Genomic DNA, 205,246 nt, shown 5'->3' with positions numbered 1-205,246 from the left:
CGTATTCAAGGCTAACAGCAACGGAATGGGCAGCATAAATGTTACTGTAAACGGCAAGACCACAAAGGTAAACGGCAACAAGCAGTACACATGGGGCGGTCCTGACGCAGAGCTTGGCTACTATCAGGATACAACGGGAGATCTTGACGTTTCCATCACAGGAAGCGGCAGCTTCACTATCTGGGGCATTGGTCTCATAAAGTAAAATTTAATGTAAAAAGCTCCGACTTGATCAGGTCGGAGCTTTTTGTGTCAAAAGATATGAATAAGCACAAAAAACTATTGATTTTTAGGAGAAAATCGGGTAAAATGTTCTTAGAATAATTCGGAACGAAAAGTGTTCGTATATACAGAAACATATCATAATGAAAAGAGGTTTTAGGAATGAACAGACTGAAAAAAGTGCTTGCAGCTGCAAGCACGGCGGCATTGGTCATTGCTGCCTGTCCTGTGACTGCCCGTGCGGAAGTTGCCGCTGACTTTGCCGACAGCTACGGCGAGGTCATAAGCGGAGCAGACTATACTATCATGGTACGTCTCAGCGGCAAGTATATAACGGCTGCAAGCGACGGAAATGTTCAGCAGTGGGAGAAAAAGGGCGACAGCTCGCAGATATGGCATATTGAGAGTGCAGGGAACGGAAAATGCTGCATTCTCTCGGGAGCTGACAGAAGCAGGGCGCTGACCGTTGAGAACGGCGACTCCACAAACGGCAACAACATCTTTCTTTCGGAGTACAGGGACACGGCGGCTCAGCACTTCATTCTCCACCGCACCGATGACGCATATTATATCACAGCGGAGTGCTCGGGAAATGCTGCTCTTGACGTTTACGATATAAGCTATGATAACGGCGCAAATATAGATCAGTGGGACTACTGGGCAGGCGAGGGACAGAAATTCTATATTCGACCTGTTGGCGGCGACTTTAAATTTGTCCGCGGCGACCTGAATTTTGACGGAAAGACTGATATTTATGACCGTATAATAATGCAGCGCGGAGTCATCAGCGGCTTTGATGATACTATGACATCAGTTGCGGATATGAACGGTGACGGAGCAGTAAATACTTCCGATCTTGTGCTCCTGACGAGTTTTGTTGCAGGAAACGATGTTAATATCGAAACTTACAGCATAATTTCCACAGAAAAACCTGATGTTGCATATCTTTTCGCCTACTTCCTCGGTAATTCTCCCGAACAGGAGCGCCTTTCATATGCAGTAAGCACTGACGGCTACAATTTCAAGGCTTTGAACGGCGGCAGGGCAGTATGGAAATCGGGAGTCGGCACGGAGTGTCTCCGCGACCCGTATATATTCAAGGGCGAGGACGGCTTCTACTATATGCTCGCTACGGATATGAAGTCATCTCTCGGCTGGAACAGCAACCGCAACCTCCTCAGTGCAAAGTCTACCGATCTTGTACACTGGTTCGATGAAACGAGTATCGAGATAGCCAACAAGTACTCAAATATGCAGGGCGCTGACCGCGCATGGGCTCCGCAGGCGATATACGATGCCGAAAAGGGCGCGTATATGATATATTTTGCAGCGAGAGTCCCGGGACGTGATGACAGGACTATCATGTACTATGCATACAGCAGAGACATGAAGAAGCTTGATACAGAGCCGCAGCTGCTGTTTGCGCCAAAGAACGGCAACGACGCTATCGACTCCGATATAATATTCGTGAACGGAAAGTACTATATGTACTACAAGAATGAGACCAATAAGCGCATATATCTTGCCACGTCCGACCACGCAAGCGGTCCCTACAGCGAGATAAAGCAGGTCTCGGAGGGGGATATCGGCGTTGAGGGACCAAATATCTACAATCTTATCGGAACCGACAAATGGCTCATGATGTCCGACGCTTACGGGGACGGATATTACGTAATGCAGGAAACTACAGACCTTGTGAACTTCAAAACAATCAGCAGGAGCAGCTACAGCTTCAACTTTACGCCTCGTCACGGCTATGTTATACCCATAAACGGCGACCAGTACACGGCACTCATAAACGCTTATCCTTCTGAGGGACTTTCACCAATAAATACGAGAATGAGAGCTCCTGTAGTAAATGTGAACGTGGGGAGCAGCATTGATATGCCGGATACTGTCGCAGCAGAGTATACAGGCGGCGGAGTATGCGATATGAGTGTGGACTGGAACAGCTCTGATATATCGCGTATAGACACATCAAAGGCAGGAGTTTACAGCGTCAGCGGTACTGTAAAGTCCAGTTCCGAGCTTTATCCCGACCCTTTCATAAAAGAAAGAGCCGACCCATATATAGTGGACGGCGGCAACGGCTATTACTATTTTACGGCTTCATATCCTGCATACGGCAGCGTTGACAAGGGCTACGACCGCATAATCCTCAGGCGCAGCAGCACTGTCCGGGGACTTGCCTCGGCGGAGGAAAAGACTATATGGAAAGCACATTCCAGCGGCATGCTTGCCAAGCATATATGGGCTCCCGAAATGCATTATATCGGCGGCAGCTGGTATATGTTCTTTGCAGCTGGAGCAAGCAGCGATATATGGGCGATACGTCCCTATGTGCTGAAATGTGACGGAGACCCGTACACGGGAAACTGGACGGAATGCGGACAAATGCAGGCTTCAGCAGGCGACAGTTCCTCATTTGCTAACTTTTCGCTGGATATGACCTATTTTGAGAACAACGGCAGACATTACGTGATATGGGCTGAGATAAAGGGGGATTCCTCACTTTTTATGGCTGAGATAGACCCGTCACAGCCCTGGAAGCTGATTTCTGAGCCCATTCTCCTTACAAAGCCGGAGTATGACTGGGAGCTTGTGAATAACCGCGTAAATGAGGGCGCGGCAGTACTGAAAACAGAAGATAAGGTATACGTTTTCTTCTCTGCTTCGGGAACAGGCTCGGAGTACTGCGTAGGCAGGCTTGAAGCCGATATAAACTCCGACCTTATGAATACGAAGAGCTGGAAAAAGCTCAGCAGTCCTGTTTTGTCGACTGCCGATGTAAAGGGCTGTGCAGGTCCGGGACACAACAGCTTTGTGAGGGACGAGCTCGGCAATCTGCTGATAGTTTATCATGCAAGGCCTGATTCCCATTCATCGGGAAATTGCGGAACTTACAACAAGGATCCCCTTTACGACCCTTGCAGGCATACGCGTATAAAGCGTGTAGCCTTTGACGGAAACGGCGCTCCTGTCATCAATCTTGGCAGCGAAGCGGAGCTTGCCGGAAACAATAAAAATATAACGGCTAAAGTCGTAGTAGGATAATAATTGAAAAAGCTTCACCTTGTGTGTGATACGCATAGAGAAATATTTGTGAGAGTTTATTGAGGAAAACCTTTCCTCAGAAAGGTTTCCCCCGATAAGTCCCATATATACTTCTTTACGAGTACCACACATATAAGTGAAGCTTTTTCAATTAAATGTTTATGAGAAGTTTCCTGATAGCGATAACATCAAAGATATCTATTATCTTATCCTCGCAGACATCTGCGGCTTTCCAGGCTTCAAGCTGTCCGTTTCCGAGAATGAACTGCTGAAGTGCTACAAGGTCGGCGACAGTTAAAGAGCCGTCCTGATTAACATCTCCCCTGAGAGGCAGTTTTTCGGTTGTTGTTGCAGAGGTAGTTGTGGTTGTAGTTATTGTAGTAGTTGTTGTTGTTGTCGTTTCCTTTGGCTTGAAGCCAGAAATATCATTGAAAAGCTTTTTCAGCTCCTGATCTGCCATCTGGCATTTTTCACGGTCATAGTGTCCGCCCGGAGTTGACCACAAAACAGGGCAGAGCTGTCGCTCATAGGCAGCTTTGCACACGGAGCTGAGGAAAAGTCTGACGGAATCGGCCTTCTTGCCCTTTGAGGGGCAGCCGTACTCGCCGATGATAACGGGGATACCCTTATCGACATAGCCCTTTTTCATCATATCCATGTTTTCGTAAAGTTCCTTGTAGTCCGCATCGGTTCCCCACGTTGGACGAGCCTTTGCCCAGTCGGCGTCCTCGTCCTCGAGTATAGCGAATCCGGCAGGAGTGTAGTAATGAACTGATACCGCCATGCGCTGTGCCGGATCATCCGGCATTTTGAAAAGCGGATCGCAGGTGCGGTCAAATCCCGTATTATATCCCGATATCAGCAGATGACGCTTTGGATTATTTCCACCTGATTTGCGGACAACATCAACGAATTTCTGATTGATCTCGTTTACAAGTGCGTAGGACTCCGCCTTTCCGTCGGTGCTGCCCCACGGATTCCATATCTTTTCCCAGCCGAGCTCCTCATTCTGCGATTCAAACATGAGCCTGTCGCCGTACTCCTTGAAGCTGTCGGCTATCTGAGTCCACATGGTCTCATATCGTGTCATGCATTCGTCCTTATTGTCAGGGAATGTGTTTACCCAGCCGTTATCCCAGTGGATATTGATGATACAGTACATATCGCAGTCGATGACCCAGTCGACGATCTCATGGACTCTTGCGTCAAGATCCTTGTTTATCTTGTAGTCGTCTTCCATGAGGTTGGACCATGCAACGGGAACACGGACAACTCCGAAGCCCTCGTCAGCCATGCCCTGTATCATTTCCCTTGTGATAACAGGACTGCCCCATGCGGTTTCGTACTCCTCCACTGTGAGGATACCGTCGCCCCACTGCTTGTCAACGTCGGCTATCCAGTCACCGCAGGCTTCCATTGTGTTTCCGAGGTTGATGCCGATCCCCATATCGCGGACTATCTCCATAGTCGTCATATCGCGCATCTCGTTACCGGCGGCGTTTGAAAGGCTGTTCTGCTGCAGCGCATAGGGCTCGGTTACAAGCATGAGAGCAAGAACAGTGCTTATGACCTGTTTTTTCATAGAAATTCCTCCGTAATTATAATATCCCATAAAAACGAAACTGTTACCCAATGCTATTATAGCACATTCAGCACGAAAGTGCAACATGATTTTGATATATTTAAATAAAATAGGTATTGAAATTGCTATTATTAAGAAATAAAAGTGAAATTGTACACTTAAAGTGCAAAAAACGGTGCGGCATTAGCCGCACCAACGAAGGATTATTCAATTACTGTATTGGTCTGATACTTTCAGCTCTTTTTTTTTAATCTTTTCTCTCAGGATTTCAATAGGCACGGGCTTGCTGAACAGGTAGCCCTGAGCGCGGTTACAGCCGATAGATGCGAGGAAATCAAACTGTTCCTTTGTTTCCACACCCTCGGTAAGAGAGAGCATTTTGAGCTGTTTTGAAAGACTTACTATATTTTCAAGTATAGGTCTTGTCTTTTCGTTGCTGCTGAAGCCCGAAAGGAACTTCATATCTATCTTTAGGACATCAAACTGATAATCCTTCAGGACGTTCAGCGAAGAATAGCCGCTTCCGAAGTCGTCCAGCCATACCTTGTAGCCAAATTCGCGGAGCCTCTTGATAGCAGACGGCAGGAATTCCTGCTGGTCTGTAAGGGCGCTTTCGGTGACCTCAATATCAATAAATTCCTTTGGGACTTTATATTTTTCAACAGTTTCGCACAGGAATCCCACGATATCGCAAAGCTCAAAGTCAAGTCTCGAGAAATTCAGTGATACGGGAACAAAAGGCTTGTTATTATCTACAGAATCGCGATAATCCCTGCAAACCGACTCTATTATGCACTGGTCGAGCTTGTGTATCTGACGGTACTCCTCGAGTATCTCAATGAAAAGACCGGGGGAGAGCAGTCCGTAATTTGGATCCTGCCACCGTGCAAGTGCTTCAAGTCCGCATATTTCGCTGTTTTCAGTGAGAACGATAGGCTGATAATACACCTGTATGTAACCGTTTTCGATAGCAGTGTCGATATTGTTGACGATATAATGCTTGAGCTGGAACCTGTCCTCGAGGGTCTTGTCGTACATTCTGAAAGTGCGGTCGTAGTGTTTCTTAATGCTGTTGCAGGCGAAACGAGCACGGTCACAGGCTAAGCTTACGTCGGCTTCGTCGCCTACAGGCTTATAAGCGCCGCATTTGAGCTCAAGGTGGACTTCCTTCTGGAGCTTCTTTATTTCTCCCGAGATCTGACCGATAGTGTTCTTTGAGCCCTCATAGCTGGTGAGAACAACGAAATGGTCGTCGGAAAACCTTGAGACCAGCGAGCCCTTGAAGGAGTCGTCTATCATGTGAGCTATCTTTATCAGCAGATCGTTTCCTGCATGAAATCCGTATTTTTCGTTGTAGGACTTGAAGTTTTCAATGTCAAAGAAGAGGAAAACGATATTTTCCTTGTCGGTTGTGACGTAATTGAGGAGCTTTTCGGCTTCATTGCGGAAATAGAACATATTATGTATTCCCGTAAGGTCGTCCTCAACGGAGAGCTTCGAGAGATAGGTGTTTATCTCCTGCAAATTCCCGGCTTTCAGCGCCTGTATCCTGATGCCGTTGTAATTTGCTATGCAGACCATGATAGTTGATATCCACATAAAGAAGAAATTGATCTTTGTAGCTTCCGTAACTCCTGTATCAGTCGTATTGGCGATGACCATTTTTTTTATGTTGACCATAGTGTTTACAGCCACCATCTGATCCATCTGAAAGTACAGATACAGGAATGATACGCCCGATATCAGAAAAGCTGCATAGGGACGCCATGTAAGCAGGCACAGTGAGAACAGCTCCATTGTAATGAATGTGAGTATCTGTTCGCCCTTTTCGTAATCATTAAGGGAGACTTTTATGCCGAAAACTATACAAATGACCATGAATACACATTTTGTGATGACAATGACATTGCGGCATTTGAGTTTTCCACGCAGGAATTGTATTGCACAGAAAAGCATTATGCAGCCTGTAGTGAGCAGGACGATGTAGTTTACATAATATTTTTCAAAATAGTGCCAGAAATTGCTTTGGAGATGTTCGCGGAAGATAGTCCGTGTCATACGGATTATCATCCATACTTCGAGCACGATGATAATTGACGACATATAAATGCTTTTTCGCATATTTACATTGTCGAAGTAATCGCGGACATAGGGACTGTGTTTCTCAAAGCCAAGAGATTTCAGAATTGCGCTCATATCATACCCCCCCCTTAGAAATGTGTTAAAAAACATTTCTAAATAATTCTAACATAATATACTTTTTTTGTCAATAGATATAATGTGAATATAGCATATATTACTATAAACAATAATAAAATCTTTACTTATAGATTATAAGATAATCGCAAAAGGGAAGGGCAGTCAAAAGGCGAAGACTCATATAAAAAAACGGCAAAAGCTCCTGTTTTCAGGAGCTTTTTGCCGTTTGAAAGGAATAAAGATTAAATCTGAATGGTCAGATAAGCAGTTTTCTCATGTAAATTATATCAAATACATCAGCCACGCCGTCCTCGTTAACGTCGCAGGAGTACTGCGGCTTTATCTTTGCGAGGACTGAGCCCTGACAGTACACAAGGTCTGCAACGTTTACGTCGCCGTCACGGTTGAGGTCGCCCTCTGCGGACTTAGGCGGCTGCGTTGTAGTAGTAGTGGTCACAACGGAAACTGAAGCAGTCGTGGTCGTTGTCGATGAGGTAATCGAATAGAATGCAGGATCGAAGTCCTTCTCCGAGATTTCGGGATAAACTAGCTGAGTTATCTTGTAATCGGTAACGGGTGTATGCTTTATGTAGAAGTTTTTGGAGCCCTTCAGGAAGTACTCGTATTTAACTTCTCTTCCGCCTGCACCGTCGAGATCGTCCCATGTTACGTCCATTCCGTACCATTTTCCGTCTTCCATCTGTACGTAATTCCACATATGACCTGCGTTGTCCTCCTCGATGAGGTTTCCGAATACGCATACGCATGGGATATCGAGCCTGTCGCAGATGATCTTGAAAGCTTCGGAATAGCCCTCGCACACAACGCCGGGTTCAACAAGGGCGCCTACAGCGGAGCTGCTGAACTTTGCCTCCAGGTCGTAATATGTGAATTTTGATATATAATCATGTATATTCTTGAGCACTTCGTACCTGTTTGCGCCTGTTACAGGGACTTTTTCAAGAGCTTCATCAAGAAGCTTTCCGTATTCAACAGCGTTTTCACGGGATTTGAAGCCCTCGAGCCATGACGGAACTATAGTCAGCGAGCGTATCTTTACAGTATATCCGCCTGCAAAGAAATCACGGGTTATAGTTGTGTCGGAACCCACGGATATAGCTAAATTCGACGGGTCTATCCAGTAAAGTTCGGGACGGTCGAAGAGAGCGCAGTCGATACCGGGCTTGCAGTTTGTGAAAAGAGCCTCCTGGTATGTTTCGGTATCCTTCTCCGTGAACTTGGAAGGGTCGCGCTCATCGAGCTTTATTGATACAGATCTGGTGAGCTTGACGTTAAAAGGCTGGTCAGTCGGTTCGTCAAGCTTCATCAATGCATTGTACACGGCAAGATTGTTGCCATCAAGTGTGTCGCCGTAATTATAGAAGCCGTCCTTGAAGTTTGAAAGTATCTTCGGCTGACTGCTCAGGTCGATACTGAAAGAATCAAGGTCGCTGAGATATACCTCTGCAGATTCGGAATCAAAATAATCAGGCTCTTCGTTTGCCGCAAAAGCCGAGCAAAGCCCCGAGCACATCAATACAGCGGCTGATGTCACGATTGAAATTGTCGATGTGATCAATTTTTTCATACATAGCCCTCCTAAAGTAGCATTTGATTCCAATTCCCCATGTTTTTTTCTATAAATCTATTATACACAAAATCGCCTAAAATGTCAATCCTTTTCACTCAATATTCATCTAAAATTAACAAGGTTTTTTTAGTAAAAATTGCTATTCCAAATGAGAATATCGCTATATATAGGCGTTAGTGCTTTAAGCACTAAAAAAAATAGTTTTCTTGCTATATAATTTGTTATATTGTCACTTGAAAATGGGGCTATGCTGTGTTATACTTTTATTTGGAGATTTTGTGCTGTTTTCAGCGCTTAATAATATTTGAAAGGTGAGATTCGGAGAAATGATGTTATCTCAGATGACAAAAGAGGAGCTCAGCGCATTCAAGAGCGAAAACGAAAAGCTTTACGGCGAATTCAGGAGCAAAGGGCTCTGCCTTAATATGGCAAGAGGAAACCCCTGCAAGCAGCAGCTTGAACTGACTGTTGATATGCTTAAAGTTTTTGACGACGGGGATTTTATGAGTGAATGCGGCGCAGATGTCCGCAATTACGGTGTGCCTGACGGTATCCCCGAGGCTAAGAAGTTCTTTTCGGAGATGATAGGTGTTGGCACGGACGAGATAATCATTTTCGGCAATTCGAGCCTTAATGCAATGTTTTTTGCTGTTCAGTGCGCTTACAACAAGGGCATTCTCGGCAGCAAGCCGTGGTCTCAGTGCGGTAAGGTTAAGTTCCTTTGCCCTGTTCCCGGCTATGACAGACACTTCAAGGTAACTCAGTTCTTTGACATTGAGATGATAAATATCCCTATGACTCCCACAGGTCCCGATATGGACATGATAGAGGAGCTCGTAAAGAACGATGAGTCCATCAAGGGCATATGGTGCGTACCTCAGTATTCAAATCCTGACGGTATCTGCTACAGCGATGAGACTGTAAAGCGTTTTGCAGCTCTCAAGCCTGCCGCAAAGGACTTCCGTATCTTCTGGGATAACGCATACTGCATCCACCACCTTACAGACGACCCGAAGTACATACTCAATATCCTCGACGAAGCTAAAAAAGTCGGAAATGAAGACATAGTTTACGTTTTCGGCTCGACTTCAAAGATAACTTTCCCGGGCGCAGGCGTTGCCGTAATGGGCGGAAGCAAGAAGAATATCGACGAGCTCAAGAAGTTCCTCGGCATAAGCATTATCAGCCACGACAAGATGAATCAGCTCCGTCACGTCAAGTTCTTCGGTACTTTTGACAATATGCTCGCTCACATGAAGAAGCATATGGCAATAATTGCTCCGAAATTCAGACTTGTCTGTGATAAGCTGGAAAAGGAGATAGCTCCTCTCGGTATCGGAAGCTGGACAGATCCTAAGGGCGGATACTTTATATCATTCAACGCTCCTGACGGCTGTGCAAAGAGGATAGTTCAGCTCTGCAGCGAGGCAGGAGTAACTCTCACAGGCGCAGGCGCAACTTTCCCTTACGGAAAGGACCCTGACGACAAGAATATCAGGATCGCTCCCACATATCCTCCGATAGAGGACCTCGAAAAGGCAATGGAACTCTTCGTGATCTGCGTAAAGATAGCGGCTGCCGAAAAGCTTTTAGCTGAATAAAATTAAGCCCTCTCGTATGTGCGATACTCGTAAAGAAGTATATATGGGACTTATCGGGGGAAACCTTTCTGAGGAAAGGTTCTCCCCCGCCCCCCCTTCCAAAGACTTTTAACCCAAATTTTTCCAAACAGGACGCCCCCTGTAAGATATACAGAGGGCGTTTTTATTATGTCGGGCGTCCTGTTTGGAAAAATTTAAGCTGGAAGTTTTAGGAAAGGAGTTTGAGGAAGAACCCTTTTTCAAAAGGGTTTTCCTCAATAAATTTTCACATATACTTCTCTATGCGTATCACACATAAGAGAGGGCTTTTTGTTATCCTTTTGAGAATACTTCCTTATCAATGACGTCTATATTTGCATTTCTGTCGACCTGAAGAACGCTTCCTACGTCAACATCATCTCCGTAGTATGTGCCCTCGGCAGGTATCTGTATCTGTTTTGTCTCATATCCTGCAGCAACGGGGACTCTCAGCGAGAGAAGATACATTTCAAGTTCGGTCATATTTGTGCTTACGTCAGGTATAACGTCTGAGGCAAGATTCTTGAACATTGACGGCTTGAAGGACTTTAGTTTTGCGAAGATAAGTGACATTACCCTGCGCTGACGCTCAGTGCGCTCGAAGTCGTTGTTTCCGACATTCCTTATACGCGAGTAGGAGAGAGCCTGTTTTCCGTTGAGGTGAAGCTTTCCGCCGCCGCTGAGGAGATCGGAGTTCCTGTCGTCGCCCATGAGCTCGTTCACTTCGGAGATAAGGATTATGTTTATCTGCTCGGCTTCTGCGTCGGAAACTTCGATATCTATTCCGCCCACAGCGTCAACTACCGACACGAATGAGGCAAAATCCACGGATACATAGTCGTCTATGCGGACGTCGAAATTGTATTCGATAGTGTCCATAAGAAGATCGGGACCGCCGTATGCATACGCTGCATTCAGCTTATCCCAGCCGTTATCGGGGATCTCAACATAGCTGTCGCGCATGAAAGATGTCATGATGATCTCATTGGTCTTGCTGTTCATGGAAACGAGTATCATCGAATCGGAACGTCCGCGTTCCTCGGCGCTTCTGCCGTCTGTACCGATGACAAGAACACTTCTTACGTGACCTCTGCCGACATCGCTGGCATAGTGACTGCGCCTTTCAGAGGGTACCTGATTAACCTTTCTTATGAGGCTGACGGAGGTGCATGAATAAACTCCGAACACAAGAAGGAACAGAACAAGGACTACTTTGAATACTCTGCCGACAATTCTTCTGAGCAGGGATTTATGATGCTTCTTTTTCTTTGGCTTCGGCTGCTCCTGAGGGGCTTCCGGTGCAGGTCTTTGCTTTTTTCTGTCCGTCTGTCTGTGGTGAGCAGGAGGGGGAGCAGACGGTAACGGTGCAGGCGCGGGAGCTGAATGTCCCGTTCCGCTGTAATTCTCAGGCGGCTGAGAGTTATAGTCATAGTAATCCCCGTCGCTGTCATCGTGGCGAACAGGCGGCGGAGGAGCGGAAGAATGGGGAAACTGCGGCGGCAGCTGAGACTGCGAATACACAGGCTTTTCCTCCTGAGCGGGAGCATATTCCCGTCTTTGCTGTGTATTCTGCCGGGGAACACGTCTGTTGACTCGTCTGAGCGGCGGCAGTTCGCGTCTTTCTTCCTCATGTTCATCGGGAACTCCCGATATGAGCATTGTTTCTTCATTGTCTGTGTTAGGAATGTTGTTTTCATCTCTGCCGTTATATCTGTGTGGCATAATGAGCTCCTTTCTATGCTTTAAGAACCTGTACCATCAGTGATACAGGTTCTTGTTATGTCATGTTTTCTTGAATTTCACAGCGATATATGTAAGTACTGTCCACGCCAGGTTATAGACCGTGAGGGCTGTAGCCGACATATAAACGTAGTTGTATCTGAACGCCTTTGAGAGTATCAGCAGCATACAGAGCACAAATCCGAGAAGTATTGACGCTGTTTGCAGAATAAGTCCGATTATAGCGGAAAAATGCACGACTTTCGTGCCGATGAGAAGCTCCGCAAGCGATGAGAACTTTCCTGTTGTAGCCATTGAAGCGCTCAGACGAACTGCTTTCTTTGTCTCCTCATAGAAGTCCTCGTGGTGCTTCTTGGGGATTATCCTTGCCATTTCCTCGGGTATACCGAAGAGCTTGTTGAGCTTTTTCACGGTAATGCAGGGGTCTATGCACTTTATGAACGTATAGATCTTGTTTTTGCAGAGCTTTTTTGCCCAGCGCTTTACATATCTGTCAGCAACGATGTCAACAACGAACATAGCCGCGAGATTTCCTGAAATAGACAGGTAAAGAGCTTCCTTTCCGGCGTCTACCGACTCGGCTTCCTGTGACTTCGTGGGAACGCCCTCGATATTGTGGCTGGTCATGAGATCGCGGTTTCCGAAAAGCACGCGCTTGTTGTTTATCCAGCCGCACATACCCATGCCCTCTTCATATGAGTAGTTCTCGATAGGGTAGAGCGAACCGTTCCTGCCTGCGATAACGTCGCTGAAAAGCTGGGACATTATGCTTCCTGCTGTGGAAGTAAGGCTTGCGGCTTCAAGAAAGGCTTCGTCAAGCTTTGTGTTGGAGAATACCTTTATACCGTCAAGTCTGACAGTACCTTCGGGGAAGAGGGTATTTGCGTCGATAAGTATGGAATTTGTATCATAGAAGTCGTCAACGCTCTGATAACCCAGCATAATTCCCTTATTCTTGATGGCGCTTTTGGAAACGTTTTCAAGGGGGATATTTACAACGAAAGGCATAGCGATACAGGACGTAGCGCAGATTATCATGCTGAATATTGAAAATCCGAACGCTGCGGAATCCAGTGTGAATAAATTGCCCTTGCAGAACAGTGTCAGGAAAAACGATACAGCTATTGAAGCAATAAGGCATATGGGTGAAGCCTTTTTGCAGAAATCATCGGTCATATCCGAGGAATAGGTGTATCTCAGGAAGTCCGTGAGGAAGTCCGTCTTACGCATTGAAGCGAGGATAGGGAAGTCGCCGAGAGTGCCTCTTGTAATGCGTTCCGCACGGTCCTCGTCAGTGACATAGGTAATGCCGTGACGGTCGAAATTCTTGGAAACAAAGCGGAAATTCCGCGCCGCTCGCCTGATTATGAGCAGCTTTCCGATAGAATTGATGAAAAGCGCAAGTATTCCCACGGGCATATAAATGTGTATGTTTTCCGTCCTGATGAGCTCTGGACTGAGAAAAGCTGGGATTATGGCTATAAGACAGGACAGAGCCGTGACTGCCGTCATTGAGTCGCTGTCAGCTTTCATGGTGAAAAGCTTCCGTATTCCCTTTGTTATTACCGCCATGGACGAAAGTATGGAAACAGCTCCGAGAACGAGATGTACCGTGAGGTATGTCTTGATATGCGACATACTGAAAGCGTCTATTATAGGCAGATCGAACTGATTTGCAAGAGTGATGAAAAGACTGAGGAAAGCTGTCATCGCGAGTATCACCACTCTTACGGAGATAGTGCTTTTCAGCTCGTAGATATCTCTTCCCACGTCCTCAACGTCGCCGTAATAGTTGAAATCGACTATCCTTTTTGTACGCTTGTTCTTGGAGTGCACCGACATGAACTCGTCGGCTTCCTGAGTGATGTGAACGTCGAGCTGTCCTGCGTCGATATCAGCCTTTTCACTGAGATTGATGCTTGTGAGCTCCGCACGGGGCGCAGGCTCAACGGGCTTTGCAGCCTCAACAGCGGCAGGCGAGGGGACGATATCGGTTATCTGTTTCTTTCCCTCGGGACTTTCCGCCTCGTTGATTATCTGTATGCGGCTGCGCTTTTTCCTTTTGAACTCGGGAGGAGTGTACATATACTCTCCGTCGGGAGTTTCCTTTGCGTAGGTATAGTCGTTATCCTTGCCGCGGCGTTTTTTCTTGTTCTTCTTGTTTTCCATCTCCTTGGCACGGGTGGACTCGCTCATGCGCCTTATTTTAGGGGCTTCATCGGGAGTCATCTGAACAGGAGTTATAGTGCCTGACGGGATGTTTTTCCTCTGCGGATTTGACTGTATCTCACTGATTGCGTCAGAGCTTACAACAGCTATCTTATGCCGCGCGATATCAGCAGGCTTGGTCTCATCTGCCGGATTGGGATTTCTGAGAGCATTATCGAATAATGCTGATTTTTCATGTGAAATAGGTGGTCTGGACTTAGCTTTCTCTATGATATCGGGGGATTCGACAGTGGAATTGAGTATTTTCTGAGTATCTACCCTGCCTGCCGCCCTGAGATCCTTGCTGTCCGGAGAATATTCGTCCAGAATATCCTCGAGCGATGGTTTCTGATCCGACATGGTTATCTCCTTATTTAGGGCTTCTGGCGCTGGCGGAGCACTTCATACATGAAGATGCCTGCCGCAACGGAAGCATTGAGTGAATTTATTTTTCCGAGCATCGGAAGTTTTATCATAAAATCGCATTTTTTCTGAACGAGCTGGCTCATACCGAAGCCTTCGGAGCCTATGACAAGAGCAACTCCGCCTGTGAAGTCTGTCGCGGTGTAGTCGGCTCCCGAAGCGTCCGTACCGTATATCCAGACGCCGTTATCCTTGAGAGTGTCGATGCACGAAGCGAGATTTGACACTCTTGCCACGGGAACATAGCTCGCCGCACCTGCTGAGGTCTTGAATACCGTGGAATTAAGGGAAGCGCTCCTGCGTTTCGGTATGATAACGCCGTCTGCTCCCGATGTCTCGGCAGTACGGATTATAGCACCGAGGTTGTGGGGATCCTCTATTTCGTCGCAGATGATGATAAAGGGCTTGGTACCTTTTTTGCGGGAAACCTCAAGTATATCCTCAACGGTGACATATTCGCCGCAGGCACCCTCTGCAACGACTCCCTGATGAGAAGCGCCGTCGGAAAGCCTTGAAAGCTTCTTGTCGTCTGCGTCCTTGACTACGACGCCCCTGTCCTTGGCAAGCTTTCGGATAACGCCGAGACTTCCGCCGTTTCCGTTTATATAGACAGTATCTATGTTAGCGCCCGATTTAAGCGCCTCGATGACGGGATTTCTGCCGCATATGAGGTTTGCGGACTTTTCGGTAGTATTTTTATCTTTTTCCATATCTTACAGCGGGCACGAAGCGCCCATGCTCCTTTTGTTCTGTATATTTCAGTTTACTGCATATTTCCGGAAAGGAAACGATATTTTCATTATACCATTAATGATATGAAATTACAAGTATTTTTTTCGCACAGACTTTTTCTGTGTATACCAAATAATTATTGCCCTATAGTAATTACCGAAAGCTCGGGACGATTGAAGATACGGGGAATGAATATCATCCGCAGTGGTCTTGCGAGTCCGCGGCTGATGATATGCGTCGTACTGCCGTATTCATACATACCCGTTGTATAATCGGGAAGTATGCCCTGATCCGGAGCATACAGCCCCTGATCCAGTAGTTTGGGCAGTCTCCACTGACCGCCGTGGGCGTGTCCCGAAAGGATAAGGTCGAATTGCCTGCCAGTGCCGCTGTTTCGGTAGCTGTCTATCTGCTCGGGCTGATGCGCTAAAAGTATATTGTAACAGCTGTCGTCGAGAGTATCGAAGCACTCCTCGAGCTGAGTTCTTTTCTTTCCCCAGGCTGTATCGTCAAGAGCGCCGTAGATACGTATATCCTGCCCTTTTACGCTTATTTCCCTGTATTCTCCGAGAAGTAAGGGACAGAGCTTACGTACTTCTTCGTAAAACTCTTCCTTATCGTCGCGCATTTCTTCGTGATTTCCTGGAGTATAAACACAGGGATACTCTTTGCTGAGTTCTGAGATAAGGTGCAGGGCGTACTTCGTACCGCCGTATGCGTCGATAACGTCGCCGCCGAAAACTACTATATCGGGGGAGCTGTTCTTAACTTCACGTATGAGCTTTGACTGCTTTGTGTCGCCGTAAAAGCAGTTATGAAGGTCTGATATGAAAACTATCCTGATACTTTCGTCAAGCTTGTCCGTTTTCACGTTATATATGATGGTTTTCATGGTAAAGCCCCATGCGGAAAGAGCAGACAGGATCAGCAGTACCGCGGCAATAATGAGCCGCTTTTTCAGCTTTTTTGACATCATCTGCCTCTTTCGGATATTATGTTTATCATGTCGCCCACATTTTTCATTGATGAGACCTCTCTCATCTTGAAACGCAGACCGAATTCGTTTTCCACAGCCGCAACAAGATTGATATGAGCAAGACTGTCCCAGTCTTCGATATCGTCAGCGGTTGTTCTTTCGCTAACGGATATAGTCCTGTCATCGAATACATCCCTGAAAACTTCGTTAAGGCGCGGGATTATTTCATTTGTGTTCATCTTCGTTCTCCTTTTCAAGAATTTTTATGACTTTATTCCTGTTTTGGTATCCTTCAAGGTCTAAATGCCATACAGAATCGCCGTTTTCATGCTTCTCATCGGGCGTAAAGCCGAGAGTGCCGTAAAGCCCGGCTACCATGCTGTTTTTCGGGGTTTTATAGTAATACCCCTTTATAGTTCTTATACCTTTTTCCTTTGCATGACGCACAAGCTCGTCAAGCATTGCAAGTTCCATATCTCTTTTGAGGACACGGCAGCTCATGAGCCACAGCTCCATATGGAGGATATCGCCGTCTATCCTGCCGATAACCACGGAAACAATGCCGTTATCGCCGAATTTATCGAGAAGCTTTCCGCAAAGGCAGATATGGCCGGAGCTCTGACTGACCTCCTGTATCTCATTCTCGGTGTAGCGGCGAGTGGTAAGGTTGAACTGGTTGCTCTTATTGATGAGCTGAGTGATACGCTGTATGTAAACAGGTTTGAAACCGCATATAACAGCGTTCATTTCAAGGCTTGCGAGGTAGTCCGCATAGCTGCCGAAGCTCTTCATCTGAGCAGCTCTCTGAGCGTTGGCAGCGTACATCTCCGAGCGGCGCAGGTCGTCGTCCGAGACCGAAGTCACCTCGAAATATCCGCCTCGTGTAAGCTTATACATAGCGTCATGGACGCTGCTTGAATGAATGGTCTGCACCATCGGGAGCTGTCCTTCAACGATAGCGCATTCCGCAGGATTATCGTCTATGAATACGAAGCTGTCAGGTCCGAGATTGAGCTCCTGAGCCGATTCGGCAATATTACGGTCCTTTGGCTCCCAGTTTGCCTTTATGGATACGAAATCCGACTTTTTCAGTACGCTGCTCGGGTGTTCAAGTCCCGAAAGAGCGTTTTCTTCGTCATTTTTGGAGCATATTGCAAGGAGCACGCCATAATCCTTATAGCCTCTGATAAAGCTCTGAAACTCCGTGAAAGACTGTCCCACAGCGGTCTCGGGGCCTATCTCGATACCGTCCTGACCGTCATCACCTATGACTCCACCCCATAGAGTATTATCGAGGTCAAGGTCTATGACCTTGTGGTTCTTTCCGTACAGTGACTTGATAATGCAGGCAAGACTGTATGCAAGGTCGGGGATAACAGCAGTGCTCATAGCATATTTGTAAAGATACCATGCCTCCGTGTCGTGCCAGTTTGTTAGTCCGCAGACAGCGGAAAGATAGTTGATATCATGTATATACAGACCGTTTACCGAACGCGCATAGTCCGAGAGCATAACGTTGAGTCTCTCAATGAACGCTGCGTGGCCGGTATTTCCCCAACAGTCGTAGCTTCCCGTATGCCTGAAAAGCGGTAGCTCGAAATTGTTCTGTATTATGGGGCAGTTGAAGCGCTGCATAAGACTTTCCCACACCTGACGGAAATACGCGAACTGTTCATTGAGGTCCCTTTCGACCTGTTCGGGTCTTACAGCAGGACCGGCGGGGAGCTTTGTGAGATTGCGCGAGGTGGTGTGGATATATATGACGTCGGGGGCAAAGCTTTCAAGTTCAGGATTGCCGAAAACGGCGTCTTCATAGAATTTATTGTACTCAGACTGGTAAAACTCGGGCTCTATGCCGAAATTGAGCAGAAAAAGCTCCAGGGCGGCAACTGCATGATCGGTAGTCGAGCCTCCAAGTACGGCAATTTTCTTTTTTATACGTACTGTTCCGTCAGACAGGAGCTGCTTTCTGAGGGCAGGTCTGCGGCGCAGTATATTCTGACTGTCAAAAGGAAAGCAGAGTTCTTTCATTTTTTCTCCTATTTTATGAGATTATTGTAGATATTGTAGCGGTTCACGCCGACTGCCGAGAAGGAGCACATTGAGAACAGCAGGTCGGTAGCCTGAACGTTCCTGATGAAATCGGCGGCATTGAGGTCGAAATACCTGATGTCGCAGAGGTAAATGTGCTCAAACGAGCTTGTAAGCATGGGAAGCAGAGCGTTTCCGTAGCTGTCCTTGAAGATCACAAGAGTTCTTCCGTTCCTGCATTCGGTGTTCACATGGACGATTCTTTCATCGCCGCCGAATACCATATAGTATCCCGAATTCGGCATCTGTGACGGGTCAAGGAGCAGGTCGGCGGCAACGGGATTTCCGAAATGAGTATCATACTGCGTCACGCTGACGTTTGTCCTTGGTTTGTAGTATACGAAATCCTCGGGATTATTCAGCAGAGTCGCGCTCTGCGTGTACATATAGAGAGTTCCCACATAGCCCGGGAGAGTCACCTTTTCGTACTCAGAGATATCGGGAAAAGGCACTCCTGCCGTCAGAGCAAACTGCTGTGCGGCATAATAAGCGCCGAGGGGCTGCCAGTGATGGTCGGTGCGCGAGTAAATGGGCTCGTCCTTGTGTGCTTCAAGAGCCGTGTATGCGTCTACGGACATAACGTTGCCGAGAGCGGCTTCTATCCTGTCAAAGTCCTCTTTTTCACTCTGAGCGAGGTTTTTGTACTCGTCGGGGAGATAGAAAGAGCTTGCGGTAGGGAGCACCATTGAATAGATATTCACATTCGGGAGAGCTTCCTTATAGGCATTGAGATATGAGGCATATTCCTGTTCAGAGCCCCATGCGCCGCCGTAGAGGTTAACACCGCGCTTGTTTACGATCAGGATATTGTTCGTGAGCTCTCCGTCGGCAGTTTTATCTTCTTCAGGCTCGGTCACAGTGGTTGTCGGCTGCTCTACGGCAATAGTTGTAAGAGTGCGGACTGACGCCGTTGTTGCAGCGGTCGTTGTTGCAGCAGCTGCGGGCTTTTCAAAGCCGCTGCCGTAGAGCTCGGCTTTTTCGCCGCCGTATTTCATGCCCTTGAGCGGCATGAGCATATCGGCGATGAATTCTTTTATATCGGCCCTTGCGTGGACAGTATCATCGAAATAATCCGCGATACCATCTGTGAAATCACCGCTTGTATAGGATTTTACGCTGAATTTCGGGAATTTTGTCAGTAAACGGTTCTCGTCGTCAGCTTTTGTCTCATGTGGCAGAAGCGTTACATATACGAATCCGCCTGCAAAAACAGCGCTGATAAGCAGTATATTTGCAAGTGAAATGCGGTTCATAGCTTTTTTGCGCTGCTGTTTTTTCAGTTTTTTTGCTTTTATGGGAATGTCTATGGAAGTTCCCTGACGGTCCGAGGCCTCTATGGAAATAGCAGGTTCTGGACGTCTGTTTGTCTCTGCGGAGCTGTTTTTTTCTTTTTCTCCGTCCGTGTTCTTTGTGTTCTTGCTCATTATGTGTTCCTCTTGTCAGAATTGGTAATAAAGGAATGGGGAAGTAGTCGCGTCAACAAGCACGATGCTCGTTATCACCAGCAGCAGTGCGGAAACAACGGCAGCTGCCGAGGAGATAGTAGCTTTTGCGGCAAAACGCTTGTCCGTAACATTCTTTATGGTGCGTATAAGCGGGAAACAGCAGATGACCGCCACAGCGATAAGGAAGATGTTGTTTACCAAGGATATCTTGTCCTGTACTGCGACAAAGCCGTTTTTTCCGAAGCCGAAAGCTGTCCTGAAGAATGTTCCGAGCTTTCCGAGATCCTCGAAGTAGAATATGGCAAAGCCGATGATTATAACGAACTTGCTGTAGATGTGGCGTATGAAAACAGGTACCTTTTTCATCTTTTTCTTTCCGATAAGCAGCTCGATGAAAATGAAAAGCCCGTAGTAAAGACCCCAGATGACATAGTTCCAGCTTGCACCGTGCCATATGCCGGTACAGAGCCATACGAGGAAGAGTCCGCCGTATTTTCTGCGCTTGCCGAATATTGGTATGTAGAGGAGATAATCACGGAAAAAGGTTCCGAGGGAGATATGCCAGCGCTGCCAGAACTCCGTAATGTCTTTGCACATAAAAGGATGATCGAAGTTTTCGTAAAAGTGGAAGCCGAAAACGCGTCCAAGACCGATAGCAATATCGGAATATCCCGAAAAGTCAAAATATATCTGCATTCCGTATGCTATGGCGCCGTACCATGCTCCAAGCATGGTCGAGCCGCCTATATTGCCGAGAAAACTTTCAGCTATAAGGCTGAGCTGGTCTGCAAGCAGGACTTTTTTCGCAAGACCGAGGGCAACTCTGTTCAGACCGTATGAAACGTCGCTCATCAGAATGGTACGCTCGTTTATCTCCTTTTCAATGGAGCTGTATCTTACGATAGGACCTGCGATGAGCTGAGGGAATAGCGTGAGGAAGAGCAGAAAGTTCTTGAAGCTCTTCTGTGGCTTTACCTTTTCCCAGTGACAGTCGATAATGTACGAAATGGTCTGGAAGGTGTAAAAGCTGATACCTATAGGCAGCCTTATATCTGGGACAGGCAATGAGCATGAAAAAAGGGCGTTGATATTTTCCACGATAAAGCCGCTGTATTTGAATACGCCGAGCATGAGAAGGTCGTATACCACAGCGGTAACAGTCGCGGCAGTATCTCCGGCCCTGCCCTGATACTTTCCGATGAAAAGCGCAGCAGCGTAGTTGACTACGGCTGTTGCCAGCATAAGGAAAATATAAACGGGCTCGCCCCAGGCATAAAAAATCAGCGAGAAAATGATCAACACCGTATTTTTATGTTTGGTCCCTCTTGCCAGTGCATAGCACAACAGGCAGACAGGGAGAAAAATATATATGAAGAATAGTCTCGAAAATACCATTTTGTTCTACCGCCTTGCTGCATTTGTTTATATATCTGTTTGTTTACCGCGTAAAAGCAGTCGCAGCAATAAAAATCATAAATTTTATATATTTTTGTTATCTGATTTTTATAAAAGCATATTTTATGCTATTATATTAATTATACAACAATATCCAAACAATTGCAATAGGAAAAGACAGAGATTTTCATTTTTTTCATAGTTTCGGCGCTGCTGCATAAACTGAAAAATCCCCCTGCCGAAAGCAAGGGGATTGTGCATTTGTATTATATGGCCTCTTTTTCCTGCCATTCCCTGCGGAATTCCGTAGGCGTCATGCCGAGACCGTTCTTGAACTGCCTGTTGAAATACGAAGCGTTTGGATATCCGACCAGCTCTGCCACCTTATTTATGGAATACTCGGGCTTTTTAAGGAGCTCCGCAGCCTTGTCAAGGCGGCTGTTGATGATATCCTTTGATATGCTGACACCGAAGGTCTCGGAGTAGAGGTGCTGTAATCTTGAGCGGCTGAGGGATATATCCGCTGCCATTTCGTCGATGGTCCATGACCTTGACGGCCAGCGGTAAATGCTTTCGCGGAGCCATAGGAGCTTCTCCACGTAAAGTCCCTCATGGACGGTGTTGAATCTTCTGAGATCAGAAACGCTCTCGTTCAGCTTTCGGAGAAGCAGCCTGAAATAGAGGTCAACGGACTCCTCCCTGTTTTTGTTTGTGGAGTAGTATTCAAGGCTCATGCTTTGGATAAGCGACGACATCTGTGAAAGATCGGCGGCAGGAACGACCTTGTTGAGCGGTATGCTGAGGTCGTTTATGAGTTGTATCTCCTCGGAAGTGGGGATAAAGCTGATACTGTCCTCGATAAAGCTTATATCATCGCTCCGATAGCTGAAAGGCTGTTCTGGAGTGAGCATAACGAAAGAATGCTCGGGAGAGGGGATCTCCTTTTCGCCGATAGTGAATACAGCCTTTGCCTTGACAACGAGCAGCAGCCATAAGCCTGCGCCCTCTCTGCGTTCAAAGCTGAAAATACGCTCTCTTTTATGATCTGAAGTAATATTTTCTATCCTCATAAAACCGCTCCTCCTGATAACCGGCAGTAAAAATCTCTGTTTGTATTCTAACATGATAGCACAAAGGTGTCAAACTGTTTATAGTAATTTTATGATATTTCAAGCAATTTAATGACATATTTATTACAATATAATGATTAACGATGGAAGTGTACAGCACGATACTTCTATACTTGTTGACAAAAAAGCCTGTTTGCTGTATAATTAAAAGCTGATAAACATTATTTTTGAAAGAATGATGATAATGAAAAAAATCGTAACGATACAGGACATATCATGTTTCGGGAAATGCTCGCTGACAGTGGCTCTGCCGATAATTTCGGCAATGGGGATAGAAACGGCGGTAATTCCCACAGCAGTTCTCTCGACTCACACCGGCGAGGGCTTTAAGGATTACACTTTCCGCGACCTCACCAGCGATATCCCTGCCATTGCAAAGCACTGGAAAAGCATGGAGCTTAAATTCGACGCGCTTTACACGGGCTATCTCGGTTCGCCCGAGCAGGTGGAGATAGTTTCCGACTTTTTCAACGACTTCGGCAGATCTGACAACGTGATAATCGTCGATCCCGTTCTTGGCGACGCAGGAAAGCTTTATGCAGGCTTTACCGCTGATTTTGTGGAAAAAATGAAGAAGCTCTGTGCGAAAGCAGATTTTATTATTCCGAATATGACGGAAGTCTCATTTCTCCTTGGTATTCCGTATACTGAGGTCTATGACGAGGATTACGTCAAGGACGTTTTACGTAGACTTGCCGCTCTCGGCTGCAAAGTTCCGGTGATAACAGGCGTTCATTATGACGACGAAAAACAGGGAGCTGCCGCTTACGACTCCGAAAAGGACGAGTTTTACTTCTCCTTCGACAAGAATGTGAATTATCGTTTTCACGGTACGGGAGATATTTTCAGCAGCGTATTTACGGGAGCCTGCGCTCTCGGTATGGGACTGCAGCAATGCCTTGACATAGCCGTGAAGTTTACTCTCGACTGTATCGAAGCCACGGTACCCGAGCTTGAAGAAACGTGGTACGGAAGCTGTTTTGAGCTATGCCTCGGAAAGCTCATAGGCTACGTCAGGGAGAAATAAGCGCCATGACAGATATTATAAGGCTTACAGCCGTATTTATCAGGGCGAATGCCGGTTCTGCGGAAGCTGTGAAAGCTGCCGACGCCCTTGCAGATATGACCGAAGGCAGTATCCCTATGGAAGAAGCCGTTTACGTTATATCCGGTCTGCTGAACAGGGAGCTTGAAGTCAGGGAGTGCGTTCCTAACGCGGAAACTGCCTTTGTGCTTGCTTCACTAAAGGAGCTGCGGAAAGCTCTCCACGACGGCAGCACGGGATCTGCATATGATATAGCCGATATTTTGCAGGCTCTCCCTGAAAAAGAGTATCTGAGCGACAAAAAAGCCGTTTCAGCGTTCAATAGGACATATATAATCAAGTTCAATAAAAAACACGGGACAAAGCTCCCGTTGATAGTGTGAAAGAGCAGCCGTGAGCTGCTCTTTTTTTATACCATTTATTCCCTGTGTTTACCGCGCAGCTCAGCGGCAATAATATCCTTGTAATTCAACGCGGAGGATATATCATGGCATATAATAAAGTGGTAATTGCAGGGATAAATACGTCGGAGCTGGAGGTACTGAAGGAAGAGGAAAAAATAGCCTTACTGAAAGAAATACGCGCAACAGGCAGCAAGGCTGCCCGTGACAAGCTGATAAACGGCAATCTCAGGCTGGTCCTCAGCGTCATACAGAGGTTTACAGGCAGGGGAGAGGACATAGACGACCTGTTTCAGATAGGCGTTATCGGGCTTATCAAGGCGATAAACAATTTTGACCTTTCAAAGGAAGTCCGCTTCTCGACATACTGCGTACCAATGATAAGCGGCGAGCTCAGACGCTATCTCCGCGACAACAGCCATGTAAAGGTGAGCCGTTCACTGCGCGACCTCGCTTACAAAGCCATACAGGCAAAGGAGAGACTTACGGTCTCGCTTTGCCGCGAGCCGAATACGGAGGAGATCGCAAAGGAAATAAATGAAAAACGCTCCGACGTTGTCATAGCCCTCGAGAGCATAAGCGACCCTGTTTCGCTTTACGAGCCTGTCTATTCCGATTCCGAGGATACGCTGTATATCATGGATCAGGTCAGCGATATGAACGACGTTGAGAGCAGAATGGACGAGCTTGCCATACGCGACGCTATCCGCGACCTCGACGAGCGCGAGAGGAATATCCTCTATCTCAGGTTTTTCTGCGGGAAAACGCAGATGGAGGTCGCCGGTGAGATAGGCATATCACAGGCGCAGGTCTCGCGGCTGGAAAAAGGAGCCATTAGCAGGATTAAAAACAGTATATGAAGGGGGTGCACTCCTTTGGCGGATTCACAGGTTATTTTGTTTGTAACGTAAGTTTACGGCACGGTAGCCCGCTTTTCCGTTAAGAGGAGCAGCCTGAATATCCTGTTTATTTACAAACTGTTAACAAGTCTCGGAAACAGTACTTTCCGTATAAAAAAATTTGCCGAAATATTGCCGCTCATACTTGAAAAGTTCATACTTTGATGATATAATGTTCTTATGTAGGGATTACTACAAATATTGCAGAAAGGGGGTCTCGCCATGGAGATACTGTTCTGGGCATTGGCTGTTGTCGCTTTTGTGATCGCAGAGGTACTGACGATACAGCTCGTATCCATATGGTTTGCGGCAGGCGCGCTTGTAACGCTGCTTATGACCTATTTCTTCGAGCTGTCATGGATCGAGCAGCTGGGGGTATTCATAGCTGCTTCGACTGTATTCCTTATCATGAGCCTGCCGCTTATAAAAAAGCGGAAGAAAAGCAGGGCAGTTGCCACAAATGCCGATCTTGACGTCGGCAGGCACGCCACAGTTATTGAAGAAATAAACTGTGACAAAGGTACGGGACGAGTCACTTTAAGCGGGGTAAACTGGAGTGCTGTTCCCGAAAACGAGAACGAGGTCATACCAGAAGGGACTGTCGTTATCGTAAAAAAGGTCATGGGTGCAAAATTGCTTGTTGCTCCCGAAAAGTAATTACATATCGCTATTTATTTTATTTGGAGGTACTTAAAAATGGATAATCCGGGCGTATTTATTGTTTTCTTGGTTATAATCTTCTTACTTTTCATCATCATCAGATGCTTCAGGATAGTTCCTCAGGCACACGTTTTCGTTATTGAGCGACTTGGTTCGTTCCACGCTGAATGGGAGACAGGACTTCATATCCTCGTTCCTTTCATCGACAGGATCGCAGGCAAGGTATCACTCAAGGAAAAGGTCGTAGACTTCAAGCCGCAGCCTGTTATCACAAAGGATAACGTTACAATGCAGATAGATACTGTTGTGTTCTATCAGGTTACTGACGCAAAGCAGTACATCTACGGTGTTGAAAGACCTCTCGCAGCCATCGAAAACCTTTCGGCAACAACTCTCCGTAACATCATCGGTGAAATGGAACTCGACGCAACTCTTACTTCAAGAGACGTCATCAATACAAAGATCACTTCTATCCTTGATCAGGCTACAGACCGCTGGGGTATCAAGGTAAACCGCGTAGAGCTCAAGAATATTCTTCCTCCCCGTGAGATCCAGGACGCTATGGAGAAGCAGATGAAGGCTGAGCGTGAGCGCCGTGAGAAGATACTTCAGGCAGAGGGTGACAAGAAGTCTCAGATCCTCGTTGCGGAAGGTGAAAAGGAGTCTCAGATACTCCGCGCACAGGCTAAGAAGGAAGCTCAGATCCTCGAAGCAGAGGCTGAGAAGCAGGCAATGGTTCTCAGAGCCGACGCTGTAAGAGAGCAGAAGATACTCGAGGCTACCGGTGAAGCAAAGGCTATCGAAATGGTACAGGAGGCGCTTGCTGAAAGTATCGTAAAGCTGAACAATGCTAATCCTAACGACAGAGTTATCCAGCTCAAGTCGCTTGAATCCTTTGCAAAGGCAGCTGACGGCAAGGCTACAAAGATCATTATCCCGAGCGAGATACAGGGACTTGCAGGACTTGCAACTGGTCTCAAGGCTATCGTTGAGAACGATAATCGCAGCGCAAAGTAATAAACTTATTATAACAGAAGCAGCCATAAAGGAGCAATTGTTCCTTTATGGCTGTTTTTTTATTTATCCATTACCCGGCGTGGTCTGCATGATGACGCGATTTTTTCGTATTCTTTCCTGTCAAAGCACCAGCTGCACTCTGATAGCCAGTCGATATTTTCCTCGTTCTGATAGCAGGGGAAAGTGTAGTTGATATGTCTGCGATAGAGCTCCTCCGACCAGTTTGCAGAGATCCATTCGCGCCATTCATAGCTGTCAACTTCAAGAAAAGCGGCGTCTCTGTAAGTTATCCAGTCATCGTCGGAGAATGTGTCAACAAAGACGATACCATGCTCTTTTTGTTCCTTATGGCTCTCGACCGAGTGGTTTACTCTGCCGATACGCTTCCATTTGACGGTGTTTTCAGTCTTTTCCATGTCTGCGACTATTACTGTGCAGGAAAAATCCATATCCTCGGGACAGGACAGTATCGGCAGGTTCAGCTTGTCTTTTTGCAACAGGAAACGCATGAAACGGGCGTCGCCGTCGTTTTCAAATTCACCGTTCCACGTAATTGCAAGTCCGTCGGAAAGCTCACTGTCAGCTCTGCGGAGATATTCGTGGAGCGGCTTTTTATCTATTAGAAAAACATCGTTTTCATAGCCTTTTGACGTCGTAATGGTTTTGATCTCAAGAGTATTCATAATTCACCGCCTTCGTTTATCTTAAAAATATTATAAAGCTTGCAAATGAAAAAGTAAATGCATACTTTTACATCTTCTGAATAGTTTACAGAAAATTCATATTTTCAATGTCCAAATACCTATGCTTTATACGCAGAGAGCTGCGGACTTCAATGGCGACGAAATGGTAGACGCAGTTGACGCTTCCAATATCCTTGCTTACTATGCACAAGTTTCGACTTCTCATGAATGAGGGATAAAGATATAACATAAATGTGAGAACACAGAAAGTTTCAGCCCCTTAATGATCATAACAGGAAAGCTCCGCATAGTGCGGAGCTTTTCTGCAGCTTATACTGTCTTATGAAACGGGAACGAATACAAGCTTATCGTTCTCTATTCTGAGCCTGCCATTTTCGCCCATACTCATATTTTCTGCCCAGTTGCTGTTTGAAACGCTTTCATAGTCGGTTTTACGGACAAACAATTCATTGTTTTCCATGAAAAGAATGTAATCGTATTCCATTCTGTCCCAAAGAGTATATTCCTTTTCGTTTCGCAGGTCGTATACGATTATGTGTTCATCAATGATGCCGCTGCCGAATGAAACTGTCATACAAAGCTCTGGAGAACCGTCGCCGTTGATATCTGTGAAATAGGCGTTCCACACCGGCATTCCACTGATCGAAGTTATTTGTGTTCCGTTCTTCTCAACAGAAATAGTGTACTCATGTCCTTTCCAGCTGAAAACAACATCGGGGAATGCAGAAATTATTCTCTTTTCAGAAAAGTTTCCGTAATTATACCTATCTGCTGAGTTCCAGAAATTACGCCAGCAATAAACGGAATCACCGCTTACATCGATTTTTACGGGCTTTACTGTATTTTGCAGGACAGATAACGCATAATCATTCAGGGCTTTCAGTCCTTTGGATTCTACCTCATAGCTGTCAAAGTCGTTAATGCCGAAATCCGCTCCCTTGATGCCGAGCTTAACCGTTCTTCCGTTATTAGCCGTTATTACAATGTTTGTGTAGTTCATGCTCGACGAAGCATAATTGCCGCCTTTTGCGATAAGCCTGATATTTTCGATAAGCGGGCATATCTCCTTTATCTGATCGTATGTAAGCTTTTCGGGAGTGATATTTGACAAGGCTGTGCTTGACACCTCAATGCTTTTTATACCGTCAGGATGGAGTGAGTCTCCACACATCAGTTTATCGCGGAGAACCTGCATTATAGAAACAGGCACCTGTGCCGCGTTTAAAAATTCCTCAACATTATTGCTGCGGATATCAATGCTTTCTCCCGTAGAATCTCTGAAAAGCTTGATATAAATGGGCTTTTCCGAGAGATCGCCTCCGCCCACTTTGAGAGTATAGCCTTCATTTGTGCAGAACTGCCATATATAGAGTCCCGAACCGATGTCCGTGTAGTTGTACTCCTCGAAATCCGACCATGTCAGGTCGTCCTTCTTTGCGGAAAGTGCAATGATATCCTTTGTTGTCATTATCTTTGCCTTTGGCTGGGCGATGTACGGGTTTTCAGTAGTTACGTGGGTAGTTGTATTTGCTTTGGTGGTCTTTTTGGTTGTATCAGTTTTTGCAGCTGTGGTTTTTGTTGTGTTTGTAAAATACGCTCCCGGACCTGCCTTTACGGTTGGGCGCGTTAGATCGCTTTTTGCCGAGGCTTTAGTCACAGTTGTTTTTGTTTCGGAATTTTCCGTATCTTTTCCGTTTTTACTGTCAGAAGCTGTCGTGACAACGGTGGTTTCGGAAGATGAATGCTCATTTTCTGAAATAGTTGCCTGTGCTTTGGCTGTTACCGTAGCCAAAACGTCCTGAGAATCATCTGTCGGCAGAGTCATATTTTCTTTCGTTTTAAGCAATACAGCCATACTTCCGCCTATTATCACAAGACAGCACATAACAGCAAGCACCGGATAGAACCTTGGAGCTCTGCGTACAGGCTCAGCCTTCATGAGCTCGACCTGTTCATAATCGGAATCGATTCGTGAAAGGCACTTATTGTAAATACGCTCGGAAGTACTGCTGTCGGCAGCCTGTTTTTTTCCTGCAATGCGCTCAATGGTCTTGTCATCGGCGTTATGCAGTATATCTGAAATGCTCTTTTTCATAATTATCCTCCTTTACAGTGTGATATCCATATCCGTAAGGGCTGCTTTCAGCTTTTTCAGAGCTCTGCGGAGTCTGCTCCTAACGGTTATGGGATTCATTCCGAGTATCCTTGCGGTCTCGGCGGAGTTCCTGTCGTAGAAATACTTCTGTATGATTATCGAGGAGTCGGGCTCGCCCAGCTCTTCGATCTTATTTAGCAGTATAGCCGATATGCTGGAGCTTTCAGCTTTTGCTTCGAGATCGACGTCTGAGGGGAACTCGGGAGAGTTTTCATCGTCAATGGGAACTTTTTTCTTCGATGAAAGAGAGCGTTTCATGTCTATTGCCCGACGTTTGGCGGAAGTTCCTATATATGCCTTGAGGGAGCCTTCGCGTTCGGCATTGTAGCTGAGAGCCACGTCGCTGAGAACATCAGCTGTGCAGTCCTCGATATCGCTGCGGCTTGCCACGCCGCGGAGAGTATTGTACACGATAGTGTAAGCATAGCTCCAGTATTCGTCGAACATTACGCGGAAGCCGTCGCTTTTCGACCTCTGCATGGCGTTTTTTATCTCTTTTTCATTCATCGTCCCACCTCCCCCTTGCGGAAAAGCTTTGCGTATACGTTCTGCTTTCATTATACACATACGGAGAGCATATGTAAAGTGTTGCATGACAAGGAAAATAAAAATGTAAAACAAAAACGTTATTGTTAGCTCTTTTGCGCCATTCACAATTAGTTAAGTTTTATTTTTAGATTTAATGTTGCTTTTAGACAAAATGTATGATATAATACAATATGAGGTCATTAGATATTTTAATGTCTTAATGATATAGAATAAGGAGTGAGATTTATGAAAGAGATCCATAATGAGCATTTTTCGGGGGAAAGAGCTCTTTACCAGGCAAACGGACTCAAAATAGGCGGAACTTCCTTCGGTTACGGAGAAGCGCCTCTCAAACGCAGCAGCTACATAAGACTTGAGGACAGCACTTTTTCCTGCAAGTTCCCACTGTGGCACAGCGATATGATTAAGCTGAAAAACTGCATGATGACTGAGGACGGACGTGCCGCTATATGGTACTCAAAGGACGTAAGCGCCGATGATATCATCGTTGAAGCGCCCAAGTGTTTCCGCCGCTGCCACGGTATAAGCCTAAGAAATGTGAGCTTTCCCAACGGCGATGAGGTACTGTGGAAGTGCAACAATGTCCGCATTGACAGAGTCAAGGTAAACGGCGATTATTTCGCTATGGACTGCGACGGTATGGAGATATGCGGTCTTGAACTTGTGGGCGCATACGCTTTCGACGGAGTAAAAAACGTAACAGTGCGCGATTCTGTTATTGACTGCCGTGACGCTTTCTGGAACAGTGAGAATATAGTTATTTACAATTCCACTATAAAGGGCAAGTGCTTCGGCTGGAATTCAAAAAATGTATCGCTTATCAACTGCACCGTTGAGAGCCGTGAAGGAATGTGTTACATAGACAATCTTATGATGAAGAACTGCAAGCTCCCGAATACTTCCTTTGCATTTGAGTATTCTGTAGTTAATGCTGAGATAATCGGAAATATCGACAGTGTGAGAAATCCGCGCGGCGGAATCATCAAAGCCGATTCTATCGGAGTTGTTATCCTCGAGCAGGATAAAGTAGACCCGACGTGTACAACGATAATCTGTCACGACGAGCTCGTGAGACAAAGCATATAATTACCAAAAGGCGTTCATTTCGAACGCCTTTTTATCATGATATATAAGAAAACCTGCACAGTTTAGTGCAGGTTTTTGTTGCTTTATAAAGAAATATGTGATATAATTACTTGGAAATAAGAGCAAGTGTATCTCTTGCGATGAGGAGTTCTTCGTTTGTAGGAACGATCCATACCTCGATCTTTGAATCAGGTGTGGAGATCTTTGTGAGCTTGCCTCTGATAGTGCGGTTGAGAGCCTCGTCGATCTTGATTCCGAAGTAATCCATGTTCTGGCAAACCTGCTCTCTTACTTCCCATGAGTTCTCGCCGATACCGCCTGTGAAGAGGACAGCGTCGATACCGTTCATTGCAGCAGCATATGCGCCGATGTACTTCTGGATCTCGTATGCGAGCATATCTGAAACGAGCTGTGCCTTCTTGTTGCCGTTGTTTGCAGCCTCCTGAATGTCTCTGTTATCAGAGCCAACGCCTGATACTCCGAGGAAGCCTGACTTCTTGTTCATGTATTCGCTCATCTGCGAAGGAGTAAAGCCGTGCTTGTCAGCTACGAATGTAACGGCAGAAGGATCTACAGAACCTGTTCTTGTACCCATAACTACACCGTCGAGAGGTGTGAAGCCCATAGATGTATCTACTGACTTGCCGCCGTCAACAGCTGTGATGGAAGAACCGTTTCCGAGGTGACATGAAACTATCTTGAGATCCTTAACATCCTTGCCCATAGCTTCAGCAAGAGCCTTGGATACGAATCTGTGAGATGTGCCGTGGAAGCCGTACTTTCTTACGTGGAGCTTCTCGTAGTCCTCGTATGGGAGACCGAACATGAAAGCCTTGGGAGGCATTGTCTGATGGAATGCTGTATCGAATACAACTACCTGAGGTACGTTTGCGGGGATAACGCTCTTGCAGGCTCTGAGAGCGAGGGCATGAGCGTGATTATGTACGGGAGCAAGCTCGCGGAGCTCGTCTATCTTATCAATAACTTCATCGGTAACGAGTACAGACTTGTCGAAAACGTCTGCGCCCTGTACTATTCTGTGACCAACAGCAGAAATAGCGTCCATACTGTCAATAACCTTTGCGTCGCCCTTTGTGAGACACTCAACGAGCTTCATGAAAGCTTCTGTGTGAGTAGGGAATGCACAGTCCTCATCGAGCTTTCTGCCGTCGGCAGTCTTGTGGCTGATATGTCCGTCGATACCGATACGGTCGCAGTTACCCTTTGCGATAACGCTTTCGTCACTCATATCGATGAGCTGATACTTGAGGGAAGAGCTTCCCGCATTAACAACTAAGATGATCATATATTAAAATTCCTTTCAAAAAATATTTTGCATATATTATTATATACTATTTTTGGAAAAATGCAAGTATTTTTTTTGAAAAGGTGGTAATAAACGGGCAGGATAAGGTGAAAAATGAGCATTTTATGCTTCGGATACAGCAAAAAATGAGGTTTTCGTTTAACAAATCGCCCAAAACAGATGAAAAATCCATAAATAATATGTAGAGGAAATAAAAAATCAGTCCAAATCATTGAAATTTGACAGGAGAGGTAGTAAAATGAAAGTCAGCGGTATAGTTTGCGAGTATAATCCATTCCATAACGGACATCTTTTCCATATCAGAAAGACCCGTGAAAACGGAGCTACACACGTTGTTGCGGTAATGAGCGGCAATTTCGTTCAGCGCGGCGACGTTGCGGTTATAGACAAGCTTGAAAGAGCCCGTCTCGCAGTACGTTCAGGTGCGGATCTCGTTATAGAGCTTCCCGTGCAGTATTGCCTTGCCTCCGCGGAAAACTTCGCTTCGGGCGCAGTGTATCTTCTCGATTCTCTCGGAGCTGTTGACGAGCTGTCGTTCGGCAGCGAATGCGGCGGCGCGGAAAAGCTGCTGAAAGCTATGGAAACTGTGGATACTGCGGCTGTAACTCACGCAGAAGAGATAAAAAGCATAATGGAAAAGGGCTATACATACCCGAGAGCTCTCAACTCCGTTGTAAACGGCTATGATGCAGAATCAGCGGCGATAATTGCAGAGCCGAACAATACTCTTGCTGTGGAATATCTCCGCGCATTGAAGAAGTTCAGCTCTGATATGAAGCCTTTCACCGTAAAGCGCGTAAACGCTCATCATGACAGTACGGAAACAGAAAACGGCTTTGCCAGCGCTTCAAATCTACGCGATATGATAGATCGGGGAGTTCCCGTGGACGAGTTCACCACGCCCGAGTGGGCACAGGCGGTAAAAACGGCTGTATCAAAGGGTGAGATTGCTTCACTCAGCAGACTGGAGCGTGTAATGCTCTATAAGCTGAGAAGCAGTACGATTGAGGAAATAGAGCGTATCTGCGATGTGGGGCAGGGGCTCGAGCACAGGATATACGGCGCAAGAATGGTAGGTTCAATAGACGAGCTGCTGTTTACCGTTAAGACGAAGAGATACACTATGGCGCGGATAAGACGCATAATGCTTGACCTTCTCATCGGCGTGACCAAGGAGGACATGAAGCAGCTTCCGCCCTACGGCAGGATACTTGCTTTCAACGAGAGGGGCAGGGAAGTACTTGCCCGTGCAAAGGACAGGGCAAAGATACCGTTTGCTTCGTCAATCGCAAAGCTTTCGCAGCTCAGCGATACTGCGGAGCGTTTTGCGGAGCTTGAGATAAGAGCCTCCGATATTTACGGGCTCGCCCTTGAGACAGTGACCTCCGCTGAAAAGGACTACAGGGCAAAAATAATGATAGATATGGAATAAAAACGGGAGAATAAATGATAAAGGGAATAATTTTTGATCTTGACGGCACTCTGCTCGACTCCATGACCGTATGGAGCAGCATTGACTGCGAATTTCTCATAGAAAACGGAATAACCGATCCGCCGCCCGAGGTCTCGGACGTTGTGAAGAAAATGACTGTTGACGAGTCGTCGCAGTACTTTATCGACAGATTCGGGCTGAAATGTACGAAAGAGTACGTTATATGGCGTATCGAGGATATGGTCAGGGAGCGCTATGAGAAGCAGATACCTCTGAAGCCTCATGTAACGGAGCTTCTTGACGCTCTTGACAGCCGCGGCGTACCATACGGTATAGCAACGGCTACATACAAAAGGCTTGCGGAGGCTGCACTGAGGCGCTGCGGAGTTTATGAGCGCTTCCGTTTTCTGCTCACTGATGTGGAATATCCTGCAGGGAAGAATTTTCCCGATATCTTCATCGGCGGTGCAGAGCGCTTCGGAGCCGCACCTGAAGAAGTGCTTGTGGTGGAGGATTCGCTCCACTGCATAGAAACGGCTAAAGCTGCAGGCTTTACCGTATGCGGTGTTTACGACAGCGTGGCGGAAGCCGATAAAAGCCGTATAATCGAGCTTTCTGACTATTACGTAAATAATATCGGCGAGATAATTGACATTGTCTGAGGCGGAGCAGTCCGCCTTTGAACTTTCGGGAGGAGCAGATAAATGAAAAAGGTTATGGTTGGTATGAGCGGCGGAGTTGACAGCTCCGTAGCTGCAATGCTGCTCCGCAGGAGCGGCTATGAGGTAATGGGAGTTACTCTCAAGCTCTTTTCCGACGAGGATATCTCCGAAGCGCAGAAAGAAGGCAGGACCTGCTGTGCGCTTTCCGATGTGGAGGACGCAAGGAGCGTTGCATACAGACTGGGCTTTGAGCATATAGTTTTCAACTTCCGCGACAACTTCCGCGAGCACGTTATGAAGCAGTTTGCGGACAGCTATCTTTGCGGAAGAACTCCCAATCCATGTATCGAGTGCAACCGTCATGTGAAGTTCGACAAAATGCTGCGCAGGGCGCAGGAGCTCGGCTATGACTATATCGCAACCGGACATTATGCGGTGGTGGAATACGATGGAAAATCAGGGCGTTATCTGCTGAAACGCTCCAAAGACCGCAGCAAGGATCAGACATATGTGCTTTATTCTCTAACTCAGGAGCAGCTCGCGCATACACTGTTTCCGCTGGGCGGACTGGAAAAAACTCAGGTGAGAGAGCTTGCTGAGGAGGCAGGGCTTGTTAACTCCAACAAGCCCGACAGTCAGGATATATGCTTTGTGCCGGACGGTGATTACGCTGCATTTATCCGCAGGTTTACGGGCTGCGATACGCTGTGCGGCAAATTCGTGGATATGGACGGAAACGTTCTCGGAGAGCATAAGGGCATCATCAACTACACCATCGGTCAGCGCAAGGGGCTGGGCATTGCTCTCGGACACCCTGCATATGTTGTAAAGAAGGACACCGAAGCAAATACTGTCACTATCGGCAATGAAGCCGACCTATACACAAAAAGCCTTATTGCCGACGATTTCAATCTTATTTCCGTTGAAAAGCTGGAAGAGCCCATGGGAGTTACGGCAAAGACCCGATACAGTCAGAAGGAACAGCCTGCTGTTGTGTCATATATCGGGAACGGCGAGTACAGAGTGGAGTTTGATGAGCCGCAGAGGGCGGTAACATGCGGTCAGGCTGTAGTGCTGTACGACGGCGATGTCGTAGTCGGCGGAGGTACTATAAAATGACGAAAACCGCACTTCTTGTTATAGACGCGCAGGAGCTCATAACAAACGAAAAGCTCTATGCTTTTGATAAATACATAGGGAATGTCCGCAGATTAATAGCGGAATCGCGCAAAAACGGCACCGAAGTCATCTATGTCCGTCATGATGACGGCGAGGGGCAGCCCCTTTCCAGGGGGAATGAGGGCTTTGATGTGTGCAGGGATTTTGCTCCCGAAGCAGGCGAGCGTATCTTTGATAAGTCCGTGAACAGCCCGTTCCGTGACAGCGGACTGCTTGAATTTCTGAGAGGAAAAGCTGTGAAAAGGCTCATAATCACGGGCCTGCAGACGGATTACTGCATAGACGCCGCTGTGAAATGCGGCTTTGAGCACGGCTTCGAGGTGATAGTTCCCGAATACTGCAATTCCACATTTGATAACGATCATATGACGGCAGAACAGACCTACCGCTATTACAACGAGTTCATGTGGAAAAACAGGTATGCAAACTGCGTTTCTATTGCGGAAGCAATTGAAATGATACAGAATAACAGATATGAGCTGAAAAGTATTAAGACTAAAAAGACTCATATCATCAGAAGAGCGGCAGAAGAAGACGTTTCGCGTATTGCGGAGATACTTGTTTTTGCAAAACGAATGAAGTATCGTTCAATATTTAAGGACGATGTGTACTCGTTTGGTGAACTTCAGGTGCTTTCTGTGGCTGAAAAGTACATTGCAAACGGATTTCTTAACAATATGTTCCTGTATGATGACGGAATAATAAAAGGACTTATCCGCATTGATAAAGAAGAGATCGTTGAATTGTATGTTGATCTTTTCTTTCAGGGGCAGGGAACAGGCTCGGAATTAATAGAATATGCCAAAGAAAACTATCCTGTAAGTTTCCTTTGGACAATTGAAAAGAATACTGATGCCATACGTTTCTATGAAGCTCATGGTTTCCATCTCACAGACAACAGGAAATTGGAAGAAGGAACTACAGAATATCTTGTAATGATGAGAAGATAATTGTTTATTTATGAATATTTGATATGATAGGAAAAAGGCAGAATGAACGTTTTGCAACTCGACAAAAATGACTGTGCAAAAATGCTGGCGGAAAGGCTGCCGGATGGCAAAAGACTTTATTCCGGGCATATGGAAATGTACGGAGAGGTACTGCTGCACGTTTTGGTCGGCGAAATGATCAATATTCCATTGACAGAACTGCTGAAAGCCGATAAAGAGCATGAAATGATAAGGCTTTACTGTGAAGTGATCGGGGAAATGTGGCGAAACGGCGATGAAGATGTTGTAAACGCCGTGGAAGTGTCTGTTCTTGAGTATCTTACGGACAACAGTGAGGCATGGCAGTGCTTCGGCAGACATATTTCTCATGATTTCCGCTGTTACATAAATAACGTGTTCATACCTGCCAATGCCAATTATCTGAATGCAGAAAAACTAAAAGGGAAATAAAATGGAATATAAATACGAAAAGCTTACGGATAAGATATACGTCTGCGCCAGCAGCGACCACCGCTTCGGAACGGACGCATTTCTGCTGGCGGACTTCTCGCAGTACCGTGCAAAGGACAAGGTATGCGACTTAGGTACGGGCTGCGGCATAATACCGCTTATCATGCAGAAGAAAATGCCGCCGCAGGTCACATACGCGGTGGATATACAGGAGGGCGCTGTAGAGCAGCTCCGTCTCGGACTGGAAAAAAGTGAGACCACGGGCATAGTTCCTGTATGTGCCGACCTGAAAGAGCTTTGGGAGGGCGCTCCGCTCGGGCAGCTTGACCTTGTGACCTGCAATCCGCCGTATAAGGTGAACAATGCAGGCTTTCAGAGCGTTATCACAGCTCAGAAAATAGCCCGTCACGAGATACTCTGCACCATTGACGACGTATGCGCGGCGGCTCAGAAGCTGCTGAAATTCGGCGGCAGGCTATGCGTATGCAACCGTCCCGAGCGCCTAAGCGACGTGATATTAGCCATGAAAAGCCATGATATCGAGCCTAAAAGGCTGCGCTTCGTGTCCAAAAACTCCGATGAAGCTCCGTGGCTTTTCCTGATAGAGGGCAAAAAAGGCTCCAAGCCCTTTATGAAGGTCGAACCGCAGCTCTACATACGCAGCGAGAACGGTTTTTCCGAGGAGCTGCAAAAGATATATGACACGGGAAAGGAGCAGGTATGAGCGGTATTTTTTATGTTATCGGAACTCCGATAGGCAATCTTGACGATATAACCATAAGACAGCTCGACACGCTGAAAGCTGTGGATTTCATATGCGCGGAGGATACGAGAGTCACGCTGAAGCTGCTCAATCGCTTTGAGATAAAGAAGCAGCTCGTCAGCTTTCATGAGCACAGCTCAAAAGCCGATGCACAGCGCATAATAGACAGGCTTCTTGCAGGGGAGAGCTGCGGTATCGTTACCGACGCAGGTATGCCCTGTATCTCTGATCCGGGAGAAGTTCTCGTGAAGCTATGCGCCGAGAACAATATCGACATAAGGGTAGTCCCCGGACCGAGTGCCGTTGTTTCGGCAGTTGCCGTATCCGGGCTGAGTACGCGCCGATTTACCTTTGAAGGCTTCCTGCCTGTCCCGAAAAAGGAGCGAAGCGAGCGCCTTGAAAGGCTTCGCGGCGAAACGGCGGTAATGGTATTCTATGAAGCTCCCCACAAGCTGAAAACCACTCTCTCCGACCTTGCCGGTTTTTTCGGCGGAGAACGCAGAATATCCCTCTGCCGCGAGCTCACAAAGATTCATGAGGAAGTCCTAAGGCTCACTCTTTCCGAGGCTGTGGCTTATTACAGCGAAAACGAGCCGAAGGGCGAGTTCGTGCTCGTACTCGAGGGAGCGCAGGAAAACAGCGGCGGTGATATAACTGTCGAGCAGGCCATGGAGCAGGTCAATAAGCTCATAAGCATGGGCGAGAAGCCAACGGACGCCTGCAAGGCGGTGGCAAAAGAGACAGGTTTCAGAAAGAGCGAGCTTTACGCAAAACTCCAGTAAAATAGTAGGTTTTTCGGTATACTTCTTTATATTAAAAATGATAATAATGTAAAAATTAGTGAAAAAGCTTGAAATTTTAAATGATTTGTGATATAATTATTAGCGTTATTATGACTGTTGCAGCAAAAAGCTGCAAATATGTTCTGAAAGAAGCGTTTCACCAATACTATTTTATTAATATCCTGCCGCGTTTTAGGCGGCGAAAGAAGGTACTGTATGATTTGCGATCTGCACTGTCACACCACGCTTTCCGACGGCTCGCTTGGTATTGAGGATGTAATTGCTCAGGCGAAGCGAATGAACATTGACTGGCTGTCAATAACCGATCACGATACTATGGCGTCTTTTTCAAGAGCCGATGTACTCGGCGACCGCGCAGGTATAAAGATACTTCACGGCGTTGAGCTCTCAGCGTGGGACAAGGAAAGAAACAGCAAGGTGCATATTCTTTGCTATGCACCGTCAAAGCCCAACCGACTAGAAGGGCTTTGTCTCAAATCCTGCGAGATAAGGAAGGAATGCTCGAAGGAAATGATCGAAAAGGTCATGGCGAAATACCCTATCACCCAGGAAAGCATATTAAAGCGCACAACTGCTTCAAAGAGCATTTTCAAGCAGCATATCATGCGTGCGCTCATAGACTACGGCTATGCGCTTGAATTTTACGGGGAGCTCGACCGCGAGCTTTTCAACCCTGAAAATGGTTCATGTTACGTGGAAAGAGAGTATCCCGACGTTAATTTTGTCGTTGATCTGATACGTACTGCAAGAGGAGTTGCCGTCATGGCTCACCCTGCACAGTACGATAACCTTGAACTCCTTGAGGAGCTTGCAAAGAACGGCAAGATAGACGGCGTCGAGGTAGGACATTTCTCAGCGGACGCAAAGTGCCGCAAGAAGCTTCAGGCGATAGCAAAGAAATATGATCTTATCGAAACGGGCGGTTCGGACTTCCACGGACTGTACAATAAAGTTCCGACACATCTCGGCAGCGAGACAACTACAAAGGAAAACCTTGACAGGATACTGAAGCTTGCCGCTTTAAGGAGCAAGGAAGCATAAATGGCTGCAAGATGTATCTCTGCCGCCGCATTTTTCGGATTGTTCATGCTCTTTCTGCTGCCTGTATCGAGGAATATAATAAATATAGGCAACGGCATTGGAATGGCAGTTTCAGCGCTTATGGTACTGATACTGCTGTTCTGGAACAGGTTCAGTATATTTGTCGGACGCTGCTGGGAAAAGCCTCTTGGAAAGCTCCTGGTCGGAGTTGTCGGGGGTGTTGCAGCTGTTTCCGTGGTAACTGCCGCTGTTATAAGCGTATTTATGATAAAAGCTGCAAATGACAGGCCGAAGAATGAGAATACAACGCTGGTCGTTCTTGGCTGTCAGGTAAGGGACGGAGCACCAAGCCTTATGCTCTCACGCAGGCTTAAAGCCGCGTATGATTACCTTTCCGGACATGAAAGCGTAAAGGTCGTCGTTTCGGGAGGCAAGGGCGAGGACGAATCCATAAGCGAGGCTCAGTGCATGAGGGACTGGCTCGTGGGTAACGGTATAGCTCCGGAGCGTATCTACATGGAGGACAAGTCCGTGAATACCGAGGAAAACCTCAGCTTTTCAAAGAAGATCATTGACGAAAACGGACTTCCTGCGGACATAACTATAGTGACGGACGGGTTCCATCAGCTGAGAGCTGACATCTTGGCTGAGAAAACCGGAATAGAGTCCCATAATATCTCGGCGAGGACAGCGTGGTACCTGCTGCCGACTTATTGGGTGAGAGAATGGTTCGGAGTATTGTATTACAAGCTTTTCTGACAGGGAGGGAGCTTATGTGAAATGGGTCATAAGGCATATCCCAGAGGAAATGTTTGTGGTTTCTCCGAGATTTTCGGTATATAACAGTAAATTTGCCCGCCGCTTTCGCACAAAGAAGCAGGCGGAGGCATATATGACATCTTCGGGCTTTGACAGAAAGGATTACAGCGCTGAAGAACTTCAGGTCGAGACTGATGATTTGAAACGTAGCAATACCAATAATGAAAAGGAATGATTATTTTGAAAATTGGATTTTCAACACTTGCTTGTCCGGAATGGTCGTGGACAGACATTTATTCAATGGCAAAGGATTTCAAATTTGACGGAATTGAGATCAGAGGACTCGGTAACGAGATATTCTCTGTCAAGGCTCAGCCTTTTACCGAGGCTCAGCTACCTGCCACTATTGCTAAGCTTCAGTCTCTCGGACTTGAGATACCATGTCTTTCTTCAGGCGCCTGCCTTAAATTCAAGGACAAGTACCAGGAAGCTGAAAACGAGATAAAGGCATATGCCAGGCTTGCAGGCAAGCTTGGCGCTTCATATATAAGGATACTCGCTGACCTTACTCCCGATCCTGTGGACGAGGTCGATGACGAGTACGTTGCAGAGGCTCTGAAAAAGCTTGTTCCAATTGCCGAGGAGTACAATGTTACACTTCTTGTCGAGACAAACGGCGTTTATTCCGATACTGCACGTCTTGCAAAGCTTCTTGACGAGGTGAAGAGCCGCAAGGTAGCAGCTTTGTGGGATATGCACCATCCCTACCGCTATCACGGTGAAGCTCCCGAAACTACGGTGGCTAATCTCGGCGAGTACATAAAGTACATACAGGTCAAGGACAGTGTTATGCGCGAGGACGGCACGGTCGAGTACCGTATCATGGGCACCGGTGATATTCCCGTAAAGGCTATGATAGAAGCTCTTGACACTATCAACTACAACGGCTATATCTCCCTTGAATGGGTAAAGCGCTGGGCACGCGACCTCAGTGATGCAGGTATCGTTATACCACAGTTTGCCGAGTATATGGCTCCTTACAAGAAAAAGCACAAGCACCCGCTTCAGACCAATATGAGAGGTGACGGACAGTATCCGTGGCCGAAGGAGCGTATCCTCAACTATACATTCCCAGACATACTCGACCGTATATGCGAGCAGTTCCCGAATCAGTACGCTTTCCGCTATACCGAGCTCGATTATACAAGGACCTATCCCGAATTCCGTGACGATGTGGACAGCTTTGCGCGTTCGCTTCTTGCAATGGGCGTAAAGAAGGGCGACCATGTTGCTATATGGGCTACAAACGTTCCTCAGTGGTACATCACTTTCTGGGCGACCACAAAGATAGGCGCAGTTCTTGTAACTATGAACACAGAATACCGTATCCATGAGGCTGAGTATCTGCTGAGACAGTCCGATACCATGACTCTTGTAATGATAGACGGTATCAAGGATATTAAATACGTTGATATCATCAAGGAGCTCTGCCCCGAGCTTGAGACCTGCGAGGCAGGCAAGCTCAATTCCGCAAGACTTCCTTACCTCAAGAACGTTATCACCATTGATTCAAAGAATAACGGCTGCTTCACATGGGAGGAGGCTGTCGAGCTCTCGAAGAACGTTCCGTACAGCGAGGTAGAGCGCGTCAGAAAGACAATTGATATCCACGATGTTGCAAATATGCAGTACACCTCGGGAACTACAGGTTTCCCGAAGGGTGTAATGCTCACACACTATAATGTAGTAAACAACGGCAAGGCAATCGGAGACTGCATGGATCTTTCCACAGCAGACCGCATGATGATACAGGTGCCTATGTTCCACTGCTTCGGCATGGTTCTGGCTATGACTGCGTCCATGACGCATGGTACGACCATGTCGCCTATAACCCGTTTCTCACCAAGAAAGGGACTTGCCTGCATAAATCAGGAGAAGATAACCTGTTTCCACGGCGTACCGACTATGTTCATCGCTATGCTCGGTCACAAGGACTTTGACAGCACCGACTTCTCGTATATGAGAACGGGTATCATGGCAGGCTCTCCGTGTCCGATAAAGACTATGGAAGAGGTCATCGAAAAAATGCATATGAGCGAGATCTGCATCACTTACGGACAGACCGAGGCTTCTCCCGCAACAACTATGAGCAAGACTACCGACTCACTGGAACAGCGCGTAAATACAGTCGGCGGACCTATCTTCGGCGTTGAGTGCAAGATAGTTGATCCCGAGACCAATGAAGACCTCCCAGACGATGTTGACGGCGAGTTCGTTGCAAGAGGCTACAATATCATGAAGGGCTACTATAAAATGCCTGAGGCTACAGCCGCAGCTATCGACAGCGAGGGCTGGCTCCACACAGGAGACCTTGCAAGACGCCGCTCCGAGGATGGTTATTTCAAGATAACAGGACGTATCAAGGATATGATAATCCGCGGCGGCGAGAATATCTACCCCAAGGAGATCGAGGACTTCCTCTATACATATCCAAAGGTAAAGGACGTACAGGTCATCGGCGTTCCCGATGAGGACTACGGCGAGGAGATAATGGCGTGTATCATTCTTCAGGACGGCGAAACTGCTACTGAAAAGGAGATCAAGGACTTCTGTCTCGCACGTATGGCAAAGCACAAGTGTCCGAGATATGTTGATTTCGTTGACGGTTTCCCAATGAATGCGGCTGGCAAGATACTCAAATACAAGATGAGAGAACAGGCTGTTGAAAAGCTCAAGCTTCACAAGGCTGACAGCATAGTTACAGCATAATATCAGTTAATATGTAAAGTGCCTTTGGATATTGTTTCAAAGGCACTTTTTTTCTTTACAAAAACAGGCTTTTGTGGTATAATTGACTTGTATTTTCCTCGGAAGTGCGGGAGATGGTGAAGGGAGAGATAATATGGGAAATCCGACAGGAAAATTTACGGCTGCGGCTGCAGCTTTTGTCATTGCAGCGGCTTCTGTACCGTTTTCTGCTTTTGCGGCAGAGTTAAAAGGCTTGGAACTCGGTGAAAGCGGACGTAAAAGAGCTTCTTTGCAGTCGCAGTCCGGCTCTTTGTCAATGCCTGTGCTCAAATGCGTAGGCGGCGACGGCAGTAAATTTGAACCAATGGCGGCTTACGGAGCGGTTTGTCCGTCATATAAGAAAACTGCGCCTGACAGCGTTTCTTTCCCCGAAAGCTTTGATATGAGAACGGTCTATGGTTCAACGTCGGTGAAATCTCAGGGCACATACGGTACCTGCTGGGCTCATGCCGCAATCGCAAGCGCGGAGACCAGTCTTTTGTCGGAAGTCCCTTATATCGACCTTTCTGAGCTGCACACGGCTTATTACCCCTATTACGGATTTGATCAGCTGTATTCTGCTTCAACTGCCGTTGAGGACGTTATCGGCGAGGGCGGCAACTCGAGAATGGTATCCAATGCCTGGTCACAGTGGATAGGACCTGTCAATGAGAGCAGACTTCCGTATGCAAATACCAGGTTCTTCGATAATACGTCGGAGGTCGACCATATGCAGAGGCAGTCCGACTATCATATGAGAAATGCCTACAGCTTTGATTACGATAAGGACAGAGAGAACTTCGGCGACATAAATAACATGATAAAGGGCTTTGTATACAAGGGAAACGCAGTCGATGTTTCCTATATGTCCGACAAAAAGCGCAACTGGAACGGAGAGTACAGCACCTCGAATTCAAAGCGCAAGCCCCGTTTTGCCAATCATGCTGTGACTGTAGTCGGCTGGGACGATACATTCCCGGCGGATAAGTTCCGCAACTCTCCCGACGGAAACGGCGCATGGCTGTGCAAGAACAGCTGGGGAACAAATGACGGTGAGGACGGCTATATATGGATATCCTACTATGACAGATCCCTTGAGGATTTCGCGGTTTTTGAGCTTGACGACGCAGACGGGCACGAAAATATCTATCAGTATGACAGTTTTATTCCGATACAGACGCTTTCGGCGTATGATACTCCCGAGGAAGAGGGACCGTCATATATGGCTGATATTTTTACAGCTGAAAGAGATGAACAGCTCAGCGCGGTCGGCACATATATCTATAATGCGGGAACTGATTATGAAATAACCATATATACGGATCTGACCGACGGAACTGATCCGTCTTCGGGAAAGGCTTCGGAGGTCACTAAAGGCAGATGTGATAATACGGGATTTTTTACACTTGACCTTGAAAAGCCTGTTATCCTTGACAAAAACGAGAAATTTGCAGTAGTCGTGAAGCTTTTCTGTGAAGATTCTCCTTTTGTACTGCCGCTGGAAAGCAGTCTTTACGTCAGGGAGAGCGACGAGAAGTACTATGACCTCAGCTCCTACACAAAGGACTCGAAAATAAAGGAATATACAGGCGAGAATCAGAGCTTTTTCAGCACTGACGGCAAGGAATGGAACGACGTAACTGATGAAGATGTGACTTTGAGCGAGGAAGAAAAGCAGGATCTGCTTGACTCCTTTATTGAGCAGCTTTACGACGGACTTGAGGAAACTGATACGGAACTTCTCGAAAAAGCAGCCGAAAGCGAGAAAAACTACAAGGAGACCTTTGCAAAAGGCGACCTTAAAATAAGACTGGGAAATCTTACTTTAAAAGCATATACCGATCCTGTCGGCAAGGTTAACTTCTCGCATCATGGCGGAGCTGTTCCGCTGGACGAAAAGGTGAGCATTTCCTACGGAGGCAGTTCTGAGAATATCCGCTGTTTCAAGGACGGCGGTGAAGCAGAGGCGTACAAAGAGCCGTTTGCAATAAACGGAAATACAACTATCAGTGCGATATGCGAATGTGAGGGGGCAAAAGCTTTTTCAAAGCGCAGTTTTTATCCGAAAACCGCGGAGTTCAACTGGATAGGATATATCCCCACGGCGTACAGGAACAACGGTATCCTGCGCTATGCGGAGCGTATTTCCGAGAAGGAGTTCAGTATTTATATCCCGACAAGCACGGAAAAGCTCTCCTTATGTCTTGGTACGGTATATGACGCAGAATACGGCGGAAAGAAGTATAAAAGTGGAGAATGGATAGAAAGTGTGCCCGTACAGTTCGGCACTACCGATATTGTTATCAAGCTATCGGGTGAAAACGTCCTTGAAAATACGGTAACGTTCCATGTAAACAGGGCGCTTATCGGCTTTGATGAGGAAAAAGGCGTGATCAGCTCCTCTATTGCCGATAAGATAATCGCTCCCGACGGAAAGGAACTTTCCGTTATGGACAAAGTTCTCGATTATGCAGGCATGGAGCTCACAGCCATAAAGAACGGCGTGGAGATACCCGTACAGGTGCCTGAGAGGTATGATATTTCCAATATTTCCATTAATTTCAGAAGCGAGGCAATAGGTCCGCTCGATGCAGAAGCTGCCGAAAGGGCAGAGCTGATGATAGAGCACGGACAGCTTATGGATCTTGTTAAGGCAAAGGGCAGGCTGATATCGGGTGATACTGTCGATCCCGATACCTTCGGGCTCTGTTATATCAATGTGATCCCAGGCGAGACCTTTACACTTATAGTCAGAGGCGGCGGGGGAAAGTTTGAAAGCGAGCCTGTAAAGTTCGAGATACCGAAGGCTCTTGGAATAAAACCCGATATCAACGATATTTCCAGGGTAAGCGACGGAAGGTACACATATAACGGCGTATACGACTGCGAGGTAACCTATGAGGGATATGTTCCGCAGATGGCTCTTGAAGCACTTGCCGAGGACTACGGCTACAGCGCTGAGGAATTTACCGGGCTTATGGCACAAAGAAGCGGCGTGACTGAGGAGCAGGTAAGCAGGCTCATCGGTATGGAATACAAGTCGAGCAGGGTAGTAGACAGGTCGAAAGGCTGCTATATACGCTATTCGGCTACTGATTCCTCATTTGCATCACAGTCCCTGTATATACCGCCTGTAGAGAATGAGACGGGAGATGTGAACGCTGACGGCTATGTTGACGCAGTAGATGCGGCAAGGGTCCTCAGGCATTATGCGGCTGTTTCGACAGGCAAAGAGGGAGAGATACCCGATGAAAGGCGAAAATACGCTGATACGAATAATAACGGCATTATTGACGCTGTAGACGCTGCGGCGATACTTGTAATTTATTCACAAAAATCAGTCAACAAAGTTAACTAGCGGCAACGAAACGTTTGTTTGATTTTATTGTCAAAAATTAACTGCCCGAAGCACTTTCTTTTGTATCCGTTAGGCAATAGGTATAAAAGAATGAGCAGTAAATTGTGTAATAAGTGTCTAAAATGCTTTTACCAATTTGTAACTTTTCGATATTACAGCCCGTATTTATGTGAAAACTTCCAAAAACGCTGTGTTGAAAGTGTACAATGTGTTTAAAGAAGATTAAGAAACGATACAAAGGATTGACTTTAATCGCAAAATACGGTATATTTGTAACTGCAAGAGCAATTGTTGCACAGTCATATACTGACATATGAAAATGATAAAAATCATTACAAAATGAGCAGCAGACTGTGGCTTCGGAAATATTTTTTCTCAGGCGCTTATGAATGCGGGCGGGGGACATCAGCCTTCAGATGAGACCTTTTGAAAAAAGCTCCGGAGGAAATTGCAATGCAGATAAATAATGAGACTAAAGTCTCGGGTAAAGCTTCAATGAACAGAAGCAGGGGGTATGCATAACGGTTGCAGGTCGTCGGCGGTGAGGACAATCATCGGACAGATAGTTACCGCGATGATACCGCAAAGGATTGTTAACGCAAATATTATACGAAAATGTATAATATAGATATTTAAGGAGGAAAATTCTAATGAACACACTTAAGAGAACATTAGCTTTAGTGGCTACACTCGCAATGGCTGCTACATCACTCGCAAGCTGCGGTGAGAAGAAAGATGACAAGGGCAACGACGCTCAGACAACAACTGCTGCAAAGGTAGACGACGGTGAGAAGACTACTGAAGCAGACAAGAAGGATGAGAAGGTATTCACAGTTGCTGCTTGGAACCACGATGACGCTCCTTACCTCATCGCTCAGTGGAAGGGCCTCAGCTTCGATACAATCGTAGGCGACCTCGCTGATGACAAGGTTGACGGCGTACACTTCATCGATATGGGTACAGGCGGAGGACAGGCTGCTGAGAAGTACGACCAGATGTTCAACAACAATGAGGATCTCGACGTTTACTTCTGCGAGGCTGACTGGGCTCTCAAGTATATCAACGATGATTCAAGAACAATGGCTCTCGAGGATCTCGGAATCGGCGACGATGCATTCCCGAACATCTACAGCTACACAGACGATATCGGTAAGGCTACAGCTGGTGCAAACGCTGGCAAGCGTGTAGGTATCTCATGGCAGGCTGCTGCAGGCGGATTTGCTTACAGAGCTGACCTCGCTGAAGAGTACCTTGGCGTTAAGACACCTGAGGAGATGCAGGACAAGATCGGCAGCTGGGATAAGTTCGTTGCTGCTGCTCAGGAAGTTTCTGAGAAGACAAACAAGGGCGTTGCACTTGCTGATACACTCGGCGGTCTCTGGCAGGCATATGCTTGCGGACGTACAACTCCTTGGGTTAAGGATAACAAGGTAGAGATCGACGCTTCATGTGAAGACTTTGCTAAGACAGCTAAGGCTCTCTGGGACTGCGGCGGTATCACAAAGAATACTCAGTGGTCTGACGAGTGGAAGGCTGCCGGTGTTACAGGAAACTGCATGGGTTACTTCGTTTCTACATGGGGCTTCGGTAACTTCTTCATGGACGCTGTTGGCGGCGTAGGCGGCGAGCAATACGGCAAGTGGGCAGTATGCCAGGGACCTGTTCCTTACTACTGGGGCGGTACATGGATGGTTGTTAACTCTGCAACTGACAATAAGGAAGAGGCTAAGGCTCTTATCCTCTCAGCTACATCTGACGAAGCGGCTATGAAGGATTACGCTGTTAAGAAGCCTGAATATGTAAACAACTCAAAGGTTATGGATGAGCTTATCTCAAGCGATACAGTATTCAACCAGGATATCAGCGGTATCTTCGTTGATAACCAGAACTACTTCAAGGCTCTTGCTGACAACGCTAAGAAGATCAACTTCAATGGCCTTATCACACCTTACGACTCAACACTTAAGGGCTGCTTCCAGAACGCTGTTAAGGACAAGTACCTTGATGGCGGCGCAACTTGGGAAGAAACTGTTGAAGAGTTCCTCGACAAGGCTGCTGAGGCTGCACCTGATCTCGATGTTGACTAATCTCTGATTAATTAACAGAGCAACGTAATAAATATGCCTACGGAATACTTATGTATTCCGTAGGTCTATATTTGTTTATACTAATTCGAGAGGGTGTGTTTTATGTCATCTAACGCGCATAGACGGATAAAGTCTGTAAGCTACGCTAAGTATGGCTATTTCTTTATTTTACCGTTTTTTCTTGTTTATTTCTTTTTCCAGTTATGGCCGCTGATCAATACCTTTATTGTAAGCTTCCACGGCAACGGCAAGGATGTCGCTGAGTGGATGGGATTACAGAACTATAAGGATATCCTTTTCGGCGGTGAGGGACGTAAAGTCCGTGTTATCCACGAAAGCTTCTTCAGGTGTCTCGGTAACACCTTTATCCTGTGGATAGGTAACTTTATCCCACAGCTCGCACTTTCACTTTCGTTGGCTGTATGGTTTACGGAAGCTCAGTTAAAGATCCCCGGAAAGGGCTTCTTCAAGGTAGTAATGTATCTTCCAAATATCATTACTGCTGCTTCTGTAGCTGTTCTTTTCCTCCAGCTCTGCGGACAGTCGGAAACAAACCCGGGTGCCGTCAACCTCATTCTTCACAAGTTCGGTATAGTCTCCAAGGACGTTATCGGTCAGGGACTTTACGACACTGTAAAGCTTGTTGAGGGCAAGTGGGAGTCGCGTATAGTGATCATGTTTATCCAGACATGGATGTGGTTCGGTAATACCATGATCATGCTCATGTCAGGTATCCAGGGTATCAACCCATCACTGTTCGAGGCTGCAAGCATCGACGGTGCAAGCTCGGGACAGGTGTTCAGAAAGATCACTCTGCCTCTTCTGACCCCGATCATGGCTTATACACTTATCACTTCCATGATAGGCGGTCTCCAGATGTTCGATATCCCGTTCCTTTATAATAAGGATATGAACGTAAGAGATCATATCAAGACAGTTGCGGTTATGATCTATCAGTACTTCCATGCTCAGGCTAACGAAAACAAGATGGGCTATGCAGGTGCCGCTTCGGTACTTCTCTTCTTCGTAACTCTTACACTCGGTCTTATCGCGTTCTATATGACACGTGACAAGGACGAGATCGCTAAGAAGAAGATGCGTAAGAAGGCTGCTAAAGAAGCTAAGCTTGAAAGCAGGCAGTTTGGAGGTATCAGATTATGAGCAATAATATGAAATCTGTCTACGGCAAGGCCAAGGACAATTATACACTCAAGATCAAGCTGAAATCGGGAATCCTCTTCCTGTGGTTCGTTATTCTTACGATAATCTGTCTGCTTCCTATTTATATACTTATTATAAATGCAACACGTTCGCATACGGATATCTCAAACGGACTCAGCTTTGTACCGAGTACATATCTGAAATCAAACTTCAATAAGGTCCTCAATGAACCTGCGTTCAAGTTTGCTTTCAACATCTTCCATGGTTATAAGAACAGCTTGTTCATCACTTGCTGCTCAACATTCCTGACAGTATTCTTTTCAGCGCTTACTGCTTACGGAATCCATGTTTATGATTTCAAACTCAAGGAAGTATCCTATACGGTAATACTCCTTGTTATGATGGTACCTATGCAGGTAACATCTGCCGGATTTGTAGCTTTCATGGCAGACCTCAAGCTTACAAATACATACTGGCCATTGATAATCCCCGCCGTTGCAGCTCCTGCGGTAGTATACTTCATGAGGTCATACATGAAGTCATCATTCCCACTGGATATCGTAGAGGCAGCTCGTATCGACGGATGCGGCGAGTTCAGGACTTTCTTATCTATTGCAATTCCTATGATGAAGCCTGCTATAGCAGTTCAGGCTATATTCGCTTTCATCGCAAGCTGGAACAACTTCTATAATCCTAACATGATCCTTATCAACGTACCCCTTACAAAGAAGACCCTTCCTATGATGGTATCTTCACTCCAGTCGTCTGATAAGTTCAACGATTACGGAACTATCTACCTTGCAATCGCGCTTTCTATTATTCCGATCATAATTGCATACGTAGCTCTTTCAAGATTTATCATTGCCGGTGTTGCACTCGGCGGTGTAAAGGAATGAGTTCAGAAAACAGCACACGAAAGTGTGCTGTTTTTTATGGGCGCTCAGGCGCCTTTTTTTGTTCTATAAGTGATCTTACGGGCATAATATTAAGTAAAGGAGTGATGAAAATGAATGAAAGTACAAGCTACAGGGCTGTATTGAGTTATCTCCCCGAAAAAATGCGCGGTCTGATGTCAGCGTTGCAGGAGAGTGAGCTTGAAGCACTCACAGAAGTAAGACTTCGCGCAGGCGGCCCTGTTTATTTCGTTTATCCGGATAAAGTGAGATATCTGCAGAAGGAGGGCGGGCTTTCCGCGAAATATACCGATGATGCCTATTATGTCGGAGCTCTTGCCATAAAGGAAACTGTTGAAAGATTATGTCATTTCTCAGTACACAGCTGCAAAAAACAGCTGGAAGAAGGCTTTTTTGTTGTAGAAAACGGCGTTAGAGTCGGAGTTTCGGGAGTATATTCATCTGCGGACAGCCCTGTACTCTATGAATTTGCGTCACTCAACTTCCGTATTCCGAGGTGTGTGAAAGGCTGTGCAGGTAAGCTTTTTTCTGAAACTTTCGATCAGAATATCATCATCTGCGGCGGAGTGAACTCAGGAAAGACCACGATATTACGCGAACTTTGCCGACTTACTGGCAATATCCGCAAAACAGCCCTGATAGATGAGAGAAATGAAATAGCCTGTATGCTCGGAGGCGAGCCGCAGAACGATATCGGCGCTATGACCGATGTTATTGTAAACCTGAGCCGTTCAGGTGGTATAATGTCGGCTGTCAAGACTTTATCACCCGAGGTCGTTTTCTGTGACGAGATATCTTCAATGGCGGATTCTGAGGCTATCCTGAAAGGCATAGGCTGCGGAGTCAAATTTGCGGTAACAGCTCACGGAGACAATTACAGCGACATTATGAAGCGCGATGACATCACTTTTCTCGTAAACAGCGGGCTTTTCGGGAGTATAGTTTTGCTTGAGGGAGCTTCTGCACCGTCAAAGATCAGGGAGATCAAGAGGCTCGGAAATGTACGTTAGAGCAGCTGCGGTCATACTCATGGTTCTTTGCGGAGCCTTCTGCGGAATGAACAGCTCGGAAAAGCTTAGAAAAAGAGGGGACATTTGTCTTGAGATCGGAAGAATGCTTCGTATATGCGAGTTTTCAATACGCAGCTGTGAGGCTGAAGTATACAGTATAGTTTCAAGGCTGAAAGCCGCTGAACTCAGTATGCTGACTTTTCTGAATGAGCTTCCGGAAAGCTATGAAGAAAACGGAGATTTCCATGACAAATGGCGTACTTCTGTGCAGAAATGCTCCGGTTTTGCAGCAGAAGAGAAAACGCTTCTTATTGAAATAGGGGCTTCACTGGGAACAAGCGATAGCGAGGGGCAGCTGAGGGCGCTGGCAGTATATCAGACAAGGGCGCAGGAACTTTATGAACTCAGGGAAGCAGAATACAGAACAAAGGGCAGACTTTACAGAAGTCTCGGTCTGCTTGCAGGTGTAACAGTGGGAATAATTGCGATTTGAGGATGAAAAATGAATATTGATCTGATTTTTAAGATTGCAGGAACAGGTATAATCGTAGCTGTCCTGAATCTTGTTCTGAAGCGTGCGGAGCGCGAAGAACAGGCAATGATGACCACTCTTGCAGGACTGATTGTCGTGCTCATAGTCATCGTTGAAGAAATAGGCGACCTGTTCGACAAGGTGAAAACAGTATTCGGACTATGGTAGGAAATTGCTTTACTGTGGGAGTTTTCTGTGTTGGCGGAGCGCTACTCTCACTTATACTGAAACAGTACTGCTCCGAACATTCTCTTGTGCTTTCCCTTGCAGTCTGCTCCTCAGTGTTCATCGGAGCTGTGGTAATGCTGGAATATCCTGTATCCGAGGTCAGGGATATATTTTTGTCGGCAGGTATTAATGAAAGCTACATATCTGCAATGTTCAAGGCTCTTGCTGTATGCTGTATCACTCATATTTCAGCGGAGTTGTGCCGTGACAGCGGAGAATCCGCAATGGGAGCGGCTGCGGAGCTTTGGGGACGGGCGGCGGTCGTTGTTATAAGTCTGCCTGTAGTCAGAGGCTTTATCGGGCTGATAGACAAGCTTTTATAGGTGAGAAATGATAAGGATAGCAAAATTATTATTGATAATCGCTGTGATTTTCTGCTTTTGCGGCGAGCTAAAGGTGTATGCAGTTGAAAACAGTCCTGAGGACGAATATAATCATCAGCTTGACGAAGTTCTCAGCGAATATGATATTGATCTTGGCTCTGAGGAGATCAAAGATGTTACTTTCAGCGGAATTATGGAAAAAGCTGCGGAAAAAACGGGAGTTTCCAGGGAAAATGTATTAGGACTCCTGGGAACTGTAATTGTTGTTGCCTTAGTCTCGGCAGTGCTGAAAAGCGCAGGGAGCGGCTTTATCAACGATTCCCCGGAGCTGTACAGTGCTGTTTGCAACATAACGGCTGCTGCTGTCATTATGCCGCCTGTTTTCAGCACTTTTTCCCGTACTCTCGAAGCTGTGAAGCTTGGCGGCGGATTTTTGACGGCTTTTATACCTGTTTTTGCAGGGATAACCGCTGTTTCGGGGGGTATAGCCACGGCAGGTGTGTATGATGTTGCGGTACTTGCGGCTTCCGAGCTTATATTACAGCTTTCGGGGAGCTTTCTTATGCCGCTTTTATCGGCTTCGGCAATGCTTTCAGTCACGGGAAGCGTATTCAAGGGTGCAGATATGAGCGGTATGGTACAGCTTATAAAGAAAACTGTAACGTGGCTGCTTACGTCTTCAATGCTGCTTTTTACGGGATTTGTCACACTGAAATGCACTTTGGCAGGAAAAGCGGACGGAGCTGCTTCAAAAACAGTACGTTTTATGATATCGGGGCTCGTTCCTGTAGTCGGGGGAGCTGTCACTGACGCATACGCAACGGTACGAAGCAGCTTTGAAGTAATACGCGGAACTGTAGGAACTGCTGGCTGCTTTGCGATAATACTTATTATGCTGCCTCCTGTGATACAGATAATGATATTCCGCCTTGTGATGTGGACGGGAGCTGCTGTCGCTGAGCTTTTTGGCGAAGACTCCATGTCAAAGCTGCTGAAATCGTTTGATTCTGCTCTTGCCGTTGCTCAGAGCGTGCTGATCTGCTACGGACTTATGTTCATACTGTGTACAGCAATACTTTTGCGGAATGCGGGGTGATGATACGGACAATATGCTTACAGCGGTCAGGAGCGTATGCTATGTTTCGGCAGGGATATTTCTGCTGAGATTTGTGACTGACGGTACAAGACTGAAAAAACAGGCAGCTTTTGTGATGAAGCTCGTTTTTGCTGTGGTATTCGCCTCAGCAGTCATAAAGGGGTTCATGGAATTTGAACTTCCCGAAATAAGTCAATATGAAGCCTCGGACTACAGTCAGGCAGCTGACAGATACAGGAAAGAGGCAGCAGAAAAAGCTGCGGAGAATATTTCTGACGTGCTTTGTTCTCAGCTTGAAGCCGCTGGGATAGATGTAAAAGAATTGCAGACTGAGGTTAATATTTCAGAGGACGGCAGCATAGATATTAGTAGAGTCATTGTCAGGTCGGCAGATCCTGCGGCAGCGGCAGAGCTTATCCGCAAAAGTCTCGGACAGGAAACGGAGGTCATAAATGAAACTGATTGAAAAAGCTAAAGAGCTTGCAAAGAACAGGAACTGGGCTGTATTTATGACCGTTTGCGGTATTGCAGGACTGCTTCTGATAATGATATCGTCTCTGCTGCCTGATAAAAGCAGTGCGCCGAAAGCTGAGAGGGCTTCTCCTCAGAGGCTCGGAGAGGTAAGCGACTATTGCAGGAGCACGGCAAAGGGACTCGAGGATTTTCTTGAAAGCATAGACGGGGCAGGCGAGATAAAGGCTTATATCACGGCGGAAAGCAGCGAAAGATATGTCTACGCCACTGAGGGCAGACGCAGTAAAGGTGACAATAAAACGGAGGAGGAAGAAAAATATGTTCTGATAGGCAGCGGAAGCGAAAAAAATGCGCTTATCGAGTCTGTTGAGATCCCTAAGGTCACGGGAGCAGTTATTTTATGCAGCGGCGGCGACAGCCCTTACGTCAGGGAGCAGCTCTACAAGGCTGTATCGGCGGCTCTTGACCTGCCGACTGCACGAATTTATGTTACAAAAATGAGATAGAGGAGAATAATTATGAAAAAACCATCACTTATAATAGGAAAGAAGCAGATAATCATGACCTGTCTTACACTTATGCTTGCAGTTGCCGTATATATAAACTACGCAACAGCTCCCGAGCTTGGCACGGAAAGTGATTCAGCAGTATTCCATGACCGCTCGGATGAGGTAAGATACGGCGAGACAGAATTTGTAAATGCGGAAGCCGAGCCGATGGCAGGGGACTACTTCGCACAGGCAAGGCTGGACAGAATGAAAGACCGCGACGAAGCTGTCCAGACCTTACAGACCATGATAGGCGGCGGAGATGTCACAGAAGACGAAGTTCTTGTAAACGCTCTTGATGCAGTCGAGGTATCGAAGCTCATTGAGAGCGAGGGAACTATTGAATCACTTATAAAAGCACAGGGATTTCAGGACTGTGTTGCATACCTTGACGGCGAAAATGCCAAGGTAGTCGTAAAGACAGAAGGGCTTGACAAGGCGCAGGCTGCATCCATAAAGGAGATTATTCTCGGAGAAACATCGGTCGCCGCAGAAAATATCAGAATTTTTGAGGTGAAATAGTTGAATTGAGAATAATTATTTGGTATAATATAATAGTAAGGGTGTATACATAGTTTTGATTAAAAGATACACTCAAATATCGCCGACGGAGGTCCGCTATGGAAGTTGAAAACATGAAGCCTCAGGTCTCAAGCAGACTTAAAATATCAGAAGACGTGATAATCGCCATTGCCAGGCTTGCAGCTCTCGATGTTAAGGGAGTCGCAGGGCTTGGCGGCGAAGTAGGCAAAATGAGCAAGCTCAGAAAGAATGGTCCCATCAAGATAAGCATGATGGGAGATGTTGCGGCTGTGGATATGAAAATAATCATAAAGAGCGGTGAAAAAGCCTGCAATATTGCACAGGAGGTTCAGACTGCAGTCAAGGAAAACGTTCAGAACATGACAGGCGTTCCTGTTGCAAGAGTAAACGTAACAGTCAGCGGAGTAGTTTTTGAATGATAAGAAGATATACCGCTGACGACCTTGAAGGCGCGGCAGAGGTTTTCCGTTCTGCATTTGCGGGAGAGCCCTGGAATGAGAACTGGGATATTGAGCTTGCAGCAAAGAGGATAAGCGAGCTTATGTCCTCACCGCAGTCAGTCGGCTATGTTTATGCCGATGGCGGAGTTATCAGAGCGGTATTGTGCGGCAGAAAGCTTACATATCTGCACGGCACCGAATACGTGATAGACGAGTTCTGCGTGGCTCCCGATTTGCAGCACTGCGGCATGGGTTCGGCTGTGCTCGCCCATGCGGAGAACGAGCTTGCAGAAGAAAACGTCGCTGCAATGGCGCTTCTGACGGGAAAAGGCAAGCCAAGTGAAAGATTTTATATAAAAAACGGATTCAAAGGGATAGACGACATGGTGTTCATGTATCATTCCTTTGAAAAAAGGAGAGTATAAATGACCAGACGTGAAATTAGAGACAGCGCATTCAAGCTGGTTTTTGAGCAGCTTCTGCGCGATGATGATATAAATGAGCTTTACGAGATAGCCGAGGAGATCGACGAGATAACCGTAAACGATGAGGTAAAGAAAATAGTTGAGGGAACTCTCGAGCACGCTGAGGAGCTTGACGGTATCATCTCAAAATACAGCAAGTCAAGAAGCATTTCGAGAATTTCAAAGCTCAATCTCGCAATACTCAGGATAGCTATGTACGAGTCCATTTATGACGATAATACTCCTATGAATGCGGCTATAAGCGAAGCTATAAAGCTATCCATGATGTATACATATCAGGAGGATACCGCATTTATAAACGGCGTTCTCGGCGCTTTTTCAAGGGATTCCCAGAAGGAAGACAAAGAAAATGCCTGAATATCTCGGAGTTGATACGAGTAATTATACTACCTCGGCAGCTGTTTACGTAAGTGGGGAGAACAGGATATACCAGCGGAAAAAGCTTCTTCCCGTAAAGGAAGGCGAGCTGGGGCTCCGTCAGAGCGACGCTGTTTTTCATCATACAAAGCAGCTCCCGGACATGATAGAGCAGCTTTTCGGCGAGAACAGCTTAGGCATACCGGAAGTTGTCACCGCTTCAGCAAGACCCCGCAATATCGACGGCTCATATATGCCGTGTTTCCTTTGCGGCGAGGGATTTGCACGTTCATATGCGGCTGTAACCGGAGCGGAAATGTATACGACCTCACATCAGGTGGGACATATCCTTGCGGCTCTTTATTCTGCGGACAGGCTTGAGCTTGTGAAAGAGCGGTTCATCGCCTTTCATGTCAGCGGCGGAACGACGGACTGTCTTTTATGTGAGCCTGACAGCGAGAGTATCATGAAGATAACGGAAGTCGGCACTTCCATCGACCTGAAAGCAGGACAGGCTGTTGACCGCACGGGGCTTATGCTTGGACTTCACTTTCCATGCGGCACAGAGCTGGAAAGGCTTGCAGTCAATGCTGATAAGAGTTTTAAGGTTAAGCCGGTGCTGAAAGACGGCAGCTGCTGTCTCTCCGGAGTTGAGAATAAATGCGGCGCAATGCTGAAAAGCGGCGAAAAGCCTGAGAATATCGCAAAGTATTGCCTTGATTTCATTGCCGAGACAATAATTGCCATGACAGCTCATGCAGTTGAAAAATATGGTGAGCTTCCCCTTGTTTTTGCAGGCGGAGTAATGTCGGACGTTATTATCCGCGACAGGATAATTTCCCGCTTTCCGCAGGCAAGCTTCGCAGAGCCGCAGTTCTCCTGCGACAATGCGGCAGGAGTTGCTATATACGGATATTTGAAGAGTACAGGAGAGAAATCATGCCTGTAATTACAGTTACACAGATAAACAGATATATCGGTTCGGTATTAAAGAACGACAGGAACATTCAGGGCGTGATGGTCCGCGGCGAAATATCCAACTATGTGAAGCATTTCCGCAGCGGTCACGTATATTTTACCCTTAAAGACAGTGAGAGCTCCATAAAGGCAGTAATGTTTGCAAACTCGGCTATGCGCCTTAAATTCGAGCCCGAGGACGGTATGTCCGTGATAGTTTCGGGAAGTATAGGCGTTTACGAGCGCGACGGAGCATATCAGCTCTATGTCAATGATATTATCCCCGAGGGTGCCGGAAAAGCCAATGTTGCTCTGGAGCAGCTTAAAAAGAAGCTGCAGAAGGAAGGCATATTTGATACCGCTCATAAAAGACCTATACCCTCAATGCCTAAAAAGATAGGCGCAGTAACTTCTCTCAGCGGAGCGGCTGTGCGTGATATAATCAATGTATTATCGCGGCGTTATCCGCTGGGTGAGATATATGCCGTAAATGCGCTTGTTCAGGGAGAAGCTGCGGCTGACTCAGTGTGCAGAGGAATAATCAGAGCAGAGGCGGCAGGCTGCGATGTCATAATCGTAGGCAGAGGCGGCGGTTCCAGCGAAGATCTCAGTGTATTCAACACAGAAAAGGTGGCTTATGCCATATACAACTGCAAAGTGCCGGTGATATCGGCTGTCGGTCATGAGACCGATTTCACCATAGCCGACCTTGTGGCAGACCTCAGAGCGCCTACGCCATCGGCGGCGGCAGAGCTTGCAGCTCCGGATATAGCTTTGCTTTACGTGAAGCTCTCGGTCATGGAGCGCCGCATTGAAAAAGCGGCAGGGAACTGTTTCGACAAGGCTACAGACCGCTTTACAGCGCTCAATGCGCGGCTTTTGGCGCAGTCGCCCGAGAAGCGACTGAAACTCACGGAGGAGCGGCTTTCAGCGCTTGAAAAGCGCAGTGAGACCGCACTTCTCAGGTATATTGACAAACTTGAAAGGGCTCTTGCGGAAAAGGCTGCAAGGCTTGACAGTCTGAGTCCCCTGAAAGTGCTTTCTCGAGGTTATTCTCTTGTATACAAGGGTGAAAAACTGCTCAACTCCTCGGGAAAACTTGAAAAAGGCGACAGTATAAGGATAACCTTCGGCAGCGGCGGCGCAGAAGCCGAGATAAAAGATAAATGGTGATAAAATGAAGGAAAAAGCTACATTTGAAGATAATATGAACGAGCTCGGCAGGATAGTTTCTGAGCTCGAAAAGGGAGATATTCCCCTTGAAAAGGCTGTACAGCTTTACGGCGACGGAGTTAAGCTCACGGCAGCCTGCAGGAAACAGCTTGACAAGGCTAAGATAAAGATAACAGAGGATGGCGGAGAATCAGAAAATGAGTAATTTCAAAGAACAATTCAGCGAATATATAAAATTTACAGAGGGTAACCTCAAAAAATACAATGCACATTCGGACAGTATGACGGCACAGAAAAATCTTATCGACGCCATGAATTATTCCCTTGAGGCAGGCGGCAAGAGGATACGTCCCGTGCTTGTCTACGCCTTCTGCAGCGCTCTCGGCGGAGACTACAGGAAAGCCTGCGCTCCTGCGGCTGCTATTGAGATGATACATACATTCTCGCTTATCCATGACGACCTTCCTGCAATGGACAACGATGATTTCCGCCGTGGAAAGCCCTCCTGTCACAAGGCTTTCGGAGAGGCTATGGCTATCCTGGCAGGTGACGCGCTGTCTGTTCTCCCATTTGAGCTGATAGCAAATGCAGAGGAGCTCAGCAGCGGGCAGAAGGTCAAGATAATCTCATGTCTTGCAAGGGCTGTTGGCAGGGAAGGCATGATAGGCGGACAGGTCATCGACATGGAAAACGAGGAAAGAAGCGACGTCGATGAGGCAAATCTCCGCAATATGTACAGACACAAGACAGGACAGCTCATTGCAGTTTCGTGTATGATGGGCTGCATATGTGCAGGTGCTGACGACAAAAAGATACAGGCAGCAGCAGATTACGGCTTTAAGCTCGGACTTGCTTTCCAGATAATTGACGATATTCTTGATGTTACCAGTACGACTGAGGAGCTCGGTAAGCCTGTGGGAAGCGACGTGGAGGAAAACAAGACCACATTTGTAACTCTTTACGGAGTCGAAAAAGCACAGGAGATCGCTAATGCAGTAACGGACGAAGCTCTCGGCTGCCTTGAAATATTCGGCAGCGACGGATTCCTCACGGAGCTCACAGAGACGCTTCTGAAAAGAAAGAATTAACATAAGGAGCTGCGGACGATACTCCGCATTCGTAAAAAATGAAGGAAAATACAAGTATGAATGAAAAGGTCAGGCTTGAGGAGCTTCAGCTCCCGCAGGACCTGAAAAAGCTTTCTCTCACTCAGTGTTCCGCACTCTGCAAGGAGATACGCAATATTCTTATCTCGACTGTTTCAAAGACAGGCGGACATCTTGCGTCAAATCTCGGCGCTGTGGAGCTCACAATGGCTCTGCACCGTAATTTCAACTCTCCCGAGGACAAGATAGTATGGGACGTGGGACATCAGTCCTATACCCATAAGATACTCACGGGCAGACTTGACAAGTTTTCCACGCTGCGTCAGGAAAACGGAATATCTGGTTTCCCCAAGCCCGAGGAATCGCCGCATGACACGTTCATAAGCGGTCACAGCAGCACCTCTGTTTCAGTAGCCTGCGGCATTGCCGAAGCTATGAAGCTCCAGGGCAAGGACAACTATGCGGTGGCTGTCATCGGCGACGGAGCAATGACGGGCGGTATGTTCTACGAAGCTATAAATAACTGCGGAAGAGACAGGAGAAGCAATCTTATAGTTATCCTTAACGATAATAATATGTCTATTTCCAAGAGCGTTGGTTCGCTCTCTAAATATCTTACTTCCCTGAGAAATACGGAGAAGTACCTCAATACCAAGCGTGCTGTTGAGAGAGGTCTCGGCAAGATACCTCTTGTGGGAACAAGTGTGGCAAAGGGTATCAAAAACGTAAAGGATTCTGTAAAATCCAACATTCTCGAGCAGAGTACGATGTTTGAGGATATGGGCTTTATTTACCTCGGCCCCGTTAACGGCCACAGCCTTTCGGAGCTCGAAGAGGTAATTCATATGGCGAAGTCCTATCATCAGCCTGTTTTCATACACGTCAAGACCGTAAAGGGAAAGGGATATCGCCCTGCTGAGGAGAATCCAGGCGAATACCACGGTATCTCTAAGTTTGACATAGCTACTGGAAATCCCGAGGTAGCGGCCGCCGACAGCTATTCCACTGTTTTTGGCAGGGAGCTTGTAAAGCTTGCCGACAAAAACGATAAGCTCTGTGCCATAACTGCCGCTATGAAGTACGGTACGGGACTTCAGTTCTTCCATTTCAAGTATCCCGACAGATTTTTCGATGTCGGTATCGCCGAGCAGCACGCCGTCACATTCGCGGGAGGACTTGCTTCTATGGGAATGATACCTGTTTTTGCGGTATATTCCACATTCCTGCAGCGCTCATACGACCAGCTCATACATGACGTTGCTATCGGAAAGCTTCATGTAGTTCTCGGAGTTGACCGTGCAGGCATAGTCGGTGAGGACGGCGAAACTCATCAGGGACTTCTTGATGTTCCCATGCTTACTTCCATACCGAATACTGTGGTTTATTCGCCCTCATGCTACATGGAACTGAAAATGTGCATGAGAAAGGCGATATACGAAGATAAAGGACTTGCTGCGGTGCGTTATCCCCGCGGTGCTGAAAAAGTCGAATTTGACCAGTCGGACATCACCGAGGACTGGCTTTTCAAACAGGTATGCGGCAGCGAAACTCTTATCATCACATACGGCAGGCTCTATAATGAAGCCTTCAAGGCGCAGAAAAAGCTGCTGAAGGAGGATATAAGCTGCGATATACTCAAGCTCACAAGGATACATCCTCTTGACGGAGAGCTTGGCAGCAAGATAGTTCAGTATAAGAGAGTAGTATTCTTCGAGGAGTCAATGGGCGAGGGAAGTATTTCCGAAAAAGTCGGGGATATGCTCTCCGAACTCGGTTACTGCGGCGATTACAGCAGAGTGACAGCCGACGGTTTTGTAAAGCAGGCTTCCGTGAAGTCATGTCTTGAAAAACTGGGACTTACAAGCGGAAAAATGGTCTCATACATCAGAAACAGGAGACAAAACGATGCCGAGGCTTGACATAGAGCTCGTTTCAAGGGGACTTGCAAGGAGCCGCGAACGTGCAAAGGAAATGATACGTTCGGGAAGCGTTTCCGTCAACGGAAAAACGTCAAAGAAACCCTCAGACGAGGTAACGTTGGACGACGAGATAGTTTCCTGTGAGAATGACGCATATGTGGGCAGAGGCGCTCTGAAGCTTGAAAAGGCGGCGGAAGTATTCGGACTTGAATTCAGCGGCATGACCTGCCTTGACATAGGAGCTTCAACAGGCGGCTTTACCGATTTTATGCTACAGCGCGGAGCTGCAAAGGTCTACGCTGTTGATGTCGGACACGGACAGCTTGCGGAAAAGCTCAGGAGGGACGCAAGAGTCATCAATATGGAAGGAACTGACATACGCGAGCTCGATTCCGTGGACATAGGCGGAAATGCGGATTTCATATCTGTAGATGTTTCGTTCATATCCCTTACGAAGATACTTCCCAAGGTATATGAGCTCCTTGCGGACGGAGCAGCCGCAGCAGTGCTCATCAAGCCGCAGTTCGAGGCAGGCAGGAGCGATATCGGCAAGCACGGCATAGTTAAGGACAGAAAAGTGCATCTGCGCGTTCTTTCGGAGATCGACAGCTTTGCACGGTCAATAGGCTTTATGACGGAAAAATATACATATTCTCCTGTGCGCGGCGGCAGCGGCAACATAGAATACCTCGTCAAGCTGCGCAAAACAGTGGGAGAACCTGCAGTACACGATTTTAAGGAGCTTATAGACAGCTCATTCAGTAAACTTTAAGGAGTGCGTTTATGAAGGCAGCATTGTACCCTAATTTTCAGAAGCCCAATGCGCTCAGCTGCGCCCGCGAGGCCTGCGATGTGCTTGCGGAATGCGGTATAGAGGTCTCGGTAAGCGAGATATTCAGGAATGATTTTTCGGATAAGCCTCATATCAGGTTCGAGGATATCAAGGAGTCGGCAAAAACTGCTGACGTTGTGCTTGCAATAGGCGGCGACGGAACTATCCTGCGCTGTGCGAAGCTTCTCATCGGCAGCGATACAAAGCTTCTCGGCATAAATACGGGAACTCTCGGCTTTATGGCAGGTCTTGAAGCCGACCAGCTCGACAAGCTCAGTCTTCTGACTACGGGAGAGTTCGACATATCTCAGCGCATGACCCTTGATGTGGTATATCACAGCGAGGACGGTGATATAACGGCTACAGTGCTCAATGAAGTATCCGCGCGCTCTGGCAGCTTCCGCATATGTGATTTCGAGGTATATTCCGACGATTACCTTGTCGGCAGATACAGAGCGGACGGAGTTCTTTTCAGTACTCCATCGGGTTCCACGGCATACGCCCTGTCGGCAGGAGGCCCTGTTATCGAGCCTGACCTTGAATGTATTGAAATGACGCTGATATGCCCACATTCCCTGTTTTCAAGGGCAACGCTCTTTTCTCCGGGAAGAAAGCTTCGACTTGAGGATACGACAGTACGTGATGACAGCATGGTGATAAATGTTGACGGAGAGCATTTCATAAGTCTGAGAAAGGGCGACAGTATAGAGATATGCCGCGGAAAGAACGATATCAACTTCATAGATATCATCGGCAATTCTTTCCATGAGTCCCTTTGCAAGAAGATGTGCAAGCCCATAAAGTAAGGAGAGCGGTCCGATAATGAAAAATCGCAGACATGAAGCAATACTCGAAATAATCACGGAGCAGCCTGTTGCCACGCAGGAGCTCCTTATCAGACTGCTTGCTGAAAAGGGCATAAAGACCACGCAGGCTACGCTTTCCCGTGATATACAGCAGCTCTCACTTGTAAAACAGAGGGACGAGCACGGAATTTACCGTTACTCTCTGCCTGCGGCGGCAGTAGCCGAGAAGTCACTGTTTGAAGAGGCGGTAGTCTCTGTTGACTATGCAATGAACACAATAGTCCTCAAATGCCGTGCAGGCATGGCGCAGGGAACCTGCGCTGCCATTGACTCTGTTGAGCATGAGGGCATTGTCGGAACTATAGCAGGCGATGATACGATATTCATACTTGTCCGCAGTGAAGCAGACGCAAAGAAGCTCTCAAAGAAATTTCGCAGCGAGCTTTTTCCGAGGAGGTAACAGCTCAGAATGTTAAAAGAAATATACATCCGCAACCTTGCTGTTATCAGAGAAGCGGTCATTCCGCTGAATGAAAAGCTTAATATTTTCACAGGCGAAACAGGCGCAGGAAAATCCATTCTTATAAACGGCATAAATGCCGTTCTCGGTCAGCGCTGCACGAAAGACATAGTCCGTACAGGCTGTGATAAGGCAGAGATAACTGCCCTGTTCACGGAGCTTTCCGATGAAGTGTGCGAAAAGCTCGATGAACTTGGAATATCCCACGACGGCGGAGAGATTACGGTTACACGTGAGATAAGCGCAGACGGCGGCAGTGTTTCGCGTATCAATCAGAGGACAGCGCCGGTTTCACTTCTCAAAGAAATAGGCGGGATGCTCATAAATATCCACGGACAGCATGATAATCAGATACTTCTTGACAGCGACAGGCACTTGCAGATACTTGATGATTTCGGCGGTGACAATACACTTCTTAACGAATACAGAGTTACTTTCCGCGAACTGCAGCAGACTGCGCGCAGGCTCGGAGAGCTCAAGAAGCTGGAGCAGTCCCGTGTTGAGAGAAGTATTTACCTTAACGGCATAATCGACGATATCGGGGAGCTTGAGCTCCGCGAGGGCGAGGACGAGGAGCTTGAAAAGGAGTATGAGGCTGCCAGAAACTCAGAAAAGACCATAATTGCAATAAAAAATGCAGTTAACGCCATTACGGGCGAAGAAGCTGCCAATGATATGATTGTATCGGCGGAGACCGAGATATCAGGCTATACCGAACAGGACAAGCAGCTCAATACCCTTTACGAGCGCCTTTCTGCGGCTGAGATAGAGCTTTCGGACATAGCTTCGGAGCTTGAAGCTCTTGCTGAAAAGGTGGAGCTGGACGGTCAGCGTCTTGAGTACCTAGGCACCCGTCTCAGCAGTATCAACAAGTTAAAACGAAAGTATGCGGCGGACTGTAATGAGCTGATAAAGCTCTACGACGACGCCTGCCGCGAGATAATACAGTTTGAAAGCTCGGACAGCGAGATAAAGGAGCTCACGGCAAAGCGCGAAGAGCTGCTCCATAAGGTCACCGAGCAGGCGAAGGCTCTTTACGAATACCGTGAAAAGGTGGCGGAGCGCTTTACGGAGCGCGTTACCGCAGAGCTTGAATTTCTCAATATGGAAGGCGTAATAATAGAAGTGCGCCACGAAAAGGGAAAGCTGACCGTAAACGGCATGGATTCTGCGGAATTTCTTATTTCCGCAAACAAAGGCGAGGAGCCAAGACCCATATCAAAAATAGCTTCGGGCGGCGAGCTTTCAAGGATAATGCTTGCGCTAAAAAGCGTTATCGCGGACAAGGACTCTATCCCAACGATGATATTCGACGAGATCGATACGGGAGTAAGCGGAAAAGCCGCTCAGAAAATAGGTATAAAGCTCCGTGAGATAGGAAAAGTTCGTCAGGTAATATGTGTTACCCACCTTTCGCAGATAGCTGTTATGGCTGACAATCATCTGCTTATCGAGAAACAGATAGTTGACGACCGCACAGAAACTCACGTTATGCAGCTTGATATGGACGGAAGAGTTTCCGAGATAGCGCGTATCATGGGAGGCGACGCCCCGAGTGAGCTCATGCTCGACAACGCACGTGCGGAGATCCAAAAGGCAGCCGGACTGTAATGGAGGCACTGATTTGAAGATATACATGACCAGACATGGTCAGACAGCATACAACAAACAGGAAATAATCCTTGGTACGACGGATATCCCGCTGGACAGCACGGGGGAGATGCAGGCGGAGGAGCTTGCCGAAAAAGCGGCTGCTATGGGAGATATCGACATAATGATAGTATCGCCCATGAAACGTGCGATTCAGACTGCCGAAACTGTGGCGAGAAAGTGCAGGATCAGCATTATCACCGATGATAGGCTCCGCGAGTGGGACTACGGCGAATTTGAGGGAAAGCCGCGTACAGCTGAAGGTTTTGCCGACAATAAGGTGAATTTCGGCGTAAAAATGGGGAAAAGCGGTGAATCACTGCTTCAGCTGGCCCACAGAGTTTACTCGGCTCTTGATGACATTATCGAAAAGTATCACGATAAAAATGTTCTTATAGTGTGTCACGGCGGAGTTTGCCGTGTTATAGAAACTTATTTCAACGATATGACAACTGAACAGTTTTCAGGCTGGTTCATTGATAACTGCGGACTTATAGAATATAATACCGACTGACAGGAGGGGATGACATGAAAATAGGCGTTGACTATTATCCCGAACAATGGGACAGATCAATGTGGCAGGCAGATTCAGATCTTATGGCGAAAACAGGAGTTAAGCTTGTCAGGCTGGGGGATTTCGCATGGTCGCGCCTCGAACCCCAGGACGGGCAGTTCAATTTCCAGTGGCTCGACGAAGCGATAAACTGCTTTACGCGTCATGCGATCGGAATAGTTTTATGTACTCCCACGAACTGTCCTCCGCAATGGATGTATGAGACCTATCCCGATATTATACGCTGCGGTCCCGACGGAGAGCGCATACAGACAGGCATAAGAGGGCACAGGTGTATAAATGCGCCCATGTTCCTTTATTATGCAAAGCGCATAACAGAGGCAATGGCAAGGCGTTATGCCAACAATCCCGCTATCGCCGCCTGGCAGATAGACAATGAGATAGAAGCCTATCCTTGTACCTGCGAGGTCTGCCGCGGACAATTCAGGGACTGGCTCCTGGATAAGCATGACAGCCTTGAAAACATCAATGCAGCTTTCGGAAACAGTGTCTGGAGCGGCGAGTACAGCGATATTTCACAGATCAAGCCGCCGACTGCCTATCCAAAAAACTGGCAGAACCCTGCACTATGCCTTGAATTCGGCAGATTTGCCTCGGATTCCGCGGCTAAATTCGTAAATGATATGGCTCAGATCATAAAGCGCGAAAATCCGAGAGCCAAAGTGACCACAAATATCTGTTTCAGTGCAGATCAGCCTGATTTTTACAGACTTTTTGACTGCCTTGATTTTGCTTCATATGATAATTATCCGCCTGTAGTTCTGTCGGATAGCGGCGAAAAGCAGGTATCCCATGCCTTTGAGCTGGATATGATACGCGGCGTCAAGCAGAAGAATTTCTGGATCATGGAGCAGCTCAGCGGCGCAACAGGAAGCTGGACATATATGTCTCCGACTCCGAGACCGGGGCAGATAAAGGGCTTCGCTATGCAGGCTATGGCTCATGGAGCTGATACCGTAATGTTCTTCCGCTGGCGGACTGCCAATAAGGGCGCAGAGATGTTCTGGCACGGACTTATTGACCACAGCAATGTTCCGTCGCGGAGATTCATTGAGTTTGCCGACCTGTGCCATACAGCTCAGAAGCTCAGCGTTATAGAGACTACCGAACTCGTTTCGGAGGTGGCTGTACTCTATTCGCCCGATTCGCAGCGAGCTTTCGGCATACAGCCTCAGACCGAGGGCTTTGACTATATCGGTCAGCTGAGAGCTTTCCATTCCGCGTTCACTCGCTACGGAGTAAATGTTGACGTTATACAGCCTTCAGCCGACCTTACCAAGTACAAGGCTGTAATTGCTCCTGCCATGTATATTTACGAGAAAAATGCAGCTGAAAACATCTACCGCTATGTCATAAAGGGCGGAACTGTGGTTATGACTGCACGAAGCGGAGTTAAGGATCAGTTCAACAACTGTATCCCTGAGCCGCTCCCCACGGTCTACAGGGAGATGATCGGAGCAGAGGTAAAGGAGTACGACCCGATAGGCGATCATGAGCAGACTATTACAGATTTTGCAGGAAACAAATTCAAATGCAGTCAGTGGTGCGATATACTGGAGCTCAACACAGCCCGTGCCTATGCCGAATACAAGGACAGCTTCTACAGCGGCAGCCCTGCGGTCAGCATGAACCGCTATTGCAGCGGAGTTGCTTACTATGTTGGAACGGTCTGCGATAAGGAGTTCTATGAGAGCTTTGCGGGAAACATTATGAAGCAGACAGGCATACCGCGCCTTAAAGATCTTCCGAAGGGCGTTGAGGTAACTACCCGTACAAACGGACTTGACGATTATGTTTTCTTCTTCAATAATTCGGGCAAGGACGCGGAGATTGAGCTCCCGAAGGCTATGTACAGCATAATAGACGGCGGCGACAGGGAAAAGTTCACTTTAAAGCCGTTTGACATGGAAATTGTCAGAAAGTAGGTATAAATGAGGATAGTTTTGCAGCGTGTGACTTCCGCCAGCGTGAAAGTGGACGGAGAAGTCGTGGGAAGTATAGGAAAAGGCTTTCTTCTCCTTTTCGGAGTGGGACATGAGGATACAGAGGAGGAATGCCGCAGACTTGCGGATAAGATAGCAGGACTGAGGATCTTTTCAGACGAAAATGACAAGATAAATCTCGACCTGGAAGCTGTTGACGGCTCGCTCCTTGTAGTTCCGCAGTTCACACTGTATGCGGATTGCCGCAAGGGTAACCGTCCGAATTTCATACAGGCTGCAAAGCCTGAGAAAGCCAACGAGCTTTACGAGTACTTTGTGGATTATCTCCGCAGTAAGGGAAAACGCGTAGAAACAGGCTCTTTCGGCGCGGATATGAAGGTGGAGCTCCTCAATGACGGTCCGTTTACACTTATACTTGAATAAAACTGCAGGTCCGTGTGGATTCACGGACCTGTTTTTTATGCCGTTCCGGGAATATGCATAAAAGCTGAAATACCGTCAAAACTTCCTTTGAGGTGATTATATGGTACGGAAGCGCGGAGAAAACGGCGTTATTATACTCACGGCGCTGTTTTTCACGGCATTTGTCATACTTATTTTCAGGTATTACAGCATAGCGTGGCAGCAGAAAAATGTTTCGGCAGCGCAGCTTGAGCATACTTTTACAATAGAAGTGGGAAAAACACAGGGAACGATCTATGACCACGACCTTAAACCTATAATAAACTCGGAAAAGGAGCTGAGAGCCGTTGCTGTTCCTGCTCTGCTGGACTGTGACAAAACAGCGGAATATGCCATTGATAAGGAGAGTTTTTACAAGGAATTTGAAAACGGGAAGCCATTTGTGTTCAGATGCAGCGATAAAACCCTTGAATCCGATGGACTTACGGTCTTTGAAGTGCCTGTTCGTTACTCACGTACTCAGAAAGCGCAGCATATTATCGGTTATCTGTCCGAGGGCAGGGGAGCTGACGGCATTGAATACTCCTATGATTCGATACTAAGGAGCAATTTCCCGGTCAACAGTGTTTCCTACACTACTGACGGATTCGGGCGCATATTAACGGGCGGCAGCAAGGAGGTCCTGCGGACAAACGCTTACAAAAGCGGAGTTGTCCTGACGGTAGACGGGGAGATACAGGATATATGCGAAAAATGCGGAAGTGGGATAGATACGGGAGCCATAGTATGCGCTGACATAACAAACGGCGATATACTTGCAATGGCGAGTTTCCCCGATTATGACCCGGAAAACATTGAAGCAGCGCTGAAAGACGAAAGAAGTCCACTTATTAACCGTGCCCTATATTCTTACAGTGTCGGTTCTGTTTTCAAGCTTGTGACAGCTTCCGCGGCACTCGAACAGGGACTTGGAAAGCATATGTATGACTGCAGCGGAAATATTGATGTTGAGGGAAGGAACTTCAACTGCCACAAGCTTGACGGACACGGTTTGCAGGACATGGCGGGGGCAATGACAAATTCTTGCAACACCTATTTCATAGACCTTGCAAGGAGTCTTGATATTAAGGAATACAGGCGTATGGCGACATATCTCGGTTTCGGCAGGGAGGCTCATCTTTGCTCGGGGATTATAGGCTCGGGAGGAGTCCTTCCTACTGAAAAGGAGCTGTCTGTGCCTGCCGAGCTGGCGAACTTTTCATTCGGACAGGGAAAGCTCACGGCAACTCCGCTGCAGATAACGCAGCTGACCTGCGCCATAGCGAACAAAGGAAAAATGCCGATACTAAGACTGATAAAAGGTCTGACTCCCGACGGTGAAAAGCCCGTAGTAGAGAAAAGACCTCAGATATCGGAGGTAATGAGCGAAAAAACTGCGGAAAAGATAAGCGACATGATGGTTCTTGCAGTCAGGGAAAACAAGCGTTCAAAAGCTAAAAGCCGCAAAGTCAGTGTAGGAGCAAAGACCTCCACGGCTCAGACGGGACATTATAACGATGACGATGAGGAGCTCTGCCATGCGTGGATAACAGGTTTTTTCCCTGCCAAAGAGCCGAAATACGCGGTTACTGTCCTTATTGAGAACGGCGGATACGGAAATGACGCAGCAGCTCCCGTTTTCAGAGAGATAGCCGAAAAGATAACGGAACTCGGCAAAAAGGTGAAAAATAACGAAACTTCCGAGCGCATATAGACAAAAATCAAAATTTATGCTACAATATATCTAACTTGCGAGCGAGGTGAAAAGGCATGAAAAACATAACTATCGGCATAACTGCACACGTTGATTCGGGAAAGACCACTCTTGCCGAGGCTATTTTATATAAAACAGGCGTTATTCGTAAGCTCGGAAGAGTTGACAACGGAAATTCGGCGCTTGATACCAACTCTATCGAGCGAGAAAGGGGTATCACCATTTTTTCGTCTCAGGCAGAGTTTACTGTCGATGATGTGCGCTTTACCTTGCTCGATACTCCAGGACACGTTGATTTTTCATCTGAGACCGAGCGAACAATGCGTGTCCTTGATTATGCAATACTTGTAATCAGCGGTACAGACGGAGTTCAGAGCCATACCCATACCTTATGGAAGCTTTTGCAGAAATATGAAGTCCCTGTTTTCATTTTCGTAAATAAAATGGACCTTATAGGAGCTGACAAAAGTGCTCTTATCAGTAAGCTTCAGGGCAGATTATCCCCGAACTGCGTTGATTTTTCAGGAACCTCCAATGATATTGCCGAAAGCTCGGCTTCATGCTCGGAGGCTCTCATGGAAAAATACCTTGCCGACGAGTCGGTAAGCCCGGATGATATCGCAAAAGCCATAAGAAACAGAGAAGTATTCCCGTGCTTTTTCGGCTCCGCGCTTAAAACAGAGGGTATCGACGGGTTCATCTCCGTTCTGCGCGAATATACTGCCGAACCTCAGCGCGGCGAGGATTTCGGCGCAAAGGTGTATAAGATATCCTACGACGCAAAGGGAACACGTCTTACTCACATGAAAATAATGGGCGGACAGCTCAATATGCGCGACGAGATCACATATACAGACACGGATGGAAATGAAAAAAGCGAAAAGATAAGCTCGATAAGGTTCTACACCGGAGAAAAGTTCAGAAATGCAGAAACGGCATATGCCGGAGAGGTGTGCGCTGTGACAGGTCTTGCTGACACCTTTGCAGGTCAGGGAATAGGAAGTATCAGGAATTCCGAAAGAGCTTATATAGAGCCTGTAATGACTTACCGTGTAATTATACCTGCCGAAAAGAACATCTATGACGCTCTAAGAGATATGCGACGTCTTGAGGACGAGGATCCTCAGCTCCATATTGTATGGAACGAGCAGAACCGAGAGATACATATCCAGCTCATGGGAGCTGTTCAGCTTGAAGTCCTTACAAGGGAGATATCCGAGAAATTCGGCTATAATGTGGAGTTCTGCGACGGAGCCGTTGCTTATAAGGAGACAATTCGCTTTCCCGTTGAGGGTGTGGGACACTATGAGCCCCTGCGTCATTATGCAGAAGCTCATATACTTCTTGAGCCTCTCCCCACAGGCAGCGGACTGGTCTATGATACGGTATGCTCCGAGGACAAGCTTGACAGGAACTGGCAGAGGCTTATTCTCACCCATTTGAGCGAGAAAACGCATATCGGCGTGCTTACAGGCTCGCCGATCACCGATATGAAGCTTACCCTCGTTGCAGGAAAGGCTCATCTGAAGCATACTGAGGGCGGAGATTTCAGACAGGCTACCTATCGTGCTGTAAGGCAGGGACTCAGAAATGCAGAGTCTGTGCTTCTTGAGCCCTATTACGAATATGAGCTGGAAATTCCGACTGAAAACGTTGGTCGGGCGCTTGCAGATCTGCAGTATATGTCGGCAGAGTTCGGAAGTCCCGAAACTGCCGGTGAAATGTCAGTGATAAGTGGAACAGCACCTGTTTCAGAGCTCAACAGCTACCAGAAGGACGTCATCGCATACACACGCGGCAGGGGAAGGCTATCACTGAATATGTGCGGCTACAGGGAATGCCATAATGCTGAAAAAGTCATAGCCGAGACAGGCTACGACTGCGACGGAGATATCGAAAACAGCGCAGATTCCATATTCTGCTCCCACGGGGCAGGCTACAATGTCAGGTGGAACGATGTATATGAGCATATGCACCTTCCGCTTGCCTCCGATACCGATGATGACGGGGAAACCGCCGAGGAGAAGTCGCTCAAAGTAGCGAAATATATCGAAAAAGCCGTAAGCGATGAAGAACTCATGGCGATCTTCGAGATGACATACGGTAAAATAGACCGCGAGCCAAACCGTGCATTCAAAAAGACTAAGGCTGTGAATATTGAGGACAAAAATATTCGGCTCCCGAAATATGAGGGACCTGATTATCTTCTCGTTGACGGCTACAATATCATTTTTTCATGGGACGACCTCAAAAAGACTGCGGAAGAAAACCTTGACGCCGCAAGGGGAGAGCTAATACACAGAATGTGCAACTATCAGGGCTACGCAGGCTGTGAGCTCATACTCGTTTTTGACGCATATAAGGTCAAGGGCAGGCACAGAGACGTGGAAAAGTACTGCAATATCAGTATTGTATACACTAAGGAGTCGGAAACTGCGGATACGTACATAGAAAGAGTAACACATACCCTGTCAAAAAATCACAGGGTTCGTGTTGCCACCTCCGACGGCGTCGAGCAGATGATCATTCTCGGAAACGGAGCAATGAGGATATCGGCTTCCGAGTTCAGGAAAAGGTGGCTTGCAGCCGAAAACGCAATAAAAGAGTATATTGGCTCTATGAAATAGCAATAAAAGACTTGCATAACGCAGGTCTTTTTGTTTTATCTTTACAGTAATTTGTTTAATATAAAAAATAAATATAAAATTTAGAAAAATACTGGAAATTTCTGATTCAATATGATATAATTGTCTTTGATTGGATTTTTTGCAGGAATGCAATGATCCTTGTTCCCTTTTCGGGAAACAATGTATATTTTTTCTGCTATGCAGATTTATATTTTGAGGAGGCTTGTACATGAAAAAAGTGCAACTGACAGAAACCGTTTTACGTGATGCCAATCAGTCGCTGATGGCTACACGTCTTCCATATGCGGACTATGAGGGTATCCTCTCCGATATGGACAAGGCAGGTTACTATTCTATCGAGTGCTGGGGCGGAGCTACATTCGATTCATGCCTGCGTTATCTTGGCGAAGATCCGTGGGAGAGACTTCGCAATCTCAGAAAGAATCTTCCCAATACCAGACTCCAGATGCTTCTCAGAGGTCAGAACCTCCTGGGCTATAAGCACTATCATGACGACGTGGTTGAGAAGTTCGTAGAGCTCTCGATAAAGAACGGTATCGACGTTATCCGTATTTTCGACGCTCTCAATGACTTCAGAAATATTGAGACAGCTCTCAACGCTACAAAGAAGTACGCTACAGAAAAGACTATAGCTTCCGGCTGTATCTCTTACACACAGAGCCCTGTACATACAGTAGAGAAGTACATCGAGATGTGCAAGGAGCTCAAGACAATGGGCTTTGACACTATCTGCCTCAAGGATATGGCAGGTACAATGTCTCCATACGAGGCTGAGCACCTCATCAAGGGAATCAAGGACGCTATCGGTGATATGACTCTCATTCTCCATACTCACTGCACGACAGGCATGGCTTACATGACTCTTACAAAGGCTATCGAGTCGGGTATCGACGTTATCGACTGTGCTACATCCTGTTTCTCAGGCGGTACTTCACAGCCTTCAACAGAGACAATGTACTACGCTCTCAGCCAGTATGGCATCGACAGCGGTCTCAATGAGGAGATCATCAATAAGGTCAACGATTACTTCAAGCCAATCAAGCAGAAGTACATCGACAACGGACAGCTCAATCCGAAGAGTCTTGCTACTGACGCTCAGGCTCTCGTATATAAGGTTCCGGGCGGTATGCTCTCAAACATGATCGCAAACCTTACAGATATGCACGCAATGGATAAGTTCGACGACGCACTTGCCGAGATCCCGAAGGTAAGAGCTGATATGGGCTATCCTCCGCTTGTTACACCTCTTTCGCAGATGGTCGGAAATCAGGCTGTAACAAACGTACTTGTCGGTGAGAGATACAAGAACATCTCAAAGGAGATAAAGAACTACATAAAGGGTGAGTACGGTAATCCTCCCGCACCTATCGCACAGGAGCTCGTTGAAAAGGTACTCGGCGACGGCGAGGCTGTTGACTGCCGTATCGAGGATCAGAAGCGCACAGGCGAGGAGTTCACAGCTGCAAGAGAAGCTCTCGGCGATCTCTGCCGCAGCGAGGAAGATGTAATGAGCTACATCTGCTATCCCGATCAGACAATAAAGTTCCTCAAGGATCGTAAAGCCAAGGAAGAGAACGAAGCAGTTTATACTATCGAGGCTATGTAAGGAGGAAGAAAAATGTTTGATAATGCGATTCTTTCTGCCGCTGCTGAAAACGTAAAAGAAATGTCTATCGGAGATGCTGCTGTTACAGCTATTTTTGGATATGCTGTAGTATTTGCGGGACTTGTTATCCTTATGATACTGCTCTACTGCACAGGTGCATACTTCAAGTCGAAGGATGCAAAGGCTAAGGCTGCCGCAGATGCAGCTAAAGCAGCAGCACAGAAGGAAGCTCCTGCACAGCCTGAGACAAAGGCAGAAGCTCCGCTGGCACCAGGTTCAGCAGGTCATGTTAAGCTCTTTGACGTTCCTGATAAGGAAGCTGCTATGATAATGGCTATAGTTGCCGATAAAATGCAGAAGCCGCTCAATGAGCTGCACTTTATTTCCATTAAGGAGGTCAAATAATCATGAAGTATAAAGTTACACTTAACGGTAAGACATACGAAGTAGAGGTAGAGCAGGGAAAGGCTGTTCTTCTCGATGAATATGAGGCACTTGCTCCCGCACCGGCCGCTGCCGCTGCACCGGCTGCTGTCGCTGCTCCTGCTGCCGCAGCTGCTCCTGCACCTGCACCGGCTGCTCCCGTAAACCTTGCAGCAGGCGAGACTGTTACAGCTCCTATGCCAGGCAATATTATCAGAGTTGACGTTGCACAGGGCGACACAGTAAAGGCAGGACAGATACTCGTTATCCTCGAAGCTATGAAGATGGAGAACGAGATCGTAGCTCCTAAGGACGGTACAGTTGCTCAGGTCGTTACAAGCAAGGGTTCAGTTGTAGATACTGGCACTCCTCTTGTTGTTATAGCATAAGGAGGGCACATAGATGGATATTCTTGAGACCCTGAAAACTTTGTGGACCGATTCGGGTTTCCAAAGCTTTTTCGTTGACGGGGGCTGGAAGAATCTTATCATGATATTCATATCATGCGTTCTTCTTTACCTCGGAATAAAGAAGAAGTTTGAACCGCTTCTTCTCGTAGGTATCGCATTCGGTTGTCTGCTCGTAAACCTTTCGTATTTCGGTGCAGATTCTACCGATGCTCTTTATCACCTTGATCTGTGGGACAACTTCCTCGATCACGATCACCCTGATTATCACAGCTATGGCGCGATCATGCGTAACGGCGGACTTCTCGATATCCTTTACATCGGCGTAAAGGCAGGTATCTACCCGTCACTCATATTTATGGGCGTCGGAGCTATGACAGATTTCGGTCCGCTTATTTCAAACCCGAAGAGCCTTCTCCTCGGAGCTGCCGCTCAGATGGGCGTATTCCTTGCATTCTTCGGAGCTGTTTGCCTTGGATTTACTGGTAATGAAGCAGCTTCCATCGGAATCATCGGCGGTGCCGACGGTCCTACAGCTATCTTCCTTACAACAAGACTTGCTCCTCATCTTCTCGGACCTATCGCTATCGCAGCTTATTCCTATATGGCGCTTATCCCTATGATACAGCCCCCGCTCATGAAGCTTCTCACAACAAAGAAGGAAAGAGAAGTCAAAATGGAGCAGACCCGTGTTGTATCAAAGACAGAGAAGATCATTTTCCCTGTAATCGTTGCAATGTTCGTTATACTTCTTCTCCCGTCAACAGCTCCTCTCGTTGGCTGCCTTATGCTCGGCAACCTCTGGAGAGAGTGCGGAGTTACGGAGAGACTTTCAGATACAGTACAGAATGCTCTTATGAACATAGTAACTGTATTCCTCGGAATCTCAGTCGGTGCAACAACAGCTGCCGAGCGTTTCCTCTCGCTTGAGACTATCAAGATAATCGTTCTTGGACTTACAGCATTCTGCTTCTCAACAGTGGGCGGACTTCTTGTCGGAAAGATCATGTATAAGCTTTCAGGCGGCAAGATCAATCCTCTTATCGGTTCCGCAGGCGTTTCAGCCGTACCTATGGCAGCCCGTGTATCACAGATGGAAGGTCAGAAGGCAAATCCTTCAAACTTCCTTCTCATGCACGCTATGGGACCGAACGTTGCAGGCGTTATCGGTTCAGCTATCGCAGCAGGATTCCTGCTTGCAGTATTCAAGTGATGATTCACTGTAGTTTATAAATTATATAAAGTCATGGAATTTTGTGAAATATCAGAATTCTATGACTTTTTTGCTGACATGGTGCATCATATTATGTATAATCATTTCAGAAATGCAAATAAGGAGGTTGTGACATGAGCTTTTTTACGTTTGAGGGCAAAAATATATATTACGAGGAGTTCGGCAGCGGAAAGCCCTTGCTTTTTCTGCACGGAAATACGGCTTCATCAAAAATGTACGGCGAGATATCAAAAAGATATGTTCCATACTTCAGGGTAATACTGATAGATTTTCTCGGACACGGGAACTCTGACAGACTCAGTGAATTTCCTGCTGATCTTTGGTTTTTTGAAGCACAGCAGGTCATAGCTTTCCTGAGATACAAACACTATGAAAAAGTTAACATAATTGGCAGCAGCGGCGGAGCGCTCGTTGCGTTAAATGTGGCTTTGGAAGCTCCCGGGCTCGTTGAAAAGGTCATTGCCGACAGCTTTGAGGGAGAAAAGGCTGACAGAAGATTTAATGACAATCTGTTTTCAGACAGGGAAAAAGCCATGAATGATGAAGGCGCAAGAGGCTTCTACGCCTATATGCACGGAGATGACTGGGAGCAGATTGTTGTCAATGATACATCGGCGGTCATAAGGCACGGAAACGAGATAGTCAGCTTTTTCCACAGACCGCTTTGCGGGCTTAAAGCTGAGATATTGCTTACTGGCAGCAGGAAAGACAGTTTCATGTACAGCATTTCCGATAATTATTACGAAAAAGTATACGGTGATATGCTTGAACAGATACCAAACGGCAGAATGTACCTCTTTGAAAACGGAGATCACCCTGCTGTCATTACCAACTCCGACAGCTTTTATGACCTCAGCATGGATTTCTTTTCGTAGAACAGGGCATTTTTGATATATTATGCTCCGTAACAAAAAGTTTTCATGTTTAAGATGAAAAATATTGAGGAAATGCTTGCAAAATATCTTGAAATAGTGTAAAATAGAAATGTACGTTGTTAATATTATAACAACATCAAATTATGTAATTTATTATAACGAAAGGATGTCATACCCATGGCAGGATTAAACAAGGTTACAGTAGAAGACATTAACGTTAAGGGAAGAAAGGTTCTCGTCAGAGTTGATTTCAACGTTCCTATGAAGGACGGCGTTATCACAAACGATAACAGAATCCAGGCAGCTCTTCCCACTATCAATAAGCTCGTTGAGAACGGCGCAAAGGTAGTTCTCTGCTCACATCTCGGCAAGCCGAAGAACGGTCCCGAGGCTAAGTTCTCACTTGCTCCCGCAGCTAAGAGACTTGGCGAGCTTGTTAATACAAAGGTTACTTTTGCTGCTGACGATACTGTTGTAGGCGAAAATGCAAAGAAGGCAGTTGCTGCAATGAACGACGGCGAGATCGTTGTTCTCGAGAATACTCGTTTCCGCGGCGACGAGGAGACAAAGAACGGCGAGCAGTTCTCAAAGGAGCTTGCTGATCTTATCGACGGCGAAGTATTCGTTATGGACGCTTTCGGTTCTGCTCACAGAGCACATGCTTCAACAGCAGGCGTTACAAAGTTCGTTAAGGAAACTGCTGTAGGTTACCTCATGCAGAAGGAGATTCAGTATCTCGGAAATGCAGTAGAGGTTCCTGAGAGACCTTTTGTTGCTATCCTCGGCGGCGCTAAGGTAGCTGACAAGCTCAACGTTATCTCCAACCTCCTTGAGAAGTGCGATACACTTATCATCGGCGGCGGTATGGCTTATACATTCATAAAGGCACAGGGCGGTTCTATCGGTAAGTCACTCGTTGACGAAGAAAAGCTCGATTACTGTAAGGAAATGCTCTCAAAGGCTGAGAAGCTCGGCAAGAAGATCCTTCTTCCTGTTGATACAGCTATCGCAGGTTCATTCCCTGATCCGATCGACGCAGAGATCTCAGTAGACTATGTTGACGCTGACAAGATCCCTGCTGACAAGATGGGTCTCGATATCGGCCCCAAGACAGCTGCTATCTTCGCAGAAGCTGCAAAGTCTGCAAAGACTGTTGTTTGGAACGGACCTATGGGCGTATTTGAGAACCCCACACTCAAGAAGGGTACAGTTGCTGTATGTGAGGCTCTTGCACAGGCTGACGCAACAACTATCATCGGCGGCGGTGACTCTGCAACAGCTGCTATCCAGCTCGGCTTCGCAGACAAGATGAGCCACATCTCAACAGGCGGCGGCGCTTCACTCGAATACCTCGAGGGTAAGGTACTCCCGGGCGTTGCAGCTATCGCTGAAAAGTAATCATATCAATAATAGGGCGGATAGAGATATTCGCCCTAATTGCAATAAATGAGGAAACCATTATGAAAAAATGTGATTGTAACTGTAAATTTACCGAGGAGATCAAGAGCAGCAATACTGCAATATGGCTGTTTGCTGTTTGCAGCTTTCTCGCCGGCGTCATCGTTGGTTTTCTTCTTTCTCCCATAAAGAAAGGCGTAAAGATAGGCTGCAACAACGGCAACCAGACTTACGAAAAGGAAGCGCGTATGCTCCCGTATTACGATGACGACGAAATTAAATTCTGATAAAAGGAGTCAAATACAATGAACAAGTCATTAAGAAAGGCTATTATTGCCGGAAACTGGAAAATGAACAAGACACGTCCCGAAGCTAAGGCTCTTCTCGAGGCTATCAAGCCTCTCGTAGCTAATGCAGAGGGCAAGATCGAGGTAATTGCTTGTGTTCCTTTCACAAACCTCGAGACAGCTATCAATACAACAGCTGGCAGCAACGTAAAGATTGGTGCTGAGAACGTTCACTTTGAAAAGAGCGGCGCTTTCACAGGCGAAATTTCTGCTGATATGCTCACAGAGCTCGGTGTTGAGTACGTTGTTATCGGTCACAGCGAGAGAAGACAGTACTTCGGCGAGACAGACGAGACTGTAAACAAGAGAACTATTGCAGCTCTCGAGGCAGGTCTCAAGCCTATCGTTTGCGTTGGTGAGCTCAAGTGGGAGCGCGAGTGCAACATCACAGAGGAAGTTATCGCTCGTCAGATCAAGCTTGACCTCTGGTCACTCACAGCAGAGCAGGTAAAGAACGTAGTTATCGCTTACGAGCCTGTATGGGCTATCGGTACAGGTCTTACAGCTACTCCCGATCAGGCAGAAGAGGTTTGCGGATTTATCCGTGCACAGCTTGCAAAGCTCTTTGACAAGGCTACAGCTGATGCTGTTACTATCCAGTACGGCGGTTCTATGAATGCTAAGAATGCAGCAGAGCTTCTTGCAAAGCCCAACATCGACGGAGGTCTCATCGGCGGAGCTTCACTCAAGGCTGAAGACTTCAACGTGATCGTTCAGGCTGCTGTAAACGGCTAAGATAAACTGAAGGGCGGATTTTATCCGCCCCTATTTTAACTTCGCATTATGATATGATACTGAAAATAGATTATGAAGTTTTTAAACTTGTCCGAGCTGAGTCTGAACAGTTTTGGTTTGATCCATATACTTACCTTATCGTTGATAAGGACAGTGATGAGGCCGAGTTTATAGAAGATCCCATACCGTTTCCGTTCACTGAAAAAAACGAAGCCGAAAAAGCATATACTAAGACATTCGGTAAAAAGCCGGCACAGTTTTTTGAAAGTATAACAGATGAAAAGGAATTTCTGAACTGGTTCTGGGGAACTGTCGATGACGGCGGACAGAATCTTACGGATTATCGTATATTCGAGGATAAATACTCCTTGAAGAAGATCATTGACTGGTGTGAAAAAAACGGCATAAATTATTATGTTGATAAAAGCGATTGGTATTTAAAAAGTTTTATAGGAGGATAAATATGTCAAAAAAACCTGTAGCACTTATTATCATGGACGGCTTCGGTTACAATCCCGATACATACGGCAACGCTATAGCTGCCGCAAAGAAGCCTAACATTGACAAATACATGGCTGAGTGCCCCAATACTATCATCGGTGCCAGCGGACTTGATGTAGGTCTGCCTGACGGACAGATGGGAAACTCAGAAGTAGGTCACACAAATATCGGTGCGGGACGCATTGTTTATCAGATGCTCGTTAAGATATCCAAGGATATCAAGGACGGAACATTTTTCAATAACAAAGCTATTCTCGGCGCTATGAACAACTGCAAAGAAAAGGGCAGCGCTCTTCACCTTATGGGACTTCTTTCGCCTGGCGGCGTTCACAGCCATATGGAGCATATGTATGGTATCGTTGAAATGGCTAAGAAGAACGGTCTCGACAAGGTATATATCCATGCATTCCTTGACGGAAGAGACGTTCCGCCTTCATCGGCTGCTGAGTATATGGAAGAGGCGGTTGCAGAGCTCAAAAAGATCGGTCTCGGCAGGGTTGCTACCATTTCAGGCCGTTTCTACGCTATGGACAGAGACAATGCTTGGGACAGGGTAGAAAAGGCTTATGCTGCACTCGTTTACGGCGAGGGTGTTAAGGAGTCCGATCCTGTTCAGGCTATAAAGAACTCATACGCTAATGAAGTTACTGACGAGTTCATGCTTCCTACCGTTATTGACGGCGGAGCTCAGATAAAGGCTGACGACAGCGTTATATTCTTCAATTTCCGTCCTGACAGAGCAAGACAGATCACACGTTCTTTTGTTGATCCCGATTTCAGCGGATTTGAGAGAAGAAATGGCTTCTTCCCTGTAAACTTTGTGTGCATGGCTCAGTATGACGCAACAATGCCAAATGTAACAGTTGCATATCCTCCGGAGCAGCTTACAATGACAATGGGCGAGTATCTTTCAAAGCTCGGCAAGACACAGCTTCGTATCGCAGAAACACAGAAGTACGCTCATGTTACTTTCTTCTTCAACGGCGGCGAGGAGAAGCAGTTCGAGGGCGAGGACAGGATACTTATAAAGTCGCCTGATGTTCCTACATTTGACCTCAAGCCTGAAATGAGCGCATATGAGGTTTGCGACGCTGTATGCGAGGCTATCGATTCTGATAAGTATGATGTTATCATACTCAACTATGCAAACTGCGACATGGTAGGTCATACTGGTATTTTCGACGCAGCTGTAAAGGCTGTTGAAGCAACAGATACCTGCGTTGGACGCATGGTAGAAAAGATTCTTGCAAAGGGCGGTGCAGCTCTTATCACAGCCGATCATGGTAATGCCGACAAGATGATGGAGCCCGACGGAAGCCCGTTCACAGCTCATACAACGAATCCGGTTCCGCTTATTGCCGTAGGCGTTGAGGGAGAGCTTATCGAAGGCGGCGTACTTGCAGATCTTGCACCTACAATGCTTGATATAATGGGAGTTCCACAGCCTGCTGAAATGACAGGAAAGAGCTTGCTGAAGAAATAATAAAAAAGCGGATCAGCTGATCCGCTTTTCTGTTACATAAGGTTAACTTCAATGGTTGCAAATACTAACAGAATATGCTATAATGATTAAAGTTTGTCATAGGAGATAAGATATGTCTTACAAAGGAATCAAAATTGCAGCCTTGATATGTGTTTTGCTGCCTTTTGGCGGCTGTAAAGCAGAGAAAACAATTTCAAAACAGGAAAATGTTGTGTCGGGTACCCGTGATGTGTTTGCAATGGACACATATATGAATATGACAGTATATGGTGCAAATGCCGAAAAAGCTCTTGACGAAGCCGAAAAGCGCATTTTTAAGCTTGAATCGGAGCTTTCAGCCACATCTGATACAAGCGAGATATGGAAGCTTGACCATTCAGACGGAAAAGCGGTTGAAATGAGCGAGGATACAGCCGAACTTATAGGAGAAGCGCTTGATATGTGCGGAAAGACTTATGGCTGCCTTGATATCACTGTCTACCCCATCCTTAAGGAGTGGGGATTTACAACAGGGGAGTACAGGATCCCTGAAAAAGCCAAAATTGATGAACTGTTAAGCAAAGTTGGCTATACTAATGTCAAAAAAGAGGGAAAAAGCATAAAGCTCCCCGAGGATGTGCAGATAGACCTGGGCGCAGTCGCAAAGGGCTACACCAGTGATGAGATACTCGATATAATGCGTTCTTACGATGTAAGGTCGGCGATAATAAATCTCGGCGGCAATGTTCAGACTCTCGGGAAAAAGCCTGACGGTTCTGACTGGAAGATAGCTGTACGCGACCCGTTTCAACCCGAAACAGATATGTGCGTTGTGGAGACCTCAGACAGGTCGGTAATAACCTCGGGAAACTATGAACGCTTTTTTATTGGCGATGACGGCAAGAGGTACTGCCATATCATTGACCCTGTTGACGGCTATCCTGCTGATAACGGTTATGTTTCTGTTACGGTCATTGGCAGCAGCGGCATCGTATGCGACGCGCTTTCAACTGCTGTTTTTGTTGCGGGAACGGAAAAAGCTCCCGAAATAATGAGAGATTTTGCGGATTATGAGTTCATTGTCGTAACGGACGATGAAAAAATACATTTTACACAGGGAATTTCAGAGCATTTTAAGAATATAAGCTCAATGCCTGCCGAGGTGATAGCGTTTGACTAAAGGTGTAAAGATAATAGGAGCAGTTGTCCTGTTGCTGCTTATAGGCTCTGTTATAGCTATGCTACTTAATTTCAGGGAGTCGGATAATACGTATGTCAGTATATTGCAGAATAACGAGGTCATATACTCATTTGACCTCTCTGAGGAAGAGGACAGGACATTTCGTATCGAATCTCCTCAGGGCGGCTGGAATGATGTAAAGATAGAGGACGGCAGAATATGTATTGTCGATGCAGACTGCCCTGACAAGACCTGTGTCCATACGGGATATCTTCGCTCTGAGGGAGTTCCTATCGTATGCCTGCCTCATAAGCTTGTTATAAGGTTCTCGGATAAGGAGAGCAGCTGACATGAAAGCAGGAAAACTTACGAGATTAGCTCTTCTTACAGCTTTGGCGCTAATAATATTTATAGTTGAGCTGCATTTTCCGAATCTGATACCGCTTCCCGGAGTCAAGCTTGGACTTGCCAATATTATAACGGTCTATGCGGTGTACAAGTACAGCCCTAAGGAAGTTGCTCTTATAGTTGCTGCACGACTGATTCTCGGCGCTTTTTTCGGCGGAAATGTCTCGGCATTGATGTACAGCGGCGCAGGTGCGGCGCTTTGTCTTGCTGGTATGCTGCTTATTAAAAAGGTGATACCATACAGATACATATGGCTCAGCAGCGTGGTCGGAGCGATCCTGCACAACACAGGACAGATAATAGTTGCAGTATTGGTCGTCGGTTCTTTTGCAGTAGTTTCGTATTATCCCATACTTATCATTTCGGGCTGTATTGCCGGAGCTTTTACAGGTATATGTGCTCAGCTGCTGTTAAAGCGCGACCTGCCTGAAAAGCGTTCCGATGTTTGAATACCATTAAAGAGGTGAAATAATGAATCCGATGAATGTTTTTAAGCTCAAGGGACTTCTTGACAGATTCAAGGATAATCATCCGAAGGTGCCGCTTTTCTTCAAGGCAGCGGCAGGAACTGTACGGGAGGGGAGCGTTATCGAGATCAAGGTTATATCCCCCGAAAACAAGACTATCGTTACAAATTTCAGGGTGAATTCCGAGGATATCGCTCTTGTGAATGAGCTGAAGGATTTAGTGTGATAAATTTATACCATAAATAAAAAACGGAGAACTTTTATAAGTTCTCCGTTTTTATGTTATTACTTAGCAGGCATTGTGCCTTTTTTCAATAAGAAGAGCTGGATCGTAAGTGCGTCATTTGTTGTAACGCCCTCAGTTGAATCACAGTCTGCGTTGAGCTTGCCCTGCTTAGTTATGCAGTTTGTGCTTGTACCGTCAATACCGAACTTGTTCGGATTTGCAAGCGACTGCATGATAAGAACAGCGTCAGACATATCTACCTGACCGTCGCAGTTAGCGTCGCCGTAAACGATATTATCGTTAGAAGCAGCAGCGCCGTTGCCGTTTGAGCTCTGACCCGTCTTGTCAGTAGTTGTTGTTGTGACAGTCTTGTCCTTTGTTGTAGTTGTAGTTGTTACAGAAGGCTTTGTTGTGGTAGTAGTTGTTTTTTCTTTATCCTTGTCCTTTTCAACAACATACTCGCTGCCGCCTGCTGTAGTTCCGTCAGGTTCTGTACCCCATATGAGCTTATCACCTGCGTAAAGTGTTACCTTATCAGTGATAGCAGCAGCTGAGTTATCGTCTTCAAAGCTTACAAGGTCTGCGTAGCTGTAGTCGTTTGAAGAATCCCACTCAGGGTAAGTATTTGTCTCAGGATCCATTTTTGTTGTAAGAGCGAACTGGTATACACGGCTGCCGTAGAACTTGCAGTCCTTCCATGTAACGTCTACATAGTATGTACCCTTGTCGTCATACTTGACAGGATCGGAAAGTGTGGCGTGTGACTTGTTGTTTGTGTATCCTGCTTCCTGATCGTAGTCGATACGCGGAACAAGATAGTCAACATCGTATCCGTTTTCAAGAAGCTCTGAGATGTTGAAGAAGTATCTTGCCTTGACATCACACTCGAATCTCGGAGGATTGATCGTTCTGTTGTGGAGAACGAGCTTGAGCTGGATACCGTCTGCCTTCTCCTGTGCCTTACCGCCTGATACGAAGTAGCCAACAGGAAGTGGATCGCCGTCTTCGTCTACCTGATCGTAGCCGATAGCGTTCTCAGACATATTGAAATCTTCGATGATGTAGTTTTCCTTTTCGTACTCCTTGCCCTCTGCACCGTAGTAGTGATAAAGTCCTGCAAGGTCTCCGCAGAAGCCTGCGTTATAGTCGTCAGTAACCTCGTTGTAGATGTAGTCCTTTGTTTCGTCAACGTGATTGTCCTTGAGGTCAGGACCGCCAACGAGAGCGCCCCAGAGGGTGTGTACTTGGATTATCGGATCATCCATGCTCTGTGTAGCTGAGCAGTGTGATGAACGGTGATGCGGATGTGAAGCGAAGTTGTACTCATAACCTACTTCGTAAGAGTAACCCATCGGGTTGTTTCCGAGGATGTATTCCATCTGAGCCTTTGCCCAGGGGAGGAATGTATCGTCGCCTGTGGTCTTTGCATATACGCATGCACAGAGTCCTGCAGCTGTATTGTAACGAGCTGAACCATAGCCTGAAACAACTGCCCAGCCGTAAGGAGACTTAGCGATGAAGTCGCCGCTTGTTTCGCTGTCAGGAAGATCAGGGATCTTATCGCAGGTCATCGGCATATTCCAGAGATAATCGTCTCTGCCGAAATACTTATGACTGTGTACAGGCTCATAACCCCAGTTTGAGCAGTCTTCTGTCTTTGAACAGCCTGACCAGAACTCGAGATTGTAACGGAAGATGTACCAGTCACGTGCGAGGTTTGTTACAGGAGCGAGCTTTGCGAAAACTCCGCCCCAAACAGTATCCCAGCAGTGAACCCAGATATTCTGCCAGCAGTTACCTGTATCAGTAATGATACGCTTCATATAGCCTGTGTAAGCGTAAGAAGGCTGCTGACCGGTTTGAGCCTGTTCATCATATGAACCGCTGTCAGAAATCGGCTTGGAAGTATCAACTGCGATAATATCGTCTATATAATCATAGTTTTCGGTACAGTAGTAGAGCCATACAGCAGCCCATGCAAGTTCATCGTAGTCATAGCTGGATGTATAGAAGCCGCCATCGTAACCAAGGCTTGAGTTGCTGGGAACCATACCGGGCTTCCACTCCTCAACGTGAGTCTCTACAGCAAAGTCATAGAGAGCCTTTGCGTACTTGAGACACTCATCAGCGTAGTCAGGATCAGTATCCTTGAAGTTGAGGTAATTTATAGCAAGTGAAGCAGAAGCGCCTGCACACTGGTCTGAAGCGGGCATTTCCGTTGTAGCGAAGTAAGCAGGACGCTTAACAGCGCATGATGAGGAAGCAACCATTGTATTATCCTGCTGAAGCTCAGGCGGACACCAGTAGTTGTGGTCGTTGTTACCCTCTCCGACCTGATAGCAGTAAGCAACTACGTTTCCGTCGTCATCAAGGAATGTTGCCTTCATGAAATAGTCGTTGATCCAGCGGAGCTCGTCTTCAACGTGCTTCTGAAGTCCGAGGTCAATATAAGAATCGCGGAACTCATAATAACCCCAGCCTACTGTAGAAGCAGAGTAGCTTCCGGGGAGACCGAACTTTACGTGGTCACCTGCGTCGTGCCAGCCGCCTGTGAGGTCGAGAGTGCCGTTTCCGTCGGGATCGAGATATTTCTTGTTCTTCTCGATGAATGAAGAGCTCATGTTTACGCCGACGTAGAGGTCGGGATCGTCGTCGCCGAGATTTGGCTTAGCCTTACCGCTGTCGCCCTGTCCGAGACCCTGATCTTCCTTGAGCTGATCGTCAGTCTTGCCCTTGCCGACTGTAGGCATCGGGCTCATTGGCTGGAGCGGAATCTCAGCGTCGATAACGTGACAGTTTGAACGCCATGAGTAGTAGCCGTCGTCAGCGACCTCATCACCACACTTGTTTGCGTCGTAGAAGCACAGTGCAAGCTGCAGAGCTTCTGCGTAGTTGTGGTAATTGTTTGTCTTGCCCTCGGTGATAACCTCGGCGTTTGCGCCTGTTGCTATACTGCTCGTCATAAGAGTTGCAGCAGCAGACAGGCAGGCTAATGATTTTTTGAGTATCTTCGCCTTGTCCATTAAAATCTTCCTTTCAAGAGTAATTTTTTTGAACTCCGTCCTGCCTGGGACAAAGTTCTTTTTCACGTTTTATTTGAGCAGATTCTTCCCCTTAAGTCTGTCAAAAACAATATTGTATCCGTCATTTCCGTCCTTGAGAGAACGGTTGACTCTGCTTATGGTAGCTGTGCTCGCGCCTGTTTCGGTTACGATACTGTTGTAAACGCGGTGCTCGTCGAGAAGTCTTGCAACATGAAGCCTCTGAGCAAATGATTTGAGCTCGATGCTTGTGCAGAGATCGTCGAAGAACTTATAGCAGTCGTCAACTGATTCGAGTGTGAGGATAGCTTCAAAAAGCAGATCCATGCTTTCAGATTTTATTTTACCGATCATAATTAATACTCCAATCTGCCTCAAAGGCATAATCTGACAATTTCTTACTTTACATTTTAACACATTATTCCGTAAAAGTAAAGTCCTAATTTTTGTTTAAAAGAATTTACCCGGAACTTGAATAAATATATAATAAGAAGTAAATTACACCTTTGTGTATATCATACCACATTCTTAACAAAAAGTAAAGACATATTTCTCATTTTTAAAAAATTTGGCGTTACATACCAAATAATAACAACTTTTCGTGTATTTCAACAATAATTCACGTCAATTAACTGTTAAAGCGTATAATTTGTATGAGCATTTAATCAGATGTTGTTTAATATGATAAATTCATTTTATCTCTGTAATACAGGGGTTGAATTTTTGTTTGTTTTATAGTATAATGATTTAGAACACTTTTGTTCACGAGGATATGATACAAGAAGAAATGCGGTGATTTTATGGAACAAACCATTAAAAGTGATAAAAATATAGAGGAAGCCAATATTCTTTATACGGTTGCCATGAGAGGTCTTGTTGCATTCCCGAAAATGGTAATGCATTTTGACGTTTCGCGCAGCAAGTCAATGGCGGCTGTCGAGCGCTCACTGAAGGAGGGCGGCAAGCTTTTCCTTGTTACTCAGCATGAGGCTTACATTGACAATCCAAAAGCTTCAGACCTTTACAAGGTAGGCGTTGTCGCTGAGATAAAGCAGGTTCTGAAGCTGCCCGACAATGTGATGAAAGTTCTTGTTGAGGGAATCTACAAAGCTAACCTTGTAAGACTCATCGACGACGGGGAAGTTCTGAAAGCGGAGGTAAAGCATACTCCCACGTATTCAAGGGCAAAGTTCGACGAGGTGGAAGCTGAGGCGCTCATGCGCTCTATCAAGGACGTTTTTGAGAGATATGCTTCATTTTTCCCGAAAATGCCAAAGGAACTGCTAAGCTCCATAATGACTCAGGATTCTCCTTTGAAGCTTTTTGAGACAGTGACCTTCAACTGCAATCTCAATTATCGTGATAAGCAGACTCTCCTTGAGGAGACTAATATAATAAACAAGCTTTCCGTGCTCTTCGCCTGTCTTACATCAGAGGTGGAGATACTCGAGCTTGAAAATCTTATCAACGAACAGACGAAAAACAGCATAGACAAGGGTCAGAAAGAGTTCTATCTCCGTGAGCAGCTTAGAGTTATCCAGGAGCAGCTCGGCGAGGACGAAGGCGAAGAAGCATTCGGCTATATCAACGATATAATGGACCTCAAACTGGACGAAAAGAGCAAGGAAAAGCTGCTTAAAGAAGCTGACAAGCTTACAAAGCTGCCCCCTGCGTCACAGGAGGCATTTGTTATCAAGAATTACCTCGATACAGTCCTCGATCTTCCGTGGGGAAAGTACACAAAGGCGAAGCTTTCCATGGACAAGGCGGAAGCTGTACTCGAAAAAGACCACTACGGCTTGAAAAAAGTCAAGGAGCGCATACTCGAGTTCCTTGCCGTACATATGCTCAATCCCGAGATAAAGGGACAGATAATCTGTCTTGCAGGCCCTCCAGGTATAGGAAAGACTTCGATAGCAAAATCTATTGCGAAGGCTATGGGCAGAAAGTATGCAAGGGTCTCTCTCGGCGGCGTTCGTGATGAAGCCGATATAAGAGGCCACAGAAAGACATACGTAGGAGCTATGCCGGGTCGTGTGATCACTGCCATAACACAGGCTGGCTCCGCAAATCCGCTGATACTTTTCGATGAGATCGACAAGCTCTGCAGCGATATAAAGGGTGATCCCTCGTCAGCAATGCTTGAAGTCCTCGACTCGGAGCAGAACTATGCTTTCAGAGACCACTTCATAGAAGTTCCCTTTGACCTGAGCAAGGCGGTTTTCATAACTACAGCCAATAATGTCAGCGCTATACCTGCACCTCTGCTGGACAGAATGGAGGTAATAGAGCTCCCGAGCTATACTGCGGAAGAAAAGTTCCACATCGCAAAGGAACATCTTGTGCCAAAGCAGCTCAAGGAGCACGGTCTTAAGGCTTCACAGCTGAAAATAGCTGATGACGCTATAAACGAGCTCATACAGTACTACACAAAGGAAGCGGGCGTGCGTTCCCTTGAAAGATGCATAGCTTCCCTTTGCAGGAAGACTGCGAAGAAGATAGCTGCCGATGAGATAAAGAGAACTACTATAAAAGCAAAGGACCTCAACGGGCTCCTCGGAATAAGAAAGTATACAGGCGATCTTTCGTCGAAAAAAGATCAGGTCGGTGTTGTAAACGGTCTTGCATGGACTTCCGTAGGCGGAGTTCTCATGCCCATAGAAGTTCTGATAATGAAAGGAACGGGCAAGATAGAGGTAACGGGCTCACTGGGCGACGTTATGAAGGAAAGCTCGAAGATAGCTGTGAGCTTCGTAAGAAGTATCGCGGAAAAGTACAAGATAGATCCTGATTTCTACAAGGATAAGGATATACACATACACGCTCCCGAGGGAGCTGTTCCGAAGGACGGTCCGTCGGCGGGCGTTACCATGACAACAGCGCTTTTATCGGCGCTTTCTGGCATAAAGGTAAGGTCCGATGTGGCTATGACAGGCGAGATAACACTTCACGGAAAGGTGCTTCCCATAGGCGGTCTGCGTGAAAAGACGATGGCTGCTTACAAGGCAGGCATAAAGAGAGTGATAATCCCCGTGGAGAACAAGCCTGATCTTGAAGAAGTTGATCAGGTCGTCAAGGACGCAATAGAATTTGTTTTTGCGTCCGACCTCAAGGACGTTTTTGACGCGGCTCTTATCAAGTGACCAGGGAGGAAGTCCAAGTGAAGCTTAATTACAATAAGGCTGAATTTACGGCTGCATACGGAAAGTTTTCGCAGATACCCTCCTCCGACAGGATAGAGATAGCTTTTGCGGGACATTCCAATGTGGGCAAGTCAACGCTGATAAACAAGCTTTTTAACCGTAAAAACCTTGCAAGAGTGAGCTCTGTCCCGGGCAAAACAGCTACAATAAACTTTTACGGGCTCGATAATATATATTTTGTCGATCTTCCGGGATATGGCTACGCAAAGGTGGCAAAGTCTGAAAAGGAACGATGGGCCGGACTTATCGAGGGTTATCTCGGCTCTGACAGGGATATAAGACTTGTTTTCATGCTCATAGATATGCGCCATGCTCCAACAGCTGATGACGTACATATGATAAATTTCCTTATTGATACGGAAATGCCTTTCGTTCTTGTGCTTACAAAAGCCGACAAGCTCGGCAAGACCGAGCGCGAAAAGCGCATGGAGGCTTTCAGGAGCGAGATACCCTGCTTTGAGGATATCCATACCATACCGTTTTCATCACAGACCTTTGAGGGAGTGGAAGAACTCAGGCAGATAGTTGAAGACATTGCTGACGACAATGACGTCGTTGCATAATAAAACAAACCTGAAAGGATGTTAAAAATGTTTGTATCCGAAAATTTGAGCGTCAATTCCGCAGGACATCTCACTGTCGGCGGAGCTGACACGGTGGAGCTTGCCAAAGAATACGGCACTCCGCTCTATGTCATGGACGAGCAGGTAGTCAGAACCAGCCTGAGACGTTTCCATGACAGTATGAACAAATACTACGACGGCAAAGGTGAAGTCCACTACGCCAGCAAGGCATTTTCCTGCATGGAGATGTGCAGGATAGTCGCAAGCGAGGGCGACGGACTTGACGTTGTATCCATAGGCGAGCTCTACACAGCAGTCAAGGCAGGCTTTCCAATGGAAAAAGTGGGTTTCCACGGCAACAACAAGACCGACGAGGAGCTTGAATACGCTTTAAAGGTCGGTGTGGGACATATTATCGTCGACAATATAAGCGAGCTTCACAGGCTCGAAATAATAGCCGAGAAGAGCAATTCTCAGCCAAAGATAATGTTCCGTATCAAGCCCGGCATTGACGCCCATACCCATGATTTTGTAAAAACAGGACAGATCGACAGTAAATTCGGTTTCGCTCTTGAAACAGGCGAAGCTTTTGAAGCTGTAAAAGAGGCGGTAAGCTGCAAGAATGTAAAGCTTGTGGGACTTCACTGCCATATCGGTTCACAGATATTCGATATCGCTCCCTTTGAGGAAGCTGCAAAGGTAATGCTCAGATTTATCGCAAAAATAAAGAATGAGCTCGGCTATAAGATCGAGGGACTCAACCTCGGCGGCGGTTTCGGGATCAAGTACGTTGACGATAACGACCCCAAGCCGTTTGAGCTGTATCTCGAAAAAGTCTCGGAAGTCGTAAAAAACGAATGCAAGTCTCTCGGTATCGACCTTCCTAAGATGTTTATCGAGCCGGGACGTTCCATCGCAGGACCTGCCGGTATAACTCTTTATACTGTCGGCGCACGCAAGGAAATACCGGATATAAGGACTTATGTCTCTGTAGACGGCGGTATGGCTGACAATCCGAGATATATCCTTTACGGCTCCGAGTACGACGCTGTTGTTGCCAATAAAGCAGGGGAGGAAAGAACCGAAAGAGTCACAATTGCCGGAAGGTGCTGCGAGAGCGGTGATCTTATCGGTGAGAATATGCCGCTCCAGCACGCTGAATCGGGCGATATCATCGCTGTTTGTGCAACAGGAGCTTATAATTATTCAATGTCCTCCAATTACAACAGGCTCCAGAAGCCTGCGATAGTTTTCGTTAACAACGGAAAATCGAGGATAGCGGTCAAGAGAGAAACTCTTGACGACATTATCCGCAACGATATATAAAAACAAGGCGTGAAAGAAGTGATTATCCTTCTTTCATGCCTTTTTTTCGTATTTTTTTCCCTGCCATGTATCGAGCTCGGCAAGTCTTTTGTCGATACCCCCGAGAACGGCTATCTTGTCTGCGCTCCACATGGGAGCTATGAGCTTTGACTTGTCTCCGTCGCCGGTAATACGTTCGATCACCGTTTCGGGAGGAAGTATTTCGAGCTGTTTTGCGATAATGCCGATATATTCGTCTCTTTCAAGGAGCTCGAATTCGTTTCTTTCATACATTTCGGCAAGAACTGTACCTTTTATTACATGAAGCATTTGCAGCTTTACTGCTTCGGGAGCGAGCCTTACAGCTTCTGCTGCGGTTTTTAGCATCATTTCGGGAGTTTCAAATGGGAGCCCGTTGATAATGTGTATACAGGTTCGTATCTTTCTGCGTCTGAGCTTGTAAAAGCCTTCGCAGAACTCCTCATGAGTGTAGCAGCGGTTTATCAGCTTTATTGTACTTTCGTGGCAGCTTTGCATACCAAGCTCGACGGTGAGGTCGGTCTTTGAGCTTAATTCCGCAAGTAATCCGACTATTTCGTCGGAAAGGCAGTCTGCGCGTGTTCCTATGGAGATACCGCATACGTTCGGGAAATCCAGTACTGAGTAATACAGCTTACGCAGGACCTCGGCAGGAGCGTAGGTGTTTGTATTTGCCTGAAAATATGCTACAAATCGTGCGCTTTCGCCGTATTTGCCGCATATCCTTTCCTTTTCCCTTGCGAGCTGTGAGATTATATCGCAGCCGCCGTGTGTGAAATATCCGCTTCCGCCGTCGCAGAAAATACAGCCGCCTGTACCCTTTGTTCCGTCGATATTCGGGCATGAAAAGCCGCAGTCAAGGACGGCTTTATATATTTTATGACCATAATGAGATCTGTTGTAATAATTAAGTGTATGATAACGCTTGTTGTCGTCGGAAAATTCAAATGGACTCCTTTTCATATTATCTCTCCTTGTGAAATTATGTTATCATATTCATTAATAATTGTCAATAATTAGTGTACAAAAAATAATATCGCAATATATGGCTTGTTTATCTATTGACATTTTGCACAAAGTGAGTTAAAATAAAAGAGTATCAAAAAAGAGGTAAAAAGCTGTGGATAAAAATATTGTACTTATCGGTATGCCCGGAGTAGGTAAAAGCACGGTGGGAGTTATCCTTGCAAAGCTTCTGGGCTGCAGATTTATAGATACCGATATCGTCATTCAGGAGCATGAAAAGAAGCTTCTGAAGGAGATCATCGCCGAAAAGGGAATAGACGGCTTCATAGAAACCGAAAACCACATTCTGAGCGGACTTAAAGCCGAAAAAGCTGTTATTGCCACTGGCGGTAGCGTCGTTTATGGCGGCGAAGCTATGAAAAATCTCTCCGGAAACGGTATTATCGTTTATCTGAAGCTTGATTACGGTAAGCTGAAATACAGGCTCGGAAACATAAAAAACAGGGGAGTAGTCATAAGAGAGGGACAGTCCCTCAGCGGTCTTTACAAGGAACGTGTCCCTTTATATGAGAAATATTCCGATATTATCATTGACGAAAACGGCTGCAATGTTGAGAAAACAATAAATAAAATTATCAATGAACTTCATAATTATTTGTGAACAATGCATAATCAACGACTGATAAAAAGTCCTTTTTGCACAATTTTATATTTTGCTTTAAAAATGGCTTTGACTTTTAGTAGATTGTGTGTTATAATGTACAATAGGATTAATATTATAAGTAATTATAAGACTTCCGCGCCCTCTGTGCAGCTGTGCTGCTCTGGCTTTCGGATATCGGAAAGGAATCAAAATGTCTAAAATAATTGCTGTTACTTCAGGAAAAGGCGGAACAGGTAAATCTACCGTCTGTGCAGGAATTGGTTACACTCTTGCAAAACAGGGACACAGAACGCTCATTATCGAGCTGGACTTCGGTTTGAGATGTCTCGATATCATCTTCGGCGTCGAAGAGAATATCAGATATGATCTTGGCGACGTGCTCAGCGGCAAAAAGACTGCCCTTGAAGCTGTTGCCCAGATTCCTATGGCTTCAAACCTTAATATCCTCTGCGCTCCCAAAACGCTTACCGCCGTAAGCGCTGAGCAGATCGTAGAGATATGCCGTTCTGTAAAGAAATATTTCGAGTATATCATTATCGATACAGGTGCGGGTATCAACTCACACGTATTCGATATTGTTGAACAGGCAAATCTTATCCTTGTGATATCTACTCCCGATCCTGTTTGTATCAGAGATGCAAGTCTGATGTCCGACGAGTTCTATAACAGAGGAAACAAGAGCCAGCGTCTTATCATAAACAAGATCAGCAAGAAGATAATCGGCGCAGAGCTTATCTCCAACCTCGACGAGATCATTGATAAGGTGGGAGTTCAGCTTATCGGCGTGATCCCCGACGACTTCAAGATGACAGTCGCTACGGGAAAGGGCAATCCGATACCGACAGACAGTGAAGCACTCAAGGCTTTCGACGCTATATCCAAACGTCTCGGCGGAGAATTTGTTCCGCTTACAGTAAAGACAGTCTAAAACATGAAATAATTCCGCTCAGCGGGGAAAGGGTATAAAAATGAAAATCGCAATTATAGCACATGATGCGAAAAAAGAGCTTATGGTACAATTCTGCAGCGCTTACTGCGGAATCCTTTCAAAGCATACTCTCATTGCTACAAATACAACAGGCAAGCAGGTAAGCGAAGCTACAGGACTTCCCATCAAGAGATATCTCAGCGGTCAGGGAGGAGCTGAGCAGATACTCGCGCTTCTTTCCTGCAACGAAGTTGACGTTCTTCTCTTCTTCCGCGATCCTATAAATCCGAAGGCAGCAGACGTTCACGGAATGAATCTTCTCAGACTCTGTGATGTTCATAACGTGCCTGTTGCAACAAACATCGCTACCGCAGAAGCGCTCATCCTTGCCCTCGAAAGAGGCGACCTGGATTGGCGTGAAGTCGGTAATCCGAGTATCTAAAACTTCAATTGTCCCTTTTAAAGGGACAATTTTCATGTAAAAACAAACAGGAAAGGCTTGAAATATATGGCAAATAATATCAAACGCCCAAACGGAACAGAGGACGTTCTGCCAAAGGATGTCTATAAATGGCACACCGTTGAAAAAATAGCCCGTGAGACTGCTGAAAGCTTCGGATTTTCCGAGATAAGGATTCCTACCTTTGAAAATACGGATCTTTTCCTGCGTTCTGTCGGCGAAACTACCGATGTCGTTCAGAAGGAAATGTACACCGTTAAGGCTAAGGAGACCGAATTTACGCTCCGTCCCGAGGGTACGGCAGGCACTATCCGTGCTATGCTCCAGAACGGACTTCTCAACGAGGCTCTGCCGCAGAAGGTATACTATATGCTCTCATGCTTCCGTCATGAGCGCCCTCAGGCAGGCAGACTCCGCGAGTTTCACCAGTTCGGAATCGAAATGGCAGGAAGCGCCGCTCCGTCCGCAGACGCTGAGGTCATCCTTCTTGCCAAGACTATACTTGACAGGCTCGGACTCAGGAATATCGAACTCCACATAAACTCTATAGGCTGTCCTGCCTGCCGTGCAAAGTATCACGAGGCGCTCCGCGCTTACTTTGAGCCCCATAAGGAAGAGCTCTGCGATACCTGCAAGGAAAGACTCGTCAAGAACCCTATGAGACTGCTTGACTGCAAGAGCCCGATATGCAAGGAGATAGGCAAGAACGCTCCGCTCATACTGGATTACCTCTGTGATGAATGCAGGGAGCACTTTGAAGCTTTCAAGAAATACCTTTCGGGCTTCGGTATCGAGTATATCGTCGATCCGAAAATAGTCCGCGGACTTGATTATTATACAAAGTCGGTATTTGAGTTCATAACCACCGAGATCGGCGCACAGGGAACTGTCTGTGCAGGCGGAAGATATGACGGCCTTATCGAACAGCTTGGCGGACAGCACGTTCCAGCACTGGGCTTCGGTATGGGCTTTGAGAGGATACTTCTCGTTATGGACAAGCAGGAGTGTGATTTCCTTACACCCAAGACCTGCGATATCTATTTCGCAACTATGGGCGAGGCTGCACTTACTAAGGCTATGGAGCTTGTAAAGGGACTCCGCGAATTCGGCTACCGTGCAGAATTTGACCTTATGGGCAGAGGAATAAAGCCTCAGATGAAGTACGCTAACAAGATCGGCGCTGTTTATACTATGGTCATCGGCGATGACGAGCTTGCAAGCGGAAAGGCCAAGCTGAAGGAAATGGAAAGCGGCAATGAAACAGAGCTTCTTCTCAATGATAAATTTACCGCTAATTTTGAAAACGAATACTTTAATAAAATGCTCGATACAATGGACGATGAATCAGGTTCGTTGTTTTCATTCGCAGGGGAGGACAAATAAAATGGCAGATAGTATGAAAGGTCTCAAGCGCACACATTATTGCGGAGATGTGACCGAAATAGGAAAAGAAGTCGTAGTAGGCGGCTTTGTTGACAGAATAAGGGACAAGGGCGGCGTTATCTTCATCGTCCTCAGAGACAGGACAGGCGTTGTACAGCTTCTGTTCAACGATGAGACAGACCGCGAACTGTTCGATAAGGCAGCGACCTGCAAGAGCGAGTATGTTCTTATGGCTAAGGGCGTGGTCCGTGAGCGTGAAAGCAAGAACGACAAGCTGAAGACGGGCAATGTTGAAATATTTGTCAGCGACCTCAGGATACTTGCAAAGGCTCAGACCCCTCCTTTCGAGATAGTAAACGAAACAAAGGTAAACGACGAGCTCCGTCTCAAGTACCGTTACCTTGACCTCAGACGCGCACCGCTCCAGCAGAATATCATCATGCGCCATGAGATCGCAAAGGTGACACGTGAGTACTTCTATGAGAACGGATTCCTTGAGATAGAGACCCCTATGATGATGAAGTCAACTCCCGAGGGCGCAAGAGACTATCTTATCCCTTCAAGAGTTCATCAGGGCAAGTTCTATGCTCTGCCTCAGTCGCCTCAGATCTACAAGCAGCTTCTTATGGTATCTGGATATGACAGATATATCCAGCTTGCACGCTGCTTCCGCGATGAAGACCTCAGAGCAGACCGTCAGCCCGAATTCACTCAGATAGACCTTGAGATGTCATTTGTTGACGCAGAGGATATCCAGGAGTGTGTTGAGGGCTTCATTCAGAGAGTATTCAAGGAAGTCATAAATGTTGATGTTCCCACTCCGCTCCCGAGACTTACATTTGCGGACGCTATGAACCGTTACGGCTCCGACAAACCTGATACGCGCTTCGGCTTTGAGATACAGGATATCACAGATACCGTAAAGGATATTGACTTTGTTGTGTTCAGGAATGCTATCGAAGAAGGCGGTTCTGTACGTGCTATAAATGTAAAGAACGGTGCTGCTACATATACACGTAAGGAGATCGACAAGCTCGTCGAACACGCAAAGGGTATCGGAGCAAAGGGACTTGCCTATATACGCTGGGCTGAAGAGCCTAACTGCTCGTTCAAGAAGTTCCTTGCTGACGGCGACCTTGAAAAGATATGCGCTGCCGTTGATGCACATGAGGGCGACCTTGTTCTTATCTGTGCTGACAAGACAAAGACCGTCCTTGCAACTCTCGGTGCAATAAGACTTATCTGCGGCAAGAGAATGGAAGTTATCCCCGAGGATCAGTATAATTTCCTCTGGATCACAGAAATGCCGTTCTTTGAGCACGACGATGAAAACAATACCTGGGTTGCCGCACATCACCCGTTTACTATGCCGATGGAGGAGTGTCTCGGATATCTTGACACCGATCCTGCAAATGTACGTGCTAAGGCGTGGGACCTCGTTCTCAACGGAACAGAGCTTTCAAGCGGATCTATGCGTATCACCGATTTCGAGCTCCAGCAGAAGATGTTTGAAGCTCTCGGCATGACAGACGAGGAGATACAGGCAAAGTTCGGATTCCTTGTTGACGCATATCGCTACGGCGCTCCGCCTCACGGTGGTATGGGAATCGGTCTTGACCGTCTTGCAATGATAATGTGCAAGGCTGACAGCCTCAGGGATGTAACTGCATTCCCGAAGGTACAGAACGCAAGCGAGCTTATGTCAGAATGTCCGTCTGCTGTTGACGACGAAAGCCTTGAGGTCCTCGGCATAAGCGTTGTGAAAAAAGAAGATGAGTAACCGCTATTACGCTGTCTGCGGAATACTCGATATCGATGGGAAGATACTTTTTGTAAGGCATACATACGGCGCTGCAAAGGAGCGTATCCTTATTCCCGGCGGATATCTGAAAGAAGGCGAGCTGCCGTCTGACGCGGTCAAAAGAGAATTTCTTGAGGAAACAGGCGTAAATGCAGTTGCTGAGTCTGTTTTTGCAGTTCAGTTCCGCGCAGAGCAGTGGATAATCGTTTTTCGTCTCAAATATATATCGGGCGAGCCTCATTCCGACGGATATGAAAACAGCGAGGTACTTCTCCTCACTCCTGAGGAGGCTGTAAAACGCAGCGATATAACCAATATGAGTCGTGCTATACTTAATGCGTATATAAACGACTGTGAAAATACTCTCGAAAAAGGTGACTATAAGTCTATTTCCCTTAAAGCAGGGGAATATGAGATATTCGGGGTTTAATCAGCCTAAAAAAACAAAATATTTCAAAGATTTTTATTGACTTTTTTCTTGAATAGTAGTATAATATTAACTATAGGTTTAATAATTTTGTAGGGAGCTGTCTGTAGGTTAGCTCCCTTTGTCTTTATTGTTAGGCTTTATTAACCGGATAGCTATTGACTATTCACAGAAAGAATGCTATAATCAAATCATCAAATGACCGCTGGTCATTTTTAAGGAGGCGTATCTATGGCGTCGGAAGCTGTAAAAAAGATCCTTGAAGCTGAGGCTCTTTCTGACAAAAAGAATGCCGAAGCACGTAAGCAGCGTGACGATATAATCAGCTCTGCTTCGGGGAAATCGTCGCTTGCTATACAGAAAAAGCTCAGTGACGCGCATTCGGAGCTTTCAAAGCTAAAATCGGAATACGATAAAAAGCTTGAGGAATACAAGAAAAATGCCGAAGCCGAGTGTCAGAAAAAGATCGACAGTATCAGACAGCAAGCCGAAAAAAATATGGGTAAGGCTGTTGACGAGATAATCAACCGCTATTTCTGAAATCCGACCTTGTAAAGGAGAGTGATGTAATAAATGGCGAAGCTCAAAATGAAAAAAATAGAGCTCATAGCTATGCTGACAGACAGCAAGAAGATAATAGAGCTCCTTCAGCGGCGCGGCGTTGTTGAAATAACCGAAAACGACGACGAAGAGCTGGAAAATACAAACGTTACGGCAGTTGTGGGCGAGTTTGACAAGTTCAGGAACACGGCTGTGCAGGCGCTTGAGATAATCGACAATTATGCTCCCGAGAAAGCTTCAATAAAAGACCTGCTCGGCGGAAAGACCGAGGTCGAAAAGCATGAGTTCGGAAAAGAAGCCATGCACATGGAACAGGTCATGGGAGCAGCAAACGAAATAATCAAAAATCAGCGAATGATAAACGATTCCGCAAATTCAGCCTCGCAGCTTCAGATAAAATGCGATATGCTCGGGCGATGGGAGCCTCTTGACGTTCCGCTGAATTTCAGGGGAACTGCCACGACCTCTGCGTATATTGGCACATTGCCGTACCTTACTACTGCGGAGGAGCTTGAAGAAAAGCTCCCGGAGAATTGCAGCGTTGAGGTCATAAGTTCCACAAAGGATCAGACCAATGTGTTTATCATCTGCAGCAAGGAAGCTTATGATGAGGCAGGGGATACGCTCAGGAAGCTTGCTTTTGCTCACATTTCCGAGCCGGAAAGCAGGACTCCGAAAGAGCTTATCTCGGCATACAGCGATGAGATAGATAAGCTTAACTCAGACGCTGAAAAAGCAAAGGAAAATATCACAAAGCTTGCCGAAAACAGGCAGCAGCTCAGGTTTGTTATAGACTATCTGCAAATGAGAAAGGAAAAGTACGACGCACTCAGCGATCTCGGCTTTACCGAGAATACCTTTGTGCTGAACGGCTATATCCCTGAAAAGTTTACCGAGAGCCTGAAAAATGAGATAGAAGCAAAGTACACTGCGGCTATAACCTTTACCGATCCGTCGGAGGACGAGGACGTGCCTGTCCTGCTTGAAAACAGCAAGTTTTCAACGCCTATAGAGGAGATAACGAAGATGTACGCCATGCCCGGAAAAGGCGATGTGGATCCTACTCCCATAATGTCGTTCTTCTATTATCTTTTCTTCGGAATGATGCTTTCCGACGCAGGATACGGACTGCTTATGGTCATAGGAACAACAATAGCCCTCAAGAAGTTCAAGCTTGAGACCACTATGAAGAAAACGCTGACAATGTTCCGTAACTGCGGCGTATCCACTGTATTCTGGGGAGCTCTTTTCGGCAGCTGGTTCGGCGATATCGTACAGGTCGTAGCAAGGAACTTCTTTGATAAGGAGATCGGCAGTATCGCCCTTTGGTTCGAGCCTCTTACAGATCCTGTAAAGCTCCTGCTGGTATCTTTCGGACTTGGCATACTCCACCTTCTGCTCGGTGTGGCGGTCTCGTTCAAGATGACATGGGATACAGGCAAAAAGCTTGACGCAATATTCGACGCATTGCCTATATATCTTATAGTTCTCGGCATTGCACCTGTTGGTGCGGGAATGTTTGTGACTGTTCCGAAGACGCTAACTGACATAGGACTCTATATGCTTATCGCAGGCGTAGTGATCCTTGTACTTACGGCAGGAAGAACGTCGAAATCCATATTCGGCAAGTTTTTCGGCGGCCTGTACGCACTTTACAATACAGCTACGGGCTATTTCGGAGATATCCTTTCATATTCCCGTCTGCTTGCACTGGGACTTGCAACTGGTTCGATTGCGAGCGTTATAAATCTTATCGGTACAATGCCGGAAAACAAAATAGTAAAGCTTATCGCACTGATCATAGTATTTGTGGTCGGTCATCTTGCGAACCTTGCGATCAATCTGCTCGGAGCATACGTCCATACAGACAGACTGCAGTTCGTTGAGCTTTTCAGTAAATTCTACACCGGCGGCGGACGTGAATTTTCACCGCTTACGGTAAATACTAAGTATATCAAATTCAAGGAGGAAAATACAAATGACTAACGGATTAGTATTAGCTTTAATAGGAGCTGCACTTGCAGCGCTTCTTGCAGGAATAGGTTCTGCAAAGGGAGTAAGCCTCGTGGGTGAGGCAGCTTCGGGAGTTGTTTCCGTTGACCCTTCAAAGTTCAGCAAGGTGCTCCTTCTCGAACTTCTTCCCGGTACTCAGGGACTTTACGGACTTATCGCTGCAATGTTCATTCTTATCCGCACCAATGTTCTCAGCGGAAACGCAGCAGAGCTTACAGTTCAGCAGGGACTCGGTTTCCTTGCAGCTTCGCTTCCTATTGCTATAGTCGGACTTATCTCCGGTATCATGCAGGGAAGAACAGCTGCGGCAGGCGTAAGCATTACTGCTAAGAAGCCTGATCACAACGGTAAAGCTATCATCATGGCAGCTATGGTCGAGACATATGCTATCCTTGCACTTCTTATATCAGTTCTCATGATATTGAACATAGGCGTATAATGGGGGTGGAGATATGTCAGGACTTGACGAGATCCTTAACCTCATTGAAGCTCAGCAGAAACAAACGGAAGATTCTCTTATAAAGGCAGCTGTAAACAAAGCCAATGCTATAAAAGCAGAGGGCGACAAGAAAGCTCAGAAAGCATACGACGATTTTATGAAAAAATCAACAGCTCAGGCGGAAAAGGATTACGAAAACTCCTGCAATTCCGCTGACGCTGCGATGAAGCGCCGTATACTCGCCTGCAAGGTGGAGCTCATAGATCAGGCTGTGGAAAAGACCGTAAGCAAGCTCAGGGAGCTTCCCGATAAGGAGTATTTTGAGCTGATTGCAAAGCTTACGGAGAGTCACATTCAGTCAGGCAAGGGCGTTATCTCATTCGGCGGCAAGGATATTGCCAGACTGCCTGCCGATTTTGAAAGCAGACTGAATGACCTTGCAAAGAAAAAGGGCGGAGAGATCGCATTGTCAAAGGAAGCAGCTGATATAGACGACGGCTTCATTCTGACATACGGACTTATATCCGAAAACTGCAGCTTCCGCTCCATTATTGAATCCGAAAAAGAAGCTGTACGCGATACGGCTGCAAGAGTACTGTTCGGGTAGGTGATACTATGAACGGAACAAAGTATGCAAATGCTGTCGGAGCTGTAAGAGTTATGGAGAACACTCTTCTCTCAAAAAACGATATCGAACAGCTCATCAATTCAAAGGGCAGGGCGGAGAGAGAGTCCATAATCGCTTCAAAAAGCGGTTCATCAAGCGGTGAAACGCTGGTATCGGTATGGGAAATGCTCCATGAATATGCCCCTGACTGCAAGGAACTGGAAATACTCCTTTACAGGAATGATTTTCATAACCTTAAAGCTGTTCTGAAAGCGGTCATATCCAACAGAGAACCGTCACAGTACTATATTTCACCGTCAAATGCAGAGCTTTCCGTGCTCGTTGACGCCATAAGCAGGAAGGATTACAGCCTTCTGCCGGAATATATGCAGAAAGCGGCTGAAGAAGCCTATGAGCTCGTAACGAACACCCTTGACGGTCAGCTGTCGGATTCACTCATAGACAAGGCTTCAATGGAGGCAATGCAGAAAAGCTCCGCTGAGTTTGGCGGCGAATTCATGCAGAAATATTCTCAGCTCATAACAGCCTGTGCCGACATAAAGACTGCCTATAGGTGCAGCCTGCTGAATAAATCGGCACAGTTCATGGAAAATGCTATTTGCGGAAGCAGTGACCTTGATAAGGAGCAGCTCGTCAAAGCTGCGCTTGGCGGTACAGAATCGCTTTTTGCCTTCCTTGAAATTACACCCTACAGCAATGGTGCGGCATTTCTCAAAGAGTCGGCTGCACAGTATGAAAAGTGGTGCGACGACGTTATAATGGAGCTTGCCGAGACCGCAAGAATGCAGGCTTTCGGCTCTGAGCCGTTAGCTGCATATTTTATCGCAAAGGAAGCTGAGATAAAGAATCTCAGGATACTTTCTGTATGCAAGGAATTTGGCGCAGACAAGGAAACTATCACGGAAAGGATGAGAAAGCTGTATGTATAAGGCTGCTGTAATAGGCGACAGTGCAAGCGTTTCAGGCTTTGCAGCTCTCGGGCTTTCCGTTTTCCGTGAGACAGAGCCCGAAAAGATAACAAAGCTCATTTCAAGACTCGCAGCCAATGATTTTGCTGTGATATACATCACAGAGCCTGCTGCGGCGCTTGTAAAGGATACAATAAATAAATACAGGAGCAGCAAGCTGCCGTCCATCGTCCTTATCCCTGCAATAGAGGGCAATACGGGAGACGGTATGAGAGCGCTCCACGAGGCAGTTGAAAAGGCTGTCGGCTCAGATATATTAAATTAAGAAAGAGGCGGATAAGCAGAAATGAACAGTAAAGGTACTATCGTAAAAATATCAGGACCTCTTGTAGTTGCTGAAGGTATGAGAGACGCCAATATGTTCGACGTTGTCCGTGTTAGTGATAAACGTCTTATAGGCGAGATAATCGAAATGCACGGTGACCGTGCTTCAATACAGGTATATGAGGAGACTTCTGGTCTCGGAACAGGCGAGGGCGTTGAATCAACAGGCGAACCTATGAGCGTTGAGCTCGGTCCCGGACTTATCGGAAGCATTTTCGACGGTATACAGCGTCCGCTCGATGACATAAGAAAGGTCTGCGGAAACAATCTGCAAAGAGGCGTTGAAGTTCCGTCGCTTAAAAGAGAACCGCTTTGGAAGTTCACTCCCTCGGTCAAAAAGGGAGATAAGGTCATCGGCGGGGATATCATCGGAACCGTTCCCGAAACAGACATCGTTACCCACAAGATAATGGTGCCCAACGGCATTGAGGGAACTGTTAAATCCATATCCGAGGGTGAGTTCCATGCAGACGATACAGTTTGCGTAGTTGAGACCGCAAAGGGCGACAAGGAGCTTTCTCTTATCCAGAAATGGCCTGTCCGCCGAGGCAGACCGTATCAGAAGAAGTTATCGCCCGAAATGCCTCTTGTAACAGGTCAGAGAGTAGTTGACTGTCTCTTCCCGATTGCAAAGGGCGGTGTGGCGGCTATCCCCGGACCTTTCGGAAGCGGCAAGACTGTAACTCAGCACCAGCTTGCAAAGTGGGCGGAGGCTGATATTATCGTATATATCGGCTGCGGAGAGCGCGGAAACGAAATGACGGACGTTCTTAACGAGTTTCCCGAGCTTATAGACCCGAATACAGGCAAATCACTTATGGAGCGTACAGTTCTTATAGCAAATACATCTGATATGCCTGTTGCAGCCCGTGAAGCTTCTGTTTACACAGGTATCACCATTGCAGAATATTACCGTGATATGGGCTATTCCGTAGCTCTTATGGCTGACTCCACATCGCGTTGGGCAGAGGCTCTCCGTGAGATGTCCGGACGTCTTGAGGAAATGCCCGGTGATGAGGGATATCCTGCATACCTCGGAAGCCGTCTTGCACAGTTCTATGAGCGTGCAGGAAGAGTTATATCCAACGGCTCTGACGGAAGAGAGGGTGCTCTTTCAGTCATCGGAGCAGTTTCGCCTCCCGGAGGTGATATATCCGAGCCTGTATCCCAGGCAACGCTCCGTATCGTAAAGGTTTTCTGGGGACTTGATTCCAATCTTGCATACCAGAGACATTTCCCTGCAATAAACTGGCTTACGAGTTACTCGCTTTATGCTGATTCGCTTGCAGACTGGTACAATAACAATGTATCCAAGGACTGGATGAAGTGCAGAGCCCGCTTTATGGAGATCCTTCATGACGAGGCTGAGCTCAAGGAAATAGTGAAGCTCGTTGGTATGGACGCACTTTCGCCCAATGACAGACTGAAAATGGAGACTGCACGTTCCATACGTGAGGACTTCCTGCACCAGCTGGCTTTCCACGAGGTGGATACCTATACGAGCCTGAAAAAACAGCTTTATATGATGAAGCTTATCCTTAATTTCAACGACGAAGCTTATGAAAGCATCAAGAAGGGTGCAGATATCGAAGCCGTCGCAAACCTGACAGTCAGGGAAAAGATAGGACGTTTCAAGTATATCGAAGAAAAAAATACAGACGCAGAATTTGAAAAGCTCTCAGTGGAGATCTCCTCAGAGCTCAATGAGCTGCTTGACAAGGAGGAAGACTGATGCCAAGAGAATACAGAACTATCGAAGAAGCGGCAGGTCCTCTGCTGCTTGTAAAGGACGTTGAGAACGTAACGTACGGCGAGCTTGCTGAGATAAGACTAAAAAACGGTGAGAAAAGACGCTGCCGTGTACTTGAGATAAACGGCACGAACGCTCTCGTTCAGCTTTTTGAGAATGCAGCAGGTATAAATTTACAGGACAGCAGCGTTGTTTTCTCGGGACATCAGATGGAACTTGGCGTGTCAGAGGATATGCTGGGACGAGTTTTTGACGGACTCGGCAGACCTATAGACGACGGTCCCGAGATAATCCCCGAAATGCGTCTTGACGTAAACGGACTTCCTATGAATCCTGTTGCAAGAAGATATCCTCAGGAGTTCATTCAGACAGGCGTATCCGCTATAGACGGACTCAACACCCTTGTAAGAGGCCAGAAGCTGCCTATCTTCTCTGCCAGCGGACTTCCTCATGCACAGCTTGCGGCTCAGATAGCCCGTCAGGCAAAGGTACGCGGCAAGAACGAGCAGTTTGCCGTTGTATTTGCGGCAATGGGTATCACCTTTGAGGAATCCGAGTACTTTGTACAGAGTTTCCGCAGCACAGGCTCTCTTGACAGAACGGTACTTTTCATAAATCTTGCAAACGATTCGGCTATCGAGCGCCTTGCAACTCCTAAAATGGCTCTTACAGCCGCAGAATACCTCGCATTTGAAAAAGGTATGCACGTTCTTGTTATCCTTACCGATATCACCAACTACGCCGACGCTCTTCGTGAGGTATCGGCAGCGCGTAAGGAAGTTCCGGGACGAAGAGGCTATCCTGGATATATGTATACCGACCTTGCGACTATATATGAGCGTGCAGGCCGTCAGAACGGCAAGGAGGGTAGTATCACAATGATACCTATCCTTACCATGCCGGAAGACGATAAAACTCACCCTATCCCCGATCTTACAGGCTATATCACAGAGGGACAGATAATTCTTTCCCGTGAGCTCTACAGAAAGGGAATAAATCCACCTGTTGACGTACTTCCTTCACTTTCACGTCTTAAGGATAAGGGTATAGGCGAGGGCAAGACCCGTGCAGATCATTCCGACACCATGAACCAGCTCTTCTCCGCATACGCAAGAGGAAAGGACGCAAAGGAACTCATGGTAGTCCTCGGCGAAGCGGCTCTTACTCCTACGGACCTTATTTATGCTAAATTTGCGGACGAATTTGAGAAAAAGTATGTTTCTCAGGGCTTCGAGAACAACAGAAGCATCGAGGATACCCTTGCAATAGGCTGGGAGCTGCTGAAAATGCTTCCGAGGAGCGAGCTCAGAAGAATCCGTGAGGAATACCTTGTTAAGTATTATGATACTCAGAAATGAGGTGGGCTGATTGGCAAGACTGAATGTTAATCCGACCAGAATGGAACTCAGCAAGCTGAAAAAGAAGCTTGTTTCCGCACGGAGAGGCCATAAACTGCTTAAAGACAAGCGTGACGAGCTCATGAGACAGTTCATGAACCTTATAAGGGAGAACCGTCAGCTCCGCACCGAAGTTGAAGCTGCAATAAAGGAAGCAAACAGATATATGGCAGTTGCAGGTTCTGTAATGCAGCGTGAGGTGCTTGAAACGGCTCTTATGCTCCCTAAGCAGGAGGTAGAGCTGGAAGTGAGCGAAAAAAACGTGATGAGCGTGTATATTCCCGAGTTCAAGACGAAATACCGTTCGGGTGATTCCAATGACATCTATTCATACGGCATGGCGTTCACGTCTATAGATCTGGACGGAGCTGTAAGCTCTCTCAGCGCGGTCTTTCCGAAGATGATACGCCTTGCTGAGATAGAGAAGTCGTGTCAGCTCATGGCTGACGAGATCGAAAAGACCCGTCGCCGTGTAAATGCGCTTGAGCATATAATGATCCCTGATTATGAGGAAACTATCAAGTTCATAACCATGAAGCTTTCTGAAAACGAGAGAAGTACAACGACCTCACTTATGAAGGTCAAGGACATGGTTTTGAAACAGAGCCATCACTATCAGCAATAAAAGAAAAAAACGGTCTCCGAAATCGGAGACCGTTTTCCATTTGAGTATAAAAATCCGCCTTGCCGTCATATAGTGCATAAAACCCGCACTAAGCAGGTGGGTAAACGCCCTTATGCTTCTCGCTCCCTTCTTCCGCAGGGCGGGAGGTCTGCAGTCCACATACGGAGACGAATTCCCTTGAATTATGTGTTGGATTATAAAAACTATAATTACCCGCACAAGGCAGAAATTTTGCTTTTTTTCTTTTCTATATATATTATAGCACAATCATTCGGAAAAATCAATAGCAAAATTATGTAAAATGGTATAAAATTGGAAAAAATTAGTCGTCAAAGCTGTCGTCCATGATGCCGTCAAGGCGTTCAAGGAAGAATTTCGATACCATTTCAAACTCGTCATCGTCATCTATTGATGCAAGTATCTCTTCACCGTCTTCTTCTATAGATTTGAGTATAACAAGGTCGCAGTCTGAATCGAGAAAATCTTCATCCTCAACAGCAGGGAGCATGGCATAATACTGCTCGCCCTCAATTTCTGCTGCGTCGAAAAGCTCAAACTGCTTCTTGTTGCCTTCCTCGTCTATCAGTTCAAATAAGTCGGGAGTATATTCATTCATTTCGGACATATTCATTCTCCAATCCGGCAAAAGCCTTTTCTATAGCTATATTATACACTAAAGCCGCTCAAAAATCAAGAGGAATATACATGAAGATATTATTGTGATATTAAACAATTGATAGCTTGATTCTTTGTTAGATATACCGATTTGCATGAAAATATTGTGATAGAGCGATTATTTCTATTGACTTTTCACACAAAGTATGGTAATATATAATCAAGGAAAAGGAAAGCTCATGAGAGCAATCCGAGCTGCATTTACTTGGACTGAGGGTGACCTCAATGTAAATGAATATACGCGGAAGGGAGAGTGAGTCCAATGGAAGGAAAGTTCGCACAGCAGCGTGAAGCCGGCGGGCTTGCTGAGTAATTGGATTTCATTAAGAGGGAATATAGGCTTCGGGCTTGTTCCATTGAAAAGAGCTCAAAAAGGCTTGGCAATTCAATTATGAGGCTGACGTTTGCTGATCTAAACGGCTTCATGCGAAGAAAATTTGGATACAGAGTTATCTGAAATTTCGACAATAAGTCTTTAGATATATTGCGAAAAATTCTTTAGTAAAGGTTGAGTCCAATGAGAAAATAGGTTATTGCTTTATGAACTTGCATGATGTTCGAGATTTCGGACAAATACAATTTTATAGGTGATTCCGATGGAGTAATTTTTGAATTGCTTGATTACTTTATATAAAGGAATGATGTACAGTGAAAACGAGGTACACATTTAAAATCTGATCCGAAAGGGTGAGTCCAAAGGGTAATTTAGCTAAGTGATGAAAGTCGCTTTAAAAATTAAATAATGACAAACTGCCCCGACGTGAGTCGGGGCTTTGTTTTTAGGAGAAAAATGTAAAGGAAAATATATTTTTCCCTGCTTTATCATATAATTATCACAAAAATGCTTATAATATAATATAGTGAATCATATCTGAAAGGATGAACAGAATGAAGGATAATTACAATAACAATGATAATTATCGCTCAGACGAGCTTTTCGGCGAAAACAACGGCCGTGAGACAAGTACTTCTTACACTGATGAAGGCAGGTCTGAGTATTCGGCGGACAACGAAAAAAGATATGATTCAAATTCGTATTCGTTTGCTTCTGAAGCGTCAAGCAAGTCAGGACATAAGGGCAAAGCGAATTTGCTGCTGAAATGTACAGTTGCAGCTCTTGCAATTGCTGTTATTGGCGCAGGTGTGGTCAAGGTCTATAAGTTCCTAAATGCGTCGAAGAATGAGCTTATTGAGTTCTCGGGCGACAACGTAAAAAGCGTTGCAAGGAATATTCCCGACCCTCCTGATGAAAAAAGCACTGAACCAATAGACGACGAGCTTCCGAGTCTTATCGAGCTTGCTGCAAGGTCGGACGCAAAGCCGATACCCGATATCGTGGATTCTATCATGCCCTCAGTCGTGGGAGTTGCCTCTTCCTTTGAGTATACTCCTCGTCAGACTTTCAGTATATGGGGCTGGAGCGAAGAGCCGCAGACCGAACTGATACGAAAAACAGGTACGGGATTTATTATAACCGATGACGGATATATAGTTACTAATGCCCATGTTGTCTATGACGAGTCCTATGACTCGGGAGAAGCTGTTGAAGTAAAGGTGCTTTTCAGTGATGAGACTGAGCACGAAGCGAATATTATCGCTTTTGATCCTGAGACTGATATTGCAGTTTTAAAGGTGGACGAAACAAAGCTTAAACCTGCTGTTCTCGGTGACAGCGATGAACTCAGGGTCGGAGAGCTCGTAATAGCTGTCGGCAACCCTCTCGGATTTGACCTTTTCGGAACTGTTACCAGCGGTATCGTATCCGCTCTTAACAGAAAAATTGATATTAACGAAAAGAAAATGAACCTTATCCAGACAGACGCTGCCATAAACAACGGAAACTCAGGCGGACCGCTGCTCAACAGCTGCGGACAAGTTATCGGTATCAATTCCGCGAAAATGTCATCAAGCTACAGCAGTTCTGCAAGTATTGAGGGCTTATGCTTTGCAATACCGATTAAAGAAGCGAAGGTCATAATCGACGACCTTATAAACTACAGTTACGTTACCGGAAGGCCTAATCACGGTATTATAAGCACAAGAGATATTACTGAGGCAGAAGCACGTTACTGGAACGTTCCTGTGGGAGTGTATGTAATGTCACTGCAGGAGGGCGGTGCGGCTGCACTTGCAGGAGTGCAGATCGGTGATATCATTATCGACATCGACGGAAAGGCTGTATCTACTGCCCAAGAGCTCAACGATATCAAAAACGAGTTCAAAGCAGGGGATACGGTTTCCATAACTGTTTCGAGAAACGGTCAGGATATACGAATGAAGCTGACATTGCAGGAGGATAAGTTCATTCCCCGAAGTCAGAAGCAAAATGTCAAAAGATCAGTGTTCGCTTTAAACTGAATAAGTATTATAAAAAATCCCCTCATGCGGAAACCCACTGCATGAGGGGATAAGTTTTTATTCGTTTATCACTTGTTTGCTGTAAGACTGCTGAATGCGTTATCAACGATCTTCTTATCGGGAGCCTTTGTAAATAAGCTTACGATAGGTACAATGATAAGTGAAATTATCATTGCGAATGCACCTGCGTTGATAGGCGATAACAGTGAAAGCGGACAGTTAAGGTCAATGATCGACTGTCTGATACCGCTGAAAGCTTCGATATTAAGGCTGAACAGAAGCATATGTACAACGCTTATGCCAACGCCCGTGATAAAGCTTGTCCAGCAGGCTGCTTTTGAGACCTTCTTCATGAAGAGACCATAGAGGAAAGGTCCGAGGAATGCGCCTGAGAGAGCTCCCCATGAGTAAGACATAAGAGTTGAGATGGAAGCGTTCTTGTTGCAGGCGATAATTACTGAGATAACAAGGAATACTGCGATAAATATTCGCATGAAGAGAACCTGGTGCTTGTCGTCAAAGTTCTTGATACGAGGCTTGATAAGATCGTTTGTAAGGGTTGAGCTTGATGTGAGAACGAGCGATGAAAGAGTTGAAAGTGAAGCTGAAAGAACAAGTACTACAACAAGTCCGATAAGTATATTCGGAAGAGCCTGGTGAAGAAGTGCAGGGACCATTGTATCGTAAACCGGCTTACCGTTTACTTCTTCAATGTGAGTCTTGTCAAGGTCTCCGCCGAGCGTGCAGTAAAGTCTTACGAAACCGCCCATGAAATATGAGCCTCCTGCAACTACGACAGCAAATAATGTGGAAATAACAGCACCTTTTTTGATCGCCTGTTCGTCCTTGATAGCGTAGAACTTCTGGACCATCTGAGGAAGTCCCCATGTACCGAGAGATGTAAGTATAACAACTCCGAGGAGGTTTATAGGATCAGGTCCGAAGAGCGAACCGAGTGTGCCTGTGGGAGTTTTTGCGTCGGAAATATTGTTCAGAGCGTCGATAGCAGCCGAAAGACCGTCCTTTTTCTGAACAGTAAGAGCTACGACTGTACCGATACCGATAAGCATTATGATGCCCTGGAAGAAGTCGTTGAGAGCTGTAGCCTTGTAGCCTCCGAGAGTTACATAGACAGCTGAAAGAACAGCCATAGCGATGATTATGTAGGTCGCTCCGTTATCTCCGAGATCGAATACCATTCCGAAAAGACGTGAAAGTCCGTTATAAACCGAAGCGGTATAAGGGATAAGGAAGATGAAAACGATGAGAGCTGACATTGTTTTAAGAGATCTGGAGTCAAATCTGTGCTCAAAGTACTCGGGCATTGTCTTTGCGCCGAGGTGATTTGTCATAAGACGAGTTCTCTTTCCGATGAGGAGGAAGGGGATAAGGCTTCCTATTATTGCATTGCCTAATCCAATCCATGAGGCGGAAGCACCGTACATCCATCCGAACTGACCTGCATAGCCGATGAAAACAACAGCCGAGAAGTAGGTAGTACCGTAGGAGAAAGCAGTCAGCCATGAACCGACGCTTCTGCCGCCGAGCATGAAGTCCTCGGAGGATTTGGTTCGTCTTGACATATAGATTCCTATACTTACCATTATAGCAACATAGATGGCAAGTATAATGAATGTTGCGGTTTTAGGTTCCATTGATATCGCGACCTTTCTTATGCTTTACAGTTTTTATGTCATAAACTTGTAAAGCTTTAAATGAATAAAGTGATTACCGTGTAATATTATACTATATTATTATAATAATGTCAATAGTCTTTTTTCAATAAACGGCTAAAAATAGAAAAATATGTGGTTATATGAAGCAAACATTTCTGAAAACAAAAAATCGGCTCAGGATTACTGAACCGATAAACTTTCATTATAATGCCGCTGACCGGACTTGAACCGGTACGATATTGCTACCGAGGGATTTTAAGTCCCTTGTGTCTGCCAATTCCACCACAGCGGCAAGAAAAGCGGTATACCGAATTGACGGTATACCGCCTTTGGTCGAGGTGACAGGATTTGAACCTGCGGCCCCTACGTCCCGAACGTAGTACTCTACCAAACTGAGCCACACCTCGACAGCAATAATATTATACTACAAACGGGGGATAATGTCAAGTGTAAATATTTTTTATATAAGTATTTTTATTTTTTTACTATAGTAAAAGAGCAGCCCGAAGGCTGCTCTTGGGGATATTACTTAACAACTATCGGTTCAGACCAGTAATTCTGATTGTAGATATCAGAGAAACGGTAGAGGAGGCGGCATTCGCCTGTTCCAACATCTGTATTGCTGATAGTCATATTGTCTGTAACAGTGACCTTATCACCGATGAGATAGCTGTCCTGATACTCCATGTCATAAGTGTAGTAATCGCATATGAACTCGAGAGTATCGCCGTTTTTGATCTCTGTGAGGTTCTTTGCAACTGCTTCTGTTTCGCCGTTGACATAATCTGTGGAAGCTCCTGTGATAACGCCGTTATCATCGTTTGTGAACTGGATTATGAGATTTACCCTTTCACCGTTGAGGAAAGCAGGGACATAACCTGTGATGATTACATCATTTCCGCTCTTTATTGTATCTGTGTGGTAATAAGCAACTACATTTCCGTTGATAGAGAGCCAGTTTTTGTCGGTATCTGCAACAAGGTCGCCGTTGTCGTCAAATGAGTAGACATTGTCGAGACCGAGGTCGATGTAACCCGAGCCGTCATCGTAGAACATATTGAGGTCGAGCTTATGCACCATTTCCCACTGTGACTCGGGGAGCTTCATGGTATATGTGCCGTTGTTATTTTCCCAGATAAGGTTAGACGTGTCGAAGTAGTGAGTTGAAAGGTACTCGGCAGTATCGCTTACATCCGTATCCTTCATGAAGTCGGTGTTTGAACTGTCAAGGCCGTCAATGCTTCTGCCACCGCCGCCGAGGAAACTTGTAAGGAGCGAGCCTATCATATCAGCGCTGCCTGAAGAGCCTGATGAAGCTCCGCCGCCGAAGAGTGAAGTGAGAACTGAGCCTGTACCGCCGGCAGCAATCTGACCGCCTGTCTCGACCTTTGCAAACTGCTTGATGCACTTTGAATACTCGGAGTCCATACCGATCTGTGAGTATGTGCTGCAAGCCTTATCTACGTATGAAGCGCGCTGATACGGGAAGTAGATGGAAACACCGTAAGCGTTCGTCATATTTGAAGATGTACGGTTGTACTTTATTGCGTTCTTCAGTGATGAGGCAAGAGCCTTAGCTTCGGGAGTTCCTACATTTTCAGCAAGGTTTACCAGGTCTACCTGATCTATGCGTGTGCTTTCAGCGAATTCGCGCGTAGCATATCTTGCGTTTGATATGTCTTTATAATCGTCCTTTGCTATCTTGTCGCTGATAGACTTAGAGAAAGCAGAGAGATTTTTCGGAACAGTATTTGAAAACTCTGCAAGGTCGATAACGGAAAGCGTTGTCTTTTGACCTCTGCACTTCTTTGCACACTCTGTAACGAAATCGTCAACGATATTCTTGCCGATGTCAAGAGTAGGAGTTGAAGTGTTGCTGCCAAGCTTTGAGAGCCAGTTTGTGTAATACCAGCCGATACCGGGTTCGGTCTCCTCGGAAGCGATCATGTAATCAGCGTGCTCGTTGAGCATGAGAGCTGTTTCGGCAGTTGCCATGAGACAAGCATCAAAGCCTATGAAATCGAACTTCACGCCGCCCGCTTTAAGAGCTTCGTTAACTCCTGCAAGAGTCATTGAACCGCTGTTCCTGTTCTTTTCGTCGTAGCCGTAGCCTGTTACAGATCCGCCGCCGTGATCCCAGAGAATGAGTTCATTTCTGTTGGCAGGGAAGTTCTTTGAGCAGAACTGGATAAATGAAGCAAGATTGCTCGGGTCGGTCATTGGCTTATTGCCGGCGTCCTCTATAAGTCTTGCGAGTTTGCCGTCCTTTATCTGATAGATCTGATTTTTCTTGGTGCTTATGTCGCTTATCTTCCACTGCGAGCAGCCGCCCGTAAAGATGACAACATTTACGTTATCGCCGTACTTGGCGCTTGCCATTTCCTGCATATCGGAAGAAGCCATGCCGTACTTTGACTCAAGGTCTGTACCGCACATATATATCATAAGAGTAACAACGTCCTCGCCGTTTCCCTTGATAACTGTGCGCTTTTCGCGTGAGCCTGTAGCGACTGAGGTATCGACTGTGCTGTCGCTTGTTTCACTGCCTTCTGCTGTGTCTGCGGGGCTGAAATCAAATCCCGCAGGCGCTGAACCGCCCGTGAACGAACCTAAAAGGTCTCCGAGGCCGCCTCCTGTACTTCCGCTGCCGTTTCCGGCACCTCCGAGACCGGCACCGCCGCCCATAAACTTCATTATAAGAAAGACAATTATAATAATTGTGATAAGACCGCCGCCGCCTGCAGCTGCTCTTTTAGCTCCGCCGCCGCTGCCGCCTGTAGGGCCTCCGGAATAACTTCCCGAGCCGACAGGGCCTGTGCCGAGGCCGTCGCCTCTTCTATGTGCTCCGCTGCCGCCTGATGTGACGTTTTTACGTCTGCCCTGCGGCCTGTTCTGATTAGGATCCATATTAACCTCCATTAATATTCATTTTCGCAGACATTATTTCTGCATACAAATACATTTTACACATTTTAAAAGAGAATGTCAAGTTAAAAGCGGTTACAAATTGGTTTTTTGTCAAAAAATCGGAGAAGAAAACAGTCGGCAGTAATATGCTGACTTTCATATATACATATTTGTCCTCATTTGTAAATGCTGATTTGTGGATTTTTCCGATTTTACGGCAAACTATTTGAAATTTCGGGAAACTGTGCTATAATAGTCCATGTATTCATGAATATTATAATCAAATAAGGTAAACGGTGCTCCTCGTGCTTATGTACAGGGGAGTTAAAAGGGAAGCGGGTGAAAGTCCCGCGCGATCTCGTCACTGTGAGCGGAGAGCGGTATCCATGCATATGTTGCAGCCACTGAGAAATCGGGAAGGCGGAATACAGCGTTACTATCCGTTAGTCAGGAAACCTGCCGTTTATCGGTACAGAGCGAAAGCTCGAATCACGAGGCATTGATCGTACCAAAGCCCTGTATGGGCTTTTTTGTCATGCCTTCCGCAAGTTCTGCGGAGGGTGTTTTTTGTGCGCGACATGATGTCTCCACATTTCAGGAGGAAAGAAAATGAATATGAAAAGAATTATTGCAGCTGTTTCAGCACTCGTACTTACATCTTGTGCTTATTCTTGCGGAACCGAAACTAAGGACAGTACTGCGGAAAAGGCTACCGAAGCTGCAACTACTGCCGAGGTAACAACTACAGAGGAGAATACTACCGAAGCCGAGACAACAACAGAGGCTGAGGAGGAAGAGGATGAGGAAAACTACGAAACAGGCGACGCTTCGCTCGATAATGTCCGTAATCAGGACGAGATCGGCGATAACGAGATACTTGTGGTCAGCTTCGGTACAAGCTTCAATGACAGCCGCAGACTTACGATAGGAGCTATCGAGGACGCTGTTGAGAAGGCATTTCCCGATTACTCAGTACGCAGAGGTTTCACAGCAAATATCGTTATAGATCACGTAAACAGACGTGACGGCATACTTATCGATGATATCGACGCAGCCCTCAAGAGAGCCGTAGACAACAATGTAAAGAATCTTGTAGTACAGCCTACACACCTTATGAATGGTATTGAATACGATGAGATCACAAGCAAGGTCGCTAATTACTCTGACGCTTTTGAAAAGGTAGTGATCGGCGAGCCTCTCCTCACAAGCGATGATGATTTCAAGAGAGTTGAAACTGCTATAACCGACTGGACAAAGGAGTACGATGACGGAGAGACAGCTATCTGCTTCATGGGACACGGTACAGAGGCTGATTCAAATGCAGTTTATCAGAAAATGCAGGACCTTCTCGCAAACGACGGCTTCAAGAACTATTATGTAGGTACAGTTGAAGCTGAGCCTTCACTTGACGATGTTATCGCTAAGGTAAAGGAGGGCGGCTACAAGAAGGTTGTTCTTGAGCCTCTCATGGTAGTTGCAGGCGATCATGCAAACAATGACATGGCAGGTGACGAAGAGGATTCATGGAAGTCAGCATTTGAAGCTGAGGGCTTTGAAGTAAAGTGCCTCCTCAGAGGTCTTGGCGAGAATGAGAATATCAGAACTCTTTACACAGAGCATACTCAGAAAGCTATTGATTCATTAAAGTAATAAATATGCAGCCGACCATGTGTCGGCTGCTTCTGTAAAAGGTGATAATATGAAAAAAGTTGCAATATTTACAGCCGCCGTTCTTCTTTCTGCTGTATTTTACTCATGTACGGACAATTCCGGGAACGTTTCCGACAGCAAGACTACTACAGCGCCGCAGACAACAGCTGCCGAAACTACAAGCGAGCTTACAACTGAAACTGCGACCGAAAAGGTAACAGCGGCTCAGCTTGAAGTCGGATATGAGGGAATGAAAGCTGTTCCGGCCGAGTCTGTAAAGCCGGGAGAATACGACATAAAAGTTGATTCAAGCTCATCAATGTTCAAGATAACCGCCTGCAGGCTCATAGTTGAAGACGGCAAAATGACTGCAAAAATGACAATGAGCGGAAGCGGTTACGAATATCTTTACATGGGTACGGAGGAAGAAGCTGCAAAAGCTGCGGAAAGTGACAGGATAGCTGCAGAAAACGCAGGTGAGGCAGTTGAGTTCACTGTACCAGTTGAAGCTCTTGATAAAGAGACAGACTGTGCCGCATTCAGCAGGCGCAAGGAGCAGTGGTACGGCAGAAAGCTGGTTTTCCGTGCGGATTCTCTTCCGAAAGAAGCTTTTTCCGGGGATATGTTCGTGACAGTTGACTCGCTTTCACTTGAGGACGGAGAATACAAGGTGGACGTAAAGCTTGAGGGCGGTTCGGGAAAGGCGTCAGTGCAGTCTCCTGCAAAACTTGAGATAAAGGACGGAAAGGCTTTTGCAGAAATCATCTGGAGCAGCAACAAGTACGATTATATGGTGGTTGACGGGGAAAAAATAATGCCTGTAAGCATGGAAGAGTTTTCGGTATTTGAGATACCTGTTGACGGTTTTGACTATAAAATGAGCGTTGCCGCTGATACAACGGCTATGAGCACTCCGCATGAGATAGAGTATACGCTTTTCTTTGATTCATCGTCCGTAAACAAGTAAATGAAGAGGCTAATATTTGCTTTTGCAGCCGTATTTTTATGCGGCTGTACAAGACTCGACGCTGAAAAAACAGATAAGACCGCTGAAAACAGACTTGAACTCAGATACGCAAAGGAGTTTTCTGCGGAATACCTTGATAATGGCTGTATTTTCGTTACTATCGGTGCGGACAGCTATACTGTTGTTCCCGAAAATGCGGAAGTGCCTTCCGATACAGGGGATTCAACAGTGATAAAGCAGCCTCTGGAGAATGTTTATAACGCCGCATCTTCCGCAATGGACCTCATTGACGGCGCAGGCGCGCTTGGAAAGGTAATGATGACGTCCACAAAGTATGATGACTGGGCTCTTCCCTCGGTAAAAAATGCTATGGACAGCGGAGAAATATACTATGTCGGCAAGTACAGCGCTCCTGATTATGAAGCTCTTATGGAAGCTGACTGTTCACTTGCCATAGAATCGACTATGATATATCACAGCCCCGAGGTCAAGGAAAAGCTTGAAGAACTTGGGATACCCGTGCTTGTGGAGCGTTCGAGCTATGAAAGCGATCCTCTCGGAAGAATGGAATGGATAAAGCTTTATGGTATCCTTTTCGGCTGTGAGGACAGGGCAAACGAACTTTTCGACAGCAGGATATCTAAGCTTGAAAACATTCTGTCCGCAGATAAAACTGATAAAAAAGCCGCCTTCTTTTACATAAACACCTCCGGCGGAGTAGTTATACGCAAGCCCGGCGACTATGTTCCCGAGATGATGAGAATGGCTGGCGGAGACTATATATTCGCCAGTGGTGATCTCGGAGTTGATGAAAACTCCCTGTCAACAATGACGATCCAGCCCGAGGTTTTCTGCGAAAAGGCATGGGACGCTGACATTCTTATCTATAACAGCACTATCCTTGGCGAGATAGCTTCACTTACCGAGCTTATTGAAAAATACCCTATGCTGAAGGAATTTACAGCTGTAAAAAACGGCGAGGTGTGGTGCACAGAAAAGAACATGTTTCAGCAGACTACCGGAGCAGCCGAAATGATAGAGGAGTTTCACAGAATATTTGCCGGTGAAGCTGAGGATAAAATGGATTATATTTACCGTCTGGAGGAGCAGTAATGGATTCAAGGCGCCAACGTATTGCGATAGGCTATATCATACTGATTGCTTTGCTTATCGCACTTGTCATCCTGAATATATGCGTCGGAAGCGCTGACATACCGCCGCAAAGACTGTGGAACGCCCTGCGTTTTCCCGAAAACGATAAGGTAGCTTATAACATAGTAACGGGACTGCGTATCCCTCGTACAGCTGCGGCTGCGATACTTGGCGGAGCGCTTGCCGTTGCAGGATTTCTGCTTCAGAATTTCTTTGCGAATCCGATCGCAGGACCTTATATCCTCGGAATATCCTCGGGGGCGAAGCTAACAGTAGCCTTGCTCATGGTCATTTCGCTTTCACACGGATTTGCCGCGAATTCCGCCGAAATGGTATTGGCGGCTTTTGCAGGTTCGCTTATTTCAATGGGACTTATACTGCTTATCTCTTCAAAGGTACGGCGTATGTCGGTTCTCATCGTCTGCGGAGTAATGATCGGCTACATATGCTCGTCGATAACCGATCTCGTTGTGAATTTTTCGGACGATTCAAACATCGTCAATCTTCACAACTGGTCAATGGGCAGCTTTTCAGGCATAGGTTCCACGGAAGTGATAACGGCAGCCTGTATAATTATTCCTGTCTGCCTGTGTGCATTCATGCTTTCAAAGCCTATGAGCGCATATCAGCTCGGCGAGGAATACGCCCGTAATTCAGGAGTCCATATAAAGGCATTCAGGATAGCCCTGATTCTCCTTTCAAGTCTGCTTGCAGCGTGCGTTACCGCGTTTGCCGGACCTGTTTCGTTCGTTGGAGTAGCCGTTCCTCATCTTATAAAAAGCGCTTTCAGGACAGCAAAGCCTGTAATCGTTATTCCTGCAAGCTTTCTTGGAGGAGCTGTTTTCTGTCTGATGTGCGACCTTGTTACAAGAACGCTCTTTGCACCGACTGAGCTGAGTATAAGTACGGTCACATCGGTTTTCGGCGCTCCTGTGGTCATATATATGCTTCTGAACAGAGAGAGGTGGAAGGAAAATGGCTGAATCAGGACTCAGTACACGCGAACTTTCTGTAGGCTATGGTAAAAAGCTTATCGTAAGCGGAATAGAGATATCTGCCGAGCGTGGAAAGATACTCACTCTCATAGGACCTAACGGTGCAGGAAAATCCACAGTTCTGAAAACACTTTGCCGACAGCTTGCACCTCTCGGTGGAACTGTGTATATCGGTGAAAACAAGCTTGAGGAGCTCAGCGGCAACGAACTGGCAAGGTCTGCTGCTGTACTGCTGACAGGCAGGGTTAGGACTGAGTATATGCGTTGCAGGGACGTTGTCGAAATGGGCAGATATCCTTATACCGGCAGACTTGGCGTTTTATCCGCTCACGACAGGGAAAAGGTTGAAGAAGCAATTAAAAAAGTTGATATTGAAGGCATTGCCGACTGTGATTTTGACAGAGTAAGCGATGGTCAGCGTCAGAGAGTACTTATTGCAGGAGCTATCTGCCGAGAGCCGCAGGTACTGATACTTGACGAGCCTGTAACATTCCTCGATATAAAGTACAAGCTTGAGCTCATGGACATACTGAAAAGGCTTGCTTCCGAGAACAATACTGCAATAATAATGTCGCTTCACGAGCTTGACCTTGCACAGCGCGTTTCAGATAAGCTGCTTTGCATAAAAGGCGACCGTCCCGAACGTTTCGGAAGTCCCGAGGAGATATTCACAGGAGGCTATATAGAGGAGCTTTACGGCATTGAAAAGGGAAGCTTATGCGAGTATTACGGAACTCCCGAGCTTCTTGGGTGCGACGGTGAGCCAAGAGTTTTTGTCATTGGAGGCGGAGGAAGCGGCATAGCTGTTTACAGGAAGCTCAGGCGGCTCGGTATACCTTTTGCCGCAGGTATCATTCACGAAAATGATATAGAATATCCCGTAGCTTCAGCTCTTGCGGCAAAACTCGTCACAGAAAGGGCTTTCGAGCTGATCTCGGAGGAGAGTTACAGGAAAGCATTTGAAATAATGAGCAAGTGCGAGTCTGTCATATGTGCCGCGGAGAGCTTCGGTACTATGAACGAGCCATGCCGTGAGCTTCTGAATGAAGCTGAAAGGGCCGGCAGGCTTATTGAAGGAGCATTTGATGAAAAATAAGGAATTACTGAAAAACAGAGCCGTAGTCTTTTTGCTTGCAATGCTTTGCTGTCTGCTGTGGGGGAGCGCCTTTCCTTGCATAAAGCTTGGCTGCAGATTCTCGCATATAGCGTCTGATGATACTTTTTCGCAGATATTGTATGCAGGTCTGCGTTTTATCCTGGCAGGCGTTTTAGCTCTTGTTATCGGGAGCTTTGCTGCGCGCAAGCCTCTGCTCATCAAGAAAAGCTCCCTGCATAAGGCTTTCAGGCTCTCTTTGTTCCAGACGATACTGCAGTATACTTTTTTCTATATCGGATTATCACGGAGTACAGGCATGAAAAGCTCGGTTATCACGGCTTCAAATGTTTTTATGTCAATAATGGTGGCAGCGCTTGTATTCAGGACTGAAAAGCTTGCATTCCGCAAGATATGCGGCTGTATAGTAGGATTTTCTGGAATACTTCTCATGAATCTGAGCGGAATGAGCGGCGGATTCAGACTGACAGGTGAGGGCTTTGTTTTTCTGTCAGCTCTTTCGTATGCATTTTCATCTGCGCTGATAAAGCGATATTCTCAGGACGAGGATCCTGTTCTGCTCAGCGGCTGGCAGTTCATTATAGGAGGAACTTTTATGACGCTTGTCGGTTTTGTATTCGGCGGAAGGATAAACGTTATAAACGCTGAGGGAGTTTCAATGCTCATTTACCTTGCATTTGTGTCTGCAACAGCTTTTTCCGTATGGGGAACGCTGATAAAGTACAATAACGTATCAACGGTATCGGTTTTCGGCTTTATGAACCCTGTATTCGGAGTTATACTCTCATATCTCATACTTTCCGAGAAAAGTCCGTCGGGCGTTCTCGGTACAGCTGCTGCACTTGTGCTTGTAGCGGCAGGAATAATCATTGTAAATCTTCCTGTAAGGAAAACACTGAACGATACGTAAAAAGAGCCGCTTTTCATTGAAAAGTGGCTCTTTTTACAGATTTATGTGATTTTAGAGAACAACATTGTTTATAGTAGATTTTGTGTTATATCACAAAATTCAAAGGCATACCGTTTTTCATTATTGCGTGGAGCTCGCCCTGTATCAGAGGCATGAGATAGTCATATGCAGGGGCAAGAACGTTGTTTCCCACCTCATTTATCCACTCCCTCGGGAAAAATTTCTCGGAATTGGCGGCTTTCGCAGCGTCTACAGTGTCTATCCTGTAGCTGTAAGGCATATTTGACTCTCTGACAAATGTCATCATACAGCCTGATTTACCCTCAAGTCCTGCTCTTACAGCAGCCATTCCGATAGCCTCTGAGGACTGGATATCCTCGAGTGAAGCTATATGCGAGCTGCATCTCTGCATTACATTAAGCTCGATAGAACGCACTTTACAGCCTATTTCAGCAGCAACAAGCTTTTCAAGGAACTTGCCGATACCCGAAAGATAGCTGTGACCGAACACGTCCTTGAGACCTGACTGATACTCCTCGGAGGCGAATTTGCCCTCTGCGGTCTTTACTCCCTCGGAAACAACGACGATAACGGCTCTGTGCTTCTTCATTTCTTCCTTTACGTCGGACAAAAATCCCTCGATGCTGAATGTTGTTTCAGGCAGGTATATCAGATGCGGAGCGCTTTCGCCGTTGGCTCTGATACAGCAGGAAGCTGCGGCAAGCCAGCCTGCGTGACGTCCCATAGTTTCGATAACCGTAACAGATGGTATGCTGTAAACATTGCTGTCACGGGTTATCTCCTGAACTGTGGCCGCAACATATTTCGCAGCAGAGCCGAATCCTGGGGAATGGTCGGTCTCGCACAGGTCGTTGTCGATAGTTTTGGGGATACCTATCATTTTTATGTCGTCTATCCCTTTATCGCGGAGATATGCGGAATACTTCGCTACAGTATCCATTGAGTCATTGCCGCCGATATAGAAAAACATTCCTATATCACGTTTCCTGAGTACTTCCGTAATTCGCTCGAATATTCCGGAATTCTCCATATGATTGGGAAGCTTTCTCCTGCATGACCCGAGAACTGCGGAAGGAGTTCTCAGAAGCAGCTGATAGCTTACGTCGCTTGTGATCTTCTCGGAAAGATCTACCATTTCATCGTTGATAACTCCCTCGATACCATTCAGCACGCCGTAGACCTTGCCGATCTCGTCAATGCGCTGTGCTGCGCTGTAAACTCCTGCAAGAGAAGCGTTGATGGCGCAGGTAGGACCTCCTGATTGTGCAACAGCAATATTCATATTTTCAATTCCATGACTGAGTAATATCCCGAACTCAGCCGTTCCTCCCATAAGATCAGCCTTCAGGCTGTAATATAATTAATGTTTGCTCAACAATTAAAATTCACTGTAAAATGTATAATAAAGTCAATTTTAAGTTGTCAAAGTGCAAAAAAAGAATTTTTTCTTGAACTTTGTTTTGCCCGAAAGGGCAAAATGAGCATAACATAAAGAAATGTGCAGCGCAAATTCCAAATTTAAAAAGGATTTGCGCTCCCTGAACAAAGTTCAGGGCAATAACCGCCTAACGGCGGTTATTGAGTACACATTAATTATATCACAGAAGAAACGGCTAAATCAATAATTAGAACCGCCAAAATAATTCAAGTCAAAATCGCAATATTTGAACAAAAGAGCAATAAATGCATAGCGAGCAGCAATTATTGGTCACTCAGATAAGTCCGAAATGTTTAAGGGCATTTGCTATGCCGTCCTCTTCAATGGGAGTTGTAATATACGAAACATAGGGATATATTCTTTCAGCGCCGCCCATTGCTATACTGTTCGGAACAGCTTCGAGCATTGGCAGGTCGTTCATGCTGTCGCCGATAGCATAAGCTTTTTCCATAGGTATCCCGAGCTTTTTAAGTATAAACTCAATACCCGTAGCTTTTGAGTAGCCTGATGGGACGTTTTCGTAAAAACCGCCGCCTCTGTCGATAATTGAGAAGTTTTTCCCTATTTCTCTCCTGAAAAGCTCCATATTGCTGTCAGGGGTTGTCCATATTACGAACTTGTCAAAGCCGAAATCCTCGTCCTCGACTCTGCCGCTGATGTCGATACCGCTGTCCACAAAGACTTCCATGAATGACTCCAGGCCTTCACAATTAGGCGCCTTATCGTCGAAGAAATATCCGTCTGTATGCTCGTATACAGGTGTGACACGGCATTTTCTCATAAGAGCGGCAATGCTTCTGCATTCGCTCTGTTCGATGGTACGTGAAAAGAGCACCTTACCGCCGTACTCGATATAAGTACCGCAGCCGCATATATAGCCGTCAAAGCCAAGCTCCTTGATCTTAGGACTGATATTGAACGCAGTTCTGCCCGAGTTTATAAATGTAAGATTACCGTTCTTCCGCGTCCGGGCTATTGCTTCCCTTGTACTCTGCGGTATCAGTGATCTTTCGTCCTCTGTGGCGATAGTTCCGTCAATGTCAAAAAATATGATCGAACTCATTAAAACACTCCTTTTTTCATACAATAATCATTATATTACCTTGTGATAATAATGTCAAGCCTTGATAAAACCTGTTCAGCATGATATAATGATTTTGATATCTGAATACAGAATGAGGTGACAGAAGTGCTTCATATTTATTATGGGAGCGGAAAAGGGAAGACTACTGCCGCTGTCGGACTGACTGTCCGTGCCTGCGGTTCGGGTATGAAGACTGCTTTTTTCCAGTTCCTTAAAAACGGTTCATCTTCCGAGATAAAAGTTCTTGAAAAGCTTGAGAATAATACGGTATTTTGCTGCAAAGAGTGTACAAAGTTTACCTTTCAGATGAACAGCGCGGAAAAGCAGCTGATAACGGCTGTACATACCGATATGCTGAAAAAAGCTGCAGAACTCGTAGAAACCGAAAAAGTTCAGCTTGTTGTTCTTGATGAGTTCCTCGACGCATACGGCAAAAAGCTCATAGATACAGAACTTGCGGAAAGCTTTATCAGGAGCTTTTCAGACAGAGCCGAGATAGTTATAACCGGAAGGGAGCCGACAGAGCTTTTCATGACAACCGCAGACTATATCACGGAAATGACAGCTGTAAAGCACCCATATCAGAAGGGAATAACCGCAAGAAAGGGTATAGAATACTGAATTGCAGCGGAAAGACCTTTTTTCGTTGCATTTTATCCTGAATTATGATATAATTATCATATTATAAGGGGAAATCTGTCAGACTTTTTTTGAACGGAGCTGAATTTAATTGTACAGGATACTGCTTGTAGAAGACGATAAGGAAATAATTGACAATCTCATAGAATTTCTCTCAAAAGAGGGATTCAGCGTAAAAAACGCCAAAGGACAGACTGCCGCAATAGAGCTCGTTGAAAAGGAGAGTTTTGACCTTGTACTGCTCGATGTTTCCCTTGCAGACGGCAACGGTTTTGCGGTATGCTCGGCAATAAAGTCAAGCACCTGTCTGCCTGTTATTTTCCTGACTGCCTCGGGTGATGAGTTCAGTACGGTAACAGGTTTTGATCTCGGAGCTGACGACTACATAGCCAAGCCTTTCCGTCCGCGCGAACTCATATCGCGTATCAAGAACGTACTAAGACTAACCGGAACTGCCGGAAATATAACTCAGCTCGGCGATGTTACGGTTGATACCGTAAAGGGAACAGCAAGCAAGAACGGAAAGGATCTTTTCCTCTCAGCCCTTGAGTACAGACTGCTGCTTGTATTTATCAACAACAGGGGCGCTGTTATGACCAGGACCAAGCTCCTTGAGTCTATATGGGACATTGCAGGGGACTTTGTCAATGATAATACGCTTACCGTATACATAAAGCGGCTTCGTGAGAAAATAGAGGACGATCCTCAGAATCCCGAAATAATCAAGACCGTAAGGGGACTTGGATATAAGGTGGACGCATGATGAAGCTCTTACGAAACAAAGAAGTACTGAATTCACTGAAATTTTTCGTGCTTATATCAGTTATCGCGATTATTGCAGCATGGATATATGATAAACGGCTCGTAATAGCTGTTCTCTGCGTCTGTCTGGCTTTCTGCATTACTCATTTTATCACTGTCTGGTACAGGTATAAAAAGATAACGGATCTTTCCGGGAAGATAAACAGCATACTTCACGGCGATGAAGGCGTAAGTATCGAAAACTGTTCCGAAGGGGAGCTTGCGCTTCTTAGCACTGAGGTCTACAAAATGACTGTAATGCTGAGAGAGCAGAAATCAAAGCTCATGGACGACAAGATGTATCTTGCGGACCTTCTTGCGGATATCTCACATCAGATACGAACTCCTCTGACATCTATAAATATTCTTGTTTCCATGCTGTCAGAGCCTGATATGACATATGAAAAGCGCGAGCAGACAGTTCAGAAGCTGTACGGTCTGCTTTCACGCATCGACTGGCTCATAACCGCGCTCCTCAAGCTTTCAAAGCTTGACGCAGGTACGGTAAGATTCAACAGGGAACACATAGCCATGCACGATCTTCTTGATAAAGCGTGTATGCCTGTCCGCGTTCCTATCGAGCTTCGCGGTCAGCAGCTCGAAATCGAGTCTGACGGCGAATTGTCCTGCGATATCGCATGGAGCTGCGAGGCTATAGGAAATATCGTAAAAAACTGTATGGAGCATACTCCCGAAGGCGGTAAAATAACCGTTGTCGGCACTCATAATCCGCTGTATTCCGAAATAAGGATAAGCGACAGCGGAAGCGGCATAGCAAGCGAGGATCTGCCGCACATTTTTGAAAGGTTCTATAAGGGCAAGGATTCCGAGGATAAAGGCGGATTCGGTATCGGACTTGCTCTTGCAAGAACGATAATCACCGAGCAGAATGGTACTCTCAAGGCTGAGAATTCTCCCGACGGAGGTGCTCTGTTCACTTTAAGATTTTACGAAAGCACGGTATAAGCGGAGAAATATCTCCGCTTTTTCTTTTGTGACATTTTTGTTATTTTCGAGTCACCGTAAAGTCATATTGACATGGTAGAATAAACACAGAAACTCAGAAAAGGAGTAATTATTATGGAGATCTTAAAAGTTGAGAATTTATGCAAGACATATGGCAGCGGTGAAAATGAAGTCCATGCTCTGGACAATGTGAGTTTTTCTGTCACAAAGGGAGAATTTGTAGCTATCATCGGTCCTTCGGGTTCGGGAAAGTCCACATTGCTGCATATTCTCGGCGGAGTTGACAAGCCTACATCGGGCAAGGTATATATGGACGGCAGCGACGTTTACGCTCAGGACGACGATCAGCTTGCTATTTTCCGCCGCAGACAGGTCGGCTTGATATATCAGTTCTATAATCTTATCCCCGTGCTCAATGTTACGGAGAATATCACACTTCCCGTGCTTATGGACGGTCAGCAGGTGAATAATGACAGACTTAACGAGCTGCTCGAAACATTGAAACTCAAAGGCCGCGAGGGACATCTTCCCAATCAGCTTTCGGGCGGTCAGCAGCAGAGAGTTTCTATCGGAAGAGCTCTTATGAATGCTCCTGCAATAGTTCTCGCAGACGAACCCACAGGAAACCTCGACAGCAGGAACAGTCAGGAGATAGTTGAGCTGCTGAAGCTTTCAAATCAGAAGTACAATCAGACTCTTATAATAATAACACATGATGAAAACATTGCTCTCCAGGCTGACAGGATACTTGCCATCGAGGACGGAAGGATAATTCGTGACGAGGTGATACGCAAATGAACATATTCGATAAGGTCACGGTCAAATCGCTCAAAAAGAACAAGATACGGACTCTTGTCACGATCATCGGCATAATGCTTTCAACGGCGCTTATATGTGCCGTAACCACATCTTTTGCCTCAGTAAGACAGTATGCTATCGGCTTTATGGAGTATTCCGAGGGAAAGTGGCATGGCCGCGAGGACAGTGCGGACTATTCCACTTATATGAAGCTGAAGGATTCAGATAAGATCAAGGATATGGGCGTCCTTTCCTATATCGGTTATGCTGATATAGGAAGCTCCAACGCATACAAGCCATATCTCTATATTTCTGGATTTGAAGAGGATGAGGACGGCATGATACCTGTTCATCTTATTTCGGGAAGAATGCCGAAGGACAATACGGAGATAATCATTCCGGATCATCTTTCACAGAACGGCGATGTGGACCTAAAAGAAGGGGACAGTATCTCTCTTGGTATCGGCGACAGAAAGCTCGATCCAGTCAAGCTTATAAAATACGGTATGTCAACTGCGGGAGAGGTTGGAGACAGAATATCAGAGATAAAGGGAATTAAACTCATACAGAACAATCCTTTCAGAGCGACAGACGGCGATGACGGTGAAGTTCTCGCTGCCGAATACCTTGATGTAAGAGAAGAAAGACAGTACACTGTAGTCGGAATCTATAAGCGTTCGTTTAACCTGGAAGACTATTCCGCTCCGGGATATACAGCATTTACAGTTCCTGATGAATATGGCAATGATACTGAATTTGATTTATACTACCGCATGAATAATCCAAAGGAGCTTTACGGGTTTAAGAAGGAAAATTCTCTTGAAGGCATGAACAATACATCGCTTCTCTTATTCAAGGGAGTTTCAAGGTATGAATCGTTCTATGGCGTGATATTGGCACTTTTCTGCATAGTTATAGGACTTATCATGTTCGGTTCGATAATGCTTATTTATAACGCTTTTGCAATATCGGTTTCCGAGAGAACGAAGCAGTTCGGACTCCTTTCCTCTATAGGAGCTACAAGAAAGCAGCTCCGCAAAATGGTCAGGTTCGAGGGTACAGCCCTAAGCATTGTAGGTATACCGCTCGGTATACTCCTCGGAATCGCAGGTATGTGGATAACTTTCCTTGCTCTCGGCAGCAGATTCTCGGTATTTACTGATGATTCTTATCCGGAGAAACTGCGTATTTGCATTTCACCTGCAGCTCTTATCGCAGCGGCTGTTATAGCCTTTGTAACTATCAGGATATCTGCATGGATTCCCTCAAAAAGAGCGACAAAGGTCTCGGCGGTTGATGCTATCCGTCAGAATACCGACATAAAGCAGACAAAGCACATCAGGACTCCCAAATTCATATACAAGCTCTTCGGACTTCCGGGTGTTCTCGCACATAAGTACTTCAAGCGTAGCAAAAAGAAGTACAGAGCAACTATAATAAGCCTCTTTATGAGCATATTGCTTTTTGTTTCGGCGTCGGCATTCACAAATTACCTTACGGCAGCTTCATCTGACGCATTCGACAGTGCGAGCTTTGATTATGAATTGTACTGGAATACGAGTAACAGAGTCAGCAATGGCACAGATCAGGAAGATATTCTGAAAGCTATCAGAAATACAGAGCATATCACAGATGTGTCGTATCTTTTCAGAGCATTTCAGGATGTCTATGTCTCAGAAGATGATATAGACCCGAAAGCACTCAATAATTATGAAGAAAGAGATAAGGAGCGTGAGGAATATAAGATGTTCTTTACACCGATCTTATTCATAGATGACGCAACATATGTCGATATGCTTCATCAGTACGGGCTTTCGGAAGAAGCGTTCTATAATGCTGAAGCTCCTCTCGGCGTTGCATTTGACAACGGTATGATGCTTGACGAAAAAACAGGAAGAGTAGTGCGTCTCAACATCTTCAACAAGGATAATGTATCGTTGATAACCGAAGCATTTGATGAGCAGGAAGGATATCCATATTTGAGTAACGAAGGTGATTATGTTGTATATTCCAACGGTACTGACGAAAAAGTTGTACCGACCGAAGAATGCGTTCATGACATTCAGCTCAATATAGGAAAGGTCCTGCCCGACAGACCTTATTTTATAGGAGAATACGATAATTCACTGGTTTACCCGTACAGCTTCAGGGAAAAAATGAGGGTCGGAAATTTTGAAGAGACCTACAGCCTTATCTATTTCATGAAGTCCGACGATACAGATAAGGGCTATGAAGAACTGCAAAATTTGATAAAACAAATGAAGATAGATGAGACATTCGTGTACAATTACGCACAGTCTATAGAAGATGACAGGAATGCAACGCTTATCATAAAGGTGTTCGCATATGGATTCATCGTACTTATCTCACTTATTGCGGCTGCGAATGTATTCAATACTATCACAACGAATATCAATCTTCGCAGAAGAGAATTTGCAATGCTCAAATCAGTGGGAATGACACGAAAGGGTATGAGAAAAATGCTGAATTTCGAGTGTCTGCTCTATGGTTCAAAGGCACTTCTGTACGGAATACCTGCATCGGCAGGAGTTACATACCTTATTTACCGTGCGATAAACAGAGGAATAGACACTCCGTTCACAATGCCGTGGAAGGCTGTAGGTATCGCGGTCCTTAGCGTTTTCCTTGTAGTGTTTGTAACGATGATGTATTCTATGGGCAAGATCAGGAAGGACAATACTATCGACGCTCTTAAAAATGAAAATCTCTGATATCCTGTGCCGATAAAGAAAATGGTGGTAAAATGAAAGAAAAGCTCAGAAAAGTAAGAGAACCTTTGGCAATAACGAATAAAGCGGCTTCGGTACGCAATACAGTACTGATAGGTATCTTTGGTCTGGCTATGGGATTTATTGCCAAGTGGCTGGACGGGCTTCCATACGGCTCGGATATATGGTGGCGAAAACTCATAGACAGGCTTGACCTCGGAAATGTTTTGTCATGCCTGCCTGTATGGATACTTATTGCGCTTATCATATCGGTATATAGTTTTACGCCGTTGAAAGCAGCAGTTAATACCTTTGTTTTCTTCGCGGGAATGTGCCTGGCATATCATGTATATACCATATTTTTCTGCGGCTTTGACCCGGGCAGCTATATGATGATATGGTACGGGCTTACACTTGTTTCGCCGCTGCTGGCGGTAATATGCTGGTACGGTAAGGGACCGACTTTAGTCTCTTCTGCAATATCAGCGCTGATATTTGCATTTCTCACGCAGGGCTGTTTTTCAGTGGGCTGGTTATACTTCGGCTTAACGAGTGCCGTAAATACCGTAATCTTCATTGCTGCGGCTGTTGTTATGTACAGAACTACGAAGCAGATAGTTTCGGGCATCGCAGCAGGAGCGGTACTGGCTTTACTGATGTCACGCTTTGTGAATCTGGGAGCTTATTAACTGTATGAACAGGGATAAAAGGGATATTACATAGAAAAAGCGGAAGCAATTGCTTCCGCTTTTCGTTATAATATGTTGTTTTTTATAGCAAAGACTGCAAGCTGGGTGCGGTCTTTCAGGCCTAGCTTTTCAAGGAGCCTTGAGATCCCGTTTCTTACAGTTCCTTCCGCGAGGAAAAGCTTTGAGGCGATCTCTTTATTGTCGGCTCCGTCACAAATGAGCCGAAGCAGGTCGATCTCGCGCTCTGTAAGGTCATAATTCCTGGCGTCCTGCTGCATATAAACGTCTTTTTTTATGGATCTGAAGATATTATCGCAGAAAACATTTATTCCGCCTGCAACAGCCTTGATAGAGCCGATTATCTTGTCGTTGTCCATTTCCTTCAGTATGTAGCCGTCTGCACCGCTGGCAATAGCTTTGTCGACAGTTTCCTTATCGTCGAATGTGGTCAGCACAAGAACTTTAACATCGGGAAGAGTATCCTTTATTTTCCTTGTGCCGTATCCGCCGTCGTAGTCGGGCATTCTCATATCCATGAGAACGACATCGGGCTTTAGCCTTACGCTCATTTCGTAAGCCTCCTTGCCGTCAGAAGCCTGACCAACCACTTTGATATCATCGTCGCTTTCAAGCACTGTACTCAGACCTGCGCGCAGTATCTGAATGTCGTCTGCCAATATAACCTTTATCATATCTGCACCTCTTTTACGGGTATTTTTATCATGGTATTGAAGCCTTCTCCCTCGATAGAGCTGAATCTTACAGTTCCGCCGAGAGCTTCTGTTCTTTCACGTATGCCTCTGAGACCGTTATGCTCGGAGATATGGCCGCAGCCCCTGCCGTTGTCGAGAATATATAGCTCAACGCGGTCGTTAAGGAATTTCAGTATGATATCTATTCTCGAAGCTTCGGAATACCGCAGAGCGTTGGTGACGGTCTCGCGGCAGTTATCATACATTTCCTTTATACAGAATTTATAGCGTTTGTCCTCTTCGCCCTGTATGCAGAGCTCTATATCCACGCCTCTTACAGCTGTAGTAACCGTCTGTACGGCTTTTGTTATAGAAGTCATAAATTCATCGTCGCGGAGATTGTTAATAGTACAGCGAAGCTGGGTAACGCCGCTTCGTGACAAGCCGTCTATCTCGGAAATGTTTTCCAGCATCTTGTCAAAAGAGGGCTTTTTCTGCTGTGCCTCATGCTTTAAGAGCTTTGCAAGGGAACTTATCATTGTAAAGGTATGACCTGCCGAGTCGTGCATTTCCTGAGCTATTCTGTTGCGTTCCTGTTCAAGACTGAGCTTTTTTTCAGCAGAAGCAAGCTCGTGGTATTCTGTGACGTTGCTGATAGTCACGACTCTTGCAACTTTGGTTCCGGATTTGTTTTCGCAGTTGGACTGTTTAAGATTATAGAATTCATCCTTGTAGACAAGCTCTATCGACTCAAAGTCGTTGTCGAATGTCTCATTAGTTATTTTTTCAATCTCTTTAAGGAAGTCGTTCAGAGTAAGAATATTCCTGAGAAACGGAAGAGCTTCCGCGAATTTGTTTTTATATGAAACAGTTCCGTTTATATCGAAAATAACAACTCCGCTGTTGATATTCTGTATAGTATCGCGGATAGCTATGCTGTTTATATTGAGAAGCCCGTATTTCCCCAGGGCAATGAGTATCAGCAGGCTAGAAAAAACAAAAAACAGGGGAGTAAGCGTTATTGATGACTTGAAAACTCCTGTAAGTGTAAGAGTATTGATGCCAAGAGGTATAGCCGCTGACAATATAAGAAGAAATGATTGTTTGCTGATCTGATCCTGTCTGCGTGTATGTTTGAGACATATCATGGTAATTCCTGTGATGATGCATATGTAGTATATTGCCTGGAAAACGTAGAAAAGCGGTCCGTAAGTGACCTTGCTTATGTCAAACTCGGCATAATACAGATGATGGCGGGGATTTGCAATTATCAGGGCAATAGAGGTGAGCGAGACAAGAGGAAGTATATGCATGATGTGTTTGAGCTTTTTGCTCGCGCTGACATATTCTGCCGAAAGCATGAGCCAAAGAGGTCCGAAAAAGCTTATGCCGATATTTCCTATAAGGTAGCTTCCCCACAGCTGTTCGGTATTGACTGACCAGAGGATAAGGAGCTCGGAAATAAGCCACAGTACAATAGAAAGCTGACAGCTAATAAACAGGTGAGTGAGTCTGTTCCTGTTTCCGCGCCTCAGTATCCACGTGACGGAACCAAGCATACCGCACAGACCAAGTGTAAGAAATACAGCCGAAATAATATTTGCAGTCATAATACACCTCGCAGTATAGGCAGACTTTAAATTATATGATATAATTGTCCGATTGCAGGGAGCAGATCTAAGGTCTGCATATCTGTAGTGACGTTGAAATTGTAAATAATGTTCGATTTACGAACATTATATCACATAAATTGGAAGATTGCAACATTAATATAAAAAATTAACGTGTTATTAATAATACTGAACAATATAAAACTGCAAAAGTTCAGCGCCCCACTGTTGCGGAGCGCCGATTTTTTACCATGTCCAGCCACTGAATTTCTTTACAACCGATGATTTTATGGTCTCGTTGTTCTTCTTGCAGTATTCGTTGCCTGCTGCGATACCGATGAGGATTATTCCTGCAATAAAGAGGTATATCCACCAGTTCAGAGCCATGAGGTATTCTCTTGTTGCATAGACGGTGATTGTGAAAAGTGAGATTGAAGCCGCTGCAAACCAGGTCTTTGACCTTGTGCTGATGGAGATTATGAGTATCACCAGCATAACCGACATTGAGAAGATAGTATTTGCTGCCGTGTCGAAGTAGAGGGTGTCAAAAAGCAGAGCTGCTATCGATGTGATGAATATGCTTTCGGACGCAAACCTTGAAGCGTTTTTGAACTCTCTCCATATATAGCGGCAGGCAATACCAAGGAGAGCGATTATCGCGATGTTTATCTTGCTTGAAACTGCCTTTGAATCAGGTACGAGATAAGGCCTTGTCATAAGAGCTGCTGCTGCGAGTACAGATGAAACTGTAAGGAGAATAGCAGCCATAGGCCTGGAGGTGTTCTTTTTGATGAATGAAGCTGCATATACTGCAGTTGCGATGAGGGCAAAGAAAGCGTTCATTCTGACGGGCTGGTACATACATCCGATAGCAAGCCATACAGTCATTATCATGGGGTCAAGTATGAACTTGTCGTTTTTCTTTGTGAATATACCGTCGTGGTACACAAATCTTGATATCGCCATATAAGCTATAGCCAGCGCCATAAGTCCGAGAACGAACTGTAAGCTGTCCCTGCCGCAGATGCGGCTGAGTGCCTCATAAACTGTTATAATAACCGAAATTGAAGGAATAAGAGCTGTGATATTGGATTTTACTCTGTTTGAGAGAGCAAAATGAATAATGCAGAGAAGGAGAGTGATTATGAAGAGAGTATCGTACATTGCCATTTCATAGAGGAATATTCCTGTTGCAACAAGGTTGGCATAAAGTATAGCGTCGCTTCTGCGAGGGTGTTTTGCATGGAAGTTGAAAGCAATCTTCGGAAGAAAGATGAAAAGTGCTGTTGCAGCAAGGATCACGGATATAAATACTGAAGCGACTATCGAATCTGAATGCTTCATGCCGGAAGGCATTATCTTCATTGCCGAGAAAGCGTTACAGCAGGCAAATAAGGGAGCTGCGATGCCTGCGATCCTCTGTACGATAATATTCTTGTGGAACACATAGACTGTGATGAGAGCTGATACTGCAAGACCGATGATGATCTCGGGTACAAAATGTGCTTTTGTTACTGAGAAAATTGCAATAAATGCTGAACTTACCATATTTGCGAGAGTGATTGACTCTGTAGCGATATTGTTTAAAAGCTTTGTGAAGCGGTGTGCGAGATAGATAATTACAGAAAGGACAGCAAAAATCACGATACCATACCTGTCATCTGCTGTTTCGAGAACGCTCATTGTGATCATGTAAGCCAGTAGAATTGCGGATATAGATTCGCTTGCGATAAGGACGATATTTTGGTATTTAACGCCGTAGATAACGAGCTGTGCGATTATGAGAGCAACTATGATGAAGCTTGAAGCTGTCGGATGGCGAAGACTTGAGAAAACGTAAAGCACAGAAACCGAGCCGAAAACAAATGCTGTGACGGAGCCGGTTATTCTGAACGGGAGCTCGAACTTCCTGCCGTTAAATGTTTTGGTTCCGTAAAGGAGCGCAAGTATTACTGATGAAATTATAATGAAAGCCATGCCTTTGCTCTCAAAAGTGCTGCAAAACTGAAATACTACGCAGAATACCGAATATGCAGCAGTGGAAAGAGCTGCGTAAACAAGGCCGTTCTTTTTGAATACAGCGAAGCCGGTAAGGAGCAGGATAGTCGTGGTAACTGCAGCTAAAGCGAGGAGGGCGTAAAGTCCGCCGCCGCTGAATGACAGCCACTCGCCCATGAGCTTGTAATAGCCTGCTGTGAGGAGCGTTGTTGCGGTAAAACCAGTGCCGAGCATATAAAATGAAATGGAAGTTCCCGAAAGTTTGAGAAATTTTCCGATAACAGCGCTGAGAATGTATGAAACAGCTGCTGCGGCAGCTATTATCGCTGCTCTGCCTGTATGGGTGGTATGAACCCAGCTGGCAACTCCGAATGCAAGCCCCGAAAGAACTACAAATATAGTGCCGATAAGGAAGAGAACATTGGAAACAGTCATGTCGTGCTTTTTGATCTGTTTTTGCTGTGCCTGAGGCGGATTACCTCCGTTCTGAGCGCTCTTCTGCTTATCAGACTGTTTTACAAGTCCGATAACAATGAACGGGACTGCAAAAGGGACAGCGATAAGGAATGTGATCAACAGGGTTATGCGTAACATTTATATCATCCTTTCTAAGAGATCAATGTTGTTTTTCTTTACTGTGATTACATAATAACACTTCATCGAATGATTTGATAGATGATATTTGTCACATTAGGAGTGACATTTGTCACTTTTTTATTTAAGGAGCGCTGGTACTTTCTGTTAATTTAACGATATAGCTTGAAATAAGTAATGTGAGATGCTATAATAGTAAATAGATGACATGGTTTTGCATATATATAGAATTTTTTATGTAATATGAATGCTTAAAGATTTATATTTAAATAATAACAGAACGTAAAATGCTGAATGTGTTATACTTGTGATAAAAATGTGATAGAACATATTAATATATAAACCACTTAAATGATATGCGCGTTTTGTTTATTCTGCTGATTTTTGTTTGCGATTTTTATGGATTCTTTTTTTTATATTGATTTTTAAAGAAACAGTAAGTATAATAAAATCATATAAACATAGAAGGGCGTAATATACGCATAAAATATTTCGTATATTTCTTATAAATTTTGGTCTTATTTGCAGCTATGGTCTTTCCTTGATACGAAGTATTATTTATCACTTATTTTTGTGATTTTGGAGGGATTATACTATGAAGAAACTTCTCGGTATTTTTAAGATCAGAAAGTTGATTCTTGCAGGAGCGGACGTTTTTTTTGTTGGGGTATCGGCACTTATCGCTAATTTTATACTCTCTTTCCGGGGACTTGACATTGAAGAAGCGGCTCTTGTTATTCTGATCGCTGTGAGTTCGATGTGCTGTATCGGCGGTCTGATGATAGCAGGCGCGTACAGCAAGCTCTGGAGATATTTTAACCGCAGGGATTATCTTAGCTGTGTGTACGGAGCAGTAATAGGTATTGTTGCTTCGTCTGCGATAGTTTATATGATAGATGAATCATTCTATCCTGCATTCTCGCTGTTCCACATGGGGATCTTCATATGTGCGATCTGCCTGTTCCGTTATCTTTTCAAGAGAACGATGATAACCATATCCGACAGTAAATCACTGAAAGGCAAGCGCACAATGGTCATCGGCGGCGGACAAGCCTGCAGGACTATCCTGAAAGAGATATACAATGCAAAGCATTCTCCCTATTCGGATGATAAGCAGGTAACTGTCTTTGATCCTGTTTGCATCATTGACGATGACCGCGATAAGATAGGCACTGAAATAGAAGGTGTCGAGATCATCGGAACTACGGCTGAGATCAGCAAATTCGTCAAAGACAAGAGAATTGAGCAGATATTGTTTGCTATCCCGTCATGTCTTGAGGACGAGCGCAAGCGTATCCTTGACATATGTACTGAAACAGATGTGCCCGTAAAGGTAGTTCCTTTTATCGGAAACCTTGTGTTTGACGACGAGAACAAGACTATAATCCATCAGATACGTGATATAAAGGTCGAGGATCTTCTCGGCCGTGATCCGATAAAGTTTGATAACACGGATATCAGGAGCTTTATCGGCGGCAAGGTCTGCATGGTTACAGGCGGCGGCGGAAGTATAGGCTCCGAGCTTGTGAGACAGATAGCAAAGTACGACCCGAGCCGCATTATAATTGTGGATATCTACGAGAATAATGCTTACGATATCGAGCAGGAGCTCAGAATGGAGTACGGCGACGAGCTTTCACTTGTGACTCTCATTGCTTCGGTAAGGGATTATTACCGCATGAATCAGATATTCTGTACATACAAGCCCGATGTTGTTTTCCATGCAGCTGCTCATAAACACGTTCCGCTTATGGAATCTTCGCCTATGGAGGCTATAAAGAATAATATCATCGGAACTTTCAATGTTGCGACCCTTGCACAGTTCCACAATGTTGAGAAGTTCGTGATGATATCCACGGATAAGGCTGTAAATCCCACAAATGTCATGGGAGCTTCAAAGAGATGCTGCGAAATGATAGTTCAGTATCTCGCACAGCAGAAAGAGGGCAGAACAGAGTTTGTGACCACACGTTTCGGCAATGTTCTCGGTTCAAACGGCTCTGTGATACCGCTTTTCAAGAAGCAGATAGAGCAGGGAAGACCTGTAACTGTTACTCACCCTGATATAATCCGTTACTTTATGACTATACCTGAGGCGGTCAATCTTGTAATGGAAGCTGCTGCTATTGCAAACGGCGGCGAGATATTCGTACTGGACATGGGCAAGCCCGTGAAGATAGTTACTCTTGCGGAAAATCTCATCCGTATGTACGGAAAAGAGCCTTACAAGGATGTTGATATCGTATTTACAGGACTTCGTCCGGGTGAAAAGATAAAGGAAGAGCTTCTAATGAATGAAGAAGGACTTCAGAAGACATCAAATAAGCTTATCTTTATCGGTAAGCAGATTGAGATAGATGAAGCTTCATTCCCGATGCGTCTGAACGACCTTCGTAACGCGGCATTGAAAAATGACGAAGCCCTTGCAGTATTTGCGCTTCATTCAATGGTACCTACATTTACGACTCCCGAAGAGTTCAACACCAAGGAGCTCAGAAACGAAAAGCTCGAAAGTGTTGTTGAGTCGGCTTAATGAAAAAATACAAAAATATCAGTTTGCTGCCGTTCATCTGAACGGCAGCAGTTTTATGTCCGCTGTTGTCAGAATACACCTTTTTACTGACTATAACTGTGATATTTTGTACCAAGATGAAAAATACGTTTCAGTGCAGAGAGTATATATTGACAAAGCGGCGGCTCAGTGGTATAATTTTGAATTATGATGGAGTATTGTTTATATGAGCTAATAAGCTCTGAGGAGGAAAATATATGTCAGTAAATATTCCCGAGATTTTTGCCTGCAATGTGTTCAATGAAGATGTCATGAAGACGAGACTGCCGAAGAATGTCTACAGAGCTCTCAAGAGAACTATGCAGAACAACGAGCCTTTGGCAGATATGGAAACTGCCGATGTTGTAGCCAACACCATTAAGGAATGGGCTATCGAAAGAGGCGCAACTCATTATACTCATTGGTTCCAGCCTATGACGGGCTCAACAGCCGAGAAGCATGACTGCTTCATAAGTCCGGCGCCGAACGGTATGGCGATAATGGAATTTTCAGGCAAGGCGCTTGTAAAGGGCGAGCCTGACGCTTCATCCTTCCCATCAGGCGGACTCAGAAGAACAAGCTCCGCAAGAGGCTATACGGCATGGGATCCTACATCCTACTGCTTCGTAAAAGAGGGAAGCCTTTATATCCCTACAGTATTTGTTTCATATACAGGAGAAGTTCTTGACAAAAAGACTCCTCTTCTCCGTTCAATGCAGGCACTCAGCAAGACTGCCGTTCGTTTCCTCAAGCTTTTCGGAAACGACAGAGTAACAAGAGTCACTTCAACAGTCGGAGCTGAACAGGAATATTTCCTTATAGATAAGAAGATGTACGATCAGCGTGAGGATCTTATTCTTACGGGAAGAACTCTTTTCGGTGCAAAGCCGCCAAAGGGACAGGATCTCGACGATCAGTACTTTGCAAATCTTCGTCCGAGAGTTGCCGCATATATGGCAGAGCTCGACGAGGAACTCTGGAAACTGGGCATCTATTCAAAGACAAAACATAACGAAGTTGCTCCCGCACAGCATGAAATGGCTCCTATATTTACTACTTCCAATCTCGGAACAGATCAGAACGAGCTTGCTATGGAGGTCATGGAAAAGGTCGCTCTCAAGCACGGTCTTGTTTGTCTGCTCCATGAAAAGCCTTTTGAGGGAGTAAACGGCTCGGGTAAGCACAATAACTGGTCTATGTCCACAAATGACGGACAGAACCTTCTCGACCCCGGCGATACTCCTATGGATAATCTACAGTTCCTTACCATACTCTGTGCCCTTATCAAGGGTGTTGACGAGTATGCCGATCTTATGAGACTTTCTGCAGCTTCAGCCGGAAACGATCACAGACTCGGTGCGGACGAAGCTCCTCCTGCTATCGTCTCTATGTTCCTCGGCGAAGAGCTTGAAGCGGTTCTTCAGGCTATTGAGGACGACGCAGTATACAAGACAAAGGCTCGTGCCTTCAAGATAGGCGTTGACGCTCTGCCGTCATTCCCGAAGGATTCAACTGACAGAAACAGAACATCGCCGTTTGCATTCACAGGAAACCGCTTTGAGTTCAGAATGGTTGGTTCTTCCGATAATATTGCCTGCCCCAATGTTCTTCTAAATACTATCGTCTGCGAGGAGCTCAGCCAGTTCACTGAGATACTTGAACCGTTCAAGGGCAAGGATAACTTTGACGCAGAGGTAAGAAAGCTGTTAAAGACAGTTATCAAGGAGCACAGAAGGATCATATTCAACGGTGACGGATACTCCGAGGAGTGGGTAAAGGAAGCTGAGAGAAGAGGCCTTCCCAACTATGCTTCAACTGTTGACTGTATGCCTCATTATATGGACGAGAAAAATGTACGTATATTCCGCAAGTTTGAGATATACAACCAGAATGAGGTAGCAGCAAGAACAGAGATACACCTTGAAAAGTACTCAAAGACTGTTCGTATCGAGGCACGTACCATGATAGAAATGGCAAGGAAGCAGCTTCTTCCTGCAACTATGGACTATGTTCAGTCTCTCTGCGAGGCTATTGCCACAAAGAAGCAGATAGGCTTTACCTGCAATACAGATGAAAAGATAGCAAAGAAGCTCAATGAGCTTGCGGACCGTTTCTATGAGTCCATAGAGCGCCTTGAAACTCGTGTTACAGAAGCAAATTCAGTTTCAGGCATTCAGAAACAGGCAGAGTTCTTCCATGATGTGGTTCTTGCCGAAATGGATATAATGAGAAGCATTGCCGACGAGATTGAGCTCAATATGCCTGCGGCTAAGTGGCCTATACCTGCATATTCCGAGATTATCTACAATGTATAATAACAGATAAAATAAGGACCTGTGAGAGATTAAGTGCTCTCACAGGTCTTTTCTTTAAAAAATATCAGCCTTTAGCGTTTTGTCAGAGAACTTGTTTGTGCCTTTTATGCTGAGCCCCTCGTCAAAATCGTCAAGAAAGTGATGACTATTTCCGCCTCTGTGGTATGATATGAGTGTCTGGAGATTAACATTCTCAACACTTCTGAAAATGTTCATATCCACTGCGGGATTTACCGCTCGGAGCTGCCTGAGAAGCTGCTTTATCTCCGCCCTTTTTGAGCTTCCCTCGTCTTTTGTAGTCATGCAGGCACACTGTATGAAAGAAAGACTGTTATATTCCGTCCACCTGATGATGTCGGCCTCGCGTATGAGATACAGAGGTCGTATGAGCTGCACATTGTAATTCTCACTGTGGAGCTTAGGCATCATAGTTTGTATCTGTGAGCCGTAGAGCATTCCCATAAGTATCGTTTCTATCACGTCGTCAAAGTGATGACCGAGAGCTATCTTGTTGCAGCCCAGCTCCTGAGCGTTTTTGTACAGCCAGCCGCGCCTGAGCCTTGCGCAAAGGAAACAGGGGTGCTTCTTTTCTTTTGCGGCGGACTCGAAAATGCGCGTATTGTATATTTTTATCGGTATCCCTAACTTTTCGGCATTACTGATTATTTTTGCTCTGTTTTCTGCTGTATATCCCGGATCCATGACGGTATATTCGGCAGAAAAGCTTATTTCGCCGTATTTTTGCAGCCTTTGTATGCATTTAGCCATAAGCATCGAGTCTTTGCCGCCAGAGATACAGACAGAGATCCTGTCGCCGTTTTCAATCAGTCTGTATTCCTCGATACCCTTACGGAACTTAGACCATATACATTTGCTGAACTCGCCAGTGATCGAATCGTCTATACTGTTGTTCATAATAATCCTCGCCTTACTCATATTATATACTAAATATACAGCGAAATATCAAGTATGTCAAGACGGAGAGCCCTATTTTGGCAAGTTACATATAAAGCCTATTGACTATGTATGAAAAATACAGTATAATAAATATGCAGTAATACAATAAAAATGAGGTGGAGCTAATGCATAAGCTTGAAGAAAATATAAACTCACTCACTAAAGAGATACTTGCGGATTATGAGGATAACAGAACTATCGACGAGGTCAAGACCTTCGATCACCCTGACAATGAAGATATAGTTGAAATAATCGAAGCCCTCAGACGTATAGTTTTTCCGGGCTATTTCCGCAACCGCAGCTATAGAGTCTACACTGTGAGAAACAATATCTCCATGATACTTGAGGACGTTATATTCAAGCTTATCAGACAGATAAGCATTGTGCTCCGATATGATGAAAAATATGTTTCTCTCAGCGAAAATGAAGTAAATGAAGCTGCCGAGCGTATAACTTTTGAGTTTCTCGGCAAGATTCCGAAAATAAGAGCGCTTATCGAAACAGATGTGCAGGCTGCATACGACGGGGATCCTGCCGCATACAATAAGGATGAGATAATCTATTCTTATCCGGGACTGTACGCTATACTTGTAAATCGTCTTGCACATGAGCTTTTTTTGCTTGGAGTACCGCTCATACCACGTGTAATGACCGAGCATGCCCACAGTAAGACGGGTATCGACATACACCCTGGAGCTACTATAGGAAAATATTTCTTTATAGACCACGGTACGGGCATAGTTATCGGTGAAACGACGGAGATAGGGGACTATGTCAAGGTATATCAGGGAGTTACGCTCGGTGCTCTTTCAACAAGAGGGGGACAGTCTCTCCGCAACAAGAAGCGTCATCCTACTATCGAGGACAATGTTACTATCTACTCAGGAGCTTCTATCCTCGGCGGTGAAACGGTTGTCGGCAAAAACGCTGTTATCGGAGGTAATGCATTTATTACCCGTTCAGTTCCTGCCGGAGCAAAGGTGAGCATAAAAAATCAGGAGCTTCGCTTTAATTTTGACTCGTCAAATCTTGTACACAGTTCTGATCTTGACCCTGACGAGACATGGTTTTATATCATTTAAAAGTATATTTCGCGCTATTATGCCCGAAATACCGCGGCTAAAAAAATGAGGAGAAATTTTTTTGAAAAAATTCAAAAAAAGGCTTGACAAGTCATCAATGTCGTGGTATAATATTAAAGTCGTCGGAACTGATTAACCGATGAACGGAAGAAAGCGTGGGGGTTTAGCTCAGCTGGGAGAGCATCTGCCTTACAAGCAGAGGGTCACAGGTTCGAGCCCTGTAGTCCCCACCAATTCTTTGGCCTCGTAGTTCAGTTGGTTAGAACGCCTGCCTGTCACGCAGGAGGTCGACAGTTCGAATCTGTTCGGGGTCGCCATTATGCGGATTTAGCTCATCTGGTAGAGCGCCACCTTGCCAAGGTGGAGGTAGCGAGTTCGAGCCTCGTAATCCGCTCCAAAGACGGCGCTATAGCCAAGTGGTAAGGCGTGGGTCTGCAACACCCTGATCCCCAGTTCAAATCTGGGTGGCGCCTCTCCTAAGCACTTGCAAAAGCAGGTGCTTTTTATTTTGTGTAGAGTACGTTTCTTCGCTTTGAAGAAGCGTTTTTTCATTATACTGGCATTTTTAAAGCATTTTTTATGTTATGCTCTTACATAAAACTTGACATTTGTTCGTTAATGATATAATTTGTTCTCAGAATATTATTTTTTTCGTAAAAACCTCTTGAATATTATCGCGAAATAATATATAATTATATTGTATGGGCTTTTGGCTCGGATTTAAGAAAATAGTTATTAATGCAGTATAATCTGTTGATTTTCTGCTTATCAAGGAGATCTATATGAAAAAACTGAACGGAATAAAGCTGAAGCACCGTAAAAACACGGAAAACAGCGCAACAGTTCAATTCCCTGTTCCTGAAACTGTCCGTATCCCTATGTCGATGACTATGGGAGCTCCTTGTCAGCCGCTTGTAAAAGCTGGTGACGAGGTCAGAGTAGGACAGAAGATAGGCGATACCGATGCCGCTTTCAGCGCTCCTGTGCATTCGGGCGTTTCCGGAAAGGTGAAAGCTATAACGGACTACCGCAATGCAATGGGCGTCGTCTGTAAAATGGTTGAGATAGAATGTGACGGTTTGCAGACTGTCTCAGATGATGTAAAGCCGCCTGTTGTTACCGATAAGGAAAGCTTCATTAAGGCTGTCAGGGAGAGCGGCGCCTGCGGACTTGGCGGTGCAGGCTTCCCGACTCATATAAAGCTTAACCCCAAAAATGAGATAGACACGCTGATAATCAATGCCGCCGAGTGCGAGCCGTATATTACTGCGGATTACCGCGAAATGATGGAAAATCCTCAGGATATCATAAACGGTATCAATATGGTGAAATCTCAGCTCGGTATAAAGACTGCAAAGCTTGCGATCGAGTCGAATAAGCCTGAGGCAATAAAGAACTTCACAGAAATGGCTGATAATGATGACAGCATAGACATAATCACACTTCCGTCGGCATATCCCCAGGGAGCTGAAAAGGTGATCATCTACAATTCCACCGGAAGGATCGTCAACGAGGGCAGCCTTCCTGCCGATGTTGGCGTTATCGTAATGAATGTTTCCACAGTTGCCTTCCTTTACCGTTATATGCAGACGGGAATGCCCCTTGTTACGCGCAGGCTCACAGTAGACGGAAATGCTGTCAGAGAGCCGCAGAACGTCAGTGCGGTTATCGGAACTTCATTCAGAGAAATACTTGAGTTTTGCAAGGCTGACGTTGGGTCGGTAATCAAGCTCATTGCAGGCGGTCCTATGATGGGAATGAGTGTTCCCGATATTGATATGCCTGTTGTTAAAACCTCCAATGCCCTTCTTGCTTTTGATCATTATGACGAGCGTCAGACGTCAGGCTGTATTCGCTGTGGACGCTGCGTCAGAGTATGTCCTCTCGGTCTTATGCCTGCCGATATCGACAGAGCTTATAAGATCAAGGATATTGAAGAGCTTAAAAAGCTTAAGGTCATGCTTTGTATGAACTGCGGAAGCTGTACCTATGTATGTCCCGCAAACAGAAAGCTTGCGGAGACAAATCAGCTTGCAAAGGCTCTTATCCCCAGAAAGTAAGGAGAATGACCGTTAATGGATAAACTTATCGTTTCACCGTCCCCCCACGATGAAAATTACACCAAGACTTCTACGATTATGCTGAATGTTATAATAGCTCTGCTTCCTGCATGGGGAGCTGCTGTGTACTTCTTCGGCATGAGAGTTATACCGCTTACAGCTGTCTGTATCGGAAGCTGTATATTCTTTGAATACTTCTGCCGCTTACTGATGAAGCGTTCGAATACCATCGGCGACCTGTCAGCAGTTGTCACAGGTCTTTTGCTCGCCATGAATCTTCCCGTTACAGCTCCGTACTGGATGGGCGTCATAGGTTCTTTTGTGGCGATAGTTGTTGTAAAGCAGCTTTTCGGCGGAATTGGACAGAATTTTGCCAATCCTGCCATTACTGCGCGTATTGTGCTTATGGTTAGTTTTCCGACAATGTCTCACTGGATAAAGCCGCTGGAGTATGATTATGACGCCGTTTCTTCGGCAACTCCGCTTGTTCTTGCAAAGAGCGGCGATTCGCTGCCGTCGTATCTTGACCTTTTCATAGGAAAGACGGGAGGCTGTCTCGGCGAGGTATGTGCTGCCGGACTGCTTATAGGCGGACTTTATCTTGCGTTCAGAAGAATAATCTCTCTTGCAGCTCCGGTATCGTTTATCGGAAGTGTCTTCCTGCTCAGCTGGCTCGGAGGAGAGGATCCTGTATATCAGATACTTGCAGGCGGACTTTTCCTCGGCGCATTCTTTATGGCGACTGATTACGCAACAACTCCCATAACAACAAAGGGAAAGATCGTATTTGGTCTCGGCTGCGGAATAATTACCTTTGTTATCAGGCGTTTCGGTACATATCCTGAGGGCGTGTCTTTCTCGATACTCCTTATGAATGTGCTGACTCCTTATATAGAGCAGCTTACAAGGACAAAAGTGCTCGGTGCAAAGGAGGCTGCGAAGAATGAAGGCTAAAATAAAACCAACTATTGTCCTCGCAGTCATTTGTATTATTGCATCATTGCTGCTTACATTTGCTTATGAGCTTACAAAGGACAGGATTGATGAACAGAAAGCGGATAAGTTCAATACCTGTGTTGAGTCTCTGTTCGGCAAGACTGAAAGCAGGATAGTATCGCTGAAGTGCAAGCTTGAGGATATCGAGACAATAGCAGTCACTCCCGACAAAAAGACAGTTATACAGGTCTGCACCGACGGCTATGCAAAGGACGGAATAAATATCCTCGTAGGCATCGACGAAAACGGAGCTGTTTCGGGGATCGAGTTCGTTTCGCTCGGTGAAACACCTGGTCTCGGATCAAAGGTCCGCGACGAGGCAGGCTTCCGTGAACAGTTCTACGGACTTAAACATCCTCAGAAGGAATTTGACGCTATAAGCGGAGCAACATTCTCTTCAAAGGGAATGAAACGTGCAGTTGATACTGCTCTTAATGCTTACACTGAAAACAAGGAGGCGATCCTCGGTGGCTGAAAATAAAACATCTCTTGTAAAGGAACTGACAAAGGGCGTCATCAAGGAGAATCCTACTCTTGTAATGCTTCTCGGAATGTGTCCTACTCTTGCTGTAACAACTCAGGCGCTCAACGGAATAGGTATGGGACTTGCCACTACATTCGTTCTTCTCGGCTCGAATATCGTTATTTCTGCGCTGAGAAAGGTGATACCCGATAAAGTACGTATCCCTGCATTCATTGTTATTATCGCAAGCTTCGTTACTCTCATCGGTTTTCTCCTTGAGGGCTTTGTTCCGAGTCTTTATGACAGCCTCGGTATTTATCTTACTCTTATCACTGTTAACTGCATTATTTTCGGCAGAGCTGAAATGTTTGCCAGCAAAAACGGAGTTATTGCATCTGCTTTTGACGCTGTAGGAATGGGAATCGGTTTTACGCTTGCTCTCTTCCTCATGGGCTCTGTGCGCGAGATAATCGGCTCGGGAAAATGGATGGGAATAACTCTTCCTGTTCTCAGCGATAATCCTATGCTGCTGTTTATAATGCCTGCAGGCGGATTTTTCACTCTCGGAGTTATAATCGCAGTTGTAAATAAGCTGACAAACAAAAAGCCACCGAGGGAGATCGGCTGTAAGGGCTGTCCGAATGCGGAAGCCTGCGGAAAGGCTGGTGAGTGCAAATGAAAACTATACTTGTTATAATGTTTTCGGCAATGCTGACCGACAATTTCGTACTTTCAAAGTTTATGGGAATATGCCCCTTCCTTGGAGTATCAAAAAAGCTTGACAGCGCTTCGGGAATGGGAATAGCAGTTACCTTTGTCATGATATGCGCGACTATGGTAACATATCCGATACATCACGGAATACTTGTTCCCAATCATCTCGAATACTTCGATACGGTTGTATTTATACTTGTAATAGCGCTGTTTGTACAGCTTGTTGAGAATTTCCTCAAAAAATGCGTCCCTGCGCTTTATAAGTCGCTGGGAGTTTATCTTCCGCTCATAACAACAAACTGTGCAGTGCTTGGCGTTACTGTCCTCAATATCGACAACGGATACAGTTTTGGCCAGTCCGTTATAAACGCTCTTGGCGCAGGACTCGGTTTCATGCTTGCTCTCGTTATTTTTTCGGGAGTCCGCAAAAAGCTGGAGTATGCAGACATTCCCGAGACATTCAAGGGAGTTCCCGCAACTCTCATTGCCGCTTCAATAGTTTCCGTAAGCTTTATGGGCTTCTCGGGACTGTTCAACTGAGGAGGTGGGGATAATGACTTATTTGATTCCTGCCCTTATCCTCGGAGGCTGCGGAATACTTGCAGGCGTACTTCTTACCGTTGCGGCGAAGGTCTTTTATGTAAAGGTCGATGAAAGGATCGAAAAGATAAGCGAGTCCCTTCCGCAGGCAAACTGCGGTGCCTGTGGATTTGCAGGCTGTGCGGACTATGCGGCTGCTATAATACAAAAGGGTGCGGCTACAAATCTGTGCCGCCCTGGCGGTGCAGACGCGGCAGGCAAGATAGCGGCTATACTGGGAACAGCTGCTGCGGAGGTAATTCCCATGACGGCGGTAGTACACTGCAGCGGAGACTGTGAAGCTACCGATAAAGCTTTCATTTTTGACGGATTGCAGTCATGCAGGGCAGTAAAGCGCTTTTACGGCGGAAACGGTATGTGCAAGTACGGCTGTATCGGACTTGGCGACTGCGTAAGGGAGTGCGAGCATGACGCTATCAAAATAGTAAACGGCGTTGCAAAGGTCGACCCTGCTTTATGCGGAGCCTGCGGACAGTGCGCGGCAGTATGTCCCAATCAGCTTATTGCTATAAAGCCTGTTGCAAAGAGAATGGACGTTATGTGCTCCTCGGGAGATAACGGAAAGGCGACCAAGCTTGTATGCAAAAACGGCTGTATAGGCTGTAAGATATGCGAGAAAAAGTGTCCTAACGAGGCGATAATCGTCAATAATTTCCACGCTTCCATAAATTACAGCTTATGTACCAACTGCGGTATATGCATGGAAGCCTGTCCTTCAAAGGTCATTCACAGGTGCGATAGCACTGAATAATATGTTTGTCGAAGCAGTCTGTATTTACAGGCTGCTTTTTATTGTTAAATCATGTTTGAATAATGTGTATTTTTTTTCGGTATTGATTTCATGCTGCGTATATGATATTATGAAGTTGACGAACTCTGGTTTAATAGATATAGAAGGGAAAAAATATATCATTTAGCAAAGGAGTGCTTTTTATGAAAAGGAGAATAATATCATTTATTGCGTCAACGGTATGTACAGTTTCGCTTATTTGCAGCTCGGGCGTCTGTGCAGAGGAAAACAAAGCCAAAACATATACTTATAACGAATTGATTGAAATGACTGATGATGAGTTTTTAGAGCTTGCAGAAAAGCAGAAAGGTAAGGATTATGCTTGTTATATGTTCGGAAACAATGAAGTTTCGGACGAGATAAAGCTTGAAAACTACCTTAAATCCTCTGATATTACAAAATTCGATCTTTCTGATGCTAATATTATTCCTGATACTTTTGCAAATGATATTTTCGAGGAACCAAGGTATTATGCGTATAAGCAGTTTATAAACGGAAAAGCATCACCTTATCTTGTTTTTTATGTTGACAGATATAAAGAAATGAGTGCTGATATCACAGCTGATGCTTTTGGCTATCCGAAGGACTGGAAGCTGACAGTATATGACGGATTGTATGAGCCTTTCCCGGAATATAAGCGGCAGCTGCATGAATACAGGGTCGATGTTCCAATGGACGTTATTACTGATTTTGAGAAATACGTAAGACTTGAATACTCCTATGATTTGGTAAGAGGTGATTATTATTCAGATAATCCTTATGGCATAAATTATTTTGGTACAATCGAAGATCAATTTGCGTTTTATGGAAATACGCGTCCGTATATTTACGATGAAAATGAAAATGTATCATCTACAGAAATTCCGGTTGATTCTGCTGCCCTGCAAGGCACAAATGATATGACACTTGATGATGTTAAGGAGCTTGCTAAAAAAGGCGATGACCTTACATGGTCGGACTTTGAGGATTATAAAGGCAGAGACATTGGCTCGGGTCAGAATATCTGGCGGTTTGAGTTCGGGGACGGATATGCTCTTGAGATATGCGGTGTGGCTGACAGAAGAAAGCCCGATTACGTTATACTTTCACGCGACGGTGATTATGAGGTAGATTTGCTCAGGGATTCTATAAATGGTTCCCTTATCATGACCTCCGATTATACCATGACAGTCACAGTTTTGGAAACTGGCAGGAGCTTGCTGGTAATGGGTGCCAGAGGTCGTGGAGATGTTCTCACCCTGCCTGTTAATATGCTTGACAGCAATATCACACCAGCTGTGGGCATGAAGCTTGAGGTCACCTACAGAGGTGGTATTTGTCAGACATTTCCGGGTGAGTTCAGCAACATACAAAAGGTTGCTGTGCTCTCTGAAACTGCCGAAATAGTAAAGGGCGACGCGAACCTTGATGGACAGGTGGATATGGCAGACGCAGTCCTTATCATGCAGGCTCTCGCAAATCCTAACAAGTACGGTAGAAATGGTTCACATCCGCGTTATCTTACAGGACTTGGTATTCTGAATGCCGATGTGGACGGTGACGGACTGACTGTTGGCGACGCTCAGGCAATACAGATGAAGCTTCTCGGCTTGGACGAAACAATATCTTCTCTTGAAAGCATAAGGAAAAAGATTTCGGATTTCTTTACCGAGAATAATATGTGCTTTTCAGTAGTTCCTGCGTCACAAATGCCTGAATCACTGCTTGACCGCTACATATTCCTGAGTACTAAAGGCTACAATACCGACGATGTGCTGCGTTTTACGGGTTTTGTTCAGAAAAATGATATCGATGATTCTGTCATAAAATCCATACCTTATTATCTTGATGATGATTCAGAGGTAAATGAAATAAGTAAAAAGCTATTCTATTATATTCTTGAAAATAATATTCCTGCAACCATGTACTATGTTGATGAAGCAAAAAACGAAAAGGAAAAGACTGTTTTCGTGAAATATTCTGAGTCAGACAAGGAGACTCGTCAGAAAATAGAGGCTTTTCTTGAAGAAAACCACTTTGATCCGGAACTTATTGATTATTATGAATATGAATAATATCAAAGTATAAAAAACACTTGATTTTTTCAGCACAAGGTGCTATAATGTAGAAAGTGTAACAGGGGAGCTTGTGTGACAGGCTGAGAGGAAGGCGTTACCTTCGACCCTTTGACCTGATTTGGGTAATGCCAGCGTAGGGAGTCTGTTATGTAAAAAGATACATTCAGGGAACTGCGTTCGGCGGTTCCCTGTATTATTTAAAGGGAGTGAGCGGAATGGTCAAGATAAACGGCGAAATGCTTGATAAAAACGGAAAAAGCGTTTCGGAGGTATTGTCCGAAATGGGTATAAGCGGTCAGAGAGTGGCTGTGGAGCTCAATGAGGAGATAGTTCCGAAGGCAAAATATGATGAAACTATCCTCAAGGACGGCGACAGCGTAGAGGTCGTTCGTTTCGTAGGAGGCGGCTGATATGAGTATTCCCTCCAGGGAAGAGATGTATGCGGCACTTGCCGAAAGACACGGCGCGGAACTGCAGGCAAAGCTTAGCAGAGCCTCAGTCGCGGTATGCGGACTCGGCGGACTTGGCTCAAATATAGCAATAGCTCTTGCAAGGGCAGGGGTATGGAAGATGCACATAATCGATTTTGACAGAGTTGATATCTCAAACCTCAATCGTCAGCAGTATTTTCCCGAACAGCTTGGGCAGCCGAAAACAGAAGCCCTTTCTGATACTTTGAAGCGGATTGCTCCGTATTGTGAGATAAAAAAGGACGATATAAAGCTTTCCGAGGAAAATATGCAGGATATTTTGTCGGACGAGGACATTATTGTGGAAGCCTTCGACAAGGCGGACCAGAAAGCTATGCTTGTGAATTTTGTCCTTGAGAATATGCCCGAAAAGTACCTTGTGGCAGGCTCGGGAATGGCAGGACTTGCGCCCTCGAATATGATAAAGACAAAGCGCATCACTAAGCGCTTTTATCTCTGCGGCGACGGAGTAAGCGATATCGCCGACGGTATGGGACTTGTTTCGTCGCGTGTGCTTATATGCGCCGCTCATCAGGCTCATGCCGTAATAAGGATAATTGCAGGCGAATATGAAATATAAGGAGTAATAACAATGAAAGATGATAAGCTTGTTATAGGAGGACACGAGTTCTCTTCACGTTTTATTCTCGGTTCGGGGAAGTATTCCCTCAGCCTTATCGAAGCAGCTGTGAAGTACGCAGGAGCTGAGATAATCACCCTTGCAGTCAGAAGAACGAATTCAAAGGAGCATGAGAATATCCTTGACTATATCCCCAAAGGGGTCACGCTTCTTCCAAATACTTCGGGAGCAAGAAACGCTGACGAAGCAGTACGTATAGCAAGGCTTGCCCGTGAGCTCGGCTGCGGAGATTTCGTTAAGATAGAGATCATGCGTGATACAAAGTACCTTCTCCCTGATAATCAGGAGACTGTAAGAGCAACAGAGATACTTGCAAAGGAAGGCTTTGTAGTAATGCCTTATATGTATCCAGATCTGAACACTGCCCGTGACCTTGTTAACGCCGGTGCAGCTTCGGTTATGCCGCTTGCTTCGCCTATCGGTTCAAACAAGGGACTTGCCACAAGGGATTTCATACAGATACTCATCGACGAGATAGATCTGCCTATAATCGTAGACGCAGGCATAGGAAGACCATCTCAGGCTTGTGAAGCTATGGAAATGGGAGCTGCTGCTGTTATGTCCAATACAGCTCTTGCAACTGCAGGTGATCTGCCTGTAATGGCAGAAGCTTTCAGACAGGCTATAGAGGCAGGAAGGAAAGCTTATTTATCAGGACTTGGAAGAGTTCTTACAAGAGGTGCTTCTCCGTCGGATACTCTTACCGGATTCCTCCGCGACTGATAATGCGGACAAAGGAGTATCAGCGATAATATTGCTGTTTTTGATAAGTTAAAGGAAGAAGTAAGAAAAGAAGAAGGTAATTTAATGGAAAATCATTATTTTGTGGATTCGGACAAGCTCTCCGAGGCTGCTCTGAAAAAGAAACATGAGCTTGAGACTGATCCGTCCTCGCGTACAGATCATATGGAGTACATGGAGGGCATGGAGCGTATAAAGTCTGATATTATGGACAAGGTCCTTACTGAGATGAAGAATTACGATTATTCTCAGTACACAGTTGCCGACGTCAGGGCAGCGCTTTCCCATGAAAACTGCTCCGTTGAGGACTTCAAGGCACTTCTTTCTCCTGCCGCAGAGCCATTCCTTGAAAAAATGGCAGAAAAGGCAAGACTTGAGACCCAGAAGCACTTCGGCAACACTGTTTACCTGTTCACACCTCTGTATATAGCGAATTACTGCGAGAACTACTGTGTTTACTGCGGATTCAACTGCTATAATGACATCAGGCGCATGAAGTTGAATATGGAGCAGATAGAGCATGAAATGAAAGTTATCGCAGACAGCGGCATGGAAGAGATACTCATTCTCACAGGCGAAAGTCGCGCACAGAGCAGTGTTGAGTATATCGGCGAAGCCTGCAAGCTTGCCCGCAAGTACTTCCGTATGGTAGGAATAGAGGTCTATCCTCTTAATACCGATGAGTACAGGTATCTTCACGAATGCGGAGTTGACTATGTTACAGTATTCCAGGAGACATACAACAGCGACCGTTATGAACAGCTTCATCTTCTCGGACACAAGAGAGTTTTCCCGTATCGCTTTGAAGCACAGGAAAGAGCTCTCATGGGCGGCATGAGAGGAATTGCCTGTTCAGCTCTTCTCGGACTTTCTGATTTCAGACGTGACGCCCTTGCAAGTGCGCTCCACGTTTACTACCTGCAGAGGAAGTATCCGCAGGCTGAGATATCGCTTTCCTGTCCGAGACTTCGTCCCATAATCAATAATGAGGAGATAAATCCGCTCGATGTTCATGAAAAGCAGCTCTGTCAGGTGCTGTGTGCCTACAGGATATTCCTGCCTTTCTGCGGAATAACAGTTTCTTCCCGTGAGAGTGAGAGTTTCCGTAACGGCATCGTAAAAATTGCTGCTACAAAGATATCAGCAGGAGTTTCAACAGGTATCGGCGACCACGAAAGTAAGTATACAGGAAAAGAAAATGAAACCGCAGAGGGTGACGAGCAGTTTGAGATAAACGACAGCCGCAGCTTTGACAAGATGTACAAGGATATGTCAGCTGAAGGACTTCAGCCCGTGCTGAATGATTATCTTTATGTCTGATATAGTGTGTGTGACGGCGAGAAAGCTGTGCCGTACCGATTTTTTAGAACAGCTTGAGCGTATAGCAGAGGCGGAGCCGGAATTCATTATCCTTCGCGAAAAGGATTTAAATGAGGAAAAATATGCCGCTTTGGCTGAAAAAGCTGTAAGAATATGCAGAAATAAGGCAGATCTCATATTGCATAATTACTGGAAAGCTGCAATTGCTCTCGGAGCTGACAGCGTTCATCTGCCTCTCCACATTTTCCGCACCCTTACTGAATCTGATAAAAGCTGTTTCCGTCGTATCGGTGTATCCTGCCATTCCGCTGAGGACGCAATGGAAGCGCAGAAGCTGGGGGCGTCTTATATAACGGCAGGTCATGTTTTTGCAACCGACTGCAAGAAAGGGCTTGCGCCGAGGGGACTTGATTTTTTTCGTGATGTCTGCGGCAGCGTTGATATACCTGTCTATGCCATAGGCGGTATCTCGCCCGATAATATAGGCTCTGTCCGCGAATGCGGTGCGGCAGGAGCCTGCGTGATGAGCGGTTTTATGCGCTGTAACGATCCGTCGGCATTTATAAGCGAATTTGACAGGAAGTGATAAAAATGAAAATAGAAAAGAAGGATCTTTTGCTCTATGGAGTTACCGACAGAGGCTGTCTCCGTGGCATGAGCCTTGAAGAAGCTGTGGAACAGGCTATACTCGGCGGTGTTGGAACAGTTCAGCTCCGTGAGAAAAATATCGGGGAGGACGAGCTCCTCCGTGAAGCCGAAAAGCTGCTTAAAATATGCCATAAATACAATGTACCGCTTATAATCAACGATGATTATGAAGCTGCACTGAAATGCGGAGCCGACGGTGTCCATGTGGGGATCGAAGATGCTCCTGTTGCCGAGATAAGGCGTATCGCAGGAAAGAATTTCATAATCGGAGCTACAGCGAAAACAGTGGAACAGGCAAAGCTTGCAGAGAGTTCGGGAGCAGATTATCTCGGAGTCGGAGCAGTTTTTCCGTCTCCCACAAAAACAAACGCTGTAAGGATAACTCCGCAGGAACTCAGGGAGATATGCAGCTGTGTAAATATCCCTGCTGTAGCTATCGGCGGGATCACAGCAGAAAATGTAAAGGAGATAAAAGGCTGCGGACACAGCGGTATCGCTGTAGTATCTGCTGTTTTCGGAGCAAATGACATAAAAAAAGCAGCCAATGAGATTCGTGGGGCTGCTTTGGAAACTATATAAGGAGATGTTATGATAAAATACTACGATATCGGGCTGAATCTGTTCTGTAAACAGTTCAGGGAGCCCGAAAAAATTATAAATGACGCATTAGCTGAAAATATTGGCTGTATCCTCACAGGTTCAGACATGAAAAGCAGCGAAAGCGTGAACAGATTTGTAAAAGACCACAATTGCTTCGGCACCTGCGGAATTCACCCGCACAGCGCCGACAGTGCAAAGGCTGAGGATTTTCAGCGCATACGCGAGATAATACTTGTCAATGATAAGATAGCTGCGGTGGGAGAGTGCGGACTTGATTACGACAGGATGTTTTCTGCACGTGAAAATCAGATACGCTGCTTTGAACATCACATAAAAATAGCGGAAGAACTCGGGAAGCCGCTGTTTCTTCACGAAAGGGATGCTGCTGATGATTTTATCGCACGTTTTAAGAAGCACAGCGACATATGCAGCCGTTCGGTAGTTCATTGCTTTACAGGCGACAAGGAAACTCTGAAAAAGTATCTTGATATGGGCTTTTATATAGGAATCACAGGCTGGATATGCGACGAGAGGCGAGGCGGAGCGCTTCGTGAAGCCGTTAAGCTGATACCTTTGGACCGTGTTATGATAGAGACTGATGCACCCTACCTTACTCCTCGCAATATCAAGGGACTTGACCGCACTAATGTGCCTCAGAACATAAAATATGTTGCAGCTGAGCTTGCAAGGAATATGCGTGTGGACGAAGCTGAACTCACAGCGGCAGTAAAAGAGAATACCGAACGTTTTTTCGGAATATAAAAAAGCTGCATGGAACTATGATCATGCAGCTTATATTTATTTTAAAGGGATAATGCTGTTGAAAACAGCATAAAAGCTGAGGGGGATGTGCTTATCGATGTGGCATTTACCGAAAAACCACTTTCTGTATCTGCAAACCTTTATCATTTCCTCAAAAAAGGCGTGCAATTCAATCCTCTGGAGAACATCGACCCCGAGGCAGTCCTTTAGCGACGCAGGAGGCTCATGAGTGATGATATAGTCGATATCATACCTGTTTGCCTTGAGATTGGCTATACCTTCCAGTATTTCCTGATGATCCGGCTGTTCGCGCTCCCACCAGTCAGTGTTTTCTCTGAAATCCTTGTCCTGACTGTGACCGCCGCCGAATGTGAATATTTTCTTCTTTTCAATGGTATAGACCTGTCCGCGCATCAGGTGAAAGATATTTTTCTCGATCTTTCGAATTTTCCCGCCGTTCCAGGTCTCGATAGGATACTTCTCGAGAATATCGAAGTTTTCATGGCAGCCGTCAACAAAAGCAATCCTGAAATTTTTTTCCGCAAGCTTCTTCAGATTGGCTTTTTCTTCCTTTGAATTGTTCCAGATAAAGCCGAAGTCACCGGCAACGATCAAGGTGTCACCGTAGGAGAGCTTTTTCATTCCAGGGCTTTTAAAGCGTGTGATGTCGCCGTGCATATCTCCTGTAACAAAGATCACATTAAAAACCTCCGTTCTGTTCTTTTGTTCTTTTTGTAGCAGCTGTTTTTTTCTGTGCTGCATTTTTTGTCTACTTTTTTATTTTATCATATTTTTCAAAAAAGGTAAAGTACAGATGAAAAATTTTAAAAAATAAAATTTTTTAGAAACCCCTTTTAAAATTATAAAAAGTCTGCTATAATAATATGGTATGGATTATTTTACTTCCATTTTTTATCGGAATATGAGATCAACGCGGCAAGACCGCTTGCAATAAAGGAGTTATAATGAAAAGAGTATTGTCATTGCTTTCAGCGCTGATAATTGCGCTTCCTTTTCTTGGTACATTCAGAGCAGAAGCTGTAAATTTTCCGCTTAATACAAGTATAATGAGCGAATCGGCAGTATTGCTAAATCTTGATACAAATACGGTCATTCATCAGAAAAATTCGGACAGGAGACAGGCTCCGGGACCGCTGGTAAATATTATGACGGCTGTAGTCTGTCTTGAAAACTGCAAGAATCTTTCCCAGCAGGTAACTATAGATGAAGAAGTATATGATTACCTTTACAATACCCAGTATCCCGAGGATCTGAGGACCGGATTCATTGTGGACGGCGACGTACTTTCGATCAACGATCTGCTCTATGCCATGATGCTTACTTCTTCATACGAAGCTGCGGAAACTATCGCTTATACGATCGGTGACAAGAGCGCTTCAAAATTTGTTGAAATGATGAATGAGAAAGCTGCCGAACTCGGACTTATGGACACTAATTTCACAAATGCCACAGGAGTTTACGACAAGGAGCAGTATACCACGGCAGATGATCTTGCAAAGCTTACGGTATACGCGCTTGGAGTTCCTGGATTTGAGAAAATAGCTACTACCTACACATACACCCCGTCTATCCCGAATGCTAAGAACCACCCCGATCAGGAAGAGTGGTACTGGACTCATTCAAATGTAATGATGGAACCTGACGGCGACTATAATTTCAGCGGTGCGAAGGGAATAAAGACGGCAAATCTTGAGGTCGCAGGCAGAAACAGCGTTATTATGGCAAGCCGTGACGGAAACAAGTATCTTTCTGTGCTTTTGAAGTCGCCTTTGAACGATGAGCGCGGAGAAATTACCTTTTATCATATTACCGACGCTATGACGCTGTTCAAATGGGCATTCAACCATTTTTCCTATCAGGTTATACTTGCTGATACTGCTGAGGTAGGTGAGCTTCCTGTTGAGCTTGCCGAGGGAAACGACTATGTGCTCGTTCGCCCGAAAGAGGAATTTACACTCTTATGGTATGACGGAGTTGATATATCGACTATAAGCCGTGATAAGGTGGTCTGGTATAAGAATACGCTTCAGGCTCCCGTGGCAAAAGGACAGCCGCTTGGTACGGTAACTCTCGAATATTCGGGAGAAGAGCTGGGAACTGTTGAGATAGTCGCCGTAAACAATGTTGAGCGTTCAACATCGAAGTATAATATCTATGCGGCGAAAATGTTCACGAAATCGCGGTGGTTCCATAAAGCTCTGCTTATTTCATTCCTTCTTTGCGCTATCTATATCATTCTATGCATTTATTCGTATATAGTTTTCAAGAGCAAATCAAAGCCGATGAAACCGATCTACGCTGTACCTAAGGTCGATGACAAGGCAAGGCGCAGAAGGGGACTTCCACCTGAGGACGAAGAATAAAAAATTTATGTAATATAAAATACCGTACAGTTGACCTGTACGGTATTTGCTTTATAATGTGATGAAGTCGCTGCTTGAATAGCCGACTATACCGTTGTAATTTACGACATACCAGCCGTTGGTATGACCGTTAATCATGACTGTTGCACCGTCGGGGATCGACCCGATTATAGTTCCGGATAAACCGGGATAGCTGCGGATATTAAGGTTGCTGCCGTTTGTGGTAACAGTTCCCCAGCGGACAGCTCCGGCAGGGACGAACGGGATACCGAAGTAATCACATAAAGAGCCTGTGATATTTCGGGCGATGTTTTCAAGATTGTTTTTTAGCCATGCTTCGTCTGCGTAGTTATCGTGATAACCAAGCTCGCAAAGGACAGCTACTGCTTTGGTTCGCAGGACTTCTCCGAGACTGTATGTCGGCACAGCCATGACCTTGTCGGGAAGCGGATATATTGATTTCAGATTGTTTGCTATGATATTGGCAAGCTTTTCGCTCAGAGCGCTTTTGGGAGCAAAATATATATCTATTCCGCGTAATCTTCCTGAAAGATCGTTTGGAGCGGCATTTGAATGAAGTGCAAGGTGTACGTCATAGCTGCCTGCGTTTGAATCAGCGATTGCGCCCGTGACATTTCTGTCCGGATCGTTTCTTACAAAGCTTATACCGCAGGATCTGAGGTAGGGTTCAATTCTGTCGGCAAGCAGGTTCATGTAAAGCTCCTCGTTGCCGCTCGTTGCGTATTTGTTCCATTCCTGAGTTGAGGGACTTAAAAATACCTTTGGCATAAAAAAATTCCTTTCATAGGATTTGAGAAAGTTCTCTTTACTATTTTATGCCGAACGGAAATTAATGTTATTTTTATGCAATTATCCTCTTGACTTTTTGCGTTTAAAGCGTTATACTTTAAATGATAAAAGAACAGGAGGAGTTTTTATGAATATTCTTGTTGTAGGACTTGGTCTTATTGGTGGTTCGCTTTGTAAAGCGCTGAAAAAATACACATATCATACTGTTACGGGCTGTGACCTGAACCACGATATCGAAAATGCGGCTCTCAGGGACGTTGCCCTTGATAATGTCTTTGACGGCAGCTATAAAGGCTACGATCTTATTGTTATAGCACTTTTTCCGGAAGCTTCTGAAAAATTTCTTGAAAAACACGCTTCCGAGATCGAAAAAGGAACTCTTATCACAGATGTCTGCGGTATAAAAGGCGGATTTTCCGACAGAATGAAAAAAATATCCGAGTCTGTCGGACTCAGATATGTTGGCATACACCCGATGGCAGGAAAAGAGTTCGGCGGATATTACAACAGTACAGCCGATCTTTTCGTAAAGGCTAATTTTATAATTGCTCCTTTTGCTGACAGCAGCGAAAAGGATATAGAGCTGCTTACAAATGTAGCTAAGGAGATCGGCGCAGGCAAGATAGTTGTAACGAGCCCCGAAAACCATGATAAAATGATAGCTTATACCTCTCAGCTTGCACATATCGTTTCAAGTGCTTACGTAAAAAGCCCAGAGCTTGGACTTGAATGCGGATTCAGCGGCGGCAGCTTTCAGGATATGACCAGAATTGCAACGATGAATGAAAAAATGTGGGCAGATCTATTCATGCAGAACAGGGAAAACCTGCAATATGAGCTTGATACTCTTATTTCTAACCTTAATAAGTACAGCGAAGCACTGAAAAACGGCGACGCTGACAGATTAAGAATGCTTATTGCAGAGGGCAGAGAGCTCAAGGAAGAGAACCTTCGCCACAGAGTCGGTCAGCCTAACTAAAAGAATCGTTTTTCAAAATCAGGCCGAGGAGCGTTTATTTCGAGAGAATTGAGGTAAAAGAACTCGGAAGTCTCCTCAAATTCAAATTTTAAAGAATATGCACAGAGAGCTTGTCTGAACACGCCGTAACGCTTGTTTACGGCTGTTATGCCGTATTTGCCGTCGCCGAGCACAGGCGCGCCGATATGGGCGAGATGAGCTCTTATCTGATGTGTACGCCCTGTATAAAGTGTAACTTCCACAAGGGAGAGAGGCGACTTTGAACTGATAACGCGATAGCCTGTTTTTATCTGCTTGAATCCCTCTGTGGGCTGGTCAGCGATTTTTACGGTGTTTCTCGACTCGTCCTTCTGATGATACGCAGTTATAATGTCCTCGTTTTTAGGCAGTGGAGCTGCTGCTATACAGCGGTATATCTTATGGACTTTTCCGCTTCGTATAGCTTCATTTAATTCCCGCAGGGCAGCGGCAGTTTTGGCAGCTGTTATAAGTCCACTGGTATTCCTGTCCAGCCTGCTGCAAAGTGCCGGAGCAAAGGAACTTTCGCTTTCGGGAGAATATTCACCTTTGTCGTAGAGATATTTTTTGATACGGTCTATCATGGTATCGGTCATGGGACTTCCGTTTGAATGTGAATCCAGACCTGCAGGCTTATTTACGATGATTATGTTTTTGTCTTCATATATAATTTCTATGTCAGCAGGGGAGTCCAGAAAGCTCATATCATGCTTCTTTTCGGCAGAAACCTCGTCCTTGACGTATACAGTAACAACATCTCCGCTCACAAGACGGGAAGAGATCTCGCATCTCTTTCCGTTAATTTTTATATCTTTCTTGCGGATAAGCCTGTACATCATACTTTTCGGCAGTTCGGGCAGTGCTTTTGTGATGAATTTGTCTATTCTCTGCCCGCTGTCGTTCTCATTTATAATAAATTTTTTCATTTAATTATACCTCAAAAATTACATAATTGTATCTATAAGTTACAAAAAGATTTCAAAAAATTCTTCAATCCTGACAAAAATAAGCTCTCCGACCTGTTTTATGGGCTGTAACAGTTGCAAAAACTTTAAATCTATGTTATAATGAACAAAATACATACCGTAGAAGTTCATTTTTCTGACGGTCAAGAAACAGAAGGAGTACGATCAGTTATGAAGATATTCAGAAGCTTAATTTCACTGTTGATCGCCTGTTCCGTTGGTGCAGGTTCGGCTTTAACAGCCTCTGCTGTATTTGCGGCTGAAAATAACGGCTCTTATACATATGATAGCATATTTGAGACAGAAAGTAAAGTGGGTGCGGTTTCAACAGAGTTTGAAGGACAGACTGTTGAAGCTGCTGACGAAACACCTTTCAATGTTTTTGATATTTATGACGCTCATCAGTCCTATGCAAAATCCCATTCGGGCGACAAGAGCTATATGTACAAAAAGACCGAGGGAATTGACGTTTCACAATGGCAGGGTGACATAGACTGGCAGAAGGTAGGTCAGTCGGGTATCGACTATGTTATCGTAAGAGCAGGCTTTGGCAAGGAATTATATCAGAAGGATCCTAAATTTGATGAAAATATGAATGGCGCTCAGTCTGTGGGACTTGACTGCGGCGCATACTGGTACAGCTATGCTCTGTCTGTTGAGGACGCATATAAGGAAGCTGAAGTATGCTATCAGGTCATAAAGGACTATGATTTCCAGTATCCCATATATTTCGATATTGAGGATCCGAGTCAGAAAAGGCTTTCAACTGCCGAGATATCCGCTATTATAGAAGCTTTCTGCTCAACTCTTGAAGCAAAGGGCTATTATGTTGGTATTTACAGCTTTGCAAACTTCCTGACTACAAGAGTATATGAGGAGACCCTTGATAAATATGATATCTGGGTTGCTCATTTTAATGTTGAAGCGCCGTCCTACTTCAAGGACTACGGTTCGTGGCAGTATACAAGCACAGGAACAATTGACGGTATAAAGGGCGATATAGACAGAGATCACTGCTATATCAATTATCCTTACATAATTTCGCCTGATACATACGTTTTTGACGGAACAGAATCAGGCAACTGTGATTCGTTGTTCCCCGTAAGCGTTAACAAGGGCGTTGCCTGTGGAATCGACGTTTCTGTATGGCAGGGCGAGATAAACTGGGAACAGGTAGGCAAATCCGGCATAGACTATGCGATGATACGTGCTGGTTACGGTGATCTTCCTACTCAGAGGGACAAGTACTTCGACGATAATATCAAGGGAGCTGAACAGGCAGGCCTTGATTACGGAGTATACTGGTACAGCTATGCTGATTCTCCCGAGGACGCCGCTCTCGAAGCTCAGGCTTGCTATGAGGTCATAAAAAACCATAAGTTTGCTTATCCTGTATATTTCGACATCGAGGATCAGAGCCTTGCAGACCTGAGCAAGCAGGAACTTACCGATATAGTTAAGGCGTTCTGCTCTGTACTTGAGGAAAAAGGCTATTATGTCGGAATAAAGAGCTATGCGAATTTCCTCAATACAAGGCTTGACGAGTCCGTTTATTCAAAATATGACGTCTGGGTAGCGCATTACGGCGTTTCAAGGCCTGCGTTCAAGAAGGGCTACAATATGTGGCAGTATGCTTCTGACGCCAAGATAGACGGTATAAACGGAACAGTCAACTGTAATTATGCTTATCTTAATTTCCCTGGCATAATGAGAGAAGCACATCTTAACGGTTTTTGATATTTGAATTGTATATGCATACCGTTTCTTTGCGGTATGCATATTTTATATAACAGGAGTCTTTATGATTGAATTTATTACAGGACCTGCCGGAAGCGGAAAAACAACGCTGATGTTTGAACGCATAAAAGCTGAATGTACAGAAGCTGACAAGCTATGTATCATAGTTCCCGAGCAGTTTTCTCAGAATTTTGATAAAAAACTCTATTTTTACCTCGGCGCTTCAAACTTTAACGAGCTTTTCTCCCTGAGTTTTACAGGACTTGCGAGACAGCTCTTTCAGTTATACGGTGATCCCGGCAGAAGCGGTGAATTTGCAGGCGAAATGGCTAAGATGATACTCATTTATCAGGCTGTTGAGTCTGCTTTGTCGCGCCCCGAAGCGGTCAGCAGTCTTCGCAGACAAAGCGCATACGACGGATTTGCTGAGGAGATACTTGATCTTATACGCGATATCAAGCGCTCGGGAGTTACTGCCGACGAGCTTTTGAACAGATCACAGCTCCTTGACAGAAGACTGATGGACAAGACCCGTGACGTTGCGGCTGTTTACCTTGAATATCAGCGCCTAATGGCGGAATATGGCTTTAAGGACGAGCTCGACAATATCCGTGCGGCAGCTGCCGTAGCAAATCTGAACAGGTATTTCAGTGGAAAGACTGTCTTTATAGATGAATTTGAGGGATTTACCGCAGATCAGTACGAAATGCTACGTGTAATGATATCATCTGCCGAGAATGTATGCATTACTCTCAGGACTGATGACGTGAGTGCAGGGGAGTACACGCTTTTTGAGTCCGTAAATGATACCTACAGGAAAATTAACGGCATTTGCCGTGAACTCGGCAAAGAAATGAGGATAATCCCGTGTAGGAACATATACCGTTTCAGTTCGCCGGATCTTGAATATGTGAGCAGAAACGCTCTGAGCCATTTGCCCGTTGATGCCAGGAAAGCTCCCAAAGCCGAGAATATCCGTATTTTTGAAGCAAGAGATATGTACAGCGAAGCAGAATATGTTTGCGCCTCAATAAAACATCTGCTTTATGAGGATAATACGCTACATTATAATGACATAGCAATTATCTCAAATGATGTCGCAAGGTATTCCGACGTACTGAAGGCTGCGTTCAAAAGATACGATATCCCGTACTTCCTGAGCCTTGAAAAGACTGTAGAGCATACGGCTGTTATGGTATTCTTCACAACTCTCATTGATCTTCTCAGCAGCCGGAAACTGCATTCGGAGCAGATATTCAGGATGCTGAAGACGGGCTTGCTTGATGTAGAGCTCACTGAAACGGCTCTTCTTGAAAATTACTGCTATAAATGGGACATAGAGGGCGATACGTGGGAAAAAGAGTTCACTGCAGGCGATATCAGGCTCGAGCTTATCGAAAGAGTAAGAAATAAGGTGATAGCTCCTGTTATCAAGCTGAAAAAGAAGATCAGGCGAAAAAATACTGCTTCAGAGATATGTGCTATGCTTTACGAGCATCTTGTGGAGTGCCATGCCGAAAAGAACACAGGCAAGCTCATGGCTGCACTCATCAGGCAGAACAAGGACTATGAAGCTGCTGAGATCAAGAGATTATGGGGCTGTCTTATAGATATGCTTGACTGCATAAACGATACACTGGGTGAACGTGAGATAAGCTTCTCAGAATTTGCGCGGCTCATACGTTCTATGATCGGAATGATAAAATACTCAATGCCTCCGCAGACCCTCGATTCCGTAACAGCTGCTTCTGCGCGGAATGCAAGGCTGGATTCGCCGAGAGTAGTTTTTGTAATGGGAGCCAATGATAAAGATTTTCCCAATCAGGTCAGCGTACATGGCTTGTTTTCCGAGGCGGACAGGTCAAAGCTTGCGGAAAACGGCATAGTTATCTCTACTCCTGTAGCTGAGCTCATAGCCTCAGAGCGCCTCGTGGTATACAAGGCGGTATCTGCTGCCTCCCAAAAGCTTTACATCACATATCCACTTTCCGATCTTTCGGGACAGGCGAAGTATCCTGCACAGATAATCGACCGTATAATCAGCCTTTTTGACGATCAGACAGTCAGAAAAACTGATGAGGATATACCTGTTGATTATTATGCGGTGACGCTCCATTCAGCTTTTTACCACTATATGCAGGAGCGCGATCAGGCAAATTCTTCTGTAGCTTCCATAAAAAGCATTTTAATGAGCGACCGCGAGTATAAAAGGCGTCTTTCCTATGTGTTCAGCAGAGGATATCATACTCAGAACTATCAGATAGACAGGGATACAATGGAAAAGCTTCAAAGCTTTGAGCCGCTCACACTTTCTTCAACGGGATTTGAGGAGTATAATCTCTGCCATTTCAAGTATTTCTGCGACAAATGCCTGAAACTCAGGATAAACGAGAAGGTCGAGCTTGATACAAGGATAGCAGGTGAGCTTACACATGAATGTTTTCTCGGGATACTCGGTTCGCGTTCAAAGCAGGAGTTTCTGAGTATGTCTTATGATGACGTAAAGCGTGAGATAGGTATCTGTGCTGAGAAATACAAAAATGAGACTCTTGCTGGCGATTTCGGAAAGGACGCGAAATTTGAGCTTATCTTCAAAAAGCTCACTGACCGTATGTCTGAGGTCGTTATGTATACTCAGCATTCGCTTATGGCTTCGGAGTTCGTTCCGCACAGCTTTGAGCTTGATCTGCGCGAGAGCCACTCGGTCATACTTCCGTTTGCAGGCAGCAAGCAGCTGAGCTTCGGCGGAATAGTTGACAGAGCCGATGTCTGCAGGGTAGGAGATACGGATTATCTGCGGATAATCGATTACAAGAGCAGTCACAAGGAAATTACCGCAGAAACTCTTTCATGCGGAATAAATATGCAGATGTTACTTTATTTGTTTGCTGCTACGGACAATGGAGGACTATTCGAGAAGTATTCTCCTGCGGGAGTTTTGTACTCGCCTGTACGTATTTCAGACGTTCATCTTGAAGCCTACAGGATCGAGACAAAGAACAGCAGCGCAGTCAATTCTGCACTTCGTACAAGCGGTCTTGTCCTCGGAGACATGGAAGTACTGCAGGCTATGGAAAAGAGCGTAAACGGAGAGTTTATCCCTGTAAAGCTTGATAAAAACGGCGTTCCCGATAAAAATTCGGAGTGCATTTCGGCAGACGGAATGGCACTTTTGAAGGATTACACCTACAAAAAACTGACAGGTATGGCTGAATCGCTGTTCGGCGGCGATGTTGAAGCTGTTCCCCTTGCACTCGGAGGTAAAATGCCATGCACATACTGCGATTATATCAATATATGCGATAACTCCGAAATGACGAGATACAGAGAGCCTGCAGAAGCTGATATCGCAGAAGCTCAGGCTATACTTGACAATAAATACAGTGAAAGGGGGGATTGACAGTGGCATGGACCGAACAGCAGCAGAGTGCGATTGACGCAAGAGGAACTTCACTTATCGTGTCAGCCGCTGCAGGAAGCGGAAAAACCGCCGTTCTGACCGAAAGGCTCGTACAGCTCATAGCCGATAAGGATTCGGGAGTAAGAGCAGACAGGATAGTAGTTGTTACCTTTACAAACGACGCGGCTGCGGAGTTGAAAAAAAGACTTGAAAACAAAATAAGGTTGCTGATAAGTGAACGTCCGAAGGACAGACATCTTCTGAAACAGCAGATATTACTGCAGAATGCAAAGATATCCACTATCAATTCCTTCTGTTTTGACCTTATTCGCGATAATATTGGCGAAAACGGCATTACCTCAGGCTTCGGCGTGCTTGACGACACAGACAACAAGGTCCTGAAGGCCAAAGCTCTCGAAGAGCTGATAAACTATTTCAGTGAAAATGAATACGATAAGATATCATTTTTATTTGACCGTTTCTGCATAAAAGATGAAAAGAGACTTGTTGAGGTCATCGAAAGAGCCGATAACTTTCTTTCTTCCGTTGCGTTGCGGGATAAATGGCTGGAAAATGCAGTTGAGTTGTACAGCGGAGAGTTCAGCTGCTCGGAGTATTACCAAAAACTGGTAGAAAGCCTGCGTATCCAGCTGGAAAAGGCGCTGAAAGCCGCAGACGAGAATATCGGCATGATAAGCAGGATATTTCCAGATATGTCGGCAGCTGCAGCTGAAAAATCCTTTGTGCAGGCGGAAGAGGATCATGATATCGTTTCCGGACTTTTAGATATTCTGAACAGCGGCAGACTTCCGTCAGAAGAGGAAGCTTCCCTTGCTTTTTCCGATCTTGTAAGAGTTGGAAAGACCGTGCACAACAAGCCTTTAAGGGAAATATACAGGAAAAAGCGGGATTACATTAAGAAAACGGCTGCGAAAGCGGCTAACAGCATAATAGCAGTTGAAAGCGATTATGTTGAATGCGGAGAGGTAACACGGGTTCTTGTTGATATGCTGAAAAAGTATCATGAGATACTTTGGGAGAAAAAGTGCGAGAAAAATGCGCTCAGCTTTGACGACGGAGAGCGTCTGGCGCTTGAAATGCTTATCTCCGCAGATGAAAACGGCTGTATCAGGCAGTCGGAGACAGCCCGGAGAATATCCGAATACTATGATATAATCATGATAGACGAGTATCAGGATTCCAACAATAAGCAGGATCTCATTTTCAAGCTCATATCAAAGAATTATAGAACTGACAGCAATGGGGCTCCGCTTTACGGCGATAATGTTTTCCTTGTAGGCGATGTAAAACAGTCGATTTACCGTTTCAGACTGGCAAATCCGAAGAATTTCATCAATACTCTGAAGTATTCAGACAGATACAGCCGTGATAGCAAAAGTAAAAATCAGTATATCATGCTTAACAGGAATTTCCGAAGCTCTTGTCATGTCATCGACTTTGTAAATAATCTGTTTTCGCAGATAATGTCGGAAAAATGCGGCGATATCGAGTATACTCAGGATGAAATGCTCTATTTCGGAGCGCAGCAGTATTCCGAATGCGGCGATTCCGATTGCATTGCTCATTTTGCGTTTATCAGCGAGGATACGGAGGAAAGCAGCGATGATGAGGAAAAGCTGCAGAATATCAACAACGAGGTTATATTTACCACTTCAAAGATATCGGAAATGCTGAAAAACGGCACCGAAGTCATTGAAAAGGACGGAAAAAGACGTCCCTGCTTTCCGTCGGACTTCTGTATACTTGTAAGGAACAATTCATATATCAACGTTTACGTTGACGAGCTTAGCAGGATAGGCGTACCTGCCAAGGGAAACGAGGAGACAGGATACCTGAGATCGCGTGAAATAGCGGTTCTTATCGACCTGCTGAGGATAATCAGCAATCCTTTGCAGGATATCCCAATGGCAGCGGTAATGACATCGCCGATGTATATGTTCAGTATCATGGATATTGCCGTTATCAAGTCCTATGACAGGCAAAGAGCGCTTTTCCCTATAATAAGGGGACTTGCCGACGGAGAATATCCCGAATGTACGGATATGTTCCTGAGGGAGCGCTGTGCGGATTTTCTTGATTCTATCGACAGCTTCCGACTTGATTCCGTTACCATGACCATAGGTGAGCTTATCGGCGAAATATACGACTCAACTGATTTTATATCAGTCATGCAGCTTTACGATGACGGCGAGAAGAAAAGAGCCAATCTTCGTGCACTTATCCTGTATGCGGAGAACTATGAAAGCATGGCTGCACATGACGGCTCAGGCGGACTTAGCGGTTTTCTGCGGCATATTGACAGGGTTATGGAAAACGGCGACTACGCACAGGGAAAGGTCTCGGCGTCGGCAGGGGAGTTCGTCAGTGTTCAGACTCTGCACCGCTCCAAGGGACTTGAATATCCCTTTGTGTTCATTGCCGAGACTTCCGTAAAGTTCAAATTCGATTCAAAGCCCGTTATGTGCAGTCCTGACGGCAGGATAGGCTATGTACTGTATGATCCGGCAATATACAGAAAATACAAGACGTTCCAGCAGACAATGCTTGCTTCTGAGGAGGAAAAGGATACCAGAAGCGAGGAAATGAGGCTTTTGTATGTAGGACTTACAAGAGCGCAGCAAAAGCTGTTCATCAATCTGAAATGCGGCGAAAAGGCGTTGAAACGCTTGGGGAGTCTTATAGAGGACTGTGTTTTGCATAATGGTGATATTGATGAAGTTGTCAGCGAGGCGAAAAGCTTTTCCGACTGGATCTGGCTCGGAATGATCCGTGAGCCTGTGTTTGCTCAGGTCGCAGAACAGCTCGGAATTGATACAAATGAACTGTGTTTGGATCAAAAGAGGGAACGTAAACTGTGGGATTATGAAATAGTTAAAGAGATAACCCGTGAAAAATCCGAAGAAATTAGCGAAGAGCATGAGAAAAGTCCTGATGAAGCCATAGTTTCACGTTTAAGAGACATAATCTCTTATAATTATGATAAAACCCTTTCGGAAATGCCTGCAAAGCTCAGCGTTACACAGATAACGAAGAAACTGAAGGACAGTGATGAGGCTTTTGACTTCAAGCTGAAACGTCCGCGTTTCAAGTCGGCCGGATCAAAGCTAACAGGAGCTGAAAGAGGAACGGCTATACACACGTTTTTTCAGTACTGCGACTTTGATAAGGCAGTTTCTGATGTTGTATCCGAGATAGAAGCGGTCGCCAAAAAAGGCTATATAAGTGCTGCGGACGCGGAGTCGATAGACGCGGAGAATGCGGCGGCATTCTTCAAAAGTGAACTTTACAGCCGAATATGCGGCTCGTTGCATTATGTCCGTGAGAAAAAATTCATGGTAGCTGTTCGTGAACTTGAGCTTGAGGACGATATGATAGAAAAGCTAAGAAATTCAGACGGCATGATTAAAGGCATAATCGACCTTATGTTTGAGGAAGATGACGGAATAGTTATCCTTGATTATAAGTCTGACAGGGGAATATCCCTGCAAAAGCTGAAGGAGCGCTATTCTACGCAGCTGAAGCTTTACAAAGCGGCAGTGGAACTGACTGCCGGCAAAAAAGTCAAAGAAGCCATACTTTATTCTTTTGAGCTTCATGATTATATACAGGCAGATATTTGATATACAAGGCTCTTTGGCATTATGTCGAAGAGCTTTTTTCTGTGCAGTAAAAACTGCTTTTGTGATATTCCTACAATTATTATGGTGAAGTTTGTGCATTCTGTAGATTTTAAGATTTATATTGACAAGTAAATTGATTTGTATTATAATGATAGATACAGAGATATATATTAAAAGTGTAGAATGAACAAAAGAAGGAAACATAATAAAAGCTAAACTTGTATTTTGCAGGCACAGCAGTTTTCTTTCAAGTTCTAAATATTTTCGGAATTAAAGAAATAAGCCGCCATTGTCAGCGCATTTAACGTATTGTTTTCAGCTGATGATTCTGTTAGGGGCTTATTACAGATTATATGTTATTTCCGCAATATAACAAAGAACAGGCATGAGAAAACGGCGGTGTCTTTTTATTTATTTCAGAAACGGACAAGTTTCATGATAGATATCAAAGACAAACCGCTTAAGGCTGATCCTGACATATATTGTACATAACAGCGCGGACAGCGTTTTATATATAACAGGTGTAGAAATAAACAAATAACCTGAAAAAGATAAAGAAATAAAAACACAGATATATAATTTCAGTGATGTAGAACAAATCTCGGAGGATATGAATAATGAAGGAGACGAAAAAATGCCGGCTCAGAGCAGACCGCGTTTTTCTCGCTATGGGTATAATTGTCGGTACTCTCTTTGGTGCTGACGGTCTTAGAAGAAGTCTCGCCAGTCAACAGCCAAATAATATAACAATTAAAGGCGAATTCCGCAACTCGGAGGCAGTAACCGAAGCTTCTACCGGAAACAGCCTTTCATACAGCACGACGGATCAGTTCACTACAGCCTTTGACGGCTTGAAGAATCTGGGCTATTCCGAGCGTGAACTTTACATGGATGATATTTCAACAGGCCTTTTGGCTGTTTATACCGAAGACAAGCCTGCACATGAATCAGATCAGGGAATAATGGTCGATCTTTCGGACGAGAAGAACGAGTATTATTCTCTCGTTGACAAGCATGTATATCTGCAGAAGGGCGCAGCAGACGCGCTTAACAGCATGATGGAGGATTATGCAAACTCCACCGCTCTTGCTGATTTCATAGTGTATGGCACGACAGATACTTATACAGGTCCGGATTCGTATTGCCCAAAGTCTTTTTCTGAATCAAAGGCTGGATATTCCGTTGATTTGGCTTTGAATGCATACGGCTCTGTACTGACATATGACGGTAATGACTATGAGGGCTGGATAGTTGATAATTGCTGGAAATACGGCTTTATTGTAAGATGCCCCGAAGGAAAGAAAGCACAGACAGGCAGTGATTACTGCCCCTGGCACTTGAGATATGTGGGAGAGATCAACTCTGCTATCATGAAACAGAAAGACATGTGCCTTGAGGAATATGTTGAGTTTTTGAAGCAGTACAGCTTTGATGACCCATATACCTTTGCGTTCAACGGCGATGGCTATCAGGTATACTCCGCTACAGGAGAGGGAGAAAAGCTCGTTACAAGAGTTCCCATATCAGGCAGCTATGAGCTTTCGGGCGACAATAACGACTCGTTTATCATAACTATCCACAAAAACTGAATTTCAGAGCGGCTTTTTGCCGCTCTTTTTCATTTTCGGAGACTTCAGCACATATACTCATTCTGAGGTGATATATATGCGCGGATTTGCATTGTTTTTGTCTTTTATACTGTGCTTATGCTCGTTATTGTTTTTACTCGGTGCAGGAAAAGCACTCAGGAGCGAGCCGAAAGCTTATGTTCTTATGGAAGCTGAAACGAAAGCTGTTCTCGAAGAGCATAATTCCGACCTTAAACTGAATGCAGGCTACCTGACAAAGCTTATGAGCATTCTCCTCATTGCTGAAAAGATAGATAAAGGGGAGCTTTCGATGTCGGATATTCTTACGGCTTCCGAAAGCGTAAAAAACACAAAAGGCTCTGTCATCTGGCTTGAGAGCAGCGACAAACTTTCTGTGGAGGAGCTGCTGAAGAGCGTAATTATCGGAAATGCCAATGACGCGCTTACTGTTCTTGCGGAAAGTGCTTCGGGAGACATAAATACTTTTGTTATGGACATGAATGCAAAAGCCTTTGATCTCGGAATGAGGAATACTTTTTATTCCGCGCCGTATGGCTATTATTGCAATGAAGAATATACAACGGCGCGTGATATAGCTGTTGTATGTTCGGAGCTTGCTAAGTATACTTTTTTAACGCCTTTTTTCTCGGCCTGGCGTGATTTTGTCAAGAACGGCAAGGTGGAGCTTGTAAACGAGAACAAGCTTACTAAAAGCTACGGGCTTCATATAGGCTTTAAGGCCTGTCATTCTGATGAGAGCGGATACTGTATCGCGGAATGCGGAAGAAATGACGGCGGAGATACATTCATAGCAGTATCATTGGGAGCTGAAAATGAAGATATCTCATATAATACAGTGAAAACACTTCTTAAAAAAGCCTTTAGAAAGTATAAAGTCACGTTAACTATGTTCCCTGATGAAATGCTTAAACCGTTGGCGGTAATAGGCGGTACTGAATCAGCTGTAGAAACCGGGCTTGCTATCCAGGGAAAAGTGACGGTGGAAAAGGAAAAGCGAGACCTGAGAACGAAAGTCGTCTATCCCGAATATATTAATGCTCCTGTACATATTGGTCAACCAATTGGCAGCGCTGCTTTCTACAGCGGCGATACTCTTGTTTATGAATCTGAAATTGTTGCAAAAAAGGATATTCCTGCTCTTAGCTTCAATTTTGTTTTTAGGTCAATGTTGTTGAAAATGATAGAATAATATTGTTGAAATGGTAACAAATGCACAAATGTTGAAAATGTTACGTAAAGGTACTTGAAAAAAATCCGAAAATATAGTATCATAAAGATGGTAAATTATATTGTATGACTTATCATACATATTGGAGGTAAATTCTAATGTCTTTGAAACTCAACACCAAATATTTGAAGGACTTCGTAAATGCCGATGAAATGGTCGGTATCAAGGCTCAGGTAGAAGCCGCTGCTAAGTCTCTTCATGAAAAATCTGGTCTTGGCAATGATTTTTTAGGCTGGGTAGATCTTCCTACTGCCTATGATAAGGAGGAATTTGCACGTATCAAGGCTGCAGCTGAGAGAATAAAGGCAAATTCTGACATTCTTATCGTTATTGGTATCGGTGGTTCTTATCTTGGCGCAAGAGCTGCGATCGAGCTTCTCAGATCGCCCCTTTACAACAATATCAAGAAGGACACGCCTGACATCTACTACGTAGGAAACAGCATCAACCCTGCATATCTTAATGAGATCATTGCTCTTTGTGAGGGCAAGGACTTTTCAGTAAATGTAATATCCAAATCAGGTACTACTACAGAGCCGGCGCTTGCTTTCAGGATCTTCAAGAAGATGGTTGAGGACAAGTACGGTAAGGAGGAAGCAAAGAACCGTATCTTTGCAACAACTGACAAGGCAAGAGGAACTCTCAAGAACCTTTCAGACGCTGAGGGCTACGAGACTTTCGTTATCCCTGATGATGTAGGAGGCCGTTTCTCGGTTCTCACAGCTGTAGGTCTTCTTCCCATTGCTGTTGCAGGTTGTGATATCGACGCTCTTATGAAGGGTGCTGCAAAGGCACAGGCTGATTTATGCGCTGATTTTGACAATAATGACTGCTACAAGTATGCAGCTCTCAGAAATATCCTTTACAGAAAGGGCAAGTCTGTTGAAATGCTTGTTTCATACGACCCGAGCTTTGTAATGATGTCCGAGTGGTACAAGCAGCTCTTCGGCGAGAGCGAAGGCAAGGACAATAAGGGTATCTTCCCGTCAGCAGCTGTTTTCTCAACAGACCTTCACTCAATGGGCCAGTATATCCAGGACGGCGCAAGAATACTCTTTGAGACAGTTGTAGACATCAAGAAGCCCAAGACAGACCTCTTCCTTGAGGCTGACGCTGAGAACCTTGACGGACTCAACTTCCTGACAAATCAGAATATGTCCGTTGTTAACAGAAAGGCATTCGAGGGAACAGTTCTCGCTCATACAGAGGGCGGAGTTCCGAATATCATACTTGAGCTTGACGATACAACTGAGGAAAGCGTTGGATATATGATCTACTTCTTTGAGAAGGCTTGCGCTGTTTCAGGCTATGTTCTCGGTGTAAATCCGTTCAACCAGCCCGGCGTTGAGAGCTATAAGTCAAATATGTTCGCACTTCTCGGAAAGCCTGGATATGAGGGCGCTAAGGCTGCTCTTGAAGCTAAACTCGGCTGATAGTCCGTTTAGTTTTTAAACAAAATATAATACGTCACAAATGCCGCAAGGCACGGAAGGAGTAAATTATGATTAAGCTTATTACAGGAAAAAAAGGTACAGGTAAAACCAAGATACTCATCGACCAGATCAATGACGCTGTAAAGTCAACAAACGGTAATCTTGTATGTATCGAAAAAGGCGACAATATCAGACGTTCTATCAGCTTCAGAGTAAGATGGTGTGATACAGAGAGCTTTGCTATCGAGGGCGTTGACGCTTTCTATGGCTTTGTAGCCGGTATGCTCGCAGGAAACTACGATATCAAGGACGTTTTCGTTGACGGTATCCTTAAGATAGTCGGCCGCGATTATGATGCACTCGGCGGTCTCTTTGAGAAGCTGGACAAGCTCACAGGCGAGGAAGCTACAATAGTATTTACAGTTTCGGCTGACGTTTCTGAGCTTCCCGAGAGCGTTAAGCAGTTTATAAAGTAATTTTTCTGCTGAAAAATAAAATTTTACATTGAGCTATTGACAGATTATAGCGTTTGGTGTATAATATATTTTATAGTGCTCTGAAGGATTAAAATATGAAGATCAATTTAAAGCAGATATTCAGTATAGTCGGTGAGAAAAAAGAGTTTTCCTATGAGATCCCTGCGGAGGAGTTCAGCGAAATAAAGGGATATACCTTTGATTCGCCTGTGAATATAAGCGGCAGACTGCATAACAGGGCAGGAGTCGTTTATCTTGATTACTCTGTTGTTTTCAGGCTCCTTCTTACCTGTGACAGATGTCTGAAGGAGTTTACAAGGGATTATGACCTTTCTTTCGACCATATTGTTGTTCCTTATGTCAGCAATGAAGATAACGATGATTATATCGTTGCAGACGGTGAGAGCATTGATTTGAATGAAATTGCGCTGACTGATATGCTTCTCAGCCTGCCAACGAAGATACTCTGCAAGGATGACTGCAAAGGTCTTTGTGTGGTATGCGGCTGTGATCTAAATGAAAAACAGTGCGATCATCTAAATTAATCTGAGCTGTGAAGCTCTGTAAGGAGGTGCCAGAATGGCTGTACCGAAGAGAAAAACTTCCAAGGCAAGACGCGACAAGAGACGTTCTGCAGTATGGAAGCTTGAAGCACCCGCAATGTCAAAGTGCGACAACTGCGGCGCATATAAGGCTCCGCATAAGGTTTGCAAAAACTGCGGATTCTATAAGGGCGTTGAGGTCCTTAAGATCGACGCTGAATAATCGGCTTGATCCGATAAAAGAGAAGGAGAGGAGGAATGGACCTTCTCTCCTTTTTAAGTTTTGTGGAGAAGATATATGGTTAAGATCAACGGCATTATGCATGGCTCTCCTGCTGAGAGATCAGGAGTGAAAAGCGGCGACACTCTCGTCAAAATAAACGGTCATGACATAAAGGATGTCCTTGACTATATGTATTATGCTGCCGATACGGATATTTCTCTTGAGCTTGAGCGTGGGGGCGATACTCTTACTATCGAGCTCTGGAAAGATGAATATGACGATCTTGGTCTCGAATTTGAGACTTTTCTCATGGATAAAAAGCAGTCGTGCAGCAATAAATGTGTTTTCTGCTTTATAGATCAGATGCCTCCGGGTATGAGAGAGACCCTGTATTTTAAGGACGACGACGCGAGATTGTCCTTTTTACAGGGAAATTATGTTACTCTTACCAACATGAAACAGGAGGATATCGACAGGATCATCGAGATGAAGCTGAATATCAATGTTTCCGTGCATACCACCAATCCCGAGCTCAGAGTCAAGATGATGCATAATCGTTTTGCCGGAGAAAAGCTTAAATTTATCCGACAGCTTGCAGAAAACGGTATAAAGCTCAATTGTCAGATAGTATGCTGTCCCGGGCTCAATGACGGTGACGAGCTGAGAAGGTCTCTCAGGGATCTTGGCGAGCTGATGCCTAATATCACAAGTATGGCTGTCGTTCCCGTTGGAGTTACAAAATTCCGTCAGGGGCTTTATCCTCTTGTACCGTTTGATAAGGAAGGCGCAGGGGAAACTATCGATATAATCGAAGAATTTCAGCAGATATTCCTCGAAAAATTCGGTACGCGAACTGTATTCCCGTCAGATGAGTTCTATCTTATTGCGGAAAGGGAGCTCCCGTCTATGGAAGTGTATGAGGACTTCTCACAGTATGAAAACGGCGTGGGAATGCTTCGTTCACTTATCGACGAGTTTGAAAAGGCTCTCGATATCGCTGAATGGGAGGGCGGAGAACGTCTTGTTTCTATCGCTACGGGCTATTCTGCCCACGGTACGATAAGTATGCTTGCAAAAATGGCGGAGGAGAGATTCCCGCTGCTGAAATGCAACGTTTATCGTATCAGAAACGACTTTTTCGGCGAAACTATCACTGTTACAGGGCTTATAACAGCTCAGGATCTCATTGCTCAGCTAAGCGGGAAAGTGCTTGGGGACAATCTTCTTCTGTCTCAGGCTATGATAAGGCGTGATTCTGATGTCTTTCTTGACGATCTTACTATAGATGACGTAGAGAAAGCACTCGGTACAGAGATACGAACAACGCCAAGCGACGGCTATGAGCTGCTGGACGCTATAATGGGAATAAGCTATTAGGGGGGGAATATGGAAAAAGACAGCAGGTTCAGAGTCATAAACCGGGATATGATAAAATATATCATTATATTTTTCATGTTCTGGGGTCATCTTTTTGCATGGCTAAGTGTCGGCGATACTCCGCCTGACGGACTGTTTGCGGACTGCCCCTTATGGCAGAGGATATTCATCGAGCTCAGTTTACTGACGCCGCCTGTTATGTTTTTCTTCATAGCCGACGGGTATAAGTATACCCGTTCAGTTAAGAAATACGCGCAGAGGCTATTTATATTCGCCTGTGTAACGCAGGTGCCGTTCACTATGCTGTGGGGGCCAATAAATGGCTGGTGGGGCGCGAATATCATGTTCACCCTGTTTTTTTCGCTTCTTACTCTGTGTGCATGGGAGAGCCGTTTCAAACTGTGGCAGCGTATCGCCCTTATTGTGCTGATATGCGGAGCAACGGCGGCGCTTGTTTCCGAATGGTTGATTTTCGGACCTCTGACAGTACTTGGGCTTCATATTTTCCGCGAAAAGCCAAAGGCAAGGCTGATATGGTATGCTTCTGTATGGACGGTATATCTTCTTACGACGAATATTCCGCTGTATATGGACGGATTCTCGCTTATCAAGCTTGAAACGACAGTTGTGCATATTTTTGATTTTGCAGCGGCTTATGTGCTGATGACTGTCTTTTACAACGGCAAAAAAGGCAGATTCCCGAAGTTTTCAAAGTGGTTTTTCTATATATTCTATCCTGCCCATTTATGGCTGGCAGTGATACTCAGATTTTTAATGAAGTAAAGAGAGAAAGGAGTGCAAAGCAATGTCATTACCGATAGTTGCTGTTATAGGACGTCCGAATGTTGGCAAATCAACGCTTTTCAACAAGCTCATCGGACAGCGTCTTTCAATAGTTGAAGACACTCCGGGCGTTACAAGAGACCGTATCTATTCAAAATGCGAGTGGCGCGGCAAGGAGTTCATGGTAGTAGATACAGGCGGTATCGAGCCTGACAGTAACGACGTTATTCTCGCACAAATGCGAAGGCAGTCCGAGCTTGCCATTGAAAAAGCCGACGTTATCGTATTTGTTACAGATATACGCTGCGGAGTAACAGCTGACGATTATGCAGTTGCGCAGATGCTTCTGAAAAGCGGTAAACCCGTTGTTCTTGCAGTAAATAAGGTGGATAATCTCGGAGACCCACCGTTGGAGCTTTATGAATTCTATAATCTCGGACTCGGTGACCCGTATCCGATATCTTCTGTACACGGTCACGGAACTGGAGATATGCTGGATAAGGTCTATGAAAGTCTGCCTGACAGCAAAGAGACCGAATATGACGAGGACCATATAAAGGTCGCTGTAATAGGCAAGCCTAATGCGGGAAAATCCTCTCTTATCAATAAAATTGCAGGCGAAGAGCGGGTTATAGTTTCTGATATTGCAGGAACAACCCGTGATTCAACGGATACCGTTATCGAGAACGAATATGGAAAATTCGTGTTTATCGATACTGCCGGAATACGCAAAAAGTCTAAAGTTACCGAGAAAGTTGAGCATTTCAGTGTTCTCAGAGCTTATATGGCTGTTGACCGTGCAGATGTGTGCGTTATAATGCTTGACGCTTCCGAGGGCTTCACCGAGCAGGATTCCAAGGTTGCAGGCTATGCACACGAACAGGGAAAGGCTTGTGTCGTTGCTGTAAACAAGTGGGATCTTGTGGAAAAGGACGACAAGACAATGCAGGAATTCCGTACAAAGCTTGAAAATGATTTCAGCTTTATGTCATATGTTCCTTTTGTATTTATTTCTGCAAAGACAGGACAGCGTATCAACAAGCTCTATGAGCTTATCAAGTATGTCTATGAGCAGAACAGTATGAGGATCTCGACAGGTATGCTTAATGACGTCCTTGCATATGCGACAACAAGAGTACAGCCTCCGTCGGATAAGGGAAGAAGACTGAAGATATACTATATGACTCAGCCCTCTACCAAACCACCCACATTTGTTACATTTGTAAACAGAGCAGATTTGTTTCATTTTTCCTACAGAAGATACATTGAAAATCAAATACGCTCTACATTCGGACTTGAGGGAACTCCTGTCCGCTTCATAGTCCGTGAAAGAGGAGGGAATGATAAATAATGAAGGTGTTTTTAGCAATACTTATCAGTGCAGGTCTAGGTTATTTTCTTGGAAGTCTCAATTTCTCCATAATCGTCGTCAGAATGATGACAGGCAGAGATATCCGTGATATGGGCAGCAAGAATGCAGGTCTTACAAATACTTTGAGATGTGCAGGAAAGAACTGCGCTCTGCTCACGCTTGTAGGCGATCTTTTAAAGGGCATTATAGCAGTTGCTCTTGCAAGGCTTTTCTGTCACCTTTTGCAGGCAGGCTTGATGCCCGGAAATGATACTCATTATATCGGATATATCGCAGGTTTTTTTGCGATAATCGGCCATGTTTTTCCGATATATTACGGATTTAAGGGCGGAAAGGGCGTTCTTGTGGGAGCTGCTTCGTTTATAGCAGTCGATTACAAGGTATTTATAGCCCTTTTAGCGATTTTTGTTGTAATGCTTGCACTTTCAAGGTATGTTTCACTTGCGTCCATTATCTCTACGGCGTACTGTCCGCTCGCAACATTGCTCATGTCTCTTATAGTTGACGAATATTCGGCAGGCCGGAGCTTTTTGTATATGATTCTCTCGATACCCATGGCGGCAATGGTCATCTGGATGCATCGCTCAAATATGCAGAGACTTATCGACGGAAATGAGAATAAATTTTCATTTAACCGCATAGAAATAAGCAGAGACTGAGATATTGAGAGGAGTTGATCGGTATGGCAAATATAGTTATACTTGGTTCGGGCGGCTTTGGTCTCAGCCTGGCAATAATGGCTGAACACTGCGGCAAGCATAAGGTAACAGTGTGGTCAAAGTTTCAGTCTGAGATAGACGATATCCGTTCACATGGCGAACACGTTCAGAAGCTCCCCGGAGTGCCTGTATCCGAGAGTATTGCAATGACAAGCGACATTTCATGCGTAAAGGGCTGCGATATGCTGTTCTTCGGCATTCCTTCGTCATTCGTAAGGGACGTAGCAAAGGCTGCGGCGCCGTATATTGACGATAAAATGGTCGTTGTAAATACAGGAAAGGGTCTTGAAGAGGGAAGTCTTAAAACTCTCAGCGAGGTCATCTGCGAAGAGATAAAGACCGACAAGATGGTAGTGCTTTCAGGTCCTTCCCATGCAGAAGAGGTAGCAAGATGTGTCCCGACTACCATAGTTGCAGCTTCTCATAATCATGAGGCTGCCGAGTATGTTCAGCGTGAGTTCGGCAACGAGTACCTCAGGATCTATCTTAACGACGACGTTAAGGGCTGTGAGATAGGCGGAGCATTGAAGAATATAATCGCGCTTTGCGTTGGAATATGCGACGGACTCGGCTACGGTGACAATACAAAGGCTGCACTGATGACGAGGGGAATACACGAGATAGCTCGTCTTGGAAAAGCCTGCGGAGCCGATACGGCTACTTTCAGCGGCCTTACGGGAATCGGAGACCTTATCGTTACCTGTACAAGTATGCACAGCCGAAACAGACGTGCCGGCATTCTCATAGGACAGGGAATATCCCCTGAGGAGGCTGTTGAGCGCGTAGGAACCGTAGAAGGCTATTTCTGCTGTAAGGCGGCTTATTCGCTTGCTAAGAAAATGGGCGTTTCAATGCCTATAACCGAACAGCTCAACGAAGTGCTTTTCAACGGCGGTGACGTTAGACTTGCTCTCGGTGCGCTTATGAACCGTCCGCTTAACTCGGAAGAAATATAATAACATACACTAATCAAGAGGTGAACTCAATTGATCAATATCTGCGATTACAGAGGACATATACGCAACTGGCGCGGTCTTTGCACCGAACTTGGCATCAATAAAGAGCTTTCAAGGGAAAACAGGGAAAGAGAGATAATCATCAGGGCATATGAAAAATGGGGAAGAGAAATGGCAGACCATTTTTACGGAATGTTTGCCTTTGCTCTTTTTGATACCGATGAGAATAAGTATTTCTGCCTCAGAGACCATTTCGGTACAAAGCCCTTCTATTATTACATAACAAAGGACAATAAGCTTCTCTGCGGAACAAATATCAGCAAAATTATGGGAGAAGAGGGCTTTGTCAAGGAGCTTAACGTTGATATGCTCCAGATATATATGACTCTCACCTATGTTGCGGGAGAGGATACTTTCTTCAAGGGCGTCAAAAAGCTCATGCCCGGTCACTGGCTTGAGTTTAAGGACGGCGTCCTTACAATTGAGCGCTACTGGACGCCTACATTCAAGCCTGACGAATCAAAGTCGCTTGATGAATGGGCAGACGAGATCCATGAGACATTAAAGGGCGTTTTCCCTGAAGTCAAGGACGAGGACGAAATTGCTGAATCTTTCCTGTCAGGCGGAGTCGATTCCTCTTACGTTCTGGCAATGTCCGACGCAAAAAGAGCGGATTCCTGCGGTTATGACGAGGAAAGGTTCGATGAATCCCGTGTTGCCGCCAAGACAGCGGAACTTCTTAACGTTGAGCATAGTGTCGCGAATATTCAGCCAAAGGATTTCTTTGATATTGTTCCTTTTGTAATGTACAATATGGAGCAGCCACTCGGCGACGCTTCAGCGATCGTATTTACACTTGGCTGCAAGGCTACTGCCGAGCATACCAAGCTCTGCTATTCGGGCGAGGGTGCTGATGAGTTTTTCGGCGGATACAATATGTACCGCAACGCCGGGCGATACGGCGAAAACCTCAAAACTTTCTATGTCGGCAATACAAACATAATGAAAGAGGACGAAAAGCAGCGTATACTCAAGCATTATGACCCGAATGTGCTCCCGATAGATCTTGTCAAATATATCTATGATGAGACAGAGGGGCTTGATCCGCTGACAAAGATGTCAGATGTTGATATCCAGATATGGCTTGAGGGCGATATCTACCTCAATGTTGATAAAATGAGCACAGCCTGCGGACTTGAGATAAGAATGCCGCTTACCGACCGCAGGATATTCGATATAGCTTCTCGTATGCCGTCAAAATACAAGGTAAACGACGAAACCAACAAGGTCGCTTTCAGAACGGCAGCTGCAAAGGTGCTTCCCGAGGAGATCGCGTTCAGAAAGAAGCTCGGATTCATCGTTCCTATCAGGATATGGCTTGCAGACGAGCGATATAATGCAGATGTACGTGCTAAATTTAAGAGCGATATGGCGGCGCAGTTCTTTGATTTAAACGAGATTAATGCCATATATGACGAATATGTTGGCGGAAACTCCGACAACTGGCGCAAAGTATGGACTATATACACATTCCTTGTATGGTACGAGGAATATTTCGTAAAAAGATAAAATGACAAAACAGCACCCTTGACAGTGTATCGAGGGTGCTGTGATATTTAAGAGGAAAAAATATGAATGCAAGAGAATACCTTGAAATTTTACACGTTGCAGAGCGATTGAAGGATACTCCGAGACATTGTACGACCTCAAAAAGAAGGGTTGAAAGCGTAGCGGAGCACAGCTGGCGGGTATCGCTTATGGCTTTTCTTCTGAAAAACGAGTTTCCTGATACCGATATGGATAAAGTAGTAAATATGTGCCTTATCCACGATCTGGGTGAGTGCTTTACAGGTGATATACCGACATTTGACAAGACCGACACGGACAGGGACAACGAGGATATGCTGCTTCAGAAGTGGGTAGATACTATGCCGGCTGAGGTCTCGGGGGAGTTTTCAGCTCTGTTTGAGGAGATGAACAGGAAGGAAACAAAAGAAGCTAAGCTTTTTAATGCTCTTGACAAGCTTGAAGCCCTGATACAGCATAATGAGTCGCCTGTTGACACGTGGACAGAAAACGAAAAGGAGCTGAATAAGACTTACGCCTTTGATAAGGTAGGCTTTTCGGAGTGGCTTACCGGTCTTAGAAACGAGATACTTGATGATACACTGAAAAAGCTGGAAAACAATGACAGTAAATAAAGTAAAAACAGTCATGAGTCTTGGCGCCCATGACTGTTCTGCATTATTTAAGTATTAATTTTGAATTAGCTTTTGAAGTGAATTTCTCGCCGTAAACAATGAAGCGTTTGTGAGTTCCTTCACCGATATCTCCGGCTTCGTCATATGCCTTTACGGAGAAAATGAGCTCTCTGCCATTTATTTCTGTAAGTTCCGCTTCTGCACATACCTTCATATGGTTGGGAGTTGCGGAAATATGTTTTACGTTTATTTCAGTACCTACGGACGTTTCATCGTTTTCAAGGTATTCAGATATGCAGCTGCAGGCAGCTTTTTCCATAAGCATTATCATATCGGGAGTGGCAAATACTTCCAGGCTTCCGCTTCCGACATTTACAGCAAGATTTTCGTTGCCTACTGTAAGCTCGGACGTACCTGTTATGCCGGTTTTGAGTTCTTTCATATTATCTGCTCCTTAATTCTGAGTCGTAAGTTCATCATCGGGTATCGGTGAGGGCGAGTACTCGTCCATAACAACTCTGTCGATTGTAAGGATATCGAGCTCATCATCACGTGGTGTTGAACTGTCATATTCGTCTGAATAAACAGGTTCTTTTTCCATAAAGCCGTTCATTTTCTCAATAAATGCGTCTCTTGGAGCGTCAATGATATTGAATATCACATAAGGGATATAGAAGAACGAGATCTCATGGTCGGGAACATATGAAAAATCGGCGTTGTAGTTGCTCCAGAAGAAGTATTTCTGCTGGTAAAGAGCCTTGCAGTTCTCACCGTTGAGACCAAGCTGATTGTAAACACTGGTCTCTCCGCGAAGTGACGGGAAATGGTCTCCGACAAAGAAAACAAGTACAGGTTCGTCGATAGTTTTCAGTTCATTGAGGAAGGCTTCAAGTCCGTCGTAGGAGTGGCTGATCCAGGTCAGGTAATTTGTGAATTCGTCGTCCGGGTCTTCACCCTGATCGTAGGGCTGATGGTTCTGCATGGTAGTGGTGTGGAGGTAGATAGGCTGGTCAGATGTCTTTATTTCCTTGATTATCTGGTCGAAAACGCACGAATCGTCCACATAAGTTCCGAAATGCTTTACAGGAACTGTAAAATCTGTGGTATTTTCATAATCATCGTGATATATCATCTTTCGGAAACCAAAATGGCCGTATATCCTTGATCTGCTGTAGAAATTGTTCTGGAACGGGTGGACATAGATAGTGTTGTATCCCCAGCTCTTATAATACTGAGCAAGTGCAGGCTGCTCGCGGTCTGCAAGCTCACGCTGCGGCATATTCGGAGTATTTATACCTCTTACAGGCAGACCGAATAAAAGCTCAAACTCGGAACGGACCGTCCAGCTTGCATATGTAGGAGTTATAGCTATTCCGCCTTTTCCCTCGGCAGCAGCTTTATCGAATTTCTTATAGTACTTCTTGTCTATCTTTAACTCGTCAAATACTCGGAAGTCGGCATTTGATTCGCTCATTATAACAATAACGTTAGGCTTATTGCCGCCGTTGAAGTCTTCCTGATCGTCAACGGAAACATTCATTATTTCGTCGATGTAGGCTTCACTGTAATCCTTTGGAACAACAAGTCTGTTTGAATAGCTTTCCGACGCCGTTTGCAGTATGAACGCAAGGAAACGGTTGTGCTCGAATTTTTCGTTCAGGATGAACGAATTTGTTGCCGTTTTTGTGTCGATAGCAAATACTTTGTAAACAGGCTTGTAAAAAGAGGGGAGCACTATGAGCGCGGCAACCGATATAGCAGCCGCGCAGGCGAAAGCTGCTCGTTTCATAGGTGTAGCATTGATCTTAGGATTGAAATAAACGGAAAGCAATATGAAAGCGATAACAATCAGGTAATAGATGATAAGTCTCGGCGTAATTTTGATATACGCGAATGAAGTGAGGCTTTTTACGCTTCGGAGCAGCTTCATATCCGATAATATGAGGTGGTTTCCGTTGGTCCCGTATTTGAAGAGCTCAGTAGTGCTGAGCGCCATGTATATGAAGCTGTGTATCAGTATAGCGACCCAGCCCTTTTTGACTAATGAAATGATAAATGTAAATAAAACAGCTGTTAAAAGAATATCAAAAACTATTACAGTCGGCCTTTCTGCCGCAAATCTGAAGAAAGACGAGACATATTTCCCCTGATTTATCTCAGCCATGAAGCATATGAAGATCGGGAAAACAAAGAGAAGAAATGCGTTGAATTTTGAATACTTGGTGGAATTTGCAGCTCTTTTCTCATTAAACTTCCTGAGTTTATTAAAATGCACCTTTTTCTCCGGTGCGGCTGCTTTGAGAGCTTCTGTTTTTGAATTGACGTCCGGCATAACAGCTTTATCAGCTTTTACAGCAGACGTTTCAGCGCTGATTGCTGACCTTTTTTTCATCAATGATCATCCTTCGCTAAATGGATTATTATAAGTATTTATATTATCAATTACATTATAAATATATCATAATAAAGCTTAAAATTCAAGCTGTGGGGGAAAATATCATCGTTTGTTCATGAAATTCAGCGGTTTAGTAATAGTATACTGTTATAAGTGAGTAAATTTGTGCATTTTGCGGTTTTATGATTTCAGCCAGCCTTTCCTGGCAGCGTCGTCGATCATGCCTTTTATAAGTTCGGCGAGTTCGTCAGACTGCGGGAAATAATCTTTATTTCTGTTCATGACCTGTTCCTTGTATATGCCGTGTTCCTGCCAGGATATGCCGTTTTTGGTATAATTCAGCAGAAGAGGCTGCAATCTGTCAAGTACAGCCGCAAAACGTGCTTCGCAGGTCCTGCTGTCCTCAAATTCACGCCAAAGTTCGTAATATTCCTTATGCTGATCATCGGGCAGCAAGCCGAAAATACGCTGTGCAGCTGCTTCCTCACGGTCAGCCTTTGTTTCGTACCCTTTTTCATCATAGCAATAGGTATCGCCTGCGTCTATTTCGACAATATCATGGATAAGCACCATTTTCATGACTTTGAGCACATCAACAGGCTCGTTTGAGTACTCCGCGAGCATGAACGCCAATATTGCAAGGTGCCAGCTGTGTTCTGCGTTGTTTTCTTTTCTGTCCTCGTGAAGAACATAGGTCTGTCTGTAAAGATTTTTCATTTTATCGATCTCAAGGATGAATTCTACCTGTTTTTTGAGCCGTTCTTTCATGTTTTCATCTCCTTATATTACCATTCCGCCGTTTACTGCAAGTATCTGTCCTGTTATGTATTCTGCTCTGTCAGAAGCCATAAAAGCCACAGCTTCAGCCACGTGCATGGGAGTGCCGAAGATACCAAGCGGTATCTCCTCCCGTATCAATTCAAGTTCTTCCTCAGAGAATCGTTTGTTCATTTCCGTCATTATAAAGCCGGGTGCGATGCAGTTAACCCTGATTCCCGAGGGAGCGACTTCCTTTGCAAGAGCCTTTGTAAAGCCGATAAGCCCTGCTTTTGAAGCTGAATAATCGACCTCGCAGGAAGCTCCGCACTGTCCCCACATAGATGATATGTTGATGATATTTCCGCATTTTGCTCTTATCATTTCGGGGAGAACAGCTCTTGCACAGTTCATGGCGCCTCTGAGGTTGATATTAAGTATCCTGTCGGCTTTCTCAGGGGAAATAGAGGTAAAAAGGTCTATTTCAGATATTCCGGCATTGTTTACGAGCAAGTCCGGACGGCCAATCTCGTTTATAGCCGATCGGACAGCTTCATTATCTGATACATCGAAGCACAAAGCAGTTCCGCCTGTTTCTGCGGCAAGCTTTTCCGCCTTATCCTTAGAGTGAGCATAGTTTATGTATATGTAATATCCGTCATTGGCAAGCTTTTTGCAGATAGCTTCTCCAATTCCTCCGCAGCCGCCCGTAACAAGTGCTTTTTTCATGATTTACTCCTAAAAAACAGATTTATTATATATTATAACACATCAAAGGATAAAAATCCAGTATGATACTTGAAATTAATATGAATTCATGTTACAATAAAAATATATTTTTTATGGGAGTGTTAGTTTTGGATCAGAAAAAGATCGACCGTATCAACGAGCTTGCTCACAAGTCAAAAAACGAAGGACTTACAGAAGCTGAAAAAGCAGAGCAGACTGAGCTCAGAAACGAATACAGACGCGCAGTTACAGGCAATCTTGCAGCTCAGCTCGAGAATACATACATTATGACGCCCGACGGCAAAAAGCGCAAGGTCGGCAAGGGAAGGTGAGAGCGTGAGCAATGAGGAACTTTTTCAGGCTGCTGTTAAGGCGGCGGGAATGGCTTATTCAAAGTATTCGGGATTTTCTGTGGGAGCAGCTCTGCTTACTGTTAGCGGAAAGCTTTTCACAGGCTGTAACATAGAGAACGCTTCATATTCACTGACCAACTGTGCCGAAAGGACTGCCATATTTAAGGCGGTATCCGAGGGACATACTGAATTTGCTGCCATAGCCATTGCAGGCAGCATGACCGAGGACTACTCAAAGCCTTGTTGTCCATGCGGTGCCTGTTTGCAGGTCATGAGCGAATTCTGCGGAAATGATATGAAAATAGTGCTGTCCGACGGCGAATACAAGCTTTCTGACTTCCTGCCAAAGCGCTTTGACGAGGAAAGCATGAAATGATCGTCATAAACGAGGTAAAATCCGGAAAAACGGAATATATGGAGCTTCTTCTTATAGGCGATGAACAGGCTGAAATGATAGCCAAATACCTTGACAGAGGCAGATTATTCGTTATGAGAAATGATGGAATCATCTGTGCCGCCTGTGTTGTTACGGATGAGGGTAACGGAACTCTTGAACTAAAAAATATAGCTGTATATCCCGGATTTCGGCGAAAAGGTCTTGGAAAAAGGCTTATTTCGTATATTGAGAACAGATTCGGCGGCAGTTTCAGCCGTTTGATACTCGGAACAGGCGACAGTCCGCTTACTGTTCCGTTTTATGAGAAATGCGGTTTCAGAATATGCGGAGTTATCAGGAATTTTTTTATTGATAACTATGATCACCCCATAACAGAAGCGGGTGTTCAATTATGTGATATGATATGTTTTGAAAAGGAGCTTCCCGCAAATGGTAGAGCAGATAGCGAAGGTTTTGCCACTTAAAGGCGAAAATATAATTGCAGGAGTAATATACAAGAGACACTTTGAATGGTATGTTGCTCCGAAAAATCTGTGGAAAATGGATTATAACAAACTGTATAAGATATGGAAATTCGCATATTCAAAGAGCGGAAAAACAGTTTCACAGCTTGAGAGGGATATAGGCAGCTATGAGCAGTTCTGTGCTAAACGGTGGGGAATAGAGATACTCGACAGTAACACCGCGAGCTATTTCCTTGCGCATTTATTCAAGTGCAGATATTCTGCCGACGAGCTCAGGCTTCTTCGCATGGTCTCGCGTGACGATAAGAAAACAGATTATAACCCGTCGCTTTTTATTGATTTCGATAATAATATTATGTTTTCACAGTATCCGAGGCCTGAAAATTTCGAGAATTTTATCCCTGACGGCTGGACAGGCAGCTATGAGAATTTTACCGCTTTTATCCCCGAGGATAAAAGATACTGATATTATTCGGAGGATTTATGCTTAAAGATCTGATAGAGAAGCACCTTTTGGAGGTGCAGAAGCCCTCGCGTTACATTGGAGGAGAAGTCGGGAGCGTTATCAAGGACAAGTCAAAAATAGACGTAAGATTTGCTTTCTGTTTTCCAGATGCTTACGACATAGGTATGTCTCACCTTGGAATGAAGATACTCTATTCTCTCACCAACGAGCGTGAAAACTACTGGTGTGAACGCTGTTTTGCTCCAAGTGAGGACTTTGAGGCTATAATGCGTGAAAATGACATACCGCTGTACGCTCTTGAGAGCCTCGATCCTATAAAGAAATTTGATTTTATCGGTTTTACCATGCAGTATGAGCTTTCGTACACGAATGTGCTGAATATGCTTGATCTTGCCGGTATCCCCATATTTGCAAAGGACAGGACGAAGGAGCTGACACAGATAGTCATTGCAGGAGGTCCCTGCGTTTGCAATCCAGAGCCTTTGGCGGATTTTTTTGACATCTTTGTACTCGGCGAGGGTGAGGAGGTCAATCTCGAAATCATGGATCTTTACCATGAAATGAAGAAAAACGGGGCTTCAAGAGATGATTTCCTTCGCAAAGCTGCTCGGATAGAGGGAGTTTATGTTCCGAAATTCTATAGCTTTGCTTATAAAGCAGACGGCACCATAGATCACATGACGGTTTCCGACGGAGCTCCCGGGATAATCAGAAAGCGCATAATAAAAGACCTTGACAAGGTATACTACCCTGAAAACTTTGTTGTTCCTTTTACCGAGATCGTGCAGGACAGAGTTTCTGTGGAGGTGCTCAGAGGCTGCATAAGAGGCTGCCGTTTCTGTCAGGCGGGCTTTATTTACCGTCCTTTCCGTGAAAAACATACCGATACTATATGCAAAGAGGTTAAATGCCTGTGTGAAAATACGGGATACGATGAGGTCTCTCTTGCTTCGCTCAGTACCAGTGATCATTCTGAAATAGACCCGATGCTGACGAAGCTCCTTGATTATACTGTGAGCGAAAGGATCAATCTTTCACTTCCGTCCCTGAGAGTCGATAATTTCTCGGAATCGCTCCTTGAAAAGGTAAAAAAGGTGCGAAAGAGCGGTCTTACGTTTGCTGCCGAGGGCGGAACTCAGCGTTTGCGCGACGTTATAAACAAAAATGTCAGTGAAGAAGAGATAATGAATACCTGCCGGATCGCTTTTGAGGGCGGATATTCCAGCGTAAAGCTGTATTTCATGATGGGCTTGCCGACTGAGACCGACGAGGACATCGCAGGTATCGCTGACCTTGCAAACCGGATAATCGACCTGTTTTACAGTATAGAGAACCGTCCTAAGGGAAGGGGCGTGCAGATATCTATAAGCTGTGCTACTTTTGTACCCAAGCCGTTCACTCCGTTTCAGTTTGAGCCTCAGGATACCCGTGAAATGATCGAACACAAGCAGGAGCTGCTCCTTGAGTCGGTGAAGACCAAAAAGATAAAGGTCAGCTATCACAATCCTGATGTCAGTCAGCTTGAAGTAATACTCGCAAAGGGCGACAGAAGGCTGTGCAAGGCTATTTATACAGCATGGAAGAAAGGCTGTAAGTTCGACAGCTGGGAAGAATACTTCCACTTTGACAAATGGCTGGAAGCTTTTGAGGAATGCGGTATAGATACTTCATTTTACGCTAACCGCCGCTTTGAATACGACGAAATACTACCCTGGGATCATCTTGACTATCTTGTATCAAAGGAGTTCCTGATAAGAGAGAACAAGACCGCACATCAGTCAAAGACCACGCCAAACTGCCGCCTGAGGTGTTCAGGCTGCGGCGTAAATAAAAAAGTCGGGAGGGAATGCTTTTGATACGTGTAAGAGCAACATTTGAAAAATGCGGACGTGCAAAGTATATCTCGCACCTTGACCTTAACCGCTGTATGCTGAGAACTTTCAGGCGTTCGCGTCTGCCCATCTGGTATACGGAGGGCTTCAATCCCCACCCATATTACAGCTTTGCGCTGGCGCTTTCTTTAGGATTTGAGAGCAGCTGTGAGATACTGGATTTCAATCTTAACGAAGATATCCCTTTTGACGAGATAAGGGACAGACTCAATGCAGTTATGCCCGAGGGCATGAGAATAGTCAGGGTCGCTGAGCAAAAGCAGAAAATAACGGCTATAACCGAGGCTGAATACAGTTTTTCATTAGTATCCGATGATATTGCAGGCCTTTATGATGATATTGGCAGAATGCTGGAGCTTCCCGAGATACTTATCAAGAAAAAGACGAAAAAGGGCATGAAAATGGTGGATATCAAGCCGGATATGCAGATAAAAAGCTGCGAAAAAGGCGAAAACTCCATAGATATGAGCATGAGACTGCCTGCGGGTACTCAGACAAATCTCAACCCAACATTGTTTATTGAATCGTTAAAAAATTTCAGTAATATTTCCTTTGAAGCTGAAAAAATACGCCGTACAGGAATTTTTTGCGCCGATAATGAAATTTTTTCATAAAAACGCTTGCATTTTCTTTTAAAGTATGTTATGATATAAAAGCATTTGAAATCCGTTCGGATAATTATGTCCGGATGAGAGTTAATGCCGAAAGACATTAAATCGGATAGTCCGCTGCCTGCTGCTCATTTTTATGAGCCGTGTGTTATCACACCTATTGTTTATTATTCCTGCATTTGCCGAATGCTGAACGGCTTCTGTGGGACAGGTAAGAATGTTCGGAAATTTTAGGAGGAAAATAAAATGGATGCACTCAAGTTAATCAGCGAATCAAGCATGAAGGAAAATGTTCCGCAGTTCAACGTAGGTGATACCGTAAAGGTTCACGTTCAGATCAAGGAAGGCGACAAGAGCCGTATCCAGATCTTCGAGGGAACTGTAATTGCTAAGAAGCACGGCGGAATCAATGAGACTTTTACTGTAAGACGTGTTGCTCACGGTTGCGGTATCGAAAGAGTTTTCCCGCTCCACTCTCCTGTTGTTGACAAGGTAGAGGTCGTAAGATGCGGTAAGGTTCGCAGAGCTAAGCTTTATTACCTCAGAGACAGAGTTGGTAAGGCTGCTAAGGTTAAGGAACAGATCCGCTAACAGGTTGCAGACTGAGTTCAGCCGATCAATTTCGGCTGACTCATCTTCTTTCCTTGAGGGACTTAAAGTCCCTTTTTTGCTACATTTTCACAGTTAACAAGTTTGGAGAAGCAGATTATGGCTGAAAATTTAAATAATAATACAGAAAATGATGAAGCAGAAGAAGTAAAAGAAGCTTCGGTGGAAGTTGCCGAAGAGATTGACGAAGCTTTAACAAATGTTTCTGACGATAATGATGAAAATGACGACGAAACAGCAGAGGCCGAGAAAAAAGAGGGAAAGATCGTTGATGATATACTCGAGATAATCGAATCTACGCTTATTACGGTTTTTGTTGTCATTATGATATTTACATATCTCCTTCACCCTGTAACAGTCAGCGGTCCGTCCATGAACAATAATCTGTTCAGCGGTGACAGGTTATTTATGACCACTGTTTACGGAGGACTTCATTACGGGGATATCATAATCATCAACAATGATTTTTCATATCTCCTTGATGATGAGGGGAAGGTCGTAAAGCACAATATTGATCATTCCGATTATAAGGAATGCCTTATAAAGCGCATTATTGCCGAGCCGGGTCAGACTATCGACATTGATCCTGAAAAGGAAGAGGTCATAGTTGACGGCAAGGTACTGAATGAGCCTTATATAAGACAAACTATCAATTCTATGCCTTTTAGGGCTTTTGATTATCCTGTAACTGTGCCTGAGGGCTATTATTTCGTTATGGGAGACAACAGAAGAGAGTCTGCGGACAGCAGACACCCTGATATCGGCTTGATAAAGAAAGACCAGATATATGGCAAAGCATTGGTCAGATATGCACCTGTAAAGGACTTTAAATTCCTTAAATTCAAGGAGAAATAATTGCTTTAGAAAGCGTTTTCATAGTTTTATAAGGTTGGAGGCAGCAAGTTATGGCTGAAGAGAATAAAAACACTATCGAAGAATCAGAAGAAGTCAGTGAAGCGGTTTCAGCTGAAGAGGAAAATGCGGTAGAAGCTGCGGTTCCTGCTGCTGATGACAGCGCCGATAATGACGAAGAAGCTGCAAAAGCCGAAAAAAAAGAGGGAAGGATAGTCGATGATATACTTGAGATAATCGAATCGACTCTCCTTACGGTTTTTGTTGTTATAATGATATTTACATATTTACTGCACCCGATAACTGTTGAGGGAACTTCAATGAACGATACACTGTTCAAGGACGACAGAGTATTTATGTCAACAGTTTATTTCGGACCGCATTACGGAGATATCATAGTTATCAATAATGATGCTGCATATCTCCTTGATGAAAACGGTGAAGCAGTTAAAAAGGATATTTCAAACTCTTCCTATAAAGAGTGTCTTATAAAGCGTGTTATTGCCGAGCCGGGTCAGACTATAGATATCGATCCCGAAAAGGAAGAGGTACTGATCGACGGAAAGGTGATCGACGAGCCTTATATAAAAGAAACGATCAATACGCTTTCGTTTACCGCCTTTGATTTCCCAATAACCATACCCGAGGGCTATTATTTTGCTATGGGAGACAACAGAAGAGTTTCCGCAGACAGCAGAAATCCCGATATCGGTCTGATAAAGAAGGATCAGATCTACGGTAAGGCTATCATAAGATATTATCCTGTAAAGGACTTCAAATTCCTTAAGTTCAAGAAATAAGTGCCTTAGAACGGGCTTACATCATAATTTTATGTATCAGGGAGGAAGATATGGATAATATTGATATGAAACAGATCCAGTGGTTCCCTGGACATATGGCGAAGACCAGAAGGCTCATCGCCGCAAATCTGTCGCTTGTTGACGCTGTTGTTGAGATAGTCGACGCTCGTCTGCCTTTAAGCAGTCAGAATCCCGAAATGGATAAAATGACAAAGGGCAAGCCGAGAATGGTCCTGCTCAATAAGAGCGACCTTGCAGACGAACGAACAACTCAGCTCTGGATAGACTATTTCAGAGCAAACGGCAAAGAAGCAGCTGCCATCGACTGCAAGTCGGGGAGAGGTTTAAAATCGATAATCCCGACTATAAAAAAGACGATACTCAAAGAAGTAATGGAAAAACGGCAGAAAAACGGTATGTCCACGTCATCTGTAAGGCTTATGATAGTTGGAATACCGAATGTCGGAAAGTCGTCGCTCATAAATAAAATGGCAGGTTCAAAGCGCGCGAAGGTTGAGGACAGACCTGGTGTTACCAGAGCAAAACAATGGGTAAAGCTCGATAACAATACCGAGCTTCTTGATATGCCCGGAGTTTTGTGGCCTAAATTTGAGGATCAGAGTACTGCTGTGAGACTTGCTTTCACTGGCGCGATCAGCGATGACATACTTGATATCGAGACCCTTGCGATGAAACTGCTGGTCTATCTTTCCGAGAATTACGGCAATTCACTGAAAGAGCGGTATAAAATCGAGCTAACAGGCAATGAATCAGGACTCGAACTGCTTGAAAACATCGGAAAAAAACGTGGCATGATGATCGCAGGCGGAGAGGTCAATACCGAGCGCGCGGCGATAACTATACTTGACGAGTTCAGAAGCGGCAAGCTGGGAAAGATAACTCTTGAGGCTCCGCCCCGAAAGGAGGAGTTATGCCAAGAATAACTCTTTATAAGGAGCTCTTTGAACACGATTCAGAATTGAGGAAGGAATATCCCGTAATATGCGGAGTTGATGAGGCTGGCAGAGGCCCTCTTGCAGGAGATGTTTATACTGCTGCCGTTATCCTCAACGATCAGGTGCTTATAAATTATCTCAATGACAGCAAGAAGCTTTCGGAAAAGCGCAGGGAACTGCTTTATGATGAAATAATCGAAAAAGCAGATGCGTATTGTATCGCTTCAGCAAGCGTTGAGGAGATAGACAGGCTAAATATTCTTAATGCGACTATGCTCGCTATGAAGAGAGCTGTTGAAGGACTGGGCGTAAAGCCTGATCTTGCACTGATAGACGGCAATAGGCTCCCTGAACTTGAATGCGAGAGCAGATTTGTCATACACGGAGACGCTGTTTCGGCTTCTATTGCAGCTGCCTCGATACTTGCAAAGGTAACGCGAGACAGATATATGTGTCAGCTCGACGAGAAATACCCTCAGTACTGCTTTTCTCAGCATAAAGGCTACGGTACGAAGCTGCATTATGAAAAAATAGCCGAATTCGGCATATCGGAAGTCCACAGAAGGACTTTTTTGAAGAAGCTTTATGAATAAAACAGAGATCGGACGTCTCGGCGAAGAAGCTGTCTGTAAATATCTTGCAGACCGCGGCTATAGTATCGCCGAGAGAAACTACCGCATTAAAGGCGGCGAGATCGACATTATCGCTGAAAACGGCGATTATATAGCGTTTGTAGAGGTGAAGTCCCGAAAGCCTGACAGTATGGTGTCGGGATTTGAAGCTGTAAACAAGCGCAAGCGCAGTCTGATAATAAAAACTGCTGCTGATTATTGCTGCAAGCATCCGAATATGCTCCAGCCGAGGTTTGATGTCGCACAAGTCATCATATCGGGAGAAAAGGTGCTCAGCATTGATTATATTACAAATGCCTATGATACAACAGGCTACAATTTCATATTTTAAAGGGTGATAATATGTTCTATAACAGCACAAGGAACAGTAATGTCAAGGTAAGCAGTGCTGAAGCGATTACTCAGGGAATATCGGTAGACGGCGGTCTTTTCGTTCCTGAGAGCATTCCGCAGCTGACTCTTGATGAGATAAAGGCTATCGGCGATATGTCATACGCCGACAGAGCTGCATATATATTTGCTAAATATCTTACTGATTTTACGGAAGCTGAGATACATCACTGTACAGACAATGCCTACAGCACAAAGAATTTTGAGACTGAAAGCATTGCAGAGATAGCACATCTTTTTGACGGTACGTATATGCTTGAATTATGGCATGGTCCGACCTGTGCCTTCAAGGATATGGCACTTCAGATACTGCCATATTTCCTTACAACGTCTGCAAAGAAGATAAAGCTTGATAAGAAGATTGTTATTCTCGTTGCAACTTCTGGTGATACAGGAAAGGCAGCTCTTGAAGGCTTCAGAGACGTTGAAGGCACTTCTATCCTTGTTTTTTACCCTGAGGATGGAGTAAGCCCTATGCAGAAACGCCAGATGAAGACTCAGGAAGGCTCAAATGTCGGAGTTTGCGCTATAAAGGGTAATTTTGACGACTGTCAGAACGGTGTAAAAGCAATTTTCACCAATGACGAAGTGAAAAAAGCTCTTGACAGCAACGGCATGATATTCTCCAGTGCAAATTCTATAAACTGGGGACGTCTTGTACCTCAGGTAGTGTACTATGTTTCGGCATATGCAGAGCTTGTCAAGGATAATGAGATAAAGCTCGGCGAAAAGATAAATATTGTCGTTCCGACAGGAAATTTCGGCAATATTCTTGCCGCTTACTATGCAAAGCATATGGGTATACCCGTAAATAAGCTCATTTGTGCTTCAAACATCAATAATGTCCTTACTGATTTTATAAATACAGGCGTTTATGACAGAAACAGAAAGTTTTACGCAACTGTTTCTCCTTCAATGGATATCCTAATCTCAAGCAACCTTGAGAGACTTCTTTATCTGATGACAGGCAGAAATGACGCACTTATCCGTGAATGGTTCGGCAAACTTTCATCTGAGGGCAGATACGAGGTGAGCGACGAAGTAAAGGCTAAGCTGAAAGAGGAGTTTTCCGCTGGTTTCTGTGACGACAGTCAGACAAAGAATACTATCCATTCGATATATGAGAAGTATTCCTATACCTGCGACACTCATACAGCAGTAGCTGTTAAGGTATATAAGGATTACAAGGAAACTACAGGCGACAATACAAAGACTGTAATCGCTTCAACAGCGAGCCCGTATAAGTTCAGTGCTGCCGTACTTGAAGCGCTTGAAGGAAAGGCGTCTGATATAGACGAATATGATAAGGTAGGCAGGATAGCTGAGCTTTCGGATATTCCTGTTCCTGCGGCGCTTGCAGACCTGAAAAACAAGCCTGAGCGTTTCAATGACGTTATAGATAAGGCAGATCAGAAGGATTACGTGCTCAGAACCCTGGGCATATGATCAATGAGCTTGTATGTACTTGCCGATCTTCACCTGTGCAAAGGCGATCCTGCGAAAACAATGAGCGTTTTCAGCGGCTGGGACGATTATCAGGAGAGGATCGAAAGGAACTGGCTTGAAACGGTAAAGGAAGACGATACTATAGTTCTTCCCGGGGATATCTCGTGGGGAATGTCTCTTGAAGAGGCAGCTCCGGATTTCAGATTCATAGAAGAACTGCCCGGGAAAAAGATCATCATAAAGGGAAACCACGATTACTGGTGGACAACGATGAAAAAAATGGAGGAGTTCATTGCAGCAGAAGGTCTGGACTCTATAAAGATACTGCATAATAATCATTTCAGATACGGCGATTACGGCATATGCGGTACAAGAGGCTGGGTGAATATGCCGGGCGAGACTCAGGACGAGAAAATACTTAAAAGGGAAGTACAGCGCCTTGAAACGTCAATAAAGTCTGCTTTGGCGGAAGAGCTGATACCCATAGTATTTCTTCATTATCCGCCCATTTTTGCAACAAACTTTAACTATGACATCCTCGAGATACTTTATCGCTATAAAATCAAGGATTGTTACTACGGTCATATACATGGCCGTTCAGCACATGAGCTGTGCGTAAAAAATACTTATGATGACGTGAATTTTCACCTTATATCAGGTGATTATTTACAATTTATGCCTGAGAAAATATTTTGAATTGTGCATTATGCAGAAGTGCGTAAAATCAGTAGAAAAATTTTCCGAAATGTGGTATAATATTCCAAGTATGTTATATAAATATTGGAGGACGTATTAAAATGAGTTTAAAATCATCAAACAAAACAGATGTGAATACTACAGAGTTAGTAATTTCTATTGACCCTGCAGCATTTGAAGCTGCTGTTGAAAAGGAATATCAGCGTCAGAAGAAGAATATCCAGATCAAGGGATTCAGAAAGGGCAAGGTTTCAAGAAAGCTTGCAGAGAGAGAGTTTGGTGAGGGTGCTTTCTATGAGGGCGCTATCAATCTTCTCCTCGGACCTGAGCTGGATGCAGCTGTTAAGGAGACAGGTCTTGTTCTGGTTGACAGACCTAATATTGAGGTTACTTCCATTGACAAGGAAAAGGGCGTAGAGCTCAAGGCTGTATGTGTTACAAAGCCTGAGATCGAGATCTCTGATTACAAGGGAATCAAGGCTCCTAAGGAAGTAAAGGAGATCACTGACGAGGATATCGACAAGCAGATCGACATTATCAGAAAGAAGAACGCTCGTATCGTTTCTGTTGACGACAGAGCTGCTCAGCTCGGTGATGAAGTAATCATTGACTTTGAGGGCTTCTTCGGAGACGAGGCTTTTGAAGGCGGAAAGGGCGACGATCACCCGCTCCGACTTGGCAGCGGTCAGTTCATTCCCGGATTTGAGGATCAGATCGTTGGTCACAACATCGGCGATGAGTTTGATATCAATGTAAAGTTCCCCGAGGATTATCAGATGTCTGATTATGCCGGCAAGGATGCTACATTCAAGTGTAAGCTCAAGGGCATCAGCTATGAGGAGCTTCCTGAGATAAACGATGATCTCGTAAAGGATGCAACAGAATTTGAGACAGTTGCTGAATATAAGGAAGATATCAAGTCAAAGCTTGAAGAGGCAGCTAAGTCACAGGCTGAATCAGGATTTGAGAACGCTGTTATGAACGCTCTTATCGCTAAGGTAGATTCACCCATCCCTAATTGCATGTATGAGCAGAGAATAGATGCTCTTATGAGATCATTCGAGCAGCAGCTCCAGCAGCAGGGAATGGATATAAAGCTCTACTTCCAGTACACAGGTATGGATATGGATTCTTTCAGAGAGACATACAGAGACAGAGCTGTTAATGAAGTTAAGCTCAGACTCGCTCTTGAAAAGATCGCTGAGCTTGAGAAGATCGAAGTTAGCGAGGAAGATATCAACAACGGTCTTGGTGAGCTCGCAGCTGCCAATAACGTTGACGTTGAGACTATCAAGCGTTTCATTCCTCTTGACGAGTATACAACTGACCTCAAGGTACAGAAGGCTATAGACTTCGTTAAGGAAAATGCTGTTGTAGACAACACAGTAGCAGAGGAAAAGGCTGAATAAAGCTTTATTCGGCAGATTAAAATAAAATAACATCGTTGTCCCGCAGCTTATTGTGGGACAACTGTTTTTAAAGAAAGGGCGAAAAAACATGAGCGTACTTGTACCGTATGTCGTTGAACAGACAAGCAGAGGCGAAAGATCATATGATATCTATTCACGTCTGCTGAATGACAGGATCATAATGCTTTCGGATCAGGTCAATGACGCAACAGCAAGCGTAGTTGTTGCACAGCTTCTGTATCTTGAAAGTCAGGATTCCGAAAAGGATATTTCATTATATATAAACAGCCCCGGCGGTTCGGTTACTGCCGGAATGGCTATTTACGATACGATGAATTACATTAAATGTGATGTTTCTACGATATGTATCGGTATGGCAGCTTCTATGGGCGCGTTCCTTTTGTCCTCAGGTGCAAAGGGCAAGCGTATCGCTCTTCCGAACAGCGAGATAATGATACATCAGCCTCTTATAGGCGGCGGTCTCGGCGGTCAGCAGACCGATATCATGATCCACGCTAAAAATCTTGAAAGAACAAGAGATCGTCTTGAAGAAATAATTGCAGCAAATACAGGAAAAAGTGTTGAAGAAATACACTCAGCTTGTGAAAGAGATAATTACATGACAGCTCAGGAGGCTCTTGAGTTCGGACTTATTGATAAGGTAATTACAAAAAGGTAGGGGAATTGAATGGCTGACACGTTTAAATCCTGTAGCTTTTGCGGAAAAGGGGAAAACAGAGTCCGCAGTATGTTTTCTGCAGGTTCGTCGAATATATGTGACGAATGCGTTACTTACTGTTATGAGATGCTTTATGGACCGGGTGTTGCGAAAGCTCACAGAAAAGCAGCAAAGAATGATAATGACAACGATATATCTTCCCTTAAGCTGATGAAGCCTATGGAGATAAAGGAATTCCTTGACGAGTATGTCATTGGACAGGACGAAGCTAAGATTTCCTTGTCTGTTGCCGTATACAATCATTATAAACGTATAATGAGTCAGGAAAACGAGAAAGACTTTCCATCGAGTGACGGCGTTGAGCTCCAGAAGAGCAACGTTCTGCTTCTCGGACCTACAGGTGTAGGTAAGACTTTCCTTGCTCAGACGCTTGCAAAGCTTCTTAACGTACCGTTTGCTATTGCTGACGCTACAACTATCACAGAGGCAGGTTATGTAGGCGACGACGTTGAAAATGTACTTCTGCGTCTTATTCAGGCTGCTGATTTTGATATCAAAGCGGCTGAAAGAGGCATTATCTATATCGACGAGATAGATAAGATAGCAAGAAAATCCGAAAATACCTCGCTTACACGTGATGTAAGCGGTGAGGGCGTTCAGCAGGCTCTCCTCAAGATAATTGAGGGTACTGTTTCAAATGTTCCTCCACAGGGCGGTCGTAAACACCCGAATCAGGAAGTTATACAGATCAATACAAAGAATATCCTCTTTATCTGTGGAGGCGCTTTTGACGGCCTTGAAAGGCAGATACAGAAGCGTATCGGCAAATCGCCTATCGGTTTTGGCAGCGAGCTGAAGTCAAGCAACGATGATATCAATAATATCTTCAAGCAGGTTATTCCGAAGGATCTTGTAAAATTTGGTATGGTTCCTGAATTTGTGGGACGTCTTCCCGTTATATCTGTATTGGACGAGCTTGACGAGGCTTCCCTTGTAAGAATACTCACAGAGCCTAAAAATGCTCTTATCAAGCAGTATAAGAAGCTCTTCAGCTATGATGATATAGAGCTTGATATCGACGATGCAGCTCTTATCGAGATAGCAAAGAAAGCTATCGTTCAGAAGACAGGTGCCCGCGGATTAAGATCTATCCTCGAATCTATCCTCATGAAGACCATGTTTACAGTTCCGTCAGACGGAAGCATAGCAAAGGTCACTGTAACAGCCGACTGCGTTATCAATAACGTTGAACCGCTGCTTACAAATCGTAGAAATAAGCTTCTGAAGGCTGAATAATAAAAAAATATCTCCTATGGCGCATATTGTCCATAGGAGATTTTTGTTTGCTTTTTAGCTGGCGGCAGACTTCTTAACAGCCGCAGCCGCAGTTATTATTACCGCAGTCACAACCGTTATTTCCGCAGCCGCAGCCTGAGAAAAGAATGATAACGAGAAGAACTAAAATGATCGAACTCCAGCAATTGTTTCCACCAAAGCATGAATTACACATATTTAAGCAACTCCTTAAGTTTAATGTATTTGAACCGTTTTCTGCGATCCATAGTACATAATATGCTTATGATGAAAAAGTGTTACAGAGCTGATTATTATATCCCTGTCAGGTCGAAATCAGGGACATATTCCTCAGATGCAGAGCTTTTTTGCTGTGTAAAACCGTTCAATCCGAGTTTTGAAGCATGATCGGCAACACTGTTGTATTCCATTTTTGTGACGTGGCGTTTGAGCTCACTGAACTCGTCGGGGATAAAATCAAAAGGGGTGTACTGATTCATGATACTTACTAAAACATCTTTCCGTGATGTGTTATCTGCTATCCAGTCCATGATCTTCATGGAATCATGGCGGCAGGAGGGGAGTACAAGGTGACGTATCACAGTACCTTTTATAAGTCCTCCGTCTGCATTATATTTAAGCTCGCCAACCTGTTTTATCATTGCTTTCACAGCTTCTGAGGCTTTTTCAAAGTAATCGGGAGCTTTTGAGTACTTTTGCGATATTTCCGACGAGAAATACTTGATATCAGGCAGATAAACATCAATATAACCGTCAAGCTGTCCGATAGTTTCACAGAGCTCATAGCCTCCGCAATTATAGACGACAGGGATACTTAGCTTATGCTTTACCATATCAAGCGCGTTTATAATGTTTGTTACAAAGTGAGTTGGAGTAATAAGATCGATATTATCGGCTCCCATATCCTGCAGGGAAAGGAAAATATCGGCTAATCTGCTGTCGCTGACTTCCTTGCCGAAGAGCTTATTGCTTATCTGATCGTTCTGACAGAAGCAGCAGTGAAGGCTGCAGCCTGAAAAGAACACTGTTCCTGCTCCGTTTTTGTAGGATATACATGGCTCTTCCCACTTATGAAGTGAAGCTTTTGCGACTGTAGCTTTGTTTCCGGCTCCGCAGAAACCCTTTGATTTTTCTCTGTCGGCATTGCATTTGCGCGGACATAAATTACAGTTATTCTTCGTATTCATCTTTCAGATAGTCCTTATAATTGAAATCTTTGCCGTTTGTGACGTATTCAAGAAGTTCGTCGGCCGATATGTTGTTGCTTGCACAGTACATAGCAGCAGCGGCAAGGAACATACTTTTTGTAAACCTGTTTTTTATGCAGTAATCGGTTATTATCCTGTCCTCATACAGGCTCGCTCTGCATGAAAGGCTTTTGTAATATATGACGCTTTTTGCGTAACGCGATTTAGGCTTGTCAGCTTTCTTTTTCATGTCAGATCCCCCCCTATCAGGATTATTTTATCACTGCTAATGTGAAATGTCAAGCATAAGTATCAAAAGATAAAGTCTATTTATTTTTAATCTTTACATTGATTATCTGTAAAATTTAGACTTGCATTTTTGTACAAAATGATGTATAATGAATATTGATTATTAATTAAGGAGATAAAAACTATGGCAAATATAGGTTTTATAGGTGCAGGAAATATGGGTACTGCTATAATGAAGGGTATTTCAACAAGCAGTCTTGGCAAGGATATCGACCTCTTTGCGTTTGACCCGAGCACCGAAAAGGTTGAGGCACTCAGCAGATATAATGTTACAGCCTGCGCTTCCGAACAGGAAATAATGGATAAGTGCAAGTATGTATTCCTTGCTGTCAAGCCGCAGATAATAGAGGGAGTCCTTGAAACTATCGCAGCACATACCACAAAGGACACAGTCATCATTTCAATTGCAGCCGGTATCGGCGACGAGTTTATCGCAAAGAAGACTATCCCCGAAGCAAAGGTTATTCTTGTAATGCCGAATACTCCGCTTCTTCTTGGCGAAGGTGCGTCCGCACTTTCAAGAAACGAGAAAGTTTCCGATGATGAATTTGAAGTAGTTCTCAACATTTTCAAGATATGCGGAAAGGCAGCGGTCATTCCGAAGGATAAAATGAAGGAGATAATCGCTATCAACGGAAGCAGTCCTGCTTTTATCTATCTTTTCGCAAAGGGATTTATCGACTATGCTGCTTCTGTTGGCATAGATAAGTCTGCGGCGGAGGAGCTCTTTACACAGAGCCTTATCGGTTCTGCAAAAATGATAACAGACTCGGGAAATACCATAGACGAGCTCATAAAAATGGTATCCTCTCCCGGCGGTACAACTCTTGCAGGCCTTGATAGACTTTACGAAGGCAATCTCACAGACGTCGTAAAGAACTGCTGCGAAAGCTGCACGAAGAGAGCTTACGAGCTTTCAAAATAATTCTAAAATTCTTTTCATGTGCATATCCTATAGAAGAAAGGAATGATGCACATGAAATATATAAGTACAAATTCAGAAAAACGCAGTAAATGGACAAGTCTGTCATTTTTTATATTAATTATCATCGCAGGGATAATCATAGGTTCGGTTATGCAAAAGCCATTATTTGAGTGCAGATTTACACATTTTATGACTGTTGAAAGCTGTTCTGCAGCTGCTGATATTAAAAATACCTTTTTCATTTCGTTATTTTATATATCAGGTGCTTTTATTGTTGGTTCATCTGCGATAGGACAGCCTTTAGCCTATTCATTGCTTCTCAACTGCGGAACTGCTGTCGGCTCATGTACTTTTTTGATGTACAAGCTCTATGGCAAGAGTGCGGTGATTCCGGTAACAATGACCGTTCTGCCCAAGGCCGCGGCAATATCTGCGGTAACGGTATTAGCTGTAAGAGTTGCTTTGAGGAGCTCCGCGGCGTTGTTCTGCGCTTATCGTGACGGCGATGTAAGGGACAGCAGAGAACTCGATATTAAGCTTTACTGCACAAGGTCTGTTGTACTTATTCTATTATCTTTATTTTTTTCAGCTGCTGCAGGTGCTTTCGATTTTTTGTACCTTAGGATGTGCAGGCTGTAAACGGAGGAGTTATAATTGAGTATTTTTTCAAAGAAATATGAGAGTGCCGGCGTCGGAATAGCAAAGGACGCTCCGAAAAAAGAGGGAATCGCGCTCTTTTTTGATATATTGGGCAGAAAGCTGTGGCAGCTTATGGAGCTAAATCTCATGTATATGATGTTTTTTGCTCCGCTGGTATTTATTCTGCCTGTAATAAGCCTACTTAAAGGGGCTTATCCTCATTCCATAATTGCAGCCGGTATCCTTGCTGTTATTTTCATGGTGCTGATAGGTCCTGCGACTGCGGGAATGACAAAGGTCATAAGATGCTTCGTTCTTGGAAAGCATACATTTATATGGCACGATTTCTGGAAAGGCTTCAAGGGAAACTTCAAAACGGCCTCTATAGTCGGATTTATTGACTGTATTATTATGCTTTCGGCACTTTCTTCGATAAGCTTTTACCCGGCTCTGGCAGAGCATTTCAATACAAAGGCTATGTATATACCAATGGTCATTACACTTAGTCTTTTCCTGGTGATAATGATAATGAATTTCTACATTTTCCCGATGATGGTTGCAACTACTCTCAAAGTCAAGAATCTGTTCAAGAACTCTCTTGCACTTGCTTTTGTGGCTATCAAGCAGAATTTTATCACCTTTGGTATTATTGTGGCAACTGTTGTTCTGATGTATGTTTTCAGAATTTATGTGCTTCCGCTTTTCATGCTTTTAGTACCCTTTTTCCCTGCAGCTTTCCTTTGTCTGGTAGCTTGCTTCAACTGCTATCCTGTGATACAGAAATACGTTATAAACCCTTATTATGCAAGTATAGGTGAAGTAAACCCCGAGCTTGTTGACGAAACTCCTGATGAGACCGAGCGTATCTTTGAGGACATGGGCGGTAAGGAAAAGCCCATGGAACAGCGTAAAAAAGGTAAGGGTAAGAGAATATCATAAAAAATCCGGCGCGATATGCGCCGTTTTTTATTTTAGTGTGATATTTTATGTGTCGGATCCGTTTTATATATGAAGTACTTCAACAAAAGAAAGGAGAAACGGTTTGACTTCTGAAAAATTAGAAGAACTTTATGATAAGTACAAAGATCATGTTTACCGTCTTGCTTTTGCGTATTGTAAGAACAAAGCAGACGCTGAGGATATAATGCAGGAAGTGTTTATCAAATGTTTCTCGCTTGACGTTGATACCGTAAACGAATCAATGATAAAAAGCTGGCTTTTTAAGGTAATTGTTAATAAATGCAGAGATATGTTCCGTTCATTATTTAAAAGCTGTGAATATTTATAATCACTGTGCATTGATCTCTTATCTTTGTGATGACGCAAGTAAATTTGAAAATAATTCAAGAATAGATATGTGTGAAGCGTATTCTAATGGAGGTCGTGCGGCTGATTATACGGCTCTTAGCCTGAACAGCGGAAGATATGTAGATTACAATGGTAAATTGTGTATACGCCGTCACCTCAGAGCCATCTGCACGGACTCTCAGAGCCACGTTGCCGCGCCTTGAGAGCCACCTTCACGGATCACAAGAGCCACTTAGTAAAAAGTGATATAATATCAAAAGCACATCATCTGATGTGACTT

Annotated in this window: 188 protein-coding genes, 6 tRNA genes, 1 other RNA gene, 1 pseudogene and 2 riboswitches; of the genes and pseudogenes, 155 read left to right on the top strand and 41 right to left on the bottom strand. The window is 45.2% G+C overall.

The features are described 5' to 3' along the window. Window positions 1-205, top strand: a 205-nt coding sequence (locus IKW96_RS03760) for a hypothetical protein (RefSeq protein ID WP_296570455.1), incomplete at its 5' end; no start/stop codon positions are given. Window positions 206-384: 179 nt separating this feature from the next. Then, the gene (locus IKW96_RS03755; protein ID WP_296570453.1) at window positions 385-3,276 is read left to right on the top strand and encodes a family 43 glycosylhydrolase; all 2,892 of its coding nucleotides are present in this window, start codon (window positions 385-387) and stop codon (window positions 3,274-3,276) included. Window positions 3,277-3,427: 151 nt separating this feature from the next. Here the strand turns inward: IKW96_RS03755 and IKW96_RS03750 are convergent, their stop codons facing one another. The 3 genes from IKW96_RS03750 to IKW96_RS03740 form a co-directional block, all read right to left on the bottom strand. Then, window positions 3,428-4,858 (bottom strand): cellulase family glycosylhydrolase, encoded by a 1,431-nt coding sequence (locus tag IKW96_RS03750; RefSeq protein ID WP_296570449.1) that lies wholly within the window; start codon window positions 4,856-4,858, stop codon window positions 3,428-3,430. Between the two features lie 207 nt (window positions 4,859-5,065). Next, window positions 5,066-7,054, bottom strand: a complete 1,989-nt coding sequence (locus IKW96_RS03745; protein WP_296570446.1) for a bifunctional diguanylate cyclase/phosphodiesterase — start codon at window positions 7,052-7,054, stop codon at window positions 5,066-5,068. 259 nt (window positions 7,055-7,313) lie between these two features. After that, window positions 7,314-8,645: a transglutaminase domain-containing protein gene (locus IKW96_RS03740; RefSeq protein WP_296570442.1), complete on the bottom strand. Its 1,332-nt coding sequence runs from the start codon at window positions 8,643-8,645 to the stop codon at window positions 7,314-7,316. Window positions 8,646-8,974: 329 nt separating this feature from the next. Here IKW96_RS03740 and IKW96_RS03735 point away from each other — a divergent pair, with 329 nt between their 5' ends. After that, on the top strand, window positions 8,975-10,249 hold the full coding sequence (locus tag IKW96_RS03735; protein ID WP_296570438.1) for an aminotransferase class I/II-fold pyridoxal phosphate-dependent enzyme: 1,275 nt from the start codon (window positions 8,975-8,977) through the stop codon (window positions 10,247-10,249). A 312-nt stretch (window positions 10,250-10,561) separates the two neighbouring features. On the opposite strand, the gene IKW96_RS03730 is transcribed toward IKW96_RS03735, so the two are convergent. The 9 genes from IKW96_RS03730 to IKW96_RS03690 form a co-directional block, all read right to left on the bottom strand. After that, complete coding sequence (locus IKW96_RS03730; RefSeq protein WP_296570434.1) at window positions 10,562-11,989, bottom strand: LCP family protein; 1,428 nt, start codon at window positions 11,987-11,989, stop codon at window positions 10,562-10,564. A 60-nt stretch (window positions 11,990-12,049) separates the two neighbouring features. Continuing rightward, window positions 12,050-14,575, bottom strand: a complete 2,526-nt coding sequence (locus IKW96_RS03725; RefSeq protein ID WP_296570432.1) for a hypothetical protein — start codon at window positions 14,573-14,575, stop codon at window positions 12,050-12,052. 14 nt (window positions 14,576-14,589) lie between these two features. Next, the gene (rlmB, locus tag IKW96_RS03720) at window positions 14,590-15,348 is read right to left on the bottom strand and encodes a 23S rRNA (guanosine(2251)-2'-O)-methyltransferase RlmB (protein ID WP_296570430.1); all 759 of its coding nucleotides are present in this window, start codon (window positions 15,346-15,348) and stop codon (window positions 14,590-14,592) included. Between the two features lie 158 nt (window positions 15,349-15,506). Then, window positions 15,507-16,346 carry a metallophosphoesterase gene (locus IKW96_RS03715; RefSeq protein WP_296570427.1) on the bottom strand — a complete coding sequence of 280 codons (840 nt, stop codon included), beginning with the start codon at window positions 16,344-16,346 and terminating at the stop codon, window positions 15,507-15,509. After that, the gene (locus tag IKW96_RS03710; protein ID WP_296570424.1) at window positions 16,343-16,585 is read right to left on the bottom strand and encodes an acyl carrier protein; all 243 of its coding nucleotides are present in this window, start codon (window positions 16,583-16,585) and stop codon (window positions 16,343-16,345) included. Before IKW96_RS03710 ends, IKW96_RS03715 begins: the two co-directional genes overlap by 4 nt. Further along, a complete protein-coding gene (locus tag IKW96_RS03705; RefSeq protein ID WP_296570422.1) occupies window positions 16,572-18,377 on the bottom strand; it encodes an HAD family hydrolase in 1,806 nt (601 codons plus the stop codon). Before IKW96_RS03705 ends, IKW96_RS03710 begins: the two co-directional genes overlap by 14 nt. An 8-nt stretch (window positions 18,378-18,385) precedes the next feature. Continuing rightward, window positions 18,386-19,861 (bottom strand): DHHW family protein, encoded by a 1,476-nt coding sequence (locus IKW96_RS03700; protein WP_296570420.1) that lies wholly within the window; start codon window positions 19,859-19,861, stop codon window positions 18,386-18,388. 15 nt (window positions 19,862-19,876) lie between these two features. Next, on the bottom strand, window positions 19,877-21,277 hold the full coding sequence (locus tag IKW96_RS03695; RefSeq protein ID WP_296570418.1) for an MBOAT family O-acyltransferase: 1,401 nt from the start codon (window positions 21,275-21,277) through the stop codon (window positions 19,877-19,879). Between the two features lie 266 nt (window positions 21,278-21,543). Continuing rightward, window positions 21,544-22,347, bottom strand: a complete 804-nt coding sequence (locus IKW96_RS03690; protein ID WP_296570416.1) for an AraC family transcriptional regulator — start codon at window positions 22,345-22,347, stop codon at window positions 21,544-21,546. 244 nt (window positions 22,348-22,591) lie between these two features. On the opposite strand from IKW96_RS03690, the gene IKW96_RS03685 reads away from it, so the two are divergent. The 5 genes from IKW96_RS03685 to IKW96_RS03665 all read left to right on the top strand — a co-directional run bounded on the left by IKW96_RS03685 (window position 22,592) and on the right by IKW96_RS03665 (window position 26,429). Then, window positions 22,592-23,434, top strand: coding sequence for a pyridoxamine kinase (locus IKW96_RS03685; RefSeq protein WP_296570414.1), 843 nt, complete (start codon window positions 22,592-22,594; stop codon window positions 23,432-23,434). Window positions 23,435-23,439: 5 nt separating this feature from the next. Continuing rightward, window positions 23,440-23,835 (top strand): hypothetical protein, encoded by a 396-nt coding sequence (locus IKW96_RS03680; protein ID WP_296570412.1) that lies wholly within the window; start codon window positions 23,440-23,442, stop codon window positions 23,833-23,835. Between the two features lie 104 nt (window positions 23,836-23,939). Next, window positions 23,940-24,713 carry a SigB/SigF/SigG family RNA polymerase sigma factor gene (locus tag IKW96_RS03675; protein WP_296570410.1) on the top strand — a complete coding sequence of 258 codons (774 nt, stop codon included), beginning with the start codon at window positions 23,940-23,942 and terminating at the stop codon, window positions 24,711-24,713. 261 nt (window positions 24,714-24,974) lie between these two features. After that, entirely contained in the window at window positions 24,975-25,409 is a 435-nt protein-coding gene (locus IKW96_RS03670) for an NfeD family protein (protein WP_296570408.1), read from the top strand. A gap of 39 nt (window positions 25,410-25,448) precedes the next feature. Continuing rightward, window positions 25,449-26,429 (top strand): SPFH domain-containing protein, encoded by a 981-nt coding sequence (locus IKW96_RS03665; protein WP_296570406.1) that lies wholly within the window; start codon window positions 25,449-25,451, stop codon window positions 26,427-26,429. 59 nt (window positions 26,430-26,488) lie between these two features. On the opposite strand, the gene IKW96_RS03660 is transcribed toward IKW96_RS03665, so the two are convergent. The 3 genes from IKW96_RS03660 to IKW96_RS03650 all read right to left on the bottom strand — a co-directional run bounded on the left by IKW96_RS03660 (window position 26,489) and on the right by IKW96_RS03650 (window position 29,795). Then, window positions 26,489-27,112: a hypothetical protein gene (locus tag IKW96_RS03660; protein ID WP_296570402.1), complete on the bottom strand. Its 624-nt coding sequence runs from the start codon at window positions 27,110-27,112 to the stop codon at window positions 26,489-26,491. Window positions 27,113-27,452: 340 nt separating this feature from the next. Beyond that, entirely contained in the window at window positions 27,453-29,228 is a 1,776-nt protein-coding gene (locus tag IKW96_RS03655) for a hypothetical protein (RefSeq protein ID WP_296570399.1), read from the bottom strand. Between the two features lie 12 nt (window positions 29,229-29,240). After that, window positions 29,241-29,795, bottom strand: a complete 555-nt coding sequence (locus tag IKW96_RS03650) for a sigma-70 family RNA polymerase sigma factor (protein WP_296570397.1) — start codon at window positions 29,793-29,795, stop codon at window positions 29,241-29,243. A 267-nt stretch (window positions 29,796-30,062) separates the two neighbouring features. On the opposite strand from IKW96_RS03650, the gene IKW96_RS03645 reads away from it, so the two are divergent. Further along, window positions 30,063-30,923 (top strand): DUF3737 family protein, encoded by an 861-nt coding sequence (locus tag IKW96_RS03645; protein WP_296570394.1) that lies wholly within the window; start codon window positions 30,063-30,065, stop codon window positions 30,921-30,923. 106 nt (window positions 30,924-31,029) lie between these two features. On the opposite strand, the gene IKW96_RS03640 is transcribed toward IKW96_RS03645, so the two are convergent. Beyond that, a complete protein-coding gene (locus IKW96_RS03640; protein ID WP_296570390.1) occupies window positions 31,030-32,229 on the bottom strand; it encodes an acetate/propionate family kinase in 1,200 nt (399 codons plus the stop codon). 259 nt (window positions 32,230-32,488) lie between these two features. Between IKW96_RS03640 and IKW96_RS03635 the strand changes: the two genes are divergently transcribed. The 55 genes and pseudogenes from IKW96_RS03635 to IKW96_RS03365 all read left to right on the top strand — a co-directional run bounded on the left by IKW96_RS03635 (window position 32,489) and on the right by IKW96_RS03365 (window position 84,184). Next, window positions 32,489-33,682 carry a nucleotidyltransferase gene (locus IKW96_RS03635; RefSeq protein WP_296570387.1) on the top strand — a complete coding sequence of 398 codons (1,194 nt, stop codon included), beginning with the start codon at window positions 32,489-32,491 and terminating at the stop codon, window positions 33,680-33,682. A gap of 14 nt (window positions 33,683-33,696) precedes the next feature. Beyond that, complete coding sequence (locus IKW96_RS03630) at window positions 33,697-34,344, top strand: HAD family phosphatase (RefSeq protein ID WP_296570383.1); 648 nt, start codon at window positions 33,697-33,699, stop codon at window positions 34,342-34,344. 42 nt (window positions 34,345-34,386) lie between these two features. Continuing rightward, window positions 34,387-35,463: a tRNA 2-thiouridine(34) synthase MnmA gene (gene mnmA, locus IKW96_RS03625; protein ID WP_296570380.1), complete on the top strand. Its 1,077-nt coding sequence runs from the start codon at window positions 34,387-34,389 to the stop codon at window positions 35,461-35,463. Continuing rightward, window positions 35,460-35,987 (top strand): annotated as a pseudogene (locus tag IKW96_RS03620) (cysteine hydrolase family protein); the annotation flags it as partial. The gene mnmA and the pseudogene IKW96_RS03620, both read left to right, overlap by 4 nt. Then, a complete protein-coding gene (locus IKW96_RS03615) occupies window positions 35,979-36,473 on the top strand; it encodes a GNAT family N-acetyltransferase (RefSeq protein ID WP_367112941.1) in 495 nt (164 codons plus the stop codon). The pseudogene IKW96_RS03620 and the gene IKW96_RS03615, both read left to right, overlap by 9 nt. A 42-nt stretch (window positions 36,474-36,515) precedes the next feature. Next, window positions 36,516-36,923 (top strand): hypothetical protein, encoded by a 408-nt coding sequence (locus IKW96_RS03610; protein ID WP_296570377.1) that lies wholly within the window; start codon window positions 36,516-36,518, stop codon window positions 36,921-36,923. 1 nt (window position 36,924) lies between these two features. Then, window positions 36,925-37,647: a methyltransferase gene (locus tag IKW96_RS03605; RefSeq protein WP_296570373.1), complete on the top strand. Its 723-nt coding sequence runs from the start codon at window positions 36,925-36,927 to the stop codon at window positions 37,645-37,647. Then, window positions 37,644-38,468, top strand: coding sequence for a 16S rRNA (cytidine(1402)-2'-O)-methyltransferase (rsmI, locus tag IKW96_RS03600; RefSeq protein ID WP_296570370.1), 825 nt, complete (start codon window positions 37,644-37,646; stop codon window positions 38,466-38,468). Before IKW96_RS03605 ends, rsmI begins: the two co-directional genes overlap by 4 nt. A gap of 216 nt (window positions 38,469-38,684) precedes the next feature. Then, window positions 38,685-39,530, top strand: a complete 846-nt coding sequence (locus IKW96_RS03595; RefSeq protein ID WP_296570367.1) for a PHP domain-containing protein — start codon at window positions 38,685-38,687, stop codon at window positions 39,528-39,530. After that, window positions 39,531-40,289: a YdcF family protein gene (locus IKW96_RS03590; protein WP_296570365.1), complete on the top strand. Its 759-nt coding sequence runs from the start codon at window positions 39,531-39,533 to the stop codon at window positions 40,287-40,289. A 16-nt stretch (window positions 40,290-40,305) separates the two neighbouring features. Continuing rightward, window positions 40,306-40,524: a hypothetical protein gene (locus IKW96_RS03585; protein ID WP_296570363.1), complete on the top strand. Its 219-nt coding sequence runs from the start codon at window positions 40,306-40,308 to the stop codon at window positions 40,522-40,524. A 5-nt stretch (window positions 40,525-40,529) separates the two neighbouring features. Then, window positions 40,530-43,058 carry an AMP-binding protein gene (locus IKW96_RS03580; protein WP_296570361.1) on the top strand — a complete coding sequence of 843 codons (2,529 nt, stop codon included), beginning with the start codon at window positions 40,530-40,532 and terminating at the stop codon, window positions 43,056-43,058. A gap of 133 nt (window positions 43,059-43,191) precedes the next feature. Further along, window positions 43,192-46,434 carry a lectin like domain-containing protein gene (locus tag IKW96_RS03575; RefSeq protein ID WP_296570358.1) on the top strand — a complete coding sequence of 1,081 codons (3,243 nt, stop codon included), beginning with the start codon at window positions 43,192-43,194 and terminating at the stop codon, window positions 46,432-46,434. A gap of 650 nt (window positions 46,435-47,084) precedes the next feature. Then, entirely contained in the window at window positions 47,085-48,521 is a 1,437-nt protein-coding gene (locus IKW96_RS03570) for an ABC transporter substrate-binding protein (protein ID WP_296570356.1), read from the top strand. A 102-nt stretch (window positions 48,522-48,623) separates the two neighbouring features. Next, window positions 48,624-49,682 (top strand): carbohydrate ABC transporter permease, encoded by a 1,059-nt coding sequence (locus tag IKW96_RS03565; RefSeq protein WP_296570354.1) that lies wholly within the window; start codon window positions 48,624-48,626, stop codon window positions 49,680-49,682. Continuing rightward, the gene (locus tag IKW96_RS03560) at window positions 49,679-50,578 is read left to right on the top strand and encodes a carbohydrate ABC transporter permease (RefSeq protein WP_296570353.1); all 900 of its coding nucleotides are present in this window, start codon (window positions 49,679-49,681) and stop codon (window positions 50,576-50,578) included. The genes IKW96_RS03565 and IKW96_RS03560 overlap by 4 nt, the downstream gene beginning before the upstream one ends. Before the next feature lie 110 nt (window positions 50,579-50,688). Continuing rightward, complete coding sequence (locus tag IKW96_RS03555; RefSeq protein ID WP_296570350.1) at window positions 50,689-51,606, top strand: hypothetical protein; 918 nt, start codon at window positions 50,689-50,691, stop codon at window positions 51,604-51,606. Next, entirely contained in the window at window positions 51,596-52,099 is a 504-nt protein-coding gene (locus tag IKW96_RS03550) for a stage III sporulation protein AB (RefSeq protein ID WP_296570347.1), read from the top strand. Before IKW96_RS03555 ends, IKW96_RS03550 begins: the two co-directional genes overlap by 11 nt. A gap of 9 nt (window positions 52,100-52,108) precedes the next feature. Next, window positions 52,109-52,306, top strand: coding sequence for a stage III sporulation protein AC (gene spoIIIAC, locus IKW96_RS03545; protein ID WP_296570344.1), 198 nt, complete (start codon window positions 52,109-52,111; stop codon window positions 52,304-52,306). A gap of 14 nt (window positions 52,307-52,320) precedes the next feature. Beyond that, window positions 52,321-52,689: a stage III sporulation AC/AD family protein gene (locus IKW96_RS03540; protein WP_296570341.1), complete on the top strand. Its 369-nt coding sequence runs from the start codon at window positions 52,321-52,323 to the stop codon at window positions 52,687-52,689. Window positions 52,690-52,696: 7 nt separating this feature from the next. Continuing rightward, on the top strand, window positions 52,697-53,785 hold the full coding sequence (locus tag IKW96_RS03535; protein WP_296570336.1) for a hypothetical protein: 1,089 nt from the start codon (window positions 52,697-52,699) through the stop codon (window positions 53,783-53,785). 13 nt (window positions 53,786-53,798) lie between these two features. Beyond that, on the top strand, window positions 53,799-54,251 hold the full coding sequence (locus IKW96_RS03530; RefSeq protein ID WP_296570333.1) for a hypothetical protein: 453 nt from the start codon (window positions 53,799-53,801) through the stop codon (window positions 54,249-54,251). After that, the gene (locus IKW96_RS03525) at window positions 54,238-54,765 is read left to right on the top strand and encodes a hypothetical protein (RefSeq protein WP_296570329.1); all 528 of its coding nucleotides are present in this window, start codon (window positions 54,238-54,240) and stop codon (window positions 54,763-54,765) included. The genes IKW96_RS03530 and IKW96_RS03525 overlap by 14 nt, the downstream gene beginning before the upstream one ends. Before the next feature lie 12 nt (window positions 54,766-54,777). Then, a complete protein-coding gene (locus tag IKW96_RS03520) occupies window positions 54,778-55,329 on the top strand; it encodes a SpoIIIAH-like family protein (protein WP_296570327.1) in 552 nt (183 codons plus the stop codon). Between the two features lie 98 nt (window positions 55,330-55,427). Beyond that, the gene (locus tag IKW96_RS03515) at window positions 55,428-55,769 is read left to right on the top strand and encodes an Asp23/Gls24 family envelope stress response protein (RefSeq protein ID WP_296570323.1); all 342 of its coding nucleotides are present in this window, start codon (window positions 55,428-55,430) and stop codon (window positions 55,767-55,769) included. After that, window positions 55,766-56,215, top strand: a complete 450-nt coding sequence (locus IKW96_RS03510; RefSeq protein WP_296570320.1) for a GNAT family N-acetyltransferase — start codon at window positions 55,766-55,768, stop codon at window positions 56,213-56,215. Before IKW96_RS03515 ends, IKW96_RS03510 begins: the two co-directional genes overlap by 4 nt. Continuing rightward, window positions 56,216-56,632, top strand: coding sequence for a transcription antitermination factor NusB (gene nusB, locus IKW96_RS03505; RefSeq protein ID WP_296570316.1), 417 nt, complete (start codon window positions 56,216-56,218; stop codon window positions 56,630-56,632). After that, window positions 56,625-57,581 carry a peptidase M22 gene (locus tag IKW96_RS03500; protein WP_296570312.1) on the top strand — a complete coding sequence of 319 codons (957 nt, stop codon included), beginning with the start codon at window positions 56,625-56,627 and terminating at the stop codon, window positions 57,579-57,581. The genes nusB and IKW96_RS03500 overlap by 8 nt, the downstream gene beginning before the upstream one ends. Beyond that, window positions 57,572-58,762 (top strand): exodeoxyribonuclease VII large subunit, encoded by a 1,191-nt coding sequence (gene xseA, locus IKW96_RS03495; RefSeq protein WP_296570309.1) that lies wholly within the window; start codon window positions 57,572-57,574, stop codon window positions 58,760-58,762. Before IKW96_RS03500 ends, xseA begins: the two co-directional genes overlap by 10 nt. Window positions 58,763-58,766: 4 nt before the next feature. After that, on the top strand, window positions 58,767-58,967 hold the full coding sequence (xseB, locus tag IKW96_RS03490) for an exodeoxyribonuclease VII small subunit (RefSeq protein ID WP_296570306.1): 201 nt from the start codon (window positions 58,767-58,769) through the stop codon (window positions 58,965-58,967). Then, entirely contained in the window at window positions 58,960-59,850 is an 891-nt protein-coding gene (locus tag IKW96_RS03485) for a polyprenyl synthetase family protein (RefSeq protein WP_296570303.1), read from the top strand. The genes xseB and IKW96_RS03485 overlap by 8 nt, the downstream gene beginning before the upstream one ends. A 56-nt stretch (window positions 59,851-59,906) precedes the next feature. Continuing rightward, window positions 59,907-61,787: a 1-deoxy-D-xylulose-5-phosphate synthase gene (gene dxs / locus IKW96_RS03480; protein WP_296570301.1), complete on the top strand. Its 1,881-nt coding sequence runs from the start codon at window positions 59,907-59,909 to the stop codon at window positions 61,785-61,787. Beyond that, window positions 61,774-62,559: a TlyA family RNA methyltransferase gene (locus IKW96_RS03475; RefSeq protein WP_296570299.1), complete on the top strand. Its 786-nt coding sequence runs from the start codon at window positions 61,774-61,776 to the stop codon at window positions 62,557-62,559. Before dxs ends, IKW96_RS03475 begins: the two co-directional genes overlap by 14 nt. 11 nt (window positions 62,560-62,570) lie before the next feature. Beyond that, window positions 62,571-63,425 (top strand): NAD(+)/NADH kinase, encoded by an 855-nt coding sequence (locus IKW96_RS03470; RefSeq protein WP_296570296.1) that lies wholly within the window; start codon window positions 62,571-62,573, stop codon window positions 63,423-63,425. Window positions 63,426-63,441: 16 nt separating this feature from the next. Beyond that, the gene (argR, locus tag IKW96_RS03465) at window positions 63,442-63,885 is read left to right on the top strand and encodes an arginine repressor (RefSeq protein ID WP_296570294.1); all 444 of its coding nucleotides are present in this window, start codon (window positions 63,442-63,444) and stop codon (window positions 63,883-63,885) included. Between the two features lie 9 nt (window positions 63,886-63,894). Next, window positions 63,895-65,556: a DNA repair protein RecN gene (gene recN / locus IKW96_RS03460; protein ID WP_296570292.1), complete on the top strand. Its 1,662-nt coding sequence runs from the start codon at window positions 63,895-63,897 to the stop codon at window positions 65,554-65,556. A gap of 13 nt (window positions 65,557-65,569) precedes the next feature. After that, window positions 65,570-66,109: a histidine phosphatase family protein gene (locus tag IKW96_RS03455; RefSeq protein WP_296570290.1), complete on the top strand. Its 540-nt coding sequence runs from the start codon at window positions 65,570-65,572 to the stop codon at window positions 66,107-66,109. A gap of 14 nt (window positions 66,110-66,123) precedes the next feature. Next, on the top strand, window positions 66,124-68,094 hold the full coding sequence (locus IKW96_RS03450; protein ID WP_296570288.1) for a beta-galactosidase: 1,971 nt from the start codon (window positions 66,124-66,126) through the stop codon (window positions 68,092-68,094). 6 nt (window positions 68,095-68,100) lie between these two features. Then, complete coding sequence (dtd, locus tag IKW96_RS03445; protein WP_296570286.1) at window positions 68,101-68,535, top strand: D-aminoacyl-tRNA deacylase; 435 nt, start codon at window positions 68,101-68,103, stop codon at window positions 68,533-68,535. Between the two features lie 100 nt (window positions 68,536-68,635). Continuing rightward, the gene (locus IKW96_RS03440) at window positions 68,636-70,267 is read left to right on the top strand and encodes a penicillin-binding protein 2 (protein WP_296570284.1); all 1,632 of its coding nucleotides are present in this window, start codon (window positions 68,636-68,638) and stop codon (window positions 70,265-70,267) included. Between the two features lie 56 nt (window positions 70,268-70,323). Next, entirely contained in the window at window positions 70,324-72,894 is a 2,571-nt protein-coding gene (locus IKW96_RS03435; protein ID WP_296570283.1) for a translation factor GTPase family protein, read from the top strand. A gap of 229 nt (window positions 72,895-73,123) precedes the next feature. Further along, window positions 73,124-74,521 (top strand): pyruvate carboxylase subunit B, encoded by a 1,398-nt coding sequence (locus IKW96_RS03430; RefSeq protein WP_296570282.1) that lies wholly within the window; start codon window positions 73,124-73,126, stop codon window positions 74,519-74,521. A gap of 12 nt (window positions 74,522-74,533) precedes the next feature. After that, window positions 74,534-74,926 (top strand): OadG family transporter subunit, encoded by a 393-nt coding sequence (locus IKW96_RS03425; protein WP_296570281.1) that lies wholly within the window; start codon window positions 74,534-74,536, stop codon window positions 74,924-74,926. Window positions 74,927-74,928: 2 nt separating this feature from the next. Further along, on the top strand, window positions 74,929-75,333 hold the full coding sequence (locus tag IKW96_RS03420; RefSeq protein ID WP_296570280.1) for a biotin/lipoyl-containing protein: 405 nt from the start codon (window positions 74,929-74,931) through the stop codon (window positions 75,331-75,333). 13 nt (window positions 75,334-75,346) lie between these two features. Continuing rightward, complete coding sequence (locus IKW96_RS03415; protein WP_296570278.1) at window positions 75,347-76,564, top strand: sodium ion-translocating decarboxylase subunit beta; 1,218 nt, start codon at window positions 75,347-75,349, stop codon at window positions 76,562-76,564. A 134-nt stretch (window positions 76,565-76,698) separates the two neighbouring features. Beyond that, window positions 76,699-77,460 carry an alpha/beta fold hydrolase gene (locus IKW96_RS03410; protein WP_296570277.1) on the top strand — a complete coding sequence of 254 codons (762 nt, stop codon included), beginning with the start codon at window positions 76,699-76,701 and terminating at the stop codon, window positions 77,458-77,460. 177 nt (window positions 77,461-77,637) lie between these two features. Then, the gene (pgk, locus tag IKW96_RS03405; RefSeq protein WP_296570275.1) at window positions 77,638-78,858 is read left to right on the top strand and encodes a phosphoglycerate kinase; all 1,221 of its coding nucleotides are present in this window, start codon (window positions 77,638-77,640) and stop codon (window positions 78,856-78,858) included. Window positions 78,859-78,920: 62 nt separating this feature from the next. Beyond that, a complete protein-coding gene (locus IKW96_RS03400; RefSeq protein WP_296570273.1) occupies window positions 78,921-79,145 on the top strand; it encodes a hypothetical protein in 225 nt (74 codons plus the stop codon). Window positions 79,146-79,163: 18 nt separating this feature from the next. Next, window positions 79,164-79,940 (top strand): triose-phosphate isomerase, encoded by a 777-nt coding sequence (gene tpiA, locus IKW96_RS03395; protein WP_294751062.1) that lies wholly within the window; start codon window positions 79,164-79,166, stop codon window positions 79,938-79,940. Between the two features lie 53 nt (window positions 79,941-79,993). Beyond that, the gene (locus tag IKW96_RS03390; protein ID WP_296570271.1) at window positions 79,994-80,401 is read left to right on the top strand and encodes a hypothetical protein; all 408 of its coding nucleotides are present in this window, start codon (window positions 79,994-79,996) and stop codon (window positions 80,399-80,401) included. A 2-nt stretch (window positions 80,402-80,403) separates the two neighbouring features. Continuing rightward, window positions 80,404-81,924 carry a 2,3-bisphosphoglycerate-independent phosphoglycerate mutase gene (gpmI, locus tag IKW96_RS03385; RefSeq protein WP_296570269.1) on the top strand — a complete coding sequence of 507 codons (1,521 nt, stop codon included), beginning with the start codon at window positions 80,404-80,406 and terminating at the stop codon, window positions 81,922-81,924. A 112-nt stretch (window positions 81,925-82,036) separates the two neighbouring features. Then, the gene (locus IKW96_RS03380; RefSeq protein WP_296570267.1) at window positions 82,037-83,083 is read left to right on the top strand and encodes an FAD:protein FMN transferase; all 1,047 of its coding nucleotides are present in this window, start codon (window positions 82,037-82,039) and stop codon (window positions 83,081-83,083) included. Beyond that, window positions 83,076-83,432, top strand: coding sequence for a NusG domain II-containing protein (locus tag IKW96_RS03375; protein ID WP_296570264.1), 357 nt, complete (start codon window positions 83,076-83,078; stop codon window positions 83,430-83,432). Before IKW96_RS03380 ends, IKW96_RS03375 begins: the two co-directional genes overlap by 8 nt. 1 nt (window position 83,433) lies before the next feature. Next, entirely contained in the window at window positions 83,434-83,940 is a 507-nt protein-coding gene (locus IKW96_RS03370; RefSeq protein WP_296570262.1) for a Gx transporter family protein, read from the top strand. A 22-nt stretch (window positions 83,941-83,962) separates the two neighbouring features. Continuing rightward, window positions 83,963-84,184 (top strand): hypothetical protein, encoded by a 222-nt coding sequence (locus tag IKW96_RS03365; protein WP_296570260.1) that lies wholly within the window; start codon window positions 83,963-83,965, stop codon window positions 84,182-84,184. Between the two features lie 59 nt (window positions 84,185-84,243). On the opposite strand, the gene IKW96_RS03360 is transcribed toward IKW96_RS03365, so the two are convergent. After that, window positions 84,244-87,207 (bottom strand): glycoside hydrolase family 9 protein, encoded by a 2,964-nt coding sequence (locus IKW96_RS03360; RefSeq protein ID WP_296570258.1) that lies wholly within the window; start codon window positions 87,205-87,207, stop codon window positions 84,244-84,246. Between the two features lie 69 nt (window positions 87,208-87,276). After that, the gene (locus tag IKW96_RS03355) at window positions 87,277-87,579 is read right to left on the bottom strand and encodes a YerC/YecD family TrpR-related protein (protein WP_296570256.1); all 303 of its coding nucleotides are present in this window, start codon (window positions 87,577-87,579) and stop codon (window positions 87,277-87,279) included. 446 nt (window positions 87,580-88,025) lie between these two features. Between IKW96_RS03355 and lon the strand changes: the two genes are divergently transcribed. The 3 genes from lon to lysA are packed head-to-tail and all read left to right on the top strand — an operon-like array spanning window position 88,026 to window position 92,317. Then, entirely contained in the window at window positions 88,026-90,368 is a 2,343-nt protein-coding gene (lon, locus tag IKW96_RS03350) for an endopeptidase La (RefSeq protein WP_296570254.1), read from the top strand. A gap of 17 nt (window positions 90,369-90,385) precedes the next feature. Beyond that, window positions 90,386-90,991, top strand: a complete 606-nt coding sequence (gene yihA / locus IKW96_RS03345; RefSeq protein ID WP_296570252.1) for a ribosome biogenesis GTP-binding protein YihA/YsxC — start codon at window positions 90,386-90,388, stop codon at window positions 90,989-90,991. Window positions 90,992-91,018: 27 nt separating this feature from the next. Continuing rightward, complete coding sequence (gene lysA / locus IKW96_RS03340) at window positions 91,019-92,317, top strand: diaminopimelate decarboxylase (protein ID WP_296570250.1); 1,299 nt, start codon at window positions 91,019-91,021, stop codon at window positions 92,315-92,317. A 33-nt stretch (window positions 92,318-92,350) separates the two neighbouring features. Here the strand turns inward: lysA and IKW96_RS03335 are convergent, their stop codons facing one another. Continuing rightward, window positions 92,351-93,298 carry a TIGR01212 family radical SAM protein gene (locus tag IKW96_RS03335; protein ID WP_296570248.1) on the bottom strand — a complete coding sequence of 316 codons (948 nt, stop codon included), beginning with the start codon at window positions 93,296-93,298 and terminating at the stop codon, window positions 92,351-92,353. A gap of 157 nt (window positions 93,299-93,455) precedes the next feature. On the opposite strand from IKW96_RS03335, the gene IKW96_RS03330 reads away from it, so the two are divergent. The 15 genes from IKW96_RS03330 to IKW96_RS03260 all read left to right on the top strand — a co-directional run bounded on the left by IKW96_RS03330 (window position 93,456) and on the right by IKW96_RS03260 (window position 107,669). Beyond that, a complete protein-coding gene (locus IKW96_RS03330; RefSeq protein ID WP_296570244.1) occupies window positions 93,456-93,962 on the top strand; it encodes a shikimate kinase in 507 nt (168 codons plus the stop codon). 193 nt (window positions 93,963-94,155) lie between these two features. Next, complete coding sequence (locus tag IKW96_RS03325) at window positions 94,156-94,893, top strand: AAA family ATPase (RefSeq protein WP_296570241.1); 738 nt, start codon at window positions 94,156-94,158, stop codon at window positions 94,891-94,893. Window positions 94,894-94,933: 40 nt separating this feature from the next. Beyond that, on the top strand, window positions 94,934-95,335 hold the full coding sequence (locus IKW96_RS03320) for a methylglyoxal synthase (RefSeq protein WP_009984662.1): 402 nt from the start codon (window positions 94,934-94,936) through the stop codon (window positions 95,333-95,335). Between the two features lie 66 nt (window positions 95,336-95,401). Beyond that, the gene (gene hisS / locus IKW96_RS03315) at window positions 95,402-96,736 is read left to right on the top strand and encodes a histidine--tRNA ligase (RefSeq protein WP_296570239.1); all 1,335 of its coding nucleotides are present in this window, start codon (window positions 95,402-95,404) and stop codon (window positions 96,734-96,736) included. Window position 96,737: 1 nt separating this feature from the next. Then, complete coding sequence (gene aspS / locus IKW96_RS03310; RefSeq protein WP_296570237.1) at window positions 96,738-98,516, top strand: aspartate--tRNA ligase; 1,779 nt, start codon at window positions 96,738-96,740, stop codon at window positions 98,514-98,516. Continuing rightward, the gene (locus IKW96_RS03305) at window positions 98,509-98,967 is read left to right on the top strand and encodes an NUDIX hydrolase (RefSeq protein ID WP_296570235.1); all 459 of its coding nucleotides are present in this window, start codon (window positions 98,509-98,511) and stop codon (window positions 98,965-98,967) included. The genes aspS and IKW96_RS03305 overlap by 8 nt, the downstream gene beginning before the upstream one ends. Window positions 98,968-99,195: 228 nt before the next feature. Next, window positions 99,196-99,504: a hypothetical protein gene (locus IKW96_RS03300; RefSeq protein WP_296570233.1), complete on the top strand. Its 309-nt coding sequence runs from the start codon at window positions 99,196-99,198 to the stop codon at window positions 99,502-99,504. Between the two features lie 33 nt (window positions 99,505-99,537). Beyond that, window positions 99,538-101,511, top strand: a complete 1,974-nt coding sequence (locus IKW96_RS03295; protein ID WP_296570231.1) for a V-type ATP synthase subunit I — start codon at window positions 99,538-99,540, stop codon at window positions 101,509-101,511. Beyond that, on the top strand, window positions 101,504-101,977 hold the full coding sequence (locus IKW96_RS03290; protein ID WP_296570228.1) for a V-type ATP synthase subunit K: 474 nt from the start codon (window positions 101,504-101,506) through the stop codon (window positions 101,975-101,977). The genes IKW96_RS03295 and IKW96_RS03290 overlap by 8 nt, the downstream gene beginning before the upstream one ends. 13 nt (window positions 101,978-101,990) lie before the next feature. Then, window positions 101,991-102,584, top strand: a complete 594-nt coding sequence (locus IKW96_RS03285; protein WP_296570227.1) for a V-type ATP synthase subunit E — start codon at window positions 101,991-101,993, stop codon at window positions 102,582-102,584. A gap of 8 nt (window positions 102,585-102,592) precedes the next feature. Further along, window positions 102,593-103,534 (top strand): V-type ATPase subunit, encoded by a 942-nt coding sequence (locus tag IKW96_RS03280; protein WP_296570225.1) that lies wholly within the window; start codon window positions 102,593-102,595, stop codon window positions 103,532-103,534. Next, window positions 103,527-103,838 (top strand): V-type ATP synthase subunit F, encoded by a 312-nt coding sequence (locus tag IKW96_RS03275; protein WP_296570223.1) that lies wholly within the window; start codon window positions 103,527-103,529, stop codon window positions 103,836-103,838. The genes IKW96_RS03280 and IKW96_RS03275 overlap by 8 nt, the downstream gene beginning before the upstream one ends. Window positions 103,839-103,859: 21 nt before the next feature. Beyond that, complete coding sequence (locus IKW96_RS03270) at window positions 103,860-105,629, top strand: V-type ATP synthase subunit A (protein ID WP_296570221.1); 1,770 nt, start codon at window positions 103,860-103,862, stop codon at window positions 105,627-105,629. Further along, on the top strand, window positions 105,629-107,005 hold the full coding sequence (locus tag IKW96_RS03265; protein WP_296570219.1) for a V-type ATP synthase subunit B: 1,377 nt from the start codon (window positions 105,629-105,631) through the stop codon (window positions 107,003-107,005). Before IKW96_RS03270 ends, IKW96_RS03265 begins: the two co-directional genes overlap by 1 nt. A gap of 10 nt (window positions 107,006-107,015) precedes the next feature. Further along, entirely contained in the window at window positions 107,016-107,669 is a 654-nt protein-coding gene (locus IKW96_RS03260) for a V-type ATP synthase subunit D (RefSeq protein ID WP_296570217.1), read from the top strand. Window positions 107,670-107,716: 47 nt separating this feature from the next. Here the strand turns inward: IKW96_RS03260 and ssrS are convergent. Beyond that, a non-coding RNA gene (ssrS, locus tag IKW96_RS03255) (6S RNA) lies at window positions 107,717-107,901 on the bottom strand. A gap of 90 nt (window positions 107,902-107,991) precedes the next feature. Beyond that, on the bottom strand, window positions 107,992-108,294 hold the full coding sequence (locus IKW96_RS03250) for a DUF1292 domain-containing protein (protein WP_296570216.1): 303 nt from the start codon (window positions 108,292-108,294) through the stop codon (window positions 107,992-107,994). A 938-nt stretch (window positions 108,295-109,232) separates the two neighbouring features. Between IKW96_RS03250 and IKW96_RS03245 the strand changes: the two genes are divergently transcribed. Further along, the gene (locus tag IKW96_RS03245) at window positions 109,233-110,702 is read left to right on the top strand and encodes a trypsin-like peptidase domain-containing protein (RefSeq protein ID WP_296570214.1); all 1,470 of its coding nucleotides are present in this window, start codon (window positions 109,233-109,235) and stop codon (window positions 110,700-110,702) included. Window positions 110,703-110,770: 68 nt separating this feature from the next. Here the strand turns inward: IKW96_RS03245 and IKW96_RS03240 are convergent, their stop codons facing one another. The 4 genes from IKW96_RS03240 to IKW96_RS03225 form a co-directional block, all read right to left on the bottom strand. Then, the gene (locus IKW96_RS03240) at window positions 110,771-112,357 is read right to left on the bottom strand and encodes a sodium:solute symporter (RefSeq protein WP_296570212.1); all 1,587 of its coding nucleotides are present in this window, start codon (window positions 112,355-112,357) and stop codon (window positions 110,771-110,773) included. Window positions 112,358-112,586: 229 nt separating this feature from the next. Beyond that, window positions 112,587-112,670, bottom strand: a tRNA-Leu gene (locus IKW96_RS03235). 38 nt (window positions 112,671-112,708) lie between these two features. Further along, a tRNA-Pro gene (locus tag IKW96_RS03230) sits at window positions 112,709-112,785 on the bottom strand. 118 nt (window positions 112,786-112,903) lie between these two features. Then, entirely contained in the window at window positions 112,904-115,285 is a 2,382-nt protein-coding gene (locus IKW96_RS03225; protein WP_296570210.1) for a clostripain-related cysteine peptidase, read from the bottom strand. Window positions 115,286-115,562: 277 nt separating this feature from the next. Continuing rightward, a riboswitch (cobalamin riboswitch) is annotated at window positions 115,563-115,764 on the top strand. A gap of 130 nt (window positions 115,765-115,894) precedes the next feature. Between IKW96_RS03225 and IKW96_RS03220 the strand changes: the two genes are divergently transcribed. From IKW96_RS03220 to IKW96_RS03195, 6 genes are read left to right on the top strand one after another with little or no spacing between them, the layout of a single operon-like run. Then, a complete protein-coding gene (locus IKW96_RS03220) occupies window positions 115,895-116,935 on the top strand; it encodes a sirohydrochlorin cobaltochelatase (protein ID WP_296570208.1) in 1,041 nt (346 codons plus the stop codon). 49 nt (window positions 116,936-116,984) lie between these two features. Then, window positions 116,985-117,902: a hypothetical protein gene (locus IKW96_RS03215; RefSeq protein ID WP_296570206.1), complete on the top strand. Its 918-nt coding sequence runs from the start codon at window positions 116,985-116,987 to the stop codon at window positions 117,900-117,902. Beyond that, entirely contained in the window at window positions 117,903-119,015 is a 1,113-nt protein-coding gene (locus IKW96_RS03210) for an ABC transporter substrate-binding protein (RefSeq protein WP_296570204.1), read from the top strand. Beyond that, complete coding sequence (locus IKW96_RS03205; protein WP_296570202.1) at window positions 119,015-120,037, top strand: iron ABC transporter permease; 1,023 nt, start codon at window positions 119,015-119,017, stop codon at window positions 120,035-120,037. The genes IKW96_RS03210 and IKW96_RS03205 overlap by 1 nt, the downstream gene beginning before the upstream one ends. Continuing rightward, window positions 120,030-121,145: an ABC transporter ATP-binding protein gene (locus IKW96_RS03200; protein WP_296570201.1), complete on the top strand. Its 1,116-nt coding sequence runs from the start codon at window positions 120,030-120,032 to the stop codon at window positions 121,143-121,145. The genes IKW96_RS03205 and IKW96_RS03200 overlap by 8 nt, the downstream gene beginning before the upstream one ends. Further along, window positions 121,135-122,073, top strand: coding sequence for a DMT family transporter (locus IKW96_RS03195; protein WP_296570198.1), 939 nt, complete (start codon window positions 121,135-121,137; stop codon window positions 122,071-122,073). Before IKW96_RS03200 ends, IKW96_RS03195 begins: the two co-directional genes overlap by 11 nt. Before the next feature lie 85 nt (window positions 122,074-122,158). Here the strand turns inward: IKW96_RS03195 and IKW96_RS03190 are convergent, their stop codons facing one another. Both IKW96_RS03190 and IKW96_RS03185 read right to left on the bottom strand, forming a co-directional pair. After that, complete coding sequence (locus IKW96_RS03190; protein ID WP_296570196.1) at window positions 122,159-123,376, bottom strand: 6-phosphofructokinase; 1,218 nt, start codon at window positions 123,374-123,376, stop codon at window positions 122,159-122,161. 430 nt (window positions 123,377-123,806) lie between these two features. Further along, window positions 123,807-124,595 (bottom strand): HAD-IIB family hydrolase, encoded by a 789-nt coding sequence (locus IKW96_RS03185; protein ID WP_296570194.1) that lies wholly within the window; start codon window positions 124,593-124,595, stop codon window positions 123,807-123,809. Between the two features lie 126 nt (window positions 124,596-124,721). On the opposite strand from IKW96_RS03185, the gene IKW96_RS03180 reads away from it, so the two are divergent. The 6 genes from IKW96_RS03180 to IKW96_RS03155 all read left to right on the top strand — a co-directional run bounded on the left by IKW96_RS03180 (window position 124,722) and on the right by IKW96_RS03155 (window position 131,238). After that, window positions 124,722-125,237, top strand: a complete 516-nt coding sequence (locus IKW96_RS03180; RefSeq protein WP_296570191.1) for a cob(I)yrinic acid a,c-diamide adenosyltransferase — start codon at window positions 124,722-124,724, stop codon at window positions 125,235-125,237. A gap of 109 nt (window positions 125,238-125,346) precedes the next feature. After that, window positions 125,347-126,018, top strand: a complete 672-nt coding sequence (locus tag IKW96_RS03175) for a response regulator transcription factor (RefSeq protein WP_296570189.1) — start codon at window positions 125,347-125,349, stop codon at window positions 126,016-126,018. After that, on the top strand, window positions 126,018-127,022 hold the full coding sequence (locus IKW96_RS03170; protein ID WP_296570187.1) for a HAMP domain-containing sensor histidine kinase: 1,005 nt from the start codon (window positions 126,018-126,020) through the stop codon (window positions 127,020-127,022). The genes IKW96_RS03175 and IKW96_RS03170 overlap by 1 nt, the downstream gene beginning before the upstream one ends. A 114-nt stretch (window positions 127,023-127,136) precedes the next feature. Continuing rightward, window positions 127,137-127,820: an ABC transporter ATP-binding protein gene (locus IKW96_RS03165; RefSeq protein WP_296570184.1), complete on the top strand. Its 684-nt coding sequence runs from the start codon at window positions 127,137-127,139 to the stop codon at window positions 127,818-127,820. Then, a complete protein-coding gene (locus tag IKW96_RS03160) occupies window positions 127,817-130,552 on the top strand; it encodes an ABC transporter permease (protein WP_296570181.1) in 2,736 nt (911 codons plus the stop codon). The genes IKW96_RS03165 and IKW96_RS03160 overlap by 4 nt, the downstream gene beginning before the upstream one ends. A 32-nt stretch (window positions 130,553-130,584) precedes the next feature. Beyond that, entirely contained in the window at window positions 130,585-131,238 is a 654-nt protein-coding gene (locus IKW96_RS03155; RefSeq protein ID WP_296570179.1) for a hypothetical protein, read from the top strand. Between the two features lie 65 nt (window positions 131,239-131,303). On the opposite strand, the gene IKW96_RS03150 is transcribed toward IKW96_RS03155, so the two are convergent. The 3 genes from IKW96_RS03150 to IKW96_RS03140 form a co-directional block, all read right to left on the bottom strand. Beyond that, entirely contained in the window at window positions 131,304-131,930 is a 627-nt protein-coding gene (locus IKW96_RS03150) for a response regulator transcription factor (protein WP_296570177.1), read from the bottom strand. After that, complete coding sequence (locus IKW96_RS03145) at window positions 131,927-133,540, bottom strand: histidine kinase N-terminal 7TM domain-containing protein (protein WP_296570176.1); 1,614 nt, start codon at window positions 133,538-133,540, stop codon at window positions 131,927-131,929. Before IKW96_RS03145 ends, IKW96_RS03150 begins: the two co-directional genes overlap by 4 nt. Before the next feature lie 246 nt (window positions 133,541-133,786). Next, entirely contained in the window at window positions 133,787-136,132 is a 2,346-nt protein-coding gene (locus IKW96_RS03140; protein WP_296570175.1) for a hypothetical protein, read from the bottom strand. 595 nt (window positions 136,133-136,727) lie between these two features. Here IKW96_RS03140 and IKW96_RS03135 point away from each other — a divergent pair. Both IKW96_RS03135 and IKW96_RS03130 read left to right on the top strand, forming a co-directional pair. Then, window positions 136,728-138,665 carry a nucleoside-diphosphate sugar epimerase/dehydratase gene (locus IKW96_RS03135; protein WP_296570173.1) on the top strand — a complete coding sequence of 646 codons (1,938 nt, stop codon included), beginning with the start codon at window positions 136,728-136,730 and terminating at the stop codon, window positions 138,663-138,665. A gap of 236 nt (window positions 138,666-138,901) precedes the next feature. Continuing rightward, window positions 138,902-140,998: a glutamine synthetase III gene (locus IKW96_RS03130; RefSeq protein ID WP_296570170.1), complete on the top strand. Its 2,097-nt coding sequence runs from the start codon at window positions 138,902-138,904 to the stop codon at window positions 140,996-140,998. 54 nt (window positions 140,999-141,052) lie between these two features. Here the strand turns inward: IKW96_RS03130 and IKW96_RS03125 are convergent, their stop codons facing one another. Continuing rightward, window positions 141,053-141,913 (bottom strand): ATP-binding protein, encoded by an 861-nt coding sequence (locus tag IKW96_RS03125; RefSeq protein WP_296570168.1) that lies wholly within the window; start codon window positions 141,911-141,913, stop codon window positions 141,053-141,055. A 167-nt stretch (window positions 141,914-142,080) separates the two neighbouring features. On the opposite strand from IKW96_RS03125, the gene epsC reads away from it, so the two are divergent. The 19 genes from epsC (at window position 142,081) to IKW96_RS03030 (ending at window position 155,898) form a co-directional block, all read left to right on the top strand. After that, window positions 142,081-143,037, top strand: coding sequence for a serine O-acetyltransferase EpsC (epsC, locus tag IKW96_RS03120; RefSeq protein ID WP_296570165.1), 957 nt, complete (start codon window positions 142,081-142,083; stop codon window positions 143,035-143,037). Window positions 143,038-143,194: 157 nt separating this feature from the next. Next, window positions 143,195-143,270: transfer RNA gene (locus tag IKW96_RS03115), tRNA-Val, on the top strand. A 7-nt stretch (window positions 143,271-143,277) separates the two neighbouring features. Beyond that, window positions 143,278-143,354: transfer RNA gene (locus IKW96_RS03110), tRNA-Asp, on the top strand. A gap of 4 nt (window positions 143,355-143,358) precedes the next feature. After that, window positions 143,359-143,434, top strand: a tRNA-Gly gene (locus IKW96_RS03105). Window positions 143,435-143,439: 5 nt separating this feature from the next. Continuing rightward, window positions 143,440-143,510: transfer RNA gene (locus IKW96_RS03100), tRNA-Cys, on the top strand. A gap of 309 nt (window positions 143,511-143,819) precedes the next feature. Continuing rightward, complete coding sequence (gene rsxC, locus IKW96_RS03095) at window positions 143,820-145,097, top strand: electron transport complex subunit RsxC (RefSeq protein ID WP_296570163.1); 1,278 nt, start codon at window positions 143,820-143,822, stop codon at window positions 145,095-145,097. A gap of 15 nt (window positions 145,098-145,112) precedes the next feature. Then, complete coding sequence (locus IKW96_RS03090; protein WP_296570160.1) at window positions 145,113-146,051, top strand: RnfABCDGE type electron transport complex subunit D; 939 nt, start codon at window positions 145,113-145,115, stop codon at window positions 146,049-146,051. After that, complete coding sequence (locus IKW96_RS03085; RefSeq protein ID WP_296570158.1) at window positions 146,041-146,568, top strand: FMN-binding protein; 528 nt, start codon at window positions 146,041-146,043, stop codon at window positions 146,566-146,568. The genes IKW96_RS03090 and IKW96_RS03085 overlap by 11 nt, the downstream gene beginning before the upstream one ends. Next, window positions 146,561-147,235 (top strand): electron transport complex subunit RsxE, encoded by a 675-nt coding sequence (rsxE, locus tag IKW96_RS03080; protein WP_296570155.1) that lies wholly within the window; start codon window positions 146,561-146,563, stop codon window positions 147,233-147,235. The genes IKW96_RS03085 and rsxE overlap by 8 nt, the downstream gene beginning before the upstream one ends. Then, window positions 147,232-147,810, top strand: a complete 579-nt coding sequence (locus IKW96_RS03075) for an RnfABCDGE type electron transport complex subunit A (protein ID WP_296570153.1) — start codon at window positions 147,232-147,234, stop codon at window positions 147,808-147,810. The genes rsxE and IKW96_RS03075 overlap by 4 nt, the downstream gene beginning before the upstream one ends. A 13-nt stretch (window positions 147,811-147,823) precedes the next feature. Beyond that, the gene (locus IKW96_RS03070) at window positions 147,824-148,621 is read left to right on the top strand and encodes an RnfABCDGE type electron transport complex subunit B (protein WP_296570150.1); all 798 of its coding nucleotides are present in this window, start codon (window positions 147,824-147,826) and stop codon (window positions 148,619-148,621) included. A 182-nt stretch (window positions 148,622-148,803) separates the two neighbouring features. Continuing rightward, window positions 148,804-150,714 (top strand): dockerin type I repeat-containing protein, encoded by a 1,911-nt coding sequence (locus IKW96_RS03065; protein ID WP_296570148.1) that lies wholly within the window; start codon window positions 148,804-148,806, stop codon window positions 150,712-150,714. Window positions 150,715-150,767: 53 nt separating this feature from the next. Beyond that, window positions 150,768-150,874: riboswitch (TPP riboswitch) on the top strand. A gap of 58 nt (window positions 150,875-150,932) precedes the next feature. Continuing rightward, on the top strand, window positions 150,933-151,127 hold the full coding sequence (gene thiS, locus IKW96_RS03060; protein ID WP_296570145.1) for a sulfur carrier protein ThiS: 195 nt from the start codon (window positions 150,933-150,935) through the stop codon (window positions 151,125-151,127). Between the two features lies 1 nt (window position 151,128). Then, entirely contained in the window at window positions 151,129-151,767 is a 639-nt protein-coding gene (gene thiF, locus IKW96_RS03055; RefSeq protein ID WP_296570142.1) for a sulfur carrier protein ThiS adenylyltransferase ThiF, read from the top strand. 12 nt (window positions 151,768-151,779) lie between these two features. After that, complete coding sequence (locus tag IKW96_RS03050) at window positions 151,780-152,550, top strand: thiazole synthase (RefSeq protein WP_296570140.1); 771 nt, start codon at window positions 151,780-151,782, stop codon at window positions 152,548-152,550. An 84-nt stretch (window positions 152,551-152,634) separates the two neighbouring features. Next, on the top strand, window positions 152,635-153,888 hold the full coding sequence (gene thiH, locus IKW96_RS03045; RefSeq protein WP_296570138.1) for a 2-iminoacetate synthase ThiH: 1,254 nt from the start codon (window positions 152,635-152,637) through the stop codon (window positions 153,886-153,888). Further along, window positions 153,881-154,474: a thiamine phosphate synthase gene (locus IKW96_RS03040; protein WP_296570135.1), complete on the top strand. Its 594-nt coding sequence runs from the start codon at window positions 153,881-153,883 to the stop codon at window positions 154,472-154,474. Before thiH ends, IKW96_RS03040 begins: the two co-directional genes overlap by 8 nt. Window positions 154,475-154,479: 5 nt before the next feature. Beyond that, window positions 154,480-155,115 carry a thiamine phosphate synthase gene (thiE, locus tag IKW96_RS03035; RefSeq protein WP_296570133.1) on the top strand — a complete coding sequence of 212 codons (636 nt, stop codon included), beginning with the start codon at window positions 154,480-154,482 and terminating at the stop codon, window positions 155,113-155,115. A 9-nt stretch (window positions 155,116-155,124) separates the two neighbouring features. Continuing rightward, a complete protein-coding gene (locus IKW96_RS03030; RefSeq protein ID WP_296570131.1) occupies window positions 155,125-155,898 on the top strand; it encodes a TatD family hydrolase in 774 nt (257 codons plus the stop codon). Window positions 155,899-155,934: 36 nt separating this feature from the next. Here IKW96_RS03030 and IKW96_RS03025 read toward each other — a convergent pair whose 3' ends face one another. Continuing rightward, entirely contained in the window at window positions 155,935-156,597 is a 663-nt protein-coding gene (locus IKW96_RS03025; RefSeq protein ID WP_296570129.1) for a metallophosphoesterase, read from the bottom strand. Window positions 156,598-156,863: 266 nt separating this feature from the next. Between IKW96_RS03025 and IKW96_RS03020 the strand changes: the two genes are divergently transcribed. Further along, a complete protein-coding gene (locus tag IKW96_RS03020; protein ID WP_296570127.1) occupies window positions 156,864-158,282 on the top strand; it encodes a D-alanyl-D-alanine carboxypeptidase in 1,419 nt (472 codons plus the stop codon). A 51-nt stretch (window positions 158,283-158,333) separates the two neighbouring features. On the opposite strand, the gene IKW96_RS03015 is transcribed toward IKW96_RS03020, so the two are convergent. Next, window positions 158,334-159,071: an SH3 domain-containing protein gene (locus IKW96_RS03015; protein ID WP_296570124.1), complete on the bottom strand. Its 738-nt coding sequence runs from the start codon at window positions 159,069-159,071 to the stop codon at window positions 158,334-158,336. A gap of 148 nt (window positions 159,072-159,219) precedes the next feature. On the opposite strand from IKW96_RS03015, the gene IKW96_RS03010 reads away from it, so the two are divergent. Next, complete coding sequence (locus tag IKW96_RS03010; RefSeq protein WP_296570122.1) at window positions 159,220-160,071, top strand: prephenate dehydrogenase; 852 nt, start codon at window positions 159,220-159,222, stop codon at window positions 160,069-160,071. On the opposite strand, the gene IKW96_RS03005 is transcribed toward IKW96_RS03010, so the two are convergent. Further along, window positions 160,068-161,015 (bottom strand): RluA family pseudouridine synthase, encoded by a 948-nt coding sequence (locus tag IKW96_RS03005; RefSeq protein ID WP_296570120.1) that lies wholly within the window; start codon window positions 161,013-161,015, stop codon window positions 160,068-160,070. The two genes, IKW96_RS03010 and IKW96_RS03005, sit on opposite strands and share 4 nt — an antisense overlap. A 210-nt stretch (window positions 161,016-161,225) precedes the next feature. On the opposite strand from IKW96_RS03005, the gene IKW96_RS03000 reads away from it, so the two are divergent. The 16 genes from IKW96_RS03000 to IKW96_RS02925 all read left to right on the top strand — a co-directional run bounded on the left by IKW96_RS03000 (window position 161,226) and on the right by IKW96_RS02925 (window position 182,752). After that, window positions 161,226-162,791, top strand: coding sequence for a glycoside hydrolase family 25 protein (locus tag IKW96_RS03000; RefSeq protein WP_296570117.1), 1,566 nt, complete (start codon window positions 161,226-161,228; stop codon window positions 162,789-162,791). 64 nt (window positions 162,792-162,855) lie between these two features. After that, on the top strand, window positions 162,856-166,191 hold the full coding sequence (locus tag IKW96_RS02995) for a PD-(D/E)XK nuclease family protein (protein ID WP_296570115.1): 3,336 nt from the start codon (window positions 162,856-162,858) through the stop codon (window positions 166,189-166,191). A 2-nt stretch (window positions 166,192-166,193) separates the two neighbouring features. Beyond that, window positions 166,194-169,832, top strand: coding sequence for a helicase-exonuclease AddAB subunit AddA (gene addA, locus IKW96_RS02990; protein WP_296570113.1), 3,639 nt, complete (start codon window positions 166,194-166,196; stop codon window positions 169,830-169,832). 617 nt (window positions 169,833-170,449) lie between these two features. Continuing rightward, on the top strand, window positions 170,450-171,421 hold the full coding sequence (locus tag IKW96_RS02985) for a D-alanyl-D-alanine carboxypeptidase family protein (protein ID WP_296570111.1): 972 nt from the start codon (window positions 170,450-170,452) through the stop codon (window positions 171,419-171,421). 127 nt (window positions 171,422-171,548) lie between these two features. Beyond that, the gene (locus IKW96_RS02980; RefSeq protein ID WP_296570108.1) at window positions 171,549-172,631 is read left to right on the top strand and encodes a D-alanyl-D-alanine carboxypeptidase family protein; all 1,083 of its coding nucleotides are present in this window, start codon (window positions 171,549-171,551) and stop codon (window positions 172,629-172,631) included. Window positions 172,632-172,768: 137 nt separating this feature from the next. After that, window positions 172,769-174,103 (top strand): glucose-6-phosphate isomerase, encoded by a 1,335-nt coding sequence (locus IKW96_RS02975; RefSeq protein ID WP_296570105.1) that lies wholly within the window; start codon window positions 172,769-172,771, stop codon window positions 174,101-174,103. 68 nt (window positions 174,104-174,171) lie between these two features. Continuing rightward, on the top strand, window positions 174,172-174,579 hold the full coding sequence (locus IKW96_RS02970) for a hypothetical protein (RefSeq protein WP_296570102.1): 408 nt from the start codon (window positions 174,172-174,174) through the stop codon (window positions 174,577-174,579). A gap of 95 nt (window positions 174,580-174,674) precedes the next feature. Next, complete coding sequence (locus tag IKW96_RS02965) at window positions 174,675-175,124, top strand: DUF177 domain-containing protein (protein ID WP_296570099.1); 450 nt, start codon at window positions 174,675-174,677, stop codon at window positions 175,122-175,124. Window positions 175,125-175,158: 34 nt separating this feature from the next. Then, a complete protein-coding gene (gene rpmF / locus IKW96_RS02960; RefSeq protein ID WP_019678749.1) occupies window positions 175,159-175,344 on the top strand; it encodes a 50S ribosomal protein L32 in 186 nt (61 codons plus the stop codon). 75 nt (window positions 175,345-175,419) lie between these two features. Continuing rightward, the gene (locus IKW96_RS02955; RefSeq protein WP_296570095.1) at window positions 175,420-176,721 is read left to right on the top strand and encodes a DUF512 domain-containing protein; all 1,302 of its coding nucleotides are present in this window, start codon (window positions 175,420-175,422) and stop codon (window positions 176,719-176,721) included. Window positions 176,722-176,730: 9 nt separating this feature from the next. Then, window positions 176,731-177,504 carry a TraX family protein gene (locus tag IKW96_RS02950; protein WP_296570093.1) on the top strand — a complete coding sequence of 258 codons (774 nt, stop codon included), beginning with the start codon at window positions 176,731-176,733 and terminating at the stop codon, window positions 177,502-177,504. Window positions 177,505-177,526: 22 nt separating this feature from the next. Continuing rightward, entirely contained in the window at window positions 177,527-178,855 is a 1,329-nt protein-coding gene (der, locus tag IKW96_RS02945; RefSeq protein WP_296570089.1) for a ribosome biogenesis GTPase Der, read from the top strand. Further along, complete coding sequence (gene plsY / locus IKW96_RS02940) at window positions 178,855-179,535, top strand: glycerol-3-phosphate 1-O-acyltransferase PlsY (protein ID WP_296570087.1); 681 nt, start codon at window positions 178,855-178,857, stop codon at window positions 179,533-179,535. The genes der and plsY overlap by 1 nt, the downstream gene beginning before the upstream one ends. Window positions 179,536-179,558: 23 nt before the next feature. After that, entirely contained in the window at window positions 179,559-180,551 is a 993-nt protein-coding gene (locus tag IKW96_RS02935) for an NAD(P)H-dependent glycerol-3-phosphate dehydrogenase (protein WP_296570085.1), read from the top strand. Window positions 180,552-180,581: 30 nt separating this feature from the next. Beyond that, window positions 180,582-182,120 (top strand): asparagine synthase-related protein, encoded by a 1,539-nt coding sequence (locus tag IKW96_RS02930; protein ID WP_296570083.1) that lies wholly within the window; start codon window positions 180,582-180,584, stop codon window positions 182,118-182,120. A gap of 62 nt (window positions 182,121-182,182) precedes the next feature. After that, window positions 182,183-182,752: an HD family hydrolase gene (locus tag IKW96_RS02925; protein WP_296570082.1), complete on the top strand. Its 570-nt coding sequence runs from the start codon at window positions 182,183-182,185 to the stop codon at window positions 182,750-182,752. A gap of 43 nt (window positions 182,753-182,795) precedes the next feature. Here the strand turns inward: IKW96_RS02925 and IKW96_RS02920 are convergent, their stop codons facing one another. The 4 genes from IKW96_RS02920 to fabG all read right to left on the bottom strand — a co-directional run bounded on the left by IKW96_RS02920 (window position 182,796) and on the right by fabG (window position 186,632). Then, complete coding sequence (locus tag IKW96_RS02920) at window positions 182,796-183,194, bottom strand: thioesterase family protein (protein WP_296570081.1); 399 nt, start codon at window positions 183,192-183,194, stop codon at window positions 182,796-182,798. Window positions 183,195-183,206: 12 nt separating this feature from the next. Further along, complete coding sequence (locus tag IKW96_RS02915; RefSeq protein WP_296570080.1) at window positions 183,207-185,144, bottom strand: LTA synthase family protein; 1,938 nt, start codon at window positions 185,142-185,144, stop codon at window positions 183,207-183,209. A 183-nt stretch (window positions 185,145-185,327) separates the two neighbouring features. Then, window positions 185,328-185,915, bottom strand: a complete 588-nt coding sequence (locus tag IKW96_RS02910; protein ID WP_296570079.1) for an HD family hydrolase — start codon at window positions 185,913-185,915, stop codon at window positions 185,328-185,330. A 12-nt stretch (window positions 185,916-185,927) separates the two neighbouring features. Continuing rightward, window positions 185,928-186,632, bottom strand: coding sequence for a 3-oxoacyl-ACP reductase FabG (gene fabG / locus IKW96_RS02905; RefSeq protein ID WP_296570077.1), 705 nt, complete (start codon window positions 186,630-186,632; stop codon window positions 185,928-185,930). Between the two features lie 128 nt (window positions 186,633-186,760). On the opposite strand from fabG, the gene IKW96_RS02900 reads away from it, so the two are divergent. From IKW96_RS02900 to clpX, 17 genes are all read left to right on the top strand, one after another. Then, window positions 186,761-186,964, top strand: coding sequence for a DUF896 domain-containing protein (locus IKW96_RS02900; RefSeq protein ID WP_296570075.1), 204 nt, complete (start codon window positions 186,761-186,763; stop codon window positions 186,962-186,964). Window positions 186,965-186,968: 4 nt separating this feature from the next. Further along, window positions 186,969-187,361, top strand: coding sequence for a cytidine deaminase (locus IKW96_RS02895; RefSeq protein ID WP_296570073.1), 393 nt, complete (start codon window positions 186,969-186,971; stop codon window positions 187,359-187,361). After that, window positions 187,358-187,846, top strand: coding sequence for a GNAT family N-acetyltransferase (locus tag IKW96_RS02890; RefSeq protein ID WP_296570072.1), 489 nt, complete (start codon window positions 187,358-187,360; stop codon window positions 187,844-187,846). The genes IKW96_RS02895 and IKW96_RS02890 overlap by 4 nt, the downstream gene beginning before the upstream one ends. Beyond that, entirely contained in the window at window positions 187,812-188,312 is a 501-nt protein-coding gene (locus IKW96_RS02885; RefSeq protein WP_296570070.1) for a hypothetical protein, read from the top strand. The genes IKW96_RS02890 and IKW96_RS02885 overlap by 35 nt, the downstream gene beginning before the upstream one ends. Window positions 188,313-188,329: 17 nt before the next feature. Then, a complete protein-coding gene (locus IKW96_RS02880; protein ID WP_296570069.1) occupies window positions 188,330-190,168 on the top strand; it encodes a TIGR03960 family B12-binding radical SAM protein in 1,839 nt (612 codons plus the stop codon). Then, the gene (locus tag IKW96_RS02875) at window positions 190,165-190,818 is read left to right on the top strand and encodes a TIGR03936 family radical SAM-associated protein (RefSeq protein WP_296570067.1); all 654 of its coding nucleotides are present in this window, start codon (window positions 190,165-190,167) and stop codon (window positions 190,816-190,818) included. The genes IKW96_RS02880 and IKW96_RS02875 overlap by 4 nt, the downstream gene beginning before the upstream one ends. A 243-nt stretch (window positions 190,819-191,061) precedes the next feature. After that, entirely contained in the window at window positions 191,062-191,406 is a 345-nt protein-coding gene (gene rplS / locus IKW96_RS02870; RefSeq protein ID WP_173336103.1) for a 50S ribosomal protein L19, read from the top strand. Between the two features lie 117 nt (window positions 191,407-191,523). Continuing rightward, window positions 191,524-192,279 carry a signal peptidase I gene (gene lepB, locus IKW96_RS02865; RefSeq protein ID WP_296570064.1) on the top strand — a complete coding sequence of 252 codons (756 nt, stop codon included), beginning with the start codon at window positions 191,524-191,526 and terminating at the stop codon, window positions 192,277-192,279. Window positions 192,280-192,329: 50 nt separating this feature from the next. Next, window positions 192,330-193,076, top strand: coding sequence for a signal peptidase I (lepB, locus tag IKW96_RS02860; RefSeq protein WP_296570062.1), 747 nt, complete (start codon window positions 192,330-192,332; stop codon window positions 193,074-193,076). A gap of 50 nt (window positions 193,077-193,126) precedes the next feature. After that, window positions 193,127-194,020, top strand: a complete 894-nt coding sequence (gene ylqF, locus IKW96_RS02855) for a ribosome biogenesis GTPase YlqF (RefSeq protein ID WP_296570060.1) — start codon at window positions 193,127-193,129, stop codon at window positions 194,018-194,020. Further along, complete coding sequence (rnhB, locus tag IKW96_RS02850) at window positions 194,008-194,625, top strand: ribonuclease HII (RefSeq protein WP_296570059.1); 618 nt, start codon at window positions 194,008-194,010, stop codon at window positions 194,623-194,625. Before ylqF ends, rnhB begins: the two co-directional genes overlap by 13 nt. After that, entirely contained in the window at window positions 194,618-194,995 is a 378-nt protein-coding gene (locus IKW96_RS02845; RefSeq protein ID WP_296570058.1) for a YraN family protein, read from the top strand. The genes rnhB and IKW96_RS02845 overlap by 8 nt, the downstream gene beginning before the upstream one ends. 11 nt (window positions 194,996-195,006) lie before the next feature. Continuing rightward, a complete protein-coding gene (thrC, locus tag IKW96_RS02840; protein WP_296570056.1) occupies window positions 195,007-196,500 on the top strand; it encodes a threonine synthase in 1,494 nt (497 codons plus the stop codon). 3 nt (window positions 196,501-196,503) lie between these two features. Beyond that, on the top strand, window positions 196,504-197,196 hold the full coding sequence (locus IKW96_RS02835) for a metallophosphoesterase (RefSeq protein ID WP_296570054.1): 693 nt from the start codon (window positions 196,504-196,506) through the stop codon (window positions 197,194-197,196). 101 nt (window positions 197,197-197,297) lie between these two features. Further along, a complete protein-coding gene (gene tig, locus IKW96_RS02830; RefSeq protein ID WP_296570052.1) occupies window positions 197,298-198,605 on the top strand; it encodes a trigger factor in 1,308 nt (435 codons plus the stop codon). 88 nt (window positions 198,606-198,693) lie between these two features. Continuing rightward, complete coding sequence (gene clpP, locus IKW96_RS02825; RefSeq protein ID WP_294750369.1) at window positions 198,694-199,284, top strand: ATP-dependent Clp endopeptidase proteolytic subunit ClpP; 591 nt, start codon at window positions 198,694-198,696, stop codon at window positions 199,282-199,284. A gap of 9 nt (window positions 199,285-199,293) precedes the next feature. After that, window positions 199,294-200,580, top strand: coding sequence for an ATP-dependent Clp protease ATP-binding subunit ClpX (gene clpX, locus IKW96_RS02820; protein ID WP_296570050.1), 1,287 nt, complete (start codon window positions 199,294-199,296; stop codon window positions 200,578-200,580). Between the two features lie 73 nt (window positions 200,581-200,653). Here clpX and IKW96_RS02815 read toward each other — a convergent pair whose 3' ends face one another. From IKW96_RS02815 to IKW96_RS02805, 3 genes are all read right to left on the bottom strand, one after another. Beyond that, window positions 200,654-200,794 carry a hypothetical protein gene (locus tag IKW96_RS02815; protein WP_296570049.1) on the bottom strand — a complete coding sequence of 47 codons (141 nt, stop codon included), beginning with the start codon at window positions 200,792-200,794 and terminating at the stop codon, window positions 200,654-200,656. Between the two features lie 97 nt (window positions 200,795-200,891). Then, on the bottom strand, window positions 200,892-201,785 hold the full coding sequence (locus tag IKW96_RS02810) for a 4Fe-4S cluster-binding domain-containing protein (RefSeq protein ID WP_296570047.1): 894 nt from the start codon (window positions 201,783-201,785) through the stop codon (window positions 200,892-200,894). Further along, a complete protein-coding gene (locus IKW96_RS02805; protein WP_296570044.1) occupies window positions 201,769-202,035 on the bottom strand; it encodes a hypothetical protein in 267 nt (88 codons plus the stop codon). Before IKW96_RS02805 ends, IKW96_RS02810 begins: the two co-directional genes overlap by 17 nt. Before the next feature lie 183 nt (window positions 202,036-202,218). Here IKW96_RS02805 and proC point away from each other — a divergent pair, with 183 nt between their 5' ends. The 4 genes from proC (at window position 202,219) to IKW96_RS02785 (ending at window position 204,946) form a co-directional block, all read left to right on the top strand. After that, window positions 202,219-203,019: a pyrroline-5-carboxylate reductase gene (gene proC, locus IKW96_RS02800; protein WP_296570042.1), complete on the top strand. Its 801-nt coding sequence runs from the start codon at window positions 202,219-202,221 to the stop codon at window positions 203,017-203,019. Between the two features lie 51 nt (window positions 203,020-203,070). Further along, window positions 203,071-203,658: a stage II sporulation protein M gene (locus IKW96_RS02795; protein WP_296570040.1), complete on the top strand. Its 588-nt coding sequence runs from the start codon at window positions 203,071-203,073 to the stop codon at window positions 203,656-203,658. Window positions 203,659-203,673: 15 nt separating this feature from the next. Further along, window positions 203,674-204,597 carry a YesL family protein gene (locus IKW96_RS02790; RefSeq protein ID WP_296570038.1) on the top strand — a complete coding sequence of 308 codons (924 nt, stop codon included), beginning with the start codon at window positions 203,674-203,676 and terminating at the stop codon, window positions 204,595-204,597. Between the two features lie 103 nt (window positions 204,598-204,700). Continuing rightward, window positions 204,701-204,946, top strand: a complete 246-nt coding sequence (locus IKW96_RS02785; RefSeq protein ID WP_296570036.1) for an RNA polymerase sigma factor — start codon at window positions 204,701-204,703, stop codon at window positions 204,944-204,946. Window positions 204,947-205,246 lie beyond the last annotated feature (300 nt).

It is taken from the genome of Ruminococcus sp., assembly GCF_017549005.1.
Lineage (GTDB): Bacteria > Bacillota > Clostridia > Oscillospirales > Ruminococcaceae > Ruminococcus.
Note: the sequence above shows the minus strand (reverse complement) of the source record. Positions and strands in the feature narration are given on the sequence as shown.

What these genes read in the sequence shown, in the direction of transcription:
- gpmI (WP_296570269.1), top strand. Translation starts at nt 80,404, where the DNA reads ATGTCAAAAAAACCTGTAGCACTTATTATCATGGACGGCTTCGGTTAC.
- argR (WP_296570294.1), top strand. Translation starts at nt 63,442, where the DNA reads ATGAAAAATCGCAGACATGAAGCAATACTCGAAATAATCACGGAGCAG.
- IKW96_RS02950 (WP_296570093.1), top strand. Translation starts at nt 176,731, where the DNA reads ATGGAAAAAGACAGCAGGTTCAGAGTCATAAACCGGGATATGATAAAA.
- IKW96_RS03370 (WP_296570262.1), top strand. Translation starts at nt 83,434, where the DNA reads ATGAAAGCAGGAAAACTTACGAGATTAGCTCTTCTTACAGCTTTGGCG.
- rsmI (WP_296570370.1), top strand. Translation starts at nt 37,644, where the DNA reads ATGAGCGGTATTTTTTATGTTATCGGAACTCCGATAGGCAATCTTGAC.
- hisS (WP_296570239.1), top strand. Translation starts at nt 95,402, where the DNA reads ATGGCAAATAATATCAAACGCCCAAACGGAACAGAGGACGTTCTGCCA.
- IKW96_RS03575 (WP_296570358.1), top strand. Translation starts at nt 43,192, where the DNA reads ATGGGAAATCCGACAGGAAAATTTACGGCTGCGGCTGCAGCTTTTGTC.
- IKW96_RS03270 (WP_296570221.1), top strand. Translation starts at nt 103,860, where the DNA reads ATGAACAGTAAAGGTACTATCGTAAAAATATCAGGACCTCTTGTAGTT.
- rsxC (WP_296570163.1), top strand. Translation starts at nt 143,820, where the DNA reads ATGAAAAAACTGAACGGAATAAAGCTGAAGCACCGTAAAAACACGGAA.
- IKW96_RS03030 (WP_296570131.1), top strand. Translation starts at nt 155,125, where the DNA reads ATGATAAAATACTACGATATCGGGCTGAATCTGTTCTGTAAACAGTTC.
- IKW96_RS03355 (WP_296570256.1), bottom strand. Translation starts at nt 87,579, where the DNA reads ATGATCGGTAAAATAAAATCTGAAAGCATGGATCTGCTTTTTGAAGCT.
- aspS (WP_296570237.1), top strand. Translation starts at nt 96,738, where the DNA reads ATGGCAGATAGTATGAAAGGTCTCAAGCGCACACATTATTGCGGAGAT.
- clpP (WP_294750369.1), top strand. Translation starts at nt 198,694, where the DNA reads ATGAGCGTACTTGTACCGTATGTCGTTGAACAGACAAGCAGAGGCGAA.
- IKW96_RS03525 (WP_296570329.1), top strand. Translation starts at nt 54,238, where the DNA reads ATGAAACTGATTGAAAAAGCTAAAGAGCTTGCAAAGAACAGGAACTGG.
- recN (WP_296570292.1), top strand. Translation starts at nt 63,895, where the DNA reads ATGTTAAAAGAAATATACATCCGCAACCTTGCTGTTATCAGAGAAGCG.
- IKW96_RS02965 (WP_296570099.1), top strand. Translation starts at nt 174,675, where the DNA reads ATGAAGATCAATTTAAAGCAGATATTCAGTATAGTCGGTGAGAAAAAA.
- fabG (WP_296570077.1), bottom strand. Translation starts at nt 186,632, where the DNA reads ATGAAAAAAGCACTTGTTACGGGCGGCTGCGGAGGAATTGGAGAAGCT.
- IKW96_RS03020 (WP_296570127.1), top strand. Translation starts at nt 156,864, where the DNA reads ATGAAAAGAGTATTGTCATTGCTTTCAGCGCTGATAATTGCGCTTCCT.
- IKW96_RS03130 (WP_296570170.1), top strand. Translation starts at nt 138,902, where the DNA reads ATGTCAGTAAATATTCCCGAGATTTTTGCCTGCAATGTGTTCAATGAA.
- IKW96_RS03665 (WP_296570406.1), top strand. Translation starts at nt 25,449, where the DNA reads ATGGATAATCCGGGCGTATTTATTGTTTTCTTGGTTATAATCTTCTTA.
- proC (WP_296570042.1), top strand. Translation starts at nt 202,219, where the DNA reads ATGGCAAATATAGGTTTTATAGGTGCAGGAAATATGGGTACTGCTATA.
- IKW96_RS03410 (WP_296570277.1), top strand. Translation starts at nt 76,699, where the DNA reads ATGAGCTTTTTTACGTTTGAGGGCAAAAATATATATTACGAGGAGTTC.
- IKW96_RS03520 (WP_296570327.1), top strand. Translation starts at nt 54,778, where the DNA reads ATGAAAAAACCATCACTTATAATAGGAAAGAAGCAGATAATCATGACC.
- IKW96_RS03205 (WP_296570202.1), top strand. Translation starts at nt 119,015, where the DNA reads ATGGATTCAAGGCGCCAACGTATTGCGATAGGCTATATCATACTGATT.
- IKW96_RS02955 (WP_296570095.1), top strand. Translation starts at nt 175,420, where the DNA reads ATGGTTAAGATCAACGGCATTATGCATGGCTCTCCTGCTGAGAGATCA.
- IKW96_RS03615 (WP_367112941.1), top strand. Translation starts at nt 35,979, where the DNA reads ATGATACAGAATAACAGATATGAGCTGAAAAGTATTAAGACTAAAAAG.
- IKW96_RS03320 (WP_009984662.1), top strand. Translation starts at nt 94,934, where the DNA reads ATGAAAATCGCAATTATAGCACATGATGCGAAAAAAGAGCTTATGGTA.
- IKW96_RS03170 (WP_296570187.1), top strand. Translation starts at nt 126,018, where the DNA reads ATGAAGCTCTTACGAAACAAAGAAGTACTGAATTCACTGAAATTTTTC.
- IKW96_RS02995 (WP_296570115.1), top strand. Translation starts at nt 162,856, where the DNA reads ATGATTGAATTTATTACAGGACCTGCCGGAAGCGGAAAAACAACGCTG.
- thiF (WP_296570142.1), top strand. Translation starts at nt 151,129, where the DNA reads ATGAGTATTCCCTCCAGGGAAGAGATGTATGCGGCACTTGCCGAAAGA.
- thrC (WP_296570056.1), top strand. Translation starts at nt 195,007, where the DNA reads ATGTTCTATAACAGCACAAGGAACAGTAATGTCAAGGTAAGCAGTGCT.
- IKW96_RS02915 (WP_296570080.1), bottom strand. Translation starts at nt 185,144, where the DNA reads ATGAAAAAAAGGTCAGCAATCAGCGCTGAAACGTCTGCTGTAAAAGCT.
- IKW96_RS03705 (WP_296570422.1), bottom strand. Translation starts at nt 18,377, where the DNA reads ATGAAAGAACTCTGCTTTCCTTTTGACAGTCAGAATATACTGCGCCGC.
- thiS (WP_296570145.1), top strand. Translation starts at nt 150,933, where the DNA reads ATGGTCAAGATAAACGGCGAAATGCTTGATAAAAACGGAAAAAGCGTT.
- IKW96_RS03485 (WP_296570303.1), top strand. Translation starts at nt 58,960, where the DNA reads ATGAGTAATTTCAAAGAACAATTCAGCGAATATATAAAATTTACAGAG.
- IKW96_RS03005 (WP_296570120.1), bottom strand. Translation starts at nt 161,015, where the DNA reads ATGAAAAAATTTATTATAAATGAGAACGACAGCGGGCAGAGAATAGAC.
- IKW96_RS03675 (WP_296570410.1), top strand. Translation starts at nt 23,940, where the DNA reads ATGGCATATAATAAAGTGGTAATTGCAGGGATAAATACGTCGGAGCTG.
- IKW96_RS03515 (WP_296570323.1), top strand. Translation starts at nt 55,428, where the DNA reads ATGGAAGTTGAAAACATGAAGCCTCAGGTCTCAAGCAGACTTAAAATA.
- IKW96_RS02880 (WP_296570069.1), top strand. Translation starts at nt 188,330, where the DNA reads ATGCTTAAAGATCTGATAGAGAAGCACCTTTTGGAGGTGCAGAAGCCC.
- IKW96_RS02985 (WP_296570111.1), top strand. Translation starts at nt 170,450, where the DNA reads ATGAAGGAGACGAAAAAATGCCGGCTCAGAGCAGACCGCGTTTTTCTC.
- IKW96_RS03000 (WP_296570117.1), top strand. Translation starts at nt 161,226, where the DNA reads ATGAAGATATTCAGAAGCTTAATTTCACTGTTGATCGCCTGTTCCGTT.
- IKW96_RS02925 (WP_296570082.1), top strand. Translation starts at nt 182,183, where the DNA reads ATGAATGCAAGAGAATACCTTGAAATTTTACACGTTGCAGAGCGATTG.
- IKW96_RS03210 (WP_296570204.1), top strand. Translation starts at nt 117,903, where the DNA reads ATGAAGAGGCTAATATTTGCTTTTGCAGCCGTATTTTTATGCGGCTGT.
- rplS (WP_173336103.1), top strand. Translation starts at nt 191,062, where the DNA reads ATGGATGCACTCAAGTTAATCAGCGAATCAAGCATGAAGGAAAATGTT.
- tig (WP_296570052.1), top strand. Translation starts at nt 197,298, where the DNA reads ATGAGTTTAAAATCATCAAACAAAACAGATGTGAATACTACAGAGTTA.
- IKW96_RS03040 (WP_296570135.1), top strand. Translation starts at nt 153,881, where the DNA reads ATGTCTGATATAGTGTGTGTGACGGCGAGAAAGCTGTGCCGTACCGAT.
- IKW96_RS03050 (WP_296570140.1), top strand. Translation starts at nt 151,780, where the DNA reads ATGAAAGATGATAAGCTTGTTATAGGAGGACACGAGTTCTCTTCACGT.
- IKW96_RS03365 (WP_296570260.1), top strand. Translation starts at nt 83,963, where the DNA reads ATGAATCCGATGAATGTTTTTAAGCTCAAGGGACTTCTTGACAGATTC.
- IKW96_RS02845 (WP_296570058.1), top strand. Translation starts at nt 194,618, where the DNA reads ATGAATAAAACAGAGATCGGACGTCTCGGCGAAGAAGCTGTCTGTAAA.
- pgk (WP_296570275.1), top strand. Translation starts at nt 77,638, where the DNA reads ATGGCAGGATTAAACAAGGTTACAGTAGAAGACATTAACGTTAAGGGA.
- IKW96_RS03325 (WP_296570241.1), top strand. Translation starts at nt 94,156, where the DNA reads ATGTCTAAAATAATTGCTGTTACTTCAGGAAAAGGCGGAACAGGTAAA.
- IKW96_RS02805 (WP_296570044.1), bottom strand. Translation starts at nt 202,035, where the DNA reads ATGAAAAAGAAAGCTGACAAGCCTAAATCGCGTTACGCAAAAAGCGTC.
- IKW96_RS02970 (WP_296570102.1), top strand. Translation starts at nt 174,172, where the DNA reads ATGATTAAGCTTATTACAGGAAAAAAAGGTACAGGTAAAACCAAGATA.
- IKW96_RS03570 (WP_296570356.1), top strand. Translation starts at nt 47,085, where the DNA reads ATGAACACACTTAAGAGAACATTAGCTTTAGTGGCTACACTCGCAATG.
- IKW96_RS03070 (WP_296570150.1), top strand. Translation starts at nt 147,824, where the DNA reads ATGACTTATTTGATTCCTGCCCTTATCCTCGGAGGCTGCGGAATACTT.
- IKW96_RS03530 (WP_296570333.1), top strand. Translation starts at nt 53,799, where the DNA reads ATGCTTACAGCGGTCAGGAGCGTATGCTATGTTTCGGCAGGGATATTT.
- IKW96_RS03700 (WP_296570420.1), bottom strand. Translation starts at nt 19,861, where the DNA reads ATGAGCAAGAACACAAAGAACACGGACGGAGAAAAAGAAAAAAACAGC.
- IKW96_RS03645 (WP_296570394.1), top strand. Translation starts at nt 30,063, where the DNA reads ATGAAAGAGATCCATAATGAGCATTTTTCGGGGGAAAGAGCTCTTTAC.
- IKW96_RS02910 (WP_296570079.1), bottom strand. Translation starts at nt 185,915, where the DNA reads ATGAAAGAACGGCTCAAAAAACAGGTAGAATTCATCCTTGAGATCGAT.
- IKW96_RS03240 (WP_296570212.1), bottom strand. Translation starts at nt 112,357, where the DNA reads ATGGAACCTAAAACCGCAACATTCATTATACTTGCCATCTATGTTGCT.
- IKW96_RS03725 (WP_296570432.1), bottom strand. Translation starts at nt 14,575, where the DNA reads ATGTCGGATCAGAAACCATCGCTCGAGGATATTCTGGACGAATATTCT.
- IKW96_RS03550 (WP_296570347.1), top strand. Translation starts at nt 51,596, where the DNA reads ATGTACGTTAGAGCAGCTGCGGTCATACTCATGGTTCTTTGCGGAGCC.
- IKW96_RS03360 (WP_296570258.1), bottom strand. Translation starts at nt 87,207, where the DNA reads ATGGACAAGGCGAAGATACTCAAAAAATCATTAGCCTGCCTGTCTGCT.
- IKW96_RS03605 (WP_296570373.1), top strand. Translation starts at nt 36,925, where the DNA reads ATGGAATATAAATACGAAAAGCTTACGGATAAGATATACGTCTGCGCC.
- mnmA (WP_296570380.1), top strand. Translation starts at nt 34,387, where the DNA reads ATGAAAAAGGTTATGGTTGGTATGAGCGGCGGAGTTGACAGCTCCGTA.
- IKW96_RS03155 (WP_296570179.1), top strand. Translation starts at nt 130,585, where the DNA reads ATGAAAGAAAAGCTCAGAAAAGTAAGAGAACCTTTGGCAATAACGAAT.
- dxs (WP_296570301.1), top strand. Translation starts at nt 59,907, where the DNA reads ATGAATGAAAAGGTCAGGCTTGAGGAGCTTCAGCTCCCGCAGGACCTG.
- rnhB (WP_296570059.1), top strand. Translation starts at nt 194,008, where the DNA reads ATGCCAAGAATAACTCTTTATAAGGAGCTCTTTGAACACGATTCAGAA.
- lysA (WP_296570250.1), top strand. Translation starts at nt 91,019, where the DNA reads ATGTTTGTATCCGAAAATTTGAGCGTCAATTCCGCAGGACATCTCACT.
- IKW96_RS03745 (WP_296570446.1), bottom strand. Translation starts at nt 7,054, where the DNA reads ATGAGCGCAATTCTGAAATCTCTTGGCTTTGAGAAACACAGTCCCTAT.
- IKW96_RS03200 (WP_296570201.1), top strand. Translation starts at nt 120,030, where the DNA reads ATGGCTGAATCAGGACTCAGTACACGCGAACTTTCTGTAGGCTATGGT.
- tpiA (WP_294751062.1), top strand. Translation starts at nt 79,164, where the DNA reads ATGAACAAGTCATTAAGAAAGGCTATTATTGCCGGAAACTGGAAAATG.
- IKW96_RS03630 (WP_296570383.1), top strand. Translation starts at nt 33,697, where the DNA reads ATGATAAAGGGAATAATTTTTGATCTTGACGGCACTCTGCTCGACTCC.
- IKW96_RS03560 (WP_296570353.1), top strand. Translation starts at nt 49,679, where the DNA reads ATGAGCAATAATATGAAATCTGTCTACGGCAAGGCCAAGGACAATTAT.
- IKW96_RS03265 (WP_296570219.1), top strand. Translation starts at nt 105,629, where the DNA reads ATGCCAAGAGAATACAGAACTATCGAAGAAGCGGCAGGTCCTCTGCTG.
- IKW96_RS03510 (WP_296570320.1), top strand. Translation starts at nt 55,766, where the DNA reads ATGATAAGAAGATATACCGCTGACGACCTTGAAGGCGCGGCAGAGGTT.
- IKW96_RS03430 (WP_296570282.1), top strand. Translation starts at nt 73,124, where the DNA reads ATGAAAAAAGTGCAACTGACAGAAACCGTTTTACGTGATGCCAATCAG.
- IKW96_RS03635 (WP_296570387.1), top strand. Translation starts at nt 32,489, where the DNA reads ATGAAAGTCAGCGGTATAGTTTGCGAGTATAATCCATTCCATAACGGA.
- plsY (WP_296570087.1), top strand. Translation starts at nt 178,855, where the DNA reads ATGAAGGTGTTTTTAGCAATACTTATCAGTGCAGGTCTAGGTTATTTT.
- IKW96_RS03065 (WP_296570148.1), top strand. Translation starts at nt 148,804, where the DNA reads ATGAAAAGGAGAATAATATCATTTATTGCGTCAACGGTATGTACAGTT.
- IKW96_RS03710 (WP_296570424.1), bottom strand. Translation starts at nt 16,585, where the DNA reads ATGAACACAAATGAAATAATCCCGCGCCTTAACGAAGTTTTCAGGGAT.
- IKW96_RS03450 (WP_296570288.1), top strand. Translation starts at nt 66,124, where the DNA reads ATGAAAATAGGCGTTGACTATTATCCCGAACAATGGGACAGATCAATG.
- IKW96_RS02835 (WP_296570054.1), top strand. Translation starts at nt 196,504, where the DNA reads ATGAGCTTGTATGTACTTGCCGATCTTCACCTGTGCAAAGGCGATCCT.
- IKW96_RS03225 (WP_296570210.1), bottom strand. Translation starts at nt 115,285, where the DNA reads ATGGATCCTAATCAGAACAGGCCGCAGGGCAGACGTAAAAACGTCACA.
- IKW96_RS03305 (WP_296570235.1), top strand. Translation starts at nt 98,509, where the DNA reads ATGAGTAACCGCTATTACGCTGTCTGCGGAATACTCGATATCGATGGG.
- IKW96_RS03425 (WP_296570281.1), top strand. Translation starts at nt 74,534, where the DNA reads ATGTTTGATAATGCGATTCTTTCTGCCGCTGCTGAAAACGTAAAAGAA.
- IKW96_RS03380 (WP_296570267.1), top strand. Translation starts at nt 82,037, where the DNA reads ATGTCTTACAAAGGAATCAAAATTGCAGCCTTGATATGTGTTTTGCTG.
- IKW96_RS03535 (WP_296570336.1), top strand. Translation starts at nt 52,697, where the DNA reads ATGATAAGGATAGCAAAATTATTATTGATAATCGCTGTGATTTTCTGC.
- lepB (WP_296570062.1), top strand. Translation starts at nt 192,330, where the DNA reads ATGGCTGAAGAGAATAAAAACACTATCGAAGAATCAGAAGAAGTCAGT.
- dtd (WP_296570286.1), top strand. Translation starts at nt 68,101, where the DNA reads ATGAGGATAGTTTTGCAGCGTGTGACTTCCGCCAGCGTGAAAGTGGAC.
- IKW96_RS03220 (WP_296570208.1), top strand. Translation starts at nt 115,895, where the DNA reads ATGAATATGAAAAGAATTATTGCAGCTGTTTCAGCACTCGTACTTACA.
- lon (WP_296570254.1), top strand. Translation starts at nt 88,026, where the DNA reads ATGGAACAAACCATTAAAAGTGATAAAAATATAGAGGAAGCCAATATT.
- IKW96_RS03420 (WP_296570280.1), top strand. Translation starts at nt 74,929, where the DNA reads ATGAAGTATAAAGTTACACTTAACGGTAAGACATACGAAGTAGAGGTA.
- IKW96_RS03685 (WP_296570414.1), top strand. Translation starts at nt 22,592, where the DNA reads ATGAAAAAAATCGTAACGATACAGGACATATCATGTTTCGGGAAATGC.
- IKW96_RS03125 (WP_296570168.1), bottom strand. Translation starts at nt 141,913, where the DNA reads ATGAACAACAGTATAGACGATTCGATCACTGGCGAGTTCAGCAAATGT.
- IKW96_RS03750 (WP_296570449.1), bottom strand. Translation starts at nt 4,858, where the DNA reads ATGAAAAAACAGGTCATAAGCACTGTTCTTGCTCTCATGCTTGTAACC.
- IKW96_RS03735 (WP_296570438.1), top strand. Translation starts at nt 8,975, where the DNA reads ATGATGTTATCTCAGATGACAAAAGAGGAGCTCAGCGCATTCAAGAGC.
- thiE (WP_296570133.1), top strand. Translation starts at nt 154,480, where the DNA reads ATGAAAATAGAAAAGAAGGATCTTTTGCTCTATGGAGTTACCGACAGA.
- IKW96_RS03295 (WP_296570231.1), top strand. Translation starts at nt 99,538, where the DNA reads ATGGCGAAGCTCAAAATGAAAAAAATAGAGCTCATAGCTATGCTGACA.
- IKW96_RS03595 (WP_296570367.1), top strand. Translation starts at nt 38,685, where the DNA reads ATGATTTGCGATCTGCACTGTCACACCACGCTTTCCGACGGCTCGCTT.
- IKW96_RS03740 (WP_296570442.1), bottom strand. Translation starts at nt 8,645, where the DNA reads ATGAAAAAATTGATCACATCGACAATTTCAATCGTGACATCAGCCGCT.
- IKW96_RS03010 (WP_296570122.1), top strand. Translation starts at nt 159,220, where the DNA reads ATGAATATTCTTGTTGTAGGACTTGGTCTTATTGGTGGTTCGCTTTGT.
- xseA (WP_296570309.1), top strand. Translation starts at nt 57,572, where the DNA reads ATGCCTGTAATTACAGTTACACAGATAAACAGATATATCGGTTCGGTA.
- IKW96_RS03590 (WP_296570365.1), top strand. Translation starts at nt 39,531, where the DNA reads ATGGCTGCAAGATGTATCTCTGCCGCCGCATTTTTCGGATTGTTCATG.
- IKW96_RS03640 (WP_296570390.1), bottom strand. Translation starts at nt 32,229, where the DNA reads ATGATCATCTTAGTTGTTAATGCGGGAAGCTCTTCCCTCAAGTATCAG.
- IKW96_RS03440 (WP_296570284.1), top strand. Translation starts at nt 68,636, where the DNA reads ATGGTACGGAAGCGCGGAGAAAACGGCGTTATTATACTCACGGCGCTG.
- spoIIIAC (WP_296570344.1), top strand. Translation starts at nt 52,109, where the DNA reads ATGAATATTGATCTGATTTTTAAGATTGCAGGAACAGGTATAATCGTA.
- rlmB (WP_296570430.1), bottom strand. Translation starts at nt 15,348, where the DNA reads ATGGAAAAAGATAAAAATACTACCGAAAAGTCCGCAAACCTCATATGC.
- IKW96_RS03475 (WP_296570299.1), top strand. Translation starts at nt 61,774, where the DNA reads ATGCCGAGGCTTGACATAGAGCTCGTTTCAAGGGGACTTGCAAGGAGC.
- IKW96_RS03660 (WP_296570402.1), bottom strand. Translation starts at nt 27,112, where the DNA reads ATGAATACTCTTGAGATCAAAACCATTACGACGTCAAAAGGCTATGAA.
- ylqF (WP_296570060.1), top strand. Translation starts at nt 193,127, where the DNA reads ATGGATAATATTGATATGAAACAGATCCAGTGGTTCCCTGGACATATG.
- IKW96_RS02890 (WP_296570072.1), top strand. Translation starts at nt 187,358, where the DNA reads ATGATCGTCATAAACGAGGTAAAATCCGGAAAAACGGAATATATGGAG.
- IKW96_RS03400 (WP_296570273.1), top strand. Translation starts at nt 78,921, where the DNA reads ATGAAAAAATGTGATTGTAACTGTAAATTTACCGAGGAGATCAAGAGC.
- IKW96_RS03415 (WP_296570278.1), top strand. Translation starts at nt 75,347, where the DNA reads ATGGATATTCTTGAGACCCTGAAAACTTTGTGGACCGATTCGGGTTTC.
- IKW96_RS03085 (WP_296570158.1), top strand. Translation starts at nt 146,041, where the DNA reads ATGAAGGCTAAAATAAAACCAACTATTGTCCTCGCAGTCATTTGTATT.
- IKW96_RS03160 (WP_296570181.1), top strand. Translation starts at nt 127,817, where the DNA reads ATGAACATATTCGATAAGGTCACGGTCAAATCGCTCAAAAAGAACAAG.
- IKW96_RS03730 (WP_296570434.1), bottom strand. Translation starts at nt 11,989, where the DNA reads ATGCCACACAGATATAACGGCAGAGATGAAAACAACATTCCTAACACA.
- IKW96_RS03500 (WP_296570312.1), top strand. Translation starts at nt 56,625, where the DNA reads ATGCCTGAATATCTCGGAGTTGATACGAGTAATTATACTACCTCGGCA.
- IKW96_RS02815 (WP_296570049.1), bottom strand. Translation starts at nt 200,794, where the DNA reads ATGTGTAATTCATGCTTTGGTGGAAACAATTGCTGGAGTTCGATCATT.
- IKW96_RS03250 (WP_296570216.1), bottom strand. Translation starts at nt 108,294, where the DNA reads ATGTCCGAAATGAATGAATATACTCCCGACTTATTTGAACTGATAGAC.
- IKW96_RS03680 (WP_296570412.1), top strand. Translation starts at nt 23,440, where the DNA reads ATGACAGATATTATAAGGCTTACAGCCGTATTTATCAGGGCGAATGCC.
- IKW96_RS02795 (WP_296570040.1), top strand. Translation starts at nt 203,071, where the DNA reads ATGAAATATATAAGTACAAATTCAGAAAAACGCAGTAAATGGACAAGT.
- IKW96_RS03290 (WP_296570228.1), top strand. Translation starts at nt 101,504, where the DNA reads ATGACTAACGGATTAGTATTAGCTTTAATAGGAGCTGCACTTGCAGCG.
- IKW96_RS03650 (WP_296570397.1), bottom strand. Translation starts at nt 29,795, where the DNA reads ATGAATGAAAAAGAGATAAAAAACGCCATGCAGAGGTCGAAAAGCGAC.
- IKW96_RS03670 (WP_296570408.1), top strand. Translation starts at nt 24,975, where the DNA reads ATGGAGATACTGTTCTGGGCATTGGCTGTTGTCGCTTTTGTGATCGCA.
- IKW96_RS03190 (WP_296570196.1), bottom strand. Translation starts at nt 123,376, where the DNA reads ATGAATATTGCTGTTGCACAATCAGGAGGTCCTACCTGCGCCATCAAC.
- epsC (WP_296570165.1), top strand. Translation starts at nt 142,081, where the DNA reads ATGCATAAGCTTGAAGAAAATATAAACTCACTCACTAAAGAGATACTT.
- IKW96_RS03075 (WP_296570153.1), top strand. Translation starts at nt 147,232, where the DNA reads ATGAAAACTATACTTGTTATAATGTTTTCGGCAATGCTGACCGACAAT.
- IKW96_RS03245 (WP_296570214.1), top strand. Translation starts at nt 109,233, where the DNA reads ATGAAGGATAATTACAATAACAATGATAATTATCGCTCAGACGAGCTT.
- IKW96_RS03470 (WP_296570296.1), top strand. Translation starts at nt 62,571, where the DNA reads ATGAAGGCAGCATTGTACCCTAATTTTCAGAAGCCCAATGCGCTCAGC.
- IKW96_RS03690 (WP_296570416.1), bottom strand. Translation starts at nt 22,347, where the DNA reads ATGAGGATAGAAAATATTACTTCAGATCATAAAAGAGAGCGTATTTTC.
- IKW96_RS03015 (WP_296570124.1), bottom strand. Translation starts at nt 159,071, where the DNA reads ATGCCAAAGGTATTTTTAAGTCCCTCAACTCAGGAATGGAACAAATAC.
- thiH (WP_296570138.1), top strand. Translation starts at nt 152,635, where the DNA reads ATGGAAAATCATTATTTTGTGGATTCGGACAAGCTCTCCGAGGCTGCT.
- clpX (WP_296570050.1), top strand. Translation starts at nt 199,294, where the DNA reads ATGGCTGACACGTTTAAATCCTGTAGCTTTTGCGGAAAAGGGGAAAAC.
- IKW96_RS03335 (WP_296570248.1), bottom strand. Translation starts at nt 93,298, where the DNA reads ATGAAAAGGAGTCCATTTGAATTTTCCGACGACAACAAGCGTTATCAT.
- IKW96_RS03610 (WP_296570377.1), top strand. Translation starts at nt 36,516, where the DNA reads ATGAACGTTTTGCAACTCGACAAAAATGACTGTGCAAAAATGCTGGCG.
- rpmF (WP_019678749.1), top strand. Translation starts at nt 175,159, where the DNA reads ATGGCTGTACCGAAGAGAAAAACTTCCAAGGCAAGACGCGACAAGAGA.
- IKW96_RS03280 (WP_296570225.1), top strand. Translation starts at nt 102,593, where the DNA reads ATGAACGGAACAAAGTATGCAAATGCTGTCGGAGCTGTAAGAGTTATG.
- IKW96_RS03300 (WP_296570233.1), top strand. Translation starts at nt 99,196, where the DNA reads ATGGCGTCGGAAGCTGTAAAAAAGATCCTTGAAGCTGAGGCTCTTTCT.
- IKW96_RS03755 (WP_296570453.1), top strand. Translation starts at nt 385, where the DNA reads ATGAACAGACTGAAAAAAGTGCTTGCAGCTGCAAGCACGGCGGCATTG.
- IKW96_RS03285 (WP_296570227.1), top strand. Translation starts at nt 101,991, where the DNA reads ATGTCAGGACTTGACGAGATCCTTAACCTCATTGAAGCTCAGCAGAAA.
- IKW96_RS03185 (WP_296570194.1), bottom strand. Translation starts at nt 124,595, where the DNA reads ATGAGTTCGATCATATTTTTTGACATTGACGGAACTATCGCCACAGAG.
- IKW96_RS03565 (WP_296570354.1), top strand. Translation starts at nt 48,624, where the DNA reads ATGTCATCTAACGCGCATAGACGGATAAAGTCTGTAAGCTACGCTAAG.
- IKW96_RS03555 (WP_296570350.1), top strand. Translation starts at nt 50,689, where the DNA reads ATGAATGAAAGTACAAGCTACAGGGCTGTATTGAGTTATCTCCCCGAA.
- IKW96_RS03145 (WP_296570176.1), bottom strand. Translation starts at nt 133,540, where the DNA reads ATGACTGCAAATATTATTTCGGCTGTATTTCTTACACTTGGTCTGTGC.
- IKW96_RS03215 (WP_296570206.1), top strand. Translation starts at nt 116,985, where the DNA reads ATGAAAAAAGTTGCAATATTTACAGCCGCCGTTCTTCTTTCTGCTGTA.
- xseB (WP_296570306.1), top strand. Translation starts at nt 58,767, where the DNA reads ATGAAGGAAAAAGCTACATTTGAAGATAATATGAACGAGCTCGGCAGG.
- IKW96_RS03195 (WP_296570198.1), top strand. Translation starts at nt 121,135, where the DNA reads ATGAAAAATAAGGAATTACTGAAAAACAGAGCCGTAGTCTTTTTGCTT.
- IKW96_RS03150 (WP_296570177.1), bottom strand. Translation starts at nt 131,930, where the DNA reads ATGATAAAGGTTATATTGGCAGACGACATTCAGATACTGCGCGCAGGT.
- lepB (WP_296570064.1), top strand. Translation starts at nt 191,524, where the DNA reads ATGGCTGAAAATTTAAATAATAATACAGAAAATGATGAAGCAGAAGAA.
- IKW96_RS03275 (WP_296570223.1), top strand. Translation starts at nt 103,527, where the DNA reads ATGTATAAGGCTGCTGTAATAGGCGACAGTGCAAGCGTTTCAGGCTTT.
- IKW96_RS02810 (WP_296570047.1), bottom strand. Translation starts at nt 201,785, where the DNA reads ATGAATACGAAGAATAACTGTAATTTATGTCCGCGCAAATGCAATGCC.
- IKW96_RS03655 (WP_296570399.1), bottom strand. Translation starts at nt 29,228, where the DNA reads ATGAAAAAGAGCATTTCAGATATACTGCATAACGCCGATGACAAGACC.
- IKW96_RS03435 (WP_296570283.1), top strand. Translation starts at nt 70,324, where the DNA reads ATGAAAAACATAACTATCGGCATAACTGCACACGTTGATTCGGGAAAG.
- IKW96_RS02935 (WP_296570085.1), top strand. Translation starts at nt 179,559, where the DNA reads ATGGCAAATATAGTTATACTTGGTTCGGGCGGCTTTGGTCTCAGCCTG.
- IKW96_RS03165 (WP_296570184.1), top strand. Translation starts at nt 127,137, where the DNA reads ATGGAGATCTTAAAAGTTGAGAATTTATGCAAGACATATGGCAGCGGT.
- IKW96_RS03140 (WP_296570175.1), bottom strand. Translation starts at nt 136,132, where the DNA reads ATGTTACGCATAACCCTGTTGATCACATTCCTTATCGCTGTCCCTTTT.
- der (WP_296570089.1), top strand. Translation starts at nt 177,527, where the DNA reads ATGTCATTACCGATAGTTGCTGTTATAGGACGTCCGAATGTTGGCAAA.
- nusB (WP_296570316.1), top strand. Translation starts at nt 56,216, where the DNA reads ATGACCAGACGTGAAATTAGAGACAGCGCATTCAAGCTGGTTTTTGAG.
- IKW96_RS03390 (WP_296570271.1), top strand. Translation starts at nt 79,994, where the DNA reads ATGATACTGAAAATAGATTATGAAGTTTTTAAACTTGTCCGAGCTGAG.
- IKW96_RS03090 (WP_296570160.1), top strand. Translation starts at nt 145,113, where the DNA reads ATGGATAAACTTATCGTTTCACCGTCCCCCCACGATGAAAATTACACC.
- IKW96_RS02920 (WP_296570081.1), bottom strand. Translation starts at nt 183,194, where the DNA reads ATGAAAGAACTCAAAACCGGCATAACAGGTACGTCCGAGCTTACAGTA.
- IKW96_RS02885 (WP_296570070.1), top strand. Translation starts at nt 187,812, where the DNA reads ATGGTAGAGCAGATAGCGAAGGTTTTGCCACTTAAAGGCGAAAATATA.
- IKW96_RS03715 (WP_296570427.1), bottom strand. Translation starts at nt 16,346, where the DNA reads ATGATGTCAAAAAAGCTGAAAAAGCGGCTCATTATTGCCGCGGTACTG.
- IKW96_RS03135 (WP_296570173.1), top strand. Translation starts at nt 136,728, where the DNA reads ATGAAGAAACTTCTCGGTATTTTTAAGATCAGAAAGTTGATTCTTGCA.
- IKW96_RS02975 (WP_296570105.1), top strand. Translation starts at nt 172,769, where the DNA reads ATGTCTTTGAAACTCAACACCAAATATTTGAAGGACTTCGTAAATGCC.
- IKW96_RS03695 (WP_296570418.1), bottom strand. Translation starts at nt 21,277, where the DNA reads ATGGTATTTTCGAGACTATTCTTCATATATATTTTTCTCCCTGTCTGC.